Below are 230,686 nucleotides of genomic sequence, written 5' to 3' on the forward strand. Positions count from 1 at the left end.
TTGTGACGCAGCAATCGGATTGGAGGGCGGTGTTTTTGAACTCGACGGGACATTGTATTTGTGCAACTGGGGAGCCCTCGTGACGTCTAGTGGTGCTGTATATGTTGCAGGCGGTGCGCAAGTGCCATTGCCTGCGGAAATTGCCGTGCTTTTGCGAGCTGGCGAAGAACTCGGCCCTGTCATGGACCGCTATGCACAAGAAACGGGAATCCGCCATCATAAAGGAGCGATCGGCATTTTGACTGCCGGCAAGCTGAACCGGGTCGAGATGTTTTCACAAATCATCGTCTTATTGTTCGGGCAATGGCAGGCAAACAGCGATTAAGTTGCATGTGCCCTTAAACATCTTTAAAATGTAGCTAGAAAAGAAAAGCTTATTCAACCAAGCCCGTTTTTCTGCATGAGTCAGGAAACGGGCAGCTGATGGAGAAAAAGAGGGGGAAATGCTGTGCTTCGAATGGGTTTACAAATGATGTTGTTTTCGTCAGTCCTGATCCTCGCTGGCTGTGTCAGTCCAGAGGACGAGCTGGTGGAAGGCGTATCAAGCGCCAGGGCGGCATTTGAAGAGGAGGCGCCGGAACCGAACGAAACCGCCGGCGAAACGGAGCTGTATGTTCCCGGGGGCTATGAAGTGGAACAGCCTTCAGATGATCATAATGTATTGATCACCCGCGGCAGCCAAGCGTTTGCGTTGTTCCTCAACCCAAACGAAGCACCGGACAGCACGTTCTTCTACGATTTGCAAAAAGCGAATCCGGAAGAAACGTGGCTTGCTGATGAGAAATTCAGCCAGCATGGCCGGTTCGGTTTCGTCACGGTCCGGACGATTGCAGAAGACCGCTATGAATTGGTGGTCAGTTCCGGAGGCGCGAAACTTTCAACGATTACAGAACAAGCCGCGCTTCGAAACCATATGGAATGGATGATGAAAACTGCCCGTTCCATCGAAGCGGCACAAGAGGAGTGAACGATATGGAAAAATTGCAGTCAGTCCAGCAGTTTACGCAACTGGCAAACTCAGAGAACGTCATTTTCATGTTTACGGCCGGATGGTGCCCGGATTGCCGGGTGATCGATCCGATCATGCCTGACATTGAAGAAAAATTCAGCGACTATACTTTTATCTCGGTCGACCGGGACGAATTCATCGACCTATGCATCGAAAAAGATATCTATGGAATCCCGAGTTTCCTTGGATTCCGTGAAGGCGACGAGCAAGGGCGCTTTGTCAGCCGCGACCGCAAGACGCAGGAGGAAATTGAATCGTTTATCTCCAACCTGTCGAAATAAAAGGGCAAACGGTTCTCCTGTGTGCAGGATGAACCGTTTGTTTGTGAAAAGGAGGAAATTAGGAATGAAATCCGCCGAGTTATTTACTATACTGAAAGAGCGGGTTGCAAATGACCAGTTGAGCTGGACATTGGACCGCCAAAAAGATATCGCAAATGTTAGGCATAAAAAGCTGGGGAAAGGCATGACCATTTCCTTGCCGCAAGTGATCAACCGTTTCGAAACAAAAGGCGATTCAGCAATTGAAGAAATCGCCTACACGATTTCCCAAACTTTCCAGGCGATGGAACGCGAGTCGGAAGGGGAATTGCCGGGCGAGCAGCATATTTACCCGGTCATCCGCTCGACTTCGTTTCCGGAAGAATCGCGTGAAGGCCATCGTTTCCTGACATCGCCCCACACGGCAGAAACACGTATTTATTACGCTCTCGATGCCGGGAAGACTTACCGGTTAATTGATGAAAAAGTGTTGGAAAACCTAGCGCTGACAGCCGATCAAGTGCAGGAAATCGCTAAATTCCAAGTGAAAAAATTGAAAACGGCTGTCAAAGAAGACCATGTGGCAGGAAATGTCTTCTATTTCCTGAACGAAAATGATGGTTATGATGCCACGCGCATCTTGAATGAAACATTTTTGAAAGATATGAAAAAGAAAGTACAAGGGGATATGACAGTCTCAGTTCCCCATCAAGACGTCTTGATCATCGGGGATATCCGCAACGAGACCGGATACGATGTGCTTGCCCAGATGGCAATGCATTTCTTCACGAACGGCAAAGTGCCGATTACGTCCTTGTCGTTCGTCTATGAAAACGAGGCGCTTGAACCGATATTCATCTTAGCGAAAAACAGACCCGAGAAGGAGAACGATAAAAAATGAATGCATTCTATAACAAACAAGGCGTGGGCGACGTGCTGCTCGTTCAATTGACATTGGAAAAACCGGATAAAATCCACACAGAACAATTTGGGGATGTAACCTTGATCAAAAATGACCAACAGGAAATCGCCGGTTTCAACCTGTTCCAGGCAAGCGATTACGCAGATTTGCCGGAAGGGCAGCCTGTGGAAGTGACGGAAGCACTCGTGACAGCGCTTCAAAATGCATTGGAGAAAAACGGCGTCTCCCATACGCTGGAAGTTGATTTGACACCGAAATTCGTTGTCGGCTATGTAGCGTCGAAAGACAAGCACCCGAATGCGGATAAATTGAATGTGTGCCAAGTGGCGGTCGGCGAAGAAACCTTGCAGATCGTTTGCGGCGCGCCTAATGTGGAGGCTGGCCAAAAAGTGGTCGTCGCCAAAGTCGGGGCGGTTATGCCTTCCGGTATGGTCATCCGCGATGCAGAATTGCGCGGCGTCGCTTCTAGCGGCATGATTTGCTCTGCGAAAGAATTGGACTTGCCGGATGCACCGGCGGAAAAAGGAATTTTGGTATTGCCGGAAGATGCGCAAACAGGATCTCCATTTGAAATGAAGGTGTAACGATGAGCTGGATGAAAAACATGTGGAATAAAATGTTCTCAGAAGACACGGAAACAGAAGAAAAGCCGTTCGTGCGCAGTGAAGAAACACAGCACGTTGAGCCGAAACCGCAGGAAAGCAAGCCGGCGCCATTCCGGTTTCCGCTCATTTCCGACGAAGAAGCAAAAGGCTTGCCTGTAGAAAACCGCAAACCCGAACGGCGTGAAGAAAAGCCGCGTGTTGATGTTCCTTTAAAAGCAACGGAAGAAAAGACTTATGAACTCGATGCTTTGGAACCGAGCGGGAAATTGCCGAAACCAAATGCAGGGCGCAATAAGAAAAAACGCCCCCATGTGCCCAAAACAGCTGAACCGCAGGGCCTTGATCTTCCAGGTAACACGACGCGGCGCTTCCAGCCGACGCGTGTAGCTTCCCCTGTGCATGGATTTACAGACCGTCCGACGCCAATCGATGAATTATTGGAACAGGAAGCGAAAAAGAAAGCAGAGCTTGAACGCAAAAATGATTGGTCGCAGCGCAGCCTGCAAGAATTGTACAAAAAAAGTGACGACCGGTTGCCGCAGTCAAAAAAACCAGGTTCTAATTTGGAAACAACGGTATATAAGCCTGTAGAGCATAATGAGCAAGCTCCAGAAACTGAACCTATCAGTGAAAAAACACATGAAAAAGCAGAAATGGGAGAAGACCAACAACCTGAAAAAAAGCCTGAACCCTATTATGAATGGGCAGACCGCAGCCTTCAGGATTTATTGCCGAAAAACCAAAAAGTGGAACAAGAACCTGAAAAAACGCTTGAACAAGAACCTGAACAAGCGGAAGTGAAGGTTTACCGCACAGCCGAGCAAGAACAGCCATCGAACGAGGTGGCGGATGCTGGCAACGCTGAAGAGAATGGCGGAGTCTCCGAGGAAGATACAGGCAAAGGCGGCCCAACAGCAATTGTTGAACCGCCTGTAATGGAATCGGAAACACATGCAGAAACGGCACAAACGTCACAGCCGGAACCCGAGCGTGAAAAACCTATACATAGCCCGGAGCCGAAACCGGTATTGCCGCAAGCGAAAGCACAGGAAAAAGGCAAAAAAGAACGAACAGTGCCATTCAATGTGTTGATGTTGAAATCGGATAAAGATCGTTTGCCGAAACAACAGCAAGCACCGACAGCGGAAAAAAAAACGGCATTAATAGAGAAAACCGCAGCTGAACCTGTAAATGATGATGAAAAAAGCTATACCGGGTATCAATTGCCTGGCCATGAGTACCTGCTAGAGCCTGAAAATGACTTGAAAGATGAAACGTGGATGCAAGAACAAGGCGAGCGCCTTATCGAAGCTTTGTCTCATTTCCAGATCAAGGCAGAGATTGTCGGAACGGTGCAAGGGCCGGCCGTCACCCGTTTTGAGCTGCGTGTGGCGCAAGGAATCAAAGTGAGCAAAATCCGCAACTTGGCCGATGATTTGAAATTGGCGCTTGCAGCCCGTGATATCCGCATTCAAGCGCCGATTCCCGGAAAAAGCTCGATTGGCATCGAGATTCCGAACCGCCAAAGCCGCGCAGTGCGTTTGTCGGAAGTTATCGGAAGCCCGAATTTCAAGGCTTCGGATTCACCGCTTGAAGCAGCGCTCGGCCTCGACTTGGCCGGGAATCCGGTCACGCTTGATTTGCGTAAGATGCCACACGGCCTGATCGCGGGCGCTACAGGGTCCGGGAAAAGCGTATGCATCAACTCGCTGCTCGTGAGCCTGCTGTACCAATCTTCGCCTCGCGATTTGAAAATGCTGTTGATTGACCCGAAAATGGTGGAACTGGCTCCTTATAATCATATTCCGCATTTGGTCAGCCCCGTCATTACAGATGTTAAGGCAGCGACCGCTTCTTTGAAATGGGCCGTGGAGGAAATGGAACGCCGTTATCAGCTTTTCGCCCATACTGGTGTCCGCGATTTAGATCGTTACAATAAAATGGTCAATGACAAAGGGCAGCCGGCACAGCATCTGCCGTATATCTTGATCGTCATTGATGAATTGGCCGATTTGATGATGATGTCACCTTCTGATGTGGAAGATTCCATTTGCCGCATTGCTCAAAAAGCGCGCGCCTGCGGAATCCATTTGGTGATCGCCACCCAACGCCCGTCTGTAGACGTCATTACAGGCTTGATCAAATCCAATATTCCGACGCGCATCGCTTTTTCTGTCTCGTCGCAAGTGGACAGCCGGACGATTTTGGATACCCAAGGAGCAGAGCGTTTGCTTGGGCGAGGGGACATGCTGTATTTGGGGAATGGCATGGCCGCTCCGAACCGCTTGCAGGGAACTTTTGTAACAGATGATGAAATCGAAAAAGTCATCGCCCATGTGCGTGCACAAGGCGAGCCTGATTATATCTTCAAAGAAGAGGAATTGATCCAGCGCAGCCAGTCACCTGCCGAACAGGATGATTTATTCGAGGAAGCCTGCCGTTTCATCATGTCGCAAGGAAGCGCATCGACTTCGCTTTTGCAGCGGAAATTCCATATCGGCTATAACCGGGCCGCCCGTTTGATGGACTTGATTGAAGAATATGGTTTCATCTCCGAACAGAATGGCAGCAAAGCGAGAACGGTGCTAATTACGGAAAGCGATATCGAAGAAGTGTTCCGTTGAACCTAGAAGCCGCCAGAATTACAGGAATTATTGATTATTTCAGTGCCTCCATACTTTGTGATATAATCGGAGCATTGTGAAAAACCACCCAGCTATTGATTCCGCACAGGCGGTTTGATTAGACTAATTTTCCACTCCCACAGGAGGTTCATTTATGACAGTATTACATTTTACGGGCATTAAAGGCTCTGGCATGAGCGCTCTGGCCCAAATCATGCATGATATGGGCGAGTCGGTGCAAGGCTCTGATATCGCGCAGCATTTCTTCACGGAAGAGCGGCTGCGGGAGAGAGACATCACGATTTTGCCTTTCGATCCCGAAAACATTTCTCAGGATATGACAATTGTTGCCGGAAATGCATTTAACGACGAACATCCAGAGCTGGTCAAAGCCCGTGAAAGCGGCGCAACCATCATCCGGTACCATCAATTCCTCGGCGATTTGATGAAGCAATACGTATCGGTCGCCATCACCGGCGCCCACGGGAAAACTTCGACGACCGGGCTTATGGCGCATGTGCTGAACGGTTATAAGCCGGTCTCGTACTTGATCGGTGATGGGACAGGATCTGGCCAGGAAGATTCACATTTCTTCGTAGCGGAAGCATGCGAATACCGCCGCCATTTCTTGGCGTATCACCCGGATTATGCAATCATGACCAATATCGATTTCGACCATCCCGATTATTTCGGCAGCATTGACGATGTTTTCAAGGCGTTTCAGGAAATGGCGCAGCAAGTGAAGAAATGCATCATCGCTTGTGGGGACGACGAATACTTGCAGCAGATTCAAGCGCCGGTGCCGGTTGTCTATTACGGTTTTGGCGAGGAAAATGATTTTCAGGCACGTAATATCGTCAAAACAACGGAAGGCACGACATTCGATGTGGTCATCCGCAATGAATTCTTCCATACGTTCACCATTCCGATGTACGGCGACCACGCTGTGCTGAACGCACTCGCTGTCATTTCGCTATGCCAGTATGAAAGCATCCCTGCTGATATCATCCAGCGCCAATTCGTGAGCTATGAAGGCGTTAAACGCCGCTTCACGGAGACAGTCATCGATGATCGCGTTTTGATCGATGATTATGCCCACCATCCGACGGAAATCCGCGCCACTTTGCAATCGGCGAGCCAGAAGTATCCTGAGCGCGAACTGATCGCGATTTTCCAACCGCATACATTCAGCCGTACGCAAACCTTCCTCCAGGAATTTGCTGATTGCCTGCAGGAAGCAGATCATGTCTATTTATGCGATATCTTCGGTTCTGCTAGAGAAGAAGCCGGCACTTTGACGATCCGGGACCTTCAGGAAAAAATCGAAGGCAGCCAGCTGCTGCAATTGGAAGATGTCGAAAAACTGGCCGTCCATAATAATGCAGTATATCTTTTCATGGGAGCTGGAGATGTAACGAAATTCCAGCAAGCATATGAAGAAGTTTTAGCAATGCCGAAAAAAGCCTAACCATTACATATGGTTAGGCTTTTTTCTTATGGAGACAAAAAAGGCGTCGCAAATACAAAAATGTTTGGTTAAGCAGGGAGGCATTTAAAAGCTTTTGCCGAATAATATTAGAGGCGTGTTTAAACCCGTATAGGGCAGGGTAGAAAACAGGTATACGAAATTTAACTAAACCGAAGGAGGAAACAGAATGGATTGGTCAATTTTGCTTTACATTGCCGCGATTGTCGCCGCTGTTGGATTTTTAATTCTATGCGTAGCGCTGGCGATGACTTTGAACTCACTCAAGAACACATTAAAAGAGGTTTCCGGCACTGTTTCAGGGCTGGAGAATCAATTGCAGGGGGTTACGTTGGAGACAACAAACCTATTGCATAAGACGAACGAACTCGCTGAAGACATCACGGTCAAATCAGAGAAATTGAACGGTGTCGTCGATGCGGTCAAAGGCGTCGGAAACTCTGTAACAGACCTGAACTCTACAGTACGCCACATCACTTCACGCGTCGGCGTGCAAGTTGAGCAGAACGAAGATAAAATTGCTCAAGTGGTCCAGTGGAGCAATGTTGCAATGGGCATTGCTGATAAATGGAAAGAGCGCAAAGTATACCAAACACGCAGCACAGAGCAATACACGCCGGTTCCTGGCCAGAAGAAATTGCCAGGCAGCAGCGACCAGTATTAATACCATCTAATCACCAACATAATGGAGGAATGGACAATGGGAAAAAATAAAAATACTTATTCGAAACCTAATTATAATGAATCCCAGTACAATGGCGAGTACTATACGCAAGGCGGCAAATACAGCGACCAAGGCGGGCAATATGAACAAAGCCAATATGTACCGCAATCCTACGGTTCATCAAGCCGCTATGACGATCTATACGATTACGAAGAATCGAACGGCGGATCCGGCTTCCTGACAGGCATGATTGTCGGCGGTCTTGTCGGAGCGGCGGCAGCATTGTTCTTCGCGCCTAAAGCAGGCAAAGAATTGCAAGCTGACTTGAAGACGCAAGCGACTACTATCAAAGAAAAAGCGCAGCAGTCGAAGGACTCAAGCGATTCAAATAATGGCCCTGGCTTCACGCAGCAATTGAAAGAACAGTCGACAAAAGTGGTCGATAAAGTGAAGAACATGAAAGGCAACAATTCACCGATGGATGACGGCACTGCTTCATCTGAAGGCGAAGAAAGTGTTGAATTGCTCGAGACAGTACAAAACAAAGTCGATAACGGCGACAAAGCCGGAAACGATGCATTCACATCTACAGCCAATGCTTTGAAAGAAGCGGTTGAAGAAGTGAAGGAAGAAAACAAATCAAGCCATAACGACTCGAAGACGTCAGCGGGCACAAATGCCTCTGCAAGCCTTCAAGGATCGGCTGATGCAAAATCTTCCTCAAGCGCTAAAGGCTCTGCATCTTCACAAGGGTCTTCATCTGCAAAAGGATCTTCAAATCCACAAAGCAATCAGAACAAAAAGAATTAATTTTGGGAGCGGTTGAAATGGAAAACTTCGTACATGTGAGAAACTTGGATGAGCTTAAGCAAGCGGTCGGCAATGAACAGCATTATTGGCTGTTGAAACATAGCAGCACTTGCCCGGTCTCAGCAGGCGCATGGAAAGAATATTCAGAGTATGCATCATTGCATCCCCATCAATTATTCCTTTATCTCGTCGTCCAGGAAGACAAAGAACTTTCGACGTCTATCGAGGAAATCACAGGGGTTCGCCATGAATCGCCTCAACTCTTCCATTTTGCCAGCGAGCAAGTTGACTGGCATGCGAGCCATAATAAAATCAAAAGCAAAGCGATGGAAGCATTCATCGCCTAGCCCAAATGCAATAATAGGAAGAGCGGATGGATTTATTCCATCCGTTTTTCTATGGAAAAAATATTTCCTGAAACGGCTGTGCGCCCCGCCATGTGTACATTCTACCTTCAAAATTCCTCATGAAAACGCTTTAGCGCGTTGAATCGCTAAACATATTTCGTGACTTTGCTGAATAGTTTGCTTATAATGGTCATATCGTGTTAATATGACACCTATTATAGGGTCACTCTTGAAAGGGGAAGTGGAGAATGAGTCAGACAGAATTGGAACAGCTTAGAGAACAAGTGGATGCAGTAAACCTGCAAATTCTTTCTCTTATCAACGAGAGAGCTTCCGTGATCCAAGAGATCGGGAAAATCAAGGAAAAGCAAGGCGCTACTAAGTACGATCCATTACGCGAGCGTCATATGCTTAATCTATTGAAAGACAATAACAATGGTCCACTCGATCAAAAGACGGTCGATCATATTTTCAAGGAAATCTTCAAATCGGCACTCGATATGCAAGAAGAGGACAGCCGCAAAGCACTTCTCGTTTCCCGCAAGAAAAAAGCGGAAGACACAATCGTTTCCGTCAACGGCGAGAACATCGGCGAAGGCACACCATCGTTTATCTTCGGCCCATGTGCTGTTGAGTCGCAAGAGCAAGTTGACCAAGTAGCACAAGCTATCAGCGACAAAGGCTTGAAACTGATCCGAGGCGGGGCTTACAAGCCGCGTACATCGCCATATGATTTCCAAGGACTAGGGTTAGAAGGCTTGAAGATGCTGAAAAAAGCAGCTGATCAATATAAGCTTGGCGTTGTGACAGAAATCGTGACACCGCATCATCTGGAAGAAGCATTGGATTACCTGGATGTCGTTCAGGTCGGCGCACGCAATATGCAAAACTTCGAACTATTGAAAGCTGTTGGGCAGATCAACAAACCGGTGCTCTTGAAGCGCGGCATGTCTGCAACGGTCGATGAGTTCATCAAGGCAGCTGAATACATTATCGCTAACGGGAATGACCAGATCATCCTTTGCGAGCGGGGCATCCGCACATACGAAAAAGCGACGCGCAACACGCTGGATATTTCCGCGGTGCCGATCTTGAAACAAGAAACGCATTTGCCGGTCTTCGTGGATGTTACACATTCTACTGGCCGCCGCGATTTGCTATTGCCTGCAGCTAAAGCGGCAATCGCTATCGGAGCTGACGGCGTGATGGCAGAGGTCCACCCAGATCCTGCAGTCGCACTTTCTGACGCACAGCAGCAAATGAGTTTGCCGCAATTCGATGAATACTACGATTCATTGATGAAATTCATGAAGCAGTACGAATTGAAAGTATGAGCAAAAGCCGGACTCGTTCCGGCTTTTTTGTGTTTTAAAAGGCAGGCAGCGGGGAAAGGTCATGGAATAAGGGCTTAAAGATGGACAGTTTCATGAACTTTCCCGATAAGCGCTGCTGCAATACATAATAAGAGTTGATATTCATAAAGCGGTTATCGTATCATTGAATGAAAGAATGGAACAGGAGGGCGCAAAATGACCGTTACGATTTATGATGTGGCACGTGAGGCAAATGTTTCCATGGCTACCGTATCCCGGGTAGTGAATGGCAACCAAAATGTAAAACCAGCCACAAGAAAAAAAGTATTGAAAGTGATCGAAGAACTCGGCTATCGTCCGAATGCCGTAGCTCGCGGATTGGCGAGCAAGAAAACAACAACGGTCGGCGTCATTTTACCCGATATATCGAATAGCACGTATTCTGAACTGGCACGGGGCATTGAAGATATCGCGACGATGTACCGCTACAATATCATCCTGTCCAATTCTGACCAAAATCCGAACAAAGAGCTTCAATTGCTTGAAACGATGCTCGGCAAGCAAGTGGATGGCATTGTCTTCATGAGCGATGTCATCTCGGATGAATTGCGTAAGGAAATGGAACGCTCCCCGACACCGATCGTCTTAGCGGGTTCAATCGATGATACAGCATCGATCGCTTCCGTTAATATCGATTATTATGCAGCTGCCTATGAAGCGGTCAAGAAATTCATCGACAGCGGGCATAAGAAAATTGCTTATATTTCAGGGCCGTTATCGTCCGAGATCAACCGTGAACATAAGCTGAAAGCCTATCAGGATGCATTGCAGGAAGCAGGGCTCGATTATGATGAGCGCCTTGTCGTCGAATGCAATAACACCTATGAAGAAGGCCTGGAAGCTGTGAGTGAACTGGAATCGATTGAACCGACAGCTTATTTCGTCAGCAACGATGAAATGTCCATAGGCGTCATCCATGCAGTGGAAGCGCTCGGCAAACAGATTCCGGAAGACGTTGAAGTCATCACTTACGAAAACTCGAAGCTTGCACGCATGGCACGTCCAATGTTGACGGCCGTTGCTTTGCCGCTCTACGATATCGGTGCGGTGTCGATGCGCTTGCTGACAAAGTACATGAACAACGAAGAAATCGAAGAAAACCAAGTCGTGCTGCCTTATCGCTTGGAAGAACGTCAGTCCACTAGGCATCAATAGATTTCTTTGATTACGTTTATTCAATAGAAAACCGCCCTTGCAAGGGGATTGAATCCAATCCTCAAGCAAGGGCGGTTTTTTTGTTCAAACTGCGGAATATTCCGACTAAATAAAGCGTGGCTTATTGATTGCGGATCATATACAGCGCCTTATCGAGCATTTGCTGATTTTTTTCGGTGATCTCCGCTTTTCTTGGAATCGGCTTATACAAATTTTCCGGATCTTCCCATGTCTCGATCAAAGGGACAGGGGATTCAGGCTGCCAGCGCTTGAGCCATGCTTCAGGCAACTTTCCGTGCGGCAACGGATGGCTGTTCATTTCCATCCATAGGAGCGACCAAGCACGGGGTACGACCCGCCAGATGTCATAGCCGCCGCCACCGACCGCTATCCACTTGCCGTCGCAAAACTCATGCGCCAATTCATGGGCGATCTTCGGGATTTCGCGGTAGATTTCCATCGTGCTGCTCAAATGCGTCAAGGGATCCAAATAATGTGCGTCAGCGCCGTTCTGGCTTAAAATGACATCCGGCTTGAAATGTTCGACGATTTCACGCATGGCGGTCCGGTAAATATCCAAAAACGATTCATCTTCAGTGAAGGCATCGATCGGGAAGTTGAATGAAGTGCCATAGCCTTGGCCACTTCCGCGTTCATTGATATTGCCGGTGCCGGGGAATAGGTAGCGTCCCGTTTCGTGGATCGACACGGTACATACATCCGGGTCGTCATAGAAGCACCATTGCACGCCGTCGCCGTGATGGGCATCCGTATCGATATAGAGGACGCGTGCACCGTATTTCTCTTTCAAGTAATGGATGGCGACCGAGCTGTCGTTATAGATGCAAAAGCCGGACGCCTTTCCTCGGAATCCGTGGTGTAAACCGCCGCCGAGATTCAAGGCATGTTCGGCTTTGCCTTCCATCACTTGATCGACAGCGGTCAATGTGCCGCCGACCAAACGGGCACTCGCTTCATGCATATTTTCAAAAATCGGCGTATCTTCCGTACCGATGCCGTAACCTTCCCCGGCTTCCGGAGTGATTTCGCCGCGGCTTGCTTTCTTGACGATATCGATATAGCGCTGGTCATGCGCGAGCAATAGTTCTTCATCTGTTGCAGTCCGTGCAGGCACAATCAAATCCTCTGGAAGGGCGTCCATTTCCCTAAGTAAATCAATGGTAAGAATGAGCCGTTTTTGGTTGAACGGATGCGTATCAGAAAATTTATACCCCAATTGATCTTCTGAATAGATGAAGACAGCGTGTTTTTTCATTCCTGCATGAGATTCGGCCATAAGACATCGAAACCTTCTTTGCGCAGATCTTCAATAATGGAAATGGGGTTCATCGTTTTGATACGGAAAGCCAGGATCTTATTGGAATTGTCTTCCCGATCCGGGTAGACGAGTACGCTCAATACATTGACTTTGTGCTCATAGAACACTTTGCTCACTTCATAGAGTGCGCCTGAACGGTTAGGGACTTTGATTTCGATTTGAGAGCCCGGTTGGTGTGCGCCGGTCAATTCGATATACGTATACAATAAGTCGGTTTCTGTCAGAAAGCCGACGAGTTCGTTTTGGCTAACGACCGGCAGGCAGCCGATCTTCTGTTCATAGAACAGCAAGGCGATTTCTTCGACAAAATCGAGCGGGTGGGCGATCATCGGATTTTTGGTCATGATCTCCGATACTTTCTTTTTATACGGTTCGCCTTTCGGGGATACCGTGAACATGGAGGGCATGGCATCTTTCAAGTCGCGGTCAGTGACGATGCCGACCACTTTCCCGTCATCGACGATGGGAGCGTGGCGAATCCTTTTTTCTTCGAACAAATCCAGTACATCTTGGACGGTCTGGTCTGAGCGCAGCGTAAAAACATCCTTCTTCATGATTTCTTCTACTAGCATACAAGCACCCCTTTAGTAATCAGTACATATAGCGGTTCATGAAACGCAGCTGATCGAACTTTTGGATCGACTCGGTATCGACGCGAGAACCGATGCGCGCCATCAGCGTGTTGGCTGGATGCGAGCTGATTTCCGGATCATCCGTGGCGAAATACTCCAGCCCCCCAGCCTGCATCATCTTTTCCATGATCTTGCGGTATTCCCAGACATTCAGCCCGGTTCCTTTTAAATCCCAATGCCAATAATATTCGGTCGTGATGACGATGAAATCGTTAAAGGCATCATCCATCATCGATACTTGCAGCAGTGCTTTGCCGACACCGGCACCGCGATATTTCGGAATGACCTCGATCGCCCCGAGCTCGATCAAGTTCTCCATCTTTCCTTCGGACCAGCGTTCAAGTGGATCGGGGTAGAGGTAGGTGACATACCCGACAATCATGTTTTGGTCACGCGCAATCAATATGCGCCCTTCCGGTAAATCCGCTATTTCCGTGATGGCTTTATGCTGCTGTTCCGGTGGGCGGAAAGCGACCAAGTCCTCATGGAAATCCAGTTCTTTCAATTCCTTAGATGGGACGGGGCCTTCGATGATGAGTGGCCCGTGTTTCGTTTTCAATTCCATCGCATTGTACGTCTTCTTATGTTCCATCATTTCACCGCCTGTGGTTGCAATTAGCTTCATTATACATGAAGGGCGGAAGGAAAAGAAAGTTGCTTGGATAAATACACCGTATTTTCTAAAGAATTAAAATTATTAGCATTTACCTTCCAGGTTGATGTAGAATATAGAGAAACAAAGGGAAAGGGTGATTTATGTGAAAGTGGAAGCGTTACCAGCAAAACCAGGGGAGCATCATTTACATAATTACGAAGAGCAGTCGGCGAGTTTCGATTGGTCGGAAGTTGAAAAAGAGTTCAGCTGGTCTCAAACCGGGAAAATCAATATTGCCCATGAGGCGATTGACCGCCATGCTGAATCGGACCGCAAAAACAAAGTCGCTCTCTATTATAAAGACCAGCATCGTCATGAAACCTATACATTCTATGAGATGAAACGCATGACGAACCGCGCGGCGAATCTTTTGAAATCGCATTCCGATTTGGAGAAAGGAGACCGCATCTTCATCTTTATGCCGCGTTCACCTGAACTGTATTTCCTTATGTTCGGTGCATTGAAGATGGGCTTGATCGTTGGGCCGCTATTTGAAGCATTCATGGAAGGGGCAATCTACGACCGTCTGGATGACAGCGACGCCAAAGCGATCATCACTACGCCGGAATTGCTCCCGCGCATCCCGAAAGACCGTCTTCCTAATTTGAAGACGATCTTCCTAGTGGGAGCGGAAGGGGCAGAAGAAAGCGGGGGCCATGTCGATGTGCTCAAGCATCTTGATTCCTGCTCGGATCAATTCGATGTCGAATGGCTGGAAAAAGAAGATGGATTGGTTCTTCATTATACATCCGGTTCTACAGGCAAACCAAAAGGCGTCCTGCACGCGCAATATGCCATGGTGCAGCAATACCAGACGGGCAAATGGGTACTGGATTTCCAGGAGCAGGATATTTATTGGTGCACAGCTGACCCGGGCTGGGTGACGGGAACGGCTTACGGCGTGTTCTCTCCGTGGCTGAATGGTGTCACGACTGTCATTCTCGGCGGTCGCTTCTCTCCGGATGCCTGGTACCAGGCAATTGAAGATTTCGGTGTCACGGTATGGTATAGTGCCCCGACAGCGTTCCGCATGTTGATGGGCGCAGGTGATGCATTGGTGAAAGAATACGACCTGTCGACATTGCGCCACGTTTTATCCGTCGGTGAGCCGTTGAACCCGGAAGTCGTCAAGTGGGGTGCGCAAGTGTTCGATAAACGGATCCACGATACATGGTGGATGACGGAAACAGGGGCACAAGTCATTTGCAATTACCCATCGATGGCAATCAAGCCAGGCTCGATGGGCAAACCGATACCAGGTGTGCAAGCGGCGATTGTAGATGATCAAGGCAAGGAATTGCCGGCGAATCAAATGGGGAATCTGGCGATTAAAAAAGGCTGGCCATCCATGATGCGCCAAATCTGGAACAACCCGCAAAAATACGATTCTTACTTCTTAAATGATGAATGGTATGTGTCTGGAGACTCGGCTTATATGGACGAGGATGGGTATTTCTGGTTCCAAGGAAGAGTGGACGATGTCATTATGACTTCAGGCGAGCGTGTCGGACCATTTGAAGTGGAAAGCAAATTACTCGAGCATCCTGCAGTCGCTGAAGCAGGTGTCATCGGCAAACCTGACCCGGTGCGCGGGGAAATCATCAAAGCGTTCGTCGCGCTTGTTGAAGGCTATGAGCCATCCGATGAACTGATCGAGGACATCCGCCAGTTCGTCAAGAAAGAACTGGCCGCCCACGCAGCACCGCGTGAAATCGAATTTAAAGACAAGCTTCCGAAAACGCGAAGCGGCAAAATCATGCGCCGCGTCTTGAAAGCTTGGGAATTGGATCTGCCGACTGGCGATTTGTCCACAATGGAAGATTAAAAAAAGCCCCTCTGCTAAATGCAGAGGGGCTTTTGTCATGCTGCGTCTTCTTCGTTCTCTGGAGTTTCCGTGTCAGGTTCTGACTGCTCTTCTGGTTGTTCCGGTTCTTCCGGTTCTTCAGGTGGTGCTTCTTCCTCTTCTTCTGGTTCTTCTTCCGGTTCTTCTGGAGCTGGAGTTTCTTCGGCTGGTTCTTCCTCAGCCGGTTCTTCTTCAGGCTCTTCTTCCGGCTCTTGTCTTTCTGTTTCTTGCGCTGGCGCCGGAGTTTCTTCTCTTTCCGGTTCCGGGGCAGGAGCAGGTTCTGGTTCAGGAGCAGGTTCCGGTTTTGGCGCTGCAATCGTCACGCCATTGGACGCTGAGGATTGACGGCCTGTAATATCCACTGCGACGACTGTATAAGTTCCAGGGCCAGGTGCGCTAAAGGAGTTACTGCTCGATTCTGAAACTGAAGCGACTCTGCTGCCGCCGCGGAATACGCGATAACCGACGACATCGTTTGAAGCGGAATCGCTCCACGTAATTGTGCGTCCATTGATTGAAGTGCCGACAGGGGCAGGGGCCGCGCTGTCTGCATCGAAATTGGCGCTGGAGACGACGTTGCTGAATCGTGAACTGCCAGGGAATAATTTGCCTGCGTCTCCTCCGAATGGAGCGAGCATGCGATCGACGTATTCTTCTGAAACGCCGAGGCCGCCGCCTGACACAAATTCACTTGGTGTATTCGACAAAGCAGCATAGCGTTTGCCGTTGATGGTCGTGTATGAGCCGCTGCTCAAGCTGTCGTCGCCATCTTTTGGTGTCATGATATCAGCGATGAACAAATCGGAACGGACCAAGCCGGCTTTTTTACAAGCTTCGTTCGGAGCGAATCCAGAGATTCCGCAGAACGAGCGGCTGACGATGCCATCCGGTTCCTGGAATTTGTCTCCTGAACCGATAGCGTCAGGTGCGACGTCATAAGTTGCATTCATCAAGTTCGCCCATAATTGGTTGACGCGGACGGATGGCTGCAAGTTTTGGTTTCTGAAATTATCCAGAGAGTATTTTTCTTTATCGTAGCCGAGCCAAACGCCCATCGTGATATTCGGGTTATAGCCGACGAGCCAGACATCGCGTGTCTCTTGTGTCGTCCCGGTCTTGCCGGCAAAGTCCGCGTTGAACTTCAGCATGCCGTTTGCGCGATTGGCCGTTCCGCGATCTGTCTTGAAGACATCGCGAAGCATATCGGTCAATACGTAAGAAGCTTGAGGCGTGAAGACATCTTTCGCTTCGGCTTCATGTTCATAAATGACATTGCCATCCGCATCTTCGATTTTATCGATCATCGTCGTTTCCATATGCTTGCCGCCATTGGCGAGAGCCGCATAGGCATTCGCGACTTCTTCAACTGACCCTTCGATGCCGCCGCCAAGTGCTGCGGAAACGACGCCATCGCCTTCGTCTACGCGCGAGAAGCCATTGTCGATCAAATATTGGATCGGCATGTCATCGCGCATTTGTGCAAACAAGCGCAAGGCGGGAAGGTTCTGCGATTGTGCAAGTGCATCGCGTGCCGGCATGATGCCTTGCTCGCTTGTTGGGATGAAGTTCGTTGGTTCATAGCTATTGCCGTTATCGTTCATTGTAAATTTCACATCGACCACCGGGCTGCCGGCGCCGATCAAGCCATTTTCCAAGGCTGGGCCGTAAACGAGCAGGGGCTTAACCGTGGAACCGATCGAGCGATAGGCTTGCGTTGCGTGGTTCAAGTTTTCGATTTCGTGGTCACGTCCGCCGACAAAACTCAAGATGCGGCCGGTGTCGTTTTCCAAAGTAACACTGCCGACTTGTACAGGCAGTTGGCGGGTTTTTGTTTCGCCGTCTTCATCAATATAATCCTCGGATAGGGTCGTGCCGTATCCTTGATAGGCTTTCTGTGTCTTTTCTTGCGCAATATACAGTTCTTTATTGATACTCGAATGGATTCGGTAGCCATTCGACCGCACAGCGCGGTCAGCTAAAATTGCATATTCTTCATAGAGGTTTTGATCCTGGTCCAGTGTTTCAGGATCAATGCCATTTTGCTCGGCCAGCACATCCATGATGATGCGGGTGGCGCGTTTCTCTAACTCTGCAGTTACGAAAGGATGATCTTCGTATGAGCGGGTTTCACCAGTTCTGAAGTCTGCGACAATATCGTACTCCAAAGCTTCTTGATATTCCGCTTCGGTGATATAGCCTGTTTCAAGCATGCGGTACAAGACCGTTTTCATGCGGTTGAGGCCAGGCTCAAGGCCGGCCTCCTCTTTAACTTCACCCCTGTTTGTATATGGTGTGTAACTGAAAGGCGCTTTCGGGATACCGGCGATGAATGCTGCTTGCGGCAAGTTCAAGTCGCTTGCAGGAACATCGAATATGCCTTTAGCAGCCGTTTCGATCCCTGCGATGTTCGTGCCCGCTGAATTTCTGCCATATGGGATGATATTCAAATAAGCTTCCATAATGTCTTCTTTGTTCATGAATTTCTCAAGACGCATCGCCAAGAGGATTTCTTTCGCTTTGCGTTCATAAGATACTTCGTTTGTCAAAATCTGGTTTTTGATTAATTGCTGGGTCAACGTTGATCCGCCTGATTGGCTGTCCGAATTGGAGACATCCTGGAACAAGCCACGCATGATTGCTTTCGGGACAATTCCTTCATGTTCAAAGAAATACTCATCTTCAGTAGCTAGGACTGCATCGATAGCCACATCGGAGACATCTTCCAAAGTCGTTTCTTCGCGGTCAAGGTCGGTTTGCAGTTTGCCAAGGTAGGTATTGTCGGCAAAGTACAATTGGGAAGTTTCTTCATAGCTATAGATGTCCGACAGCATTTCCTCTTCAGTCCGCAGCTGTTCTTCGTCCACCAGTGAAGCGAAATAGCCGGCTCCTGCCGATGCGGCAAACACGCCGCCCGCCACCAGTATAATAGCTAGAATGATTGCCAAATTCCAAATGACGCCCGTCGTGATTTTAAAACGCCTAAACCACTTATGGGAAGTCCATCTATCGGTTGTTTCCTCTGCCTTCAATAACCATCTTCTAAATTTATCTTGCACATTATCCCCCTCCTAAAAATCTTTTTCATTATAGCATAATCCGATAATTGAAACGAAAGATATTGACAATCTTTAGGATTCGAGTACACTACATAATAGAATCTTCATAATCAAACGGAGAACGGCCCCCAGTAGGGCATGCAATTTTGAAACCAGAGAGCCGGTGGATGGTGCAAACCGGCCAAAATGCATGCGTCGAATTACAGGCCTGGAGTTTGCGGAAGTGCCCCGTCTGGCACATTCAAGTGGGAGGATGTGTCCTCCAAGCTGGGTGGTACCGCGCATATGCGTCCCTGCATGAATTTCATGCAGGGGCTTTTTTGTGTCCCGGCAATCAGGTGAAGCAGATAAAGGGAGGAAATTTACATGACAAATGCATTAATCGACGATTTAAACTGGCGCGGGCTTCTGTACCAGCAAACAGACGAAGAAGGAATGGCAAAAGTGCTAGACCAGGAAAAAATTTCACTGTATTGCGGTGTCGACCCGACTGCCGACAGCATGCACATCGGCCATATCGTGCCGCTTTTGACTTTGCGCCGTTTTCAATTGCACGGCCATCGCCCGATCCTTTTGGTGGGCGGGGCAACCGGCATGATCGGGGATCCATCTGGACGCAACGAAGAGCGCCAATTGCAATCGACGGAACAGATCGACCGCAATGTCGATTCGATCAAAAAGCAAATGGAACAGATCTTTGATTTCCAGACGGAGAACGGGGCGAAAATGGTTAACAACCGCGACTGGATCGGCGGCATGAGCGTCATCGAGTTCCTGCGCGATTTCGGTAAATTAATTTCCGTCAATTACATGCTGGCGAAAGATTCGGTCGCATCGCGTCTCGAAGGCGGAATTTCGTTTACGGAGTTTTCCTATACCTTAATCCAAGCGATCGACTTCAACCATCTTTACAATGAATACAATTGCCGCGTTCAAATCGGCGGGTCGGACCAGTGGGGCAATATCACCTCAGGTCTCGAAGTGATCCGCAAGACGCACGAAGAAGAAGCGAAAGCGTTCGGGATTACAATCCCGCTCGTAACAAAAGCGGACGGCACAAAATTCGGTAAGACGGCGGGCGGCGCAGTTTGGCTTGATGCGAAAAAGACCTCCCCTTACGAGTTCTACCAGTTCTGGATCAATACGGCTGATGCAGATGTCGTGAAATACTTGAAGATTTTTACGTTCCTCGAAAAACAGGAAATCGAAGCACTCGCCGAAAGTGTTGAAACGGAAGCGCATCTCAGAAAAGCGCAAACCGTGCTCGCGGAAGAAATGACCAAGCTCATTCACGGGCAAGAAGCACTCGCAGATGCCCAGCGCATCACAAAAGCATTGTTCAGCGGCGATCTGAAAAGTTTGAGCGCAGACGAAATGAAAGCGGCGTTCAAAGACGTTCCTTCTGTCGAGATGGCGAAACAAGCGAAGCCGATCGTCGATTTGATTGTCGACAGTAAAGTATCTCCTTCGAAACGCCAAGCACGTGAAGATATCACGAACGGTGCGATTTCGATTAACGGCGAGAAAATCCGCGACCTGGAATACGTGGTTGATGAAAAAGACCGTTTGGATGACGAATTCGCGATCGTCCGGCGTGGCAAGAAAAAATACCATATGATCCATTTCGTTTAAACACTGACGCCGCCAGCATCTGCTGGCGGCGTTTTTTGATGTTGTGAAATGTTTAGCGCATCTTCGACGGGGAAACATATATCACTAAGATGCATGAACAGGATTCCAAAACATGAAATGGAGGGCGAGTAATATGTCACGAGTGGTCGGATCATACGGTACGGAAATGGAAGCGGTGGAAGTCATCGAAGATCTTCAGCGGCAAGGCTACCGCGACGAAGACATTTCAGTGCTCAGTAAAGATAAGGGTGATGTAGAGCGCGTAACAGAAGAAACTGGGACGCAGGCCGGTGAAGGAGCCGCTGCCGGTGCCGCTACAGGCGGAGCGCTCGGCGGTCTCGGCGGCGTCTTGGCCGGGCTTGGCGCGCTGGCTATTCCTGGCATCGGGCCAATCGTTGCAGCTGGCCCGATTGCAGCCGGTTTGACAGGCGCAGCAGCGGGAGCAGGCGTTGGTGGGATTGCCGGCGCTTTAATTGGCCTTGGCGTCCCTGAAGACGAAGCAAAAAGCTACGAAGAACAGTTTAAAGAAGGGCACATTCTCGTACTGGTGGAAGACGATGAAGCGAAACAGCCTGACCGCAATGATGTGGACCGGTTTACAGAAAATGATGATCCATTGATCGGTACCGAACGCTCAACAAATATTCGCGGTGATGCCGGGCCGGGGCGCGACCGGCTGTAAAGTTGGATAGACGAAAAAACCCCGCGGCGCTGTTATGCGCCGTGGGGTTTTTGAGGTCTTGCATTATACATGCGATTGCTTTTCTTTAATGAATGAAGGGAGCGGGAAATCCGCGAATGCTTGTGGATGGACCAATTTGCCGAGTTTGATGGCTCCTTCGATCAACCTGGGGGATGGCCGGCAGAATAAAGCCTCTTCCATCACATGGATATGTTCGATCGCTTTCATCGATTTCCAATCCGGGCGTTTCAAGACAAGTTCTGGTTTGACTTTCGAGGTCATGATGCCGACCCAAGCGAGCAAAATATAGTCCGGATTGCGTTGTTTAACGGCATCCCAATCTGTTTGGATGTTCGCCGTTTCCTCATCTTCGAAACAATTGCGGGCGCCGACAAGCCGGCTGATTTCGCTGAGCCAATTGACGCCTCCCGGGGTGAACACGGGTTTTGGCCACCATTCCCAGTAGAGGGACGGAGAGGACGTGGCGCTGTCGCCTCGTTTTTTCAATTCGGCGATCGCTGCGTCATATTCCGCGAGAACCGCTGAGCTGTCGAAGTGAATGGCTTCGGCGACCGTTTCCAGATCATTGCGGATGTCCGCGAGCGATTGCGGGTCCAGGATAAGGTGCGGAATGTTGCGTTTTTCGAGCTCTTCAATATTTTTTTCCATGCCGGGCACGCTGAGCGATGCCAGGACGATGTCTGGCGCAAGGGCTTCGACTTCATCCATGCGTATTGAGAGATCCGGCCCCAGACGCGGAAGCCGTTCGATGCTCTTCGGCCAGTCGGAATAATCATCGACGCCGACCAGCAGATGATCGGCTTTCAAAAAAGCGAGCAACTCGGTATTGCTTGGGCAAATGGATACGATTCGCATAAAGACGCCTCCTTTATATGGCTACAGTGTAGCATAGCCCGCGAGAGGAATCGACGAAACCCGCATCTTTCAATGTAAAGGATAAAAAGCTGGCAGAGGAATAATTGCATAGAAAAAACCCTCCAGGCGAACCTGGAGGGTTTTCATCAATCGATTAACGTGAGTAGAACTCAACGATCAATTGTTCGTTGATTTCAGCAGACAATTCGCTGCGCTCTGGGAGACGGACGAATGTGCCTTCTTTTTTGTCAGCGTCGATTGAAACGTATTCTGGAACGAAGCTGTTAACTTCGATCGCTTCGTTAACAACATCAAGGTTGTTGGACTTTTCGCGGAAAGCGATTGTTTGTCCTGGTTTCACAGCGTAAGACGGGATGTCTACGCGTTTGCCATCAACAAGGATGTGGCCGTGGTTTACCAATTGGCGGGCTTGGCGGCGAGTGCGCGCAAGGCCGAGACGGTAAACAACGTTGTCAAGGCGTGCTTCAAGCAAGATCATGAAGTTCTCGCCGTGTTTGCCTTCCATTTTACCAGCTTTGTTGAACAAAGTTTTGAACTGGCGTTCGTTAACTCCGTACATGAAGCGTAGTTTTTGTTTTTCTTGCAATTGCAAACCGTATTCAGAAACTTTACGGCGTTGGTTAGCACCGTGTTGACCTGGTGCGTAAGGGCGTTTTTCGAGTTCTTTACCTGTGCCGCTCAAAGAAATTCCAAGGCGACGTGACAGTTTCCATGCTGGACCTGTATAACGAGACATAGTGAGTCTCCTCCTCTAATTTGGTTTTTAGAGTAAAATAAAAACCAGATGTATTCATGCTGCAAGCCATTTTGTTTTCATGTACCTTCGCTCAGCAGCCAAGAGTTACGCGATACACCTCTGTCTATACGAAAGCACCGGAAACCCGGATCACGCTTTTCTGGACAAGGAACAAAATGGGCAAACCCGCACATACAACTGCTGCGATTATTTTACACAAAGGCTAGTATACCCGATATCGACTGCGGCAGTCAATGGATAATGGGCAAGAAGCGCAGAAATGGCACTTTCTTTTTTTGCGTTCTCAGAGTAAAATGGAGATAGTTGTAAATGTAAGCGCTTTCTATTTTTGTTGAGGGGTGTATGAATGATGAGACAAAAGAAAAAGTTTGAAACAGCAGTGATTCATGAGGGTTATGACAGTTCTGTGCATCATGACAGTTTGGCTACGCCGCTTTATCAAACGTCCACGTATTCGTTCGCGAATGCCGAACAGGGAGAAGCCCGTTTTGCTGGGGAGCAGGACGGAAATATTTATTCGCGCCTCGGCAATCCGACAGTGCGCGTCTTGGAACAGCGCATGGCGGAGATCGAAGGCGGGGGAGGCGCACTGGCATTTGGGTCGGGGATGGCCGCAGTCAGTGCGATCCTTGTCCATTTGACGAAAGCAGGCGACCATGTGCTGTGTTCGCGCGGAATCTATGGCTGCACATTTGGCTTATTGGAAATCATGGAAGAAAAGTACGGCATTACGCATTCGCTCATTGCGATGACGACTGAAGAACAAATTGAACAGGCGATCCGGCCTGAAACGAAAGTCATTTACGTCGAAACGCCGATCAACCCGACAATGGAACTTGTCAATTTACGTGCGGTTGAAGCCGCCGCCAAAAAGCATGGCTTGCGGGTCGTCGTCGATAATACGTTCAGTTCGCCGTATTTGCAGAATCCGCTCGAGTTCGGTGCGGATTTTGTGCTCCATAGCGCGACCAAGTATTTGAACGGCCACGGCGATGTCATCGGCGGCGTGCTAGTCGGAGCGGATGCAGAAGAGATGCAGTTGATCCGCATGACCGTACAGAAAGATTTCGGGGGCATCATGTCGCCATTCGATGCCTGGCTGTTGATCCGTGGATTGAAGACTTTGCATGTACGGATGGACCGCCATATTGATAATGCGGAAAAGATAGTCGCGTTTCTCCATGGCGAACAGGCAGTCAAACGTATTTTGTATCCATTCGATGCCGGACATCCACAAATGTCGATTGCCAAAGACCAGATGCGCCGCGGCGGCGGATTGATTTCGTTCGAGCTAGAAGGCGGGAAAAAACAAGCGCAGGAATTTTTGAATGCCTTGTCGCTCATCAAGATTGCCGTAAGCCTCGGAGATGCCGAAACCTTGATCCAGCATCCCGCAACGATGACCCACGCGGTCGTGCCTCCGGAAGAGCGGGAACGGATGGGCATCAGCGATTCACTCGTGCGCTTGTCGGTCGGGCTTGAGAATGTTGAGGATTTAATGGCCGATCTGGAGAAGGCTTTCGCTCAAATCAAATCCAATTTGCAGGAAATCTAAAAAAGATCCCGGCAGACAGTCTGCTGGGATCTTTCGTGCGTTTAGATGTGCTTCAATAAGGTTTCTGCAAACTTTTCAAGCCCGATGCGGTCTTCGTCCGTAAAACGGGCAAGTTCCGGGCTGTCGATGTCGAGCACGCCGTAAGCTTCGCCATCTTTGAATAGCGGTACGACGATTTCCGAACGGGAAGCCGCGTCGCAGGCGATATGGCCAGGGAAGGCATGGACATCATCGATGAGCATCGTTTCATTTTTGTCGATGGCCGTACCGCATACCCCTTTTCCGACCGGGATGCGGACACAAGCCGGCATTCCCTGGAATGGGCCAAGGACAAGCTCGCCGTCTTCAATCAAATAAAATCCGACCCAATTGATGCGGTCAAGGAATTGGCCAAGCAATGCAGAAGCATTCGATAAATTGGCGATGCGGTTCGGTTCGCCTGCAAGAAGGGCGTCCAATTGTTTATTGAGCAGGTTGTATTGCTCTTCGCGTGTGCCGCTGTAAGTGGATGTAGCAAACATGGAATCATCTCATTTCTAAAAGTTTCTATTTAATAGTGTTCAGTATAAAAGCGATCCGCGTATTTGTGCAAGCCTTCAGCACTATGGGCATCGGACCCGAAGACGAGCGGTATGCCGAGTGTACGTGCATAGGAGATATAAGGCTCCGGCGGATAGAATTCCAGGCAGCCTGGTTTTGACAGCCCCGCGGAATTGACATCCAGTTCATAGCCATGTTCTTTTATCATTCTGAGGATTTTACGGATGCGCGCATCGTCATCGATTTGTTCCTGATGGACGTGCTGAAATTTATGGCATAAAGTCGGATGGCCGATGCGCTTCGGTTTATGGGGCCCGAGGTCTGCCAATATGGAAGCTTCGACCGTATCATAATACAGGTCGTAAACGGCTTGTACAGAACCCATGTCTTTTGCAAGGTCCATAAATACTTCCGCACTGAAGTCAGAGCAGATCCAGCGGTCTTGATAGCGCAGAAAATGGACCGACAGAATGGCGTCGTCCAGTTTTGGCCCTGCTTGTTCGAGCAGTTGTGCTGTCTGTTTTTCGAAGCCTTCGATAAAATCCACTTCCAGGCCGCTGCGGATCCGCATACCTGGCGCTTGCGCTTTGGCCTTATCGAGCGCTTCGAAATAGGCTGGCAACTCGCCCAATTCCATGCCGCTGTCTTGATCGGGCGTCGTATCTATAAAGCCGGCAGGCAGAGGGGCGTGCTCGGTAAAGCTGATATCCGAGAATCCACTTTTTTCCGCTTTTTCGATATAAGCCCAGAACGGGTCGCTTGTTCCATGGGGGCAGAATGGGGTATGGATATGGCCGTCGCGTTTATTCATAAAGTTCACCATCTTTTCAATTTGATAAAATTATTCCCTGTTTTCTTCTAATTTGGCAAACAAAAGAGTAGAATACATGTTAAAATAAAAGAATCATTAAACATACTTATGTAACCGGTAATGTATTTGGAACAGGGGGCTAAATGACTTATGATGGAGTATATCATCATTGCGGTCATCATTCTATTGGCGCTGCTTATCATCGGCATGGTGTTTCGAAAAAAACACAATGCGGAAATCGAGCGTCTGGAACAACTGAAACTGCAACTAAAAGAGAAACCAATTATGGAAGAACTTACCAAAGTGAAACAATTAAACTTGAACGGCCAGACAGAGGAAATGTTCGAGCGCTGGCGTAATAAATGGGACGAAATCATGGATGTCGATATCCCGAAAATAGACGCAACACTCTATGACGCAGAAGAATCGATCAAGCGCTTTAACTTCCCGAAGGCTTCCAAGCTTGAAAAACAAGCCGAAGTGAAAATAGATGACGCCGACCAGCAAATCGCGGTCATCTTCGCGGAACTGGACGAGTTGATCGGCAGCGAAGAGAAAAACCGCAGCGAGATGGATTTGATTCAGGACAAATACGTTCGCGCCCGCAAAAACTTGCTCGCGCATAAGTCTTCGTACGGCGCAGCTGCCGGTCCGCTTGAGAAGCGCTTGGAGTCATTCGTCCAACGCTTTGAGGAATACGACCAGTTGACGGATGAAGGCAATTACTTAAGAGCGCGTGAGACGGTCATCAATCTATCGGCTGACAGCGCACAAGCCTTTATGCTGGTAGACGATATCCCGATGATGCTGACGGAAATCGATGAGAAGATTCCGCAGGATTTGGCGCAACTGCGCCAAGGCAAACAAGAAATGGAAGAGCAGTCGTATTACCTCAACCATCTTGGGTTGACCGAAAAGATCGAAGAAATCGAACAAGAGCTGGCTGTCTTGAAAAAACAACTGGAAACTTTGGAAGTAACCGATAGCAAGAACCGTGTCGACGAAATAAAAGACCGGATCGATGCCATGTACGACCTGCTTGAAAAAGAAGTAGCGGCAAAACATTATATCGACCAGCATTTGATGGACACAGAGCGCCACCTGCAAGTGGTTGCGCGTGATACCCAGGAACTGGAAGAAGAAAGCCGTTATGTGCAGCACAGCTATAAAATCACGGACCAAGAAGCGGCAATTCCGAAGACTTGCTTAGAGAAAGTCGAACAGCTTGCAAAGCGCTTTGAACTATTGGCGAACCGGTTAGAAGAAGACCAATCCGCCTATTCAAGCCTCCAGGATGAATTGATGCACATCCGTGAAGATTTGACGATCGTCGATTCCACGCAAATGGACTTTACCGATGCATTGAAAAACTTGCGCGTCGAGGAAAACAAGGCCCGCATTCATGTGGAGGAACTGAGGCGCCGCCTTCAAGAGACGGACCGCATGTTGCATAAAGCGAACATCCCGGGTATTCCGGAAGACATGGATGTCCGTCTCGAGGAAGCCGAAGAGCATTTGTTTGTCGCGATGCGCGCGCTTCGCGAAGTGCCCCTTAATATGAAGCTAGTCGATAATTATATGGAACAGGCAGAAACGAGCATTACGGATGTGGAGATCAAAGCAAAAGAAATGGTCGAAAACGTCTTGCTGGTGGAACGCATTATCCAGTACGGAAACCGTTACCGGAAGACGAATCCACAGCTTCACGCCCATCTTTTGGAAGCGGAAGAATCTTTCCGCCAAATGCGCTATACGAAAGCGCTCGAAGAAGCGGCGACGGCTGTCGAGAATTTCGAGCCCGGTTCGATGAAACGCATTGAAGTGCTCGTAAAAGATAAGGACTAAGAAAATAACGAAACCACCAGCAGACAAGCTGGTGGTTTTCTTTTCGGAGGGATTGCTAATGATTTATTTGGATAATAGCGCAACGACCGAACCCGACCCGCAAGTGCTCGAAACCTATGTAAAGGCGAGCAGCCGCTATTTCGCGAATCCGGCTTCGCTGCATCGCCTGGGAAACGAAGCGGAAGATTTACTCGAGTCGGCGCGCAGCCAGATCAAGGGCCTGCTCGGCTTTGGGCGCATAATTTTCACATCTGGTGGCACCGAAGCGAATAACCTGGCGATTCGGGGGGCCGCTCATGCCAATCAAGAAAAAGGCCGGCACATCATCTCGTGCAAAACCGAACACCCATCAGTTCTGGAACCGTTGAAGCAACTCGAAAAAGAAGGATTTGAAATCACGCTGCTTTCAGTCGATAGAAAAGGCGCAATCGATCTCGCTGACCTGCAGCAGGCGCTTCGGGAAGATACAATTCTCGTCAGCCTAATGCAAGTCAATAATGAAATCGGCACGATCCATCCGCTGGCGGATATTCGGCGAATGCTCAGCAACCACCGCGCGCTGTTTCATGTGGATGCTGTGCAAGGTGCCGGTAAACTGCCACTAAGCGAGCAGGAGATGCCGGATTTACTGACCGTCTCTGCACATAAGCTTCATGGATTGAAGAACAGCGGGATTTTGGCCGTCAATAAGGCGGAACTCGAGCCGATTTTGTTCGGCGGCGGGCAAGAAGCCGGGCTTCGCAGCGGGACGGTCTCGGTTCCGAACGCTGCAGCAATGGCAAAAGCATTGCGCCTTGCAACATCAAACCCCGATCATCTAGAATGGAATGCAGAATTGCGCAGCTTTTTCTCCGGATACAAAGATATTTACATCGTCAGCCCATCCGGCGCAGCGCCGCATATCTTGGCTGTGGCGATCAAGGATGCGCGCGGGGAAACTTTAGTCGGTGCCTTGCAGCAAGAAGGTGTCATCGTTTCTACTTCGAGCGCCTGTTCTTCCAAGAACAAGCAGGCAAGCCACGTCATTGAAGCAATCGGCCTGCCGCGCGAATACCGTGACGGCACGATCCGCATCAGCTTTGGCGCCATGACCACCCGTGAAGACATCAGCGAATTGAAGAAACGTTTCCATAAAGCGCATCAAACGATCAAAGGAGTCGAACAATCATGAAAACCAACCAAATTCTTATCCGCTACGGCGAGCTGTCGACAAAAGGCCGCAACCGAAAAGCGTTCATCTCACGGCTCCGCAATAATATACAGACTTTATTCGCAGGCACGCCGACTTTGCGCATCAAAGCAGAACGCGACCGGATGTTCTTATTCTGCGACGCTGAACAAGGCATGGAAGATATTTTGTCTCGCTTGCCTTACGTATTCGGCATCCAGTCATTCAGCCCTGTGACACAGACGAGCCTGGAATTGGATGATATGAAGCATACCGCTTTAGCGATCGTCAGCAAGATGGATCCTAAGGACAAGAGCTTTAAAGTTTCCGTCAAAAGGCCAAACAAGGAATTTCCTTACGAAAAACCGGAGATCATGCGCACGATCGGGGGATATGTACTCGGCAATACGCCCGAGCTGACAGTCGCGATGAGAAACCCTGATATCGACTTGAATGTCGAAATCCGCCAAGACGCCGCTTATATGATGGCTGAAACTATCCAAGGCGCAGCCGGCTTACCGATCGGCGCAGGCGGCCGGGCGCTTTTGATGCTGTCAGGCGGTATTGATAGCCCTGTTGCGGGATATCATATGCTCAAGCGGGGAGTCAGGCTTGAACTGATCCATTTCTTCAGCCCGCCGTTTACAACCGAGCGCGCAAAAGAGAAAGTGCTTGATCTTGCCGAGAAATTGAGCGGCTTCGGGTCTCCTGTCACTTTGCACATCATCCCGTTCACTGAAATCCAGCAGGAAGTCCATAAGCAAGTGCCGGACAATATCACGATGACATCCACGCGCCGCATGATGATGCGCATAGCGGATGCCGTGCGCGCAAAAACGGATGCTAAAGCAATCATCACAGGCGAAAGCCTTGGCCAAGTCGCCAGCCAGACGCTTGAGAGCCTGCAGGCGATCAACGCAGTGACAAACACGCCGATTTTGCGCCCCTTGATCGCACAGGACAAACTTGAAATCATCGAAACGGCGCAAGCGATCGGCACATACGATATTTCCATTCGGCCATATGAGGATTGCTGCACGATCTTCACGCCGGCCAACCCGAAAACGAAACCGAAAACCGATAAAGTAGAGCATTACGAGAGCTTTGTATCATTCGACGAAATGATCGACCGAGCGGTAGCAGAGCGCGAGATCATCGAATTCCCAAGAAAGAAACAACAGCGTTTCGAAGACTTGCTGTAATCCGATTCACTCGAAAAGCCCAGCCAAGAACAGAAAGTTTGTTCTTGGCTGGGCTTTTGTTATGACATAAATTCGTTATTCTATTAGAACGATCACTTGAAATATTGATATTGGTTTTGAAAGGAAATCACTAGTGTCAAATTAATTAAGTTAGAAAATCAAATGAAATTGAAGTCGCTACGTTTTAAATAATTATTTTGAATAATTAAATATCTATTGTATAATAATATAAGAATAATATTAGTTCATTGGCAAAGGGGAGATTGGAATGAAACGCGAACAATTGCTGGCACCTGAAAACTATAATTTGGTGGAAGAATTCGAACGCTTTGCGACTGGGGACGGGCGCAAAGCGATCATTTGGGAAAATGACCAAGGGGAAAAGAAGGAACTTACATATGACGAATTAATCCAACAAGCAAACCGTGCAGCGAACAGCTTCGATAAAGCTGGCCTAAAAAAAGGCGATGTCGTATTGGTCATGGTGCCTCGCCTCGTCGAAGCCTATGTAGTTTACACTGGGGCATTAAAAGCAGGGCTCGTCGTCATTCCAAGTTCTGAAATGCTGCGGGCGAAAGACATCTCTTACCGGCTGAATCATAGCGAAGCCAAAGCGGTCATCGCGTATGAACCGTTTCTGGGCCAATTCAAGGGAGTCGCCGAAATGGATGGGCTGACGAATTTCGTCATCGGCCAAGGATCGGATTCCTGGATTTCATTGACGGACGAAATGGCTTCAGCTTCTGATCGTTACGAAGCGGCACCGACCAAGAATGACGATATGGCGTTTCTTTCCTACACATCGGGGACGACCGGCAATCCTAAAGGCGTTGTCCATAGCCATGGCTGGGCGTACGCACATTTGCGCACCTCTGCAGAGCATTGGCTCGGGGCAAAAACAGGGGATCTGGTCTGGGCGACGGCGAGCCCGGGCTGGCAAAAATGGATCTGGAGCCCGTTCCTCGCGACACTTGGAAGCGGTGCGACGGCATTTGTCTACAACGGCAAATTCGACCCGGCAGTATACTTGGAGTTGCTGGAACAGCGGAAAATCAATGTGCTGTGCTGCACGCCGACAGAATACCGCTTGATGGCGAAGCAAAAAGATTTGGCGAAATACGATTTAAGCGCGCTTCACAGTGCCGTGTCAGCCGGCGAACCCTTGAATGCTGAAGTGATCGATGTGTTCCGGAAGCATTTCGAGTTGGATGTACGCGACGGCTATGGGCAGACCGAGAACACCTTGCTTGTCGGCACGATGAAAGGCACAGAGGGGCGCACAGGTTCGATGGGCAAACCGACACCAGGCAACCGGGTGGAAATCATCGACGATAACGGCGAGCCTTGTGCAGTTGGAGAAGTCGGGGATATCGCTGTGCATGTCGAGACGCCGGCGCTGTTCAAGGAATATTTCAAAGACGCTGAGCGGACGCAAATGCAGTTCCGCGGTGATTATTATGTAACGGGCGATAAAGCGTCGAAAGACGAAGACGGCTTTTTCTGGTTTGAAGGGCGCGGCGATGACATTATCATTTCTTCAGGCTACACGATCGGGCCATTCGAAGTGGAAGATGCGCTCGTCAAGCATCCCGCCGTACAGGAATGCGCCGTCGTCGGTTCACCGGATGAAATCCGCGGGACGATCGTGAAAGCGTTCGTCGTCTTGACTCAAGGACATGAGGGCGGAGAAGAGCTCGTCAAGGAACTCCAGAACCACGTTAAGGAATTGACGGCGCCGTATAAATATCCGCGCGCGGTCGAGTTCCGCAGCGAGTTGCCGAAAACCGCATCCGGCAAGATCCGCCGCGTCGAACTGCGGCAAGCCGAAAACGCAAAAAAATAATAATTTAGCCAAAAGCCTCCGCTCATACCGGGGGCTTTTGCTGTATTTACTTTCCAATAGGGCAGGCATATAATGGGTCTATTATTTCGTGAATAAAAATATTTTAAGAATGGTGCGCGATGCGAAGATGACTGAAGAGAAAAAAGGAACACTGCTGACGATTTTAACTTATACGATTTGGGGATTTCTCCCGATATTCTGGAAACAAGTCGACCATGTGCCCGCTGATGAATTATTGGCCGGCCGTATTTTCTGGGCGTTTTGGCTGACGCTTGGCTTTATCGTGCTGACAGGAGGCGGCAAGCGGTTCGTGGAAGATATCAAGTCTTTATGGAAGTCGAAGAAAACCTTCTTCCTGCTCATGCTCGCTTCGTTTCTCATTTCGGCTAACTGGTTCTTCTATATTTATGCGGTAACCAATGACCGGATCGTCGAAACGAGTCTTGGCTATTACATCAATCCGCTGATTTCCGTGCTGCTCGGCTCGTTCTTTCTAAAGGAAAAGCTGTCGCCGGCGGTAAAAATTGCGTTCGTGCTTGCGGCAATAGGCGTCTCGGTGATCACGATTTCCTATGGGACGCTGCCTTGGCTGGCACTCGGCATGGCGTTCAGTTTTGCGTTCTACGGATTGATCAAGAAGACCATCCAATTGAATGCGTTAAGAGGCCTTGCAATCGAGACACTGTTCGTGCTGCCGTTTGCGACCGCCTACTATGTCTATTTGTTTTCGATCGACCGTGCGGCATTCCTGCATAGCGGCGTGTCGACCGACCTGCTCGTCATCCTTAGCGGCTTTTTGACTGCTTTGCCGCTTCTGTTGTTTGCCATGGGGGCGCCGCTCATTCCTTTATACATGATTGGCTTCCTTCAATACATTGCCCCGAGCTTGATGTTGTTGATCGGCGTCTTCCTTTATGGGGAGAAATTCGGCTTAATATCGGTCATTTCCTTCTCGTTTATCTGGAGTGCTTTGATCTTGTTCACGGGATCGAAAATTGTGGAGGCGAGGCGGACAAAGAAGAACCGCCATTTAGTTGGTGCCGAATTTAGCGGAAAGTGAAACATTTTGAATGCTACTGCGTATAGTTAAATGGAATACTTAAGGAGGGAACTGAAACATGATGAACACAAAACGATGGATTGCCTTGCTGGCCGCTGCTGCTTTGCTGGTGATATCTCTAGTCATTAACTCGGCTTTTTCAGTGCTGCAATCGGATTTCACTTCAGGCTTTGACGATTGGACAGGCATGGAACAGACGGCTTTAAGCGAACAAGTGGTTGAGGCAGGCGATACGTCCAACCGGATTGCCGTATTGAATGTGGACGGGGCGATCCAGGATACGGGCGAAGCGTCCGTTTTCGCCGCTGCTGGCTATAACCATGATTTATTCATGGAGCAATTGCAGGCTGTTAAGGAAGACAGCAGCGTCAAAGGCGTTGTGCTGCAAGTCAACTCCCCTGGTGGAGGGGTCGTTGAGTCCGCTCAGATCCACGATAAGATAAAGGAGATTCAGGAGGAAACCGGCAAGCCGCTGTATGTTTCGATGGGTGCCATGGCTGCATCAGGCGGTTATTATATTGCCGCGCCAGCTGAAAAGATCTTCGTCAGTGAAGAAACCTTGACAGGATCGATCGGCGTTATCATGCAAAGCGTCAATTACGGTGAACTTGCCGAACGCTACGGCGTGGATTTCGTCACCATCAAATCGGGGCCATACAAAGACATCCTGAGCCCAACACGTGAAATGACAGAAGAAGAGCGTGCGCTATTACAAGACATGCTCGACAGTTCATATGAAGAATTTGTCGATGTTATCGAAGAAGGGCGCGATATGACCGAAGCGGAAGTGAAAGAATACGCGGACGGGCGCATCATGAACGGCCGCCAAGCAGTTGAAGCGAACCTAGCGGACGATTTCGGCTTTGCAGAAGATGTCATCCAGGCGATGCGCGATGATTTCGATCTAGCCGATGCCGAAGTTTTCGAGTACGGTGCAGGAGATGACTGGTCCTCGCTTTTCGCGATGAAGGCAGGCTCATTTTTCGGCATGGACATGGAAACGAAGTTCATCTCGGATATGCTGTCCCAAAACAGCGGGCCGCGCATGATGTATCTATACGGTGAAAACTAAGGAGGTGGAGAAGCATGACTGATCACGTCAACAATGATGGGGCGGAGCGAGCGGCTGCAACTCCGCCGGTCCGGCCGGAAAACGATCAGATTCTTTTTTATGAACGCAAGCCGGCTGGTTTCTGGATGCGCTTCTGGGCGTATTTGATCGATGTCCTGGTTATTTCGGCAGTTTCTTCTATTTTGATCCGCCCGTTGTTTGCGCTGTTCGGGTGGGAAACGGCTGAAACGGCATGGTACGCGCCTTATGCGATTTTGACAGCGATTGTCTTTTACGGTTATTTTGTCTTGATGACCAAATTTTTCGCGCAGACGGTCGGCAAGATGATTTTCGGCCTGCGTGTTGTTTCACTGAAAACGGATCGTTTATCCTGGTCGACTTTATTGTTCCGCGAATGGATCGGCCGCTTTATTTCGGTGACGATCTTGCCTTTGTACTGGATTGTCGGCTTTACGCCATTGAAACAAGGCGTGCATGATTTCATCGCGGATACGACCGTTGTCCACGAGGAATCTTACCGCAAACAGCAGATGGCGAGAAAACGGCTGGAAGGGTCTCAGTTGCAAGAGAGTGAAGGCATTTAGTATGATAAAGGTAATCTGAAAGGGAGGCGTTGCAATTTGGTACAAATCACATTCAAGCAAAACCCTGTAACATTGCCAGGCAATGAAGTGAAAGTGGGCGATCAGGCACCGGATTTCACGGCGCTATCGAATAGCCTGGAACCGAAGACTTTACAAGACTTCAAAGGCAAAGTGCTTTTGGTCAGTGTCGTTCCATCACTCGATACAGGAGTATGTTCCGATCAGACAAAACGTTTTAGCGAAGAAGCAGCTTCACTCGGAGAAGACGTCGAAGTACTGACGGTTTCCTGTGACTTGCCATTCGCGCAGAAACGCTGGACAGAAATCAACGGTGTAGACTCCATCACGACATTGTCCGACCACCGCGATCTTTCGTTCGGTGAAGCGTACGGCTTGACGATGCAGGAGCTGCGTTTATTGGCACGTTCCATTTTCGTAGTCGACAAAGACGGAAAAGTGGCATATGTGGAATATGTGGCAGAAGGCACCGATCACCCGGATTACGACAAAGCACTCGAAGCAGTCAAAGAACTGACAAACTAATACCAGGAAACCCACTCTTGCCGAGTGGGTTTCCTTATTGAGGACGGAGATTTATGAATTCATCTATGGAAAGCATTTTTACGGCAATCGACAATGAAACGGTGTCGATCCAAAAACAGGAAGAAAATTCCTATTTAGAAAGTTTGCTGACGACGACCGAACGCTGGCTGGACGGGCAATTGAGTATCGCGCAAGGCGCAACGAAAGAAGATATGCGAAAAGCGATCCAGCTGTCGATTTTAAAAGGCATGAAAGAGCATGTCCAGCCCCATCACCAAATGACGCCGGATGCTCTCGGGCTGTTGATCGGCTATCTGGTGGAGCTGTTCGTTAAGGAGCATCAAGCGACTGTGCTGGACCCGGCTGCGGGCACGGGCAATCTGCTGTTTACGGTGATGAACTATTTGGACGGCCGTATGAGCGGGACAGCTGTCGAACTGGATGACCTGTTGATCCGGCTGGCTTCGAATATCGGCAATTTGATTGAGCAGCCAGTGACCTTTTATTTGCAGGATGCCCTGCAGCCACTATTGATCGATCCGGTCGACTGCGTCGTTTCCGATTTGCCGGTCGGTTATTACCCGGACGAAGCGACTGCCTCGAATTATGAGTTGAAAGCGGAAGAAGGCATGTCCTATGCCCATCACCTGTTCATCGAGCAGTCCTTGAAGCATACGAAAGAAGGCGGCTATTTGTTCTTTGTCATTCCACGCAACATTTTCGAGTCGCCGCTTGCCGGGCAATTGCATAGCTTCCTGAAACAGCAGGCGCATATTCAGGCGGTGATGGAACTGCCGGAGAATATCTTCAAAAATGCACAGCATGCAAAAGCCGTCTTGGTTTTGCAGAAGAAAAAGGACGGCTTGAAAGCTCCGAAAGAAGTGCTTCTTGCGCGTGTCCCGAATATGTCGAAGCCGGAGACGATGGCGAAGTTCTTCACGCAAGTCAATGGATGGTTCAAAGAAAACAAATCATGATACAAGCCGGCCCTATCTGGATAGGGCCGGTTTTTTCGTTTCTGGAAAAAGGCAGGAACTTTCGAGCAAACGGCGAATAGCGTAAAGAGATAAGAGAACCATTAGCTTGAAAGGAGTGGGACTATGTATCAGCACATCTTATTGGCCGTCGACGGGTCGGAAAACTCGATCCGTGCAGCCAAAGAAGCAGTGAAGATTGCTAGTTTGACCGACGGGTCGGAAGTGACGGTCGTCTATGTTTCCGATTATAAGGAAGATGAAAATGAAGTGATCCACGACGCCTCGGCGATGGAATTCGATTTGGCACGGAGGAAGAAAATCTTGCCGGTTACCGAGATGTTGGATAGGGAAAAAATATTCCATCAAATCGAAGTACTGCATGGCATTCCAGGCCCTGCCATCGTCAAGATGACCAAGGAAAAAGCATATGATCTTGTTGTTATCGGCAGCCGCGGTTTGTCGCCGATTCGCGAAGTGATGCTCGGCAGCGTCAGCCACAAGGTCGTCAATCATGCAGAATGCCCTGTGTTGGTAGTCAGATAAATGCCGCCCTATACGCCCCGGTGATTTGGTATACTAAGTACATCTGTCGGTGCTTCGAGCATCGTGAAAAATGGGAGATGAGTAGATAGATGACGGAGTTGCCGAATTGCCCGAAATGCGGTTCACAGTATACGTATGAAGATGCGGGAATGGTGGTCTGCCCGGAATGTGCCTATGAATGGAACCCGGCTGAACAACTGCAAGAAGAGGCGGTGCGCGATGCCGTCGGAAATACTTTGCAGGACGGGGACGCTGTTACAGTCATCAAGGATTTGAAAGTGAAAGGAAGTTCGAATACCTTGAAAATCGGCACGAAAGTCAAAAGCATCCGACTTGTGGACGGAGACCATAATATTGATTGCAAAATCGATGGCTTCGGCGCGATGCAGTTGAAATCGCAGTTTGTGAAAAAAGCCTGATCCTTTAAGTATTAAGTGCATCAACATAAAAACCGGCATTCCCCGATTATTGGGGGAATGCCGGTTTTGTTATTGCAATTTATACGCCACGCTTATTGCCCCATAACAATGTATGGAGCTGCGGCAGCACTTTTGCGTCATTGAGAGGGGCGGAAACCAAATGCCTGTCGATTAGCCATTGATAGCGCCCAAGCAGATGCTGGACCAGTTTCTCATCTTCGGTCGTCTGCGTGTCGTCATTGCCGACTTGCAAAAAGAATGGGAATGACGGATAGCGCAGGTGGAGCTGTTCCGCGAAAAAGAAATCCGCTTCATCGAAAACGACGACTTTCAGGCTGGCTTGAGATGACGATAGCCTGCCGAGCATCGCATCGAGCTGGGAATAGTCCAGAATCATGCCAGAACTCGGCGGCTTTGGGGAGACGGTGACTTCATCGATTTCCAAGAGCCAGTCCTGCCAGATGCTGCCTTGCGTTTCGACAGCTGTGCGCCAACCTTTTTCTTGGCATAATGCGACCAGTTCCGCGATGCCTTTATGAAGTGCCGGGTTGCCTCCGGAGATGGTGACGTGAGAAAAGGCGTCTTTACCAAGCGCCTCGAGCTGTCGGACAATGTCATCTGCGGTCATCGCAGTACTTTTTCCGGTGCCGTCCCAAGTGAATTTGGAATCGCACCACGAACAGGAATAATCGCAGCCGGCGGTCCGGACGAACATCGTCTTCTGGCCCATGACCATGCCTTCGCCTTGGATCGTCGGGCCGAATACTTCCATTACAGGGATCTTCATGAAGACACCTCTTTTGGCCGGTAAATGACATAGCTTGTCGGGGTTTCCCGGACGATGACTTGGATGCATTTCGGCTGGTTGTCTGAGCGGTCGAGCGTGTCTTGGATCAGCTTGTGTATTTGTTGGGCGAGCTGCTCGGTCGTCGGGAAAGTCTCTGTGAATTCCGGGTGGTCATTCAAAACACTGTGGTCATAGCGTTTATGGATCAAGTCTTTTAATTGCTTGAAGTCGATAAGAAAACCGGTGCTGTTCAAGTGGTCGCCGGCAATCGTGATATTTAAATGGTAAGTATGGCCATGCATTTTCGCGCATTTTCCGGCTTCATCGGCCGGGATATAATGCGCCGCGGAAAAATGCATGTCTTTATTTAATTCAAAGCTATAGGGATGCTGAACGGAAGGGTAGAATTGCTGCATCAAGATTTCGCACCTTCTTTTTTGGAAAGGTAGGTCTGCAAGCCTTGGTTGCGCAGCACGCAAGACGGGCAAGTGCCGCAGCCTGCTGCCGGAATGCCGTGGTAGCAGGTCAAGGTTTCGGTCTGGACGAATTCGAATGCGCCAAGCTCGTCGGACAGTTCCCAGACGCCTGCCTTGTCGAGCCACATGAGCGGTGTATGGATGACGAATTGCTTATCCATCGATAAGTTGAGCGTGACATTGAGCGACCGGATAAAGGTATCCCGGCAATCCGGATAACCGCTGAAATCCGTCTCGCTGACACCAGTCACGAGGTGGCGTGCGCCGAATGCATCGGCGTAAATCGCCGCAAAAGACAGGAACAATAAATTGCGCCCGGGAACGAATGTGGAAGGCGGCCCGTCCTTTTGCTCTTCGACTTCAATCGAATCGCGCGTCAAGGCATTGGCGGATAATTGATTGACCAGCCCCATGTCGAGCACTTGCAATGTTACGCCGAGCGTTTCTGCAATGCGTTTTGCATGGTCGATTTCCTGCGAGTGGCGCTGGCCGTAATCGAAAGTGACGGCGAGCACTTCGCTGAATTGTTCCAGCGCCCAAAAGAGGCAAGTGGTGCTGTCTTGCCCGCCGCTGAATACAACGACTGCTTTTTCATTTTTCATTTCAATACAGCTCCTTAGTTTTTTAGAGAGGGAGTTTGCGAACCTCTTTTATGAAACAGTTACCATAATAGCATAATTAGGCAAGTTCCTGTGCTTTTTCAGGTGTAGCAAAATGGTGTCAGGGTATATAAGTGGTAAAAGGGAGGAGTGGGTGCAGATGAAAGCTATCGTTATTGACCAGTACGGAGGGAAAGAGCAACTGAAAGAACGTGAAGTGGAAACGCCCGCTATTTCAGCGCATCAAGTGTTGGTGGAAGTTCATGCAACTTCAGTCAACCCGATTGATTGGAAGCTGAGGGAAGGCTATTTGAAAGAAATGCTGCCATGGGAATTCCCGATCATTCTCGGATGGGATGTTGCAGGAGTCGTCAAAGAAGTAGGCGATGAGGTCAAGCACTATCATCCAGGCGACCGGGTTTTTGCGCGTCCTGACACAACGCGGCAAGGAACGTATGCTGAATTTGTCCCGGTAGAGGAAAACCTGCTGGCTCGCATGCCTGAAAGCATGAGCTTTGAGGAAGGCGCAGCAATTCCATTGACGGGGCTAACTGCATGGCAATGCCTGGTGGAGATTGGGCATATCAAGAAAGGCGATAAAGTGCTGATCCATGCAGGTGCTGGCGGCGTCGGAAGCATGGCGATCCAAATCGCCAACAGCATCGGCTGTTATGTAGCGACAACAGCAAGCGATAAAAATGACGAACTCGTCACGTCTCTCGGCGCGAATCGTGTCATCGACTACCGCGAAGAGGATTTCTCGGAAGTGCTGGAGAATTTTGATTTCGTATTGGATACAATGGGCGGCGAAACGCTCGAAAAAAGTTACGGCGTATTGAAGCGCGGCGGCAGGCTTGTCAGCATAGCCGGACAGCCTGATGAAGAACAAGCGGAAAAACTCGGCATTGACGTCAGCAGTTTCTGGCTGGAGCCAAATGGCCAGCAATTGAAAAAATTGGGCGATTTGTTTGTCAGCGGCGAAGTGAAGCCAGAAGTCGGCCATATCTATCCGTTGACGGAAGAAGGCGTACGGGAAGCGCATGAATTAAGCGAATCCCATCATGCCAGAGGGAAAATCGTCATTCAAGTGAAGAAATGATCATAGAAAAAGCACGCGGCTAGGATAGAGGCCGCGTGCTTTTTCTTGTGTTATTCAGGTTTTCCGGAACGTTCTTCCGAATAATAATCGTCTGGTGCATCGCTTTGTGCTTCGTCTGTACGGACGACAAGCACGTCGCATTTAGAGGAGCGGACGATATGTTCTGATACACTGCCGATGAGGAAACGTTCGACTGCATTCAAACCGGTCGCGCCGCAGATGATCAAGTCGGCTTCGACTCGTTCAGCCAATTCACGGGGAATCATTGTCTTAGGGGAACCGTAATCGACCACGATATTGACTTTCTCAACACCGCCGGCTTCGGCTTCTTTTTTATAATCCCCAAGCAAGTCTTCAGCGAATTTCTGGGCACGGTCAGCGATCGAACGGTCATATGCTTCGATTGCGGCGAATGAACGCGTATCGATCACGTTTACCAGATTCAGCGTCGCGTGGTTTCTTGTGGCGATCCCGATGGACTTTTTGAAAGCCCATTCCGCTTCTTTCGATCCGTCGACCGCTACCATGATTTGATTATACTTTAATGTCATCTGTACATTCCTCCTTTGTCTATACTGTAACTTTCGAGGCATAGGCAAATTGTTCCTTCTTTAAGAATGAAATTTATCGATTTATTTTTTATTCACTATTTCGAAATATCTTTCCTTCTTCTGACAAACGGGACTATGCCGCGTTTTGACGGATTAAAAATTATCTTTTGAAAAGACAAATTAATGGAGCAATATCAAACAGAATCTGTTAGAATGGATGTGGTTTCAAATACTGATAGTTTGGTTCATTTTATTATTTCAGACACAATATAATGGAGGGTTTTGTAATGCGTATCGGGGTACCTACAGAAGTTAAGAACAATGAAAACCGTGTGGCAATGACACCGGCGGGAGTAGTGAACTTGGCACTTTTCGGCCATGAAGTTTTCATCCAATCCGGTGCAGGGCTCGGATCGGGCTTTACGGATGCCGATTATGAAGCAGCCGGCGCAGTAATCGTCGCCGATGCTGACCAGGCGTGGGCGCAGGATATGGTCATGAAAGTAAAAGAGCCGGTAGCTAGCGAGTACAAGCATTTCCGTGAAGGCCAAGTGCTCTTCACTTACTTGCACTTGGCACCTGAAGTGGAATTGACGAATGCTTTACTCGCGTCGAAAGTGACGGGCGTAGCTTATGAAACGGTTCAACTTCCGAATAATTCCTTGCCGCTTCTTACGCCGATGAGCGAAGTGGCCGGCCGCATGTCGACACAGATCGGTGCTCAGTTCCTTGAGAAAATCCACGGTGGCGGGGGCATCCTTCTCGGCGGCATCCCTGGCGTTTCGCGCGGGAAAGTGACGATCGTCGGCGGTGGTGTAGCTGGAACGAACGCTGCGAAAGTGGCGATCGGCATGGGCGCTGATGTAACGATTCTTGACTTGAACCCAGAACGCTTGCGCCAATTGGACGATCTGTTCGGCAAAGATGTGCAAACATTGATTTCAAACCCGCTGAATATCGCCCAATCGGTTGAAAAATCGGATTTGGTCATCGGAGCTGTATTGATTCCGGGAGCGAAAGCACCGAAATTGATCACTGAAGACATGATCAAATCGATGAAGCCAGGTTCAGTCGTGGTCGATATTGCCATTGACCAAGGCGGCATCTTTGAAACGAGCGACCGCATCACCACTCACGATGCGCCGACTTATGTGAAGCATGATGTCGTTCATTACGCTGTGGCGAACATGCCGGGTGCAGTTCCACGCACATCGACGATCGGCTTGACGAATGTAACGGTCCCTTACGCAGTGCAAATCGCCAACAAAGGGCTCAAGCAAGCAGTCCTCGATAACGAAGCATTGAAAAAAGGTGTCAACACGATGGACGGCTATGTAACGTATAAAGCCGTGGCCGATGATCAAGGCCTTGAATACAAATCAGTCGACGAACTGCTTCAATAACAATGGAAAAGAGCTGTCCCGGGAAAATCCATCATACGGATTTTCGGGACAGCTCTTTTTTTATCGGTTGATGATCGTCAATTCTTTCGGATATTTGGTCAGCACTTCGTAGCCATCTTCGGTGACGACTAGATCGTCTTCGATGCGCACGCCGACTTGATCCGTGACATAAATGCCGGGTTCGATCGTAAATACCATGCCCGCCTCGAGCGGCATATCGTTGCCCCCGTGGATCGACGGAAATTCATGGACGGAAATCCCCAGGCCGTGGCCAAGGCGGTGCGTGAAATATTCTCCGTAGCCTGCGTCTTCGATGGTCTTGCGGGCAATTCCGTCAAGCTCAGCCGCTGTAACCCCAGGACGCACCGCATCAAGTGCCGCTTGTTCTGAGCGCTTGACGATATCGTACACTTTTTTCGCTTGTTCGCTCGGTTCGCCAAAAGCCAGTGTACGGGTGATATCCGAGCAATAACCCTTATAAATGACGCCGAGGTCCATTAGCACGAGATCGCCGCGTTCGATTTGGCGTTGCCCTGTTTTGCCATGTGGAGAAGCGGCTTTTGGCCCTGTCAGCACGGTGGTGTCGAACGACATGTGGGTAATGCCGCGTTTTTTCAATGCATTTTCGATTTCGGTCATCAGCTCGATTTCCGTCATGCCTTCTTGCATCACGTCAGCTGCGACTTCGATGGCGTAATCCGCAAGTGAGGCAGCGTGGCGCAAGATGTCGAGTTCGGCTTCATCCTTGATGACGCGCATGGCATTCATCTGGGCATCGATCGACTGAATTTCTGGCGATTGGAAATAATGGTTGACCGCGTCATAACGCTCGACGTTCATATGGGCTTTCTCGATAGCGATGCGCTCCATTTGCTGATCGCGTTTGGCTGCCGTTTCGTATAACACTTGCATCGCGTCTTGTGTATCGGCATGCCCCGCAATTTCACCCGTCCAGCCCGCCGCTTTTGCATCAGGCGCTTCCATTGCCGGACAGATGAGGAACGGTTCTGCCTCAGCAAACACCATGACAGCGAGCAAGCGCTCTTTCGGGTCGCTGTTAAAGCCGGTTAAATAGAAAACATTGTGCGGGTCGGTAATGAGCGCCGCATCGAGTTGCTGCTGTTTCAAAAAACTTTGCAAATTGGTCAATTTGTTCATATGTATTCCTCCCCTTCATGTGTAGCATATCAAAAATCAGGGTATAAAACAGCAGAAAGCAAGGAGCCAAAACTCTATTGGAGGGATATCATGAAAATCTCATATCACGGTCATTCGGTTGTGAAAATTCAAACCGGTGGCAAAACGATACTCATCGATCCATTCATTACCGGAAACGAATTGACGGATCTGACGGCAAGTGAGGAAAAGCCGGACGCAATTCTGCTGACGCATGCGCATAACGACCATGTCGGCGATACAGTGGACATAGCAAAATCAAGCGGAGCGGTCGTCGTGGCGCCGGTCGAACTGGCGAATTACCTGAGCGGGCAAGGCTTGGATGCAGTCGGCATGAACCTTGGGGGCGCTAAAGAGTTCGAGTTCGGTAAAGTGAAATTCACGAAAGCGTTCCATAGCTCGTCCTATACGGCAGAAGACGGTGAAGTCATCTACGGCGGCATGCCAGCTGGGATTCTCTTTGAAGCGGAAGGGAAGACGGTGTATCATGCTGGGGATACCGAAGTGTTCGGCGACATGGAAATCATCGGCAAGCGCCACTCGATTGACTTGGCGTTTGTCCCGATCGGCGATTTCTTTACGATGGGCCCCGAAGATGCAGCTTACGCCGTAGAACTCATTAATCCGAAGACGGCGGTGCCAATCCACTACAACACCTTCCCGCCGATCAAGCAGGACCCGGAACAATTCAAGCAGGCGGTCAAGCAGGCGGAAGTCAAGATCATGGAGCCTGGAGACAGCATCGATTTATAAATTCCTTTAACAGAAAACAGGCAAGGGAGGACAACGATCCTCCCTGCCTGTTTTTATATTGCCTCGAGCCAAGCCCTGCTTTTAAAGGCTGCCGCCGGATTATCGACTTCCATTCGGATTATGATAAACTAAGGGATAGAGGATAGCAGAAAGATTGGTGAAATAATGGCTACGAAACACGAACAGATTTTGGATTATATCGAGACTTTGGCTGTTGGGGAGAAAATCTCCGTTCGCCGGATTGCCAAGGAGCTTCAAGTATCAGAAGGCACCGCTTACCGGGCCATAAAAGAAGCGGAAAACAAGCGGCTGGTCTCGACGATCGAACGGGTCGGCACCATCCGCATCGAGCGCAAGAAAAAAGAGAACATCGAACGTCTGACGTACGCGGAAATCGTTAAAGTCGTCGACGGCCAAGTGCTCGGCGGGCGGGCTGGGCTCCATAAATCACTAAACAAATTCGTCATCGGGGCGATGCAGCTCGAGGACATGATGCGTTATACGGAAGCAGGCAATTTACTGATTGTCGGAAACCGCTACAAAGCCCATGAATATGCCCTTCAAGCAGGGGCAGCGGTGCTCGTGACAGGAGGTTTCGATGCTTCTGAGCAAGTAAAAAAGCTGGCCGATGAATTGGAATTGCCGGTCATTTCCACCAGCTACGATACCTTTACGGTAGCGACGATGATCAACCGGGCGATTTACGACCAATTGATCAAAAAAGAGATCCTGCTCATTGAAGACATTTTGATCCCGCTGGAAAATACGCATTTCTTGCATGTCAAAGATCCAATCCGCCGCTATAACGAACTGAACAATGAAACGACGCATGGCGGATTTCCAGTCGTCGACAGCAACGGCAGGCTGGTCGGGATCGTCACTTCGCGGGATGTCATTGGCGCGTCAGACACGGAAACGATTGATAAAGTGATGACCAAAGACCCGATAACAGTGTCGCTGCAGACAAGCGTCGCAGCAGCAGGGCACCGAATGATTTGGGAAGGAATCGACTTACTGCCGATCACTGACGACCACCATAACTTGATGGGCATCATCAGCCGGCAGGATGTATTGAAAGCGATCCAAACAGCGCAGCGCCAGCCCCAGCAAGGCGAGACGATTGACGACATCATCAAAAGCCAATTAAACCAAGTGCAAGAAGACAAGCTTAGCCTTGAATTCCGTGTCACGCCCCAAATGACCAACGCATACGGCTCGTTGTCGTACGGAGCTTACACAATGGTGCTGACAGAAGCAGCGGCGACGGCACTCAAGACAAAAAACCGCAAAGACAGCGTACTGGAAAACATTACCGTCTATTTCCTGAAACCGGTGCAGTTGGACGCAGCATTGCTTATTCGGCCGACAATCCTGGACATTAGCCGCAAATCAGCGAAAGTTGATGTCGAAGTGTTGTACGAACAGCAAGTGATCGGCAAAGCGATGCTGACCTTCCAATTGCTCGACCGTTAATGAGCATTGCCTTGACAGGGTAGAAGAGGCCTCTGCATTAATCAAAAAAACAACCTCTCCGCAAGGGAGGGGCTGTTTTATGGGTTAAGGCGTGTTTCTTCATCGAGAAATGCTTGGTAATGGCGGTTCGCCTTGAAATTATGGACGATCAGCGCCAAGCCAAGAACGATAAAGATGCCGGCAATGATATAAGTAACGACAGTTTGAAAAATGAACAGCTGGTTGATGCCGAAAAAGGTGATAAAGCTGCCAAGTGCAATCTGCGCACGGCTGGCATACCAGTTTTTGCGCACCGGTAGTCGTGTACGAATCTGTTTCGTTTTATAGTATAAATAGAATACAGCAGAAATGATAATCAAAAATACGAATATGAGCATGGGGAACCTCCTGTTATGCAAATCTATTTCCATTGTAATGGGGATGATCAGAAAATGCGAATGGATTTCCCTGTCCACTGGAGGATTGAAGCAATGTATAGTCAAATCATCGACACAATTAAACAATTCGATACGATCATCATCCACCGCCATGTGCGTCCGGACCCGGATGCATACGGATCCCAAATCGGCCTGAAATACATATTGAGCCACAACTACCCAAACAAGCGCGTGCTTGCGGCAGGGGAGCACGATTACACGATGGATTTTCTCGATTTTCCCGATATGGTCAAAGATGCTGATTTCGAAGGCGCATTGGTCATTGTCACGGATACCGCAAATACCGACCGAATCGACGACCAGCGCTATCATAGCGGGGCGAAATTGGTGAAAATCGACCACCATCCGAACGATGACGATTATGGGGATATTTGCCAAGTGGATACGAAAGCCAGTTCATCTTCTGAAATGATTTTTGAACTGTTTACCTATGGGCAAGCGGATGAAGGTTGGACCATGCCCGATGCCGGTGCCAGACTGCTCTATGCAGGAATCATAGGAGATACGGGGCGCTTCCTATTCCCGAGCACAACACAAAAAACCTTCGACGTGGCGGGCGAACTGATCAAATATGATTTTGACCGCAACGAGCTCCATAACGGCATGTACGAAATGGACCGCAAATTGCTTCATTTACAAGGATATATGTACCAAAATTTCCAAATAGACGAAAACGGCGCAGCTTTTGTGAAAATCACACAGGACATTTTGGCGAAATTCGATGTGACCCCGACAGATACGTCTTTGCTGGTCGGTTCACTAGGCAACGTCAAAGGCATCAAAGCTTGGGTCATTTTAATAGAAGAAGATACTGAAATACGTGTCCGCCTGCGTTCCAAAGGGCCGGTCATCAATACGCTCGCAAAAGAATTCGGGGGCGGCGGGCATCCGATGGCATCTGGCGCAGTCGCTTATTCGTGGGATGAGGCGGACCGCGTCATCCTTCGCCTGGAGGAAATTTGCGCGAAGGCATAAGGAAAGAAGGTGTTAGAATGGTCTACCCGCATATCGTAACGGCGGCTGATCCGCTGCAAAGCACGATTCGCCTCGAAGAACTGTTCACAGTTCTCGCCGAACAAGGCGCTGATGCAGCAGCCTTAGTCAATTCCAAATTATACGGGGTCCTGCCATTTTGGGACGCCTGCAAAAAGGCCGGCGTCCACGGGGTGCTCGGCCTTTCCGTGCCCGTCGACTTTGACGGCACCGCGCTTCCTGTGGTGCTTTATGCGCAGAACAACACCGGCTACCAGATGTTATTGAAACTGACGAGTGCCTTATCGACTCGTGATGTGGAAGCCATCCCTCAAAAATGGCTGGCAGCTTATCAGGAAGGCCTGGTATGCGTGATTCCTGACAATGCGGCGTGGGTGCTGACAGACCGCAGCGAAGCGCTCGGAATGCTGTCAGGGCTATTCGGCGAGCGCTTATTCGCCAGCATCGAGCGGCCTGGCGGAACTGTACAGGAGACTGAAGAAGCGTTTATCGATTTCTGCTCGACATTCAACCTCAAATTCATGGCGAGCCATGAATGCCGTTACGTGAAGCAAGAAGATGCGTTTGCCTATGAAGTGGCGAGGTCAATCGGGGGCGGCTTCAAGTTAAGCGACCCTGAACGCCCGAAGCCTGAACATTCAGCGGCATTCGTGCCGACGCAAGCACAATTATCGGAGTGGTTTTCAGATCATCCTGAATGGCTGGAACAAAGCCGTGCGCTGCTGATGAATTGTCGTGTCACCATCCCATTGAACCGCCAATTGCTGCCGAAATATCCTGTGAAGGAAGGTGGCGACAAAAACGAGCTCATCCGCACGCTTTGCTTGAAGGGGCTGGAAGAACGCGTCGGCAAATTGGCACAAAGCTATTCGGATAGGCTCGATTACGAACTTGGCATCATTTCGGCTATGGGCTATATCGATTATTTCCTCATCGTTTCCGATTTCATGGCTTATGCAAGAACCAGGGGCATCCTGACCGGCCCGGGCCGTGGATCCTCTGCCGGTTCGCTCGTGGCCTTCGCGCTGCGCATTACGGATGTCGACCCACTCGCCCATGGATTGCTATTCGAGCGCTTCCTGAATCCGGAGCGCGTCACCTTGCCGGATATCGATATTGACTTCGCAGATCACCGCCGCCATGAAGTCGTCGAATACGTCGCGAAAAAATACGGTGCCTTACAGACTGCACAAATCATCACATTCGGCACTTTATCCACAAAAGCGGTCGCGAGAGACACGGCGAGGGTATTCGGTTTTGAAGCCGAAGAGCTCGACAAGATCTCCAAACTCATCCCGAGCCGGCCGGGCATCACTTTGCGCGAAGCGCTCCGTGAATCGAAAGCGCTGGAGGATTGGATCATCGGCAATGAAACCCGTGAACGCTGGTTCAAGACGGCACTGAAGCTGGAAGGACTGCCACGGAATTCGTCAATTCACGCAGCAGGTGTCATTTTGAGCCCAGGCCCGTTAGTGGATTATGTCCCAATCGAAAAAGGCAATGATGACATTTTCATTACCCAATGGCCGATGCAGGAACTTGAAGCGATTGGCTTATTGAAAATGGACTTTCTCGGATTGCGAAATTTGACGATTCTGGAAAACATGGCACATATGCTGAAACACGACCGGCATGTGACGATTGATTACCGAAGTTTGAAGCTCGACGATAAAGAAACTTACCGTTTATTGGCGAAGGGCGATACAGCGGGGATTTTCCAGCTGGAGTCGCCAGGCATGCGGCGCGCGTTGATGCTCATCAAACCGAGCGCATTCGGCGATATTGTCGCGGTCAATGCCTTGTACCGCCCAGGCCCAATGGAATTCATCCCACTTTACGCACGCCGTAAGCACGGCGAAGAGGCGGTGTCCTATATCCATCCAGTGCTGGAGCCGATTTTATCGGAAACGTACGGTGTCATCGTCTACCAGGAGCAGATCATGAAAATCGCCGCCGAAATGGCGGGCTTCAGCTTAGGCGAGGCTGATCTATTGCGCCGTGCGGTGAGCAAAAAAAACCGCCAGATCCTTGATGAAGAGCGAGAGCATTTCGTCGGCGGCGCCACCGCAAAAGGCTATACCGCAAAAGAAGCGGGAGACGTCTATGACCTGATCGTGCGTTTTGCCGATTACGGGTTCCCGAAAAGCCACGCAGTCGCCTACAGCATGATTTCCTATCAACTGGCTTATATGAAAGCCCATTATCCCGTGCAGTTCTATGCCGCGCTGTTATCGAACAGCCAAGGGAATAATGAAAAAACGGCACAGTTCATGCGCGAAATGAAAGAACGCGGAATCCAGCTCGCCGCGCCATGCATCGCGAAGAGCCGCTACGGCTTTTCATCGGAAGAACAACAGGTGCGCACGGGGCTAAGCGCTGTGAAAGGCGTCCCCGGCACGGCCGTTAAAGCCATTCTCGCGGCGAGAAAGGACAGCGCTTTCCAAAGCCTGTTCAATATCGCGGAACGGATATCGGCGGTTCATTTCACCCGCAAAGCTTTCGAGCCGCTTATCAAAGCGGGGGCACTGGACGTGCTCGGAAAAGACCGTGCCGTGCTGCTCGCGTCGCTTGATAGTGCGATCAAGCACGCGGAACTGGTCAAGCCGACTGAAGACCCGGGCTTGTTCGATGACATGGGATCCAGCTTCATGAAACCGAAGTACACCAAAGCTGAACCGATGCCGGACGGGCTCAAGCTCGATTTTGAAAAAGAAGCACTCGGCTTTTATTTGAGCACGCACCCTGTCGAACGGGAAAAAGAGCAGCGCAACAAAGCCTACACTGCGCTCAATGACCTGCCGAAGAAAAAAGACCGCGAGCGTGTGGAAGTGCTCGGATTGGTGGAAGACGTGCGGCGCATCCGCACGAAAAAAGGCGATGCGATGGCGTTTGTCACCTTGCAGGATGAAACCGGCGTCGCATCGGTGACACTGTTTCCGAAAGAGTATGCGCAATACAACGAAATGCTCGATAAAGACGCCTTGCTCGAAATTCAAGGAACCGCTGAAACCCGCCAAGGCAAGACGACCATCATCTGCAAAACCATCTTGTAAAGCAACGGAACGAGCCACATTCATATAAAAGAATCGACAAGGAACTGCATTTCTTAATAAGAAATGCAGTTCAGAGTGTTAAAGAAGTCTATTAATAAGTCATGAATTAAAATAGGATGATCTTTTCGACATTCAAAAATCAATGAGCTATTTAAGTATTTGGAGAAGTGTTCGCTCGACTCCAGTGGATTAGCGAGACGACCGAGACCCCGCAAGCAGCGAAGCGGCTGAGGAGGCTTGGGCGCGAGCCCACGGAAAGCGAGCGATAAGCTTCGGAAAATACGGCTTTTTACTTTTCTAGACAAGCTGGACTGCATTTCTTAAAAAGAAATGCAGTTTTTTCTTTACGGCAGCCGAAATTTTTTGTAAGGTATAGAAAGATTAGTGGTCAGACCACTTTCAAAAAAATGGAAACAAAAGGAGTTTTCATGAATCAGCCTAAACGCTATTTAAATATTGTAAGTGAAATGCGGGACATGATTCGGGAACAGAATATTCGACCGGGCGACCGGATCCCTTCCGAACGAGAGTTGGCTGAAAAGTTGGCGGTCGGCCGTTCGACGATTCGCGAGGCCCTCCGCAGCCTGGAGTTGCTGGGGCTTATCGAAACCCGTCGAGGGGAAGGGACATTTTTAGCCGATCCAAGAAAACACCGCCTTGTAGAATTGCTGGCGACCTTTATATTGCAGGACACAAAAACCCTGGAAGATGTGCGGGAAACAATGTGCATACACGAAACCGCGGCAATCCAGGCAATCTGCGCAAGCGATGCCTCGAAATTGCCGGTATGGGAAAGTTTACGTAAACGGCTGGATGGGCATGAATTCATAAGGGAAGACTTTGTCCGCGAATTGATGGTGCTGTCCGGCAACCGCCTTTCGCTAAAAATTTGGTTCTTATTAAAGCAATACGGGGGCAACCCTTATGACGGCGAAGTAATGCCGGAAGAGAGACCCTTGCTGAAAAACATCCTGCATGCAATCGAGCAGCAGGATGCCCAAACGGCCATCCGGGATTTTAAAGCCTGGAGCAGCGTCTTAATCAAAGGAGAGAATGCACAATGGCAATGATACGCGATATATTCAAGCGAAAACGAGATGAAAAAGAAGCGACCATCCCTTCTAAAGCGGCAAAAGACGTGCCGGAAGGCTTGATGACGAAATGCCCGAACTGCAAGCACATCACCTTGACGAAGGAATTGGAGAATTTGGGCAAAGTATGCCCGAAATGCGACCATCATTTCAAGATGACGGCCCGCGAACGAATCGTATACCTATTAGATGATTCAAGCTTCGATTCGGTAGACGATCATTTGAAATCCGAAAACCCGTTGAATTTCCCGGGATACAGCGAAAAAGTCCAAGCCGACAGTGAAAAAACTGGCTTGAACGAAGCTGTTCTCACAGGGACCGGTTCGCTCAAAGGACAGCAAGTGGTCGTTGCCGTAATGGATTCGCATTTCCGCATGGGCTCGATGGGCTCAGTGGTCGGCGAGAAAATCACGCGCGCTGTCGAATTGGCAACTAAATTGAAAGTGCCGTTTTTGATCTTTACAGCTAGCGGTGGAGCGCGCATGCAAGAAGGCGTGTTGTCGCTCATGCAAATGGCGAAAACAAGTGTCGCCTTAAAACGCCATTCGAATGAAGGCTTGTTGTTCGTATCAATTTTGACACATCCGACGACTGGCGGCGTATCTGCCAGCTTTGCGTCTGTTGGTGACATCAACCTGGCGGAACCAAAAGCTTTAATCGGCTTTGCGGGGCGTCGCGTCATCGAACAGACCGTGCGCGAGAAATTGCCGGAAGACTTCCAGACGGCAGAATTTTTGCTTGACCATGGCCAGCTCGATGCGGTCGTGCATCGCTCTAAAATGCGCGAGACGCTGTCGACTATTGTGCAATTGCACGTGAAAGGAGCTGGATCCGATGCCTAAAAAGAAAATGAAAACGATGGCGTTTGAAGAACCTTTGATTGAATTGAGAAAAAAGATTTCCGAGTTGAAGGAATACACCAAAACGGCGGATGTCGATCTCAGTTCCGAAATCACTTCTTTGGAAGAGCGTTTTGCCAAACTCGAGGAAGAAATCTATGAGAACATGAAACCGTGGGACCGCGTTCAAGTGGCGCGCCATCCGGAACGCCCGACGACTTTGGATTATTTGCCGCTCGTCTTCAAGGATTTCATCGAACTGCACGGAGACCGTGTCTACGGGGATGATGAGGCGATCATCGGCGGCATCGGGAGTTTTGAAGGGCAGCCGGTGACGATCATCGGCCATCAGCGCGGCAAGGACACAAAAGAAAACGTCCGCCGCAATTTCGGCATGCCGCATCCTGAAGGTTACCGGAAAGCGTTGCGTTTGATGAAACAGGCGGAAAAATTCGGCCGCCCGGTCATTTGCCTAATCGATACAAAAGGCGCTTATCCGGGAAGAGCTGCAGAAGAACGCGGGCAAAGCGAAGCGATCGCCCGTAACCTCGTGGAGATGGCCGGTCTTGAAGTACCGGTGCTGTCGATCGTCATCGGCGAGGGCGGAAGCGGCGGGGCGCTCGCGCTTGGCGTCGGCAACCAGATCCTGATGCTTGAAAACTCGACATTCTCGGTCATTTCGCCTGAAGGAGCGGCATCGATTCTATGGAAAGATGCGGCACTTGCGAAAACCGCAGCGGAAGCCATGAAAATCACTGCGCCTGACCTTTTGGAGATGGGCATCATCGAGCATATGATTCCCGAAGTACGCGGCGGCGCTCATCACGACACCGCCCGCCAGGCGCAATTGATCAGCGGCGCCATCCGCTATTCATTGAAGGAATTGGAAGGTTTGAGCGCAGAGCAGTTGATTTCGCAGCGCTATGAGAAATTCAGGGCAATCGGTGTTTTCACGGAATAAAAATCAGGCCGCGTAAAGCGGTCTTTTTGTTTTTCGGAATTCAATAAAAAACGCATGCTAAACAGGAGTTATGGACTGACAGCACAGGCCCTGCGTGGTAAGGTGAATAAAGTAAAAAGGAAGTGTAGGAGGCGGTTTTGGTGAAGAAAATTGGAGTGTTGACAAGTGGCGGCGATTCGCCGGGGATGAATGCAGCAGTACGCGCAGTCGTCCGGAAAGGCATTTACCATGGCATCGAAGTGGCTGGCGTCTATTATGGCTACCAAGGCTTGATTGAAGGCAATATTAAAGACTTGCAAGCAGGAGATGTCGGCGATATCATCCAGCGTGGTGGCACGAAGCTTTATTCTGCTCGTTGTGACGAATTCCGGACAGATGAAGGGCAATGGAAAGCAATTGAACAGATGAAGAAAAATGGCCTTGAAGGTTTAGTGGTCATCGGAGGAGACGGTTCATACCGCGGAGCGATGGCGTTAACCAAAAAAGGTTTTCCAAGTATCGGGGTTCCGGGAACGATCGATAACGATATCCCCGGGACGGATTATACAATCGGTTTTGACACGGCATTGAATACCGTCATCGAAGCGATCGATAAGATCCGCGACACGGCGACAAGCCATGAGCGGACATTCATCATTGAAGTAATGGGTAGAGACGCAGGCGATCTTGCTTTATGGGCTGGGCTTGCCGGCGGTGCCGAAACCATCCTCATTCCTGAAGACCCGTTTGACATCGACGATATGCTGGAACGGCTCGAAAGCGGACGCAAGCGCGGCAAGAAACACAGCATCATCATCGTCGCAGAAGGCGTTATGAGCGGCGGGGAGCTGGCTGAGCTGATTTCGGGCAAGACGAATGTAGAAACGCGCGTTTCGGTTCTTGGCCATATTCAGCGCGGTGGTACGCCGACTGCCCGCGACCGTGTGCTCGGCAGCTTGTTCGGCGCACGTGCAGTAGAAGTGCTGCTCGAAGGAAAAGGCGGCCTGGCGATTGGCATGAAAAATCATCAGGTGGTAGACTATGATATGACAACGGCGTTCGAAAAAGAGCACGATGCCGATATGAGTTTGTACAAGCTTTCTAAAGAACTATCAATTTAAACAGTTAATTGGAGTGAGTCTATTGAGAAAAACGAAAATCGTCTGCACAATCGGGCCGGCAAGTGAATCACCGGAAGTATTAGAACAATTGATGAAAGCGGGCATGAACGTTGCCCGCCTGAACTTCTCGCACGGCGACCACGAGGAGCATGCTTTGCGCATCAAGCGCATCCGCGAAGCTTCAGAGAAGACCGGCATCACAGTAGGGATTCTTTTGGATACAAAAGGCCCGGAAATCAGAACCCATAAAATGGAAAACGATTCTATCGAACTTGAAACAAACCAAGAAATTACGATTTCCATGACAGAAGTGCTGGGCACGAAAGAGATGTTTTCGATCACTTATGAAAAATTGATTGAAGATGTACATGAAGGCTCGATGATTTTGCTAGATGATGGCCTGATCGAGTTGCGCGTTACAAGCATCGATAAAGAACGCGGCCAGATTCATACGATCGTTGAAAATGCCGGTACATTGAAAACGAAAAAAGGCGTTAACGTTCCAGGAGTCTCCGTACAATTGCCAGGAATCACTGAAAAAGACGCGGCCGATCTTCTATTCGGCATTGAACAGGATGTCGACTTTGTCGCTGCATCATTTGTCCGCAGACGTTCGGATGTTATGGAAATCCGTAGCTTACTGGAAAAAAATGGCGGTTCCCATATCCAAATCATTCCGAAGATCGAAAACCAGGAAGGCGTCGACAACTTGGATGAAATTCTTACGGTGTCCGATGGTTTAATGGTTGCACGCGGTGACCTCGGAGTGGAAATTCCAGCGGAAGAAGTGCCGATCGTGCAAAAATCGATGATCGATAAATGCAATAGCGCAGGGAAGCCGGTTATCACGGCGACCCAAATGCTGGATTCCATGCAGCGCAACCCGCGCCCGACTCGCGCAGAAGCAAGCGATGTAGCGAACGCCATTTTTGACGGCACAGATGCTATCATGCTATCAGGCGAAACGGCAGCAGGGCTTTATCCGGTAGAATCAGTCGAAACGATGCATCGCATTGCGGAGACAACGGAAGCTGCGCTTAACCATAAGCAAATCGTTTCCAACCGCCGCAAAGAAAAAGAATCGAATATGACCGAAGCGATCGGCCAAGCGGTTGCTTACACAGCGCTTAACTTGCGCGTGCAGGCAATTTTGGCGCCGACCGAGAGCGGCCACACGGCTAAAATGATTTCCAAATATCGTCCAGGTTCGCCGGTCATTGCAGTAACATCTACGGCACGAACTGCGCGCAAACTGACTTTGATCTGGGGCGTGCAGCCGATTGTCGGTACACGCGTTGAGTCGACAGATGAAATGCTCGATGTCGCAGTAGTAGAAGCGCTTAAGCACGGCTTGATCAAGCACGGCGACCTGGTTATCATCACAGCGGGCGTGCCAGTTGGTGAAGCAGGAACAACAAACTTGATGAAGCTGCGCGTTATCGGTGACATCTTGGCTAAAGGGCAAGGCATCGGCAAGAGCGTCGGCTTCGGTGAAGCAGTGGTAGTGCGCAATGCTGAAGAAGCATTGGCAATGGATACCGAAGGCAAAATCATCGTCACTTACGGTACCGACCGAGACATGATGGATGCCATCAATAATTGCGCAGGAATCGTGACAGAAGAAGGCGGTTTGACAAGCCACGCTGCAGTAGTGGGGTTAAGCCTTGGAATTCCTGTGATCGTCGGTGTCAAAGATGCAGTGACGAAAGTGGAATCAGGCCAAGACATCACGATCGATGCAGATGCAGGCGTTATTTATCATGGGCATGCAAGCGTATAAGTAAAGAAAGTATGGAGGTCGATTGACTATGATGAAGTGGATCTTTCTGGCATTGGTGATCGTACCGACCCTTGAGCTTGCGATTTTGATCTGGGCAGGCGGGCAGATTGGATTCTTCTGGACACTCGCCTTGATTGTGGCGACTGGATTGCTCGGTGCTTTCTTGGCAAAACGCCAAGGGCTGAAAGCGATCCGTGATATCCAATCGAGCATGAACCAGATGCAGCCGCCGGGCGACCGCCTGATTGGCGCAGCCTTTATCCTAGTCGGCGGCACATTGCTGCTGACGCCTGGATTTATTTCAGATGCAGTCGGGTTCAGCTTATTATTCACCCCGACGCAAAAGCTTTACAAGCCTCTCGTTTATCGGATGCTTCAGAAGAAGATGAAAAATACCCGGATTATCGTAGGATAATTCCGGGTTCATTCATCATCAGGCAATCGATTTTAAATTTTACCAAGCGTTTTCATTCACAAATTGTACAAAGTTGATTATAATGACTAGGTAAGTCCATTTACGGAAAAAGTGCATGAAAGCAGATGGCTCATTATTCTGTCTTTTTTTTTGGAATGATGAAGTAGAATGTAGAAGGAGAGATTTACATGACATCATCAAAAGGTTTAGAAGGTGTAGTCGCAACTCAATCGGCGATCAGCTCGATCATCGATGACACACTTACATACGTCGGCTACAATATCGACGATCTGGCGGACAACGCCAGCTTCGAAGAAGTGATCTACCTGCTTTGGCACCAACGTTTGCCAAAAGCAGATGAACTCGCGGAGCTAAAACAACAGCTCGCTGACAACATGGCGGTGCCGCAAGCGGTGCTCGACCACTTCAAGACATACGACATCAAGAACGTCCATCCGATGGCGGCACTGCGCACAGCGGTCTCCATGCTCGGTCTCTTCGACGAAGAAGCGGAAGTGATGGAAGATGCAGCGAACTACCGCAAAGCCATCAAAATCCAGGCGAAGATCTCGACGCTCGTCACGGCATTCGGCCGCATCCGTGCAGGCAAAGAACCGATCCAGCCGAAAACGGATTACAGCTTCGCAGCGAACTTCCTGTACATGCTGTCTGGCGAGGAGCCAAAAGACATCGAAGTCGAAGCGTTCAACAAAGCGCTTGTCTTGCACGCTGACCACGAACTGAACGCATCGACGTTCACGGCACGTGTGGCAGTGGCGACATTGTCCGACGTCTATTCCGGTGTGACGGCAGCGATCGGCGCCTTGAAAGGCCCACTTCATGGCGGCGCCAACGAGCAAGTCATGAAGATGCTCACAGAAATCGGGTCGGTCGACAACGTCGAGCCGGTCATCAACGAAAAACTGGCGAACAAAGAGAAAATCATGGGCTTCGGCCACCGCGTCTATCAACAAGGCGACCCACGTGCGAAGCACTTGCGTGAAATGTCGAAAAAGCTCACCGAGCTTCGCGGCGAATCGAAGTGGTACGACATGTCCGTCAAGATCGAAGAAATGGTGACAAGCGCCAAACCGCTTCCACCAAACGTCGATTTCTATTCGGCATCTGTATACCACTCGTTGAATATCGAGCATGATTTGTTCACGCCGATCTTCGCGGTCTCCCGTGCGTCGGGCTGGCTCGCGCACATCTTGGAGCAATACTCGAACAACCGCCTGATCCGCCCGCGTGCGGAATACATCGGGCCTGGCATGCAGACTTACGTGCCGGTTGAAGAACGTTAAATCAGGCAATACAATAAAATTTGATGGGGCTGACACAATGTGCAGCCCTATGACTTTGAAATCAGGAGGAACTTACACATGACGAACGGTGAAAAAATCTCAGTAGAAAATGGCGTCTTGAACGTCCCTAACAATGCAGTCATCCCATTCATTATCGGTGACGGAACTGGACCGGATATTTGGAACGCAGCTTCACGCGTATTGGAAGAATCGGTAAACAAAGCTTATAACGGTGAAAAATCAATCGTCTGGAAAGAAGTTTTGGCTGGCCAAAAAGCTTTCGACGAAACAGGCGAATGGCTTCCACAAGAAACGCTTGACGTTATCCGCGAATACTTGATCGCGATCAAAGGGCCACTTACTACGCCAATCGGCGGCGGTATCCGTTCATTGAACGTGGCACTTCGCCAAGAGCTTGACCTTTACACTTGCTTGCGCCCTGTGCGTTATTTCGAAGGCGTACCTTCACCGGTTAAACGCCCTGAAGATACTGACATGGTCATCTTCCGTGAAAACACTGAAGATATCTACGCTGGTATCGAATACGCTAACGGCAGCGACGAAGTGAAAAAATTGATCTCATTCCTTACTGACGAAATGGGCGTCAAAAACATCCGCTTCCCTGAATCATCAGGTATCGGCATCAAACCGATTTCTGAAGAAGGAACAAAACGTTTGGTACGTGCTGCAATCAACTACGCGTTGACTGAAGGCCGTGATTCCGTAACGCTTGTACACAAAGGGAACATCATGAAGTTCACTGAAGGAGCTTTCAAAAACTGGGGCTATGAAGTGGCTGAGCAAGAATTCGGCGATAAAGTCTTCACGTGGAACGAATACGATGCAATCAAAGACGAAAAAGGAACAGATGCTGCGAACAAAGCACAAGAAGATGCTTTGGCTTCAGGCAAAATCCTTGTTAAAGATTCCATCGCTGATATCTTCCTACAGCAGATCCTTACACGCCCAAGCGAGTTCGACGTTGTTGCAACAATGAACTTGAACGGCGACTACATCTCTGATGCACTTGCTGCACAAGTCGGCGGCATCGGAATCGCGCCAGGCGCGAACATTAACTACGACACAGGACACGCTATCTTCGAAGCAACTCACGGTACTGCTCCGAAATACGCTGGCCTTGATAAAGTAAACCCGTCTTCTGTTATCCTTTCAGGCGTCTTGATGCTTGAGCACCTTGGATGGACTCAAGCTGCGAAATTGATTTCTGACTCTATGGAAAAAACCATTGCGTCTAAAGTCGTCACTTATGACTTCGCTCGTCTAATGGACGGCGCCACAGAAGTGAAAACATCTGCATTCGCTGATGAACTAATTAAAAACATGTAAAATGAAAGAGGAGGCTTCTGCCTCCTCTTTGTTGTATCATTCGACGGAAAGGGGAGTTTTACATGACATTCAAACGTAAAAAGATTTCAGTGATCGGATCTGGTTTCACTGGTGCCACGACAGCGTTCCTGCTGGCGCAGAAAGAGTTGGGGGATGTCGTCATCGTCGATATTCCGGCAATGGAAGATCCGGCCAAAGGCAAAGCGCTGGACATGGCAGAAGCAGCGCCGGTTTTGAATTTTGATGCCCATATTACGGGTACCTCGGATTACGCGGAGACGAAAGATTCCGATCTTGTCATCATCACTGCCGGGGTAGCTAGAAAACCTGGTATGAGCCGGGACGATTTGGTGCAGACCAACCAGAAGGTCATGAAATCCGTCACAAAAGAAATCGTCAATCACTCACCAAATGCCACAATCCTTGTACTGACCAATCCAGTGGATGCGATGACGTACACTGTCTTTAAAGAATCCGGTTTTCCGAAAGAGCGAGTCATCGGCCAGTCCGGCGTGCTTGATTCCGCACGGTTCCGCAGCTTTGTGGCTGAAGAACTCAATCTGTCGGTTAAAGACATTACAGGGTTTGTACTGGGCGGGCACGGAGATGATATGGTGCCGCTCGTCCGTTACTCTTCAGCTGGCGGCGTACCGCTCGAAACGCTCATTCCAAAAGACCGCCTCGATCAAATCGTCGAGCGGACACGTAAAGGCGGCGCAGAAATCGTCAACCTTCTCGGCAATGGCTCCGCGTATTATGCGCCTGCTGCTTCTTTGGTGGAAATGGCTGAAGCGATCCTGCTGGACCAAAAACGCGTGTTGCCATCCATTGCCTATTTGCAGGGTGAGTACGACATGAACGGCATCTACCTCGGCGTGCCGGCAGTTCTCGGTGCTTCGGGAATCGAGAAAATCATAGAAATCGAATTGAATGAAGAAGAAAAACAAGCACTAGATAAGTCAGCTGCCTCCGTGAAGGCAGTCATGGATGTATTGGCTTAATATACGGGCCGGGCAGGATATCCTGCCCGGCTCTTTCTTTATATAGAATAAAGGCGCTTTCAAGTGCTCATTCCCGCTGCGACAAAGCGAGCGAGCTTGCACTTGTACTCTAGAAATTGATACTATAAGGATATGAACGACTCAAGGGGAGGGAACGCCTGTGTTGCTCGGGAAAAAACGCAAATTAGGCAGAAAGATTGAAGACATTACAGTCGGCGAGAAGTTGAAGTTGACGGAAAAGGTTGAAGATAAGGATTTGCTCTTGTATCTAGGCTTGACGAACGATGGGAATCCTTTGTATATCCAACATGACTTTGCTTCAACGACCAGTTTTGAAAAGCCCGTCGTTCCGAATATCATGTTGACGGGAATCGTCACATCAGCCGTATCCAAGTATATGCCAGGACCAGGCTCATATATTTGCGAACAGCATCTAATTTTCAAAAAGCCGGTCTACCATTACGCGACTATTGACTTCCTTTTGGAAGTGACGGATGTGGATGTAAGAGGGAATTTGGCGACCATCCGTGTAGAGGGTACAGATGAAGAAGGCGCCATTTGCATTGAGGGAAAAGTCGTGGCACAGCCGCCGAAAACGTCGAACAAACTGACGACCCAGGCAATGGAGAATTTCTAAAGCGGTTTGGGATGGGGGTTCCAAATTGAGTGTGGAGGATGCAAAATGCCGAAGAAACTTTTAATCATTGAAGACGAACATTCGATTGCAACGCTATTGTCGTATAATTTGGTGCAAGCAGGGTATGAAACGATCATTGCGAATGATGGAAAACAAGGGTACGATCTTGCCTTGAGCGAAAAGCCGGATTTGATCGTGCTCGACTTGATGTTGCCCTCAATGGATGGCGTAGAAGTGTGCAAATCATTGCGCCAGCAGAAAGTGAACACCCCGATCATCATGCTGACAGCAAAAGGCGATGAATTCGATAAAGTGCTGGGCCTGGAGTTGGGGGCGGATGATTATATGACGAAGCCGTTCAGCCCACGTGAAGTGGTTGCCCGCATCAAAGCGGTATTGCGCCGCGCAGAGACAAGCCCTGTCATCCAACAGGACGGATCTGTCCCGTATGTGTTCGGCAAATTGCAAATCTTTCCGGATCGGTTTGAAGTATTTTTGGATGACAAGCAATTGGAATTCACCCCGAAAGAGTTCGAATTGCTTGTCTACCTGGCGGAAAACAAGAATAGGGTGCTGACACGCGATCAATTATTGAGCGCCGTGTGGAAATACGATTTTGCCGGCGATACACGGATTGTCGATGTACATGTCAGTCATTTGCGTGAGAAGATCGAAGCCAATACGCGCAAGCCGACTTTTATCAAGACCATCCGGGGCTTGGGCTATAAATTCGAGGAGCCAAAAAGTTCATGACTTTCCGGCGCCGCTTGCTGATCTCCTTATTGCTATGGATCGGTACGCTGCTCGTCGGGCTCTATTTGATTGTGCTCCAATTTCTTCCTTTGTATGAGGAAGCGGCAAATCAATCCGCCGTGTGGCTGGCGCTTGGGCTAATTTTCCTCATTGGGCTCGGGGCGTCTGCAGTCATCGGAAACCGCATTATCCGACTGCAAGTGGAGCCGGTGGAAAATGCCACGGCGACCGCAGTGGAGCTCGTGAAAGGGAATTACCGTGCACGCGCTTATGAATCCGACGCCCAGGGCAGCTTGGAGCTGAACAAGACGATCAATGTGCTTGCACGCAATTTGCAGGAAGTCGCGACAGTTCGCCTTATGGAGCAAGAGAGGCTAAAAACCCTGATCGAGAATATGGGCAGTGCACTGGTCATGATTGACCGGCAAGGGACAATTTCCTTGGTCAACCGGGCTTTTCTCGAAGAAACCGGTTTGAGCAGTGAAGCGGTTCTTGGCAGTTTGTATCGTGAAATCAATATTGCGCCTGAGTTGAAATCGTTTATCGAAACCGTGTTCATGACTGAGACCCGTGCGCGCGACCAAATCGAGTTTGCTGAAGGACTCAAAATGAAGAACCTGGACGTCTACGGGGCACCGGTCATTGGTGAACACGAACGCTGGCTCGGTGTGGTCATCGTTTTCCACGATATTACCGAGTTGAAAAAATTGGAGCAAGTGCGCAAAGATTTCGTGGCGAATGTTTCCCATGAACTGCGCACGCCCGTCACCTCGATCAAAGGTTTTTCCGAGACCTTATTGGATGGGGCTTATCAGGATACCGATACGTTATTGTCATTTTTGGAAATTATCCAGACGGAAAGCAACCGCTTGGAAATGCTTATCAATGATTTACTCAATTTGTCGAATATGGAGCGTTCCGCTTTCCACATTGAGTTGGAGCCGACAGACATGAAAGCCGTCATTGAACGGGCTGTTGAGACGGTGCACCCGAAACTGGCTGAAAAGAATATTGGCCTTGAGCTGAATCTGGAACCGGTCATCGTAAATGGCGACGGGAACCGGCTTATCCAAGTGATCGTCAATTTATTGATCAATGCGGCCACTTATTCACAAGAAAACACCAGAGTGTCGCTGAAGCTTTATGCTGAAGGGGACCAGGCCATCGTGAAAGTGGAGGATCAAGGCATCGGCATCGAAGCATCCGAAATCGGCCGCTTGTTCGAGCGTTTTTACCGGGTTGACCGGGCCCGAAGCCGAAATTCAGGTGGCACAGGACTTGGGCTTTCAATCGTTAAACACATCATTGAAGCGCATCATGGCAATGTCGAAGTGGAAAGCGAAGTCGGGGTAGGAACGACTTTTACCGTCTATTTGCCGCTTGCGGAAGAAATTTAGGAGGAACATATGGAAACCAAACACCCATTTTTGCCGATTATTGTCGGTACTGATATGAATGCTTACAATATGGCAATTTCATTTCATGAAGCTTACGGCATCAAGCCGATTTTGATCGGCAAGGAGCCATTATCCTTCACTGAGATGAGCTCTATCACTGAAACCATCGAATTTGATAAAAAATTATCTGAACCGGAACATTTCGCGGATATTTTGATCGGCATGGCCGACAAGTACAGGGCTCCCGGAAAAACTTTGCTGCTGGTCGGCACGAACGATTTATACGTGCGCTTGATCATTGAGAATGCTAAAGTACTGCGCGAGCATTATGTATTCAATTATCCGAACGAAGCATTGATGAACCAGCTGCAGATGAAAGCGAACTTCTACGAACTGTGCAAAGAGCACGGCATCGATACACCGACGACTTATTTTTACGACTGCAGCCAGGATGTGCCGTTCGATGATAGCGATATGATGTATCCGGTCGTCGTCAAGCCGAGCAATGGCATCGAATACAGCCGCAATAAATTCGAAGGCCAGGAAAAAGTCTATAAAGTGGACAGCCCGAAAGAGTTGTTCGAAGTCGTCCAGAAAATCAAGGCAAGCGGCTACCGTGATGAATTGATCATTCAGGATTTCATTCCAGGCGATGATACATATATGTGGGATTCCGTCATTTACGCCAATTCGAAAGGCCAGACGCAATTGGTGACGTTCGCGCAAGTGGTCTTACAAGAGCATACCGTGACAGCCATCGGCAATTACACAGCCCTCATCACGCGCTTCGACAAGGAAATGATGCAAAAGCTCCAGCATTTCCTCGAAGCGGTCGGCTATACAGGTTTCGCCAATTTCGATTTGAAATACGATTCGCGCGACAAGAAGTTCAAAGTCTTCGAAGTGAATATCCGCCAAGGGCGTTCCAGCTATTACGTGACGGCGCTAGGCCACAATATGGCAGAGTATTTGGTCGATGATTTAATCTACAAAACTGAAAAGCCGATTACGTATTTGAATGAAGATTTCCTGTTCACGGTGGTCCCGAAAGTGGTATTGCGCAACTTCGTCCAAAACCAGGCAGTCCAAAAAGACATCAAGCGCCTGATCAAGGAAAAGAAATGGGGCAATCCGCTGTTCTATAAAAAAGATACCCATATGAAACGTAAACTGTATCTTTTTGCGCGCCAAGTGAATTATTATAAAAAATACAAAAACAATCAATGGTAAATTTACACAGGCTTAACACCAGCTTCACAATTGGGTGCTATTCTTTAGTAGAACCCCCTTCAACCGCATGACTTGAAAAAGAGCCCCTCCCCGGGCTCTTTTTCTATTTTGTTGAAACTATTTCACAATCATTCCGTATACATAGTTATAAAGAAAAAAGGGGGAAACAACATGACCACGAAACGAATCCTGACGATTGTCGGGCTGTCGGTCGCCAGCATCCTATTATTGGTTGCTGTCTTTACTTCCTGGTATACAGTTGATGAATCGGAGCAGGCAGTCATTATTACATTTGGCGAAGCAGGAGAGCCAGTTACGGAGTCAGGGCTTCATTTCAAGATGCCTTGGCCGGTCCAAAAAGCGGAAGTGATGTCTAAAGAAACGTATAGCCTTCAATTTGGCTATGACCAAAACGAGGATGGCGAAGTTACTTCCTACGACAAAGAAACCAAAATGATTACAGGAGACGAGAACATCGTTTTGACCGATCTTGTCGTCCAGTGGAAAATTACCGACCCGAAAAAATTTCTCTTCAATGCGGAAGACCCGCGAGAGATGCTGCACGATGCCACTTCAGCATCCATCCGTTCGATCATCGGAAGCTCCTTGATCGATGACGCCTTGACTTCAGGGAAAGCGGAAATCGAAGCGGAGACACGCGACTTGCTATCATCACTAATCGAAGAATACGATATCGGCATTTCCGTCTTGGCGGTCAAGCTTCAGGATGTGGAGCTGCCGAACGAAGAAGTCCGTGCAGCGTTCACGAACGTGACGGATGCCCGTGAGACGATGAACACGAAAATCAACGAGGCGAATAAATACGAAAACCAGAAACGAAACGAAGCTCTAGGTGAGAAATCCGCCATCAACTCCCGTGCGGAAGCACAGAAAGTTGAACGTGTCGAGCAAGCGACAGGAGATGTCGCGGTATTCGATAAACTGTATGCGGAATACGAAGGCAATCCGGAAGTGACCAGGCAGCGTTTGATCATGGAAACCTTGGAGTCGGTGCTACCGAATGCCAAATTGTATATCATGAATGACGATGAGGGAACAATGAAGTATTTGCCGCTCGGTGAAATGCAGACCGTGGTACCGCCGGCAGCGGAAGAAGAAACTGATGAAGGAGGCGGCAACTGATGGATCCAAAACAGCCATTTGGCAACTCCAATACAACGGACATCTTCGGCAATAAAAATCGGGACAAAAAACCGAGAGAACCGAGAGAGCCGATCAATTACCGGAAATACTGGAAACCGATCCTCATCTCGACGCTTGTCTTTTTCGCATTGTTGATGGTGCTGACCAATACCTATGTCGTAAAAGAAAACGAATACCGCGTTGTCCGGCAGTTCGGCGAAGTCGTCAAAGTCCAGGAAGACCCGGGCATTAAGATGAAAATCCCGTTCATCCAAAGCATCACGACGATTCCGAAATACCAGATGACTTATGATGTGTCGGAAGCGGAGATCAATACAAAAGACAAAAAACGCATCTTGATCGATAATTACGCAGTATGGCGAGTGACTGACCCACTGAGCATGATTTCGAATGCCGGTACGATCATCAATGCTGAATCGCGCATGGAAGAGTTCATTTATTCTGTCGTGCGTACCGAGCTCGGCCAGTTAAATTATGATGAAATCATCAACGATGAAAATTCATCGCGCGGCAGCTTGAATGATACGGTGACAGAGAGAGTCAATGAATTGCTCAATACCGATCAATACGGCATCGAAGTTGTCGACGTCCGCATGAAACGGACCGACTTGCCGGCAGAAAACGAACAAGCCGTCTTTACGCGGATGATCTCGGAGCGGGATTCAACTGCACAGGATTATTTGTCGCAAGGCGATGCACGCAAGCGTGAAATCGAAGCGCAAGCCGACCGCGAAGCACAGGAAGTCATTGCGACCGCCAAAAAAGAAGCGGCCTTGATCCAAGCTGACGGGGAAGCGGAAGCCGCCCAGATCTACAACGAGTCATTCTCGAAAGACCCTGAATTTTATGAGTTGTACCGTTCACTCGAATCGTATTCGAAAACGGTCGGTGAAGATACGGTCATCATCATGCCGTCAGATTCACCTTATGCAAGACTGTTATCCGGAAATCTTGAATAGTGATTGGAGCCGTCATTTCTCTTCTATTTACCTGCGTGGTAAAATAAAGGGAATGACGGCTTTTTTTATGGAAAGGGGTAATTTTGTGTCAAAGAAAATCTTATTGCTTGATGGCAACAGCCTGGCATACCGCGCATTTTTCGCGCTGCCATTATTGACGAACGACAACGGAGTGCACACGAATGCAGTCTACGGCTTCACGACGATGCTGCAAAAGCTATTGGAGGAAGAAAAGCCGACCCATATGATGGTGGCATTCGACGCCGGGAAAACCACTTTTCGCAACGAAGCCTATAAAGAATACAAAGGCGGCCGGCAAAAGACTCCACCGGAACTGTCCGAACAGTTCCCGTATTTGCGTAAGCTGCTTTCAGCATACAAAATCAAACAATACGAACTCGATAATTACGAAGCGGATGATATCATCGGCACGTTGAGCCTTCAAGCCGAACAGGCGGGCGACCAGGTCGTCGTCGTTTCGGGAGACAAGGATTTGACGCAGCTCGCCTCAAACTCGACGGTCGTCTATATCACCCGCAAAGGCATCACCGATATCGAGAAATACACGGTGGACCATATCCAAGAAAAATACGGCCTGACGCCGCTGCAGATTATCGATATGAAAGGCTTGATGGGTGATTCCTCCGATAACATTCCGGGAGTGCCGGGCGTCGGGGAAAAGACGGCCTTGAAGCTGCTCGCCAAACACGGGTCGGTTGAAGGTGTCTATGAAGCGATCGAGGAACAAAAAGGCAAAATGAAAGAAAAGCTCGTGGAAAATGAAGAGCTTGCCTATTTGTCCAAAAAACTAGCGACAATCGAACGCCAAGCTCCCGTGGAAGTGTCGATCGATGAACTTGATTATGCAGGGCCTGACCAGGACGAATTGGTGCGCATCTGGAACGAGCTCGCATTTAAATCATTGCTGGAGAAGCTGGATTATACGGCTGAGGAAACTGAAAAGGAAGACTTGAATTTTGAAGTGCTCGAAACGGTCGATCAGAGCCTGTTAGAGGACGGCATGGCGGTGCATCTGGAATTATACGACGAGCATTACCATAGCTGTGATTTGCTTGGCGTTTCATTGGCGTCCGAAAAAGCGACATATGTCATCCCGATGGAAGTAGTGGTAGAGTCGGATGCGCTGAAAGCTTGGCTCGAAGATGCATCCGTTAAGAAGTATATGTCCGATTCCAAAGCGGCGACAGCAGCATTCCTAAGAAAAGGCATCAAAATCGACGGTGTCGACTTTGATCTAATGCTCGGGGCCTATATTGTCAATCCATCGCTGAAGTATACGGATTTAGCCGATATCGTCCGTGAATACGGGTATTCGGATGTGTCGACCAACGAACAGATCTACGGCAAGGGAGCAAAGAAAAAAGTTCCGGAAGCTGACGATTTAAATGAGCATATGGCAAGAAAAGCGAGAGCCATTTTCAACGTACGCCCAGTAGTGGTCAAAAAACTTGAGGAGAATGAGCAATTCGATTTATACGATAAATTGGAGCTGCCGCTTGCAAAAGTGCTCGGCCAAATGGAATCGCTCGGCGTCAAAGTGGACCGCGAGCAATTGGCAGATATGGGCGTGGAGTTGAAGCGCAAGCTCGGCATGATCGAACAGGAAATCTATTCGCTTGCCGGACAGGAATTCAATATCAATTCGCCGAAGCAACTTGGAGTTATTTTATTCGAACAGCTCGGTTTGCCAGCTATCAAGAAAACCAAAACCGGCTACTCGACGGCTGCGGATGTATTGGAGAAATTGGAAGGCAAACACGAAATCATCCACCATATCCTGATGTACCGCCAGCTCGGTAAATTGCTGTCGACGTATATTGAAGGATTATTGAAAGAAATTCACGAGGACGGCAAGGTCCATACGCGTTTCCAACAAGCCTTGACGACAACGGGCAGGCTCAGTTCCACAAACCCGAACTTGCAAAACATTCCGGTACGCTTGGAAGAAGGACGCAAAATCCGCAAAGCGTTCGTCCCGTCACAACCTGGCTGGGTCATGGTCGCAGCGGATTATTCACAGATCGAATTGCGCGTACTTGCCCATATGTCGAAAGACGAAAGCTTGATCGAAGCGTTCCAATCAGATCTGGATATCCACACGAAAACAGCCAGTGACGTGTTCAATGTATCGCTCGAAGAAGTCACTTCAGACATGCGCCGCGCGGCCAAAGCGGTCAATTTCGGCATCGTTTACGGCATCAGTGACTACGGCTTGTCGCAAAACTTGAACATTACCCGCAAAGAAGCAGCTGACTTTATCGAGCGGTATTTGGCAAGTTTCCCTGGAGTGCAGGGCTATATGACCTCAATTGTCGAACAGGCGAAAAAAGATGGCTTTGTCACAACCTTGATGAACCGCCGCCGCTATTTGCCGGACATTAACAGCTCGAATTTCAATTTGCGCAGTTTTGCGGAACGTACCGCGATGAATACGCCGATTCAGGGAAGCGCGGCCGATGTCATCAAGCAGGCGATGATCGAAATGGATATTGCGCTTGAACGCGAAGGGCTGCAGTCGAAGATGATTTTGCAAGTGCATGATGAATTGATCTTTGAAGCGCCTGCCGAAGAACTTGAAAAACTCATGGAACTGGTTCCGGAAGTGATGGAGTCGGCCGTGAAACTCAATGTGCCTTTGAAAGTAGATATCGCGTCAGGTGATACTTGGTACGATACAAAATAAGGAGGAATGTGTGATGCCGGAACTTCCGGAAGTAGAAGGGGTGGTCCGGCAAATCCGCCCCGTGTCGATCGGCAAACGCATCGTCTCGGTCGATGTATCCGATACGATCCGAAAATCGAAACAATCGGGCAAAGAAGCGATCTTGAAGCGCATCGAAGCGGATGATTTTCAAGAGCGCCTGACCGGTGCCCAAATTCTCGCTGTCGAACGGCGCAGCAAATATATTTACATGACCATGAAAAACGAGCAGGAATTCCTGCTCGTCAACCATCTGGGCATGTCGGGGGCCTGGTTTTTCGTCGATAGCCTGCTGGCGATCCCGGAAGATAAGTTCAGGCGCCACGTTCATGTGGTGCTGACGCTCGATGATGGCAATTTATTGGCGTTCTCGGATATCCGGCGTTTCGGGGAAATGCGTGTATTGGAGACAGAAGGGGATTTTCCGCCGCTTCTGTTAATGGCGCCGGAACCTTTCGCTGACGAAGCCCAGGAATGGTTCTTGCAGCAAGCAGAAAGCCCGAAATTCCGCAACAAACCGATTAAGGAAGTCATCATGGACGGCACGGTCATCTCCGGATGCGGCAATATATACGCCACAGAAGCGCTGTTCCGCATGAAGATCCACCCAAAACGCGCCGCAAGCCGCATCAGCCGCAAACGCAAAATTGAATTATTCCAGGCCATTGCCGCTATTTTGCTCGAGAGCATCGAAGCAGGCGGCAGCACGATTTCCGATTACCGCAATATCAACGGGGAATCAGGCAGCATGCAGAATCGTTTTGGCATGTACGGCAAGAAGACGTGCACGGTTTGTGGAACGGAAACCAAAACAGTGAAAATCGCGAGCCGGGCGTCTGTTTACTGCCCGTCTTGCCAGAAATGAGGAAACTACATGATCATCGGATTGACTGGCAGCATCGCAAGCGGCAAAAGCACCGTCTCGCAAATGCTCAAGGAATTGGGATATCCGGTCGTTGACGCAGATCTGGTCGCCAGACAAGTTGTCGAGCCCGGAACGGACACATTGAACAGCATCGAGCAAGCTTTCGGCGCGGAAGTGATACGCGCTGATGGGTCGATGGACCGCGAGAAAGTCGGGGCAATCATCTTCAACGACCCGGCGAGCAGAAAAAAATTGAATGATATCATCCACCCGGCAATACGCCGGGAAATGCTTAGGCAGCGCCAAGCATTTTTGGATGAAGGATATGAAACCGTTATCATGGATATTCCGCTGTTATTCGAAAGCAAACTCCAACACATGGTCGACAAGATCCTAGTCGTCAGCGTGTCGGAGCAGAAACAATTAAAACGGCTCATGGAGCGCAACGGATTGGCCGAACAGGAAGCCAAAGCGCGTATTGCATCACAGCTGCCGATCAGCGTCAAAGAACAAGGAGCTGACGAAGTGCTCGATAACAACGGTTCTCTTTATCACACAAAGCGCCAATTAATGCGCATATTAGCCAACTGGCAGATACACCCATAAAAAAGTATGCGCTTTCTTTCGTTTTCAGGTTCTCTAAACTGAATAATGTGTTATACTATATATCGAATTGAAAATATGAGTATGACTTATTTAATTGGGGGACAAATACATGACAGTTTCGATTGCAATTAACGGGTTTGGCCGCATCGGCCGTATGGTTTTCAGACAAGCAGTTTTGATGGATGACGTGACGATTTCGGCGGTCAACGCCGGTTATCCGGCAGAAACACTTGCTCACTTGATTAAGTATGACACAAATCACGGTACCTTCTCCGGTGAAGTGAAAGCGGAAGAAAATGCGTTGGTTGTAAACGGAAAGCGTATTCAATTGGTTAACGAGCGCGACCCATTGGAACTCCCGTGGGAGGAAATGGGCGTCGATATCGTCATCGAAGCGACGGGCAAGTTCAACTCGCGCGATAAAGCGGCTCTTCATTTGGAGGCAGGAGCAAAGAAAGTCATCTTGACTGCTCCCGGCAAAAACGAAGACATCACGATTGTGATGGGCGTCAATGATGATAAATTGGATGTCGAAAAACACCACATCATCTCAAATGCCAGCTGCACGACGAATTGCTTGGCGCCTGTTGCTAAAGTGTTGAATGATGCATTCGGCATCGAAAACGGATTGATGACGACTGTCCATGCGTACACCAATGACCAAAAGAATTTGGACAACCCGCATAAGGATCTTCGCCGCGCACGCGCTTGTGGACAGTCGATTATCCCGACTTCAACAGGGGCTGCAAAAGCATTGTCCTTGGTTCTACCTGAACTGGAAGGAAAAGTGCACGGTTTGGCGCTTCGTGTCCCGACGCCGAATGTGTCACTTGTCGATCTTGTCGTCGATGTCCAACAGGATGTGACGGTAGAAGACGTCAACCGTGCCTTCACGGAAGCATCAGAAGGGGCGCTAGCGGGCATCCTCGATTTGACAATGGAGCCGCTTGTGTCGATCGATTTCAATACGAACCCGAGCTCTGCAATCGTTGACGGTTTGACTACCATTGTCATGGGCGACCGCAAAGTGAAAGTGCTCGCTTGGTACGATAACGAATGGGGCTACTCGGCCCGTGTTGTCGACTTGATGAAAAAGGTAGCCAATTCTATGGCTGTCGCTTCAAAATAATGCAAAAAGATTCCGCTTTTCTTCTTATTGAAAAGCGGAATCTTTTTTTGTCGTTATATTAAAAAAAATGCCCACTGGAGCATTTATTTATTGCATTTCGAAAACATTCATCATATACTATGAATCGTAGCCAAAAACGGCTGCCACTTCTCAATTCTATTTATTATGTAGAGCAAGGAATTAGGAGCGTATATTATTATTCTTATGACTGCTTAAAGGGTTAGGACCTCTCTGGACTAACTTTCCCCCGTGGTAGTCAACTTTGAATATTTTGCGCAAAACCAAAATGTTATCAAAGGGGGAAACGAACCATGGAAACTATGGGACGTCACGTAATCGCAGAACTTTGGCAGTGTGATTTTGACAAATTAAACGATATGGACTATATCGAAAAGACTTTTGTTGATGCAGCACTCAAATCAGGTGCGGAAATCCGCGAAGTCGCTTTTCATAAATTTGCACCACAGGGTGTCAGCGGCGTAGTCATTATTTCGGAATCACACCTGACTATCCACAGCTTCCCGGAACATGGATACGCGAGTGTCGATGTGTACACTTGTGGAGATCTTGATCCAACAATTGCAGCTGATTACATCGCGCAAGCTTTGGATTCAAAGCAGAGCGAAGTAACTGAAGTGCCACGCGGCATGGGACCAGTCGGCGCCGGAGCGACAAAAGTGTCACTGACGGTGTAATTGACCGCTAATAACGCAAAACACAAGCAGAGGAGAAAATCCTCTGCTTTTTCTAATGTTTGGGGAATTTTTTTGTTATACTGTTACTACCAGATAGAGAATTTTCGGGGAGATGTCTACCATGAAATGTCCAGCTTGCCAGCATAACGGCACCCGCGTAGTAGATTCGCGGCCAATAGATGAAATGAAATCAATCCGCAGGCGTCGTGAATGTGAAGCATGCGGCTATCGCTTCACCACCTTCGAGAAAGTGGAAGAGATGCCGCTGATCGTCGTGAAAAAAGATGGCTCCCGTGAAGAATTCAGCCGCGAGAAAGTGTTGCGCGGTTTGATCCGCGCTTGTGAAAAACGCCCAGTCTCGCTCGATATGCTTGAAGGGGTCGTTTTCGATATCGAAAAAGAACTTCGCCGGAGCGGCAATCCTGAAGTGAAATCGGAAGAAGTCGGAGAACTGGTCATGAACCGTTTGGCGGATATCGATGAAGTGGCCTATGTCCGCTTCGCTTCCGTCTATCGCCAGTTCAAAGACATTACGGTCTTCATCGATGAACTCAAGGATCTGCTTGATCGCAATCCCGGTGACAAGGACAGCAAATAAGGCGGTGACCACATGACGATGTACAAAGAACTTCAGCCCGCCGACTTGTACCGGATCCGCATGCCGTATCCATTTTCCAATTACGACCGCCAATTGCTGACGCTCCTCTATCAGCCGATGATCGGGTCTGACGCCATCTCCCTTTACTTGACGCTTTGGGCCGACGGTGAAATGCGGTCTGAGGATTCGACGCATTATACACTGATGAACACGCTCGGAAAACCCGTCAAGGCGATTTTTGAATCCCGCATCCAACTCGAAGCGATTGGCTTATTGAAAACTTTCCGGAAAGACGGGGAAAACCGTTCCTTCATCTATGAACTGAGCCCGCCGCTCGACCCGAAAACCTTTTTTGCCGACCCGCTATTGTCGATGTTCCTGTTCAGTAAAATCGGGGAATCGTCTTATCGGCGCGTCCGCGATCGTTTCGTCATCCAGACGCCGCTCGCAACGGGATACACAGAAGTTTCCAGGACTTTTACGGATATCTTCCAGCCGGTGCATGCGAAGTCGGGGTACCCTGCAGACGAAAAAGAGCTTGAATCCCGGACAGACGGGGAATATGAGATGGAACAGGACTTTGATTTTGCGCTATTACGCCAAGGACTGTCCGAACAGCTTGTGCCGAAGCGCGTGCTGACGCCGGCTATCCGCCATTTTATCGTAAAGCTTTCATTTCTCTACGGTTTCGGCCCGCTTGAGATGCAAAAGGTCGTATTGCTGGCGATTGAAGATGATTACCGGATTGATGAGGAAGGGCTGCGAAAAGCTGCTTCCGATTATTATAAAATGACCGTCACGACAACTGCGCCGAAACTCGAGCCTGTCAAAAAGGCAGAACCGAAAACGCAACAACCTGATGCACAACAAGGACCTGTAAACAAAGAAGACGAGTTGATCGCATATTTGGAATCAGCGTCGCCGCTTCAAGTGCTGCGTGACATTGCAGACGGCAAAGAACCACTGCCGGCCGATGTGCAATTGGCGAACCAGTTGGTGACGCAGCATGGCATGGAGCCGGCTGTCGTCAATGTGTTGCTTCAATATGTCCTATTGCGCACGGATATGAAACTGACAAAAGCGTATGTAGAGAAAATTGCCTCACATTGGCTGAGAAAAAATGTCACGACAGCCAAGCAGGCGATGGAATTTGCACGCATCGAACATACACAGTATATGAAATGGAAAAACGAATCAGGTGCCGCGCCTAAAAAAGCGGCATCTTCCGGCCGCAAGCCGATCCGCGAAGAAAAGTTGCCTGAATGGTTCAATAAGAAAGACGAAGTGGAAACACCTGGACAAGGAGCTTCAAGTGAACAGCTCGAACAGGAAAAACAGAAATTGCTTGCGAAGCTTGCGTTGAAGAAAAGGAAGGGTGATTAGATGGAACCGATTCGTGAAACGATGAAGCGAGTGGTCAATGCGCCCTCATTTTCCGAGCGCTATGATGCGATGAAGAAAGAAGTGCTGGAACATCCCGGCGTCCTCAAATTCCTCAAAGAACACGAAGAGGAAATTGACGGCCCGACAGTGGAAAAAGGCATGGGCAAGCTATACGAATATATCGACCAATCGCATGACTGCAATAAATGCCCGAACCTCGGCGGCTGCATCAATCATCTGAAAGGATTCGAACCGAATCTCGTATTGGAGCGCGGCAATATCGGCATCTCGTATACGAAATGCCGTTTGAAGACCGCTGAAGACAATAAACGCCATGCTTCTTCCTTGATCCACAGCATGTATATGCCAAAAGAAGTGATGGCGGCGAGAATCGAAAACTTCGAGCTCGATGACCGTAGGCTGCCAGCTTTCCGCGCAGTCGATGATTTTCTGGAGAAAGCGACAGGCCCGGATTCGCTTCCGGAAAAAGGCTTGTATTTATACGGCAAGTTCGGGACTGGCAAATCCTATTTGCTAAGCGCGGTCGCGAATGAACTCGCGGAGATCAATGTGAAAACGGTTCTTGTGTTCGTGCCGGAATTCATGCGCGAAATGAAGCAAGCGATCGGCGACCATACACTTCAGGAGAAAATCGAATACGTCAAAAAAGCCGATGTGCTCATGCTCGATGATATCGGAGCTGAAGCGATGTCGAGCTGGACGCGCGATGAAGTGCTCGGTACGATTCTTCATTACCGGATGGCGGAGAAATTGCCGACCTTCATGAGTTCGAACTTTAGCTACTCTGAACTTGCGCACCATTTGACTTATTCACAGCGCGGCGAAAAAGAAGACTTAAAAGCAGCGCGCATCATGGAACGGATTCAGGCATTGACCGTTCCCGTGAAACTTGAAGGCGAAAACCGCCGCAACAAGTAAGAGAAACTATTGCCTTTTGATTTTTTTCATCGTATAGTAATAATCATCAATAATGATTTACATGCAACGACAAGGACATGAGCGATCACGCATGGCACACAGAGAGGGAAGACACGGCTGAAAGCTTCCCGGCACAGCGTTTTTGTTTACCCCCTTCGAGCAGCGCCTGCGAACTCCAGTAGCAGGCGACGGTACCGGCCCGTTAGCCGATGCAGAGCTTCATTCCGTGCGCAAAAAATGTGCGGAAGAGAAGAAGGGTGGAACCACGAACAGAGCTTCGTCCCTTTTGGGATGGGGCTTTTTGTGTGGAAAAAAAGAAAAGCTGAAGCGCCTGTTCAGCTCCGACAGGCTTAAGGCGCACTGGCGAAGCGGCGCTTTCTGCCGCACAGCCAGGGTGACTTAAGACCCCGAGGAGCTAGGCGCTGAAGCTAGACATCAAGAAAAGCGGAAGCTGCCTGAAAGAGGAAGCTAAGCTAAGGACGCGACGTCCTGTCGCAACGGTTAGCTGACCCACATCCTGTGGCCCCCCGACAGGCGTAAGCCGGGTTCCCGAAGCGGTGCTTTTCGCCGCACAGAGAAACTGACTTACGACCCGAGGAGCAGGCAGCTGAAGCTAGACACCAAAAACCCTGAAGCGCTGAACCAGACCCTGTGGTTCGCGATTCACCCGATATCATTTAAAGGAGAGATTCATATGGCAGACATGATTCAATTAACATTTCCAGACGGCGCAGTAAAAGAGTTCGCAAAAGGAACATCTACAGAAGAAATCGCTCAGTCCATCAGCCCGGGCCTTCGCAAAAAAGCGGTGGCAGGCAAGCTTGCCGGCAACTTGGTCGATTTAAAAGCACCTCTTGAGGCGGATGGCGAGATCGCGATCATCACGCCGGAATCCGAAGAAGCATTGGAAGTACTTCGCCATAGCTCAGCGCATTTGATGGCTCAAGCAGTCAAGCGCCTGTATCCGGATGCTAAGCTTGGCGTTGGGCCGGTCATCGAAAACGGCTTCTATTATGATATCGATACAGAGTCGGCGATTACAGCTGAAGATCTGCCGGTCATCGAAAAAGAAATGAAGAAAATCATCAATGAAAACTTGGACATCGTCCGCGTGGAAGTATCGAGAAACGAAGCGCAGCAACGCTTTGAAGCGATCAACGACCCATACAAGTTGGAGCTTCTAGAAGCGATCCCAGAAGATGAGCAAGTGTCGATCTACGAACAAGGCGAATTTTTCGACTTATGCCGCGGCATCCACGTGCCATCAACGGGAAAATTGAAAGAATTTAAATTATTGAGCGTCGCTGGTGCGTACTGGCGCGGCGATAGCGACAATAAAATGCTTCAGCGTATCTATGGAACAGCGTTCTTCAAAAAAGAAGAATTGAAAGCCCATCTTGAAATGCTCGAAGAAGCGAAAGAGCGCGACCACCGCAAAATCGGCAAGGAGCTCAATTTATTCATGAACTCCCAAAAAGTCGGCCAAGGCTTGCCGATGTGGCTGCCAAAAGGCGCAACAATCCGCCGCATCATCGAACGCTATATCGTCGACAAAGAAGAACGCATGGGCTATGACCACGTCTACACTCCGGTTATGGGCAGTGTCGAATTGTATAAAACAAGCGGCCACTGGGATCACTACCAGGAAAACATGTTCCCGGTCATGCAAATGGACAATGAAGATTTAGTGCTGCGCCCGATGAACTGCCCGCATCACATGATGATTTACAAGCAAGGTATTCATTCCTATCGCCAATTGCCGATCCGCATCGCAGAACTTGGATTGATGCACCGCTATGAAATGTCAGGTGCTTTGTCCGGCCTGCAACGTGTACGCGGCATGACATTGAACGATGCCCATCTATTCGTGCGCCCGGATCAAATCAAAGAAGAATTCAAACGCGTCGTCAATCTCGTCATTGAAGTGTACAAAGACTTCGATTTAAAAGATTATTCGTTCCGCGTATCTTACCGCGACCCGGCTGATAAAGAAAAATACTATGACGATGACGCCATGTGGGACCGTGCGCAATCGATGCTGAAAGAAGCGATGGATGAACTGGGCCTCGATTATTTTGAAGCAGAAGGTGAAGCAGCGTTCTACGGGCCAAAACTCGACGTTCAAGTGAAAACAGCGCTCGGCAAAGAAGAAACTTTGTCGACTGTCCAGCTTGATTTCTTGTTGCCGGAGAAATTCGATTTGACGTATATCGGTGAAGACGGCAAACAGCACCGTCCGGTCGTCATTCACCGCGGCGTCGTTTCGACTATGGAACGTTTCGTCGCATTCTTAATCGAGGAATACAAAGGTGCATTTCCGACATGGCTCGCGCCGGTGCAAGTGGAAATCATCCCGGTATCGCTCGATGTGCACAGCGAATACGCAAAAGAGCTTCAGGAGAAAATGCAGCAGCATAAATTGCGCGTCGATATCGATGAGCGCGATGAAAAACTGGGCTACAAAATCCGCGAAGCACAAATGCAGAAAGTTCCATATATGCTCGTTATCGGCGATAAGGAGCTCGAAAGCGGCTCGGTCAACGTCCGCAAATATGGCGAGCAGAACTCGGAGAGCATGCCATTCGAAGACTTCCTTAAACTCGTCCAATCCGAACTTCGCTAAAGTGCTTGACAGTAAAAGCGCTGCGTGATATTCTTATTTAGGTTATTGAATACTTATATGTGCAAGCAGGAGCGCCCGCTTCTCACCTGATCGACCGATTGTTGGCAGGTAGACACGATTGACTTTTACATGCATCTAGCATGTGTCATATTATGGCGGGCGAACTCCTCGGGGTTCGCCCGCTTTTTGTTTGCACCTGTGAACCGGATCGTCCGGTTTACACATTTAAGCTATTCGCGACACTACCCGGAGGTGGATCATTATTAGCAGAGACAACAATGTAAACGAAGGCATTCGTGCACGTGAATTACGGGTTATTGACCAAAATGGTGAACAGCTCGGAATCAAATCACGCAACGAGGCGCTCGAGATTGCAGCTCGTGTCAACTTGGATCTAGTACTAGTGGCTCCTCAAGCTAAGCCGCCGGTCGCACGGATCATGGACCACGGCAAGTTCAAATTTGAACAGCAAAAGAAAGAGCGCGAAATTCGTAAAAACCAAAAGATCATCAACGTCAAAGAGGTTCGTTTGAGCCCTGGCATCGATGACCACGATTTTAACACGAAGCTCCGCAATGCCATCAAGTTCCTTGAAAAAGGCGACAAAGTGAAAGCTTCAATCCGTTTCAAAGGCCGTGCGATCACGCACAAAGAAATCGGACAACGCGTCCTTGAGCGCTTCGCAGAAGAGTGCAAGGAAGTCGCGACGGTTGAACAGCGCCCGAAAATGGAAGGCCGCAGCATGTTCTTGATGCTGAACCCGGTCAACGAGAAGGAATAATAGCATAATTGTTTAGGAGGAACCCGAAATGCCGAAAATGAAAAGCCACAGTGGAGCGTCTAAACGCTTCAAGAAAACTGGAACTGGTAAAGTAAAACGCAACCGTTCCCACACAAGCCACTTGTTCGCTAACAAGTCAACTAAGCAAAAACGTAAGCTCCGTAAGGGCTCATTGGTTTCTGCAGGCGACTTGAAACGCATCAAATCATTGATCTACAACATGAAGTAAGAACGAAAAGCGGAAACGGCCGCTCAGCTCCGGCCGACTTAAGATGTACTTCCGAAGCGGCGCTTTATGCCGCACAGGAAGGGCAGCTTAAGGCCGAGGAGTTGGCCGTTGAAGTCTAGACAACACCCACAACTACAAAAATCGAATTTTTCATATTCAAGCAGGAGGTAATTCAATATGCCACGCGTAAAAGGCGGAACAGTGACGCGCAAGCGTCGTAAAAGAGTATTAAAATTAGCTAAAGGTTATTACGGTTCTAAACACTTACTATTTAAAGTAGCGAACCAACAAGTCATGAAGTCAGGTAACTATGCTTACCGTGACCGTCGCAACAAAAAACGTGATTTCCGCAAATTGTGGATCACTCGCATCAACGCAGCAGCTCGTTTGAATGACATTTCATACAGCCGCTTGATGCACGGATTGAAACTTGCTGGCATCGACATCAACCGCAAAATGCTAGCTGAAATCGCTGTATCTGATGCAGCTGCTTTCACAGCTTTGGTTGACCAAGCGAAAAAAGCATCTAACAACTAATTCACACTAGGCCTAGTGCCTGGTTCGATAGAAAGGAGGCCGGCTAATTGCCGGCCTTTTTTTGTTGAAGCCGTTCGGGAGGGAAGAGAATGATCATTTTGGCAGCTTATTTAGCCGCCATGTCGAGTTTTGCCTTTATCATGATGTGGGCAGACAAAAGGCAGGCGCAAGCACGTGGGCCGCGCATCCCCGAAAAACGCCTGTGGCTAGTCGCAGTAATCGGCGGGGGCATCGGCGCATATCTGGGAATGATGCTGTTCAGGCATAAAACGAAGCATACGAATTTCCGCATCGGATTCTTTGCCCTAGCCTTGATTCAAGCCAGCTTGCTAGTTTGGATAGCGTCTCAATAACAAAAGAGGAAGAAGCTTAGGCTTCTTCCTCTTTTTTCATCAATTGTTCGATTGGGCTTTTCCAGGAAATGTCCGCATCCGGATAGTTCATGCGGATCTCCTTCTCCAGGAAATGAAAATCCTCTTTCGAGAAGCCGATCAATTTGTCAGGCGTTTCGGTCCAGATAAAAATGGAGACGACATCAAATGCCTCTTTCGTGGTCCCTAAATATTTCTCGCCTTCAAACAGAACGCCGCGCATGGCGATGAAAAAGTTCTTGCGGACGTTCCCCACATCGTCGTGAAAATAATAAGTGCCGGATTCCAGCGCGGCATCGAGCTTGCGCTTGGGGTCAAAAATGAATTTGAGGAGACGGTAAAACAAGTAAATAATCAAGGCGATGATGATCAAGCGGATCAAAAATGCCATCGGATTGCCCCCCTTATCAGGATAGTCTTGTGTATAATACGTAACAGAAGCTTGGAAGTTTCACAATTTTGATCAAAAAGGAGAAAGTCTATGAACCTTCAGGAATTATTTCACATGCAGCGGGAACTCGACCGCTATATCCAATCGAATAGAAACGTCGAGGAATCGGTGTTCCGCAAGAAAGTGCTAGCCCTTCAAGTGGAATTGTCGGAACTTGCGAATGAAACGAGATGTTTCAAGTTCTGGAGCACGAAAGGCCCTTCGGATAAAAGCGTTTTGCTGGAGGAGTATGTTGACTGCATTCATTTCATCCTGTCGCTTGGCATTGAAAAGGGCTTTGATTCACTGGAACAATGGCCAGCAGCGACCAATGAACAAGAGCTGACGGAACTGTTCCTCTCTGCCCATCAAGGCGTCGGCCGGTTTGCAGAACAAGCAACGCACGAAGAGTATTTAAGCTTATGGCAGACCTTCGGGGCACTAGCAAAAGCACTCGGTTTCAGCTATGAAGAAGTACTGACAGCTTATGTAGAAAAGAATGAAACCAATTACAAGCGCCAGCAGCAAGGGTATTGAATGAATCTTTTGATAACGTAACCGCTTTCCTATATACTGAAAAAGCAATGACTATTTAGGAGGTCGAAATAATGTCAAAATTAGATGAAACACAACAAATGTTGAAAGATTTGACAGACGCGAATGGCATTCCCGGCAATGAACGCCAATCCCGCGAGGTTATGAAGAAATACATAGAGCCATTTGCCGACACGATCGAGACGGATAATCTCGGCAGCTTGATCGCTAAAAAAGAAGGGCTTGCAGATGGGCCGAAAATCATGGTCGCCGGACATTTAGATGAAGTCGGCTTCATGATTTCACAGATTGACGATAAAGGATTCCTGAAATTCCAAACGGTCGGTGGCTGGTGGAACCAGGTCATGCTTGCTCAGCGCGTGACAATTACAACGCGCAGCGGAAAAGAAATCACAGGGGTTATCGGATCCAAACCGCCGCATATCCTGTCTCCGGAAGCACGCAAAAAACCGGTGGAAATCAAGGATATGTTTATCGACATCGGCGCATCTTCACGTGAAGAAGCAAAAGAATGGGGCGTAACGCCAGGCGATATGGTCACTCCTTATTTCGAGTTCACTGTCATGAACAACGATAAGCTATTGATGGCGAAAGCTTGGGACAACCGCATTGGCTGCGCGATTGCTATCGATGTCTTGAAAGGCTTGAAAGGCGTCGACCACCCGAACGTCGTATATGGCGTCGGAACAGTCCAGGAAGAAGTGGGCTTGCGCGGCGCGAAAACGGCGACTTCATTCATCCAGCCGGATATCGGTTTTGCAGTGGATGTCGGCATCGCAGGAGACACGCCAGGCGTCACCTCAAAAGAATCCAACAGCAAAATGGGCGACGGCCCGCAAATCCTGTTGTTCGACGCTTCGATGGTGTCTCACCGCGGCTTGCGTGAGTTGGTTGTCGATACAGCGGAAGAATCAGGAATCCCGTTCCAGTTCGAAACGATTGCAGGCGGCGGAACAGATGCCGGCTCGATCCATTTAACGGCAAACGGCGTACCGGCCTTGTCAATCGGTGTAGCGACGCGCTACATCCATTCACACGCAGGCATCTTGCACCGCGACGACTACGAAAATGCTGTAAAATTGATCATTGAAGTAATCAAGAAGCTCGACCGCGACACAGTAACGAAAATTACATTCGATTGAATAATGAAATCCCTCCAATTTTTGTGGAGGGGTTTTTTATTGGTTAAAAGCCGAAGTGAAATTGCAAAAAAGCATTTATATTTCGCATATAAAATAAGCCGATTGGCAAACAACCAGAGAAATACCACAAATAAATCATAGGGTTTTGCAAAGAACGGTAACCATCCCGCAAACAAAATGATTGGAAAAGCCCATAAGCGCCAATTTGTGGTGAAAGAGGCATCGCCGAATGCTATACTTCAACTATCATATTAGGAGGTGTTCAATGGGCAAAAAAGAAATAGCATTATTATCTGAAACAGAGTCGCTGGAGAGTCTATTACATCGATTGCCTGACAATCATTCGCGCCGGGAATTTATCCAAGTTGAAATTTTTAAGGCAATGGCCGGAAAAAGGGGCGAAGAGAGGCTGCACCGGAAAATGGTTGAATTCGAGACAGAGGAACAACACCGATTTTTGAAAAATGTATGCTTGTCAAGAGATCGGTGGAAAGTCCAAGTGGATGGATTGTTATTGACGGAGCGCGGGGCAATTGTCATCGAATCGAAAAATATTAGCGGCCAACTTTATTTTGATGATAAAACCGGTGAATTTTCAAGAACCAATATAGAAGGCGTAAAAACGATAATGGAAGATCCGACGATCCAGTTGAACAAGCATATCCGTTTCTTGAGGTTATTTTTCAAAAGGCAGAATATCGATTTGCCCGTTTCGGGGATTGTCGTATTTACATCTAAACATTGTGAATTTCTGGCTAAGCCAAAGCAACACCACGTCTGCAAAACATATCAATTGGTCGATTATTTATTCAACATCCTTCAGGAATTCCCCCTAAAAAGCTACCCTCATGATTTATCGGAAATTCAGAAACTCCTCGAGCAATCTCGTGCCCCTTATAAGAGAAAACCATTGTGTCATTTATACTCAATAGATGAAACCGAGCTGTATACGGGTATACTGTGCACAAGCTGTAAAAATCTTAGTATGATGCGAAAGCATAAGAAAGGATGGATTTGTGCCGACTGCCAAGCGGTGGACCCGCTCGCTTTTCAACATACAATCCGGGAATATTTTTCGCTGATTAATACACACCTTAGCAATAGGAAACTCCGGAAATTCTGCAATCTCGAATCGCCTTATATTACTTCCCGTCTGTTAGGGGCATATGATTTAGAGACTGCTGGTGCTTTGCGCAATCGGACGTACTCTTTAAAGAAAAAAGACTAGCTTTTCACGTAATGTGAAAAGCTTTTATGGGGTTATGCAAATAAATCGATGTATTCCGCAAACAATGAATAGTATTCCGCAAATAACTCAACGAATTTCACTAATAACCTAATGCATTCGGCAAAGAATCCTCCATATTCCGCAAATATATCGAAACTCCCCAATAAAATAATTGCTTCTACATTAGCTTTACTTGATAAAATGTTAAGTTTAGTATACATTATGTAATATAAACCTAACATTTTTAAAGGAAGGATGAAGCGGATGCTGAAAAACCGGGTGAAAGAGCTACGGGCTCGCTATGGGTTTACACAAAGCGAGCTGGGCAAGCAAGTGGATGTAACGCGGCAAACGATTGCATTTATCGAGAAAGGCGAATTTTCACCGTCAATTACATTGTCTTTGAAGCTCGCTAAGGTCTTGCAAGTGGAAGTAGGCGACTTATTTTGGTTGGAGGAGGAGTAAAAATGAAACAGGATTTTCGCATGACATACCCGCTTTGGAATATGGCATTTATTTTGATTTTGGCAGTGATGGCGGTTGGGTTCACTTCAAGCTTCGTCAATGTCACGAAGACTGATTCGAGCTTGAGCATCGAAACGCAAGCGGTGGAAGGGTTCTTGCTGTTTGCGGCATTGATCGCGTATTTAGTATTAATCACCATCTATTTGATTGCTTTGCAAGCGTACAACCGAAAAAATCCAGGCAAGAAAATTTCTCCATTTTCAATGCGCCCTCCTGAATACATGGAACAAGACGAGGGAATGACGTTCATCACAAGAAAAGCGGTGCAGAAAGTGTATACATTCATCACCTGGACATTGCCGTTCTTTGCATTGATCGTGATGCTTTTCCCGATCCCGAGACTTTTCATTGTCTGGGGAATCCTCGCTGTCGCATTCGGCCAGAACCTGATTTATTATATGGAGATGCGCAGGCATCTGAAGGAGGCAGCTGAATGATTTATGAATACGCATTAATATTCCTCGGGGCGGCGATTCCGTGGTTAGAAATCGCGCTCGTCATCCCGCTCGGCATTGTCTGGGGCTTGTCGCCGGTATGGGTCATGATCACGGCATTTGTAGGGAATATGTTGACGGTGATGCTGCTTATTATCGGCTTCGACAAATTCCGAATCTGGTACGATAAGCGCCAGGAAGCAAAAGGCAAGGAGCCGTCGAAGAAAAACGAACGCGCAGTGCGCATCTGGAACAAATACGGGCTGCCGGGGCTATCGCTTTTAGGGCCAATTTTGATCGGCACGCATATCGCGGCATTCATCGGCATGACTTTGGGTGCGACGAAGCGCAATACGACCGTCTGGATGATCATCAGCATCGGGGTCTGGACGCTCGCGTTCGGGATTTTGACAGCACTTGGCTTTGATTTCTTTACTGCGTAAAACGGCCCTATGCTATACTGGAGCTATTCTGAAAAAAGTGGTGAACGTATTATGAAACGAATTGAATCATTGCAGAACTCGCTTGTCAAACATTGGAAGAAACTGAGCACAACCCGTAAAGAGCGCGATAAATTCGGGGAATTTCTCATCGAAGGATTTCATTTGACGGAAGAGGCGTTGAATAAGAAAGACGGGATCAAAGGCTTGATCGTCCGCGAAGGCACGGAAATTCCAGATGCTTGGGATATCGAGGGCCTCACGCTTTATGTAGTGACGGCACAGATCGCAAAAGAAATTGCGGAAACTGAGCATACGCAAGGCATTTTCGCCCATTGCGCACAGCCGGAGTATGGCGACTCTGTGCAAGAGCAATGGCAGACCTTGCTTTTGATCGACGCCGTACAAGACCCAGGCAATGTCGGGACGATGATCCGCACCGCGGCAGCGGCCGGAATTGACGCTGTTGTGCTCGGAAAAGGTTCGGCGGATGCGTACAATCCGAAAACGGTGCGCTCTGCGCAAGGCGCGCATTTCCAGGTGCCGATTGTCAAAGGCGATTTGTTCGATTGGGTTGCACGCTTGAAAGGGCGGGACATTCCGGTTTACGGGACGGCTCTTTACCAATCGGTGCCGATGTACGAGGCGGAATCGAAAGGGCGTTTTGCGCTGATTGTTGGAAATGAAGGAAGCGGCGTGGAGCCGCAGCTACTCGAGCAGACCGACCAGAATCTCATGGTGCCGCTTTACGGCCCGGCAGAATCATTGAACGTAGCCGTAGCAACTGGAATTCTATTGTATAGCCTCGTTCCCAAAACTGGTGTTTGATTAACCGGCGAAAGTTCATTATAATAGAAGAGAAATAAACAAGCGTTGACCGGGAAAAGTACGTAGTCCCCTGCATCCAAGGAAGTCCGCCCTCGACTGAAAGCGCGGATATGCAGGAACTCCGGAAGTTCACCCCGCGAGCTGCTAGACGGGGACCGGCCGAGTGCCGTAAAGTCTAGCCGGTGATGAGCCGTTATTCAATGGAGTGATCGCATGCGTGCGATAACTAGGGTGGTACCGCGAATCAATGCCTCGTCCCTTTTTGGGGGCGGGGCTTTTTTATGTTCAAGGAGGAGAGAAAATGGAAGCAAGATTGCAGGAATTGAAAAATGAAGCATTGGAGAAAATCCAGGCAGCGCAAACAGTCAAGGAATTGACGGACGTGCGCGTAGCGTATTTAGGGAAAAAGGGGCCGATCACCGATGTCTTGAAAGGCATGGGCAAATTGCCGGCGGAAGAGCGTCCGAAGATGGGCGCGCTCGCAAACGAAGTGCGTGCCGAAGTGACTGAGTCGCTCGAAGCGCGCATGGTCCTGCTGGAAGAACAGGCGATCAATGAAAAGCTGCAAAGCGAAACGATTGATATTTCTTTGCCAGGACGTCCGGCGAAGACAGGCAATCCACATCCACTGACGCGGGTTGTCGAGGAAATTGAAGATCTTTTCTTGTCGATGGGATACGAAATCGCAGAAGGCCCGGAAGTCGAGAAGGATTATTATAATTTCGAAGCACTCAACTTGCCAAAAGGGCATCCAGCGCGCGATATGCAGGATTCCTTCTATATAACAGAAGATATTTTGCTGCGCACGCATACCTCACCGGTGCAGGCGCGCACGATGGAAGCAAAAGGCGGAGAGCCGATCAAGATCATTTGCCCGGGCAAAGTGTACCGCCGCGACAATGACGATGCGACGCATTCGCATCAATTCACGCAAATCGAAGGGCTTGTTGTAGGCGAGGACATCCGCATGAGCGATTTGAAAGGGACTTTGTCCGTCTTTGCCAAGAAGATGTTCGGCGAAGACCGTGAAATCCGTCTGCGTCCGAGTTTCTTCCCGTTCACGGAGCCTTCCGTTGAAATGGATATTTCCTGCTTCAAATGCGGCGGGTCTGGCTGCAATGTCTGCAAAAAGACCGGCTGGATCGAAATTCTGGGCGCTGGCATGGTGCATCCGAACGTTCTGGAAATGGCCGGCTATGATTCGAAGCGCCTGACAGGATTTGCATTCGGCATGGGGCCAGAGCGCATTGCGATGCTGAAATACGGCATCGAGGACATCCGCCATTTCTACACGAACGACGTGCGTTTCTTGACGCAATTTCAACGGACGGAACTTTAAGGAGGAACTTTCATGTTAGTATCGACAAAATGGTTGGAAGAATATGTAAATACACAAGATTTGCCCCCAGCGGAACTCGGGGAAAAAATTACGCGCGCAGGAATCGAAGTTGACGCCGTAATTGACCGTTCGGAAGGACTGGCGAATTTGGTCGTCGGTTATGTGACGGATTGCGTGAAGCATCCGGAAGCCGATAAACTGTCAATCTGCCAAGTGGATGTCGGCGGCGGGGAAATCGACCAGATCATCTGCGGCGCACCGAATATCGCTAAAGGGCAGTCGGTCATCGTGGCACGTCCGGGCGCGAAACTTCCAGGCGGCATGAAAATCAAAAAAGCGAAGCTGCGTGGAGAAATATCGAACGGCATGATCTGCTCGCTTCAGGAACTGGGCATTGAAACGAAACTTGTGCCAAAAAGCTATGCAGAAGGCATTTACGTCTTGCCTGAAAAAGCAGAGCCCGGCACAGATGTACTGTCTTATCTGGACTTGGACGATACGGTCCTTGAACTTGGCCTTACTCCGAACCGTGCGGATGCGATGAGCATGCTCGGTGTCGCTTATGAAGTCGGCGCCATTTTGGGAGAAGAGGTTAGCTTGCCGGAAATCAAGTACACAGAAGCTGCGGACAGTGCGGAAAGCATGCTGTCGCTCGAAGTGGATGCACCAGAAGCGAATCCTCTTTATGTCGCGAAAGTCGTGCGCAACGTTAAAGTGAAGGAATCGCCGCTTTGGCTGCAACAGCGCTTGATGGCTGCTGGCGTACGCCCGCATAATAATGTCGTTGACGTGACAAACTATATTTTGATGGAATACGGCCAGCCGCTTCATGCGTTTGACTATGATTCCCTTGGTTCCGGCAACATCACCGTGCGCCAGGCAAAAGAAGGCGAAAAAATCACAACGCTTGATGACACAGAACGCACCTTATCTGCGCATCAATTGGTCATCACCAACGGCACGGACCCTGTCGCACTTGCCGGTGTCATGGGCGGTGCAAATTCGGAAGTGAGCGATGAGACGACAACGGTCGTCATCGAGTCCGCTTATTTTGCTTCCGATTCGATTCGCCGTACGTCGAAAGACCATAACTTGAGAAGCGATGCGAGCTCACGCTATGAAAAAGGCGTCGACCCGAACCGCGTCATCCCGGCTGCGGAACGTGCTGCACAATTATTGGCTGAACTGGCGGAAGGCGAAGTGCTTGCCGGATCGCTCATCTTCGACCAGCTCGATAAACAAGAGCGCGTTGTCAAAGTTTCTCCGGACTTCATCAATAGCCGCCTCGGCATGAAGATCCGCCTTGAGGACATGCTCGATATCCTTAGCCGCTTGAAGTTCAACACGGAAGCGGCGAATAATCAATTGATCATTGAAGTGCCGACACGCCGACAAGATATCCAGATCGAAGAAGATGTCGTGGAGGAAATCGCACGTCTTTACGGCTACGACGAGATTCCGGCAACCTTGCCGCGTACCGATGCGACACCTGGCGGATTGAGCCCATACCAGGCGAAACGCCGCATTGCACGCCATTTCCTGGAAGGGGCGGGCTTGCTTCAGGCTACGACCTATTCCTTGACCTCGGAAGCGGCAGCGACGCAATTTGCACTGGAGCCGACGGAAACGACCCGTCTGTTGATGCCAATGAGCGAAGAGCGCAGCATTTTGCGCCAGAGTTTATTGCCTCATCTGCTCGAATCGCTTTCATACAATACGGCGCGCCGCATTGATTCGGCAGCTTTGTATGAAACGGGTTCGGTGTTCTTGAAAGGCCAGGATGAATTGCTCGATGAACAAGAGCATTTGGCAATTGTCATGACGGGACTGTGGCTCGACCATAGCTGGCAAGGCGAAAAGAAAGCTGTCGACTTTTTCGTGGCAAAAGGCATCGTGGAAGGGCTGGCTGAAAAGCTGGGCCTAGAACTGTCATTTGAACGCGGCGAAATGGACGGTTTGCATCCAGGCAGAACCGCATTTATCCTGCTCGATGGCAAGCGCATCGGTGTCATTGGCGCCTTGCACCCGTCCGAGCAGAAAAAACGCGATTTGAAAGAAACGATCGTGGTGGAATTGAACTTGGCGATGTTGCTGACGCGCGAAACGGAAGCGCTTGTCTATACACAAGTATCCCGCTACCCGACAATTTCACGCGACGTGGCGTTGGTCTTGTCGAATATCGTGGAAGCGCAGACGATTGAAGGGGTTATCCGCAAAGCGGGCGGCAAGCTTTTGAAAGATGTCCGCGTCTTCGATCTGTACGAAGGCGACCGCATGGATGAAGGCAAGAAATCCTTGGCGTTCTCGCTAAGATATTTCGACCCGGAGAAAACACTGACCGATGAAGAAGTGAACGCAGCGCATGAGAAAATCATCAAAGCGCTCACGGAATCAGGAGCGGAACTCCGTTAAAACCAAAAACAGTCTTGGGCTCATGGTGAGTCCAAGACTGTTTTTTTATGTGCGTTTTTTCTTCGCTGCCAAGGCTTGCGCTTTTTTCGTATTGGCAAAATGGGCTTTCGTAATGCTTTTCAGGAAGGTTTCTCCGCGCGACAACAAGATCTTGGCCGCGGCTTCATCGACAATCGCGCCAGCGCCTTTTGGCAAAGAGACGCCTGCAACTGTGCTGAGACGGTCCATTTCCTCTAAGAAAGCGACACGCGCAATGATCGATGCGCAGGCGACCGAAACATGGAGATTTTCCGCTTTCGTGGAAAACAGCACATTCTCGCGGATGATGTCGGATTCTTGTGCGATGTGCCGATAGTAGATGCCGCGCTCTGCGAATTGGTCGATCAGTATCGCTTCGGGTTTTTCCGGTGCCATTTTCCGCAAGACATGCTTCAACGCCTGGTTGTGGAGCAAAGCTTTGATCTTGCCTTGCGACCAGCCTTGCGCCTGCACTTGATTGTATTTCTCGTTATCTAAGGTCAGCACGCTATGAGTGAACGCGGCTTTTAAGTCAGGCGCGATTTTGCGCATATAATCATCCGTCAATTGCTTGGAATCCTTAACCCCGAGTTCTTTTGCGAGTTCAACTTGCTGTGCGGGCACATAGCAGGCGGCGACGGTAATCGGGCCGAAAAAATCGCCTGTGCCGGTTTCATCGGAGCCGAGCACAGAGCGGTTGGCGAAATCGGGCGGCAATTGATCGCCTTTCGCTGACGCCGTTTTCTCTTTGATGCTGTCGACAGCGCCCCATTTGGCGGTTTCGCGTTCAGCGCCAGCGCCTTGGAACATGACTTTGCCGGATGTGTAGACGGTAATCATCGCATCCGGCAGCTTGGCAGCAAAGCGTGCATGGGGATTCTTGGTGGTTATTTCCTTATTACGGTAATGTTCGATCAACCTTTTTAAGGCTTCTTCTGGCAGTTTCAAGACGCTATTGGTCATTGGGAGTCCCCTTTCTTATGATTCACAATCCGCTCGAGTTCGTGTTATGATGGTCTATAGAATTCCAAAGGGGGAACGCGCATTGCAAGAGCAGCATAAAATTCGCACTGTCGTTGATATATATGGCCATACATATAAGATGCTCGGTACTGAGACATCCGGCCATATGAGGCTTGTCGCTTCCATGGTCGACAGCAAGATGCGGGAGATCAACGCCGCCAATCCATCGCTTGACCAGGCGAAACTTGCCGTATTGACCGCGGTAAATGCGACACATGAATATCTTAAACTGAAAGAGCAGCTAGAACAAATGGAAATTGAATTGAATAACTTGAAGGGCTGACGGATATGCTTGATTTAATCTTATTGGTATTGCTTCTGGCGGGGATTTTGGTTGGCTTCAAGCGAGGGCTGGTACTGCAGTTTCTGCACATGGTCGGATTTGTCGTCGCGCTCATTGTTGCCTACACGTATTATAAACCGCTATCGGAAAACTTTGTGTTATGGGTTCCATACCCGACGGTCGACGAAAGCTCGCGCTTTGCGATGGCTTTTGAACAATTGAATCTGGACCAAACTTTTTACCAGCTGTTGGCATTCGCACTCATTTTCTTCGTCGTGAAATTTTTGCTGACGCTGATCGCATCGATGTTCGATTTCATCAAATACATACCGGTGCTCGGGTTTTTGAGCCGTATTTTCGGTGCAGTCCTTGGACTCATCGAAGCGCACATCCTATTGTTTATCGGACTCTACGTATTTGCGTTATTGCCGATCGATGTGATTCAAAACCAAATCGAAAATTCCGGGATCGCCCGTGCCATCCTCGAACACACGCCGTATTTCTCTGAGAAAGTGAAGGAATGGTGGTATATTTATATGTAGTAGGAACTTCTCTCTTACGAGGGAAGTTTTTTTATGAACCGATTAGGGAGGTTTGTTTCGCATGAATAAAAAAATTATTATCCGTACTTTGGAAAATATTGCATTATATATGGAATTAAAAGGGGACAACCCGTTTAAAGTATCGGCTTTCCGCAAAGCTGCCCAAGCTCTAGAACTCGACCAGCGCAGCCTGGATGAGATTGAAGATGTCACGAAGTTGAAAGGCATCGGAAAAGGCACAGGCGATGTCATCACCGAATTGATTACCGACGGCAAATCGTCTGTCCTCGAAGAGCTTCAGGAAGAAGTGCCGAAAGGGCTTGTGCCGATGCTGAAACTGCAAGGGCTTGGCGGCAAGAAAATTGCCAAACTCTACAAAGAACTCGGCGTGGATTCAATGGAATCCTTGAAGCAGGCGTGCATCGATGGGCGTGTCCAAGCGCTTCCGGGATTCGGCGCAAAATCCGAAGAGAAAATCCTGCTTGAGCTGGAAAACTTCGAAACCGACCCGGGACGCCACCCCATCTGGAAAACGGAAGAAACGGTGGCATTCATTGAAAACTTATTGACGACGATCTCCGATGTTGCGGAATTTTCAGTTGCCGGAAGTTTTCGCCGCACAAAAGAGACGAGCAAAGACATCGACTTTATCGTAGCGACCGATGAACCGGCAAAAGTGAAAGAACAACTGCTCGCCGGCTTGCCTGTAAAAGAAACCATTGCATCAGGCGACACGAAAGTCTCTGTTGCGGTGGAAGTGGTCGAGCCGATCGATGTCGATTTCCGCCTCGTTGCACCAGAAGAATTTGCGACAGCGCTGCATCATTTTACCGGTTCGAAAGACCATAATGTCCGCATGCGCCAATTGGCCAAAGCGAAAAAAGAGAAAATCAGCGAATACGGCGTGGAACAGGAAGACGGTTCCGTGTTGACATTCGAATCAGAAGAGGCATTTTTCGCCCATTTCGATTTGCCATTCATCCCACCGACCGTGCGCGAAGATGGCCGTGAAATCGACCGAATTGACGAATTGCCGTCGCTCGTCTCGCTCGACGATATCCGCGGCGACTTGCACATGCACACAACCTGGTCAGACGGGGCGCATTCAATCGATGAAATGATCGATGCTTGCCAAGACCAGGGTTACGAATACATGGTCATCACCGACCATTCACAATACCTGAAAGTCGCAAACGGCTTGACGCCCGAGCGCTTGATTGAACAGAACGGGAAGTTGCGTGAGGCCAATAAACGCCATGATGGCATCGAAGTATTGTCCGGAACGGAAATGGACATCTTGCCGGATGGCAGTTTGGATTTCGACGACGAAGTGCTCGCGCAATTGGATTTCGTCATCGCGAGCATCCATTCGAGTTTCCAACAGCCGCAAGAACAGATCATGGCGCGCATTTTGACGGCCATGAAAAACCCTTACGTCCATATGATCGCGCATCCGACAGGCCGAATCGTCGGAAAACGCGACGGCTATAATCCGGATGTTGAACAAATCCTCGATTGGGCCAAAGAATACGGCAAGATCGTTGAATTGAACGCGAGCCCGTATCGCCTCGACCTCGCAGTGGAATGGCTGGTCATGGCACAGGAAAAAGGCGTACCAGTCGCCATCAATACCGATGCCCATGCAATCGAAGGGCTGGAGGTCATGGCAACGGGCGTCCGCCACGCACAGAAAGCATGGCTGAAAAAAGACAATGTGGTCAATACATGGCCGCTTGAGAAGTTACGAGATTTCTTGAAACGATAAAGGAGGAGTTTATATGATCGCAGAGCGCGCATTACGAACTCTCGAATTTTATAAAATCCGTGAAGAAGTGGCTGCATTTTGCACTTCATCACTTGGAAAAGGGTTAGTGAAAGAATTGCTGCCGTCTACTGACATCGCGGAAGTGAACCGTTTGTTGGAAGAAATGGATGAAGCAGCGCAATTATTGCGTATCAAGAATAATGTGCCGATGGGAGGAATTTCCGATATCCGCCCCCATGCGAAACGTGCACAAATCGGCGGCAGTCTGAGCCCGGTGGAGTTGATGGAAGTCTCCTCAACGATCCGTGCAAGCCGGATCTTGCGCCATTTCCTTGAAGCTATCGACGCGGAAGAAGATATCGCTATTCCCCACTTCATGGAGAAAAAAGAATGCATGCCGATATTGACGCAGCTTGAGCACGATATCAATGCATGCATCGATGACAACGGGACTGTGGTCGACAGCGCGAGCTCGGAGCTTCGCAGCATTCGCCAATCGCTGCGTGCGCAGGAAAGCCGCGTACGCGAAAAACTCGAGAGCCTGATACGCGGGCGCAATGCGTCGAAAATGCTGTCGGATTCGATTGTCACCATCCGCAACGACCGTTTCGTCATCCCGGTCAAGCAAGAATACAGAAGCCATTACGGCGGCATCGTGCATGACCAATCATCGTCAGGCCAGACGCTGTTCATCGAACCGGATGCAGTCGTGCAGGCCAACAATGAAGTGCGCCGGCTGAAGTTGAAAGAACGAGAAGAAATCGACCGCATCCTGCTGATGTTGTCTATGAAAGTACAGGAAGTCGCTCACGAATTGTTCACTTTGGTCGGCGTATTGGCAGAAGTCGATCTGATCCTGGCAAAAGCGAAGTACGGGCAAGCGCATAAATGCTCGAAGCCCGACATGAATACAGAAGGCTATATCAATTTGAAAAAAGCGCGCCATCCGCTCATTCCACAAGATGAAGTGGTGCCGAACGATATCGAGTTCGGCCGTGACATTACGGCGATCGTCATCACCGGACCGAATACAGGCGGAAAGACCGTTACTTTGAAAACGGTCGGCTTGTCGACTTTGATGGCGCAGGCAGGGCTACCTGTACCGGCGCTCGAAGGTTCGGAACTGGCTGTATTCGACCAGATCTTTGCCGATATCGGCGATGAGCAGTCGATTGAGCAAAGCTTGAGTACATTCTCTTCTCATATGGTTAATATCGTCGACATCCTCGAGAAATTCGATGAAAATTCACTCGTCATTTTCGATGAGCTCGGTGCCGGTACTGACCCGCAAGAAGGGGCGGCGCTTGCCATTTCATTATTGGATGAAGTACATGGCAGAGGCGCGCGTGTCATTGCGACGACCCATTACCCGGAACTAAAAGCTTATGGCTATAACCGGGAAGGAGTCGCCAATGCCAGCGTCGAATTCGATGTGGAAACTTTGAGCCCGACTTATCGCCTGTTGATCGGCGTACCGGGGCGCAGCAACGCGTTTGAAATTTCCAAACGTCTCGGCTTGCCGGAGCATATCATTTCACATGCGAAAAGTTTCACTGGAACTGACCGCAAAGAAGTCGACTCGATGATCGCTTCGCTTGAGAAAAGCCGTCGCGAGGCCGAACGGGATGCAGAAGAAACCCGTTCTGTGCTCGAAGAATCCGAGACGCTTAAAGAAGACTTGGCGAAACGCCTCGCGGAATATGACAGCCGCAAAGAGCTGCTCGAAGACAAAGCCAAAGAAAAAGCGCGCAAAATCGTCGACCAGGCCCGTGCGGAAGCGGAAACGGTCATCAAGGAACTGCGCCAAATGCAGCTGACCCAGCAGACCGGCGTGAAAGAACATCAACTCATCGATGCAAAAAAACGGCTCGAAGATGCTATGCCGGAAAACCGCGTCCTCAAAAAAGCGAAAAAGAAAAACGAACCGGTCGCCCTGAAACCGAATGACGAAGTAAAAGTGCTATCCTACGGGCAAAAAGGAACATTGGTCGAAAAAGTTTCCGACACGGAATGGGTCGTACAGGTCGGCATCTTAAAAATGAAGCTGCCTGAATCCGACCTTAGCTACACGAAACCTGAAAAGCAAAAAGAAACCCGCACGATGACCAGCTTGAAAGGCCGTGAAGGCTATACGAAAATGGAGTTGGACCTTCGCGGTGAGCGTTATGAGGATGCCCTTTCGCGCGTCGAGAAATATTTGGATGATGCTTTATTGGCAAATTACCACCAAGTCTCCATCATTCACGGCAAAGGGACTGGCGCGCTTCGCCAAGGCGTTCAGCAATACTTGAAGAAACATCCGCGCGTCAAAAGCTATCGCTTTGGCGAACCGGGTGAAGGCGGATCGGGTGTAACAGTCGCTGAATTGAAGTAAGGGCGGAAGGGGAGTTTGCAAATGTTCGAGGAAGGATTTTGGACCCATCCGCTCGTTGAGACGGCCGGCTATTTCAGTGTGGTAGTCTTATGCTTGATCGTAGCGATGGTTATTTTTGAAGTCGTAACAAAATATAAGAACTGGGAAGAAATCAAAAGCGGCAATTTGGCCGTGGCGATGGCCACAGGCGGAAAGATTTTCGGCGTCACGAATATTTTCCGCTTTTCGATTGAACAGCACACGACGCTGTTTGAGATGATCGGCTGGGGACTGTTCGGGTTCGTATTATTGATTTTTGCTTATCTGCTCTTTGAGTTTTTGACGCCAAAATTCAAAGTGGATGAAGAAATCGCCCGCGATAACCGTTCGGTCGGCTTGATTTCGATGACCATCTCAGTCGGCTTGTCGTATGTTATCGGAGCCAGTATTTCATAGGAGTTGGAACGAATGGAAAACCTGATCAAAATCTTAATCGTTTTTTGCATCTTGTTTGTGCTTGTAGGAATCGTCTTCCTATTCGTGTTTTAAAAACGGCCAGTGTGCCGTTTTTTTTTATGGATTAAAACCTCATAGAAAATAATGTTTGAAAGCGTTATCATAATTCTTTATACTTAAAGTAGGAATATTCTCACGATTCCGATAAAAGAGGGGGAGGTAGAAAGTATGTCCGAAAAACCGTGGTTAGCTCATTATCCGGCGGAAGTACCGCACACGCTAACGTATCCGAGCATGCCAGTCCAGGAATATTTGACGAAAGCCTATGAAGACTTTCCGCAAAAGACCGCAATTCATTTCCTGGGCAAGGACCTTAGCTACGAAGAGTTGTACCAATCTGCCATGAAGATGGCCAATTACCTTCAAAAGCTAGGCATCCAAAAAGGCGACCGGGTATCCATCATGCTGCCGAACTGCCCACAGGCGGTCATCAGTTTTTATGGGATCCTTTACGCTGGGGGCGTCGTCGTCATGACAAATCCGCTTTATACAGAGCGGGAAATTTCCTACCAGATGAAAGATTCCGGTGCCAAGGCGATCATAGCACTTGATATTTTGTTCCCGCGAATCAACAAAGTGATCAAAGAAACGGATCTTGAGAACGTTATCGTCACGGGCATCAAGGATTACCTGACATTCCCGAAAAACCTCGTGTACCCGTTCATCCAGAAAAAGCAATACGGGATGACGGTGAAAGTCGAACACCGGGGGATCAATCACCTCTTCACGGAAATCATGAAAACAGCTTCGCCGCAAATTACCAAGCCGCCATTTGATTTCGACGAAGACTTGGCGCTGCTGCAATACACCGGCGGAACGACCGGATCGCCAAAAGGCGTCATGCTGACGCACCGTAACTTAATTTCGAATGCGACAATGTGTGACGCTTGGCTCTATAAATCGAAGCGTAGCGAAGAGACGATCATGGGCATCATTCCTTTATTCCATGTGTACGGTTTGACGACTGTCTTGATCTTATCTGTCATGCAGGGCAATAAGATGGTGCTCTTGCCGAAATTCGATCCAGAGCAGGCCTTGAAAACCATCAACAAGCAAAAGCCGACCTTGTTCCCTGGCGCACCGACGCTTTATATCGGTTTATTAAACCATCCGGACATCAAGAAATACGATCTGTCTTCCATTGAAGCATGCTTGAGCGGATCTGCTCCGCTGCCGACGGAAGTACAGGAGAAATTCGAACGCATCACGGGAGGCAAACTGGTCGAAGGCTATGGCCTGACCGAAACCTCGCCGGTTACCCACTCGAATCTCGTATGGGGCGAACGGACAAAAGGCTCGATCGGCATGCCGTATCCGGATACAGATTGCGAAATTTTCCTTCCGGGAACGACTGACCCTGTTCCAAACGGCCAGATCGGTGAAATTGCCATTCAAGGCCCTCAAGTGATGAAAGGCTATTGGAACCGCCCGGATGCTACAGCGGCAACGATTGTCGATGGCTGGCTATTGACTGGGGATCTTGGCTATATGGACGAAGAAGGGCAATTCTTTATCGTCGACCGCAAAAAAGACATGATCATCGCCGGAGGCTTCAATATCTATCCAAGAGAAATCGAAGAAGTGCTGTATGAACACAAAGCGATCCAGGAATGTGTCGTCGCCGGAATTCCGGACCCGTATCGAGGCGAAACGGTAAAAGCATACATCGTACTGAAAGAAGGGTATACTGTTACAGAAGAACAATTGGATAAACATTGCCGCGAACACCTCGCAGCGTTCAAAGTGCCACGCATTTATGAGTTCCGTAAAGAACTTCCGAAAACAGCGGTCGGTAAAATCCTGCGCAGATCGCTGGTGGATGAAGAAATCGCCAAGCGCAATGAAGCGGTTCCTTCCTAACTAAGGCAAAAGCTTGACACAATTTAAACAAAACGATAATATGAAAATATGAATGAATCGCCATTCATATTTTCATATTTTTTTGGGTGGTGACAGGATGGTAAAGAAGGATAAACCGAAATATAAGCAAATCATTGACGCTGCGGTCATCGTCATCGCAGAGAATGGTTACCACCAAGCGCAAGTTTCTAAAATTGCCAAGCAAGCAGGTGTAGCGGATGGTACGATTTATTTGTATTTCAAGAATAAAGAAGACATTCTCATTTCCGTCTTCCAGGAGAAGATGGGCGTGTTTGTCAGCGAATTGGAGAAAATCATCGCGAAAGACGCAAGCGCAGCCGATCAGCTCGGCATGATGATCAATAGTCATTTCAGCTTGCTCGCAAACGATCTGCACCTGGCGATTGTGACCCAGCTAGAACTTCGGCAATCCAATCATGACATCCGCATGAAAATCAATAATGTCTTGCGGGGTTATTTAAAATTGATGGACCGGATCTTGATCAGCGGCATCGAATCAGGAGAATTTGATCAAAATATGGATATTCGTTTAGCCCGCCAGATGGTTTTTGGTACAATGGATGAGACCATTACTACCTGGGTGATGAACGATCACAAGTATGATTTGGTCGAACTCGCACCGAAAGTGCAGCGCTTATTGCTGAAAGGCATGCAAGCGTAAAGGGAGGGGATGAGCAGGTGGAATTTATCAGCTGGAAAAAAGAAGATGGGGTAGCGATTGCGACAATCAATCGGCCGCCGGCAAATGCATTGTCTCGCGCGCTGATCTTGGAAGTCGATGCACTTCTGGATGAAGTGGAAAACGACTCGGATGTCCGTGCGATCGTCTTGCACGGGGAAGGGCGTTTCTTCTCAGCAGGCGCCGACATCAAGGAGTTCACGGAAGTGACTTCAGGAGAAGAATTCTCGAAACTGTCGGCAAGCGGGCAAGCCGTATTTGAACGCGTGGAAACATTCCACAAGCCGGTCATTGCCGCTATCCACGGCGCCGCACTTGGCGGAGGTTTGGAGCTGGCAATGAGCTGCCATATGCGTTTTGTTACGGAAAATGCTAAACTGGGATTGCCGGAACTTCAATTGGGCTTGATTCCTGGATTTGCAGGAACACAGCGTTTGCCGCGTTATGTCGGAGTGGCCAAAGCCGCTGAAATGCTTTTGACGAGCGATCCGATTACAGGCGAAGAAGCAGTGCAGCTCGGTCTTGCCAACCGTTCTTTCGGCGAAGAAGACCTTCTTCCGCAAACGCTTTCAATTGCGAAGAAAATTGCGAAAAAAAGCCCGGTGTCCGTTAAGGCGGCCATCGACATGCTTCAGTATTCGAAGCACGGGGCTTTTGAAGAAGGGGTCAAGGCAGAAGCGGATTCGTTCGGTACGGTTTTCGTATCGGAAGACGCGAAGGAAGGCATTAGCGCTTTCCTGGAAAAACGCGAAGCACAATTTAAAGGGAAATAATACTTGGGAGGTTTACGTTCATGAACATTTATGTATTGGTAAAACGTACGTTTGACACAGAAGAAAAGCTGGTTGTCTCTGGTGGCCAGATTCAAGAAGATGGCGCTGAATTCATCATCAACCCATATGACGAGTATGCGATCGAAGAGGCCATCACGGTCCGCGACGCTCACGGCGGCGAAGTGACAGTTGTCACAATCGGCGATGAGGAAGCTGAAAAGCAATTGCGCACAGCACTTGCAATGGGCGCTGATAAAGCGGTCTTGATCAATACAGAAGACGATGTCGAGGAAATGGACCAGTTTACGGCAGCATACATACTGGCAGAGTACTTGAAAGACAAAGAAGCGGACTTGATTCTTGCAGGAAACGTAGCGATCGATGGCGGATCTGGCCAAGTCGGACCGCGCGTAGCTGATTTGCTTGATATCAACTACGTGACGACGATCACTAGCCTTGAAATTGAAGGCGAAACAGTGAAAATCGTCCGTGATATTGAAGGGGATGCAGAAGAGCTTGAAACTTCATTGCCTTTATTGGTCACAGCCCAACAAGGCTTGAACGAACCGCGCTATCCATCTCTTCCAGGAATCATGAAAGCGAAGAAAAAACCGCTTGAAGAGCTTGAGCTCGATGATCTGGATATCGACGAAGAAGATGTAGAAGCGAAAACAGAAACGATCGAAGTATACTTGCCGCCGAAAAAACAAGCCGGCCGTATTTTGGAAGGCGAAATTCCAAGCCAAGTTTCTGAACTGGTCAGCTTGCTTCGCTCTGAAGCGAAAGTTATATAAACGTACGCCAATCATTCATTTTCACATCTACTTAGGGGGTTAACGGACTATGTCGAAAAAAGTATTAGTATTGGGCGAAACGCGTGAAGGCGCTTTGCGCAACGTATCATTTGAAGCAATTGCCGCAGCCAAGAAAATTTCAGGCGGCGGGGAAGTAGTTGCTGTCTTGCTTGGGGAAGCAGTGAGCGAGTTCGGAAACGAATTGGTAGCTTACGGCGCTGATCGCGTCATTACGGTTGAGCACCCACACTTGAAATCTTATACATCTGACGGTTACGGCCAGGCATTTATGGCAGTTGTTGACCAAGAGCAGCCTGAAGCAATCGTCTTCGGCCACACTGCAGTCGGCAAGGACTTGTCGCCAAAAATCGCATCGAAATTGCAAACCGGCTTGATTTCCGATGTAACGGATATCGAAGGGGAAGGGGAGGACGCTATCTTCATCCGCCCGATCTATTCCGGTAAAGCATTTGAAAAAGTGAAACTGAAAGAAGACGGTGTTGTCTTCATTACAGTACGTCCAAATAACATCGCTCCGCTTGAGCGCGAAGAACGTTCTGGCGATGTATCGAGCTTGTCGGTCGATATCACGAACTTGCGCACGATCATCAAAAACGTCGTCCGCAAATCCGCAGAAGGCGTAGACCTTTCGGAAGCGAAAGTCATCATTGCTGGCGGACGCGGCGTCAAGAGTAAAGACGGATTCGAGCCTTTGCAAGAACTGGCTGACCTTCTTGGCGGCGCAGTCGGAGCATCACGCGGCGCATGTGACGCAGATTACTGCGATTATTCCTTGCAGATCGGACAGACAGGGAAAGTCGTTACACCTGATCTCTACATCGCAGCGGGAATTTCCGGAGCGATCCAGCACATGGCAGGGATGTCCAACTCCAAAGTCATCGTTGCGATCAATAAAGACCCAGAAGCGAACATCTTCAAAGTAGCAGACTACGGAATCGTCGGAGACCTATTCGACGTCATCCCGTTGCTTACAGAAGAATTCAAGAAAGTCATGTAATCACAGCAGCCCGCAATGTAGCGGGCTGTTTTTTGTCTGTAACTGGAGATGGAGCGAAAGGGGCCGACTCCTGCGGAAAAAGTGGGTTTGAGAGACTCGGGAATGAGCGTAGCGAATGAGGAGGCTCGATGCCCACTCAATCACGGGCAGTGTATACCGCGACATCCTGTCGCATACACTGCATGACTTGCATCCTGCGAGCCTAAAGCGTGCCCCTGTAGCGGAATCTCTCAGTCTTTAAATACATTGACTACATCAAATCCAGGCAGTTTAACGCCAACAACAGCCGGGTATGGAAGGACTAGGCAAATAAATAGCTAGCGTAAATCACGTCTGCTATAATCGAAATATAGTTTGGTTATCACTTAAGGAGGAATTATACATGGCAATCGTTAAAGGAACAGATCAGAATTTCAAACAGGAAGTTTCAGAAGGTCTCGTATTGGTAGACTTTTGGGCAGCATGGTGCGGGCCTTGTAAAATGATCGCTCCAGTTCTTGAAGAACTTGATGCAGACATGGACGACAAAGTGAAAATCGTGAAATTGGATGTTGATGAAAACCAACAGACAGCTAGCGAATACGGTATCATGTCCATCCCGACACTTCTTTTGATGAAAAACGGCGAAACAGTCGATAAAGTTGTCGGCTTCCGTCCAAAAGAAGCTTTGGCTGAATTGGTTGAAAAACACGCATAATTCCAAAACCGGGTCCCATTCGTGGAACCCGGTTTTTTAAATAGGGTGAGGAAATGAAAAATGAAATGATTCAACATAAATTGGCAGTTTTGCCGGACCAGCCTGGCTGCTATTTGATGAAGGACCGCCAAGGGACAGTCATCTATGTCGGCAAGGCGAAAGTGTTGAAGAACCGTGTGCGTTCCTATTTCACTGGCAGCCACGATACGAAAACACAGCGCCTGGTCAATGAAATCGAGGACTTTGAATACATTGTCACCTCTTCCGACAAAGAAGCATTGATCCTTGAATTGAACTTGATCAAAAAGCATGACCCGAAATACAATATCCGGCTGAAAGACAATAAGACTTATCCGTATTTGAAAATCACGGGCGAACGCCATCCGAAATTGGTCATCACGAGACAGGTCAAAAAAGACAAAGGGAAATATTTTGGCCCTTATCCGAACGCCTATGCAGCAAGCGAGACGAAGAAGCTGCTGGACCGTTTGTATCCGCTCCGCAAATGCCATACGATGCCGGACCGCGTCTGCCTCTATTACCATCTCGGGCAATGCCTCGCGCCTTGCGTCAAACCGGTAGAGAAGGATACGTACCGTGAAATGATCGACGGCATCAGCCGGTTCTTAAACGGCGGCTTCCGCGAAGTGAAGCAGGAGCTGACCGAGAAGATGAGCGAAGCGGCGGAGAACCTGGAGTTCGAACGGGCAAAAGAATACCGCGACCAGATCAGCCACATTGAATCGGTCATGGAAAAACAGAAAATGGCCATGAACGATTTCACCAACCGCGACGTCTTTGCTTACGCTGTCGATAAAGGCTGGATGTGCGTGCAAGTATTTTTCGTGCGCCAAGGAAAGCTGATCGAGCGCGAAGTGTCGATGTTCCCGTTGTACCGCGACCCGGAAGAAGAGTTCTTGACCTTCCTCGGCCAATTCTATGAAAAGCCGGATCATATCAAACCGAATGAAATCCTGTTGCCGGAAGCGGAAGATGAGGAATTCCTGAAAGAATGGCTCGGCGCGAAAGTGCTCGTCCCGCAGCGCGGCAAGAAAAAAGATTTGGTCTTGCTTGCGCGCAAGAATGCGGAAATTGCCATCAAGGAGAAATTCCAGCTGCTCGAGCGCCAGGAAGAACGCACGGTCGGTGCCTGCAACGAATTGGGCGAAGCGATGAACATCCACACGCCGCTGCGCATCGAAGCATTCGATAACTCCCATATCCAAGGGGCGGATGCCGTGTCTGCGATGGTCGTCTTCATCGACGGGAAACCGTCAAAAAAAGATTACCGGAAATACAAAACCCGCTCCGCGCAGAAGCCCGATGATTATGCGGCTATGCGTGAAGTGGTCCGCAGGCGCTACAGCCGCGTGCTGAAGGACGGCTTGCCGCTGCCCGACTTGATCATTATCGATGGGGGCAAAGGCCAAATCGAATCGGCGCGCGAAATCGTTGAAGACGAACTCGGGCTCGATATCCCGATTGCAGGACTTGCAAAGGACGCCAAGCACCAAACGTCCCAGTTGTTGTATGGCAATCCAGTTGAAATGGTGGAACTCAAACGCACAAGTGAAGCGTTTTATTTATTGCAACGCATTCAAGACGAAGTCCACCGCTTTGTCATCACGTTCCACCGCCAATTGCGCGGCAAGAATTCGATTCAATCCGCTTTGGACGGTTTGCAAGGCGTCGGCCCGAAACGCAAGCAGCAATTGCTCAAGCATTTCGGCTCCGTCCGGAAAATCAAGGAAGCGAACGCCGGCGAGATCCAGCAGGCCGGTATTCCTGAGAAGCTGGCCGTGGAAATCGAACGGCATTTCAAAGAACAGCCGTTGCAACAGGAATAACTTCGTGGTATTGTAATAACACAATTGAATCACTTGTAAAAAGTGATGATAGAGGAGCGGACGTCAATAGTAAGCATCCCGAGATTTGCAGAATCTGTGAAGGATGCCAAAAGGGACGCCCGCCGAAGTTTACGCGCACTGCTTGCGTGTATGCTGGTCCTGCATTTAAGAGATGCAGGGCTGTCAGAGTTTGACTCTGGAGGGCTATCTCACATGGACGTTTGAAATCGTACATGAGAAGAGAGGTAGCTTGCCAGGCAATCGGCGAGTTGCCTCTTTTTTGTTGAGGGCCACTTATCTTAAGTGGGAGTGAAGAGAATGACAACAATCGTAATGAAATTCGGCGGGACGTCCGTGGCGTCTCCGGAGAAAATCGTGGGCGTAGCAAGACGCGCCATCCAGGAAAAACAACAAGGCAAGCGCGTCGTCATCGTCGTCTCGGCGATGGGCAAAACGACAGACACGTTGCTTGGACTTGCGGGAGAGATTTCCGCAGAGCCGCCAAAGCGTGAAATGGACATGCTGCTTGCGACCGGTGAACAAGTGACCATTTCGCTGTTGGCGATGGCGTTCAAAAAACTCGGGCATGATGCCTTGAGTTTCACAGGCTGGCAGGCGGGCATCGAAACGGAATCCGTCCCACGCAATGCGCGCATCGAAACGATCCATACACAGCGTTTGGAAGAGGCCCTCGACCTCGGACTGTTCTGCGTGGTCGCAGGGTTCCAGGGCGTCGACAAGAACGGCAATATCACGACGCTTGGCCGCGGCGGGTCCGATACGACCGCTGTCGCACTGGCGGCTGCGCTCGGTGCTGAAAAATGTGAGATCTACACGGATGTTGACGGAGTTTACACTTCCGATCCACGTTATGTCACAGGCGCCCGCAAACTTGAACAGATTTCATACGACGAAATGCTCGAATTGGCCAATCTCGGGGCGGGAGTCCTTCATCCGCGAGCCGTGGAATTCGCCAAGAACAATCAAGTGCCCCTCTCTGTAAGGGCCAGCTACTCGGATGAACCGGGGACTATCATTCAAGAGGTGATCACTGTGGAAAAAAATCTAATCGTGCGCGGCGTGGCATTCGAAAAAGACATCGCCCGCATCACTGTCAGTTATACGAAGCCATTCAACGGGTCGCTTTCCAATATCTTCACGAGTCTTGCGGATCACTTGATCGATGTCGATATCATCGTGCAAAGCATCATTGAGGAGTTTCCGCCGTCTGTTTCTTTTTCAATCAAAGAAGACAGCCTGGCAGAAGCCCAGCGCGTCTTGTCGGAAGCGCAAGAAAAAATTGGCTATAACTCCATCGATATCGAAACCGGCTTGGCAAAAGTATCGATTGTCGGCTCCGGCATGGTGTCGAATCCCGGCGTCGCGGCAAAAATGTTCGATATTCTCCGCGCGCAGGATGTGCCGGTGAAAATGGTCAGCACTTCCGAAATCAAAGTCTCTGTCGTCGTGCCGGCTAGTGAAATGGAACGTTCAGCAAATGCGCTCCACGATGCATACGGACTGACGCCAGCGTCTGTCAGATAAGCCAAAAGCCCAGCCTAGCTGGGCTTTTTTGAATTACCGAAAGTTTGTGCAAAAATTCACAATTTGTTCAAATTTGAAATCTTGCCTGCACGGTCCTATATGAGCTTATAAAACCTCGAAACAGATGCCTGTATCTCGCCTGTTTCGAAATGAAAATATAGCTTTTCATGAATTCTTTCCTATTTAATATCCGCAAAAACCTTCGCAGACCCTAGACTGGATGCGCTTAAAAAGGTTTCCTTGCCTTGACGCTCCTAGAGGGGGGGAGTACAATAAATATGTCATATTCTTGTACATGATGCTTACAGCAACGTGAATATGTTTTCCTGATATAGGAAAGCTTTACGCTGCCAACTAATGTTTTTGAGGGGGGTAAAATTTTTGGATAACAATCGTGAATTTTTAATGCGCAGGCTGCACTCTTTACTCGGGGTCATTCCAATCGGATTGTTCTTGACGCAGCATTTGATCGTCAACCATTTCGCTACGCAAGGCGTGGAAGCGTTTAACCAAGCTGCCCACTTCATGGCAAATCTTCCATTCGTCATCTTCCTGGAGATTTTCGTCATCTACTTGCCGCTCATGTATCATGCTTTCTACGGATTATACATAGCGTTCACAGCGAAAAACAACCCGGGGCATTACAGCTACATGCGCAACATTTTATTCGTTGCCCAGCGTTACACCGGGATTTTCCTTGTGGTCTTTATCGCATGGCACGTGTTTGAGACAAGATTCCAAGTTGCGATTGGTGCAGCAGAGGCAGATTTCAACATGATGGAAAACATCCTGTCAAATCCGTTCATGTTCGCCTTCTACGTAGTAGGTGTCCTGTCCGCGACGTTCCACTTGGCGAACGGATTGTGGTCTTTCTTTGTAACGTGGGGAATCACGGTTTCAGAGAAAGCACAGCGCTACTCAACTTACTTCACACTTCTAGTCTTTATTGTATTATCGATCATTGGTATCAGAGCATTGTTTGCATTCGTTTAAGGATGTCCCAAACATTGGTGAATTAAAAGAGGAGTGAACACTACAATGGCGAAAGGCAAAATTTCTATCGTCGGTGGGGGCCTAGCTGGCCTAATGGCAGCGATCAAAGTTGCCGAAGCAGGAGCACCTGCCGATCTATTTTCCATCGTTCCAGTTAAACGGTCTCACTCTGTGTGCGCACAGGGCGGCATTAACGGAGCGGTGAATACAAAAGGTGAAGGGGATTCCCCGGCAATTCACCTAGATGACACCGTTTACGGCGGTGACTTCCTAGCTAACCAAAGACCGGTCAAAGCGATGGCCGACGCAGCACCTGGCATCATCCGCCTGCTTGACCGCATGGGCGTCATGTTCAACCGTACGCCTGAAGGGCTTCTTGACTTCCGTCGTTTCGGCGGCACGATGCACCACAGAACGGCATTTGCCGGCGCGACAACGGGCCAGCAATTGCTATATGCACTTGATGAGCAAGTCCGCCGCTATGAAGTTGCAGGCTTGATCACGAAATATGAAGGCTGGGAATTCCTGGGCCTCGTCATCGACGATGAAGGCGTTTCACGAGGAATCACTGCACAGAACTTGACGACAATGGAGATCAAATCGTTCCGTTCGGATGCCGTCATCATGGCAACTGGCGGACCGGGGATTATCTTCGGGAAATCCACAAACTCTGTCATCAACACAGGTTCTGCTGCGTCAATCGTATATCAGCAAGGCGCTTATTATGCGAACGGCGAATTCATCCAAATCCACCCAACAGCGATCCCTGGCGACGACAAGCTCCGCTTGATGTCAGAATCTGCACGCGGTGAAGGCGGGCGGATCTGGACGTATAAAGACGGCAAGCCTTGGTACTTCCTGGAAGAGAAATATCCTGCATACGGAAACTTGGTCCCACGTGATATCGCAACACGCGAAATCTTCGACGTGTGCGTTAACCAAAAACTCGGCATCAACGGCGAGAATATGGTGTACTTGGACCTTTCCCATAAAGATTCGAAAGAACTCGACATCAAACTGGGCGGCATCATCGAAATCTATGAGAAATTCACAGGCGACGATCCGCGTAAAGTACCGATGAAGATTTTCCCGGCAGTCCACTATTCCATGGGCGGGCTATGGGTTGACGATCATCAGATGACGAATATTCCTGGCGTTTTGGCAGCAGGCGAATGTGATTATTCCCAGCACGGTGCGAACCGTCTAGGCGCAAACTCGCTCCTGTCAGCTATCTACGGCGGCATGGTCGCAGGACCGAATGCCCTTGAGTATGTCAAAGGCTTGGAAGTTCTTGCAGAAGACTTGCCAAACGATATTTACGCTAAGCACGAAGCTGAAGAGCAGCGTAAATGGGATGAGATCTTGGCGCTTGACGGAACTGAAAATGCTTACGTCTTGCACAAGGAACTTGGCGAATGGATGACGGACAACGTGACGGTCGTACGCTATAATGACCGCCTCGAAGAAACAGACCGCAAAATCCAGGAGCTTCTTGAACGCTTTAACCACATCAGCATGACGGATACGCAACTTTGGAGCAACCAAGGCGCAATGTTTACCCGCCAGCTGAAAAATATGCTACATTTAGCACGTGTCATCACGATCGGTGCGTTGAAACGCAACGAAAGCCGCGGCGCACATTACAAGCCGGAATTCCCGGAACGTAATGACGAGGAATTCCTGAAGACGACTATGGCGAAATTCAATGGTTATGATGCGCCGATCTTCCATTATGAAGAAGTCGACACTGGCTTGATCCCGCCACGCAAACGCGACTATTCCGCGAAAGCATAGCAATAAGAAGGGAGCTAATTTACCATGGGTGAAGCAGCAAAAACGGTTATTTTCGAAATCGAACGCCAGAACTCTACGGACGAAAGCTCGTACTGGGAAAAGTTCGAATTGCCATATCGCGCCAACATGAACGTCATTTCCGCATTGATGGAAATCCGACGCAACCCGGTCAACATGGACGGGAAGAAAACAACTCCAGTCAACTGGGACATGAACTGCCTTGAGGAAGTTTGTGGCGCATGTTCTATGGTCATCAACGGCAAAGCACGCCAGTCGTGTACAGCTCTTGTCGATCAGCTGGAGCAACCGATCCGCCTTCAACCGATGAGAACATTCCCGGTCGTCCGCGACTTGATCGTAGACCGCAGCCGCATGTTCGACTCACTGAAGAAAGTCAAAGCGTGGGTGCCGATCGACGGTACGCATGATCTTGGCGAAGGTCCGCGTATGCCTGAGCGCAAACGCCAATGGGCTTATGAATTGTCTAAATGTATGACGTGCGGCGTATGCCTTGAGGCTTGTCCGAACGTCAACGATAAATCCGACTTTATCGGTGCGGCTCCGCTTTCTCAAGTCCGCTTGATGAACGCGCATCCAACAGGTGCCATGAACCGTGACGAGCGTTTGAACGCTATCATGGGCGAAGGTGGCCTTGCGGATTGCGGTAACTCCCAAAACTGTGTGGAATCTTGCCCGAAAGGCATTCCTTTGACAACTTCTATCGCAGCTTTGAACCGCGACGTGAGCATCCAAATGTTCCGCAACTTCTTCGGAAGCGATCATATGGTCGACTAAGTTACACTCCGCCTTTATGGCGGAGTTTTTTTGTTTCAGCCGAAAATACCCAAGCTTGGCTGAAACAGATGTCCTTTGCGCCAGTTTTTGCTATACTTACAAAATGAGTAATGTATACAGGGGGAACTGGAATGAGAGCGTCTTACATAAAGGATTTCAATGAATGGCAGGAAGGCTTTTCTTTTTACGCGCCGGTGCATGTGCGCTTTTCAGAGACGGATATGTTCGGGCATGTCAACAATACGGTGCCGATCGCTTATTTTGAGTATGCACGGATCGAGTTCATGAAAGAAGTGGGCTTGATGCAAGCATGGCTTTCAAAAGACAGCGACTTGATCCCAGTCGTGGCGGATATGCAGGTCGATTTTGTCCGACAGGTATTCTTTGATGAACAATTGAGAGTTTATGTGAAAGTGGAGTCGATTGGAAACTCTTCCGCAGACATCCATTATTGGGCAGTGAATGCTAAGCAAGAAACTTGTTTCACCGGCAGGGGCGCCGTCGTACAGATTTCCAAGACGAGCGGCAAAGGCCATCCTTGGAGCGACGAGGACAAGACGATGCTGCAAAGCGGAAATCTAACTTCTTCCGGCAAATGAAGCAGTCCCTGTCTTGAGAGAACGACCGTTTCACGATGGAACAAATATCAGTAGCTAGGGAGTGAACCAAGTCCATGACTGAAGACAACTTAAACCGCCGCCACGACTTGGAGCGTGTGGCATTTATGGAAAAGGAATTGCGTTATATATCCGGGATCATCAAGCAAAAAGGCCGTGAAATCCTGAATTCGTATACCATTACTCCGCCGCAATTCGTGGCGCTTCAATGGCTGTTCGAACATGGCGACATGACCATCGGAGATTTATCGAATAAAATGTTCTTGGCGTTCAGCACGACGACCGACCTGGTCGACCGGATGGAGAAGAACGAGTTGGTTGTGCGCATCCGCGAGGAACAGGACCGCCGGGTGGTACGCATTAAATTATTGAAAGAAGGCGAGCGGATCATTGAAGAAGTGATCAAGAAGCGCCAGGATTATTTAGAAACTGTACTTGAAGACTTCAGTGTAGAAGAAGTCGAGCAATTTTCAAGCTTGTTGGAGAAAATGCATATCAACATGAAATAGGAGCGGGGCTATGACATTGAATGCGCCAATCGGAGTCATTGATTCAGGTGTCGGGGGGTTGACCGTCGCCAAGGAAATCATGAAACTTTTGCCTAATGAAAAAATTATTTACATCGGTGACAATGCGCGCTGCCCGTATGGCCCGCGTCCACTTGCAGAAGTTCGGCGCTACACATGGCAGATGGCAGAAGCGCTCATGAAAATGAATATCAAAATGCTGGTCATCGCCTGCAATACGGCAACAGCGGCAGCGCTCAATTCCTTGCAAAAGAAATTGCCGATCCCGGTTATCGGTGTCATTTTCCCGGGAGCCCGCGCTGCTATCAAATCGTCTTCGACGAAGAAAATTGCGGTGCTCGGCACGTCCGGAACTGTCAAGAGTGGGGCTTACGAAAAAGCCATCAAGTCGCTTGTTTCAGCTTCTGACGTGGTCCAATTGGCATGCCCGCGGTTTGTGCCGCTCGTGGAAAGTGATGAGTACGAAGGGGAATTCGCCCGCCGCATGGTGGCAGAAACGTTATCGGCGATCAAATCGAAGGAATTCGATACCGCCATCCTCGGATGCACCCATTACCCGCTGTTGCAGGGCTTTATCGAGCAAGAACTTGGCACCACAGTGACGGTTCTATCGTCAGCGCAGGAAACGGCGAAAGACGTATCGCGCCACTTGAGCTATCAGGACAAATTTGCGGATCGCCGCAAACCGCCCGTCCATCAATTTTATACATCCGGTTCGACGGAGATTTTCCGCACGATCATCAAAAAATGGCTTGCCATCGACGAGCCGTGCATCCGTTCAATCCAGTTCCCAAAAACCTGACGGCTCAGCCGCCGGGTTTTTGTCGTCAAGGCAGAATTATGGTAAGATTTTTTGAGTACATGAGGAGGATTCAATGATGACAAGAATTGATAATAGACAAGCAGACGAACTGCGCCCGGTGGAAGTGGAGACGGATTATTTGATCCACCCAGAAGGATCGGTCCTGATTACGGTCGGCCAGACGAAAGTGATTTGCACAGCGACGATCGAATCTCGTGTTCCGAGTTTCTTGAGAGGCCAAGGCAAAGGCTGGGTAACGGCTGAATATTCCATGTTGCCACGCGCGACTGGAAGCCGCAACCAGCGCGAAGCGACACGCGGCAAGCTCGGTGGGCGCACGATGGAAATCCAGCGCCTGATCGGCCGCTCCTTGCGCGCTGTCGTCGATCTCGAGAAGATCGGTGAACGCACACTATGGATTGATTGCGACGTCATCCAGGCGGACGGAGGGACGCGTACAGCGTCTATCACGGGAGCTTTCATCGCCATGACCATCGCACTCGGCAAATTGGACGTACCGGTATTCCCTGTGACGGATTATTTGGCCGCTACAAGCGTCGGCATCAATAGCAGCAAGCAAGCCATCCTGGACTTGAATTACGAAGAAGATTCAACGGCAGCGGTCGATATGAACCTAGTCATGACAGGATCCGGTGAGTTTGTGGAAATGCAAGGTACCGGCGAAGAAGCGACATTCAGCCGCAAGGAATTGAACGAAATGCTCGATCTAGGTGAAGCAGGAATCCAGCAATTGATCAAAATCCAACAACAAGCAATCGGCGAATTGTCGTCGCGGATCGGCGAAAAGGTGGAATCTACACTATGAAAAAAATCGTCATTGCCACACAGAACAAAGGAAAAGCAAAAGACTTTGAAACCTTGCTGTCCCCTCTAGGCTATAAAGTATTGACCTTAAGAGATGTCGCAAAAGACCTCGACATCGAAGAAACCGGCACAACGTTCGAAGCCAATGCCATCCTGAAAGCGGAAGGCGTCGCTAAAGAACTTGGCATCCCAGTCATCGCAGACGACAGCGGCCTTGAGATCGATGCCTTGGACGGAGAGCCGGGCGTCTATTCCGCACGCTATGCGGGAGGCGAAAAGAGCGACGACGCCAATATCGATAAAGTGCTGGAAAAATTGTCTGGCGTACCGGACGGAGAGCGCAGTGCGCGATTCCGCTGCGTCTTGGCGGTTGCGGCACCGGGTGAAGAAACCCAAACCTTCTCCGGCTCGTGTGAAGGCGAAATACTGCGATTGCGCAGAGGCGACCACGGCTTCGGCTACGACCCGATCTTTTACGTTCCTTCCCAGGAGCGTGCCATGGCGGAACTCGAACCCGAAGAAAAAGCCGCCATCTCGCACCGCGGGCAAGCATTGAACAAGCTCAGCGAAGCAATGCCAGAGTGGCTGAAATAAGAAAGTAGATATTTTTTTGAAATAGCATTGACTTTTCCTCGGATGATTTCTATAATTAAAATTGTCTTTCGTGAGGAAAGTCATGTCTCAGTAGCTCAGCTGGATAGAGCAACGCCCTTCTAAGGCGTCGGTCGGGGGTTCGAATCCCTCCTGGGACGTCTCTAAACCTTGTTTTCCCCCATCGGGAAAGCAAGGTTTTTTATTTTATGAAAAACGCATGTGAAGAAATGATGGACATTTGATTTTTCGCTGTTTATTTGTGAGGTATGTCGTATAATGGAAAAAGATAGAGAATAAACAGACCAAAAGGTGGAAACGAGACGTGTTCAGAAACAAATGGAAACGGATTTTGATCATACTTTCCCTTGTACAAACGATTTTAATTGCAGCGACAGCGACGAGCATTTGGACATTTGCCAGTGAATCCAAGGTGATACAAGCCGATGCGGCAATCGTGCTCGGCACGAAAGTCATCGGCGAGGAGCCTTCACCGGTGCTCGAACAGCGCATACGCCACGCCATCGATCTATACGAAGCGGGCTATGTCGAGAAAATCATCTTCACGGGCGGTATCACGGACGGGGCGGACTTCGCCGAGTCGGTCGTGAGCCGCGACTTCGCGATCCGCAACCATGTCCCTGAAGAAGATATTCTGATCGAAACCCAATCGCTCATCACGGAAGAGAATTTCCGTTTCGCCGGTGAACTGGCGGATGAAAACGGCTTGTCGAGCTTTCTCGTCGTCAGCGATCCCTTACATATGAAACGTGCACTGCTTATGGCGGAACACGCCGGAATCGATGCCCATTCCTCTCCGACGCCTTCGACCGAATTCAAGGGCTTTGCGAACATCGCGCCGTTCTTCGCACGTGAAGTTGTTTGCTATATGGCTTATGTCGCGATGCACGCTGTCATTTAATGAAACTGTCCCGCTGATGCGTGGACAGTTTTTTAATTTAACAGATGAACAAGGCAGCCCTGAGTGATACACTGATAAAAAGCTGTGAGGAGTGTGTTGTAGATGGAAACCGATCAACTGAAGCTCAGCACGAAATGGCAAGGGGATTTTGTATTTGAGGCTGCTGGACAAGGCGGCCACACGCTGCGGATGGATGCTCATCAGGGAGTCGGGAACGACCAAGGACTGCTTCCGATGCAGGCGCTGCTCGGCTCGCTTGCCGGATGCGTCGGCATGGACGTCGTGATGATTCTGCGTGCCAGGATGAAAGATGTTCGCTCTATCGAAATCGTCACGGAAGGAGACAAGCGCCGGAACCCGCCGAAGGAATTTTTGGCGATTACGGTTACCTTTATCGTGGAAGGGGACATCGACGCGGATAAAGTCTGGCATGCCATCGAAGTGAGCGGGGAGAAATACTGCCCGGTCGCCCATTCCTTAAAAGCGGACGTCGCGTATAAACTGGTTCTGAACGGCAAAGAGGCTGGCGCAAAATAGCGCCGGCTTTCGTTTTCACAGTGTATTTCCCTATGGTATGATGAATGGACAAAGAGGTGGTAGGATGCGGAAGAAGTTTGGGGATTTGAAGCGCAAGGGCAATGTTATCGTCTTTCCGACGACGGTCACTCGGCTGCTATCGGAGGGGATGACCAGTTTAAAGAATGAACAATACGCCGATGCCCGCGATAAACTGTACCAAGTGCTCGTCTACGAGCCAGACCATGCGGCGGCGCTCGGCGGATATGCCTACAGCTTATATGAGCTGGGGGAATTCGAGGAAGCGCTCGAAGTCGTGCAGGAATTGCTGCGCATCGGACCGATCCATTATTTGGAGACGATGGAACTATACATAAGCATTCTAATGCAAGTAAAGGAATTCGAAGAAGCCGAGAAGATGATCGAAGTGCTCATCGAGGAAAACGTCCTGCCGAAAGAGCGTTTGGAGCAATTCCATCAATTGCGCGATCTTAATGAACGCATCGCCGAAAGCGCAGCCTCTGCCAAACGGGAAACAGGCCAATTTAGCCTGGAGCAATTTTTGCCGCTTAGCGCTTCCGAACAGGAGCAGCGGGTGACTGAATTGCCGAAAGAAGCGTATGGTGCCATGAGGAACCAGCTGATCGAATTGATCAAGCATCCGGAAGTGGATTGGGTGGCGAAATCCTATCTGCTGCTCATGCTCCGTGAACAACAGATAAGCGGGACGGTGAATGTCGGAAAGTTTCATTATAAGAACGAGCTTGCGATCGATAAGCTACCGGACCCATTGAAAGATGCCCGTCTAATCGGGATTCGCAAGCGTTTGGAAGAGTCTTTGGAGAAAGAGCCGGCAAAGCTGCAGATGGCGATGGAGCTGGTCGATCGGCACATTTATCTGCTATATCCGTTTTTCTGGGAAGAGTTTGAGGAAGCGGAAATTGCCGAAGCCTACCACGCGTATCTCGATAGTTTGTTCAGCGGAGAAGCGGGAGCAAAAGCCGATCCGAAATTGCTGGAATTGCTCATGCAGGCAGAGGCATACATAGAATTGCGCAATGGTTAGAAATAGTTGAACCTGCTCGTATGTGTGATATAATGTGGAGGTTGTCAAAAATCGTACAAATTTCGTACATGACTTTGTAAAAAATTGTTTGGAGGGCTTATACATGTCAGCAAAATGGGAAAAGCAAGAAGGTAACGTCGGAGTACTTACAGTAGAAGTGCCGGCTGAAGAAGTAAACGGCGCGCTTGATAAAGCGTTCAAAAAAGTCGTTAAAGAAATTAACGTACCAGGATTCCGCAAAGGGAAAATGCCACGCCAAATGTTCGAAAAACGTTTCGGTGTAGAATCTCTTTACCAGGATGCACTTGATTTCATCCTGCCTGACGCTTACGCGAACGCAGTCGAAGAAGCAGGCATCAACCCGGTTGACCGCCCTGAAATCGACATTGAAAAATTGGAAAAGAACGAGCCGTTGGTATTCACTGCTAAAGTAACAGTGAAACCTGAAGTGGAACTCGGCGAATACAAAGGCCTTGAAGTTTCCAAAGAAGACACGAACGTGACGGATGAGGAAATCGAAGAGCAATTGAAAGAAAGCCAAGAACGCATGGCTGAATTGACTGTCAAAGAAGACGGACAAGTTGAAAACGGCGACACAGCTGTCATCGACTTCGAAGGATTCGTAGACGGAGAAGCGTTTGAAGGCGGAGCAGGCAACGACTACTCCCTAGAAATCGGTTCTAACTCATTCATCCCAGGCTTCGAAGAGCAATTGATCGGCGCTAAAACGGGCGAACAAAAAGACGTTGAAGTCACTTTCCCTGAAGAATACCACGCTGAAGAGCTTGCTGGAAAATCGGCAACGTTCAAAGTGACGGTAAACGAAGTGAAAGCGAAAGAACTTCCTGAACTGAACGATGAGTTCGCTAAAGAACTTGACGAAGAAGTAGAAGGCCTTGACGCACTTCGCACGAAAATGAAAGAAAACTTGAAAGCGGAGAAAGACAACGCTTCTGAAACACAAATGCGCGATCAGCTTGTACAAAAAGCGGCAGAAAACGCTACAGTTGAAATCCCGCAAGCGATGATCGATTCTGAAATCGACCGCATGATGCAAGACTTCGAACAACGCCTAAGCCAGCAAGGCATGAACAAGGAATTGTACTTCCAGTTCTCAGGCCAAGACGAAGACGCTCTTCGCGAGCAAATGAAGGCTGATGCTGAAACACGCGTACGCGTATCATTGACGCTTGAAGCAATCGCGAAAGCAGAAAACATGGAAGTCACTTCTGAAGACATCGATAAAGAGCTTGAGAAAATGGCTGGCCAATTCAACATGGACGCTGAACAAATCAAAACAGCTCTAGGCGGCACTGAAATGCTAGAAAACGACATCCGTATGCAGAACACGGTTGAGTTCCTAGTGGAGAACGCTAAAGTTACTGACGCTAAAGCTGCAGAATAACACATAAGATTCTTAATAGGACAAGGTGCGGCAACCGCACCTTGTTTTCTATACATAATGGCAAACAAATTCAAGTTCCTACATATAAAGGCTGTTTCTTTGGCATAGTTCTAATTAGTTGATACAATCAAAATAATCTTGTAACATAATGGCTTGAATAGGGGTGACTAAATTGTTCAAATTCAATGATGAAAAAGAGCATTTGAAATGTTCGTTTTGCGGTAAGCCGCAGGAGCAAGTTCGTAAACTGGTCGCAGGACCAGGTGTATATATTTGCGACGAGTGCATCGAGCTTTGCACGGAAATCGTAGAAGAGGAACTCGGAACAGAAGAAGAAACTGAGTTCAAGGAAGTACCAAAACCGAAAGAAATCATGGATATCCTTGGCGGTTATGTAATTGGCCAAGACAAGGCGAAAAAATCCTTGGCAGTAGCGGTTTACAACCATTACAAACGCGTCAATTCCCAAAGCAAGATCGACGATGTCGAACTTTCGAAATCGAATATCGTCTTGATCGGGCCAACAGGGAGCGGGAAAACTTTGCTTGCGCAAACACTCGCGCGCATCCTGAATGTGCCGTTTGCAATTGCGGATGCAACATCGCTTACTGAAGCTGGGTATGTCGGGGAAGATGTCGAGAACATCTTGCTCAAATTGATTCAAGCGGCAGACTACGATGTGGACCGTGCAGAAAAAGGCATCATTTATATTGATGAAATCGATAAAGTGGCACGCAAATCCGAGAACCCGTCGATTACACGCGACGTCTCCGGTGAAGGCGTACAACAAGCTTTATTGAAAATCCTGGAAGGCACGACAGCGAGCGTTCCCCCACAAGGCGGGCGCAAGCATCCTCATCAGGAATTCATCCAAATCGATACGACGAACGTCTTGTTCATCGTAGGCGGCGCGTTTGACGGCGTTGACCAAATCATCAAACGCCGTCTCGGCAATAAAATCATCGGCTTCGGTGCAGATCCGAACAAAGAAGAAATGGACGAAAAATCCCTTCTTAGCCAATTAATTCCAGAGGACTTGTTGAAATTCGGCTTGATCCCTGAATTTATCGGCCGTCTGCCAGTGCTCGCAAGCCTTGAGCAATTGGACGAAAATGCACTTGTGCAGATTCTGACAGAGCCGAAAAACGCACTTATCAAGCAATACCAGAAGATGATGGAGCTTGATGGCGTCACATTGACATTCGAACACGACGCGCTGATCGAAATTTCACGCCTCGCAATCGAGCGGAAAACAGGCGCACGCGGATTGCGCTCAATCATCGAAAACATCATGCTTGATGTGATGTATGATTTGCCATCCCGCGAAGATATCGTCGAATGCATCATTACAAAAGAAACAGTGACCGAGAATTCACAGCCGAAATTGATGCTGGAAGACGGCACTGAGTTTGATAACGGCAATAACGAAAAAACATCCGCTTAAAGTTCGGCTGATGCACAAGAATAGGATGATACGGGCTGACTCTGAATCGTGCACATCCGCGCGTATGGGGGTCAGCCCTTTTTCCACGAAAAAACAACAGTCTTCGAGATAATTGGCGCAGACTGACAGAGAGAAAGAGAAATGACGGAGGTGCACTTAGTTATGGCGAAGAAAAAAGTGACAAAACAAGTCCCGCTCTTGCCGCTTCGCGGACTGCTCGTCTTCCCGTCGATGGTCTTGCATATTGATGTCGGCCGGGAGCGTTCAGTAGCAGCGCTTGAGCAAGCGATGATGGATGACCAGATCGTCTTTTTGGCGACCCAGAAAGATATGGCAGTAGAACAGCCAGATAAAGACGATTTGCATAAAATCGGTACTTTGGCTTACGTAAAACAAATGCTGAAATTGCCGAATGGCACGATCCGCGTGTTGGTGGAAGGCCTTGAACGCGGCCAGTGGAACCAATACGAGGACGGCGAGAAATTCACGCAAGTGGAAGTGACGTCATTCCCGGATGAACCGGAACGCGATGCAGAGCAAGATGCGTTGATGCGCATTTTGCTGGAGCAATTTGAAATCTTCGGCAAAGGCTCAAAAAAAGTGACGACCGAAACTTTCAATACAGTGGCAGATATCGAAGAACCTGGCCGTTTGGCGGACATGATTGCTTCTCATCTATCGCTGAAATTGCAGGGGAAACAGGAAGTGCTTGAAACTTTCGATATCACGAAACGCCTTGAACTATTGATCAGCCGCCTGCATAACGAGCAGGAAGTGGCAGATATCGAAAAACGCATCAACGACCGTGTGAAAAAAGCGATGGAGCAAACGCAAAAAGAGTTTTATCTTCGCGAACAGATGAAAGCGATCCAAACCGAACTTGGTGACAAGGACGGCAAAGGCGCAGAAGTGGCCGACTTGAAAAAACGCATCGAAGAAGCCGGCATGCCGGAATCGACCGAAAAGACGGCATTGAAAGAATTAGACCGCTACGAGAAATTGCCTTCAGCTGCGGCGGAAAGCGGCATCATCCGCAATTACATCGAATGGCTTGTAACGATTCCTTGGTCTGAAACGACTGAAGACCGCCTCGATATCAATTACGCGGAAGAAGTATTGAACCGCGACCACGATGGCCTTGAAACGGTAAAAGAACGCGTGCTTGAATATTTGGCTGTCCAGCAGATGACCAAGTCTCTGCGCGGGCCGATTCTTTGCCTCGTCGGGCCTCCGGGCGTCGGGAAGACATCTCTTGCCCGTTCGATCGCTGATTCGCTTGACCGCAATTTCGTCCGCATCTCGCTCGGCGGCGTGCGCGACGAATCCGAGATCCGCGGCCACCGCCGCACGTATGTCGGCGCAATGCCTGGGCGCATCATTCAAGGAATGAAAAAAGCAGGCACTGTCAATCCGGTATTCCTGCTTGATGAAATCGATAAAATGTCCAACGACTTCCGCGGCGACCCGTCGTCAGCGATGCTTGAAGTATTGGACCCTGAACAAAACAATTCCTTCAGCGACCATTACATCGAAGAAAGCTATGATCTATCGAATGTGCTGTTCATCGCGACTGCCAATGACCTCGGATCGATTCCAGGGCCGCTGCGCGACCGCATGGAAGTCATTTCGATTGCAGGCTATACAGAACTTGAGAAGAAATTGATCGCCAAAAACCATTTGGCGCCAAAACAATTGAAAGAGCACGGTTTGACGCCGGAGCAGTTGGACTTCCAAGAAGACGCATTCGTTTCCATGATTCGCTATTATACGCGGGAAGCCGGCGTGCGCGGTCTGGAACGCCAAATCGCTTCCGTCTGCCGGAAAGTAACGAAGCAAATCGTTTCGAAAGAAAAAGAACAGGTGACAGTCGGCGCGGAAGAAGTCGAGAACTATCTTGGCAAGAAGAAATTCCGCTACGGAGTGGCTGAAAGTGAAAACCAAGTGGGCGTTGCGACTGGTCTCGCTTATACTGCAGTTGGGGGAGACACTTTGCAGATCGAAGTGTCGCTATCTGCAGGTAAAGGCAAGCTGCAATTGACCGGTAAATTAGGCGATGTCATGAAAGAGTCTGCACAGACGGCGCTATCGTTTGTTCGTGCACAGGCGGAATCGCTTGGCATCGACCCGAATTTCCAGGAAGCCCACGACATCCATATCCACGTGCCGGAAGGAGCCGTTCCAAAAGACGGCCCATCTGCTGGTGTGACGATTGCGACAGCGCTTGTTTCTGCACTCACGAAGCGGCCCGTGCGCCGCGACGTCGGCATGACCGGAGAAATCACGCTTCGCGGACGCGTCTTGCCGATTGGTGGGCTGAAAGAAAAAACTTTGAGCGCCCACCGTGCAGGATTGAAGACGATTATCGTCCCTGCGGAAAATGAACGCGACCTCGACGATATTCCGGAAACGATCCGTGAAGAATTGGAATTCCACCTCGTCAGCCAAGCGGAACAAGCGCTCGAAATTGCGCTGGAAGGAGCAAAAGAATGAAGGTCCATAATGTAGAACTGGTAATCAGTGCGGTTCGCCCAGCGCAATACCCGGAAACCGAGCTTCCCGAGTTTGCACTCGCCGGACGCTCGAATGTCGGGAAATCGTCTTTTATCAACAAACTGATCGGCCGCAAAAGCATGGCGCGTATTTCGTCCAAGCCCGGCAAAACGCAAACTTTGAACTTTTACAAGATTGAAGAAGACTTGTTTTTTGTCGACGTTCCGGGATACGGGTATGCAAAAGTATCCAAAAGCGAACGTGAAGCGTGGGGCAAGATGATCGAGACGTATATTACAAGCCGCGAGCAATTGCGTGCAGTGGTCCAAATCGTCGACCTGCGCCATCCGCCGAGCAAAGATGATCAGATGATGTATGATTTCATGAAACATTACAACATCCCGTGCATCATCATCGCGACAAAAGCCGATAAGATCCCAAAAGGCAAATGGGACAAGCACAAGAAAATCGTCCGTGAAGGACTTGATATGGAGAAAGGCGATCCATTAATCGTCTTTTCTTCCGAAACCGGGCTCGGTCAAGAAGCCGCCTGGCAGGAAATCGAAAAACGCATGTAAGCAAGCAGGCCGTTCACCTGGCTGGCTTGAAATAAAACAGGACCCGGAAAATCATTGATTTTCCGGGTCCCGTTTTTTAGTTGCAGCGAATAGCTGACACACCTTGTAGACAAGATAATTGGACAAGTGAGCGAGCTAGATTGTTTTTTGTAAGGTTCGTCGCAAGCTAGCCGCCTCCCGCTTGGGGCATGCCTCCCGCAATAAGCCAAGAAGAACATTTGTCTTATTGCTCCGGCTCGCCCGTGTGCGCGGTTCGGCTCTTAGATTTCATTGGATTTTATTTGTGAGGAAGTGTCACTGTCAGTTGGTTTCATCCACTGGTGGGGGCACCTAGCCAGACTTGATAGTGAAATGAATCGTTCATTATTGCGCGCATCTCTGAGTAGTCGCCTCCCGCTTGGGGCTGGCCTCCTGCAATAAGCCAAGAAGAACACTTGTCTTATCGCTCCGGCTCGCCCGTGTGCGCGGTTCGGCTTTTAGATTTCATTGGATATTGCGTGCGAAGACGTGTCACTGTTCATTGTTTTCATCCGCTGGTATCGTCGCTTGGCTGGACTTGATAATTGTAGAGAAGTTCTGTAATCAGTTCAATTTGAATTTACGAAGAAGATTAAAGTTTTTCAAGCTTGCTTCAGTGTATGACGAATTATATTTCCTATCTAAAACTAGAGATGAAGCGCAAAGGGGCGACTCTGGAGGGATCAGGACGAGCTGAAGACCCTGGACTGAGCGCTAGCGAGGGAAGCGGCTGAAGCCGGCCCCCTCAGAAAGCGTCCCCTTGAAGCGAAATCTCGACCGCATACATTTTCTATTCAAATTCGGTAATATACATATCTTTTTCCCGATTCAACACCATGAAAATCACCATTCATTGTGCATAAGTTCACAGTTAATTCCGACTACAAGCGTTATACTTGTGACACCATAATCGCTTTGCTAGAATTGTAATTAGGTTAAGTTTAGAATGATTATAAAGTGGAGTTTCCACAGCGGAAACCCTTGTACGATAAAGCAAAGTTCAAGCAGGTTCATGCCTTGTTCACAAAATCGCAGGCATAATCTGATGGAAAAGTGGTATACTTAGGGAAATGAAATATTGAACGCGAAAGGTGTTTTAAGCCCATGCATACACTCGTAGTCGGGGTCAACTACCGTTCAGCGCCTGTATCGATCCGTGAGAAGCTGTCGTTCATCGAAAGCGAGCTTCCGCAAGCGATGCAAGCCCTGCAACAACAAAAAAGCATATTGGAGAACGTCATCGTATCGACATGCAACCGGACGGAGATCTATGCCGTCGTGGACCAACTGCATACCGGCCGTTTTTACGTGAAGCAATTTTTGGCTTCCTATTTCGACATTCCGATGGAGCAGTTCTCCCAGTATTTATTCCTTCATGAACAGGACGAAGCGATTGATCATTTGTTCCGTGTCACTGCCGGAATCGATTCGATGGTCCTTGGCGAGACGCAGATTCTCGGCCAAGTGAAATCGAGTTTCCTCGCAGGCCAGGAAATCGGCACAACGGGAACTGTGTTCAATCAATTGTTCAAGCAAGCGGTGACGCTGGCGAAACGTGCGCATAGCGAAACGGCGATCGGCGAGAATGCCGTATCGGTTTCCTACGCAGCGGTCGAGCTTGGCAAGAAAATCTTTGGTTCATTGAAGAACAAGCATGTCGTCATTCTCGGAGCAGGGAAGATGGGCGAGCTCGCCATCAAGAACCTGCAAGGAAGCGGGGCGGACCGCATCACGGTCATCAACCGCACATTCGAGAAAGCGGAAGTGCTCGCCGGTAAATTCGGCGGCACGGCGAAACCTTTGAATCAATTGCAATGTGCCTTACTGGAAGCGGACATCCTGATTTCTTCTACTGGCTCGACTGATTTTGTCATCGACCTCGAATTGATGCAGTTTGTCGAGAAGCTGAGAAAAGGCAAGCCGTTGTTCATGGTCGATATCGCGGTACCGCGCGATATGGATCCGCGCATCGGCGATCTTCAGAACGTCTTCCTATATGATATTGATGATATGCAAGGCATCGTCGAAGCGAATCTCGCTGAACGTGAACGTGCGGCGAAACAAATCGCCGGCATGATTGAACAAGAAGCAGAGCAGTTCAACGACTGGCTTGGCACACTCGGCGTCGTTCCAGTCATTTCCGCACTGCGTGAAAAAGCGCTCGGCATCCAGGCGGAAACGATGGAAAGCATCGAGAACAAAATGCCGGATTTGACGGATCGTGAGAAGAAGATCCTCAACAAGCACACAAAATCGATCATCAACCAATTATTGAAAGAGCCGATTTTGCAGGCCAAGGAAATGGGTACGGCCAAGAAATCACGCGAACAGCTAGAGTTGTTCATGCAGATTTTCGGCATTGAAGATGAAGTTGAAGAGCAGCGTGAAAAACAAGCGCTTGCGACGCGCCAAAAAGCGGAGCGTGCACGTCTTGAAAAACAGCAAGAAGCACTGCAAGGACAAGAAAATCCAGGCTATACTGTATAAAAGCATTTCCACTTGGCGTGGATTTTCATCTCCATCGCCGTAAATGACCCAACTGGGCCGCGAAAGCGGGATAGAGCTATCTTATAATGAGGCGTTTTCGAATCTATATGTTAAAATGTAGAGGCGAAACGCCTTTAATTATGGAAACGAAGGGGAATAGGATGGCTGATATAACAATGGCAAGGCTGCATGAAGCTATGGTTATACTATATGCTATCAGCCTTGTCTTTTATTTTGTCGATTATTTATATACTACGAAAAAAGCCATCCGGATCGCCATGTCACTTCTTGGGGCCGTGTGGTTATTGCAGACCGTGTTCCTGGTGCTCTATATCATAGAGACGCAGCGCTTCCCGGTACTGACTTTGTTTGAAGGCATTTATTTCTATGCGTGGCTATTGGTTACGCTATCGCTCGTCTTGCGGATTTTCTACCGCTTCGACTTTGCGGTATTTTTGATCAATATCATCGGATTCATCTTTATGGTTATCCATACTTTTGCGCCGGTCCAGATTGAACGGTCGCCGGTCGGGGAAGCCTTGGTGTCGGAGTTGTTGTTCATCCACATCACGTTCGCTATCCTGTCCTATGCGGCGTTTTCTCTGTCGTTCGTCTTCTCCGCGCTTCACTTGCTGTTATACAGGCTGTTGAAGCAGAAAAAATGGACAAAGCAATGGAGCAGCTTGCCGTCACTCGGGCAGACCGAACAGGGCATGACCATTTCCATCCTGGTCGGGATCCCGATGCTGTTTGTCTCGCTCGTTCTCGGCTTCCAATGGGCAGTGGTATCGTTGGAGGAATTTTCCATTTTAGATGTAAAAATTGTGGGTTCGTTCATCCTGTTGATTGTCTATAGCTTCATTCTATGGCGTCACCGGCGGGGGAACTTGAATGGCATGAATTATGCCTGGGCCCATTTGTATGCATTTTTGTTATTGCTGCTTAATTTCTTTTTCGGCAGCCGGTTATCGGAATTTCATTTTTGGTATTAATAGAAAGGTAGGATTCAGTTGAGAAAAATCATTGTAGGGTCAAGAAGAAGCAAGCTTGCGTTGACGCAAACCAACCAATTCATCGAGAAAATGAAAGCGGCAGGTGCGCCGTTTGAATTCGAGATCAAAGAGATCGTCACTAAAGGCGACCGCATCCTGGATGTCCAATTGTCGAAAGTGGGAGGCAAAGGGCTGTTCGTGAAAGAAATCGAGCAGGCGCTTTATGCCAAGGAAATCGATTTTGCCGTCCACAGCATGAAAGACATGCCGGCTGTTCTTCCCGAAGGTTTTGTCATTGGCTGTATCCCGGACCGTGAAGACCCGCGCGATGCATTCATCGCGAATGATCATGTGAAATTAATGGATCTGCCAGTCGGCGCTGTAGTAGGCACAAGCAGCTTACGCCGGAGCTCGCAGCTTCTTTTACTACGCCCGGACCTCGATGTCCAGTGGATTCGCGGAAATATCGATACACGCCTCGCGAAGCTCCATGCAGGGGATTTCGATGCCATCATCTTGGCAGCAGCCGGATTGAAACGCATGGGCTGGGGCGATGACATCGTCACTGAATTCATGGATACAGAAGACTGCCTGCCGGCGATCGGCCAAGGCGCACTGGCTATCGAATGCCGTGAAGACGATGAAGAGCTTCTTGCGGAACTCGCAAAAGTGAACGATAAAAAAACAGAACTTGCCGTCACGGCGGAACGTAAATTTCTGAAAGACATGAACGGCAGCTGCCAAGTGCCGATTGCGGGATACGCAACGGTTTCAGGTGATGAAATTTCGTTCACAGGATTAATCTCAGCTCCAGAAGGCGACCAAGTGTATAAAGAATCAGCGGCCGGCAAAGACCCGATTGAAGCGGGCCGTATCGTAGCTGAAAAAATCAGTGCACAAGGCGGATATGATTTGATCCAGCGTGTCATCGCCGAAAGCAATGTGTAAGAAAAAACCGGTCATCATTTTTACCGGCAGCCGGCTGCCGAAAGAAGCGGCAGAGCTGGCGCTGCAGAACGGGGCGCAAGTGGAATATTTTCCGTTGATCGAAACGGTGCTTCGAAAAACGGATGCGCCTGATTTCGGGCGCTACGGCTGGCTTATTTTCACGAGCCGCAATAGCGCAGAAGCTTTTTGCAAACTGCATCCCGAAACGAACGCGAAAATAGCGGCTGTCGGCGACAAGACCGCTGAAATGCTAGAAGAACACGGCTATACGGTCGACTTCATCCCATCAACGTTCAGTGCCGATGTCTTTGTTCGGGAATTTCCGGACATCGCCGGCAAGGAACGCTGTTTGTTTGTCCGGGGGGCACTCGCCAAAGACACGATTTTGTCGATGCCGCTTGCGATCGATGAATGGACCGTCTACGATACCGTCAAAAAGAGCAGCAATGCACAAGCGCTCGCCGGGATGTCAGATGTCACGATTATTTTCGCCAGCCCTTCAGCAGTTTCCGCTTACACGGATGCGGGCGGAAATTTCAAGGACATCAAGACTGCCGCGATTGGGCACATCACCGAACGAGCGATTAAAGAAGCAGGGGGAGAAGTTCATTTCCGCCCTGAAACTTATACGTATCTTGAAATCATCCAGACAATAGCGAAAGGAAGTTGCAACTTATGAAAGATTTGAAATTCGATCGCCACCGCCGTTTGCGCGGTTCTGCGAATCTTCGTGCAATGGTCCGTGAAACTTCTGTTCAAAAAGAGGATTTCATTTATCCGATTTTTGTTGTGGAAGGAGAAGACTATAAAAAAGAAATCTCCTCAATGCCAGGCGTTTATCATTTTTCAATCGACCGCCTTGGCGAAGAATTGGATGAAGTGGTCGAGCTCGGCATTCCGTCCGTCATTCTTTTCGGTGTTCCGAAAGACAAAGACCCGGTCGGTTCGCAAGCTTATCATGACCACGCGATTACACAAGAAGCGATTCGTTTTGCCAAACAGCGCCATCCGGAACTCGTTGTTATCGCCGATACGTGCCTATGTCAATATACTGACCATGGCCATTGCGGCGTTATCGAAGACGGCGTCATCTTGAATGACGAGTCGCTCGACTTGTTGGCACGCACTGCGGTATCCCAAGCGAAAGCAGGGGCAGACATCATCGCGCCATCGAACATGATGGACGGGTTTGTTGCGGCAATCCGCTACGGTCTTGATGAAGCCGGATTCAGCCATATTCCGATCATGTCATACGGCGTGAAATATGCTTCCGCTTACTACGGCCCGTTCCGCGAAGCGGCGCATTCTACGCCTCAATTTGGCGACCGCAAAACCTACCAAATGGACCCTGCAAACCGCATGGAAGCACTTCGTGAAGCGTCATCTGACGTCAATGAAGGCGCAGATTTCATGATCGTCAAACCGGCATTGTCTTATCTTGATATCATCCGCGAAGTACGTGATAACTTTGACATCCCCATCGTCGCTTACAATGTGTCCGGCGAATACGCAATGGTTAAAGCAGCCGCACTAAACGGGTGGGTCGATGAAGAGAAAATCGTCCTTGAAACTTTGCTCAGCATGAAACGTGCGGGCGCAGATATTCTGATGTCGTACCACGCAAAAGACGCGGTACGCTGGCTGGAGGGGAAATAAGATGGGATACGAACACTCTAAACAAGCATTCGAAGAAGCGAAAACATTGATGCCAGGCGGCGTCAACAGCCCGGTGCGAGCATTTAAATCGGTCAATATGGACCCGATTTTCATGCAATCCGGCAGCGGCGCGACCATTACGGACGTCGACGGCAATACGTATATCGATTACGTCTTGTCTTGGGGCCCGCTGATTCTGGGCCATGCCCATCCTGAAGTGGTGAAAGCCATCCAGGAACAGGCAACACTTGGCACTTCATTTGGCACACCAACGACCCTTGAAAACGATATGGCAAAACTCGTCCAAGAGCGCGTGCCGTCAATTGAAATGGTCCGTATGGTATCGTCCGGTACAGAAGCGACGATGAGCGCATTGCGCGTGTCACGTGGCTATACTGGCCGCAACAAAATCTTGAAATTCGAAGGCTGTTACCATGGCCACGGCGATAGTCTATTGATCAAAGCAGGATCTGGCGTTGCGACACTCGGCTTGCCGGATTCACCAGGCGTTCCTGAATCTGTGGCAAAAAACACGATCACGGTTCCTTATAACGATTTGGAAAGCGTGCGTCTAGCATTCCAGGAATTCGGCGATGACTTGGCGGCTGTGATCGTCGAGCCGGTTGCCGGCAATATGGGTGTCGTCCCGCCAGCCGAAGGATTCCTTCAAGAGCTGCGCAACTTGACGCATGAAAACGGCACCGTTTTGATCTTTGATGAAGTCATGACTGGCTTCCGCGTCGGCTATAATTGTGCACAAGGCCATTACAGTGTCACGCCGGACATGACATGCCTCGGCAAAGTCATCGGCGGCGGCTTGCCTGTCGGCGCATTCGGCGGCAAGCGCGAAATCATGGAGCAAGTCGCACCGAGCGGCTCGATCTACCAGGCGGGCACACTGTCCGGAAACCCGCTCGCGATGCGTGCAGGCTTTGAGACTTTGTCGCGCTTGAACGAAGCGAGCTACGAAACATTCGTTGAACGTGGTGACCAGCTCGAAAAAGGTTTCCGCGAAGCGGCTGAAAAATACAATATCCCGCATACGGTCAACCGTGCAGGCTCGATGATCGGCTTCTTCTTCACGAATGAGGAAGTGACGAACTTTGAAACGGCTTCGAGTTCCGACCTCGAATTGTTTGCGGAGTATTATCGTTTGATGGCGGAAGAAGGCATTTACTTGCCACCATCCCAGTTTGAAGGCATGTTCCTTTCGACTGCCCATACACCTGAACATATCGAACGCACAGTGCAAGCATTCCATAATGTGTTTGCGAAACTAGCGAGATAAATGAAACAAACCGTCCTTGAAGGCCATTATGAATGGCTTTTGGGGGCGTTTTTTTGTAGTTGAGTTAAATTTTAATCATGGCTTGTGCATTAATAATAGAGAGTGTGGGGTTTGGAGATTACGCTTCAGGGGCACGCTTTCCGGAGGGCTCGCATTGAGCCGCTTCGTCACTACGTTCCTGCAGGGTCTCAATTGTCTCGCTATTCCTCCAGGAGTCGGCCCCTTCCGCTCCATCTCTCTATGTAAAATAAACCATATCGTTGTTTTATTCAGAGTTTAATTTTATTACGTACATACCATGATAAAAAAGCTGATTCGGAGTTGCTTCAATCGATATTCTCAAATCTAATACGCTTCCATATTTTTGAAAAGTTCATTTTCTATCTAATAGTCTGGTAATATAAAACTAATGGTAATTTTAATTAGTGAAAGTTGGTAACGCATTGAAAAGTTTTCTTATAACTTTGGCCATCGCGCTTGGCGCTGGCTTTTTGTTCAGCTTGACCGGCTTGTTCCTGCCTTGGCTATTAGGCCCGATGGCGGCTTTTCTTATTTTGCGTCAAGTGACCGATATGAAGTTCCACTGGCCGAAAGTGTTCCGGACGCTCGGGCTTTTGTTGCTCGGCGTCCAGATCGGCGCAGCTTTTACGCAGGAGTCTGTATTGTTGATGGCGGCGGATCTGCCATATATGTTCATCATGACCATCGCGGTCGTCGCATTTTCCTTAGGGCTCGGCTTGTTATTCCAGCGCATGACGCGCGTGACGATGTCGACGGCCTTGCTTGGCTCGATGCCGGGCGGCTTGTCGCAGATGGTGCTCATTTCTGAAGAAGTGAAATCCGCTAATGTAACGATCGTGTCGGTCATGCAGACCTTCCGCATCCTGCTCATTGTCTTCACCGTGCCGCTCGCAGCAGGATTGCTGTCGGGCCGTGCGCCTGGTGATATCGTGGAGGCAGGCTTCCGTTTCTCACCATATGCATTCGGTATCGCGCTCGTCTTCGGCTATGTATTGTACTGGATCATGAAGCGCATTTCTTTTCCAGCGCGTGAATTGATGGCGCCGGTTCTTGCGATGGCGGTCGTCCAGACTTTGACAGGTAGTGATTTGGTCGATCTGCCGAGTCTTGTCGTCGTCATCGCGCAAGTGTTGATCGGGACGCATCTCGGCTTGTCGATGGAAAAGCTCGGCGATTCCTTGGACGGGCGGATTGCAGGGGCGGTGCTCCTCAATACCATACTGCTCATCGCGTTTTCAGCAGGTCTTGCCTACGGATTGGAACTGCTATTGCCGGAGTATCTATTCCTCGACTTTTTCTTGAGTGCAGCCCCGGGCGGCATGGCGGAGATGACGATTACCGCGCTCGAGGCAGGAGCCGATGTGCCGCTGGTGACGAGCTTCCATCTATTCCGGCTGTTCTTTATCCTGCTCGTTGCGGCGCCGCTCGTGTCTCACTACGTGAAAAAGCTTGACGCTAAATCAGGCTATTGAGTACAATAAGCTTAACAGGATATTGATGCGTTGATGAGGATAGTAAAGTGTCCGGGACATTTCAGAGAGGGAGCCGAGTGGTGAGAGGCTTTCATGTTCCGCATTTGAATGTCACCTCGGAGCAGTTGCCGTGAAATGAGTAGCGGGAACCGGATGCGAATCCGTTATCGAACTTGAGAGCCAGGCGAATTCTGCCTGTGTATAAAGGTGGTACCGCGAAAAACTCCTTCGTCCTTTACGAGACGACAGGAGTTTTTTTGTATTCATTTTCAAGTTCGACAGTAAACAGAGCCGAATGTTGGCCAAGAGGAGGAATTTGGATGAGCAAGCAATTATCAACGAAATACGAACCGCAAGCAATCGAACAAGGGCGTTACGACTGGTGGGTGGACAATAAATTCTTCGAAGCGAAACCGGAAAGCGGCAAAACGCCGTATACGATCGTTATCCCGCCGCCAAACGTCACGGGCAAACTTCACTTAGGGCATGCGTGGGATACGACTTTGCAAGACATCATGACGCGCATGAAGCGCATGCAGGGCTATGACGCCTTGTGGCTTCCTGGTATGGACCATGCCGGCATCGCGACACAGGCGAAAGTCGAAGGCAAGCTGAAAGAAGAAGGCCGTTCACGCCACGATATGGGCCGCGAAGCGTTCCTTGAAGAATCGTGGAAATGGAAAGAAGAATACGCTGGACATATCCGCCAGCAATGGTCGATGCTTGGCCTAGGCCTCGATTATTCACGCGAGCGTTTCACATTGGACGAAGGCTTGTCAAAAGCGGTGCGTGAAGTATTCGTGAAACTGTACGAGAAAAAATTGATTTACCGCGGCAAATACATCATCAACTGGGACCCGGCAACAAAAACGGCGATCTCGGATATCGAAGTTATCTACAAAGACGTACAAGGTGCGTTCTATCATATGCGCTATCCGCTGGCTGATGGTTCCGGTCATATCGAAATCGCGACGACTCGCCCTGAGACGATGCTCGGCGATACGGCAGTCGCGGTCCACCCGAGAGATGAACGCTATCAGCATTTGATCGGCAAAAAGGTCATCTTGCCAATCATCGGCCGTGAAATTGAAATTGTTGCCGACGATTACGTGGATCGCGAATTTGGAAGCGGCGCCGTGAAAATCACGCCTGCCCATGACCCGAACGACTTCGAAATCGGCAATCGCCATAATTTAGAACGCGTTCTCATCATGCACGAAGACGGATCGATGAACGAAAACGCCGGAAAATATGAAGGCATGGACCGCTTTGAATGCCGCAAAGCGATCATAAAAGATTTACAGGACATGGACGTGCTATTTAAAATTGAAGACCACCTTCACTCGGTCGGGCATTCCGAGCGCAGCGGTGCGGTCGTCGAACCGTATCTGTCGACGCAATGGTTCGTCGACATGCAGCCACTCGCCAAAAAAGCGGTCGATAGCCAAAAGAGCGACGACGGCGTCAATTTCGTGCCGGACCGTTTCGAAAAAACTTATTTGCACTGGATGGAAAACATCCGCGATTGGTGCATCTCGCGTCAATTGTGGTGGGGCCATCAGATCCCGGCTTGGTACCATAACGAAACCGGTGAAATCTATGTCGGCCACGAGGCACCGGCTGATGCGGAAAACTGGACGCAAGATGAAGATGTTCTTGATACGTGGTTCTCATCCGCACTATGGCCATTTTCGACACTCGGCTGGCCGGAAGAAAATGATGAATTGAGCCGTTACTACCCGACCGATGCACTCGTGACGGGCTATGACATCATCAATTTCTGGGTATCGCGCATGATTTTCCAGGCGCTTGAATTCACTGGCGAGAAACCGTTCAAAGACGTGCTCATCCACGGCCTTGTACGGGATGCAGAAGGCCGCAAAATGTCGAAATCTCTGGGCAACGGCGTCGACCCGATGGACGTTATCGCAGAATACGGCGCAGATTCCCTGCGCTACTTCCTGGCAACGGCATCATCTCCAGGACAGGACTTGCGCTACTCGAATGACAAAGTCGAATCGGTTTGGAACTTTGCCAATAAAATATGGAACGCCTCGCGCTTTGCGATGATGAACATGGAAGGCATGGAGCACAAAGATATCGATTTGTCTGGCGAGAAATCCGTGGCGGACACATGGATCTTGACGCGCCTCAACGAAACGATCGAGCAAGTGACAGGCCTTGCGGAACGCTACGAGTTCGGGGAAGTCGGGCGCCTGCTTTATAACTTCATCTGGGATGATTTCTGTGACTGGTACATCGAAATGGCGAAATTGCCATTGTACGGGGAAGATGAACAAGCGAAAGCGATGACGCGTTCCGTTCTCGCTTATGTGCTCGATAACACGATGCGCTTGCTTCACCCGTTCATGCCGTTTATCACGGAAGAAATCTGGCAGAACTTGCCGACAGAAGGCGAATCGATCACGATTGCGGCTTGGCCGACAGTGAACGCTGAACTTAGCGACAACAAGAAAGCTGACAGCATGAAGCTATTGATGGACGTTATCCGTTCGGTCCGCACAATCCGTGCCGAAGTCCAGACGCCGATGAGCAAGAAAGTGCCGATGACGATCAGCGCGAAAGACGAAACAACTTTATCGGTGCTCGAAGAAAACGCAGCGTATATCGAACGTTTCTGCAACCCGGAGACGTTGACGATCGGCCACAACATCGAAGCACCAGAGAAATCGATGTCAGCGGTCGTGTCCGGAGCGGAATTGTTCATGCCGCTCGAAGGCTTGATCGACATCGAAGAAGAGTTGAAACGCCTGCAAAAAGAACTCGATAAATGGGCGAAAGAAGTCAAGCTCGTCCAAGGCAAGTTGTCGAACGAACGCTTTGTGTCGAAAGCACCGGAAGCGGTAGTGGCAGAGGAACGCAAGAAAGAAGCGGATTACCTCGAGAAGCACGCGACCGTTGAAAAACGCATGGAAGAATTGAAGAATCTGTAATAGCAAAAAGCGACTCCCTTTAAATGGGAATCGCTTTTTTCAGCTTGTCAAGAAAGCTAGGAAGCCGTGTTTTCCGAAGCTTATCACTCGCTTTCCCTGGGCTCGCGCCCAAGCCTCCTCAGCCGCCACTGTGGCCTGCGGGGTCTCGGTCGTCTCGCTGATCCACTGGAAAGATAAGGTCGACCTACGGGAGACCTTATCTTTGCGAAAGTAATGCGTAGCATTATTGAGCAGAAGGGTTTACGAGCGAACGCTTCTCCAAATACTTAGATAGGTCATTGATTTTGAATGTCGGAAAAATGATCCTAGTTCAATTCATAACTGGGTAATAACCTCATTTAGTTCCGGTCGCTGTCACGGAATGGATAATTTTGATCCAATTTCGTGAAATGTTTTGCCAAAAGTTCGGCGATATTGTCGTCGTGAGTTTGATAAAAGGAGCGGGCGCCGACTGGGTCTTCGAGTTCGTTGAACAGATGGCGGCCGTCTTCCAACAGCAAAAAATCGATACCGATATAATCACTTTCCAATGCCTTGGCAATTTTTTTAATATCTTGCCGCTGTACGGCTGTCAGCTCAAAGCGTTCAGCGGTAGCGCCGAGCGAATAATTCGCTTTGAATGAATCAGTGGCGCTGCGTTTGACCGCACCGACGATTTCCTTGTCGATAACGTACGCCCGGACATCCGCCGTGTGGGGGACCACTGGTTGGTAGAGGAGAGTGGTTTCGGTATCCGGCAAATCTTGTTCCGATTCAACGAGCCACACTTCCATGCCGCCATGACCGTTTGCGGTTTTGGCGATATACGGGAGAGCGAGCTGCGTTTTTTGTGTCGGGATCACCGGCACTCCGAGCAGCTGAAACAATTGATAGCTCTGCCATTTATCGTTGGCGATACGGTTCACTTCAGCGCGGTTGATGAGACGTACGCCCCGGTCTTCCAATAAACGGGCAGCATGTGGCTGGCGCACACGAAAAAACACTGATTGGCCATAGACGCGCTGGACTAATTGTTCCAAACCTTGCTCGCTCCAATCATCCCAGGTCAGTAATTCAATCGAAGAAAAGCGCTTCAATTCATTGATGAATCCTTGATTGTGCTGCGCAGCCATTGATTCATACAAAACAATCATGACAAATCCTCCATGATATAGCGGATCATCGCATCCGCCACGTTGACGCCCGTCACATTGAGGATATTGCGGATATGCGCAGCGGCGTTGACTTCACAGACGAGCGTCTGGCCGTCTGGTCCATACAATAAATCGACGCCGGCAAATACAGCACCGACAGCTTCAGCCGCCTCCAAAGCGAGCTGCTGTTGCTGTTCGCTCAGTTCAACTGGGAAGGCACGCCCGCCGTTTGTGATATTCGCGCGGAAATCGGTGTCGGACTGTCGTTTCATCGCGGCAACGATCTTTCCGCCGACGATATTGACGCGGATGTCGCGTCCGCGGCTTTCTGAGATGAACTCCTGGAACACGTAATCGATACCCGACAGGCTTTCGACTTTCTCATAAAACTGTTCTTCCGTTTCAATCAAATACACTTTCATGCCGAACGACCCGTGTCCTTCCTTGATGATCATCGGCAAGCCGAGTTGATCCAAGACGCCTTCGTAATAACCGGAACCTTGGATTGTGAAGTTCGGATACACTTTCGGTGCGACGATCGTCTTTGGCATCGGAATCTTTCGTTCTGCCAGACGTATGTATTGCGTGGCTTTGTTATCGCATAAGTCGATGATCGCCGGATCGTTGTAAACGGGAACGCTCCGGCTTTTCAGGAAATAGCCGAGCAAAATGTCTTTGTCGAGCAGCACCGCAAAATCGGGAAACTCTTGCTGTGCAGAGAGCGACATTTGGATTTCGTAATTTTTCTTGATTGATACTTGGATGCCCTGGCGCTCAGCGGCTTCAGCCATCAATTGCGCCTGGTCTTGAAATTTATCGGAAACGAGGCTTCCGTTATAGATAACCCAACAACTCAGCATTTCCATTCCACCTTCATGATATACTCATACGTAAAAAGTGTATCACGTTTACTAATGGAAAGAGGTTTTTAAAATGATTACAGGACTCGATCCTTATAAGGAAAAATGGGGCATCCGGTCGGACGCATCGATCAAGCCTGGCCTAGAAACGATGGAAGCAGCGCTTTTCGAATTGGGCAACCCGCATAAAGGACTGCCGTTTATCCATATTGCCGGCACGAATGGCAAAGGTTCCACTGCCGCTTTCGTCTCGTCCATCCTTATGGCACACGGAAAACGTGTCGGTAATTTCTTCTCGCCAGCGATTGAGGATGTCCATGACCAAATCCAACTCGACCGCATGCCAATCGGAACGGCGGAATTCGATAAAGCGATGGAAAGGCTTTCGAAAGTGGAAACGGCGCTTACGGATTTTGAATTGCTGACGGTTTGTGCCTTGCTCATTTTCGAGGAGGCAGCACCGGATTATATTATCATCGAAGCGGGAATGGGGGGCAGGTTCGATAGCACCAATGTTATCGATCCACTTGTGTCCATCATTACAAGCATTTCCAAGGAACACACTATGTTTCTTGGAGACAGCATCGAAGAAATCGCCTGGCATAAAGCGGGGATCATCAAGGATGAAAAGCCTGTTGTCATCGGGCCATTACCGGAAGAAGCCCGCAAAGTAATTGAGGGAATAGCGCAAGAACACCATGCGCCCATCATAACAGTGCAAGAATACGACGGCCCCCTGAAGCTGAAAGGCCAGCATCAGCGAATCAATGCTTCTTTGGCATGGACAGCTGCACAACAAGTGCTGGGGCAATTGTTCGATGCAGAAAAAACAGCCGCAGGACTTGCACAAGCCACAATCGCGTTCCGTTTTGAGGAAATTTTTCAGCATGTCATCTTTGACGGGGCGCACAATGAAGCGAGCATCAAAGCCTTAGTGGAAACGATACAGGAAAATTATCCAGATAAAAAAATTCATATTGTTATGGGCTTGATTCAAGGGAAGGACTATTTATCCATTTTAAGGCTGTTGGAAAAAATAAGCAGTCACTTTACTTTTATTGATTTCTCTGATGAGCGCGCCATGCCAGCCCATATTTTATTTTCAGAAAATATAAGTAAAATAAAGACAATTCAAAATGATTATGATATATTACCTGTACAGAATGATTCAGAAGTGACAATAGTCACGGGTTCTCTTTACCTATTGAGTCTGCTAAAACAACGAAATTATCAGATGTTCCGGCATTATAATAGCCCGTGATCAGCAAGACAGGGACAATACGAGAACATAGCAAGGGAGACGAGCGATGGACCCATTATCAAAAAGAAGGAACATCCTTTGGGCGGCATGGCTGTTTATTGTTCCGCCAGGACTATTTCTTATTTATCAATACTACCCACCACCTTCCCTGGAATTGGCCGATGTTTTAGCATATTTGGCCTTTTTCGTGCTGGCTTGCTTGTTCCCGATGAACATCAGCGGCGTGCCAACTTACCTTGTCCAATGGCTGACAGTGGCCGTCTTTTTGAAATACGGATTGTTTGTCGAAGTTATCCTGTCTCAATTAACGATGATCATCGTCATTTTAAGGTTGCGGACTTCTGAAAGCCTGTCGGTGCGCATCCCGTTCAATTCGATGATGTTCTTCGCGATTTCAGCGATTGCCGGCTTGACGTTCCTCTTTGCGGGAGGGGAGATCGCTTCTTTGAATCTGGTGGATGTCATTGTGTTTGGCTTGTTGTTCCAGACCGTCTCTTTTATTGCCAATCAATTCATTCTCTATGGCTATGCGCGGATTCTTCGCGAACATAAAGACTTTTTCTCACTTGATACGATCTGGGATTTTGCCATCACTTTCTTGGTGTTTCCATTCTCGATCGCGCTGTACATGTCAGAAGCCTATTTTGGATTGACAGCCTTATTGTTGCTCGGCATCCCTTTTTTTACGATGACTGCCATTATCCATATGTACACCAATTCCGAAAAAGTGAACAACGACTTGAAAAAAGCGGGTGTGATTGGACACCAATTGGCTGCCCGTTTGTCGTCAGATGAAGTATTTGACCAATTTGTCATTCAAGTTGCCAAACTTTTCAAAGTGGATTTTGCTTATGTCATTGATTTCCGCGACGGGCAATTGCTGATGTTAAGGAAATTCGAGGAAAATCAATTCCAGCCGCTCGACACACAACCGATCAATTACGACCAAGGAATCGGAGGCAAGGCAATTATTGAAAACGATTCGTATATGTTTAGCAGTAAATCCCAATGGAAAAGCATACCGACGGAATACATCCATCCCGATTCGGAGAGCCTCATGGCGATGCCCATTTCGCGAAACAATAAAATCGAAGGCGTTTTGGTTCTCGCCGCCCGCAGAAAACATGCTTTCCACAACCACCAACTTCAAATTCTGGACATCCTTAGCACTTATTTTGCCGTATCCTTGGAAAAAGCAGTGCTCGTCCAAAAAGCGATCGCCAAGAGCGAACGCTGCGGACTAACCAAACTATACAATTACCGCTATCTTGATGAAGCAATCGGCAAATGCATGGATCAAGTGAATAACGGCGAACTCGATAATTTGTCCGTCATCATGATGGACATCGATTACTTTAAAGCCATCAATGATAAATACGGCCACCAAAGCGGCAATGAAATTTTAGTTGAGCTCGCCAATTTATTGACGGATATGGTCGGCAGCGAAGGGACGGTAGCCCGTTACGGCGGCGAAGAGTTTGTCATTTTGCTTCCCGGCTATAGCAAGGAAGTTTCGATGCTGTTCGCGGAGAACATCCGCAAAGAAATTGAGAAGCACCAATTCACCATCCACAGCGATTTGGATGACAACAGGGGCACTGTCGGCATCCAAATCACAATGAGCATTGGCGTTTCCTCGGCACCGGACGACAGTGACGACGCCATGGCGATGATCCGCAATGCCGACCGGGCATTATATATCGGAGCGAAGCAAGCAGGGCGTAATAAGGTTGCTGCTTATACAAAATAAGGCTACAGAACGGCTTTTGCCGATTCTGTAGTCTTTTTCTCTCAGGAAAGATGGGAATAAAAGCTAAAGTTTTATTAAAAAGTATAGATTATCCTGTAAAAATACCGTGTCAAAACCAAGTAAACATGCAATAATATAGGCGTAGCAGGATTTAGATAGAAAGACTTCACAATAAGGCAATTAATTACAATAAACAATGCAATTTTAGGGGGGATGCAGGAAATGAACAAGCTGAAATCGCAACAAGGCTTAACGCTCGTCGAAGTGCTGGCGGCGCTCGTCATCCTCGGCATCGTCTTCGTCGGCATCATGACCGTATTTCCCCAAATGACCTTGTTCAACAACAAGACCGAAGCGAAGCTCGACACGATGAACTTGGCCAGGCAGGAGATGGCGAATATCACCAATGCTGACTGGTTTGGAAATATAGAGGGAACAAGTTTTGAAAATCAAATGACGACTCTTGGTTATGCGAAGGAGTTAGAAACACTAGAATATGTACGATTCAAAAAACAAGATGAATATATTTATGAAATTGATTTGTGGAAGTCATGCACTGAATTCGTAGACGAAGATGGCGAGGGAAATGAATGCAAGTTTGATACGAATACACAAGTTCGACTACATCAAACGCACTTAAAGTTATATAAACAAGAGCTATTAAGTAGTGAGACTTTCAGTTACATAAGATTTCGGAGTAATGAGGTAGCAAACTAATGCGCAAACTCGATAATAAAGGAATTACATTAATTGAAGTTTTGGCTGTATTAATCTTAATATCAATTATTGCAGTAGCAGCATGGACAGCGCTCTCTATCGGTATGAAATATACTACGGTAGAGACAAGCAAGACGGAAATTCAACAAGATGCCAATATTATTATCTCGAAACTTTCTTCTGCACATCGCCAAAGTGATAAATATGCAATCAAAATTGAATCAGAACAATTAATGATCAGTACTCTGAATGGAACAGAATGGAAGGATTTCGAAAAAGTACTTGATAAGCCGTATAGTTTTGTAGGAACTACTATTGGTGGGAATAATTTATCAGCAACGGCTATTGAGATAGAACCCAAAAAAGAACATGCTAATCTTGATTTGAAACTAAATAAAAATGGCCAAAGCATAGATATTCAAACAACCTTGACCCGCATCCGCACAGACCGGCCTTAGGAGGCAATACTATGAATCGATTGAAAGATGAGCGGGGGTATGCTCTTATAATTGTTCTTTTAATGATAGTTTTATTTCTCAGTGCAGCAGTAACTTTTATGGCAGGATCATTAAACCATGCGAACCAAGAAGTGACTGTGGATACCGGGAATCAAGCTGTTGCTGCTGCTGAGATGGGGACAATCTACTATAGTGAAGATTTCGAAAGAGAATTGAGATTAGTTGAGCAGAACATAAAAGGAGAGGCAGAAAGGCTTATTGACTGCATAGGCACCTCAAAGGCGGGTTGCGAAAAGGTTGATAATGAGAAAAATAAAGAGAAGTTTATTAACGATCAACTGAGAGAAATGTATTTCGAATCATTAATTCAAAAAGTTAAGACTTACAAGTATAATTCGATTGATGAAAACTTGGTTAAATACACTGTTGATTTAGCTACTATTAAACAGTTTGAGGGTACAACTATCCTAGATAGTGCTGTATTGAATAATACACCACATCCTCAAATGCAAAGTAGTCTGGACAGTATCGATGTCGTTCTTAATATAAAAGGAAAAATAAAAGATGTTGAAAAACAACTGGAAGTTACATTCAATGTAGACATACCTAAGAGTTTCGTCAGCGCTTCCTCTAATTCAATGCCCGAAAATAACGATGATGAACTTAGTGCTATGTACAATCAAGTATTTGGTCTCCCACCTGATTTACCTACTTGTAAGAAGCTTATAGCCGGTTTGAAAAATGAAGCAAGTGAACGTTCTTATAAATGTATTGCCTCTAACGAAAGCGATATTGAAAACATTCTAGAAGAAATAAAAAACAATTCTTACAACCCAGAAAATTTTTATGTATATACAAATAATTATATTTGTTCAAAATGTAACAAAATAGACCATTACGGGATTAATTTAGTTTTATTGGATACCGATTTTGAAGTTTCTCAAAACTCTAATAATATAAAAAATGTAAATATGATAATTGATGGGAAATTCTCAACCAAAAATGCTAATAATTTTGGGAAAAAAGGAGATAAGCAACGAATTGTAATGAAAGAATTAAATATTAACCAAAATGCAAAAAACATGGAAGATACCACACTAGTTATTTTAGGATTCGAGGAAATCAAAGATAATCCTAAAACTGGAACAGCAGAGTTAATTTTTTCTAAACCTATAGATTTAGAAGATAATTCTACTATATGCCTCAATGTTGATCAGATAAGGAAAGGTGATCTAATTGACTTTGCCACAAAAGTTAGCATAAAAAATAATGGGAAACTAATTTACTATACTGCTTTCCCTAAGAAGTATGATGCTCCATTTGATGGAGTGAAAAATAATCAAATAATTCCGAAGTATGATTATAATGAGTTTCTTAACGATTGTGGCCTTTCGATTAACCCGTTTTTAAATGTTCAACCTATCAACTCAGATTACGAATTAGAAGTCGAATACTAATAAAGAATTGTGCAAGGTCTAGGGGGAGAAACAATGATTAAATTATTGATCTGGCTCATGATTACAGCTGTGGTTATGGCAGGAGTGGTCTTTTTCAAGAAAATAGAGAATAAGAAAAAGACCTATATTGTAGCAGTCGGAAGTCTTTTAGCTGCAGCTGTGGCGCTTTGGATGCAAGGAAGTTTCGCTTGGCATATGAGCCTGCTCGCAATTCTCGGGCTGTCACTTGTGACAGCGCTTCTCTTCATGAAAATGGAAGAACGCGAGCAGCAGGAAAAAGAGCGGTTGAAACTAGAGCGCAAAGGTCGGAAGAAGCAAGTTGCGGAATCGCCAAAGCCGGAAAGACAAGCTGAAAAGGCGACGAAACTAGAAGCAGAACCAGTTAAAGAGAAATCCGAGAAGGTATTTGGCATGGAGTCCATCGGCCCGGTCGGAAAGGGGAATTAAGATGGACAATAAGCAATTCGGAAAAGTGTTTGGCGGCGTATTCGGAGCCGCCCTTGTCGTATTTGGCACAGCCAATGCCGGGGCGTATGCGGTCGATGAATGGGTGTTCCCGTCGGCGGAATACGGGGATTATACGTATATCGGCACGACCGACGTATCGAATATGGCAGTCGCGGATGCCAAGACTTTGTTTTTGAGCCAGGCTTCCGCGGTCCGGGAATCCTCGGAATTGCATGTCACGTATTTGGACGCAACAGCAAAATACCCATTGAAAGACGTTGAAATTTCATTGGATGAAACTTTGGAAAGAGCACAGAGCGGTGCGCAAAATGATTTTGTATTCGATCTGTCGGAAACGACGACGCGTTCGTTCTTGAAAAAGCAGTTCACCGATGTGCCGTTTACAGAAGCGGATATCGCGAATATTCACCAGCAGCTTGAAACGGCGCTTGAAGGCGGACAGTCAGTGACGCGTGTCGACATCAACAGCGATTCTCTTGAGATGAGCCCGGAAGAAGTGGCTCAATCGAGTTTCTCCCATGATATAAATAGCCCTGGTGCAGAAGAATTGATCGAGGTTATCGACGGCACAGTCATCGCTCCAGATGAGCAATTCGACTTTCTGTCAAAACTTGAAGAACTGGCTTTGCTCGATGCGACCGATGCAGAACTGACAGAAATCGCTTCGGCAATTTACGGAGCAGTATTGCGGACGAATTTTCTCATTGAGCAGCGCAGCATCGGCGAACAAGTCCCGGAAAATGTGCCGGCCGGGGAAGAAGCAGCGATTAACCTGTCATTGGGTGTCGATTTCGCTTTCTCCAACCCGAATGCCAGTTCATTCACATTGAATGTCTATCTGCAAAATGGGGAACTGACGGCATCAATCCACGGACAGCCATTTGTCCACACCTATTACATCTCGAGCGCAGCCGATAAAGAAGTCGAACCGCGTCTCATCAAGCAATACAGCGCATTCGTCTCGAGCGGCAAAAAAGTGAAAGAACAAGGCCGTGACGGCAAGCGCATCGAAGTGGTGAGAAGTGTTTTGGAAGGCGATAAAGAAGTGCGCGTCGAACCGGTGTCGAGCGATTTTTATCCGCCGGTCCACCGCGTCGAAGTGTATCCGCTCAACGTACCTGAAGCACCAGCGACCGATGCCAACGGTGAACCGATTCCGCAGCCAGGAGATGAAGGCTTTATTGACATAAACAACAACGGCATCCATGACCCTGTAGAACAAAGTGCAGAAGACGGCACGGTTGTTGTTGGAAATGAAGAAGGCGCTAATGCTGGAGCGGGACAAGCGACTGACGGCTCCACTCAAGATGGCGGCACAAATACAGACGGTGAAAATGACGAGACAAATAGTGAAAACAATCCATCGCAAGACGATGAACCAGTTTACGATAAAGCGGGGATCCGAGTCGACAAATGACGTTAGAGCAAGGGGGATTTGAATGGTAATTAAACGGAGAAGGCTCGGTGATATCCTCGTCGAGCAAGGCTTATTGACACAGGAAGATTTGCAAGGGACGCTCGATTCGAAACAGAATGACCAGAAACTCGGCGATGCCTTATTGTCCCGTGGGCTCATCACTGAACAGCAATTGATCGAAACGCTTGAAGTGCAGCTCGGCATTCCGCATGTCTCGCTGTTCCGCTATCCATTCGACCCGATGCTGTTCAACGTCGTGCCGAAGGAATTCGCGAAGCGCAAATTGCTCGTGCCGCTCAAGACAGAAGGCGATCGCTTGTTTATCGCGATGACCGACCCGACCGATTTCATTACAATTGATGATTTGCGTTTAGCAACGGGCTTCCAGATCGAACCGACGATTGCGTCGAAAGAAGATATCATGAAAACGATCGCCAAATATTACGAAGAAGAATCCTACGATGAACTCTTAGAGGAAATGCCAGATGCGAAAGAAGACAAAGAGGATGCCTTGACCGACCTCGATGCGCCGATCGTGCGCCTTGTCAATCAGCTGCTGTCGAATGCGGTGGCGATGAAAGCGTCCGATGTTCACTTGGATCCGCATGAAGGCAAACTATTGGTGCGGTACCGCATTGACGGCACGCTTCGGACGGAGCGGATTTTGCCAAAATCGATGCAGCAGATGGTAACAGCGCGCATCAAAATTCTCGCCAACCTCGACATTACCGAAAACCGCATTCCGCAAGACGGGCGCATCAAGACGACCGTCGATTTCCGCGCGATCGACCTTCGCGTATCCTCGCTTCCGACGGTTTTCGGGGAAAAAATCGTCATGCGGATTTTGGATTTGAGCCAGAATTTGACCGATATTTCCAAGCTCGGCTTTAACGAAACGAATATGGCACGCTTCATGAAAGAAATCGATAAACCGAACGGCATCGTATTAATCTCCGGCCCGACCGGCTCCGGCAAATCATCTACATTATATGCGGCGCTCAATAAGCTGAATTCAGAAGAAGTGAACATCATCACCGTTGAAGACCCTGTCGAATATCAATTGGAAGGCATCAATCAAATCCAAGTGAACGCCAATGTAGGTTTGAGTTTTGCGGCAGGATTGCGCTCGATTCTGCGCCAAGATCCCGATATCGTCATGGTCGGGGAAATCCGCGACAAGGAAACAGCAGATATTTCCATCCGAGCCTCGCTCACGGGGCATTTGGTACTGAGCACGATCCATACGAATGACTCGATCGCATCGATTACGCGCCTACTCGATATGGGCATTGAACCGTTTCTCGTGACGGCTTCGCTCAATGCGGTCATCGCACAGCGGCTCATCCGCCGTGTGTGCCGAGATTGCAAGGAAATACAGCCGGCAAGCGTGCGCGAACAAGAGATTTTCGCGAGAAGGGGCTTGTCGATCGACACGATTTCACGGGGTGCCGGCTGTCCGCAATGCAATATGAGCGGCTATAAAGGACGCATGGCGATCCACGAAGTGCTAGTTGTCGACGATGCCATCAAAGACGTCATTAACCGCGGCGGCACAGCTGCCGAGATCCGCAAAATCGCCGTGGCCAATAAAACGATTTTCCTCATTGATGATGGCCTATTAAAAGTAAAGGAGGGTATGACGACGACGGAAGAAGTGCTCCGCGTTGCCATGAGTGACTAATATGACTGAAACCGCTATTGATTTTATCGATAAAGTTTTGACCGCAGCGCGTGAACTCGACGTATCCGATATCCATATGACCACCGGCATCCCGCCGGTTTTCCGCATGCACGGCTCGCTCAAGCGCTACGGGGAGGAGCGGCTGTTGCCCGAAGACACTGAAGCGATCGCGAAAGCGTTGATGCCCGAAAGTTTGTGGGACACTTTCCTGCAAAAAGGCGAGATGGATTATTCCTACTCGATCCCTGGCGTCGCGCGTTTCCGTGTCAACTCGTTCCACCAGCGCGGCTCCATTTCACACGCGTTCCGGACGATCCCGACGGTCATTCCGTCGATCGACGATTTGAAAATGCCGGATACGTTGAAGAAATTGTCCGATACGCATCAAGGCTTGATCCTCGTCACCGGCCCGACTGGTTCTGGGAAATCGACGACTTTAGCGGCGATGATCCGCCATATGAATGAAAACATGACCAAGCATATCATCACGCTTGAAGACCCGATCGAGTATATGCATAAGCACGGCTCATCGGTCATCGACCAGCGCGAAGTCGGCTTTGATACGAAATCATTCGCCAACGGACTTAGAGCCGCACTGCGTCAAGACCCGGATGTCATCCTGGTCGGTGAGATGCGCGACCTTGAGACGATCACGACCGCGATCACGGCCGCAGAAACCGGCCACTTGGTCATGGGCACGCTCCATACGTCAAGCGCCGCCTCGACCGTCGAACGGATTATCGATGTATTCCCGCCGGAGCAGCACGCACAAATCCGCACGCAGCTCGGGGGCATCTTGAAAGCGGTTATCTCGCAGCGCTTGCTTCCGACAGCGGACGGCAAAGGGCGCGTCGCCGCAACCGAGATCATGATCCACAACACGGCGATCGCCAACTTGATCCGTACTGAGAAAGTCCACCAGATCCCGAACGTCATCTTGACGAACCGGGCTGCAGGAATGCATCTCATGCAGACATCAGTCCAGGAGCTGCTTAATAAAGGACGCATCACGAAGCAGATCGCGGCGCCTTATTTGATCGGAGGCGAAGAATAAGTGGCGCGTTTTAAATACGAAGGGCGCGACCGGAAAAAGATTCGTGCCGGCTACGTGACGTCTGCGAACCGCAAGGAAGCGGTACAAAAATTGCGCGAAGAAGGGATACGTGTCATCGATATCCGCGAAGTGCCAGTCGGTGCTTTGCAGAAAGACATTTCGTTCGGCAGCCCAGTCAAACGCGACCAGTTCATCATGTTCTTGCGTCAGTTCTCGACTTTGATGCGTGCCGGCGTCACCATCGTCGATTCGGTGAAGATTTTGTCCCAGCAAGTCGAATCCAAGCAATTGCGCAAAACACTTGCCGAAATCGAAGAAGAATTGCGTAAAGGAAATTCCTTATCCGATTCGCTGTCGAAATACCCGAAGATCTTTGAACCATTGACGGTCAACTTAGTGCGCGCAGGGGAACTGTCCGGAAATATTGATGACTCGCTCGACCGTCTCGCGACGCATTATGATAAAGCGTATCAGACAAGGCAAAAAGTCATCTCGGCGATGAGCTATCCGGTTGTTGTCGGAATTCTCGCGATTGGCGTCGTCATCTTCCTGTTGTCGACGATCGTGCCGATGTTCGTCGATATGTTCCAAGGCTTTGGCGGGGAATTGCCACTGGTGACTCAACTCGTTATGGGGGCGAGTAGATTTACTGTGCAGTATTGGTATTTGCTAGTGTTGTTTGCGTTGATTTTTGCCGGCACGATTTGGCTCATGAAACGCAGCGAACAAGGGCGTATGGTGCTCGATACAGTCGTGCTGAAAATCCCGATTTTCGGCAAGCTCTTGCAAAAATCCGCACTTGCCCGGCTCACTAGGACGCTCAGTTCATTGTTCACCAGTTCGGTGCCGATCTTGCAGGCGATGACGATGACCGAAAAAGTCGTCGGCAATGCGGTGATGTCGAAAGTGCTGCTCGCGTCGCGCGATTCACTCGAGCGAGGTGGCTCATTAACGGCGCCGATGAAGCAGCATTGGGCTTTTCCGCCGCTCATCCCGCATATGATTTCAATCGGCGAACAAACCGGATCGCTCGATCATATGCTTGCCAAAGTAGCGGAATTTTACGAGAAAGAAGTGGAAGCGGAAACCGACCGCTTGAAAGCCTTAATTGAACCTTTGATGATTGTCGTGCTCGCAGCTCTTGTCGGGACTATCGTCTTGGCGATTATGATGCCAATGTTCGAGATGTTCAATAACGTGGATAATTTGTAGGTATTTTAGCAAAATTAACAAGAAAAAATTTCTAAAAAAATATTAAAAAGATATTGTTTAATCTGCGACCATTGATATAATTAAGCTGTACTGAAAGTGGTACTTACTTAACAAAATGATAGGGGGAAAAGAGAATGAAGAAATTTCTTCAGAAGAAATTGAAAGACCAAAAAGGGATGACGCTGATCGAGCTATTGGCAGTCATCGTTATCATCGCGATCATCGCGGCAATTGCGATTCCAGCGATTAGTAACTTGATTCAGAACTCACGTGAAGACGCGCTTGTAGCTGATGCCCAAAATGTATTGTCTGCTGCAAGTTTGTATTTTGCTGAAAATGAAGATAAGGATGAAGCAGTACTTAGAGAAGCTTCAGGAGTAGAGAGTGAGGAAGGTAGTGTAAGTGCTTCTGATGATCTAGCGGGATACTTAGAAAGCTATGGAAACATAACTTCATTCACTGTCACTAAAGATAATGGTGATGGAGTTGCGGAAATTGATTTCACTGGTACAGCTGGTAGCAAAGAATTTAAAGCTGAAAACAAAACTAAAGTTAATTTGGATACAGAAGAAAATCTTTTAGTTGAAGTAGATTAAAACTTAAATTATCTTAAGATAAAACAATCAGGAGCTGATCAAATGGCTTTACCGTTTTTCCAGAAAAAAGCGCGCGTAGCGACGATTACAATAGAAGAAGATGCAATCCGCTATGTTGAGCTGAAGTCTGCGGAACCGGTGTCGTTGATCCAGGCGGAAGAATTGTTTCTTCCGAAAGGGATCATGGACAGCGGCAAAATCGCAGACCCAGAAGCGCTCGCTGTGGAACTCGGTAAGGCGGTCGATCAGTGGGGTCTCTCCAAAAAGTCAGTCCGATTCCTCGCCCCTGACGAATTTGTTATCATCCGCAAAGTCCCTTACCCTGAAGACGTCGAAGCCGACGAATTAAAAGGGCATTTCTTTATCGAAATCGGATCCACTTTGTATTTGCCGTTCGAAGACCCGGTGTTCGATGTGGTCCCATACCATTTGGATTCCGATGAACCGGAAGCGATCATTATCGCTTCGAAAGAATCGGTCATCAAAGATTACGAAAATGTCTTCGACGGTGTGAAACTGAAACCGCTCGTTGCTGATATTACGCCGCTCGCGCTTTACCGCTTGGCGTATCTTGAACACGATTTCCCGGAAGACGAACACATCATGCTCATCGATATGCAAGGCAAGAAGATGACGGTGTCGATTTTCCATGAGCATTTCCCGATGTTCATGCGGCCAGTCGACCTCGATGTGCTCGTTGCAAATCCAGAAGATCCGGCGCAGCTACTTGCGGCCGTCGAAGAAGAAGCCGAAAAGCTCGGCAATTTCTATCGCTATAATATGAATGAAGGCGAACAAGGTATCACGAAAGTCATCTGCAACGGAGAGTTCGGCGATTGGCACGCATTTTGCGGGCGTTTGTCCGATCGGTTCCTGATAGACGTCGAGCCGCTCGTCAAAGACGGCATCGAAGCGGACGGCAAAATCGTGCCGCCGCGCTTTAACCGGGCGATCGGCCTGGCGTTGAAAGAGGTGTAGGCATGTTAGTCGATATTAATTTACTCCCACAAAAAGAACGCGACCGGCCAGCTGTTTTAATCGCGGCGGTCGCGATTTTATTATTGGCGATCATCATCTGGGCAGTCTTTGCCATGATGGCAAGAGCCGAAGCGAATGAACAACAGGCATTGCAAGTCCAGGCGCAAGGCGTCATGGCTGAACAGGCGCAAATCCGCAATGAACTCGAAGCCCGCCAAGGCATGAACGAAGAACAGCAATTGCAGGCGACTGTCGAATGGGCGGAAAGCTACCAATTCGATACGATTCCGCTATTAGAAGAACTCGTATCGCTGCTTCCGGCACGCGGCTTTTTCCAGACCTTCTCGTATACGGGGCTGGACCAGGCGCAGCTTGTCGTCCAGTTCGACTCTTCGCGCGAAGCGGCTTATTATTTGGCGCAGTTGAAATCATCTGAACTGCTCACTTCCGCCACACTCGATAACGTCGCAACCGAAATTTTTGACGAAGCAGAAGAAGAGGAAATCATTGTCGACCCGAGCAAGCCGCGCTATTTGGCGACTTACACGCTCTTGTTCCAGGACGAACGCATCCCGGTAGAAGGTGAAGAAGCAGAAGGTGAAGTGGTGGACGAGGCGGCACCGACTGACGAACCGGCCGAACAACCAGCGGATTCAACAGAGACGGAAGAAACCGATGTTGAAGTCGATGTGGATGTCGAGACAGACGATGCAGAATCGGGAGATGAAGCCGCATGAGCAGCATGACAAAAAACCAAAAAGAAAAAGCGCTCATCGCACTCGCCGTCTTGTTCCTGTTGGCCCTCGGATTTTATTCGTACTTCTTGCTATATGCGCCGGCGAAAGATGCGCGCGAACAAGCCCAGCAATCGCTGCGCTCGGAACGCGATGTATTGATGGCCTTGCAGACACAAGTGAAGGAATTGCCGGAAGGCGAAGTCGTCAGCACCCTTGAACTGCAGAAGAAAGTATCGATTGATCCGCTGTCCGAGTTGATGGTGCTGCAGATCGAAGAAGCTGAGCTCATCTCGGGAACACTCGTCGAAGCAATCCAGCTCGCAGAAGCGGATGTCGCACTTCCGGTTCCGGTTGAAGGATTGGAGAACTTGAAAGAAGTGGAAACCACTGTCGCGTTTACGGCAGAAAACTATAACGAAATTACGGACTTCATTTCTGAAATCGAGGAAATGGAACGCATACTCGTCATCGAGTCGATCAATTTCGGTGCCAATCCGGAAGTGCGGGAAGTCGTCGAAGAAACCGAACCGCTGCAAGTGACGCTGTCGTTTGCGGCGTATTATCGTCCAGACCTCATCGCATTGGAAGATACCGTCCCGAAAATCGATGCACCGGCGCCTGCGGATAAAAAAGACCCGCTGCCGGCGAACGATGGCACGGAATACGCTGATGACAATGAAGAAGAAACAGATTCCGACGTGGATGTCGATGTTGACGTCACGGTCGAAGAAAGTGCATCAGGGGAAGAGTGAAGGAAATCATTGCGATTTCCTTTTCTTCAATTCTGATCAAAAGCGCTTTTTGATTAAATACATAAAGAATTATCTAGATGAAAGAGTGGAAGGTGGCGACTCCGGCGGGAATAGCGTGGACTGAAGACCCTGGACCGAGCAAAGCGAGGGAAGCGGCTGAAGCCATGCCCGCGGAAAGCGTCCGCCTGGAGCGAATTCACAATGCTGCTTCGCCGTTTATAAATTCTTACTTACACAACAAATAAATTCTACTAGTAAAAGAGGGACATTATGATTGCTGTATATTCCGTTTTTGCTTCTGTCTTCGGTTTGGTGTTCGGCTCGTTCTATAATGTCGTGGGCTTGCGCGTGCCGAAAAACGAATCGATCGCTTATCCGCCGTCTCATTGCACGACCTGCGACCGCCGGTTGACGGCACTCGACCTGGTGCCGGTGTTTTCCTACTTATTCCTGCGCGGCAAATGCCGGAAATGCGGTTCAAGCATCCACTGGGTGTATCCATTAATGGAAGCGATCACTGCCGTATTGTTCACCGCCGTCTTCTTGAAATTCGGCTTTACGCCCGAACTCATCGTCGGCTTATTGTTCGTGTCGATGCTCGTCATCATCACCGTGTCCGACATCGCCTATATGCTCATACCTGATAAAGTGCTATTGCCATTTGCGGCGGTGCTGTTGGTGTTGCGTTTTGTGATACCGCTCGATCTATGGTGGGATTCATTGCTCGGTGCCGCTGTCGGATTTTCAGTGTTGTTGCTGATTGCGACATTGTCAAAAGGAGGCATGGGCGGAGGCGACATAAAACTGTTCTTCGTCATCGGCCTCGTGCTCGGAACCGCTGGGACTTTGCTGACTTTATTCTTCGCATCGTTTGTCGGCGCCGTTGCCGGCATCATTTTGCTTAGGGTAAGAAAACAAGGCCGTAAAACACCGATTCCGTTCGGCCCATCGATTGCTTTATCCGCCGTGCTCGTTTATTTATGGGGTGAGCAATTCATCGGTTGGTATGTAAATTTATTTATGTAGATTATAAATTTATTATGTAAACTAAAATTACCAACAGTTCTTGAAAGCCGTAAGAGGAAGGCGAAGCTATTTCTAGAGGTGTTTTGCTTACTATCGTTCTAAACTTATAAAATACAAAAAAAGCGACAGAACCGATTTGGTTCTGTCGCTTTTTACTATTATCCGTTATAGCGGATTGGTGAAGCCGGCCCAAGATCAAGACCGAACAACATCCAAACGATTAACATCAATGTCCAGAAAATCATGAAGAAAATCGAGTACGGGAACATGACCGAGATCAATGTACCGATGCCCATTTTCTTGTCGTATTTCTGTGCGAATGCGATAACGATCGCGAAATACGTCATAAGCGGCGTGATGATGTTCGTCGATGAATCGGCGATACGGTAAGCCATTTGCGTCAATTCCGGCGAATAGCCGAGCTGCATCATGATCGGTACGAAGACCGGTGCAAGCATCGCCCATTTCGCGGAAGCGGAGCCGATGAACAGATTGATGATCCCGACGACGATGACGAAGCCGATGATCAACGGGATGCCCGTCAAGCTCATGGATTCCAGTGCTTGTGCACCGTAGACACCGAGCACCATGCCCATATTCGATTCAGCGAAGTAAGCGACGAATTGTCCGGCAGTGAACGCCAGGACGATGAAGACGCCCATCGATGCCATCGTGTCAGACATTTGCGCAGCGACGTCTTTGTCGCTCTTGATGTTCTTCGTTGCGATGCCGTAAGCAAGGCCTGGCAAGAAGAATAGGATGGTGATGATCGGAACGAGTGAGCTCATGAACGGAGATTGGACGATTCCGCCATCTTCTCCGCGCAATACGCCGTTTTCCGGAACGATGAGAAGAGCCGTCAAGATGACGCCGACTAGCGTCGTGATTCCAGCCCATAGCAAGCCTTTTTTCTCAAGCGTTGTCAGGCCGGTCATTTCTTCGCGGAACTCGCCTTTGTATTCCCCAAGACGTGGTTCGACGACTTTTTCCGTAACGACAGCACCGACAATGGTGAGCAAGAATACAGAAACGATGATGAAGTAATAGTTCATCGCGATGTTCATGCCTTCAGCATAGCCCGGATCGATAATCGAAGCGGCTGCGATGGTCAATTCCCCAAGCATCGCATCCGTTGCCGACAAGAGCAAGTTGGCGGAGAATCCGGCAGAGACACCGGCAAACGCTGCGGCAAGACCAGCAAGCGGATGGCGCCCGAGTGCGATAAAGATCACCGCGCCCAGTGGAGGCAAGACGACATATCCAGCATCTGATGCGACACTCGACATGATACCAGCAAAGACAAGTCCGCCAGTGATGAGGAATTTCGGAATCGACAGGACGAATCCGCGCAAGACAGCGGAGATGAGGCCTGTGCGTTCCGCGACTCCGATCCCGAGCATTGTGACGAGCACGACGCCGAGCGGTGCGAAGCCGATGAAGTTATCGACCATGCTCGCGAAGATGTATTGAATGCCTTCTGCGTTCAATAAGTTCTTCACTTCCACGATTTCGCCTTCTTGCCCTGGGTGTTCGACTGAGATGCCGAGATTCGCCAGCAAAGCGGAAACCGCGAGGACGATGATTGCGAGAACCGCAAACAAGGTCACCGGATGCGGCAGTTTATTACCGATCGTTTCGATACGGTCGAGGGATTTTTGGAACAATCCTCGTTTTTGTTTTTTCAAAATAGACAAACTCCCTTCCAACATAAATATGAAAACAACTATCAAATTATTGTGTAATAGTAATTTTCAAAAAATTAAAGACTCTACCCATTATAAAACCTTAAGAAACATAAGAAAAGCAATTTAAGGAAGTGCCAATTGCGCTAATTTTGGATAATGTTTGACAAGTCTTGAGAATGCACTTAGGACGGGGCTAGAGAAGTGTGCAATAACATTAATAAAACAATAAAAAAATTGAAATACCCCAAGTTCACATGAAAGCGCTATCTTAAAAAACGATATTTATCAGCTGTTTTCGGATGAAATTCAGTATTTCACCATTTTGCCCCGGCTTTTTGATAATGGTATGATGGCTTGAAAAAAGGAGGTATTTTTTATGAAGTTCACAGCTAAACATCCACTCATCCTGGCCTCGCAATCGCCGCGCCGCCAAGAATTGCTCGGCCTGCTCGGAATTCCGTTCGATATCGTGCCGAGCGATATCCCGGAACCCGACCCACAAGGTTTCAAGTCACCAGTCGATTATGTCAACGCATGCGCTGTCCAAAAAGCGGAAGATATTGCAGGGAGCCACCCCGAAGCGATCGTCATCGGCTCGGATACAGTCGTCGTATTGGATGGGGAGATTTTATTGAAGCCGAAAGACAAACAGCAAGCGTCTGCGTATTTACGCAAGCTGTCTGGGGAGACCCATGAAGTCATCACTGCCGTCTGCGTGCGCTGTGGCGATGAGGAAGTATCGTTTCATGAACGCGTACAAGTACGTTTCTACGAATTGCCAGAGTCTTGGATCGACGCCTATACGGATACAGAAGACCCTTACGACAAAGCAGGGGCATACGGCATCCAAACGGTGTCGGGCTTGTTTGTGGAAAAAATCGAAGGCGATTACAACGCAGTCGTCGGCTTGCCTATTGCGAAGCTGCTGCAGCACTTGACGCACGCGGGCTACGTAAAAGTCGAAGGAGCGCATGACTATGCCAAATGACCAAGCGATGATGATCCGCGATGTTCATATTGCCGACCGGCCGCGCGAACGGCTCATGAAACAAGGAGCGGTGAGCTTATCCAATCAAGAGCTCATCGCGATCCTGTTGCGGACCGGCACACGCGAGGAATCGGTTTTGCATCTCGCGAACCGTGTGCTCAAGCAATTCGAACATCTCCACGAACTGAAACATGCCGCCATTGAAGAAATGACGGCAATCAACGGCATCGGCGAAGCGAAAGCCGTCCAGCTGCTCGCTGCCATTGAACTGGGACGCAGGCTCGCTTCCAAACAGACCGATGAACGCTTTACGATTCGTTCCCCGAAAGATGCCGCTACTTATTTGATGGATGACATGACCTCGCTCAAGCAAGAGCATTTTGTCTGTCTATTCCTCAACATCAAAAACCAAGTGATGCACCGCCAAACCATTTTTGTCGGCAGCCTCAATGCCTCCATCGTCCATCCCCGCGAAATTTTCCGCGAAGCCGTCAGACGCTCGACCGCATCCATCGTCTGTGCGCACAACCATCCTTCTGGCAACCCCGCACCGTCTCCTGAAGACATCGATGTCACCAAGCGGCTCATGGAAGCCGGCTCGATCATCGGCATCGAACTGCTCGACCACATCATCATCGGCGATCATCAATTCACTTCATTAAAAGAAAAGGGGTTCATGTAGCACTGTATATTTTTTTCCGGATGTTCTATAATGGGTGGTATTGCGCAAAGCTGTTGCCGGTACCCCCGGTTTACATAAGAAAGGACCGATTCATGTGTTTGGATTTGCTTCAAAGGATATCGGCATCGACCTCGGAACGGCGAACACGCTCGTCTATTTAAAAGGGCGCGGCATCGTGCTCCGGGAACCATCGATTGTCATCAAGAACAACCGCACGAATGAAATCGTCGCTGTCGGCAAACGCGCGCGCGATATGATGGGCAGAACGCCTGCCAATATCGTCGCATTGCGGCCGATGCGCGATGGCGTCATCTCCGACTACGACACGACGCTCGCGATGATCAAGCATTGCATCAGCGAGGCGACCGGCAAAGCGCCTGGCAAATGGCGCGGCGGCAAAGTGATGATTTGCGTGCCATACGGCGTCACTTCAATTGAACAGCGCGCCGTTATGGATGCTGCGCGTGCAGTCGGGGCAGCGGAAGCTTATACGATCGAAGAGCCCTTCGCTGCAGCAATTGGCGCAGGGCTTCCGGTATGGGAACCTGTCGGCAGCATGGTCGTCGATATAGGAGGCGGAACGGCGGAAGTCGCCATCATCTCGCTCGGCGGCATCGTATCGAGTGAATCGATCCGCGTCGGCGGGGACGAGATGGACGAGGCGATCAAGCAATACGTCCGCAAGCGCTATAATGTCGTCATTGGCGAACGCACGGCCGAAAACCTGAAAATGGGCATCGGCACCGCCGCTGTGTTAAGCGAAGAAGAAGCCGAATTGGACATGGAAATCCGCGGCCGCGACCTCGTGACCGGCTTCCCGAAAACCTTGACGATTACCGCAAAAGAAATGGAACACGCGTTGAAAGAACCCGTGACGCGCATCGTCGAAGGCCTAGGCACCACGCTTGAGAAGACGCCGCCTGAACTGGCGTCCGATATCATGGACCGCGGCATCGTTCTTACGGGCGGCGGGGCGTTGTTGAAGAACCTCGACAAAGTGATTGCGGATGCGGTCGGCATGCCGGTGTTCACGGCGGATCATCCGCTCGATTGTGTCGCGCTCGGAACCGGGCGCGCACTTGAAGACTTCGACCGTTACCGCACGGCGATCGAAAGACGCTAAGTTTTACTGCTCTACACGAGCCAATCAATAAGGAGGATGGCCTCATATGCCACAATTTTTATCGAATAAGCGGCTTATCCTGCTGTTGATCGGCGTCATCCTGCTCGTCGCCTTGATTTCATTGACGCTTCGGGACCGCGGCCAAGTGTCGCTGCCCGAGCAAATCGTCAAAGAAGCAGTAGGCGCCGGGCAATCGGTATTTTCACGGCCCGCACATTTTGTGACCGGTGTTTTTGACAATATCGACTCGCTGATCAACACATTTGAAGAAAACCGCCTGCTAAAAGCACGCCTCGAGGAATTTGCGGGCGTGCAGGCAGAAGTGACCGATCTTCGTTCCGAAAACGAGGAACTGAAAGAACTCGTCGGAAAAGAAGAAGATTTACGTGAATACAACCCGATCCAGGCAGTCGTCATCGCACGCAACCCGGATCAATGGGAAGAGAAAATTATCTTAAACCGCGGCACCAACCATGGCGTCAAGGAAAATATGGCCGTCATGACCGCCGGGGGCTTGATCGGCAAGGTGACGATCGTCACGCCGACCACGTCGACGGTGGAACTAGTGACGACACAAAACCCGAACTACCGCGTATCGGCGATGGTGCTCGGCGAGGATGATGTATTCGGCTTGATCGAAGGCTACGATGCTGAGCGCCGTGAGCTGCTGCTCAAGCGCATCGATTTCTCGGTCGACTTGAAAGAAGGCGACCAAGTCGTCTCGAGCGGGCTCGGTGGCATTTTCCCGAAAGGCATCGTCATTGGGGAAATCACGGAAGTGACGATCGATGAATTCGGCTTGACGAAATTGGCGTATGTCAAACCGGCTGCTGACTTCTCGATGCTCAATCACGTCGTCATCGCAGACCGCCTCGCTCCAGAAGTCGACGGCGAAGACAACGGAATGACAGAAGAAGAGGAAGAGGAATCATGATCCGCTTCCTCGTGCCTATCGTCTGCCTTGTGTTGTTTTTCGTCGAACCGATCTTCGGGCTGTTTTCGCCCTTGTCGATCGGCGGATCGCTGTATTACGTCGTCCCGCGTTTCCTCATTTTATTCCTGATCTTTTTGACCGTTTTCTATGAACTGCGCCATGCGTTGTTTTACGGTTTGTTCTTCGGCCTCTTGTATGATGTCTTTTACATTGATATTATTGGATTATATTCTTTTCTGTATCCGGCCGTCTGCCTGATCGCCGCGTACTTTTTCAAAAAGATTCCACAAAATCTGCTGTCGGCGACGCTGCTGGCACTTGGTCTTTTGCTCGCGATGGAAGTGGCACTTTACCTGTTCTTCCAATTGATCGGCTTGACCGACGCGCCAGCCGGGACGTTCCTGACATCCAGATTGTGGCCGACCTTAATCGCCAACGCCCTGTACTTAGGATTGCTTGGCTGGGTGTTCAGGTCGATGATGGTCACGCAAGATGCACAGCGTGGCACTAAGTTCGGGTTATATTAATGAAAGCGCAGGTGACAGGTTTTTTGAAAAATATCGTGAATATTAAAGGAACGAACAAAGGGCTTCTCATCCAGCTCAATGATATGGCCTCCTATACGGAAATCCTTGATGAGCTGAAGAAGAAAGTATCCGACCCTGCGCTCGAAGGGGACGCGGAAGTACAGGTCCAATTGGCGAATCGCCATTACAGCAAAGCCCAATTAGAAGAAATCAAGAAAGTCATCCATGACAATTCGAAGATGAAAGTGATCGGCACGAAATGCGATGTCGTCACCGTCGAAGAATGCAACCGGATGATCGCTGAGCGCCAGTCGGAAACTTACGTCGGCATCGTCCGTTCAGGGCAAGTCATCAAAGCAAAAGGCGACCTCGTCGTCATCGGCGACGTCAACCAGAACGGCCGCATCGAAGCGGGCGGCAACGTCTATGTGCTCGGGCGTCTCAAAGGCTTTGCCCACGCAGGCGCGAGCGGCAATAAGGAAGCAGTCATTGCCGCATCGTGGCTTGAAGCAACGCACCTGAAAATTGCCGATGAACTCGAGACGATGACCGATGAACTCGACAGCTTGTCGGAGCAGCCTGAAATGGAATGCGCCTATTTACATACCAGCGGCAAAATCATCATTGATCGTTTGCAGGAACTGAGATTCCTGCGGCCGCAAATTTCTACGTTTAAAGGAGGAAGCTAGTGTGGGAGAAGCTATCGTAATTACATCAGGCAAAGGAGGCGTCGGCAAAACGACGTCTACTGCGAACCTCGGCACTGCATTGGCTCTTCAAGGCAAAAAAGTGTGCTTGATCGATACCGATATCGGGCTTCGCAACCTCGATGTTATTTTAGGCCTCGAGAACCGCATCATCTACGATTTGATCGATGTGCTCGAAGGCCGTTGCAAAATCCATCAGGCGCTTGTGAAAGACAAGCGTTTTGAAGACAAATTATTCCTGCTTCCGGCAGCACAGACGGCCGATAAAAACGACGTCAACCCGGAACAGATGAAAGAATTGATCGAAGGGATGAAAGCGGACTACGACTTCATCATCATCGATTGCCCGGCCGGTATCGAACAAGGATATAAAAATGCCGTTGCCGGCGCTGACCGCGCGATTGTCATCACGACTCCGGAAATCTCCGCAGTGCGCGATGCTGACCGCATCATCGGTTTGCTGGAATTGGAAGAAAACCTGGAAGCGCCGAAACTCATCATCAACCGCATTCGCCCGCATTTGATGGAAGCGGGAGATGCACTCGATGTCAATGAGATCACGACGCATTTGTCGATCGACCTGCTCGGTATCGTGCCGGATGACGAACGCGTCATTTCGAGCTCGAACAAAGGTGAACCAGTCGTCATGGACCCATCGAACCCTGCAGCACTCGGCTACCGCAACATCGCGCGCCGCCTGCTAGGTGAATCGGTTCCGCTCATGACCATGGACAAGCCAAAGCCAGGCATGTTCGGCAAACTGAAATCCATTTTCTCAAGCAAATAATATTCAATAGTAGAAACGCCACTGCATTTGCGGTGGCGTTTTTGTTTTGTAGAATTTAATAAAGAAGAAGTGTAGCGAATGGCTTGCGCTCCGGGCGGATGCTTTCCGAGGGGTGGGAATCGAGCCTCCTCGTCGCAAAGAACACGCTCCTGCGGGGTCTCTCAAACCCACTGATCCCTCAGGAGTCACCGCCCTGCACTCCAGCCATTGTTGTGAGCGGGATCTTTACAACCTCACTGTTAGTTTGAAGTGAGAGATGTAGTTAACAATTCATAACATATTGTTGAAACAGGGATTTTATAAACGCAGAATCTTGCTAGTGCTAAACCAAAAAATGTATAGTCTTTTTTCTATGACGGAAAGCATGGCAAGAAGTCTAGCAATGGCGAAAACCCTAAGCCCTGCACCGATATTCCAAAATGACACGTATTCTCTCGGTCATAACACCGCTCAAATTGGATCTCGCAAAGCACACATCATGACAGGGAAGCGATTTCCCCACTAGCCGGCAACTACCTATCGAAGTAGATCTATCTAAACAAACATGAATCAATGAAATCTCTAAGCAGACCAGCGTCAAGGGTGAGCCGATGCCGTAAGACAAGCGTCCTTCTTGGCTTATGGCAAGAGGCCAACCCAAAGCCGGGAGGCGACGCTCCAACGTGACGCAAATTTGAACACAAGCAATATTGCCACATACTTCATTCTGCAAATCGCATAACCAGACAGGGAAGCGATTCCCCCACTAGCCGGTAACTACCTATCGAAGCAGATTTATCTAAACAAACATGAACCAATGAAATCTTCCAGCCGACCAGCGCCAAGGGTGAGCCGAAGCAATGAGACAGATGTTCTTTCTGGCTCATTGTGAGAGGCCAACCCAAAGCCGGGAGGCGACACTCCAGAATGATGCAAACTCAAATACAAGCAACATCACCACACTCTTCATTCCCAAAATCACAAACTAGTAAAGAAGCGATATTTAATTCCTTGACCACAATCCTAGGAATCTAAAGAGCACATCACCAACTCTTTTCAGTTCTCTGTTGACGCGGGTCTCTCCCGCATGATATTATTCTAATGTTATGTTTGTAGCGCACCCGTGCTACAACCGCTCGAACCAGGTCTTAAAGCATCGCGAGATCACCTGGAGAGGCGAGTCTTAGTCTAAGAGGAGGTGCAAGGATATGTACGCAATTATTGAAACTGGTGGAAAACAAATCAAAGTGGAAGCTGGCCAAGAAATCTACGTTGAGAAAGTGAACGCAGAAGCTGGTGACACAGTAACATTTGACAAAGTTCTATTTGTAGGTGGAGACGATACTAAAGTGGGTGTTCCTTTCGTAGAAGGAGCAACTGTTACAGCGAAAGTTGAAAAACAGGGCCGCGGCAAGAAAATCACTGTCTTCAAATACAAAGCGAAAAAGAACTACCACAAAAAACAAGGTCATCGTCAGCCATTCACGAAATTGACTGTTGATGCAATCAACTTGTAAAAATGATCCAGGTGACTATTCATCAAACCGACAGCTATATCCATGGCTTTGAAATGTCGGGGCATGCAGATTTTGCCGAACACGGCAAGGATCTGGTATGTGCCGGGGCTTCAGCTGTTTCCTTCGGGGCAGTGAACGCCATTATGGAACTGACGGGAATTGAACCGGACATCGAACAGGCGGATAGCGGTTTTTTGAAAATCGCCTTTCCGGAGAACATGGACAAAAAGACGGATGAGCAGGTTCAACTGCTTGTACGCGCTATGGTCATTTCTCTGGAAACGATTGAACATGAATATGCAGACTTTATAAAAATAACCTTCACAGCTTAGGAGGTGGGACATATGTTGAAATTAAATCTTCAGTTTTTTGCATCCAAAAAAGGTGTTGGTTCAACGAAGAACGGTCGTGATTCGGAATCAAAACGCCTTGGCGCAAAACGCGCTGACGGACAAATCGTAACTGGCGGATCTATTCTTTACCGTCAACGCGGTACGAAAATCTATCCAGGCGAGAACGTTGGACGCGGCGGAGATGACACACTTTTCGCGAAAATCGACGGAACAGTACGCTTCGAGCGCTACGGCCGCGATAAGAAAAAAGTGAGCGTCTACCCGGTTGCTCAGGAAGCTTAATAAAAAACGAAAAGGGCTGCTTTCGCAGTCCTTTTTCTTTTGAAACAAGACTAGCCAAAACCCGCGCCGGGAAATCCGGCCGGAAACTTGGTATAATGGCTAAAAGTGTGTGAAAAGGAAGTGCATTATGGACGACAGGCTAACGGTGGCACAATCGCTTCGGCATGCGCGCCATGATTTTTTGAATGAGCTGCAGATGATCAAATTGAATCTGGATTTGGGGCGCACAGACAGAGCCCAGGCGCTCATTCGTACGTATGCCGAAGCGGCTATGCACCAAAGCCGGCTGTCGGCTCTCTCTATGCCTGAAACGGAAGAGTGGCTATTGACAGCCGGCTGGCGTTTTCCGGAATTGCGCCTCGCGGTTTTTTGTGAAGCCGAGCGGGCGCCGCGCGACTTGGATGCGGCGCTCTGCAGCTGGCTCGAAACATTTGCGGACAACGCAAAAAAAGCGTTTTCCGACGCCTGGCCATATCCGGTAGAGCTGCACATAATGGAAGCGGACGGCCGGTTTTCGCTGGAACTGTCAGGTCCCGGCGACTGGTCGTCACTGATTTTGGATTCACCGCAATTAGCAATTGGTAAAGCGTGCGGATCGGATCGCTCGAAAATTGAGATCCACGCACAGATGGAGGGATAATATGTTTGTCGATCACGTAAAAGTATATGTAAAAGGTGGCGACGGCGGGGATGGCATGGTAGCATTCCGCCGCGAAAAATACGTACCAAACGGCGGGCCAGCCGGAGGCGACGGAGGGAAAGGCGCTGATATCGTCTTCCAAGTCGATGAAGGCTTGCGCACGCTAATGGATTTCCGTTTCAAACGGATCTTTAAAGCCGAGCGCGGGACGCACGGCATGAGCAAAAACCAACACGGCGCAAAAGCGCATGACACGATTATCAAAGTTCCACCGGGCACTGTCGTCAAAGACGCAGAAACTGGCGAAACGATTGCCGATTTGGTCGAAGAGGGCCAATCCGCCGTCATCGCACGCGGTGGGCGCGGCGGACGCGGAAACTCACGTTTTGCGACGCCTCAAAACCCGGCTCCTGAACTTTCGGAAAAAGGCGAACCAGGCTTAGAGCGCAATGTCATCCTGGAATTGAAAGTATTGGCGGATGTCGGCCTGGTCGGCTTCCCGAGTGTCGGGAAATCGACGCTTTTGTCAGTCGTTACTGCGGCTAAACCGAAAATCGGCGCGTATCATTTCACGACGATCGTCCCGAATCTCGGAATGGTTCAAACAGAAGACCAGCGCAGCTTCGTCATGGCCGATTTGCCAGGATTGATCGAAGGAGCTCACGAAGGAATCGGCCTTGGCCATCAATTCCTGCGCCATATCGAACGGACGCGCGTCATTGTCCACATCATTGATATGTCGGGTATGGAAGGCCGCGATCCTTATGAGGATTACGTGACCATCAACGAAGAACTGAAGCAATACAATATGCGCTTGACTGAACGCCCGCAATTGATTGTGGCGAACAAGATGGACATGCCGGATGCGGAAGAAAACTTGGAAGAGTTCCGCAAGAAATTGCCGGAAGACGCGAAAGTGTTCCCGATTTCCGCATTATCGAGAAAAGGTTTGAACAACCTGATGTTTGCGGTAGCCGACTTGCTTGAAGTGACGCCTGAATTCCCGATGGAAGACGAGGCAGATCCGGATGCAGCGGATACGGTTCTTTACAAGCACGAATTGCAAGGCGACGGATTCGATATCTCACGCGACCCGGACGGTGCTTTTGTCCTTTCCGGATACGCAATCGAGCGGATGTTCAAGATGACCGACTTCTCTCGTGAAGATTCGATTCGCCGATTCGCCCGCCAAATGCGCGGCATGGGCATTGATGATGCTCTTCGCGAGCGCGGGGCAGAAAACGGCGACACGGTCCGTTTGCTTGAATTTGAGTTCGAATTCACCGACTGATGCGGAGGGTACTTGAATGAAGGATATTTCGGAACAACGCTATTACCTGGTGCGAGAAGATGTACTGACGGAAGCGATGGTCAAGACGCTGGAAGTGAAAAAATTGCTTCAGCGGGACCGCATGTCCATTTTAGATGCGGTCGCACAGACCGGATTATCGCGCTCGGCATTCTATAAATACCGTGATGCGGTTTTTCCGTTTCATTCCATCGTCAAAGAACGGATCTTGACGGTTTTCCTTCAATTGGAAGACCGTTCGGGCACGCTTGCGACTTTACTTCAGTCTGTCGCGGAAATGGGCTGCAATATTTTGACCATCCACCAGACCATTCCGATCCAAGGGCGTGCGAACGTCACTTTGTCACTTGATGTGACGGCGATGGACGTCGACTTGGACATGTTCTTGCAGCAATTGAAAAAACTCGACTTTGTTGAGTCGGCCGATGTGGTATCGAGCGGTTCGTCATAAATGTAGGGGGAATGAGTCGATGACTAAAGAGAAAAAGAGAATTTCATTTTTAGGCCCGGAAGCATCGTTTACGCATTTGGCCGCTTCCAAAGTATTTCCGGAAGAACAGCTGATGCCGTATACGACCATTCCTGAATGCATCGAAGCGGTCGCAGAGGGCACGGTCGATTATGCGGTCGTGCCGCTCGAGAACGCGCTTGAGGGATCGGTGCCGCTGACGGTGGATTATTTGTTCCACGAAGCGGAGCTGTATGTGACGGCGGAAGTGCTGTCGCCGATTCAGCAGCATTTACTCGTCCATCCGGAAAACCGCGGCGCGGAATCGTTCGAAGCAATCTATTCTCATCCGCACGCATTGGCGCAATGCCATAAGTTTTTGTACTATACGTATAAAACGACGCCGCTCCAGCAATACAGCTCGACGGCTGCCGCCGCCAAAATGGTGTCGGAATTGCCAGAGCGCAATATTGCGGCCATCGCCAACGACTATGCGGCGGAAAAATACGGTTTGGACATCGTGCAACGCGACATACACGATTTCCATTTCAACCACACGCGCTTTTTCGTGTTGTCGAGAAGCAATCATAAATTGACCGACCCTGGACACGAAGCGCAGATCAAGACGACCTTGATGATCACGCCTCCAAAAGACGACCGGTCTGGTATTTTGCACCAAGTGCTGTCGGTTTTCGCTTGGCGCCAATTGAACTTGTCGAAGATCGAATCGCGTCCTTTGAAAACTGGGCTCGGCAATTATTTCTTTATCGCCGACGTATTGGAAGATGAGAATGCGGCGATGATGCGCGGTGCCTTCGAAGAGCTCAAGGCTCTCGGCTGCGGCGTCAAGACGCTCGGTTCCTACTATACGTATAATTCATAAGAAGCACGCGCGAAAAATCCCCGGACGCCTCATTGGCATCCGGGGATTTTGCTTATTCTACTTCTTCGAGCAGATAGCCGTGCTGCTTCATCGCTTCGACTGCTTGCGCAAGCGTTTCAGGAAGGTCTGCCGTAATGGTGTGGATATGTGTGCCTTCTGTCAGTTCCAGCAAATAGCTTGCGCCGGTATCGCGTATGCGCTGCATGAACAAATCGACATCAAGCGGCGTCGAGACGTGGATCCCAGCCGTCAGTTCGCCGTAGACAGGATGTTCGATCGAGACGTCTTTGACCGTGACGCCACAGTCGACCAATAGACGCAATTCCGCTTCCGTCTCTTCCGGCTTATGATTGCAGGCGATGCGCCGGCTCACTTGTTTATTGCCGCTTGGGTCCAAATACAGATAGCCTTGGCTCGTCGCGATGATTGGCTCGCCTTTTGCTTTCAATAAGGTCATGTCGCCGACCACCACTTGACGCGACACTTGCGCGAGTTTTGCAAGTGCGCTGCCGGTCATCGGCCGACCCGCCTGCTTCAGCTCATCCAATAAAACATTGCGGCGTTCTTCACCGTATAACTTTTTCATGAAAACCCTCCGTTGATTACCAAATTACATATTGTACTCTGAAATTGCCTTTCTGTAAAAATCATTTAAGGCCACTCATTGGTGTGTTCAGCAATATATATAATGTAGCAAAACTGCGAAGACTCCCGCGGGAAAACGAGAAAGCCGAGACCCCGCAGGTCGCAAAGCGACTGAGGAGGCTTGGCGCTCGCCCGCAGGAAACGAATGGACGAAAGTAAGTGAGTCCATTCGTTTGCGATGCTCGAACGCAGAGAGAGTTGAGCAAAGCTTTTCTTTTAGCAGATTTGCGGAATGCGTCGAGTGAGTGAAATTGACTTCACTCTTATGATTTTTATTTTAACATAAAGAGAAACTTCAATCAGCGGGGAGCTCTTTCGACGCTTCATAAGGAACAGTCCGACAGGATAGCTTTCTTCGTAGGAGCGGCCGGAATATGGTATAATCAATAGGTTGAAAATGAAAGGACGAGTGCAATGTACGATTACATAAAAGGCCAAGTCACGCGTGTGACGCCTGAATATTTAGTAGTGGAACAGCAGGGAGTCGGCTGGCAGATCTTTGCCCCGAACCCGTATTCATTCGGATCGGATGAACTGCAGATTTTTGTGCATCATCACGTGCGGGAAGACGCGCAATTCCTGTTCGGTTTCCCGACGCTCGAGCAGCGGGAATTGTTCCGCAAGCTCATCAGCGTATCCGGCATCGGCCCTAAAGGCGCGCTTGCGATTTTGGCATCCGGCCAGCCGCAATTCGTCATCGAGGCGATCGAGCAAGAAGATGAGAAGTATTTGGTGAAATTTCCTGGCGTCGGCAAGAAAACCGCGCGTCAGATGATCTTGGACCTAAAAGGCAAGCTGACGGATTTCTTTGGGGAATCCTACGCGGAAGCGGGGCAGCCGGACTTGTTTGGCGGCGACGAATCAGAACTTGAGGAAGCGATGCTTGCACTGGGCGCTCTCGGTTATTCCGAACGCGAGATCACGAAAGTGAAGCCTCAATTGAAAGGCCTGGAACTCGACACTGAAGGCTATATGAAAAAAGCGCTTCAATTATTATTGAAACAAACTTAACGAGGAGGCGAACGCCATGGAAGAACGCATCATCGACGGCGAAATTTCAGAATTTGATGAGCGCTTTGAGCAATCGTTGCGTCCACAGCGTTTGTCGCAATATATCGGCCAGCAGAAAGTAAAGCACAACCTGGAGATTTTCATCGAAGCGGCGAAAATGCGCAACGAATCGCTAGACCATGTATTGCTTTACGGGCCTCCGGGTCTCGGGAAAACGACGCTAGCGACCGTCATCGCGAATGAAATGGAAGTCGGCGTGAAGATGACTTCAGGCCCTGCGATTGAACGGCCCGGTGATTTGGCGGCGATCGTTTCATCACTCGAGCCCGGGGACGTGTTGTTCATCGATGAGATTCACCGTTTGAACCGCTCGATTGAAGAAGTGCTGTATCCGGCGATGGAGGATTTCTGTCTCGATATTGTTGTCGGCAAAGGCCCGACTGCGCGTTCCGTGCGGCTCGATTTGCCGCCGTTCACGTTGATCGGGGCGACGACGCGTGCAGGGGCATTGTCAGCTCCGCTGCGCGACCGTTTCGGCGTGTTATCAAGGCTCGAGTATTACGACACGGAAGCTTTGACGGATATCGTCGAACGCAGCGCCGCCTTGTTCGAAGCGGATATCGATCCGCATGCCGCCATTGAAATCGCACGCCGTTCCCGGGGCACCCCGCGTATCGCAAACCGCCTCTTGAAGAGAGTGCGCGATTATGCGATGGTGCGCGGCAACGGATCAATCACGACCGATATGGCGGAGCAGGCTTTGGAGATGCTGCAAGTCGACCCGCTCGGCCTGGACCATATCGACCATAAGCTTTTGACCGGCATGATCAGCCGTTTCCGCGGCGGGCCTGTCGGCGTGGACACGATCGCCGCAAGCATCGGCGAGGAATCGACGACGATTGAAGATGTCTACGAGCCGTACCTCTTGCAGATTGGCTTTATTCAACGGACGCCGAGAGGGCGCACTGTGACGCCTCTTGCATACGAACACTTTAAAATGGAGATGCCTGAATGACAAAACTAACAAATGAACAGCAATTGAATGTAAATGATTTTGATTTTGAACTGCCGGAGGAATTGATCGCACAAACGCCGCTTCTTGACCGGACATCGAGCCGCCTGCTCGTGATGGACAAAGAAACAGGGGCGGTTGAACACAAACATTTCCGCGACATCCTCGGCCATCTGCACGAGGGCGACACACTCGTGTTGAACGACACCCGCGTGCTTCCGGCGCGCCTCATGGGCACGAAAGAAGAGACCGGTGCGAACATCGAAGTGCTGCTGTTGAAGCAGACGGAAGAAGATGTGTGGGAAACGCTCGTCAAGCCGGCCAAGAAAGTGAAAATCGGCACGGTCGTGTCATTCGGCGACGGCTTGTTGCGCGCTGAATGTACGGGCGTACTGGACCATGGAGGCCGCCATTTCAAATTTATCTACGACGGTATTTTTTATGAGATCCTTGACCAATTAGGTGAGATGCCGCTGCCGCCATATATCCGCGAAAAGCTGGAAGACCAGGACCGTTACCAGACGGTGTTCGCGAAAGAGCGTGGCAGTGCCGCAGCGCCGACTGCTGGGCTACATTTTACTGATGAATTATTGGGAGAAATCCGCAACAAAGGCGTCAACATCGCATTCATCACTTTGCACGTCGGGCTCGGCACGTTCCGCCCGGTGTCAGTGGAATCGATCGAAGACCACGAAATGCACGCAGAATTCTACCGCATCACGAAAGAAACCGCGGATTTGATCAATGAAACGAAACAAAAAGGCGGCCGCGTCATTTCCGTCGGCACGACATCGACGCGCACGCTCGAGTCGGTCGCGAAGAAATTCGGCGGCAACTTGCAGGAAGATAACGGCTGGACGGATATTTTCATCTACCCAGGCTATCGTTTTGAAGCCGTGGACGGACTCATCACCAACTTCCATTTGCCGAAATCGACGCTCGTCATGCTCGTCAGTGCCATGTCGAACCGCGATGCCATTTTGAATGCGTATAATGAAGCTGTCCAAGAGCGCTACCGCTTTTTCAGCTTCGGCGACGCAATGTTTATTGAACCGCAGAAAAAGGAGACCGAATCATGACCCATGCAGTAACATACGAACACATCAAAACTTGTAAACAAACAGGCGCACGCCTCGGCATCGTCCATACGCCGCACGGCTCTTTCGAAACGCCTGCCTTCATGCCAGTTGGCACACAAGCGACCGTCAAGACGATGAGCCCGGAAGAATTGAAAGCGATGAACGCCGGCATTATCTTAAGCAACACGTATCACCTGTGGCTGCGCCCAGGGAACGACGTCATCAAGGAAGCGGGCGGCCTTCATAAATTCATGAACTGGGACCGTCCGATCCTCACAGATTCCGGTGGCTTCCAGGTATTCTCGTTGAGTGAGTTCCGCAATATTAAAGAAGAAGGCGTTCATTTCCGTAACCATATGAACGGAGATAAACTGTTTTTGAGCCCAGAAAAAGCGATGCAAATCCAGAATGACCTCGGTTCGGACATCATGATGGCGTTTGACGAATGCCCGCCATACCCGGCGACGCATGACTATATGAAATCCAGTGTCGAGCGTACGTCGCGCTGGGCGGAACGCTGCCTCGAGGCACATGCGCGCCCGCAGGACCAAGGCTTGTTCGGCATCATCCAGGGCGGTGAGTACGAAGATTTGCGCCGCCAAAGCGCAGAAGACCTTGTCGCGCTCGACTTCCCGGGATATGCGATCGGCGGATTGTCGGTCGGTGAACCGAAAGACGTCATGAACCGTGCGCTCGAATTCACGACGCCGTTCATGCCATTCGACAAGCCCCGTTATTTGATGGGCGTCGGCTCGCCTGATTCCTTGATCGACGGCTCGATCCGCGGCATCGATATGTTCGACTGCGTATTGCCGACTCGCATCGCCCGTAACGGTACCTTGATGACAAGTGAAGGGCGTTTGAACTTGAAAAACGCGAAGTTCAAGCGTGATTTCACTCCGATTGATGAGAAATGCACATGCTATACATGCACCAATTACACGCGTGCGTATGTGCACCACTTATTGCGTGCAGATGAAACCTTCGGAATTCGCCTTACGAGTTATCATAACCTGCATTTTCTGTTAAACTTAATGGAACAGGTGCGTCAAGCGATCCGCGAAGACCGCCTGGGAGATTTCCGCGAAGAATTTTTTGAAGCGTACGGATTCAATAAGCCGAATGCAAAAAATTTCTGAGTTCAAAACGATAGAGAACACGAAAGGGGGAAATTGAACAATGGAAACATTAATTGCGTTATCGCCTTTACTATTGATGTTCTTGCTGATGTGGCTCTTCATCATCCGCCCGGCGCAAAAACGCCAAAAAACGACAGCTAACATGCAGTCGGAATTAAAGCGTGGGGACCGCATCGTGACGATCGGCGGCTTGCACGGCCAAGTCGACGCAGTAGACGACACGACGATCTACATCACGGTAGCTGACGGCACGCGTATGCAATTCGAGCGCCAAGCAATCGCCCGCATCGTTGAATAAGTAACCGCAAAAACCGTCTTCCTTTCGGGAGGCGTTTTTTTCGTCCATTGGGAAATCCACTATACTCTAACTGAACAAAGCTATTTATAGCCTTTATAAGAACAATATTATGTAAAATAAATGAAGCTGTAGATTAAGTAGCCTATTTTGGTTAGTTTCTTATCTAATGTATATACTCAAATTAAAGAGCGGAAGGCGGCGACTCCTGCGGGAATAGCATGAGTCTTGAGACCCCACAGGAAGCGAAGCGACCGAGGAGGCTCAAGCCATGCCCGCGGAAAGCGTCCGCCTGCAGCGATTTCATTAACTTATTTTAACCAAAATAAATTAAACAATTTTCCAAAAATTTTTATGCATTTGTTCTAAAATTTCCATCTGGGAGTTACAATGGAAACAGAACTGCAGAAAGGAGAACCGACATGATGAGCTATCCGGAAAAATACGAGCAGGTGCTGCCAGCATTGGAAAGCAAATGCAGCGAATTCACGTATTTGCAATATGAAACATTCACCCCGGAAGCCTTGTGGGATTATTGCCTGAAAAAAGCGTGGAAAAAGAAAAAAGTCGAAGACATGCGCTTGCATGAGATGGTGTCGGATATTATGGATCTGACAGCCTCCGATTTTGTCGCTTACCATCAGGTGGAAGGCTTTAAAAACGCAAATTTTTTCTCGGAAGACAGCATGGAGGACCTGCAGCAGCTTCTTCGTCCAGCGCGCCAGAAACCGCGCGGGATTTGACACCTTTTGGCACGTCACCGATAATGTAAGTGCTGTGTTCTATATTGAGGAGGAACTATACATATGAAAGCAAGATCTCGCATCATCGCCTTTTTCCTGCTGGTATTCATGCTCATCGGGCTGATTGGCACAACCAGCCTGCCGATCGCCAAAGACATCAATCTTGGGCTGGATCTGCAGGGCGGCTTCGAAGTTCTTTACCAAGTCGAACCGCTCGAAGAAGGCCAGGAAATTACAGAAGAAGTCGTTTCCGATACGACGGATGCACTGAGAAGCCGCATTGATGTGCTCGGTGTCAGTGAACCGAATATTCAAATCGAAAGCGGCAACCGGATTCGCGTCCAATTGGCAGGGGTTGAAGATCAATCATCTGCCCGTGAGCTGCTTTCGACCGAAGCGAATTTATCGTTCCGCGATGCGGAGGATAATGTCATGCTATCCGGTAACGACCTCGCGCAAGGCGGTGCCACGGCCACTTTCAATCAGGAAGGCCAGCCGATCGTCACGCTTGAGTTGAACGAACCGGGCAAATTCGCTGAAGTGACTGGCGAAATTGCCCAAAAGCCGGCACCGGATAATGTGTTAGTCATCTGGCTCGATTTTGAGGAAGGCGTCGATTCCTATCAGGAAGAGCGCTTGAAAGCGGATCCGAAGTTTGTTTCCGACCCGCGCGTTTCACAGCGCATCAATTCACCGAGTGTTGAAATCTCCGGTTCCTTTACCGTAGAGGAAACGCAGAATTTGGCAGGTATCTTGAATGCCGGCGCATTGCCGGTGAAATTGGAAGAAATTTATTCGACTTCAGTCGGCGCGCAATTTGGTGAACAGGCGCTTGAACAGACGACATTCGCAGCCGGCATCGGCATCGCAGCTGTCCTCATATTCATGCTGCTGTTCTATCGTTTCCCAGGCGCGATTGCCGTCATCACGCTTTCCGCTTACGTCTATTTGATCCTCGTGATCTTCGAATGGATTGGCGGCGTGCTGACCTTGCCGGGGATTGCAGCAATCATGCTCGGTGTCGGGATGGCAGTTGATGCCAATATCATCACCTATGAGCGGATACGCGAAGAGCTGCGGACTGGCCAGTCTGTGCGGGATGCGTTCCGTGCCGGAGCCAGATCGTCGTTCTCTGCAATCATCGATGCCAATATCACGACGCTTCTTGCAGCGGCCGTCTTGTTCTATTTCGGCACCAGCTCTGTCAAAGGATTCGCGACGATGTTGATCATTTCCATTCTCGCGAGCTTCCTGACAGCCGTATGGGGTTCTCGCCTGATGCTCGGTCTTTGGGTGTGGAGCGGATTCTTGGATAACAAGCCAGGCTGGTTCGGCTTATCGAAGAACAAGATTCATGCAAAAGAAGAAGACTTGCATATCACGGATTTGACAACGCCTTACGACCGCTTTGATTTTGCCGGCAACCGCCGTAAATTCTTTGCTGCGTCACTTGCGCTCATCTTGTCAGGGATGGTCGTGCTATCGATTTTCCAATTGAATTTGGGAATTGATTTCTCCAGCGGTACACGCGTGGAAGTTACGTCCGAATCCTCATTGTCACAAGAGGAAGTGGGAAGTTTCCTTGAAGACGCAGGTTTCCCATCGGATGACATTGTCATGGCAGGTGAAGGTTCTTCCATCGGGGTCGTTCGTTATGCAGAGGAATTCAGCCAACAGGAAATCGATGAGTTGAAATCTGCGGCTATAGATGAATACGGAATCGAGCCGAACGTGTCGACGGTTTCCCCGACAGTCGGGATTGAACTTGCACAAAATGCTTTGTATGCACTTGCCATCGCGGCAGTGGGCATCATTATCTATGTGGCATTCCGATTTGAATGGCGCATGGGGGTTGCTTCTGTCGTAGCATTGCTGCACGATGCATTCTTCATTGTTGCGGCATTTAGCATTCTGCGTCTTGAGGTGGACATCACCTTTATCGCGGCCGTGTTGACAATCATCGGGTATTCAATCAATGACACGATTGTCACCTTTGACCGCATTCGTGAAAACATGCGCCGTGTCAAAAAAGTGGAGACGGTCGATCAATTGGAGAGAATCGTCAATACTTCGCTTCGACAGACCTTAACGCGTTCCATCAATACAGTCATGACCGTATTCCTGGTCGTGCTGGCGCTTCTGATTTTCGGCGCTGCATCGATTACGAATTTCTCGATCGCCTTATTGATCGGCTTGATTGCAGGGACGTATTCTTCAATCTTCATCGCTGCCCAGCTATGGCTCGTCTTGAAAAAACGCGAGTTGAATAAAAAAGGGCCGATCGATATCGAGAAGAAAGAACAAGAGTCCAAATGGGGCTCCGACGAACCGGTCGTTTAAGTTTAATAGGACAAAGGGACAGGGTATAGAGTATTAATACCTTGTCCCTTTTTTTTGTGCAATAAACCGGCAAGGTGTACGAAGTTTGAATAAGAAAGGATGGTTCACATGAAAATGCAATGGCTCTTATTGCTCGGTCTCGTTTTTGCTATCATCATCGCGATTTTTGCCGTATTCAATGTCGATAATGTGCCGGTCAATTATGTGTTCGGCGAATCACAATGGCCGTTGATCCTGGTCATCCTCGTGTCTGCATTGCTTGGCTTCCTATTGTCGAGCATTCTCGCCATGACACGCACGTACCAATTAAAACGCAAGGTGAAGACGCTCCAAAAAGAAGTGGCGGTCAAGGAATCGCTTATCGCCACGCAGCAGAACGAAATTGCTGAATACCAGAAAGCGGGCGTCACGCCTGATGCCATGGTCGTCACCGGGGAAGAACGGACGCACGATGCAGACGAGTCGCTCCGGTCGCAGCCTAAACGCGACGAGTTCAGTGTCAACGACACAGAAGACCGCCGAGCTGACACGCGCCGCGACGAATTGTAAAAAATGAACCTTTCGGCTAAGCGCCGAAAGGTTTTTGTCTGTCCGCTGATGTTGTATAATGTACGGGTGAGGAAGTGAAGACCAATGATAGAATCGAAAAAAAGATGGCAATTGACCACACCGGATGAACAAGCGGTCCAGGAATTACAAGAGGCGCTTTCCTTGTCTTCCGTGCTGGCGAAAATCCTCGTCACACGCGGAATCGACACGGTGGAAAAAGCGCAGGAATTTCTGGATGTCGAATTATCCGGCATACATAATCCGTTTCTGATGAAGGATATGGACGTCGCTGTGGCGCGTGTCCAACAGGCGATTGAAGCAGAAGAAAAAATCCTCGTCTACGGCGATTACGATGCCGATGGCGTTACGAGCACAACGGTTATGATGACGGTGCTGGAAGACTTGGGCGCGGATGTGTCGTTCAAGATCCCGAACCGCTTTGACCATGGCTACGGCCCGAATGCAGAGCTGTTCAAAGAAGCCCATGCTGAAGGCATCAACTTGATCGTCACCGTTGATAACGGCGTGTCAGGAATCGAGCCGGTGCGCTTGGCGAATGAACTTGGGATGGACGTCATCATCAGTGACCATCACGATATCGGCGATGAACTCCCAGCAGCACTCGCAGTCATCCATCCGCGGCATCCAGAAGGCAAGTACCCTTTCGGTGAACTGGCCGGTGTCGGTGTTGCATTCAAAATGGCGCAAGCGCTCTATGGCGATATTCCGGACCATTTGACGGAACTTGTCGCCATCGGCACGATTGCCGATTTGGTGCCGTTGCACGGCGAAAACCGCGTGCTCGTCAAAGAAGGCTTGCGTGCTTTGCAAGATTCGCCTATGCCAGCCATTGCGGCGCTCGCGGATGTAGCGGGCGTCAAGCAGCGCGACATTACGGAAGAGACAATCGGCTTCATGTTCGGCCCGCGCATCAATGCGATTGGCCGTCTGCAATCAGCAGACCCGGCCGTGCGAATGTTCATGACTGACGATCCATCGGAAGCGAGATCCCTGGCTGATGGATTGGATGTCTTGAATAAAGAGCGCCAGGCGATCGTCAAGGCGATTTCCGAGCAGGCAATCGAGCAAGTGGAAGCTCGCTACGGGGAACAGCTGCCACACGTCATCGTCGTGGCGCAGGAAGGGTGGAACCCTGGCGTTGTCGGCATCGTCGCCTCGAAACTGACCGAGAAGTTCTACCGCCCGTCGATTGTGTTGTCGCTCGATTTGGCGAACGGCAAAGCGAAAGGCTCGGCGCGCAGCATCGAAGGCTTCCATTTATATAATGAACTCGCCAAAAACCGCGACATCCTGCCGCATTTCGGCGGCCACCCGATGGCAGCGGGCATGACGCTTGCTGCGGAAGATGTCGACGAAATGCGCGAACGTTTGAACGAACAAGCGAAAGCGTCATTGACCGCAGAAGATTTGGTGCCGGTCGTGTCGATCGATATCCCTGTCACACTTGATGAAGTGAATACGGATACCATCGAAGGCATGCGCCGTCTCGCGCCATTTGGAATGGGCTTTGCCAAGCCGAAATTTTATTTGGAAGGCGTCAAGGTCGCCGGCATCCGCAAAATCGGCGCCAGCCAAGCGCATTTGAAGATGGAGCTGGCACAAAACGGTTCCACTTTGGACGCAGTCGGCTTCGGCATCGGCGAGCTCGGCGATGAACTGACGCCTGATGTGAAAATCGATGTCATCGGCGACCTGCAGATCAACGAATGGAACGGCCGCAAAAAACCGCAGCTGCTAGTCGAGGATATCCGCACGGACGAATGGCAATTATTCGATATCCGCGGCATCCGCCAAGTCAGCCGCTGGTCGAAGCTCATCCCGAAGCAAAACCAGGTATTCGTGGCTTTCCAGAAAGAAACGGAAGCGGTATTCAGTTCATTGCTAGAAGGGCCGATCGTTGGCGCACAAGCTCTCGCTGAATCGGATTCTGCGAAAGACCATCTCGTGCTATTGGATCTGCCCGATTCAGAAGAGCAGTTGTCGACTGTTCTTAAACAGCTGCGGCCAAAGCGTGTCTATGCCCATTTCTATGCGCAGGAATCCCAATATTTCGAGCGCATCCCAGACCGCGACCAATTCAAATGGCTGTTCGGGTTCGTCAAGAAACGCGGGATGTTCGACTTCAAAAAGAACGGCGAAGAACTAGCCAAACATAAAGGCTGGAGCCGAGAAACATTATTTTTCATGCTTCAGGTGTTTTTTGAACTCGGTTTTGTTACACTTAACAATGGAATTACCGAGATTGCACAGGCTCCGGGAAAACGCGATCTGTCAGAAGCGCCGTCTTATAAGAAGCGCGAGCGGCAAATTGCCTTGGAACAAAAGCTCTTATATGCATCCTATCGGGATCTAAAAGACTGGTTTGACGCCCAAGTGTCAGCCAAGGAGGAAGAATTATGGATTTAAAGCAATATATAACGATCGTAGAAGATTGGCCGAAACCAGGAATCAAGTTCAAGGATATTACATCTTTGATGGACAGCGGCGAAGCCTATAAATACGCAACGGACCAAATCGTCGCTTATGCGAAGACGGTCGATGCAGAACTTATCGTCGGACCGGAAGCACGCGGCTTTATCATTGGGTGCCCTGTCGCTTACGCGCTAGGAATTGGCTTTGCGCCAGTCCGCAAAGAAGGCAAATTGCCGCGTGAAGTGATTCGCGCACAATACGGCCTCGAATACGGGACAGACGTATTGACGATGCACAAAGATGCCATCAAACCGGGGCAGCGCGTCTTGATCACAGACGATCTTTTGGCTACCGGCGGAACGATCAACGCGACGATCAACCTGGTCGAACAGCTTGGCGGCGTTGTTGTCGGCTGCGCATTTTTAATCGAATTGACTTATTTGGATGGCCGCAAGAACCTCGACGGCTATGACGTTACAACTTTGATGCAATATTAAGAAAATCACCTTGCCTTTTTGGGCAAGGTGATTTTTTTTCTGATGGTAGGGTATGGTAGAGAAAGAAACTAGCGAGAGAGGTGATTTCCATGATCGAATTGGACAGACGGTATGACCCTGTGCAAAACAATGAATTGATCGGGCAGCTGTTGAACGATGCAACTCCTCTAGAACAGACTACCAGGGAGACCGAAGCGCTGTTCAATGACATCAAGAAAGATCTCCCGCGTGTACGCATCAAACGGCCTGTCCATTTTTTCGAGAAGCTCTGGTCTGTTTTTGCCGATGAGTATGAAGTGGCGGACGATAACGGTTATGGCACCATCGTGTTTGGCCAGGACCTGTTTCCGGAATGGAAAGGCAAGTTGGACCGCGAATACAAAAAGCTCGATTCGACGATCAACCGGCGTGTCAACATACGCGATTACGGGGCGATCGGCGACGGCATCACCGATTGCACCGAAGCATTCAAGAAAGCGATCGGCAATGGGCGTGTGGAAGTGACGGTCCCGCCTGGCGTCTATATCGTCAAAGGCATCCGCGTCCCATCATGGAGCCGGATCGTCGGGGCGGGCAAGACCGCCTCGGTCATCAAGCTGCATCCGAAAGCACCGAAGCGTTCGCGTTTATTGACGAACTCCAATTATGTGACCGGCAACCGCAATATCTCGATCGAAAGCTTGAGCCTCGACTGGAATGTGGAACGGCTTGGCCAGACCGAACGCACCAATGCGTGGGGCAATTATTCAAGCTGTGTCACTTTTGCGGGCGTCACGTACGGCTGGGTACGGGATGTCGAAGCGATCAATCCCGGATTGCACTGCGTCGACATCACTTCGCCGCTCTATAATTACGCAGGCGACGGCATGCGCGGGAGGGGCGGCAGCAAATACATCTGGGTCGATAAAGTGAACGGTTTCGGTTTCGGTGACGATGGGTTGACGACCCATCATAGCGATTATGTCTTCGTCTCGAACTGCCATTTTTCCGACCCAAGCGGAAAAGCGCATAAAAAAGGCTACTCCAACTCCAATGGCATTGAAATCGATGACGGCTCGAGGCACGTCTGGTTGTTCAATAATTCCACATCGCGCTGCTTCGGCGGCATCGAAATCAAAGCGCACGCCAATTCGTCGGCAGCGTCCGGCGTCTTCATTTCCGGCCATTTGTCGGTCAATGACAACCGCTCATTCAACTTCCGGCATATCGGCCATCACTTGCGGGAAGATCCCGAATCCTTATCGGCCTATAATATCAAAGCGCAGCGCCTCGTTTCATTGGCACCTGTCGAAACGCGGCTTTATAAAGATTCATCGCCGCGCTCGCTGGTCATTTCCGGCTACCGCAATGTTGCGATCAACCGCTTCCTGTTCGAAGGCGATCCGCTCTATGATTATAAAGGGCGGCCGGCCTCCGCCATACAGTACCGGGCTGAGCACATTTCGCTGTCGAATGGCGTGGTACGCGGCTTCCGGACCGCGGGATCTGACATTTCCATCATGGGCGGAAAGCAAAGCGCGCGCAACGTCCGTGTCAAGAATATTATGAGCGTCGATTCATCGAACAAGACCGTCGCAGTGGGCGATGACAGCAAATGGATCATGGTCGACGGCATCCGTAAACAGAAAGCAGACCGCCTGTAGCCCCTGGGGTATTTCCCGGAGATAGATGAAAACACGCAAAAGCTTTACTTTTTAGCGGGAAGTTATCTATAATAAAGAAATACTCTTCTGGAAATAAATAAAGCAAGGTGGGCAATTATGGCGAAAGATCAAGTGAGAACAGTTGAAGATGTATTCGAAATGGTTGCGTCCTATATGAATGCAGAGCACGTAGAAACGATTAAGAAGGCTTACCAGCTTGCCTATGAAGCCCATGATGGCCAATTCCGGAAATCCGGCGAACCGTATATTGTGCATCCGGTGCAAGTGGCCGGGATCCTCGCAGAATTGCAGATGGATCCGGCCACAGTCGCAGCGGGTTTTTTGCATGATGTCGTAGAAGACACCGACGTCAGCCGCGAAGACATCGTCCGAGAATTCGATGAGGAAGTCGCATTATTGGTCGATGGCGTGACGAAACTCAGCAAGATCAAGTATATGTCGAAAGAAGAACAACAGGCGGAAAACCACCGCAAGATGTTTGTAGCGATGGCGCAGGATATCCGCGTCATCCTCATCAAACTGGCTGACCGTTTGCATAATTTGAGAACCTTAAAATACCAATCGGTCGAAAAGCAGCGCATTAAAGCGAACGAGACACTGGAGATCTTTGCGCCGATTGCACACCGCTTAGGGATCAATACGATCAAATGGGAGCTTGAAGACACGGCTCTTCGTTATTTGAACCCTCAGCAATATTACCGCATCGTCAATCTAATGAAGAAAAAACGCACGGAGCGGGAAGATTATTTGAATAATGTCATGGGCGAAATCCGCGTCCAGTTGGATGAGGTTGGCATTGAAGCCGATCTATTCGGGCGTCCAAAGCATATTTACAGTATTTACAAGAAAATGGCGATGCAAAACAAGCAATTCAATGAAATCTATGATTTGCTCGCTGTGCGCATCACGGTCGACAGCATCAAAGACTGTTACGCGGTGCTTGGCATCATCCATTCCACATGGAAGCCGATGCCGGGGCGCTTCAAGGATTATATCGCTATGCCGAAACAGAATTTATACCAATCGCTCCATACGACGGTCATCGGGCCGCAGGGCGATCCTTTGGAAGTGCAGATCCGTACTGAAGAAATGCACCGCATCGCCGAATACGGGGTCGCGGCGCACTGGGCTTACAAAGAAGGCAAGACTTCCGACAAGCCGCTCAGTTCCGTGGATTCCCGCCTGTCGTGGTTCCGCGAAATCCTTGATTTCCAGAACGAATCCGACAATGCGGAAGAATTCATGGAATCACTGAAATTCGACTTGTTTTCGGATATGGTCTACGTGTTCTCCCCGAAAGGCGACGTCATCGAAATGCCAGACGGCTCTTGCCCGATCGATTTTGCCTACCGCGTCCATAGCGAAATCGGCAATAAGACGATCGGTGCAAAAGTGAACGGTAAAATGGTATCGCTCGATCACGAACTGCATACCGGCGACATTGTCGAAATCTTGACATCCAAGCAATCGGTCGGCCCAAGCCGCGATTGGCTGAATATCGCCAAATCGACGCAGGCAAAAAACAAAATCAAGCAATTCTTCAAGAAGCAAGTACGCGACGACAACGTCCATAAAGGGCGCGACCTCGTCGAAAAAGAAATCAAAGCACAGGAATTCACCCAAAAAGAAGTGCTGACAGCGGAGAACATTAAACGCGTCATCGAGAAATACAATTTCGCCAGCGAAGACGATATGTATGCGGCTGTCGGGTTCAACGGCATCACTGCCCAGCAAGTCGTCAACCGTTTGGCGGAGCGCCAGCGCAAAAAGCGTGAGCAGGAAGAAGCCATCGAAAAAATCACCGTGGAAATGAAATCCAATCAGCCGAAAAAACAGACGGAATCCGGCGTCATCGTGCGCGGCATCGATAATATGATGATCCGTTTGTCGAAATGCTGCAACCCGGTGCCGGGCGACGCCATTCTCGGTTTTATCACCAAAGGCCGTGGCGTCTCGGTTCACCGCGCAGATTGCCCGAATATACAGGCAGATGAATCCGACCGGCTGATCCCGGTCGAATGGGAAAATGCGGATTCGCCTGAAAATAAATCGTATCAAATCGATATCGAAGTGCAGGCATATGACCGCACCGGCTTGATCAATGAAGTGATGCACATGGTCAGCGAGACGAAGACGACGATTACCGCCGTCAGCGGGCGTGCCGATAAAGACAAGATCGCGACGATCAATTTGTCGATCATGATTCCGCATATCTCCCACCTGAACCGTGTCGTGGAACGCATCAAGCAAATTCCGGACGTTTATTCGGTTACACGCGTGACGAACTAAGGAGGAGCTATGAAAGTCGTATTGCAGCGTTCAAAAAAAGCGTCCGTCACCGTTGACGGGCAAATTACAGGGGCAATCGATTCCGGCTATGTTTTATTGGTCGGCATCACCCATAGCGATAGCGAAGCGGATGCAGTTTATGCCGCCAAGAAAATTGCTGGGCTTCGCTTGTTCGAAGACGAAGACGGCAAGATGAATCGCTCGATCGAGGAAGCGGGGGGCAGCGTGCTGTCGATTTCCCAGTTCACCTTGTACGGGGACGTGAAAAAAGGGCGGCGCCCAAGCTTTGTTGAAGCGGCGCGCCCGGAACAAGCGGAACCGTTATGGCTGAAATTCAACGAGGAATTGGTAAGCCACGGCCTCCAGGTTGAAACCGGCGTATTCGGCGCAATGATGGATGTCCAGCTCGTCAACGACGGGCCGGTCACCATCATTGTCGATTCGGATAGGGCTAAGAAATAATGAGAGAAAGAGGCAAGCAGAGCTGCTTGCCTCTTTTTTGATGGATAAAGTGCATGCAAATGGTTCCTTGAAGTTTTAACGTCAAATTCCAATCCACTGTTATCAAAGAATGCCCCGCTTCTCATTTGAGAAGCGGGGCATTCGATTTTATTCGCTTAATTCAGAATCGAAATAGCTGATGATGCCGTTGTATAGGCCAAGTGCCGCTTGTTCGCGGAATTGGTCGCTCGAGACGATGCGTTCTTCGTTGAAATTGCTGAGGAAGCCAAGTTCGACGAGCACCGCAGCCTGGCGGTTGTCCCGCAAGACGAGGTAATTACCTTTTCTCGCGCCGCGGTCATCGAGCGTCAATTTCCCAGCCAAACCGCCGTTGATGTGCTCGGCCAATTTTTGCTGGTACGGATGCTGGTAGTACGAAGTGAAGCCGGAAACGCTGCTGTCTTCTGTAGCATCGTAATGAATGCTGATGAAAGCGTCCGCTGCCACTTGGTGGCTTTCGGAAACGCGGTGGCGAAGGTCGACATAAACATCGGACTGTCTTGTCATGACGACTTCCGCCCCTGCAGAGCGCAGGTGGTGGGACAAAATTTCAGCTGTTTTCAAGGTCAGGTCTTTTTCGTTCGTTTTCCGGACGCCGACCGTGCCGCCGTCATTGCCCCCGTGGCCCGGATCCAAGACGATCGTCAAGCCGTTCAATGTGCCGGCTTTTCTGGCCGGTTGCTCTTTTTCGGCCTCGGCTGTTTCAGTGGCTGTTCCTGTGCGCACGACCCAATCGGCAATATACGCTTGGCGACCGTCTTCAAGCGCCACTAAATACCATTGGCCTTCTTTGCCTGCGACCGATAGCTGCATGCCGGCATCCGCCCGCGTGACCACTTCTGAAGAGGTGTTCGCTTGTGCGCGCAGATTCGTGCCGTCGGTAAGGACGGTCACTTGTTCATCGGTAGAGCTTGCTTGTTGTGCGGGCTGGTCGGACAATTCGCCGTAGAAGGCGTAGACCCAGCCGGTTTCACCTTCTGCAAGTTCAAGCTGGACCCAATTGCCGTCCATTCCTTTTACGTTGAACACTTGGCCTTCTTTAACGGAGGCCTGGATTTCCGAGTTTAAACTCGGTTCAGAACGGACATTCAGTGCGTCGACCGCGATGCGGAATGAAGACAGTTTTTCAAGAGCTTGAGCCGCTTCTGCCGGTTCTTCGGAAGGGGAGTCTTCCGGAGACGCGGCTTGTTGCTCAGTCAAGCTTATGTATTGTGTCGAGACGAAGCCGCGGACATTGCGGAATTGGACTTCTGTCCAGTCACCGTGGCTCGCAATCACTTGTGCTTGTTCGCCGGCATTCATTTTCGACAGCACTGCGGAAGATAGATCTGCCTGCGCGCGAATGTTCAAGCTGTCGACAGAAGATACAGCGGTTTGGGCTGATGCCTCTTGTGCTTGTTCTGTACTGACGAGCCAAGAAGCGACCCAGCCTTCTGTATTGCCGTGGCGGATCTCGATCCAATCGCCGCTGCGTGAAACTTGTTGTGCTTTGTCACCTTGTTTCATCGAGCCGATCACTTCATAGCTCAAACCCGGCCCGGTCCGGATGTTGACCGTTGAGCCGGTCGCGGACACCTCGCCGTTATCTGCATGGGCAGGATTCGAAACGGCTAATGGGATCGGGCCAGATAAGGCCAAAATGAAAACCAGCAAGGTGAGTAATAATCGTCGTTGCATAGCGGGCCTCCTAAATTAAGTTCATCTTCATCATAATATCAAAAAAATCAGGCAATGTATGCAAAAGCTTGACAAGATTTCTTCAGCTGATTAAGATTGATTTATTCTACTTATATAATTTTTGCTGAAGACGGAGAAAGTAATTGCTGGCATCGACTGAAAAGAGAGGGAAAGCCCTGGGCTGAAAGCTTTCCTGCAGAGATCTGCAACGAACAACACTCTTGAGGTTCTTTACTGAACGGCGCCTTGCGCTTATTAGGCTAAGACGGTTCCGGCCGTTATCCGGACAGAGAGGGCGCAGATTGTTGCGTCAACTAGGGTGGAACCGCGGAAGCTAATTTTTAGCTCTCGTCCCTTGCGCAAGCAAGGGGCGGGGGCTTTTTTGTATGGAAAAGGAGAGATGAAAATGGGCAATATCCAAGCACCGCGCGGCACATATGATGTGCTGCCGCAAGAATCTGCCAAATGGCAGGAAGTCGAACGGACGATCAATGAATTATGCAACCTGTATCAGTACAAGGAAATCCGCACGCCGGTTTTCGAACACACGGAATTGTTCCAGCGCGGCGTCGGCGACACGACCGATATCGTCCAAAAGGAAATGTATACATTCCAGGACCGTGGAGACCGTTCTTTGACATTGCGCCCGGAAGGAACCGCATCCGTCGTGCGTTCATATGTCGAACACAAACTCTTCGGCCAACCTGACCAGCCGGTGAAGCTATACTATACCGGCCCGATGTTCCGCTATGAGCGGCCGCAAGCCGGTCGCATGCGCCAGTTTGTGCAGTTCGGCGTGGAAGCAATCGGCTCGAAAGACCCTGCCATCGACGCGGAAGTCATCGCGCTCGCCATGGACGTCTATAAATCGAGCGGGCTGAAAAGTTTGCGGCTCGTCTTGAATTCACTTGGCGATACCGAAAGCCGCTTGGCGCATAAACAAGCGCTGATCGAACATTTCGCGCCGTCGATTGAAGAATTCTGCGGCGATTGCCAAAATCGCCTGGAGAAGAATCCGCTGCGCATTCTCGATTGCAAAGTGGACCGCGAGCATCCCTTGATGGCGACGGCTCCTTCTCTTGCAGATTATTTGAACGAAGAATCGGCTGCTTATTTTACGCAGGTTAAGGACTATTTGGACGAACTCGGCATCAGCTATGTCGTCGACCCGAACCTGGTAAGAGGGCTTGATTATTACAACCACACCGCTTTTGAAATCATGAGCGAGGCAGAAGGCTTCGGGGCAATTACGACGCTTGCAGGCGGCGGCCGCTATAACGGGCTAGTCGAAGACCTCGGCGGCCCGGAATCCCCGGGGATCGGCTTTGCGATGAGCATCGAACGCTTATTGCTCGCACTGGAAATGGAAAAAGTGGAAATCGGACAAGACCAATCGCTTGATGCATACGTCATCGCAATGGATGCGGCATCGAAAAAGAAAGCCGTATCTATTGTCCGCGACTTGCGCGCAAATGGCATCTCGGCGGATATGGATTTCACTGACCGCAAGATGAAAGCACAGATGAAGTCTGCCGACCGCAAAAAGGCACGTTTTGTCATCGTCATCGGTGAATCGGAGCTCGAGAGCGGCAAAGCGGCCGTCAAAGAAATGGCGACGCGTGACCAGCAGGAAGTGCCATTCGGCGAATTGGCTGAAAGCATCCAGAAAAAGAAATCATTGGAGGAATAAATATGTCGAGAACACATTATTGTGGAGAAGTGAACGAAACGGCAATCGGCCAGCGCGTATCATTGAAAGGGTGGGTCCGCAAACGCCGCGACCTCGGCGGATTGATCTTCGTCGATGTGCGCGACCGTTCAGGAATCGTCCAAGTGGTCTTCAACCCGGAAATTTCGGAAACAGCGTCAAAAATCGGCGAATCATTGCGCAATGAATTTGTCGTCCATATCGACGGGTTGGTTGTCGAACGGGCGGAAGGCCAAGTGAACGCAGCGATGAAAACCGGTAAAATCGAAGTGCAGGTGGATAATGTGGAAATTATCAATGCCGCGAAAAACCCGCCATTTGCGATCGAAGACCAAACGGATGTCAGCGAAGACCTGCGTTTGAAATACCGTTATTTGGACTTGCGCCGTCCCGCGATGTTCGAAACCTTGAAAATGCGTTCGGACGTTACGAAAACGATCCGCAATTTCCTCGACAGTGAAGGATTCTTGGATGTGGAAACACCGATTTTGACAAAATCCACTCCGGAAGGCGCACGCGACTATTTGGTGCCAAGCCGCGTCCACGACGGCGAATTCTATGCCTTGCCACAATCACCGCAATTGTTCAAGCAAATGCTGATGGTTTCAGGGGTAGACAAATATTACCAAATCGCACGCTGTTTCCGCGATGAAGATTTGCGCGCTGACCGCCAGCCGGAATTCACGCAAATCGATATGGAAATGAGCTTCCAGACAATGGAAGACATCATTGAATTGAACGAACGCTTGATGATCCAAGTAATGAAGGATGTCAAAGGCATCGACATCGATGCAGGATTCGAGCGCATGGGCTACCAGGATGCCATGGAACGTTTCGGTTCAGATAAGCCTGATGTCCGCTTTGGCATGGAATTGACCGATGTTTCGGAACTGGTGAAAGACTCCGCATTTAAAGTCTTTACAGGAGCCGTTGAATCTGGCGGTCAAGTCAAATTGATCAATGCCAAAGGGCAAGCCGCCAATTATTCGCGCAAAGACATCGATGCACTCGGCGAATTCGCTGCGCGATACGGCGCGAAAGGCTTGGCGTGGCTGAAAGTGGAAGAAGGCGGCGTCAAAGGGCCGATTGCCAAATTCTTCGAAGGCGAGATGGCTGACAACTTGATCACAGCAGCTGAAGCGGAAGCAGGAGACTTGCTATTGTTTGTCGCCGACTCGAAAACGGTCGTGGCGGACGCTCTTGGTGCCTTGCGTATGAAGCTCGGTAAAGACTTGGACTTGATCGACCAATCGGTCTTCAAATTCCTATGGATCACCGACTGGCCGCTGCTTGAATACGACGATAAAGACGGCCGTTATTACGCAGCACATCATCCGTTCACGATGCCGTTTGAAGAAGACCTCGACAAACTGTCGACGGAACCGCAAAACGTCCGCGCACAAGCGTATGACTTAGTGTTGAATGGCTACGAACTCGGCGGGGGATCGGCGCGTATTTACAAACGCGACATCCAGGAGAAAATGTTTGAAGTACTCGGCTTCTCAAAAGAAGAAGCGACGGAGCAATTCGGCTTCTTGCTTGAAGCATTCGAGTACGGGACGCCTCCGCACGGCGGCATTGCGTTCGGACTTGACCGTTTGGTGATGCTATTGGCAGGGCGCACCAACTTGCGCGACACAATCGCATTTCCAAAGACCGCTTCCGCAAGCGATATGCTGACGGAAGCGCCGAGTCCAGTATCATCGGCCCAATTGGAAGAATTAAGCCTAGCGGTAACTATTCAGAATAGTGAAAAAGATTCAGAGTAAAAGACTTGTACATCTTTTTCGGGTATGCTACTATACTTGTAGAGAGAATCCTGATGTGTTCGTTTTTAGCAATTCGATTTTGACCCAACATTTTGTCGTCGGGAGACCTACATATCACCATGGCTAACATGCCTTAACGGGAAGTTATAAGTGGTGATGCGGTCACCCACCTGCTATAAGCGGGTTCAAACGATGCGCAACACAAAGGACGGCACGATCGGGATTCTTCTTACATAAGCAATCCAAATCCCTCCGGCATTTGCCGGAGGGATTTTCTATGTGTATAATCCCTAGTATCCCTATTTAATATTGAATCTGAAAGGCAGTGTGAATATGTTACATCAATTTTCAAGAAATGAACTCGCCATCGGTAAAGAAGGAATGGACCTGGTTAAAGGTTCGACGGTCGCCATCCTCGGAGTCGGCGGAGTCGGTTCATTTGCAGCCGAAGCTTGCGCAAGAAGCGGCGTCGGAAAAATCATCCTCGTCGATAAAGACGACGTCGACATCACCAACATCAACCGCCAATTGGTAGCGAATCTTTCCACGGTTGGCCAGTCTAAGGTCGAAGTCATGAAAAAGCGCATTCTGGATGTCAACGCGGAGTGTGAAGTCGTGACACTTCATATGTTCTATACAGAAGATACCTATGAAGAATTTTTCAGCCACAAACCCGATTATGTTATCGATGCTTCGGATACACTGATCTATAAAGTGCATCTGATCAAAGAATGCTATAGCCGTCGCATCCCGATCATCTCGAGCATGGGCGCCGCCAATAAGACGGATCCGACGCGTTTTAAAATCGCGGACATCTCGAAGACCCATACCGACCCTTTGGCGAAAATGATCCGCAAGAAACTGAAGCAAGCGGGCATCCGCAAAGGCGTACCGGTCATCTTCTCAGATGAAAGCCCAATCGTCGTCCGTGAAGATGTCGTCGAAACCGTCGGCAAAAAAGACGCGGCAATCCGCAAAGCGCAGATGCCGCCATCTTCCAACGCGTTCACGCCATCGACGGTCGGCTTGATCGCCGCGAGCTGGGTTGTCAACCAAATCACCAAATCGATTCACATCCAGCGCGTCAATCAATAGATTATAGAAAAACGGACGGAGAATGCTATCATTCTCCGTCCGTTTTTATGCATTATTTTTTGCGGAAGCCTTTCAGCTTTTCGTAAATGCCCGCGAATTTCTTTTCTTCTCCGGCCACGACCGGCTTGTAGAATTCCGCTTTTTTCAATTCTTTCGGCAAGTAATCCTGGTCAACCCAGCCGCCGAATGAGCCGATCGGCGTATCGTGGGGATATTTATAGCCGCCGTGCCCTAGTTCGGCACTGCCCGCGTAATGGGTATCGCGCAGATGCGGCGGGATGTCCCCGACCTGGCCTTTATTGATCGCAGCGGTGGCTGCATCGATGGCGCGGTAAGCGGAGTTGGATTTTTCCGATAGGCACATCTCGGCGACCGCCTGGGCGAGCGGGATGCGTGCTTCCGGCAACCCGAGCCGGTCCGCTGCCTGGCAAGCCGCGAGTACATGGCCGCCGACAGACGGATTGGCGAGACCGATGTCTTCATAAGCCATGACAAGAAGGCGCCTCGTCACCGCAGTAAGATCCCCGTTTTCCAGCAGATGGGCAAGATAATACATCGCCGCATTGACATCGCTTCCGCGTACGGATTTTTGCAAAGCCGATAACAGGTTGAAGAAATGAGACCCTTTTTTGTCACCGAATACGCCGACGCGTTTGATCATCTGTTCGATGATGCCGTCATCAACGAGATATTCGCCGTCTTCTTCATCTGACGCGATGACGATCGATTCGAGCATCGTCAAGGCTTTTCTCGCGTCACCGTTCGTCCCTTCGGCAATGCGGGTGACTTGTTCTTTGGAAATTCGGATTTTTTCGCGGCCGAGCCCGCGCTTTTCATCTGCCAATGCGCTGTTCAATAGTTCGACAATATCGTCTTGCGTCAGCCGTTTGAGCTGCTTGATTTCGCCGCAGCGTGAGCGGATCGCTGGATTGACGTCGTGGAACGGGTTTTCGGTCGTCGCGCCGATGAGCACGATCGAACCGGATTCGACATGCGGCAACAGCGCGTCCTGCTGCAATTTATTGAAGCGGTGGATCTCATCCAAAAACAGCAATACCTTGCCGGTCATGCGTGCCTCTTGAACGACCGATTCGACATCTTTCTTGCCGGAGGTTGTTGCATTGAGCGCGATGAACGGCAGATCGGAAGTGCCGGCGATGGCGTGCGCGATCGAGGTCTTGCCGATTCCTGGGTCGCCATATAAGAGCATGGACGGCACATGGCCGCTTTTGATCATTTTATACAATGCAGTTGAAGGGCCGATGACGTCTTTTTGGCCGACAACTTCGTCGATGGTCCGCGGACGCATGCGGAAAGCGAGTGGTTCATTTTGCAAGAGGAAAACTCCTTCCGTCTATTCATTCCATCAGTATAGCGAATCGTGCGCTGAAAGTCATTGAAAGCCTATGTACAGTAAGATATGCTATACTTATTTGAAGAATTGACGATTAGGTTCCAGAGGAGTAGTTTTAGATGAAAATATCAACGAAAGGCCGTTACGGCTTAACAATTATGATTGCATTAGGAAAACAATATGGGGCAGGCCCAGTTCCGCTGCGCAAGATTGCCGCGGACAATGAATTGTCGGAAGCTTACCTTGAACAGCTCGTGGCACCGCTGCGTAATTCGGGGCTCGTGAAAAGCGTGCGCGGCGCATACGGCGGCTATATGCTGACGCGGCATCCGAAAGAGATTTCAGCAGGAGACGTCATCCGTGTGCTCGAGGGGCCGATCCAGCCGGTCGAAGGCATCGAAGACGAAAAACAGCCCCAGCGAGAATTATGGGGACGCATACGCGATGCCGTGAAGAACGTCTTGGATACGACAACGATCGAGGATTTGGCACAGACAGAAGAAGGCGACACCGAACATTATATGTTCTATATATAAGGAGTTAATGAATCATGAAACAAATCTATTTGGACCATGCGGCTACTTCGCCGATGCATCCGCAAGCAGCTGAAGTGTTCGCCAAAGCCTTAAGTGAGCATTACGGCAACCCATCAAGCATTCACCAGACCGGCCGTGATGCACGGCGCGTTTTGGACGAAGCACGGCGCACGCTCGCTGCGAGCATCCACGCAGACGACAACGAAATCATCTTCACATCCGGCGGCACAGAGGCGGATAATTTGGCGATCTTCGGTACAGCCAGCGCCAAGGAAGGCCGCCATATCATCACCACTCAAGCCGAGCATCACGCCGTTCTTCACGCTTGTGAAGAATTGGCGAAACAAGGCTATGACGTGACGTATTTGCCGGTGGATGAAACCGGCCGCGTCAAGCCAGAAGACGTGAAACAAGCGCTCCGGAATGATACGATTCTCGTGACGGTCATGCTCGCCAATAATGAAATCGGCACGATCCAGCCCATTGCCGAAATCGGGGAGCTGTTGAAAGGGACGAATGTCACTTTCCATACCGATGCGGTACAAGCGTATGGCTTATTGCCAATCGATGTGGATGAGTTGAACGTTGACTTGCTATCGGTCTCTGCCCACAAAGTGAACGGCCCGAAAGGCATCGGATTTTTATACCAGCGCAAGAACACGCCGCTTAAGCCCTTGATGTACGGGGGCGAGCAGGAACGCAAACGCCGTGCCGGAACGGAAAACGTGCCGGCCATCCAGGCGTTTGCCAGCGCAGTGAAAATCGCACAGGAAACGATGGAAGATAAACGCCAAGCGTTCACGGAATTCAAAGAAATTTTCCGTGCCGAATTCAAGGAAAATAGCATCGACTTTAAAGAGAACGGCACCGATCAATTGCCGCATATTTTCAATGTCTCCTTGGACGGCATCGACATTGAATCGTTCTTGGTCAATTTGGACCTGTCCGGCATTTCCGCATCAAGCGGGTCGGCGTGCACGGCTGGTTCGATCGACCCATCGCACGTTCTCGTTGCGATGTACGGGCAAAATGCCGCAGAACTGCGCAATTCGATCCGTTTCAGTTTCGGCATCGGCTTGACCGCCACGGATATTGCACAAGCAGCCGGAAAAACGGCTCAAATCACGAAGCGCCTGGCGCAAAAATAGAAAAGGTGAATAAAAATGGAAACAAAAGCTCCACAAGATACACGCGTAGTCGTCGGCATGTCCGGAGGGGTCGACTCTTCGGTTGCCGCTTATTTATTGAAGCAACAAGGTTATGATGTCATCGGCATCTTCATGAAAAACTGGGACGATACCGACGAAAACGGCGTCTGCACCGCCACGGAAGATTACGAAGACGTCATCCGCGTCTGCAACCAGATTGGCATTCCGTATTATGCGGTCAATTTCGAAAAGCAGTATTGGGATAAAGTATTCACGTATTTCCTCGAGGAATACAAAGCGGGACGTACGCCGAATCCGGACGTCATGTGCAATAAGGAAATCAAGTTCAAGGCATTTCTTGAACACGCTTTGAGCCTCGGTGCGGATTATCTCGCAACCGGCCATTACGCACGCGTCGAAACGGACGAAAGCGGCGTCACACATATGCTGCGCGGCGTCGATAATAATAAAGACCAAACGTATTTCTTGAACCAGCTGAACCAGGAACAATTGTCGAAAGTCATGTTCCCGCTTGGTGCGATCGAGAAGAAAGAAGTGCGTGAAATCGCCCTTGAAGCAGGACTTGCGACAGCGACGAAAAAAGATTCGACGGGTATTTGCTTTATCGGCGAACGCAATTTCAAGGAATTCCTCAGCCAATATCTTCCAGCTCAACCGGGTTCTATGGAAACCTTGGAAGGTGTCAAAAAAGGCTCTCATGATGGCTTGATGTATTACACGATCGGACAACGCCAAGGCCTCGGCATCGGCGGAGCGGGCGACCCGTGGTTCGTCATCGGGAAAGACTTGGAGAAAAACGTCTTATATGTCGGGCAGAACATCCACCACGATGCACTGTTTTCCGATAGCTTGACTGCGGTCAACTTGAGTTTCACAACCGGTGATGCACCGTCCGCGAGCTTCCAGTGCACAGCAAAATTCCGCTACCGCCAGCAGGACGTCGGCGTCACAATCGATATGAAAGACGGCGAAGCGGTCGTTACATTCGATGAGCCGGTCCGTGCAATTACACCGGGCCAAGCAGTCGTTTTTTACGACGGTGACGAATGCCTCGGCGGCGGCACGATCGACCGTGTCTTCAAAAACGGTTCACAGCTGGACTATGTAGGATAATGGGGGAATCGGCGATGAATTATAACGAAATCGGCATCAAAGCCTTGCAAGAAGGCAGGGCGGAAGATGCTATCCAGGCATTCACGAACGCCATCGAACAACAGCCGGAAGACGCGCTCGGCTATATCAACTTCGGGCATGTATTGGCGTCGATGAACGAAACCGAGCGCGCTGAACGCTTTTTCCAGAAAGCCTTGACGCTCGATGAAACGTCGGCGACTGCTTATTACGGATTGGCGAATCTCTATTACAACGCGGAACGCTACGAAGAAGCGTTGAAGCTATATGAAAAAGCGATCCAAAATGGCATCGAAGGATCGGATGCCCATTATATGGTCGGCAAATGCTTCGAACGCATCGACCAGCCGAAGCTCGCTTTGCCTTATTTGCAGCGTGCTGTCGAATTGGATCCAAATGACCTGCAAGCGCGTCTCAGCTACGGCATTGCATTGGCATCGCTTGAGTTTTTTGACATGGCGGAAGAACAATTTGTTTATGCGCTGGAAATCGATGTCGACAACTCAGACGTCCATTACAACTTGGGCGTTTTGTATGCCGTATCGAGCGACCGTACGGAAGATGCCATGTACCATTTGCAGCGTGCGTACACATTGGATGACAAGAACGAAATGGCGCGTTATGCCTACGATATGATCAACGAACGCTTGAATTGAACAAATGAAAGAGAGGAGACGGCCGCATGTCCGGACAGATCGATTTATTCCAAAAAGAAAGTGAATTTGTGCTGGGGCGTCCGGTCGTCTCGATTTTTCACAATCCCCAAAACCTCTTCTCCATCATCAAAGTGAAAATCCAGCAAACCAACACTCCTTATACCGAAAAGGAAATCATCGTCTCCGGTTATTTCCCGAAGCTGTCGCTTGAAGAGCAGTACAAGTTCACCGGCAGCGTCAAGAACCATCCAAAATACGGCGTGCAGTTCCAGGCCGAAACGTTCAAAAAAGAAGTCCCTGAAACCGAACAAGGCGTCGTCCATTACCTGTCGAGCGATTTGTTTAACGGCATCGGGCGCAAAACCGCCGAGACGATCGTCAAGAAACTCGGCAGCGATGCCATCAAGAAAATCCTCGAAGACCCCGATTCGCTTGATGGGGTCCCACGCCTGTCGGACGAGAAAAAAGACACGATCCGCTCGACATTGCAAATGAATTTGGGCCTTGAACGCGTGATGATCCAATTGAACGATTGGGGATTCGGCCCGCAAATCGGCATGAGGATATACCAGGCTTATCGCGAGGAAACGATTGATATCCTGACGAAAAATCCGTTCCAGCTCATCGAGGAAATCGAAGGCATCGGTTTCCACCGGGCGGACGAGCTCGGCTCGAAACTCGGCATCACCGGCAACCATCCTGACCGCATCAAAGCGGCGATTCTCCATGTGTTGAACCAGGCATCGTTGTCAGAAGGGCATGTCTTTGTCGATGCGAAGAATTTGATTCCGCTCGTCAAGCAAATGCTCGAAGCGAGCCAACGCGAAGACATCCCGGTCGAAGCGATTTCCCAGGCGGCGATTGAATTGAACGAAGAAGGAAAAGTGGCGGGGGAAGAAACCCGCCTTTATTTGCCGTCGCTGTATTATTCGGAAGTCGGCATCGCGACGAAGTTGGAAACCTTGATCGCCGAGCAAGAGACGCGCGACGGGTTCCCGTCTTCCGAGATCCGAAAAGCGCTTGGCGAAGCGGAAGAGCGGCTCGGCGTGAATTATGCAGAGACGCAAATCGACGCCATAGAAAAAAGCTTGAATTCGAGCGTCATGATCCTCACCGGCGGCCCGGGAACCGGTAAGACGACTGTCGTCCGGGGATTGGTCGAAGTTTACGCAGAGTTGCACGGCCTGTCGCTCGACCCGAAAGACTACGCCAAGAAAAAGGAGCCGTTCCCGATCATTTTGGCAGCTCCTACAGGGCGTGCGGCAAAACGCTTGAGTGAATCGACCGATTTGCCGGCGATGACGATTCACCGTTTGCTCGGCTTTAACGGGCAGGAACGGGAAGAGGAAACCGAAAAAGATATCGAAGGCAAATTGATCATCATCGATGAAATGTCGATGGTCGACACGTGGCTTGCCCATCAATTATTAAAAGCGGTCCCTGTTGACGCCCAGCTGATCTTTGTCGGCGACCAGGACCAATTGCCGCCGGTCGGCCCCGGGCAAGTGCTGCGGGACATGCTGGCTTCCGGTCGCATTCCGACGGTCGAGCTGACGGAAATCTACCGCCAAAGCTCTGGCTCGTCGATCATCGAACTTGCCCACCAAATGAAAGCCGGGAAACTGCCGGATAATATCGAAGCGAAGACATCCGACCGATCGTTCATCCGCGCAGGCGCAGACCAGATTCCACTGGTTGTCGAAAAAGTGGTCAAGAGCGCATTGTCGAAAGGCCATACGATCAAAGACATCCAAGTGCTTGCGCCGATGTATAAAGGGCCGGCCGGAATTGATGCGCTCAATCAGATGATCCAACAGATGGTCAACCCGAACGATGACGGTTCCCGCAAAGAGCTGGTGTTCGGTGATATCACTTACCGCATCAATGACAAAGTGCTGCAGCTGGTCAACCAGCCCGAGAGCAATGTCTTCAACGGCGATATGGGCGAAGTGGTCGCCATCATGAAAGCGAAAGAGACGGTGGAAAAGCAGGACTTGCTCGTCGTGTCGTTCGATGGCATCGAAGTGACTTACCAGCGCAGTGATTTGAACCAGCTGACGCTCGCCTATTGTTGTTCGATTCATAAAGCGCAAGGATCGGAATTCCCGACGGTCATCATGCCGGTCGTCCGCGGCTATATGAAAATGCTGCGGCGCAACCTGCTCTATACAGGCATCACGAGAAGCCGGGATTTCCTCATCCTGTGCGGCGATCCGGGCGTCTTCCGCTACGGGGTCGAGCGTACGGATGATTCGAGCCGCCTGACAACCTTGGCAGACCGGCTGGGCATAGCGGCTGTTCCGGATGAAGGGGCGGCCTCGGATGCACTAGAAGCATCAACCGAAAAGTCGGAAGCAGAAGCGGAAGCTGCCGGGCCGAAAAGCCTGACGCAGCAAAACGCCCACCGCATCCATCCGATGATCGGCATGGAAGGCATCACGCCGCGCGACTTCCTAGAAGCGTGAGCGTGCTTGACAAGGCCCGCGTGGTTTTCTATAATTCAATTTATAACAGATAGACAACACCTAGACGGAGACAGTAAAGAGATTCCGGCTGCTTAGAAAAAGGCTCCCCTTGGCTGAAAGGGCCTTCTGCCGCATCTTTTGAACGCTACTCCCGAGTGCAGCTAATCACTGCCGTCCCGCCGCGTTAAGGCGCTTGAGAGACACAGGATATTTTTCCTGTGTAACCAGGGTGGTACCGCGAATCGAGCCTTCGTCCCTTTTTATTAGGGGATGAAGGCTTTTTATTATGCAGAAGGAGGAATTTTGATGAAGAATTTGAAAGCTGAAGAAATCAGAAAGCTCTATCTCGACTTTTTTAAAGAAAAAGACCACGATGTGGAACCGAGCGCGCCGCTTGTGCCGTTTGAAGACCCGTCGCTATTGTGGATCAATAGCGGTGTCGCAACCTTGAAGAAATATTTTGACGGTCGCGTCATCCCGGAAAATCCACGCATCGTCAACGCGCAGAAATCGATCCGCACTAACGATATCGAAAATGTTGGCAAGACTGCGCGTCACCATACATTCTTCGAAATGCTCGGCAACTTCTCTATCGGTGAATATTTTAAAACAGAAGCAATTCATTGGGCATGGGAATTCCTGACAGACGACAGATGGATCGGATTCGATGCCGACAAGTTGTCGGTGACGATCCACCCGGAAGACGAGGAAGCTTATGCCATCTGGCTCAACGAAGTCGGCGTGCCGGCTGAACGCATCATCCGCCTGGAAGGGAACTTCTGGGATATCGGCGAAGGCCCGAGCGGACCGAACTCCGAAATCTTCTACGACCGCGGCGAGAGCTACGGCAATGACCCTGAAGACCCTGAATTGTACCCGGGCGGCGAGAATGAGCGCTACTTAGAAATCTGGAACTTGGTGTTCTCACAGTTCAACCACAATCCGGACCATACGTACACGCCGCTGCCGAAACAGAATATCGATACCGGAATGGGCTTGGAACGCATGGCTTCAGTTGTGCAAGACGTGCCGACCAACTATGATACGGATTTGTTCGTGCCGATCATCGAGAAGACGGCGGAAATTTCCGGCAAATCCTACGGCGAAAGCCAGGAGCAGGACATGGCATTCAAAGTCATCGCTGACCATGTGCGCACCGTCGCATTTGCCATCGGAGACGGCGCGTTGCCATCAAACGAAGGCCGCGGCTATGTGCTGCGCCGCTTGTTGCGCCGTGCGGTCCGTTATTCGAAGAAACTCGGCATCGAAAAACCGTTCATGTATCAGCTCGTGCCGGTTGTCGGCGAAATCATGCAGAGCTTCTACCCAGAGGTCAAAGACAAGGAAGATTTCATTGTCCGCGTCATGAAACTCGAAGAAGAACGTTTCCTCGAAACCTTGCATGACGGGTTGGAGATCTTGTCTACGGTTGCCGAAAAGCAAAAACAGGCCGGCCATAGCGAAATCCCAGGTGAAGATGTGTTCCGTCTGTATGATACGTACGGCTTCCCGGTGGAGTTGACGGAAGAATATGCAGAAGATGTAGAAATGACTGTCGACCATGCAGGATTTGAGCGTGCGATGAACGAACAGCGTGAACGTGCAAGAAACGCACGCCAAAACGTCAATTCCATGCAGACGCAATCCGAAGTGCTCGGCAATATTAAAGAAGAAAGCGAATTTATCGGCTATACGCATACAGTTGCGGACGCTGAAATTGTCGCTATCGTCAAAGACGGGGAATTGGTTGACAGCGTACAAGAAGGCGAAGAAGTGCAGCTGGTGTTGGACCGAACGCCATTTTATGCAGAGAGCGGCGGTCAGATCGCCGATAAAGGAACTTTGACGAATGATTTGGTGTCAGCTTCCGTACTCGATGTGAAAAAAGCGCCGAACGGCCAGAACTTGCATAATGTGCGGGTTGATTCCGGCGAATTGACGAAAACGGCTGTCAAAGCGAAAGTCGATGCATCCGAGCGCCGACATACAATCAAGAACCATACGGCGACCCACCTCTTGCACCAGGCATTGAAAGATGTCCTCGGTACGCACGTCAACCAAGCTGGATCGTACGTCGGCCCAGACCGGCTGCGCTTCGACTTCTCCCATTTCGGCCAAGTGACGAAAGAAGAACTGGCGACGATCGAGCAGGCAGTCAATGAAAAAATCTGGGAAGGCATCGAAGTCGAATCTGGCTACCACAACTTGCAGGAAGCGAAAGATATGGGCGCGATGGCCCTATTCGGCGAAAAATACGGCGATGTCGTACGAGTTGTCGCCATCAGCGATTACTCGCTCGAATTGTGTGGCGGGATCCACGTGGCGAACACATCCGAAATCGGCGTCTTTAAAATCGTCTCGGAAGGCGGCATCGGTGCTGGCGTACGCCGCATCGAAGCTTTGACCGGAAAAGGCGCTTATGTGAACATGAAGCAAAGCGAGAAAACTTTGGACGAGGCAGCTTCTTTATTGAAAGCAAACCCACGCGATCTCGTGCAAAAAGTCGAAACCACACAAGCCGATATCAAAGCGTTGCAGCGCGAAAACGAATCGCTGTTACAGAAAATCGCCAATGCCCAGTCTGGTGAATTGCTGGAGTCGGCAAGAAAAGTTGGAGATGTGACAGTATTGTCCGCAAAAGTTCAAGCAAAAGACAATAATCAGCTGCGCCAGATGGTCGATGACCTGAAAGCGAAATTCGAACAGGCGGTTATCGTCCTAGGCGCGAGCGACGGCGACAAGGTCATGCTTGCAGCAGGCGTATCGAAAAACATTGCCGGCAAGGATTACCACGCTGGCAATATCGTCAAAGCTGTCGCGGAACAATGCGGCGGCAAAGGCGGCGGGCGTCCGGACATGGCGATGGCCGGGGCGAAAAATCCAGAGCAATTGGATGCAGCGCTCGAATCGGTCTACACTTTAGTCAAATAGGTTTAACAAATCCGCGCTTTCAGTTATAATGTTATTCAGCAAGAGGAACGAATTGCCAATACACATTCCGAAAGTGAGGTGCTTGTCGTGAGCTCATTTGATCGCACGATGAAATTCGATTCATCCGATGAATCGATGGAGCAGGACGTAAAGCAGGTCATGCTGCAAGTCCATGCTGCTCTAGAAGAAAAAGGCTACAACCCGATCAATCAGATCGTCGGGTATCTACTTTCAGGTGATCCAGCTTATATCCCTCGCCACCAGGATGCCCGGAACATGATCCGGAAACTGGAGCGGGATGAAATTTTGGAAGAACTGGTGAAGTTCTATATCAAAAAGAATAACGAGGAATAATTATGCGAACAATGGGATTGGATGTCGGCTCTAAAACGATCGGAGTGGCGATCAGCGATGCACTTGGCTGGACAGCCCAGGGCATCGAAACCGTCAAAATCGACGAGGCGAACGGCCAGTTTGGGCTTGAGCGCCTTGGTGAATTGATTAAGGAATACAAAGTAACGGAAGCGGTCGTGGGCTATCCAAAGAACATGAACAACTCAATCGGGCCACGGGCCGAAGCTTCCGAAAAGTTTGCAGCATTGCTAAAAGAAGGATATGATATACCGGTAGTGCTTTGGGATGAAAGGCTGACGACAATGGCAGCAGAGAAAATGCTGATTTCTGCCGATGTCAGCCGGAAAAACCGCAAAAAAGTAATCGACAAGATGGCCGCAGTAATGATTTTGCAAGGCTATCTTGATTCAAAAAAATGATGAGGTGACACAAATGGAACATGGTCAAGAGCATATTACAGTGGTGGACGAGCACGGGAACGAGCAATTATTCGAAGTGTTGTTCACATTTGAATCGGAAGATTTCGGAAAATCATACGTCTTGTACTTCCCGGTAGGGGCAGATGAGGACGAAGAAGGCGAGATCGAAATCCACGCATCTTCTTTCACTGAAAACCTGGATTCTGATGAGAAAGTTTCCGGCGGCGAACTTCGCCCGGTAGAAACGGAAGAAGAATGGGACATGATCGAAGAAATGCTCAATACTTTCCTTGAGGAAGAAGAAGAAAACGAAGAGCAATAACCATAAGGGGGGACGGAATTGAACCTTGATTCCGTTCCTTTCGTTTGAATCGCCTTCTGTTTTGGAGAGATGAATAGCTGAGGGGGAACACCCGTGGAAAAGCAGTCAAAAAAAGATGTCATGTTCGACAGGATGAAGGAAAAGAAAAAAGAAGTGAGAGTCGTGCGGCGCATTGTGCTGATCGTGGCGCTCGTCCTTCTTGTGGTCGTCGCAGTGGCCGGTTGGCAAGCTTATAGCTATGTCACGGACGCGCTCGAGCCAGTCGATCCGGATTCAGAGGAAGTCATCGATGTCGAAGTGCCGATCGGTTCGAACCTGGACAGCATTGCCGCATTGCTTGAAGAGAATGGCGTCATAAAAGATGCCAGAATTTACAAGTATTACGTCAAGTTCAAAAATGAATCGGAATTCCAAGCAGGCAATTATGGCTTGACCCAATCGATGACATTGGACGAAATTACGCAAAGTTTGAAAACTGGGAAAGTTTACCACGAACCTTTGTATACGATCAATGTGCCTGAAGGCTTGACCTTGGAAGAGATTGCCGAGCGTGTGATTGCTGAAAAAACGGATTACACAGCAGAGCAATTTATGGAACAAGTGCAGGATGAAGCCTATATCGATGAATTGATGGTCAAATATCCTGATTTATTGACAGAGGAAATCAAAGGCGAGAATGTCAGATATGCGCTTGAAGGCTATCTGTTCCCTGCGACTTACCCAATCTATGAGGAAAGTCCTTCGCTTACTGTATTGATTGAGCAAATGCTCGATGCCACAAAAGCGAATATCGAACCATATCAAAGCGTCTTGCAGGAACAGGAAAAATCGCCTCATTGGCTATTGACCTTTGCTTCACTCCTGGAAGAGGAGGCGACAGCGAAGTCAGATCGCCAAACCATCGCGAGCGTGTTCTACAATCGCATAGACCAAGATATGCCGCTTCAGACAGACCCGACCGTCATTTATGCGATGGGCGAGCATAAGGATCGCTTGTTCAACTCAGATTACGAGTTCGAGGATCCTTACAGCACCTATACGAATAAAGGCTTGCCGCCTGGGCCAATCGCCGCTGCCGGCGCATCATCCATTGAAGCGGTGCTCGACCCGAACCAAACGGAATATCTGTACTTCCTGGCTGACTCAGAAGGCAATAACTACTTCTCGACCAGCTACGAACAGCATTTAGAATACCGCGATGAACATATCGGAAATTGATAAATATAATTTGACCTAGAGAATGAGTAAGTGAGAATAAATCGTTCCAGGCGGACGCTTTCCGCGGGCATGGCTTGAGCCTCCTCGGTCGCTGCGCTTCCTGCGGGGTCTCAAGACTCATGTCGCTCCGTCGCGGTGCTCCGTCACTGCTCCCGCAGGAGTCGCCGCCTTCCACTCTTTAGTGTATTTTATTCGAGAGATATGGAGCAAAACAGCGCAGACTCCTTGGGGAGCAGAAACGGAGGGGGCTTTCCAACTCCGTTTCGACGAAGTGCTGAAATCCATTCGGGCGTCTAGCCCGAATTAGTTCAGCGCGAGCCCCCAGGAAAGCCAGCTGTTTTGCGGAATATCGTTTTAATAAGATTTTAATTACAAAATCATTAGTTCAATTTGTATAAGAAGGAAGGGAGCGTCCGTTTCCCTTCTTCTTTTCTGTTCAATTGAAGGATTAGAGCATGAAAGGAGCGGACATCCACAATGCCCGGTACAACAATAGAAGCTTTATTCGAAACAATGCGCTCTTACGCCGCAGAACATCATGTGCCGATCATGGAAGAGCAGGGCATCGGGGAGCTGTTGGAATTATTGCAGCAGCAAAAGCCGCAGCGTTTGCTTGAACTGGGAACGGCTATCGGTTATTCAGCACTGCGGATGGCGGATGCCTTGCCTGGCGTCAGCATCGACACGATTGAACGGGACGAAGGACGCCACAGCAAGGCGCTTGGATTCATCCAGGAATCGGGGCTCGAAGGGCGTGTGCAGGCTATCTGTGCTGATGCGCTCGAACTGGATATTGCCGAATTGACCCCGTTTTACGATGCCATATTTATCGACGCAGCCAAAGGGCAGTATGAGCGTTTCTTCAATAAATACGAAAGTTTGCTGTCTCCAGGCGGCATCATTTATTGCGATAATATGTCGATGCATGGCATGACAGAACAACCAATTAAAGAAGTGCCGAGACGCAAACGCACCATGATCCGCAACATCCGCTCATTCCGTGAAACCATGGACGGGCACCCCGGCTTCGACTGCAAGCTTTTGCCAGTCGGCGACGGGCTTCTCGTCTGCAAGAAAAAATGAAAATCGAAACACAAGGAGTTAACGTATATGTCTAAAAACAGACCGGTCGTCATCGGCATCGCTGGCGGTTCAGGATCAGGCAAGACCAGTGTCACCAATTCCATCTATGAAGTCTTCAAAGAACATTCCGTGGTGGTCATCGAGCAGGATTACTATTACAAAGACCAAAGCCATCTCGCGTTTGAAGAGCGACTTGAGACCAACTATGATCATCCGCTCGCTTTCGATACAGATCTATTGATCAAACATGTCAACGAGTTGCTTGAACGGCGTGCGATCGAAAAGCCGATTTATAATTACGCTTTGCATACCCGTGCAGAAGAAAGTATTGTGATCGACCCGAAAGATGTTATCATACTTGAAGGCATCCTGGTCTTGGAAGATGAGCGACTGCGTGAGTTGATGGACATTAAGCTATTTGTCGATACCGATGCGGACCTTCGCATCATCCGCCGCTTGATGCGCGACATCAATGAGCGCGGCCGTACGATCGACTCGGTCATCGAGCAATATTTGACGGTCGTCCGCCCGATGCACAATCAATTCATCGAGCCGACGAAGCGCTATGCAGACGTCATTATCCCGGAAGGCGGCCAAAACGAAGTCGCAATTGATCTAATGGTTACAAAAATTAAAACAATTCTTGAATAGATTGGAAATTTATAATAGAATGATACGAGACTGACGGGTGTTAGCGCATCCATAGTCAGCAGTTGAAGGAGTGGGAAGAGTATGGCAAACGATAAACAATTTCCGATGACAGCTGCCGGAAAGCAGAAGTTGGAAGATGAACTGGATTATTTGAAAACGGTCAAACGCAAAGAAGTGGTGGAACGCATTAAAGTCGCAAGAAGCTTCGGGGACTTGTCCGAGAACTCCGAATATGATTCCGCCAAGGAAGACCAAGCCTTTGTTGAAGGGCGTATTTCTACATTGGAATCCATGATCCGCAATGCGGTAATTATAAATGAAGAGGAAGCCGGCAACGATGTCGTGCGCCTCGGGAAAACAGTTACGTTTATGGAAATTCCAGACGGCGAAGAAGAAGCCTATACAATCGTCGGTTCTGCAGAAGCTGACCCGTTGGAAGGGCGTATTTCGAACGACTCGCCAATCGCCAAAAGCATGCTTGGCCGCACTGTTGGCGACCGTGTGAAAGTATTGACGCCAGGCGGGGAAATGGAAGTCAAGATCGTTTCGATCGGTTGATGCACCCAGCCATTCCTTTGGGAGTGGCTGTTTTTTTGATGGATGAAACAAAACTTTAGTTGAAACGTCAAATTTGTCATGGGCTAAATATGATAAAATAACAGTAAAGGGGGGCATTGCATGTCTAACGAAGAAAAATCTTATCCCTCTCGTTTGAATAAGAATAAGAACAATAAAAATCGTTCGAATTCCATCCTGAATATCATGATCGCTTTAGTATTTACTTTGGTGGTTATCATCGGGGCGACATTGCTATTCGGAGGCGGCGACGATTCAGCAGATCCTGAATCCGCAGAAACCACGCCGGAAACAGAGAGCCAAACGAGCGGCGATGACGATCCGCAAGTGACAGCAGAAGAAAATGACCTCGAGGCTGAAGAGAAAGCTGAAGAGGAAGCCAAGGCTGAAGAAGAAGCTGCAGCCAAAAAAGAAGCTGAAGAAAAAGAAAAAGAAGAAGAGGAAGAAGAAACCAAAGGCGGTACCATTACACGTGAAGAGTCCAACGACCCGATCGTCAGTGAAACCATCGTCAACACCAGCTGGGAGCCTGTCGGCACAAGCCAGAGCGGCGACCATGTTTCTTCATACCAGAAAAACTCGGTTGATTGGAACGAAAAAATTGAAGCGGTCACTTATGCTACCGGTTTGTCCCAGAATGATATGTATGTCATGATGGTCCAAAATGGCGGCGGTCCGCAAAAATCCATCGCGACAGTCCAGTCGAAAGACCAATCCGAGAAGTATCGCGTTTACCTTGAATGGGTAGACGGTGAAGGTTGGAAGCCTGAGAAAATGGATGTACTTAAAACGCTGGACGGCGCCTATTAACAGGGCGCCGTTTTTCCGGCGTAATCATGGATGCAAGGAGCGGATACAATGAGAATCGGTGTAATTGGCGCAATGGAAGAAGAAGTAGAGTTGTTGCGCAATCAATTAGCGAACACATCTGTCCGTGAAATCGCCAATAGCGAATTCACGACCGGTACATATAAAGGGCAAGAACTCATTTTGCTAAAAAGCGGCATCGGTAAAGTCAATGCGGCGATGACAACCACGATCCTGATGCAGGAGTTCAAGCCGGATCTCGTCTTGAATATTGGGTCTGCCGGCGGCTTTGATGAAGAACTCGAAGTCGGCGCAGTGGTCATTTCGGATGAAGTGCGCCATCACGATGTCGACGCGACAGTGTTCGGCTATGAGCTCGGGCAAGTGCCGCAAATGCCGGCTGCCTATATCGCCAATAAGGAATTGATCGAACTGGCGGTCCAAGCTGTCGATGAGATCGGTGAACACCAACATGCCGTCGGGCTTATTGCAACAGGCGACTCGTTCATGAGCGATCCCGAACGTGTGGCATTAGTGAAACAGCAGTTTCCAGAGATGAAAGCAGCGGAAATGGAAGCGGCTGCCGTCGCGCAAGTCTGTTTCCAATACGATACGGCGTTTGTCGTCATCCGCGCCTTGTCGGATATCGCCGGCAAGGAATCCTCGGTCTCGTTCGATGAATTCCTCCCGGTTGCGGCCAAGCACTCGACGGAAATTGTCTTGCGCGTCATCGAAAAGATGCTCCAGCGCATATAAAAGAAACTTCATCCCAAAACAAGCAAAAAAGCTGAGGGCATCAAGCCCTCAGCTTTTATACTTTCCGTAATGAAAACGTGCTGATCATCAATAGTGAAGAGATCAATAGAATGAACATATAGACAGCGGGGGACCAATGGCCGAACCCGAAATATGACAAAGTTAGCACAGTTCCGGCAGCGGTGATCGGCAAGCCGGTGAAATAACCATTTGATTCGGTGATGTTAAAGCGTGCCAAGCGGAAGGCGCCGCATGAAATATAGATAACGGTGAACACCATGCCGGCCAGCCCGAAATCCTGTAAAGCGAGCTGATGGATCAGCAATGCCGGTGCCACGCCGAACGAAATGATATCCCCCATGGAATCCAATTGTTTGCCGAGTTCGGATTCCTGATCGTACTTTCTCGCGACCATGCCGTCAAAACGATCCAAAAATGCAGCGATAAAAATAAACAGCACACTATAACTGTAGTATTCGTTCAAAGTCGCCATTAATGAGGCGCCGCCGAACACCATATTGCCGATTGTCAATGTGTTGGCTGCCTGGCTTTTCAGCCGTTTAATGGTGTGGTCCATTTTGTCGATCAATATCAATGCAAGCGCTCCTTTTTTCGATAGGCTTTCATCAATTATACTGCGAATCGACAAAAAATGGTAGACTATTTTAACGACGGAGGTGCAAGCATGAAAAAACGCCTATACCAATCGATGATCGAATTGGGCAATGGAAAAACAAGTTCTGCTGCGCTGAAGCGCTTTGCCCAATCAGCTATCAGCCAAAAGCTTATTCCTGGATTCATCAATGCTTATAAAATTGAACTCGGCGATATCGAGCGGCCGAGCGGCGAATACACGAGCTTGCATGACTTTTTTACGCGCAGTTTAAAAGCAGATGCACGCCCTGTTGCCGATGCCGCACTGGTTTCTCCAGTCGACGGGCGCCTCGAAATCCATGGCGCTATTCAAGGCGACAGCCGGTTCAAGGTCAAAGGCATCAATTATTCACTAACTGAACTGCTCGGCAGCGAGCAATCGGCGAAGCGCTATGCAAATGGCCAATATGCGATCCTTTATTTGTCGCCGGCAGATTACCACCGCATTCACAGCCCGGTAGACGGCGAAGTCGTGAAGCAATATATGCTCGGCGAAAAATCCTACCCGGTCAATCGGCTTGGGCTGACTTACGGCAAATCACCGATCAGCGGCAACCGCCGGCTCATTACTGAACTCGACACGCCGCATGGCCGCGTATTGGTCGTGAAAGTCGGTGCAATGTATGTCAACTCCATCGAATTGACGGAGTTCGGAAGCGAATGGAAAAAAGGCCGGGAAGTCGCTTATTTCAGCTTTGGTTCGACGGTCGCTTTATTCTTTGAAGGCGGGCATCTTCAATTTGATGCGAAAATCCATGACAGCGACCGGGTCAAGGTGGGAGAACCCCTTGCATATATGGTATAATCAATGAACTTAAGTCCCTAGAAAACAGGAGTTGTTATGTGTGTATCGATATTTTATTCCAAGGCAATACGTTAAAGAAGTTTTTGACATTACACCTGAGTCATTGAAAGAAAAAGGGGTGCTCGGAATCATTACCGACCTGGACAACACATTGGTCGAATGGGACCGTCCTGAAGCGACGCCGCGCCTTATCGAATGGCTGAAATCGATGAAAGATGCCGGAATTCAAGTAGTCATCGTGTCCAATAATAATGAAATGCGCGTGAAGTCGTTTGCAGACCCGCTTGGCATTCCATTTATTTATCAGGCGAGAAAGCCGATGGGCAAAGCGTTCCGCAAAGCGCTGAAAATCATGAGCGTCAAGCGCGAACAAGTCGTCGTCATCGGCGACCAGATGTTGACCGACATTTTTGGCGGCAACCGCAATAAGCTTCATACGATCCTGGTGTTGCCGGTCGCGCAATCGGACGGCTTCTTTACGCGTTTTAACCGGATGGTCGAGCGCCGGATCATGAAGAGATTGAAGGAAAAAGGACAATTGATGTGGGAGGAAGAAAATTGACAGAAATGCCATATTGCATCGGTTGCGGTGTACAGATCCAAACAGAACGGAAAGACGATATCGGCTACGCGCCTCCGTCTTCACTCGATAAAGAAGAAATCATCTGCCAGCGTTGCTTCCGGTTGAAAAACTATAACGAATTGCAGCCGGTTTCCTTAACGGATGACGATTTCCTGCGTATTTTGAACGGCCTTGGGGAACGGAAAGGGCTGATCGTGAAAATCGTCGACATTTTCGACTTTAACGGTAGCTGGCTTCCGGGCTTGCACCGCTTTGTCGGAAACAACCCGATTTTGCTGATCGCCAACAAAGCGGACTTGCTCCCGAAATCGGTCAAAGAGAAAAAATTGATCAATTGGATGAAGCAGGAGTCGCGTAAATTGGGCTTGAACCCGATCGACATTTTAGCCGTTTCCGCCCATAAAGGAACCGGCGTCGCAGAAGCGATGGATGCGATTGAACAATACCGTGACGGTGGCGATGTATATGTCGTTGGCTGTACGAATGTCGGGAAATCGACATTCATCAACCGTGTTATCAAACAGGCGACAGGCGAAGGGGATGTCATCACGACATCTCATTTCCCTGGCACGACGCTTGATATGATCGGCATCCCGCTTGATGATGAGCGATCGTTATTCGATACGCCGGGCATCATCAACCATCATCAGCTAGCGCATCATTTGCACACGGAAGACCTGAAGGCGATCATGCCGAAAAAAGAGATCAAGCCGCGTGTTTTCCAACTGAATCCTGAACAGACATTATTCATCGGCGGGTTGGCGCGTTTTGATTTCATCAGCGGCAAACGTTCATCGTTCACGGTGCATGCCGCTAATTCACTGAATATCCACCGGACCAAATTGGATAACGCAGATGATTTATATGAACAGCACCTGGGCGGCATGCTTGCCCCGCCATCTGCTGAATATAAAGAAGATTTCCCTGAATTGGTGCGCCATGAATTCCGCATCAAAGAAGGCAAGACAGACATCGTCTTTTCCGGGCTCGGCTGGATCACAGTCCAGCATGATGACGTGACGATCGCAGCCCACGCACCAAAAGGGGTAGAAGTCATCGTCCGCCCGTCGCTTATATAGGAGGTTTTACAATGAAGAAATGGTATGCGGTCATCGGAGATCCGATCTCCCATTCATTATCGCCTTATATGCACGATCATTGGTTCGAAAAACACGGCATCGATGCTTCCTATATCCCGGTGCATGTCGAACCGAAACAGCTGGAAGAAGCGTTCCATTCGATGAAATTGCTTGGCATCAGCGGGTTTAATATTACCTTGCCCCATAAGCAGGCGGCAATCCCGCTATTGGATGAGCTGGACGAAACGGCCCGTGACATGAATGCGGTCAATACAGTCGCAAATAAAAACGGGCGTTTGATAGGATCCAATACAGATGGCGACGGGTTTGTCCGTTCGCTATTGAGTTACCCTGTCGATAAAGATCGTGCATTGCTGGTGATCGGCGCGGGCGGTGCAGCCAGAGGCATCAGTTTTGCGCTCTCGCGTGCCGGATTCAGCAATATCACCATCACCAACCGAACGTTTCGCAGGGCGCAGGAACTCGCGGATGAAACCGGCAGCAAGGCGATGGTGCTGGCTGATGCCGAAGCGAACCTTAGCGAATTCGCTACGATCGTCCAGACGACTTCTGTCGGATTGACCGAAGAAGCGTTGCCGTTGTCAATGACCCATCTCGGAAGCGGCTCAGTCGTTGCGGACATCATTTACAACCCACTTGAAACGCCATTTCTGAAAGAAGCAAAAGCGAAAGGCTGCCTGGTGCTGAACGGCGTCGGCATGTTCGTCAACCAAGGCGCCATCGCATTCGAAAAATGGACAGGCATCCGTCCGGATACAGAAGAAATGATTCAATTGATTACGGAAAAATTAGGAGGAAATCATGTTAACAGGTAAACAAAAACGTTTTTTAAGAAGTGAAGCGCATCATTTGGACCCGATTTTCCAAGTCGGAAAAGGCGGCGTCAATGAAGCGATGCTCGTACAGATCGGAGAAGCCCTTGAAAAACGCGAACTCGTAAAAATCAGCATTCTGCAAAATAATGAAGACGGCAAGCACGAAGTGGCCAAGCATCTGGCAGACGGAACAAAAGCGGAATTGGTGCAATTGATCGGCCATACAGTCGTTTTGTACAAAGCGTCCGTCAACAATAAGCGGATTGAGCTTCCGTGAATAAACGCAAAATCGGCATTCTCGGCGGCACGTTCAACCCGCCGCATTTCGGCCATTTGATCATGGCGAATGAAGCCTATTACGCACTGGGCTTGGACGAAGTGCGTTTCATGCCGAATGCCATCGCCCCTCATAAGGAATCGAACGGCATCGATACAGAGACGCGCGTCGAGATGACACGACTGGCCATCGAGGGACAGGCCCATTTCCGCCTTGAAGACATTGAAGTGTCGGGTGGCGGGGTCTCGTATACGTACGAGACGATGGTCAAGCTCCTCGAACGGGAGCCGGAATGCGAATTTTATTTCATTATCGGCGGCGATATGGTCGAAAGCCTGCATACTTGGCACCGCATCGGCGAGCTGGCTGAATTGGTCCAGTTTGTCGGCATCGGGCGGCCGGGTTATATCGCTAAAACGGAATATCCGGTGATGATGATCGATTCCCCTGAAATGCATTTGTCCTCGACGATGTTGCGGGAGCGCGTTGTGGCCGGCAAGCCATTGACTTTTTTCGTTCCCGAACAAGTGGAAACTTATATCCGGAAGGAGCGATTATATGGACCCGAGCCTGATGCTCCAAAAAGTCAAAGAACGCCTTCCTGAAAAACGCTTCAACCATGTGTTGGGCGTAATGAATACGGCGGTCGCACTTGCCAAGCATTACGGCGTGCCGGAAGAACAAGCGCGCATTGCTGCTATTCTCCATGACGTAGTGAAATTCGCTGACCGTGAATGGATGCGCGGCATTATCGAAAAAGAAAGCATGGATCCGTTATTGCTCGACTATCATCACGAATTATGGCATGCTCCGGTAGGCGCGTATGTGGCCAAGTATGAATTCGGAGTCAAAGATGAAGAAATCCTTGACGCGATCCGCTTTCATACGACAGGGCGTGCATGCATGTCGGATCTTGAAAAAATCATCTACATTGCAGACATGATCGAACCGAGCCGCAAGTTTCCGGGAGTCGATCGGTTGAGAGCCATGAAACACGATGGCCTTGACCGCTTGATGGAAGCATCAATCCGGCAATCGATCGAATTTCTCGCATCAAAAAATCAGCCGGTTTATCCGGATTCCTTGAAATGCCTCGAGCATTTTGAGCAACAGAAAGGGAACGTGAAGAATGACTAAAGATACATTATTGCAAGTGGCGTACCAAGCCGCAGAGGATAAAAAAGCAGAAGATATCGTTGTATTGAATATGGAAGGGATTTCGCTTTTGGCGGATTACTTCCTGATCTGCAGCGCGAACTCGGATCGCCAAGTACAATCGATCGCCCGTGAATTGATGGAGAAAGCTGGAGAAGCCGGCTATGAAGTCAAAAGTGTTGAAGGCTTCGATGCAGCGCGTTGGGTCTTGGTCGACCTTGGCGATGTCGTGGCCCATGTCTTCCATCGCGATGAGCGCTCTTACTACAACCTAGAGCGTCTATGGCGCGACGCCCCGCAGCTCGAAGTATGAACTACGGGCGGTTTGCAGCGGTTTACGACGACTTAATGGAAGATATTCCGTACGAACAATACGTGGAGTGGATCGCAGAAACGATGCGCTCCGGGTCGGTACTCGATCTTGCGTGCGGTACCGGCGTGCTGTCTGAACTGATGGCTGAGCTCGGCTATGACGTGACGGCCAGCGATTTATCTGCCGATATGCTCACCGTTGCACAGAAACGCTTTAAAGAATCCGGGCTGGATATTCCAGTGCTTCAATTGTCGATGGACAACCTGGAAGGTTTGGAAGGCTTCGATGCCGTGACAATCGCGATCGATTCGTTGAATTATTTAGCGAAAGAAGAGCAGGTCAAAAAGACATTCGAACAGGTCTATGCGGCATTGAAGCCCGGCGGATATTTCTTTTTCGATGTCCATTCAGTATTCAAGGTCGACGAGATTTTCATGCATAGCCCGTTTGTTTATGACGGGGAAGACCTTGCCTATATGTGGCACACTGAAAAAGGTTTGGCGCCCCACAGCGTCATCCACGATTTGACGTTTTTCGTGCGTGAAGGCTGGATGTTTGAACGTTTTGAAGAAACTCATGAACAACGGACTTTCCCGGTTGACGTTTACAAAGAATGGCTCACAGAAGCCGGATTTGCGGTGGAATCAGTGACTGCGGATTTCACTGCGGATGCACCTAATGACGAAAGCGAACGGATCTTCTTCCGCGCGAAAAAATAATCAGTAACACCAAACCCGCATATTTTTATATGCGGGTTTTTTTCGTGGAAAGATGGACTTTCGATCAACCGTTATTATATAATTCAGACAGCTTCAGCTGTTTGCTTTCTGCGGAAACGAGGGATGCCCACTGAATATTTCTCCGCAATTTGCCAAATACGGCCGCGTCGTTGTGCCGCTTGCCGCCATTTTGGCGCTTCTCTATTTCTTTCTCCTCCACGAACCCCCTGAGGCCACAAGCCTCGACGAACTTACTTCCGAGACTACCGAACAACCGCCGCCACCGGAAACCGATCCAGCGGTCCCGACAAGCGTCATGATTGATGTGAAAGGCGCAGTCCAAAACGAGGGCTTATATGAATTGCCCTCCGGTTCGCGCATTAATGATGCTATCGAAGCTGCCGGCGGCTTTTTGCCGGAAGCAGACAACCGCTCGATCAATCTGGCAGTCATCGTGCTGGATGAATCAGCGGTCTATGTGCCGAAACAAGGCGAAGAAAGCGTTGAGCTGGCAGGTGCAGCACTTGGCGGCAGCGCAGAGCCCGGCCTTATTAATTTGAATACGGCAACCGAAGATGAGTTGACCGAACTTCCTGGAATCGGGCCGGCTAAGGCAGCAGCCATCGTGGCACATCGGACTGAAAATGGGCCCTTCAAAAGTACCGAGCAATTGATGGATGTGACAGGCATCGGCGAAAAGAGCTTTGAACAATTGAAGGAATTGGTCCGTGTCAGATAAGGACGGACGGCCCTTGACGAAACAACTGCCTCTGCTACACTTAATTTAACGAAACAGCAGGGGGCAATCAGATGAAGCGAATAACGTGGGATCAATTTTTTATGGCTCAAAGCCATCTTTTAGCGCTAAGAAGCACTTGCACAAGGCTGGCCGTCGGAGCGACGATTGTCCGGGACCGGCGCATCATGGCTGGGGGCTATAACGGCTCGATTTCCGGTGGGGACCATTGCATCGATAAAGGCTGTTATGTCGTCGATAACCATTGCGTGCGGACCATCCATGCAGAAATGAATGCACTATTGCAATGCGCGAAATACGGTGTCAGTGTCAGCGGCGCCGATATGTATGTCAGCCATTTTCCTTGCCTCCAATGCACGAAATCCATTATCCAGGCAGGCATTTCACGCCTCTATTATGCGGCTGACTACAAAAATCACGAATACGCCATCGAACTGCTGGAACAGGCAAATGTCGAAGTGATCCAAGTGATGTTCGATGAACGGACAATCGATTTCCTCAGCGTCGAGAAAACGGCATTGTATATGGAATTGATTGAACAGCTTGGCGCAAAAGGGGCGAGCGAAGAAGAGTTGTCCCATTATAAAGAACGGGTGAAGGAATTATTTGGAGAACTTCTCGTTTAACGGAAGCGTTATTTCTCTATGCAGCAATTGCGGTGGCAATTGCTGCACAAGCAGCACATGGCTCAGCTGATAAGCTTTTGCTCATGGTGCTGCTTTTTTGCTGGATGATATACCGTAAAGAGCGTAGAGTTTGGCTGGCAATCGTTTTAGCGGTGTCATTGATTTCCTACATTAATATGGATGCCCGTTTGGTGGAAGGGCCCTTGTTAACCGGAAGCTTTCAAGGTGCGCTTGTTTTCGATGAACTATCCATCGATGGAGACCGCATGTCTGGATTTGCGACTGCTGGTTCCGGCCAAATCATTTATGCGAGCTACCGAATCCGATCGGTTGAAGAACAGCAGCGATTGCAGGCATTGGGCCCATCAGCGACGCTGCAAGTGGTGGGAACATTTACGGAGCCGAAGCCGCCTGCCCATCCACACGCGTTTGATATGGCGGGCTATCTGCAGCGCCATAATGCAACTGGCATGCTTGAAATCGAAACGCTCGATTCGGCGACACCAGGCACAGGGTTCCGTGCCCGTTTGGCCAGGCAACGCAGCGAGTTGATTGAACATATCGAGTCGTCCTTTCCTGAATCGTTGACAGCGGAAGCCCAGGCGCTGTTGCTCGGGGATCGCAGCGGCATGGATGCAGAGCAAGCCAGGATCCAGCGGACGCTTGGCATCACGCATCTTTTTGCAATCTCTGGTTTGCATGTGGGTATCGTCAGCGGCATGATTTATTTTGTATTGCTGCGCTTACGGATCAGGAAAGAAAGCGCAACGGTGCTATTACTGGTGTTGCTGCCTTTGTATGCCGTGTTGGCGGGGGCTGCCCCATCGGTCCTAAGAGCCTGCGCAATGGTCGTTTTCGTTTTGGCCGCTCGGCTTTTTGGGCTGCATGTGTCGGCCATTCAAGCCTTATCGGCGAGCTTTATCTTATTTTTATGGATCGACCCCGGCCTGCTGCAGGATATCGGCTTTCAATTGTCTTACGGGGCAAGTTTCGGGATCATCGCCTCGCTGAAACTGATGGAAGGGGCTTCTTTTATCAAAAGCGGCTTGATTGTCACGGCCGTTTCCCAGCTATGTTTGTATCCTCTTTTGCTATTCCACTTTTTTGAAATCTCCCTATCCTCCTTTTTAGTAAATACCATCTATGTCCCGCTGTTCACGCTGCTGATTTTGCCGGCGAATTTCATTTTATTGGCTGCTAGCTTTTTGCCGCTGGGCGTCGATGCCGTCCTTTTTGCGGGCTATGAGCCGCTGCGCAGCTGGATTGAAGGGCTGACTGTGTCTTTAGCGGGCTTGCCCCGTCAAGTGTGGACGCCGGGCAGGCCGTCTACTGGCTGGTTGTTTTTCATGGCTGCCAGCGTATTGTTGTTTTTCGTCCAGGCGGAAAAACGCTTCCGCCTGCGTTTACTGCTCATTCTGCTTGTTCCGGCATTGCTATTGACGGTGAAGCCTTATCTCGATCCGAGGCTCCATGTCAGTTTTATCGATGTTGGGCAAGGCGACAGCGCATTAATTGAGCTGCCTTATCGCAAAGCGCTGTATTTAGTCGATGCCGGGGGCGTCTTGCGATTTGATGGTGAGCCGTTCCAGGAAAAGAGCCGCCCGTTTGAAGTGGGGCGGCAAACAGTGGTGCCGTATTTGAAAGCGCGGGGCATCTCAAGTATCGATCTTTTTATCTTGAGCCATCCGGATGCAGATCATGCTGAAGGGGCGGATGAAGTCTTTGAAGAACTGGCTGTGGAGCGTCTGCATATTACGCCGGGATCAGAGGCAAATGCTTTGATGACAGCGCTCGCGCCGTCAGCTCGTGAAGCGCGTGTGGAATTGCCTAAGAATGGTGCAGGCTGGCAAGTGGGCGAAACGCAATTTTCGTATTTATCGCCGGTAGATGAATTATATGAAGGCAATGACGATTCACTCGTATTGTTGATGGAGCACGAGGGGCAGCGATTTCTCTTTACGGGAGATCTGGAAAGTGAAGGTGAAACCGGGGTGGTGGAGCGCTACGGTGAACAACTTGCGGACATGACGGTATTGAAAGTCGGACATCATGGAAGCAAGACTTCGAGCTCACAAGCTTTCCTGGAAGCCTTGCGTCCGCAAGTTTCGGTCGTTTCAGCAGGGATCGACAATCGCTACGGGCATCCAAGCCCAGAAGTGACGGAGCGTTTTGACGAATTGGGTTTGAGGCTTTTGTCGACGGCCGAAAACGGGACCATCCGCATGACGATGGAAGATGGGCGCATGACAGTTGACGCCAGCCGAAAATAAAAAAAGCCCCGGCCTATGCCGGAGCTTTTTTTATAATCAGCGGGCTACGAATTGTACGACGCCAGCGATGATGAAAATAAGTGCAAAGAAACCAAAGGAAACGACGAAGCCCATCCCTGCATCGATGGCATCGTTGCGTTTGGACTGAACGTTCTGTTCAAATTCATTCATTGAAAATCCCTCCTAGTTGATTTTATTATAAGGGAACGATAACGAAAAATCCATATCGAACTAAACAATGTCCGCCGATTTTGGCCGACGTCACACAACTGTCAAAAGCGGACTTGTCCTGTGAGGCAGACCGATGCAAAGAAATCCGGTATAGTTAAGTGCAGAGGGAGTGAAACGTATGATTACATCAATTTGGAAGTCGATACGCGCGGATAAAATCGATCCGGTTTACTTGATCGTCGGGACAGAGAGTTATTTCATCACCAAGACGATCGAACTGCTGAAAGCGCAAATGGCGGAAGCAGGGGAAACGGATGTCTCCAATTTTGACTTGGATGAAGTACCGGTCGGCCATGTGCTGGAAGAAGCGGACACGATCCCGTTTTTCAGCGACCGCAAGCTGATCATCGCGCGCAATGCTTCGTTCCTGAAAGCGGCGGAACGGGGGAAAGAAAAGATCAACCATGACCTCAAATCCTTGGAAGCATGGCTCGAAAATCCCCCAGCGACAAGCGTGACGGTTTTTGTGGCACCTTATGAAAAATTGGACGAACGCAAAAAAATCGTCAAGCTGATGAAAAAGAATGTCGTACTTATCGAAGCGAAGTCGCTGCAGCCGCATGAACTGGAAAGCTGGATTGCCCACGAGGCAAAATCCCATGGCAAAACATTGGAGCGGCAAAGTGCGCAAAAGCTCATTGAAATGGCGGGGACCAATTTAACTTTGCTCGCTTCAGAAATCGAGAAGATGTCCTTATACCTCGGCTCGGAGCAAGAAGAGATCTCCCAGGAGCTCATCGAAGACATGACGGCGCGTACACTTGAGCAGGATGCCTTCAAGATGCTGCAGGCTTATCTCGACGGGGACATCCAGACGGCGCTCAGCGTCTATTATGACTTGCTGCGCCAAAAGGAAGAGCCTGTCGCACTTGCTGCACTGCTGGCGTCGCAAATCCGCTTCATGGTGCATGTCTATTATCTGCAGAAAAAAGGCTATCATGCGCAGCAAATCTCCAAACAGCTTAAAGCGCATCCTTACCGCGTTAAACTGTTGGTGGAAAAGCGTCGTCAGATTTCGGAAGCCCGATTGCTTCAAGTGCTCGGCGATTTGGCGGACATCGACTTGCAATTGAAGACCGTTTCAGGGAACCGGGAGCGGGTGCTGGAATTCTTCCTCATGAAACGCGCTGGGCATGCGAAGAAATCCTCTTGAATATGAATCACCTAGTGAACAAAAGCGTTGCCTGCTCTAGCTGGCAACGCTTTTGTTGTTTTTCGCACAGAAAAAAGCCGACCCAATATAGGGCCGGCTTTTTGATGCGTTTTACGCTTTTTTCATGAGGCTTGATTTTCTACGGGCAGCAGTGTTTTTGTGGATCAAACCTTTAGAAGCTGCTTTCTCAACTTGTTTGATTGCTGCTTTAAGGGAATCCCCTTTGTTTTCTTCATTATTGGCTACAGCTTTCTCAGCCTTTTTCACAGAAGAACGCATTGCAGTTTTAACAGATGAGTTCTGAGCATTTTTCGTATCGTTCGTGCGAACACGTTTGATTGCAGATTTAATGTTTGGCATATCTTTCACCTCCTAGACAATTTGAGCGTCAGGCACAAGCCCTTGCTCTTCAGTGTCTCTATACAACAAAAGTTATTTTATCAAATCGGCTGGCCGAATGCAATAGTTACGTGGAAAGAAGTTTCCCTTGACACTGAAAGCTTTATGCGGTCATTCATTGCCCATTACCCGCTTGACTGCTATAATTCAAAGTAGTTTATATGGGAGTGAAGAAAATGGACCAAGAACAGAGATTAGCGAGACAACAGAAGATCCGCAACTTTTCCATCATCGCACACATCGATCATGGAAAATCGACGCTGGCCGACCGCATTTTGGAAAGAACCAATGCACTGACAGCGCGCGAAATGAAATCCCAATTGCTCGACTCCATGGATTTGGAGCGTGAGCGGGGAATCACCATCAAATTGAACGCCGTCCAGCTCAATTATACAGCAAAAGACGGAGAAACATACATTATGCACTTGATCGACACGCCGGGCCATGTCGATTTCACGTACGAAGTATCAAGAAGCCTCGCAGCATGTGAAGGCGCTGTTTTGGTCGTCGATGCGGCACAAGGCATTGAAGCGCAGACACTGGCCAATGTTTATTTAGCGCTCGACAACGATCTCGAGATTCTTCCGGTCATCAACAAAATCGATTTGCCTGCAGCCGACCCGGAGCGCGTGCGCCAGGAAGTTGAGGATGTTATCGGCCTCGATGCGTCTGAAGCAGTATTGGCTTCCGCAAAAGCCGGAATCGGCATCGAGGAAATCCTTGAACAGATCGTCGAAAAAGTTCCACCGCCACAAGGGGACCCGTCAGCACCGCTCAAAGCGATGATCTTCGATTCCTTATACGATCCGTATCGCGGCGTTGTCGCTTATATCCGGATCATGGAAGGTACCGTCAAGCCAGGCGACAAAATCAAGATGATGGCGAGCGGCAAAGAGTTCGATGTCGTTGAAGCTGGCGTCTTCACGCCGAAAGTGACATTGCGCGACGAATTGACCGTCGGCGATGTTGGCTTCCTGACCGCTTCGATCAAAAATGTCGCGGATTCACGCGTCGGGGATACGATCACGCTTGCGGAAAACCCGGCACAAGAAGCACTGCCAGGCTACCGCCGTTTGAACCCAATGGTTTATTGCGGAATGTACCCGATCGATACATCGAAATACAATGACTTGCGGGATGCACTGGAAAAATTGGAGCTGAACGATGCCGCATTGCAATTCGAGCCTGAATCCTCTCAAGCGCTTGGTTTCGGCTATCGCTGCGGATTCCTTGGCCTCTTGCATATGGAGATCATCCAGGAACGCATCGAACGTGAATTCAATATCGACTTGATCACGACAGCGCCAAGTGTTATCTACCACGTCCACATGACGGACGGGGAAGTGCTTAACATCGATAACCCGGCGATGATGCCGGACCCGCAAAAGATTGAATATGTCGAAGAGCCATATGTCAAAGCGACAGTCATGGTCCCGAACGATTTCGTCGGCGCCGTCATGGAAATCTGCCAGCAGAAGCGCGGCAATTTCATGACGATGGATTACCTCGACAACTCACGCGTCAGCATCATTTACGAATTGCCGCTTGCGGAAATCGTCTATGATTTCTTCGATCAGTTGAAATCGGGCACAAAAGGCTATGCCTCGTTCGATTATGAATTGATTGGCTACAAAGATTCCAAATTGGTGAAAATGGATATTCTCCTGAACGCTGAGAAAGTCGATGCGTTGAGCTTTATCGTCCATAGGGATTTTGCGTACGAGCGCGGGAAAATCATTGTCGATAAATTGAAGACATTGATTCCCCGCCAGCAGTTTGAAGTTCCGATCCAAGCCGCAATCGGCCAGAAGATCGTGGCACGCCAAACCATCAGTGCCATCCGGAAAAACGTCCTCGCGAAATGCTACGGCGGCGATATTTCCCGTAAGCGCAAATTGTTGGACAAGCAGAAGGAAGGGAAAAAGCGGATGAAGCAAGTAGGCTCCGTGGAAGTCCCGCAAGAAGCATTTATGGCTGTTCTCAAAATGGATGACCAATCCAAATAAACGAAAAAAAGGAGGCGGTTTTTCTGCCTCCTTTTCCTATTAGAAAGAAGGATTTTTTTATGGTAAAAGGCATGTATATCCATATCCCATTCTGCCACCAGATTTGTTTTTACTGTGATTTCAATAAAGTGTTCTTCAAAGACCAGCCAGTGGACGCCTATATCGAATCGATCGGCAAGGAATTGGCGCTGTGGAAGCAAGAAGGCACACTGGACCATCCGCTTGAGACGGTTTTTCTCGGCGGCGGGACACCAACTGCCCTGACGCCTGAGCAGCTGGAGCGTTTGCTTGAATTGATCCACCAGTATGTTCCGATGGCTGAAGGCGTCGAATGGAGCTCTGAGGCGAACCCGGATGAATTGACGCGCGAAAAGATGGAAGTGCTCTATAAAGGCGGCGTCAACCGGCTGAGCATGGGCGTTCAGACCTTCGACCAGGATTTATTGAAGCGGCTGGGGCGCACGCACGCCAATGACGATGTGTTGCGTGCCGTTGAAACTGCACGCGAAGTCGGGTTTGCGAATATCAGCTTTGACTTGATGTATGGGCTGCCCGGACAGACGATGGCGCAATGGGACGAAACGCTTGAGCGCGCATTCGCATTCAACATGCCGCATTTCTCGGCATATTCATTGATCATCGAACCGAAAACGGTGTTCTATAATTTGATGGTGAAAGGCAAGCTCAACACGGTGACCGAAGACTTGGAAGGCGATATGTACGAACGCCTCATGGATGAAATGGAAAAGCATGGCTTGCATCAATATGAAATTTCCAATTTCGCAAAGCCGGGCCATAAATCCCGCCACAATCTCCTGTACTGGGATAATGAAGAATACATCGGTGTCGGCGCCGGTGCCCATGGTTATGTGAAAGGGGTCCGCTATTCCAATCACGGGCCTTTGAAAAAATACATGGAACCGCTGGAGTCGGGTGAGCGGCCAGTGCTTGACGCGACGCAAGTGAGTGTCAAGGCGCAGATGGAAGAAGAGATGTTCCTCGGCTTGCGCAAGACGGCAGGTGTCGACATCGCTCATTTTGAAGAAAAGTTCGGCGCCCCGCTGGAAAAAGTGTACGGCGAGATTCTCCGCAGCGAAACGGCAAAAGGCAATCTGGCAATCGAACAAGGCCGTGTTAAATTGACGCATAAAGGCCGATTCGTCGGCAATGAAGTTTTCGAGCAATTTTTGCTTTCCTAGAAGCGCATCCGTTGACAAGCAAAAAAAGATTTGGTAATTTTAGTGTAGTCTTAGCACTCGAACTCATAGAGTGCTAACAGAGGTGATGATCATGTTAACAGAACGGCAGCTGCTCATTTTGAAAGTGACAGTCGATGATTATATCCAATCAGCGCAGCCGGTAGGATCGAACCAACTAGCTAAAAAGCCGGGCATCACTTCCAGTTCGGCAACCATTCGCAATGAATTGGCTGAGCTCGAAGGCCAGGGCTACCTCGAAAAGACTCACACATCCTCGGGCCGGATTCCGTCTCAAAAAGGCTACCGCTATTATGTGGACCATTTGCTGACGCCGAATCCAGTACCGCAACAGGACATTGTCCAGCTTCGTTCGGTTTTTGAGGAAAAAGTAACCGAAACCGAGGAAATCATCAAACGTTCGGCTGGCATCCTGTCCGAATTGACGAATTATACGTCGATTCTGCTGGGGCCGGATATCCGCAAACACGTCGTCAAGAAATTATCGATCGTGCCCTTGTCCCCGGGAATGGCGGTGGCGATCATCGTCACCGACTCGGGCCATGTGGAAAACCGGGTATTCTCCATCCCGCCGGATCTGGATCCATCCGACATCGAAAAGATGGTCAATATCTTGAACGAGCGGCTCATCGGCGTCTCGCTGCACGATTTGCACAAACGCCTCGAGCAGGAAACGCTCGCTCTCCTGCGCCAGCATATCGAGCGCTACGGGGAATTGTTCCGAACGTTCAAGCAAGCATTGCTGCTTCCTCGAGCGGATAATGTGTATTATGGCGGCAAGCTGAATATTTTGAAGCAGCCGGATTTCCATGATATCCAGAAAATCCGTGAGTTGATGGATGTGATGGAAGAAGGGAAGCACATTCCTGAAATCCTGCCGATCGGCGCTCAAGGGCTACAGATTCGCATTGGCTCGGAAAACGCGCTGGCGGCCATGGAAGATTGCTCGGTCATTACGGTATCTTATGATATCGGAGATGAGCAAATGGGCTCCATCGCAATTGTCGGGCCGAAAAGAATGGATTACCGCCGGATCGTCTCGCTGCTTGATTATGTAAGCGGCGATCTATCAAAAGAGCTGACACGGCTGTTTCAAGGAAAGTGAACCAAAGGAGGCACATATTTTGTCGAATGAAAAAGAAACACTCAAACACCAAGACCTAGAACAGGAAACTGCACAACAAGAGTCGGCGGAAACTGTGGAGGAAACAGCAGAAACCGCTGAAGGAACAGAGCCTGGAACTGTCGAATCATCCGATCAGCCACAAGCAGAAGAGCCAGTAGATGAGAAGGCTGAACTTCAAGCACAGCTTGAAGAAGAGCAGAACAAATACTTGCGCCTTTTGGCAGATTATGACAATTTCAAGCGCCGCACCAAAAAAGACCAAGAATTGGCAAAGCAATTCCGTTCCCAATCATTGTTGACGGATCTTTTGCCGGTCATGGATAATTTTGACCGCGCGCTTGCTGTTGAAGCGAAAAGCGAAGAATCCGCCTCTCTTTTGAAGGGCCTTGAAATGGTCAAGAAATCCTTGGCTGATGCTGTAGCGGCGGAAGGCTTGGAAGAGATCAAAGCGGTCGGCGAACCGTTCGACCCTCATTTCCATCAGGCAGTCATGCAGGAAAGCGATGCAGACAGCGAACCCGGAACGGTGTTACAGGAGCTTCAAAAGGGGTATACCCTGAATGGCAGAGTGCTCCGCCCGGCAATGGTAAAAGTGAACGAATAAGTGAAATTCAAGAATCTAATGTTAATGGAGGAATTTTAAATGAGCAAAATTATCGGAATTGACTTAGGTACAACAAACTCAGCAGTCGCAGTACTAGAAGGCGGCGAACCAAAAATCATCCCAAACCCGGAAGGCAACCGCACAACACCATCGGTCGTATCGTTCAAAAACGGCGAACGCCAAGTCGGTGAAGTAGCAAAACGCCAATCCATCACGAACCCGAACACGATTCAATCCGTCAAACGTTTGATGGGTACAGAGGAAAAAGTGACAGCTGAAGGCAAAGAATACACAGCGCAGGAAGTTTCTGCGATGATCCTTCAATACATCAAAGGCTATGCTGAAGACTATCTCGGAGAAAAAGTCACGAAAGCCGTCATCACGGTACCGGCATACTTCAACGATGCAGAACGCCAAGCGACAAAAGACGCTGGCCGCATCGCAGGCCTTGAAGTGGAACGCATCATCAACGAGCCGACAGCAGCAGCGCTTGCTTATGGCCTCGATAAAATGGAAAAAGACGAAACAGTCTTGGTCTATGACCTTGGCGGCGGTACATTCGACGTATCGATTCTTGAACTTGGCGATGGCGTTTTCGAAGTAAAATCGACTGCCGGCGACAATCGTTTGGGCGGCGATGATTTCGATAAACTGATCATCGATTACCTAGTGCAGGAATTCAAAAAAGAAAACGGCATTGACTTGTCGAAAGACAAAATGGCGACACAACGCCTAAAAGATGCTGCTGAAAAAGCGAAAAAAGATTTGTCAGGCGTAACAACAACTCAAATCTCCTTGCCATTCATCACAGCTGGCGAAGCAGGGCCGCTTCATATGGAAATGAGCCTTTCCCGCGCGAAATTCGACGAGTTGACTTCTTCTCTAGTCGAACGCACAATGGGGCCGACTCGCCAAGCATTGAAAGACGCAGGCGTTTCCGCTTCAGAACTTGATCGCGTGATTCTAGTTGGTGGATCTACTCGTATCCCAGCTGTCCAAGAAGCTGTTAAGAAAGAAACAGGAAAAGACCCTCATAAAGGCGTTAACCCGGATGAAGTTGTTGCAATGGGCGCAGCTGTACAAGGCGGCGTACTGACTGGAGACGTTCAAGACGTTGTATTGCTTGACGTAACTCCATTGTCCCTTGGTATCGAAACAATGGGCGGCGTGTTCACGAAATTGATCGAGCGCAACACGACGATCCCGACATCTAAATCGCAGACGTTCTCTACTGCAGCTGACAACCAGCCGGCAGTTGACATCCATGTCATGCAAGGTGAACGCCCAATGGCAGCGGACAACAAAACACTCGGCCGCTTCCAATTGGCTGATATCCCGCCTGCACCACGCGGCGTGCCACAAATCGAAGTCAGCTTCGATATCGACAAAAACGGCATCGTCAGCGTAAAAGCGAAAGACCTCGGCACGCAAAAAGAACAGACGATCACAATCCAATCAAGCACAACGCTTACGGACGATGAGATCGAACGCATGGTAAAAGAAGCGGAAGAAAATGCAGAAGCAGATGCGAAGCGCAAAGAAGAAGTAGAACTTCGCAACGAAGCGGACCAAGCAGTCTTCACAACAGATAAAACGATCGAAGACCTTGGCGAAGCAGTTTCTGAAGACGAAAAGAAACAAGCTGAAGAAGCGCGCGATGAATTGAAAACAGCGCTAGAAGGCACGGACATCGAAGATATCCGTACGAAGAAAGACAAACTGCAGGAGCTTCTTCAAGGCTTTGCCATGAAAGCTTACGAGCAGGCAGCCCAGAACCAGCAAGGGGCTGAAGGCGAAGCTCAGCAAGGAAATGACGACGGCGTTGTCGATGCTGACTTTGAAGAAGTAAACGACGATAAAGACAAGTAAGATATGCAAGGCCGAAAAAGTCAAAGCAAAGCAACTGCTTTGGCTTTTTCAATGTCTTTGCAAGCGCAATTTAAACCGTGTACAATTACAGTTGACTGCAAGAGGGAGAGTGACCTATGAATAAGCGAGACTATTATGAAGTCCTTGGCGTTTCTAAGGATGCTTCAAAAGAGGAAATCAAGAAAGCGTACCGGAAGCTTTCCAAACAATATCACCCGGACATCAATAAGGAAGCGGATGCTTCCGAGAAGTTCCAGGAAGTCAAAGAAGCCTATGAAGTGTTGAGCGATGAGCAAAAACGCGCCCAATACGACCAGTTCGGCCATCAGGATCCAAACCAAGGCTTCGGCGGCGGTGGATTTGGCGGTGCGGAAGGATTCGGCTTTGATGATATTTTCAGCACCTTCTTCGGCGGCGGCACGCGTCGACGCGACCCGAATGCACCAAGAAAAGGCGATGATCTTCAATATTCAATGACCATCGATTTTCTGGATGCGGTATTCGGCGAGGAGACGGAAATTGAAATCCCGAAAGATGAGACATGCGAAACATGCGACGGTTCAGGGGCGAAGCCCGGAACGAGCAAGAAGACTTGCCCATATTGCGAAGGAACGGGCCAGTTGAATGTCGCGCAAGATACGCCGTTCGGCCGCATGGTCAACCGCCGTGCTTGCCACCACTGTGAAGGCACCGGCCAGATCATCGAAGAAAAATGCACAACTTGCCGCGGTGCAGGTAAAGTGAGAAAAATGAAGAAAATCAAAGTGACAGTTCCAGCCGGCGTCGATGACGGTCAGCAATTGCGCGTATCAGGACAAGGCGGCCCAGGCTTCAATGGCGGGCCAGCCGGAGATCTTTATGTGCTGTTCCGTGTCAAACCCCATGCGCAATTTGAACGCGACGGGGATGATATCCACCTGGAATTGCCAATTACTTATCCGCAAGCCGCACTCGGTGACGAGATCGAAGTCCCGACTGTTTCCGGAAAAGTGAAACTGAAGATTCCAGCCGGAACGCAAAACGGCGCCCGTTTCCGCCTGCGCGGGAAAGGCGTACAAAACGTTCACGGCTACGGTGTCGGCGATCAGCACATCACCATCAAAGTGAAAGTACCGACCAAGTTGAGCGAAAAACAAAAGCAATTGCTGCGTGAGTTTGCCGAAATTTCTGGGGATATCCCAGAAGAGCAAAGCAGTTCATTGTTCGATAAGATTAAAAGAACCATTAAAGGTGATTCATAATAGGCATTCATAGCCTTGGACAAATGGAAAACTCCCGTGCAATAGGGAGTTTTCTGTCTGTTACATAATTGTTCAATAAAGGAGCTGGTCGTAAGTGAAATGGTCTGAGCTGTCGATTCATACGACGAACGAAGCAATTGAATCAATTTCCAACATTCTGCATGAAGCCGGGGCAAGCGGCGTCGTCATCGAGGATTCCGAAGATCTGACGAAAGATCGTGAAGATGTATTCGGTGAAATCTATTCACTCGATCCAGAAGATTTCCCAACAGAAGGCGTCATTTTAAAAGCGTATCTGCCGGTCAATAGCTTTCTCGGCGAAGCCGTCGAAGGCATTAAGCTGGCCATCAACAATCTTGCAGAATTCAATATCAATGTCGGGCGCAATGTCGTCACGATCAGTGAAGTAAATGAAGAAGACTGGGCGACGTCCTGGAAGAAGTATTACCATCCGGTGAAAATTTCCAAAAGATTCACCATCGTGCCGACATGGGAAACCTATCATCCAGTTTCAAGCGATGAACTGATCATTGAACTCGACCCGGGCATGGCATTCGGAACCGGTACGCATCCAACAACTGTCATGAGCTTGCAAGCACTTGAAAAACATGTTGGTAAAGACAATACGGTTATCGATGTGGGAACCGGATCGGGCGTACTCGCAATTGGTGCAGCCTTGCTTGAAGCAGCTTCAGTCAGAGCGCTGGACCTCGATGAAATTGCGGTCAAAGCGGCGGGATTAAATGTTAAATTGAACAAAGTACAAAACCGCGTCAATGTATTCCATGGCAATTTGCTCGAAGCGATCGACGACCCAGCGGACGTAGTCGTGGCGAATATACTCGCCGAAATCATCATGTCGTTTACGGACGATGCTTACCAGGCCGTCAAGCCGGGCGGCATCTACATCACGTCCGGAATCATCGCCCAAAAGAAAAATGACGTGAAACAGGCGCTTGAAGCTTCAGGCTTTGTCATCGAAGATATCATGATGATGGAAGACTGGGTAACGATCATTTCGAAAAAACCGCTATGATGGGGTGCGACCATGCAACGATATTTTATAGAAGATAAAAAGTCCGCAGATGGTTATTTGACGATTACAGGAGACGACGCCAAGCACATCACCAAAGTGATGCGTCAATCAGTTGGCGAAGAATTGATCGCTGTTGTTGCCGGTAAAGTTTACTTGGCGAAAATCACCGATATTGACTTAGATGTTCAAGTCAAGCTCATCCGTGAGCTCGAGGACCGAAGCGAATTGCCGAAAAAAGTAACGATCGCCTGTGGCCTCCCGAAAGGTGATAAGCTCGAACTGATCACCCAAAAAGCGACAGAGCTCGGCATGAATGCTTTATTGCCCTACTCGGCTGAGCGCTCGATCGTCAAATGGGACGGCGCAAAAAGCATAAAGAAAATCGAACGGTTAAAGAAAATCGCCAAGGAAGCGGCTGAGCAGTCGCATCGCAGCCACATTCCTGACATCCAGGCGGTACACAGCTTTAAAGAGTTGGCAAATGTCGTGAAAAATTACGATGTGGCCATTGTCGCTTATGAAGAAGAGGCGAAAAAGAGTGGCGGAAGGCGGTTTGCCGAAATTCTGGAATCATTGTATGATAAAGACTCAATCTTGCTTGTTTTCGGGCCAGAAGGCGGCATTTCGGAAACAGAAGCGGCCGCACTCAAGGAAGCTGGCGCATTGTTCACCGCGCTTGGCCCGCGTATTTTGCGCACGGAGACGGCTCCGCTTTATGCATTGTCTGCAATATCCTATGAATTTGAATGAAAGAGGTGGCCACCGATGTCAACTGTCGCATTTCATACTCTTGGTTGCAAAGTGAACCATTATGAAACGGAAGCGATTTGGCAGTTATTCAAAGAACAGGGCTATGAGCGTACTGAGTTTGAACGTCTTTCCGATGTTTACGTCATCAATACCTGCACCGTCACCAATACAGGCGATAAAAAGAGCCGGCAAGTGATACGCCGTGCCGTCCGCTCCAATCCCGATGCGGTCATTTGCGTCACAGGCTGTTATGCACAGACTTCGCCTGCTGAAATCATGGCAATTCCCGGCGTCGATATCGTTGTCGGCACGCAAGACCGGACAAAGCTCCTGGAATACATTGAACAATACCGCGCAGAGCGCAAACCGATCAATGCCGTGGGCAATATCATGAAGAACCGCATCTATGAAGAATTGGATGTCCCTGCCTTCACGGACCGTACACGCGCGTCGTTGAAAATCCAGGAAGGCTGCAATAATTTCTGCACGTTTTGCATCATTCCGTGGGCGCGTGGATTGATGCGCTCGCGAGATCCGCAGGAAGTCATCCGCCAAGCACAGCAATTGGTTGATGCCGGTTATCAGGAAATCGTTTTGACCGGTATCCATACCGGGGGCTATGGGGAAGATTTGAAAGATTATAATTTGGCGCAGCTATTGCGCGATTTGGAACAACAAGTAAAAGGCCTGAAACGCCTGCGCATCTCATCAATTGAGGCGAGTCAGCTGACAGATGAAGTGATTGCGGTCTTGAAACAATCCAATATCGTCGTGCGCCATCTCCATATCCCGATCCAATCCGGTTCCGATACGGTCCTGAAACGGATGCGCAGGAAGTATACGATGGCGTTCTTCGCAAATCGCCTGGAACGTTTGCGCGATGCCTTGCCGGATCTGGCGATTACTTCTGACGTCATCGTCGGGTTCCCGGGAGAAACGGAAGAAGAATTCATGGACACCTTCAATTTCATTCGCGACCACAGGTTCTCGGAGCTTCATGTATTCCCGTACTCGATGCGCACCGGCACGCCAGCCGCGCGTATGGATGGCCAGATCGATGAAGCGGTCAAAAATGAACGCGTCCACCGCCTGATTGAATTGAACGATCAGCTGGCAAAGGAGTACGCCAGCCGTTATGAAGGCGAGCTCCTGGAGATTATCCCGGAAGAAGAGTCGACAGACCATCCGTCAGGCGGCATGCTTGTCGGTTACACGGATAATTACTTAAAAGTCGCCATTTCTGGCGATGAATCGCTGATCGGAAAAATCGTCAAGGTGAAAATCACCAAGGCGGGATATCCGATGAACGAAGGGCAATTTGTCCGCGTGATGGACAATTTGACTGTCTGAAAGAAAACCTACTAGTAGAATGGAGAACTGAATCATGACGAATATTGCATCTTTAATCGACCATACATTATTGAAAGCGGAAGCTACAGCCCCGCAAATCGAACAGCTTTGCAAAGAAGCGGCAGAATACAAATTCGCTTCTGTTTGCGTCAACCCGGCATGGGTCGCGCTTGCTGCAAAACAACTCGACCAGAGCGAAGTGAAAGTTTGCACAGTCATCGGCTTCCCGCTCGGCGCCTCGACTTCTGAAACGAAAGCGTTCGAAACAACAGATGCCATCGAAAAAGGCGCATGCGAAATCGATATGGTCTTGAACATCGGCGCATTGAAGAGCGGCCAGGAAGATGTCGTGAAAGCGGATGTCGAAGCGGTCGTGAACGCAGCAAAAGGAAAAGCAATCGTAAAAGTCATCCTTGAAATCTGCTTGTTGACGGATGAAGAAATCAAATTGGCTAGTCGCTTGTCGAAAGAAGCGGGAGCCGATTTCGTCAAAACATCGACTGGTTTCTCTACCGGCGGTGCAACTGTCGAAGCAGTGCGTCTAATGCGCGAAACAGTCGGCCCGGATCTTGGCGTCAAAGCTTCTGGCGGCGTCCGCAGCCTTGAAGATGTGGAGAAAATGGTCGAAGCCGGAGCGACTCGCATCGGCGCAAGTTCAGGAGTCCAGATCATGCAAGGTCTCACTTCAGACAACGATTATTAAGTATTGACGAAGGCTAATTCATGCGTTATAATTTTCTAGTATATAACACTTGTTGTTATTTGCTTCAACGTGTGTTCGGAGGGAGGGAAAAAGAGATGTCAAAAACTACAGTTCGTAAAAACGAATCAATTGAAGATGCTCTTCGCCGCTTCAAACGCACTGTTTCGAAGTCCGGAACAATGCAAGAGGTAAGAAAGCGCGAGTATTATGATAAGCCGAGCGTGAAACGTAAATTGAAATCAGAAGCTGCGCGTAAACGTAAATTTTAATTGACTTTGATCTTAAATGACTTTTAAAAATAGCAACGAACAGCTAAGACCGGAAGCACAAATGTGCTTCCGGTTTTTTTATGTCTTAAAACGGTCACTTAATGATGAAGATGTAAGCGCATTCCATCGTAACTTGGAGAAAATTGCTTTATAATGAAAAAGAAGCCGGCTTTTGAAACCGCAGCTCGACTCATCCGTATACATAATTATCCTAAAGTTTTCATGAAGGAGAGGGGGAACTTGCCGTGCGGAGAAAACAAGCTTGGATCGGCTTTTTATTCCTGGTGATGGCATTTGCTTTAGCGATTCCGGCCATTTCGGCGGATAACGGAAAAGTTTATGTCATTCCGATTGAAGCGGAAGTGGAGCGGGGATTGCAGTCGTTTCTGGAGCGGGGCATTGATGAAGCCGAAGAAGCCGGTGCGGAAGCCATTGTCTTTGAGATCGATACACCGGGCGGTTTTGTCAATGCAGCAGATGGCATTGCCCGCCTGTTGGATGAAGCCGAGCCTGAAACACTCGCTTTCATCAACCAGGACGCCCTCTCGGCCGGTGCTTTTCTGGCCTTGCATAATGATGAAATTTATATGCATCCGAATGGGCGGATGGGTGCGGCGCAAGTCATCGACCAGTCGGGAAATGCGGCTGCCGATAAGGCGAACTCTGCCTGGCTTGCTTCGATGAGAAGCGCTGCGGAATCGTCAGATCGTGATCCACAGTTTGCCTTGGCGATGGCGGATGCCAGTATCGACCTTCCGGAATACCGGGCTGCTGAAGGTGATTTATTGACACTCGGCGCCCAGGAAGCGCTCGACGTCGGTTATTCAGAAGGGACCGTGTCGTCACTTGATGAACTGCTAGAAATGAAAGGCCTCTCAGGCGCTGAGGTCATCCAAGTAGAAGAAAACTGGTCAGAGACGCTTGCACGTTTTCTGACGAGCCCGATTGTGGTACCGATTTTACTGTCGGTGGCAGGTCTCGGATTACTGCTTGAGCTGTTCACGCCTGGAGTCGGGATCCCTGGATTCTTCGGCTTGTTTTCGCTAATGCTGTTCTTCTATGGCCATTTAGTGGCGGGGCTTGCCGGGTATGAATCGATTTTACTGTTGATCTTCGGTCTCGGTTTGATCCTGCTGGAATTTTTCGTTCCGGGCGGTATACTGGGGATTCTCGGGATACTGGCGGTCATTGGAAGTGTTCTATTAGCGGGTGAAGACGTCCAGTCAACAGCGGTCGCAATTTTGATTGCATTACTTGTAGCTTCAGCAGGGATGGTGATTTTAGTGAAATTTTTCGGGAAAAAGTTGAACATGTTCAAACGCATTATCTTGACCGATGCCACCGATACGGAACATGGCTATGTCTCAGCCGTCAACCGGCCGGAACTGATCGGCCAGATCGCTCGAACGACCAATGCCCTGAGGCCTTCTGGCACTATCCGGCTTGGTGACGAATACATCGATGCAGTATCCGAAGGCCGGTTTATCGACAGCAACAAAGATGTTAAAATTATCAAGGTAGAAGGGTCTCGCATCGTTGTGCGTGAACTCGAAAAACAAGAGGAGGAAGAATAAATGGGACTTGAAGCAATCGGCTTAGGCGCCGCGATAATTGGTATTATCGTTGTACTTGCCATCTTTTTCACATTCGTACCAGTCACATTATGGATCTCGGCTTTAGCTGCCGGCGTCCGCATCAGCATCTTCACATTGATCGGGATGAGATTGCGCCGGGTTATTCCATCGCGCATCGTCAACCCGCTGATCAAGGCTTCAAAAGCTGGTCTTTCCGTACAGATCAACCAATTGGAAAGCCATTACCTGGCTGGCGGTAACGTCGACCGTGTCGTTAACGCATTGATCGCAGCGCACCGTGCCAATATCGATTTGCCGTTCGAACGCGCAGCAGCAATCGATCTTGCCGGCCGTGACGTACTTGAAGCGGTTCAAATGTCGGTTAACCCGAAAGTTATTGAAACGCCATTCATTGCCGGTGTTGCAATGGACGGGATCGAAGTGAAAGCAAAAGCGCGGATTACCGTGCGCGCCAATATCGACCGCCTCGTCGGTGGTGCGGGTGAAGAAACAATCGTCGCCCGTGTTGGTGAAGGTATCGTTTCTACACTCGGTTCAAGCACGAACCATAAGAAAGTCCTGGAAAACCCGGACCTCATCTCCCAAACTGTACTAGGCAAAGGATTGGATTCCGGTACAGCTTTTGAAATCTTGTCCATTGATATCGCAGACGTGGATATCGGCAAAAACATCGGTGCCGAGCTTCAAACAGAGCAAGCAGATGCCGATAAGAAAATCGCACAGGCTAAAGCTGAAGAACGCCGTGCAATGGCTGTCGCTAGCGAGCAGGAAATGAAAGCGAAAGTCGTCCAGATGCGCGCGAAAGTTGTCGAAGCCGAAGCCGAAGTGCCGATGGCGATGTCAGAAGCCCTCCGTTCTGGAAACATTGGCGTGATGGATTATATCAATTACAAGAACGTCCAAGCTGATACAAGCATGCGTGAATCCATTTCGAAAAGCGGAACGGAAAAACAAGAGGACGAAAACTAAAAAATTCCGCCATAACTCAAGGGAGGTTTTGGAATGGAACCCCTCATCATGATGCTGATCATTGCGGCTGTCAGTGCATTGTTCAGTAAAAATAAAAAACCTGATGGCACAGAGCAGACCGCGCAGCAGCCGAAGCGTCAACAAGGGCCCGGCACACCTGCGCGGTCAGCGCAGCAGCGATCACAATCACCGCAACAACCGCAAAGAGGCGGACAGCGGAGCTTTAAGCGCATTGAAGATTACGCCAAGGAAATATACGGTGAATTTCAATCCCAGATGGAAAACGATCCAAAACGGGCAGAACAGGCGCGCCAAGTGAAGGAACAAGCAGAGCGAGCCAAGTCCCGGGCCATGGAAGAAGTGGAAAAACGGACTCCGGCCCAGGTAAAGCAAGCGGCTGAGCCGAAAAATCGCCCAGGAAGATTGAGCGCTCATCAAAAAGAGCCGTTGAAGCGGGCGATCACAAAAGAAAAAGAACGGGATCTATTGCCGTTGAATGAAGAAGATGTAAAAAAAGGCATCATCATGGCGGAGATTTTGCAGCCGCCCAAATCCAAGCGTCAAAAGCAAGGCCGGCATGTTTAATGCCGGTTTTTTTCTTTCTCTAAAATAATACATATTAATGTTATGTAAACTAAAAGTGCTTGAATTGATTTACATTTCCATATATAAAATGATAAAGTTGATGAGAAGTAAAAACACGATCCAAGGAGCGTCTAAATGACAGAAAACAACCTACTCGAATTGCATGTGAAAGACCCGAACGAAGCAGTCCTGCTTCTCGGCACATCCGACAGCCATCTGTCGCTGATCGAAGAGAGTTTTGATATACACATCATCACCCGGGGCGAAGTGATCCGTCTCGAAGGGTCCGAAGAAGGCAGACAGACCGGAAAATTGTTGTTGGAGCAATTATTGAAAGTTATTCGCAAAAACATCAACATCGACCAGCGCGATATTGTGTCGGCTATCGAAATGGCGAAAAACGGGACGATTGAATATTTTGCCGAACTTTACGATGAAGAAGTGGCGCGCAGTGCGACTGGGCGCTCCATCCGGGCTAAGACAATCGGGCAGCGCCATTATATTCACGCCATCAAAAAAAGCGACATGGTATTTGGAATCGGCCCGGCCGGAACCGGGAAAACCTATCTCGCTGTAGTATTGGCGGTACAAGCTTTGAAAAATGGCCATGTCAAAAAGATTGTCCTAACCCGTCCAGCGGTTGAAGCAGGAGAGAGTCTCGGCTTTTTACCCGGCGATTTGAAGGAAAAAGTCGATCCGTACCTGCGGCCTTTATATGACGCTTTGCATGATGTGATGGGACAGGAACAGACCAACCGCTTGATTGAACGTGGCACGATCGAAGTGGCACCGCTGGCATACATGCGCGGGCGCACACTTGAAGAAGCATTCATCATTCTGGATGAAGCCCAGAATACGACGAAAGCCCAAATGAAAATGTTTCTGACGCGCCTCGGCTTCAACTCAAAAATGATCGTCACCGGCGACAAAACACAGATTGACTTGCCTCGCGGGGCGGAGTCCGGATTGATCGCTGCAGAAAAGAATTTGCACGGCGTCAAAGGCATCGAATTTCAGTACCTCGAAAAAGGCGATGTCGTCCGGCATCCACTCGTCTCAAGGATCATCGAAGCTTACGAGAACCAGCCTAGCTAAGGCTGGTTCTTTTTTTGCCAAAATAGTTTGGGAAATTCCCCTGTTTGTCTTTAGATTGAAGAAGCTCGTTAGCGCAGCAAGGTCCAAAGAATTGTTATTAATTTGTAAGGGGCGATGAAAAAAGCACGAGGTATTGGTATGATGAAAGAAGAATAGTGAGGTGGTCAAATGGCGGGATGGATCAGGCGCATTTATTTGCGGTTCGGGGCTCCTGTAGTCTTGATCGGCATCAGTTTCATGACAGCGCTGCTCATGTTTGGATTCTTATACGATACGATGTCAACCGATACATATGAAGTGGAATTATTCCAATTGTCCGAGGAAACGATACGGGCAGCAAAGACCGTCGAAGACCCGGTAAGGACTGAGCTTGAACGCGAGCGGGCCGCAGCAGAAGTGCAGCCGAGTTACCGGTATATCGAAGAAATCGCCGATAATCAAGCGGCGGTTGTCGATTCGCTGTTCGGCTATGTGCTTGAAGCAAAGCGCGCCACTGAAACAGGTGGAGAGGATGAACCCGACCCTCTCAGTTCAGATGAAGCGTTAAGCAGCCTTCGCGAATCGATCCGCTTGCTTGAACAAAATGAAAACGGGCTTCGCTTGACGGATGACATGCTGTTATCACTGCTTGCTTTGGAAGAGGATGTGCTTATGCGCGTCGAACGTGAAGTGCGCAACCAAGTGTTGGCAGTTCTGCAGGATCCGCTCCGCGAAGCTGGGCTGACGCAAGCACGCAATTCGGCCGAACAGGAAATCCGCGGGGAAGACCAGGTGCCTGCTTCTGCAATTCCGGCGGCAGCAGCCATTGCCAGAGCCAATATTGTCCCGAATGAACTTATCAATGAAGAATTGACGGAACAGCAGAAAGATCAAGCGCGGGCTAGCGTTGAACCGACACGCATCTTGCAGGGCCAAGTGCTCATCCAGGAAGGCCAATTGATTGATCGTGAAGTTTACCGGCAGCTTGAACTTGCGGGAATGACCGAGCAACAGTCGAATTATCGTCCAGCTCTTGCCTTGAGTCTGTTTGTACTGATTGCAGCCGGCTTGTTACTGCTGGTGTTGCAGAGTGCAAAAGTCGAAGGCGTTAAAAAAGCCATCCGGCTGACGATTGTTTTTGTCGTCTTCGCATTGTCTCTTGCTATTATGAAGCTGCTCGAGATCATCAGCGGCAATTTCGGGGTAGTCATTGACTTTATCTACCCGACAGCATTGGCTGGCATTTTGGTGCGTCTATTAATCGATGAACGCACAGCAGTCTATGTGACGATTTTGCTCAGCGCCAGTGCAGGAATGATGTTGCAAAGCGGCTATGCCGGCGTTTTTCAGATGGATTCTGCTTTGTATGTGTTGTTTGGCGGTTTGACGGGGATATACTTAATACGCAATGGGCATAGAAGCATTCGCATCCTGCCGATCAGCTTGGCAGTCGGCGGCGTCCATTTGCTGTATGTGGCATTTTACCTGCTCATGAACCAAAGCCAGTATACTGTGGAAGAAATTGCTTTTTACGTAGCAGCGGCGCTCGCAGCCGGTCTATTGTCAGGGACGCTTGCGACCGGTTTATTGCCGCTGTTTGAAGTGGCATTCGGCATTCTGTCAACGATGAAGCTGCTCGAGCTGTCGAACCCCAATCATCCGTTGCTCAAGAAGATTTTGACCGAGACGCCTGGCACTTACCATCATAGCGTCATGGTGGCAAATC

Annotated in this window: 220 protein-coding genes, 1 tRNA gene, 1 other RNA gene, 2 riboswitches and 4 other annotated features (2 of these 228 cut by a window edge); of the genes, 197 read left to right on the top strand and 25 right to left on the bottom strand. The window is 49.5% G+C overall.

What is annotated here, in order from left to right:
• The 12 genes from M1Q06_RS06570 to ccpA form a co-directional block, all read left to right on the top strand.
• Positions 1–325 carry the 3' portion of a DUF84 family protein gene (locus M1Q06_RS06570; protein WP_068347023.1) on the top strand. The gene continues 185 nt to the left of window position 1, outside the view, so only the last 325 of its 510 coding nucleotides appear in the window; its start codon lies beyond the left edge, outside the window; the stop codon is at positions 323–325.
• 132 nt (positions 326–457) lie between these two features.
• Positions 458–967 carry a hypothetical protein gene (locus M1Q06_RS06575; RefSeq protein ID WP_434402839.1) on the top strand — a complete coding sequence of 170 codons (510 nt, stop codon included), beginning with the start codon at positions 458–460 and terminating at the stop codon, positions 965–967.
• Between the two features lie 5 nt (positions 968–972).
• Positions 973–1,290: a thioredoxin family protein gene (locus M1Q06_RS06580; RefSeq protein WP_121301166.1), complete on the top strand. Its 318-nt coding sequence runs from the start codon at positions 973–975 to the stop codon at positions 1,288–1,290.
• A 64-nt stretch (positions 1,291–1,354) separates the two neighbouring features.
• Positions 1,355–2,170, top strand: a complete 816-nt coding sequence (locus M1Q06_RS06585; RefSeq protein ID WP_121301165.1) for a DUF1444 family protein — start codon at positions 1,355–1,357, stop codon at positions 2,168–2,170.
• Positions 2,167–2,775 carry a YtpR family tRNA-binding protein gene (gene ytpR / locus M1Q06_RS06590; protein ID WP_121301164.1) on the top strand — a complete coding sequence of 203 codons (609 nt, stop codon included), beginning with the start codon at positions 2,167–2,169 and terminating at the stop codon, positions 2,773–2,775. The genes M1Q06_RS06585 and ytpR overlap by 4 nt, the downstream gene beginning before the upstream one ends.
• A gap of 2 nt (positions 2,776–2,777) precedes the next feature.
• Positions 2,778–5,420: a DNA translocase FtsK gene (locus M1Q06_RS06595; RefSeq protein WP_434402345.1), complete on the top strand. Its 2,643-nt coding sequence runs from the start codon at positions 2,778–2,780 to the stop codon at positions 5,418–5,420.
• A 154-nt stretch (positions 5,421–5,574) separates the two neighbouring features.
• Positions 5,575–6,888: a UDP-N-acetylmuramate--L-alanine ligase gene (murC, locus tag M1Q06_RS06600; protein ID WP_434402347.1), complete on the top strand. Its 1,314-nt coding sequence runs from the start codon at positions 5,575–5,577 to the stop codon at positions 6,886–6,888.
• Positions 6,889–7,075: 187 nt separating this feature from the next.
• Positions 7,076–7,570 carry a DUF948 domain-containing protein gene (locus tag M1Q06_RS06605; RefSeq protein ID WP_058381125.1) on the top strand — a complete coding sequence of 165 codons (495 nt, stop codon included), beginning with the start codon at positions 7,076–7,078 and terminating at the stop codon, positions 7,568–7,570.
• 36 nt (positions 7,571–7,606) lie between these two features.
• Positions 7,607–8,380, top strand: a complete 774-nt coding sequence (locus M1Q06_RS06610; protein ID WP_434402348.1) for a YtxH domain-containing protein — start codon at positions 7,607–7,609, stop codon at positions 8,378–8,380.
• A gap of 17 nt (positions 8,381–8,397) precedes the next feature.
• Positions 8,398–8,727: a bacillithiol system redox-active protein YtxJ gene (ytxJ, locus tag M1Q06_RS06615; RefSeq protein ID WP_058381123.1), complete on the top strand. Its 330-nt coding sequence runs from the start codon at positions 8,398–8,400 to the stop codon at positions 8,725–8,727.
• A gap of 248 nt (positions 8,728–8,975) precedes the next feature.
• Positions 8,976–10,061, top strand: a complete 1,086-nt coding sequence (locus M1Q06_RS06620) for a bifunctional 3-deoxy-7-phosphoheptulonate synthase/chorismate mutase (protein ID WP_121301160.1) — start codon at positions 8,976–8,978, stop codon at positions 10,059–10,061.
• A gap of 195 nt (positions 10,062–10,256) precedes the next feature.
• The gene (gene ccpA, locus M1Q06_RS06625) at positions 10,257–11,255 is read left to right on the top strand and encodes a catabolite control protein A (protein ID WP_121301159.1); all 999 of its coding nucleotides are present in this window, start codon (positions 10,257–10,259) and stop codon (positions 11,253–11,255) included.
• 121 nt (positions 11,256–11,376) lie between these two features.
• Here ccpA and M1Q06_RS06630 read toward each other — a convergent pair whose 3' ends face one another.
• From M1Q06_RS06630 to M1Q06_RS06640, 3 genes are read right to left on the bottom strand one after another with little or no spacing between them, the layout of a single operon-like run.
• A complete protein-coding gene (locus tag M1Q06_RS06630; RefSeq protein WP_434402351.1) occupies positions 11,377–12,552 on the bottom strand; it encodes an acetoin utilization protein AcuC in 1,176 nt (391 codons plus the stop codon).
• Positions 12,528–13,166: an acetoin utilization AcuB family protein gene (locus M1Q06_RS06635; protein ID WP_058381120.1), complete on the bottom strand. Its 639-nt coding sequence runs from the start codon at positions 13,164–13,166 to the stop codon at positions 12,528–12,530. The genes M1Q06_RS06630 and M1Q06_RS06635 overlap by 25 nt, the downstream gene beginning before the upstream one ends.
• A 19-nt stretch (positions 13,167–13,185) precedes the next feature.
• Positions 13,186–13,818 carry a GNAT family N-acetyltransferase gene (locus tag M1Q06_RS06640; protein WP_434402353.1) on the bottom strand — a complete coding sequence of 211 codons (633 nt, stop codon included), beginning with the start codon at positions 13,816–13,818 and terminating at the stop codon, positions 13,186–13,188.
• 166 nt (positions 13,819–13,984) lie between these two features.
• Between M1Q06_RS06640 and acsA the strand changes: the two genes are divergently transcribed.
• Positions 13,985–15,706, top strand: coding sequence for an acetate--CoA ligase (gene acsA, locus M1Q06_RS06645; RefSeq protein WP_434402355.1), 1,722 nt, complete (start codon positions 13,985–13,987; stop codon positions 15,704–15,706).
• Positions 15,707–15,741: 35 nt separating this feature from the next.
• Here acsA and M1Q06_RS06650 read toward each other — a convergent pair whose 3' ends face one another.
• Positions 15,742–18,780, bottom strand: coding sequence for a transglycosylase domain-containing protein (locus tag M1Q06_RS06650; RefSeq protein ID WP_434402357.1), 3,039 nt, complete (start codon positions 18,778–18,780; stop codon positions 15,742–15,744).
• A gap of 366 nt (positions 18,781–19,146) precedes the next feature.
• On the opposite strand from M1Q06_RS06650, the gene tyrS reads away from it, so the two are divergent.
• Together tyrS and M1Q06_RS06660 are read left to right on the top strand one after the other, a co-directional pair.
• Positions 19,147–20,412 (top strand): tyrosine--tRNA ligase, encoded by a 1,266-nt coding sequence (tyrS, locus tag M1Q06_RS06655; RefSeq protein WP_434402359.1) that lies wholly within the window; start codon positions 19,147–19,149, stop codon positions 20,410–20,412.
• 133 nt (positions 20,413–20,545) lie between these two features.
• Positions 20,546–21,094 carry a general stress protein gene (locus M1Q06_RS06660; protein WP_121301153.1) on the top strand — a complete coding sequence of 183 codons (549 nt, stop codon included), beginning with the start codon at positions 20,546–20,548 and terminating at the stop codon, positions 21,092–21,094.
• A 63-nt stretch (positions 21,095–21,157) separates the two neighbouring features.
• Here the strand turns inward: M1Q06_RS06660 and M1Q06_RS06665 are convergent, their stop codons facing one another.
• Together M1Q06_RS06665 and rpsD are read right to left on the bottom strand one after the other, a co-directional pair.
• Positions 21,158–21,970, bottom strand: coding sequence for a cobalamin-binding protein (locus tag M1Q06_RS06665; protein ID WP_434402361.1), 813 nt, complete (start codon positions 21,968–21,970; stop codon positions 21,158–21,160).
• Between the two features lie 154 nt (positions 21,971–22,124).
• Entirely contained in the window at positions 22,125–22,727 is a 603-nt protein-coding gene (gene rpsD, locus M1Q06_RS06670) for a 30S ribosomal protein S4 (RefSeq protein ID WP_101190075.1), read from the bottom strand.
• 367 nt (positions 22,728–23,094) lie between these two features.
• Between rpsD and megL the strand changes: the two genes are divergently transcribed.
• Complete coding sequence (megL, locus tag M1Q06_RS06675) at positions 23,095–24,303, top strand: methionine gamma-lyase (protein WP_434402363.1); 1,209 nt, start codon at positions 23,095–23,097, stop codon at positions 24,301–24,303.
• 41 nt (positions 24,304–24,344) lie between these two features.
• On the opposite strand, the gene M1Q06_RS06680 is transcribed toward megL, so the two are convergent.
• Positions 24,345–24,824 carry a GAF domain-containing protein gene (locus M1Q06_RS06680; RefSeq protein WP_434402365.1) on the bottom strand — a complete coding sequence of 160 codons (480 nt, stop codon included), beginning with the start codon at positions 24,822–24,824 and terminating at the stop codon, positions 24,345–24,347.
• 29 nt (positions 24,825–24,853) lie between these two features.
• Positions 24,854–25,654: a histidinol-phosphatase HisJ gene (gene hisJ, locus M1Q06_RS06685; protein ID WP_434402367.1), complete on the bottom strand. Its 801-nt coding sequence runs from the start codon at positions 25,652–25,654 to the stop codon at positions 24,854–24,856.
• 150 nt (positions 25,655–25,804) lie between these two features.
• On the opposite strand from hisJ, the gene ezrA reads away from it, so the two are divergent.
• From ezrA to M1Q06_RS06740, 11 genes are all read left to right on the top strand, one after another.
• Positions 25,805–27,499, top strand: coding sequence for a septation ring formation regulator EzrA (gene ezrA, locus M1Q06_RS06690; RefSeq protein WP_121301146.1), 1,695 nt, complete (start codon positions 25,805–25,807; stop codon positions 27,497–27,499).
• Between the two features lie 58 nt (positions 27,500–27,557).
• Positions 27,558–28,670 carry a cysteine desulfurase family protein gene (locus tag M1Q06_RS06695; protein WP_434402369.1) on the top strand — a complete coding sequence of 371 codons (1,113 nt, stop codon included), beginning with the start codon at positions 27,558–27,560 and terminating at the stop codon, positions 28,668–28,670.
• Positions 28,667–29,869, top strand: coding sequence for a tRNA uracil 4-sulfurtransferase ThiI (gene thiI / locus M1Q06_RS06700; protein ID WP_434402371.1), 1,203 nt, complete (start codon positions 28,667–28,669; stop codon positions 29,867–29,869). Before M1Q06_RS06695 ends, thiI begins: the two co-directional genes overlap by 4 nt.
• Positions 29,870–30,137: 268 nt before the next feature.
• The gene (gene mbcS / locus M1Q06_RS06705) at positions 30,138–31,712 is read left to right on the top strand and encodes an acyl-CoA synthetase MbcS (protein ID WP_434402373.1); all 1,575 of its coding nucleotides are present in this window, start codon (positions 30,138–30,140) and stop codon (positions 31,710–31,712) included.
• Between the two features lie 127 nt (positions 31,713–31,839).
• The gene (rarD, locus tag M1Q06_RS06710) at positions 31,840–32,772 is read left to right on the top strand and encodes an EamA family transporter RarD (protein WP_434402840.1); all 933 of its coding nucleotides are present in this window, start codon (positions 31,840–31,842) and stop codon (positions 32,770–32,772) included.
• Positions 32,773–32,833: 61 nt separating this feature from the next.
• Entirely contained in the window at positions 32,834–33,844 is a 1,011-nt protein-coding gene (gene sppA, locus M1Q06_RS06715; RefSeq protein WP_434402842.1) for a signal peptide peptidase SppA, read from the top strand.
• Between the two features lie 14 nt (positions 33,845–33,858).
• Positions 33,859–34,428 (top strand): RDD family protein, encoded by a 570-nt coding sequence (locus M1Q06_RS06720; RefSeq protein ID WP_434402375.1) that lies wholly within the window; start codon positions 33,859–33,861, stop codon positions 34,426–34,428.
• Positions 34,429–34,464: 36 nt separating this feature from the next.
• Positions 34,465–34,971 carry a thiol peroxidase gene (tpx, locus tag M1Q06_RS06725; protein ID WP_058381104.1) on the top strand — a complete coding sequence of 169 codons (507 nt, stop codon included), beginning with the start codon at positions 34,465–34,467 and terminating at the stop codon, positions 34,969–34,971.
• 53 nt (positions 34,972–35,024) lie between these two features.
• A complete protein-coding gene (locus M1Q06_RS06730; RefSeq protein ID WP_434402377.1) occupies positions 35,025–35,948 on the top strand; it encodes a class I SAM-dependent methyltransferase in 924 nt (307 codons plus the stop codon).
• 123 nt (positions 35,949–36,071) lie between these two features.
• Positions 36,072–36,491 carry a universal stress protein gene (locus tag M1Q06_RS06735; protein WP_434402379.1) on the top strand — a complete coding sequence of 140 codons (420 nt, stop codon included), beginning with the start codon at positions 36,072–36,074 and terminating at the stop codon, positions 36,489–36,491.
• 89 nt (positions 36,492–36,580) lie between these two features.
• Complete coding sequence (locus tag M1Q06_RS06740) at positions 36,581–36,910, top strand: zinc ribbon domain-containing protein YjdM (RefSeq protein ID WP_434402381.1); 330 nt, start codon at positions 36,581–36,583, stop codon at positions 36,908–36,910.
• Positions 36,911–36,989: 79 nt separating this feature from the next.
• Here the strand turns inward: M1Q06_RS06740 and queE are convergent, their stop codons facing one another.
• The 3 genes from queE to queC are packed head-to-tail and all read right to left on the bottom strand — an operon-like array spanning position 36,990 to position 38,775.
• Complete coding sequence (gene queE, locus M1Q06_RS06745; RefSeq protein ID WP_434402383.1) at positions 36,990–37,697, bottom strand: 7-carboxy-7-deazaguanine synthase QueE; 708 nt, start codon at positions 37,695–37,697, stop codon at positions 36,990–36,992.
• Positions 37,694–38,116 carry a 6-carboxytetrahydropterin synthase QueD gene (gene queD, locus M1Q06_RS06750; protein ID WP_434402385.1) on the bottom strand — a complete coding sequence of 141 codons (423 nt, stop codon included), beginning with the start codon at positions 38,114–38,116 and terminating at the stop codon, positions 37,694–37,696. Before queD ends, queE begins: the two co-directional genes overlap by 4 nt.
• Positions 38,113–38,775, bottom strand: a complete 663-nt coding sequence (queC, locus tag M1Q06_RS06755; protein WP_434402387.1) for a 7-cyano-7-deazaguanine synthase QueC — start codon at positions 38,773–38,775, stop codon at positions 38,113–38,115. The genes queD and queC overlap by 4 nt, the downstream gene beginning before the upstream one ends.
• Before the next feature lie 8 nt (positions 38,776–38,783).
• Positions 38,784–38,827: riboswitch (PreQ1 riboswitch) on the bottom strand.
• A 105-nt stretch (positions 38,828–38,932) separates the two neighbouring features.
• Between queC and M1Q06_RS06760 the strand changes: the two genes are divergently transcribed.
• Positions 38,933–39,871 (top strand): NADP-dependent oxidoreductase, encoded by a 939-nt coding sequence (locus tag M1Q06_RS06760; protein WP_058381097.1) that lies wholly within the window; start codon positions 38,933–38,935, stop codon positions 39,869–39,871.
• Between the two features lie 50 nt (positions 39,872–39,921).
• On the opposite strand, the gene M1Q06_RS06765 is transcribed toward M1Q06_RS06760, so the two are convergent.
• A complete protein-coding gene (locus M1Q06_RS06765) occupies positions 39,922–40,422 on the bottom strand; it encodes a universal stress protein (protein ID WP_274841671.1) in 501 nt (166 codons plus the stop codon).
• A gap of 287 nt (positions 40,423–40,709) precedes the next feature.
• Here M1Q06_RS06765 and ald point away from each other — a divergent pair, with 287 nt between their 5' ends.
• The gene (gene ald / locus M1Q06_RS06770) at positions 40,710–41,825 is read left to right on the top strand and encodes an alanine dehydrogenase (RefSeq protein ID WP_101805282.1); all 1,116 of its coding nucleotides are present in this window, start codon (positions 40,710–40,712) and stop codon (positions 41,823–41,825) included.
• Positions 41,826–41,885: 60 nt separating this feature from the next.
• On the opposite strand, the gene M1Q06_RS06775 is transcribed toward ald, so the two are convergent.
• Entirely contained in the window at positions 41,886–42,983 is a 1,098-nt protein-coding gene (locus tag M1Q06_RS06775) for a M24 family metallopeptidase (protein ID WP_434402393.1), read from the bottom strand.
• 90 nt (positions 42,984–43,073) lie between these two features.
• Between M1Q06_RS06775 and M1Q06_RS06780 the strand changes: the two genes are divergently transcribed.
• Both M1Q06_RS06780 and M1Q06_RS06785 read left to right on the top strand, forming a co-directional pair.
• On the top strand, positions 43,074–43,754 hold the full coding sequence (locus M1Q06_RS06780) for a metal-dependent hydrolase (RefSeq protein ID WP_121301130.1): 681 nt from the start codon (positions 43,074–43,076) through the stop codon (positions 43,752–43,754).
• Positions 43,755–43,919: 165 nt separating this feature from the next.
• A complete protein-coding gene (locus tag M1Q06_RS06785; protein WP_434402395.1) occupies positions 43,920–45,227 on the top strand; it encodes a DRTGG domain-containing protein in 1,308 nt (435 codons plus the stop codon).
• Positions 45,228–45,304: 77 nt separating this feature from the next.
• Here the strand turns inward: M1Q06_RS06785 and M1Q06_RS06790 are convergent, their stop codons facing one another.
• On the bottom strand, positions 45,305–45,604 hold the full coding sequence (locus M1Q06_RS06790; protein ID WP_121301128.1) for a YtpI family protein: 300 nt from the start codon (positions 45,602–45,604) through the stop codon (positions 45,305–45,307).
• Between the two features lie 93 nt (positions 45,605–45,697).
• Here M1Q06_RS06790 and M1Q06_RS06795 point away from each other — a divergent pair, with 93 nt between their 5' ends.
• The 30 genes from M1Q06_RS06795 to M1Q06_RS06940 all read left to right on the top strand — a co-directional run bounded on the left by M1Q06_RS06795 (position 45,698) and on the right by M1Q06_RS06940 (position 79,148).
• Positions 45,698–46,639 (top strand): DHH family phosphoesterase, encoded by a 942-nt coding sequence (locus M1Q06_RS06795; RefSeq protein WP_434402397.1) that lies wholly within the window; start codon positions 45,698–45,700, stop codon positions 46,637–46,639.
• A gap of 17 nt (positions 46,640–46,656) precedes the next feature.
• A complete protein-coding gene (dnaE, locus tag M1Q06_RS06800) occupies positions 46,657–49,710 on the top strand; it encodes a DNA polymerase III subunit alpha (protein ID WP_434402399.1) in 3,054 nt (1,017 codons plus the stop codon).
• 428 nt (positions 49,711–50,138) lie between these two features.
• Positions 50,139–50,780 carry a FadR/GntR family transcriptional regulator gene (locus tag M1Q06_RS06805; protein WP_434402401.1) on the top strand — a complete coding sequence of 214 codons (642 nt, stop codon included), beginning with the start codon at positions 50,139–50,141 and terminating at the stop codon, positions 50,778–50,780.
• Entirely contained in the window at positions 50,771–51,643 is an 873-nt protein-coding gene (gene accD / locus M1Q06_RS06810; RefSeq protein WP_121301124.1) for an acetyl-CoA carboxylase, carboxyltransferase subunit beta, read from the top strand. Before M1Q06_RS06805 ends, accD begins: the two co-directional genes overlap by 10 nt.
• Positions 51,636–52,601 carry an acetyl-CoA carboxylase carboxyl transferase subunit alpha gene (gene accA, locus M1Q06_RS06815; RefSeq protein ID WP_121301123.1) on the top strand — a complete coding sequence of 322 codons (966 nt, stop codon included), beginning with the start codon at positions 51,636–51,638 and terminating at the stop codon, positions 52,599–52,601. The genes accD and accA overlap by 8 nt, the downstream gene beginning before the upstream one ends.
• 140 nt (positions 52,602–52,741) lie before the next feature.
• Positions 52,742–53,701, top strand: coding sequence for a 6-phosphofructokinase (pfkA, locus tag M1Q06_RS06820; RefSeq protein WP_121301122.1), 960 nt, complete (start codon positions 52,742–52,744; stop codon positions 53,699–53,701).
• A 22-nt stretch (positions 53,702–53,723) separates the two neighbouring features.
• A complete protein-coding gene (gene pyk, locus M1Q06_RS06825; RefSeq protein ID WP_434402404.1) occupies positions 53,724–55,481 on the top strand; it encodes a pyruvate kinase in 1,758 nt (585 codons plus the stop codon).
• A gap of 28 nt (positions 55,482–55,509) precedes the next feature.
• Positions 55,510–55,896, top strand: coding sequence for an FxsA family protein (locus M1Q06_RS06830; protein ID WP_058381084.1), 387 nt, complete (start codon positions 55,510–55,512; stop codon positions 55,894–55,896).
• A 188-nt stretch (positions 55,897–56,084) separates the two neighbouring features.
• The gene (citZ, locus tag M1Q06_RS06835) at positions 56,085–57,200 is read left to right on the top strand and encodes a citrate synthase (protein WP_434402407.1); all 1,116 of its coding nucleotides are present in this window, start codon (positions 56,085–56,087) and stop codon (positions 57,198–57,200) included.
• A 78-nt stretch (positions 57,201–57,278) separates the two neighbouring features.
• Entirely contained in the window at positions 57,279–58,547 is a 1,269-nt protein-coding gene (gene icd, locus M1Q06_RS06840; RefSeq protein ID WP_434402409.1) for an NADP-dependent isocitrate dehydrogenase, read from the top strand.
• Between the two features lie 62 nt (positions 58,548–58,609).
• Positions 58,610–59,548: a malate dehydrogenase gene (mdh, locus tag M1Q06_RS06845; RefSeq protein ID WP_434402411.1), complete on the top strand. Its 939-nt coding sequence runs from the start codon at positions 58,610–58,612 to the stop codon at positions 59,546–59,548.
• 160 nt (positions 59,549–59,708) lie between these two features.
• Complete coding sequence (locus tag M1Q06_RS06850) at positions 59,709–60,185, top strand: MaoC/PaaZ C-terminal domain-containing protein (protein ID WP_121300260.1); 477 nt, start codon at positions 59,709–59,711, stop codon at positions 60,183–60,185.
• A 45-nt stretch (positions 60,186–60,230) separates the two neighbouring features.
• Complete coding sequence (locus M1Q06_RS06855) at positions 60,231–60,938, top strand: response regulator transcription factor (RefSeq protein ID WP_121300258.1); 708 nt, start codon at positions 60,231–60,233, stop codon at positions 60,936–60,938.
• On the top strand, positions 60,935–62,335 hold the full coding sequence (gene pnpS, locus M1Q06_RS06860) for a two-component system histidine kinase PnpS (protein ID WP_121300256.1): 1,401 nt from the start codon (positions 60,935–60,937) through the stop codon (positions 62,333–62,335). The genes M1Q06_RS06855 and pnpS overlap by 4 nt, the downstream gene beginning before the upstream one ends.
• A 9-nt stretch (positions 62,336–62,344) precedes the next feature.
• Entirely contained in the window at positions 62,345–63,565 is a 1,221-nt protein-coding gene (locus M1Q06_RS06865; RefSeq protein ID WP_121300254.1) for an ATP-grasp domain-containing protein, read from the top strand.
• 171 nt (positions 63,566–63,736) lie between these two features.
• Positions 63,737–64,708: an FtsH protease activity modulator HflK gene (gene hflK, locus M1Q06_RS06870; protein ID WP_434402414.1), complete on the top strand. Its 972-nt coding sequence runs from the start codon at positions 63,737–63,739 to the stop codon at positions 64,706–64,708.
• Complete coding sequence (gene hflC / locus M1Q06_RS06875) at positions 64,708–65,688, top strand: protease modulator HflC (RefSeq protein ID WP_434402416.1); 981 nt, start codon at positions 64,708–64,710, stop codon at positions 65,686–65,688. The genes hflK and hflC overlap by 1 nt, the downstream gene beginning before the upstream one ends.
• Before the next feature lie 67 nt (positions 65,689–65,755).
• Positions 65,756–68,392 (top strand): DNA polymerase I, encoded by a 2,637-nt coding sequence (polA, locus tag M1Q06_RS06880; RefSeq protein ID WP_434402418.1) that lies wholly within the window; start codon positions 65,756–65,758, stop codon positions 68,390–68,392.
• A 13-nt stretch (positions 68,393–68,405) separates the two neighbouring features.
• The gene (mutM, locus tag M1Q06_RS06885) at positions 68,406–69,275 is read left to right on the top strand and encodes a bifunctional DNA-formamidopyrimidine glycosylase/DNA-(apurinic or apyrimidinic site) lyase (protein ID WP_434402420.1); all 870 of its coding nucleotides are present in this window, start codon (positions 68,406–68,408) and stop codon (positions 69,273–69,275) included.
• A 9-nt stretch (positions 69,276–69,284) separates the two neighbouring features.
• Positions 69,285–69,881: a dephospho-CoA kinase gene (coaE, locus tag M1Q06_RS06890; protein ID WP_434402422.1), complete on the top strand. Its 597-nt coding sequence runs from the start codon at positions 69,285–69,287 to the stop codon at positions 69,879–69,881.
• A gap of 109 nt (positions 69,882–69,990) precedes the next feature.
• Positions 69,991–71,010 (top strand): glyceraldehyde-3-phosphate dehydrogenase, encoded by a 1,020-nt coding sequence (locus M1Q06_RS06895; protein ID WP_434402424.1) that lies wholly within the window; start codon positions 69,991–69,993, stop codon positions 71,008–71,010.
• A gap of 311 nt (positions 71,011–71,321) precedes the next feature.
• Positions 71,322–71,705 (top strand): adenosylmethionine decarboxylase, encoded by a 384-nt coding sequence (gene speD, locus M1Q06_RS06900; RefSeq protein ID WP_068868886.1) that lies wholly within the window; start codon positions 71,322–71,324, stop codon positions 71,703–71,705.
• 121 nt (positions 71,706–71,826) lie between these two features.
• Positions 71,827–72,303, top strand: a complete 477-nt coding sequence (gene nrdR / locus M1Q06_RS06905; RefSeq protein ID WP_101190108.1) for a transcriptional regulator NrdR — start codon at positions 71,827–71,829, stop codon at positions 72,301–72,303.
• Between the two features lie 12 nt (positions 72,304–72,315).
• Positions 72,316–73,686 (top strand): replication initiation and membrane attachment family protein, encoded by a 1,371-nt coding sequence (locus M1Q06_RS06910; protein WP_434402426.1) that lies wholly within the window; start codon positions 72,316–72,318, stop codon positions 73,684–73,686.
• Complete coding sequence (gene dnaI / locus M1Q06_RS06915) at positions 73,687–74,625, top strand: primosomal protein DnaI (protein WP_101805172.1); 939 nt, start codon at positions 73,687–73,689, stop codon at positions 74,623–74,625. It begins immediately after the preceding gene.
• Between the two features lie 694 nt (positions 74,626–75,319).
• Entirely contained in the window at positions 75,320–77,248 is a 1,929-nt protein-coding gene (gene thrS, locus M1Q06_RS06920; RefSeq protein WP_434402428.1) for a threonine--tRNA ligase, read from the top strand.
• A 262-nt stretch (positions 77,249–77,510) separates the two neighbouring features.
• Positions 77,511–78,029, top strand: a complete 519-nt coding sequence (gene infC / locus M1Q06_RS06925; RefSeq protein WP_083509123.1) for a translation initiation factor IF-3 — start codon at positions 77,511–77,513, stop codon at positions 78,027–78,029.
• A 28-nt stretch (positions 78,030–78,057) separates the two neighbouring features.
• Positions 78,058–78,258 (top strand): 50S ribosomal protein L35, encoded by a 201-nt coding sequence (gene rpmI, locus M1Q06_RS06930; protein WP_058381064.1) that lies wholly within the window; start codon positions 78,058–78,060, stop codon positions 78,256–78,258.
• Positions 78,259–78,435: 177 nt separating this feature from the next.
• A complete protein-coding gene (gene rplT / locus M1Q06_RS06935) occupies positions 78,436–78,795 on the top strand; it encodes a 50S ribosomal protein L20 (protein ID WP_058381063.1) in 360 nt (119 codons plus the stop codon).
• Between the two features lie 89 nt (positions 78,796–78,884).
• A complete protein-coding gene (locus M1Q06_RS06940) occupies positions 78,885–79,148 on the top strand; it encodes a DUF1294 domain-containing protein (RefSeq protein WP_434402431.1) in 264 nt (87 codons plus the stop codon).
• Positions 79,149–79,164: 16 nt separating this feature from the next.
• On the opposite strand, the gene M1Q06_RS06945 is transcribed toward M1Q06_RS06940, so the two are convergent.
• Positions 79,165–79,557, bottom strand: a complete 393-nt coding sequence (locus M1Q06_RS06945; RefSeq protein ID WP_058381061.1) for a hypothetical protein — start codon at positions 79,555–79,557, stop codon at positions 79,165–79,167.
• 90 nt (positions 79,558–79,647) lie between these two features.
• On the opposite strand from M1Q06_RS06945, the gene M1Q06_RS06950 reads away from it, so the two are divergent.
• The 9 genes from M1Q06_RS06950 (at position 79,648) to pheT (ending at position 88,499) form a co-directional block, all read left to right on the top strand.
• A complete protein-coding gene (locus tag M1Q06_RS06950; protein ID WP_434402433.1) occupies positions 79,648–80,133 on the top strand; it encodes a dUTP diphosphatase in 486 nt (161 codons plus the stop codon).
• 71 nt (positions 80,134–80,204) lie between these two features.
• A complete protein-coding gene (locus M1Q06_RS06955) occupies positions 80,205–81,293 on the top strand; it encodes a M42 family metallopeptidase (RefSeq protein ID WP_058381059.1) in 1,089 nt (362 codons plus the stop codon).
• Positions 81,294–81,558: 265 nt separating this feature from the next.
• On the top strand, positions 81,559–82,521 hold the full coding sequence (locus tag M1Q06_RS06960) for a nuclease-related domain-containing protein (protein WP_434402435.1): 963 nt from the start codon (positions 81,559–81,561) through the stop codon (positions 82,519–82,521).
• 264 nt (positions 82,522–82,785) lie between these two features.
• Positions 82,786–82,986, top strand: a complete 201-nt coding sequence (locus tag M1Q06_RS06965) for a helix-turn-helix transcriptional regulator (RefSeq protein ID WP_058383657.1) — start codon at positions 82,786–82,788, stop codon at positions 82,984–82,986.
• Between the two features lie 2 nt (positions 82,987–82,988).
• Positions 82,989–83,483 (top strand): hypothetical protein, encoded by a 495-nt coding sequence (locus M1Q06_RS06970; RefSeq protein WP_434402438.1) that lies wholly within the window; start codon positions 82,989–82,991, stop codon positions 83,481–83,483.
• Complete coding sequence (locus M1Q06_RS06975) at positions 83,480–83,923, top strand: small multi-drug export protein (RefSeq protein WP_121300228.1); 444 nt, start codon at positions 83,480–83,482, stop codon at positions 83,921–83,923. Before M1Q06_RS06970 ends, M1Q06_RS06975 begins: the two co-directional genes overlap by 4 nt.
• Positions 83,924–83,974: 51 nt before the next feature.
• Positions 83,975–84,748, top strand: coding sequence for a TrmH family RNA methyltransferase (locus M1Q06_RS06980; RefSeq protein WP_434402440.1), 774 nt, complete (start codon positions 83,975–83,977; stop codon positions 84,746–84,748).
• Positions 84,749–84,784: 36 nt separating this feature from the next.
• Positions 84,785–85,011 (top strand) — a binding site (T-box leader).
• A gap of 38 nt (positions 85,012–85,049) precedes the next feature.
• Positions 85,050–86,087: a phenylalanine--tRNA ligase subunit alpha gene (gene pheS / locus M1Q06_RS06985; protein WP_434402442.1), complete on the top strand. Its 1,038-nt coding sequence runs from the start codon at positions 85,050–85,052 to the stop codon at positions 86,085–86,087.
• Between the two features lie 12 nt (positions 86,088–86,099).
• Positions 86,100–88,499: a phenylalanine--tRNA ligase subunit beta gene (gene pheT / locus M1Q06_RS06990; RefSeq protein WP_434402444.1), complete on the top strand. Its 2,400-nt coding sequence runs from the start codon at positions 86,100–86,102 to the stop codon at positions 88,497–88,499.
• A gap of 45 nt (positions 88,500–88,544) precedes the next feature.
• On the opposite strand, the gene rnhC is transcribed toward pheT, so the two are convergent.
• On the bottom strand, positions 88,545–89,480 hold the full coding sequence (gene rnhC / locus M1Q06_RS06995) for a ribonuclease HIII (protein ID WP_434402446.1): 936 nt from the start codon (positions 89,478–89,480) through the stop codon (positions 88,545–88,547).
• An 82-nt stretch (positions 89,481–89,562) separates the two neighbouring features.
• On the opposite strand from rnhC, the gene zapA reads away from it, so the two are divergent.
• The 37 genes from zapA (at position 89,563) to M1Q06_RS07180 (ending at position 131,434) form a co-directional block, all read left to right on the top strand.
• Positions 89,563–89,823 carry a cell division protein ZapA gene (gene zapA / locus M1Q06_RS07000; RefSeq protein ID WP_058381052.1) on the top strand — a complete coding sequence of 87 codons (261 nt, stop codon included), beginning with the start codon at positions 89,563–89,565 and terminating at the stop codon, positions 89,821–89,823.
• Positions 89,824–89,828: 5 nt separating this feature from the next.
• Positions 89,829–90,365, top strand: a complete 537-nt coding sequence (locus M1Q06_RS07005) for a CvpA family protein (RefSeq protein ID WP_121300217.1) — start codon at positions 89,829–89,831, stop codon at positions 90,363–90,365.
• Between the two features lie 61 nt (positions 90,366–90,426).
• Positions 90,427–92,130: a DNA polymerase/3'-5' exonuclease PolX gene (gene polX / locus M1Q06_RS07010; RefSeq protein WP_434402449.1), complete on the top strand. Its 1,704-nt coding sequence runs from the start codon at positions 90,427–90,429 to the stop codon at positions 92,128–92,130.
• A 13-nt stretch (positions 92,131–92,143) separates the two neighbouring features.
• Entirely contained in the window at positions 92,144–94,504 is a 2,361-nt protein-coding gene (locus M1Q06_RS07015) for an endonuclease MutS2 (protein ID WP_434402451.1), read from the top strand.
• Between the two features lie 21 nt (positions 94,505–94,525).
• Positions 94,526–94,939 carry a DUF350 domain-containing protein gene (locus tag M1Q06_RS07020; RefSeq protein ID WP_121300210.1) on the top strand — a complete coding sequence of 138 codons (414 nt, stop codon included), beginning with the start codon at positions 94,526–94,528 and terminating at the stop codon, positions 94,937–94,939.
• Between the two features lie 228 nt (positions 94,940–95,167).
• A complete protein-coding gene (locus M1Q06_RS07025; RefSeq protein WP_434402453.1) occupies positions 95,168–96,859 on the top strand; it encodes an AMP-binding protein in 1,692 nt (563 codons plus the stop codon).
• 97 nt (positions 96,860–96,956) lie between these two features.
• Positions 96,957–97,541 (top strand): TetR/AcrR family transcriptional regulator, encoded by a 585-nt coding sequence (locus M1Q06_RS07030; RefSeq protein WP_101190124.1) that lies wholly within the window; start codon positions 96,957–96,959, stop codon positions 97,539–97,541.
• Positions 97,542–97,558: 17 nt separating this feature from the next.
• The gene (locus M1Q06_RS07035; protein ID WP_434402456.1) at positions 97,559–98,332 is read left to right on the top strand and encodes an enoyl-CoA hydratase; all 774 of its coding nucleotides are present in this window, start codon (positions 97,559–97,561) and stop codon (positions 98,330–98,332) included.
• Positions 98,333–98,352: 20 nt separating this feature from the next.
• Positions 98,353–99,126, top strand: coding sequence for an electron transfer flavoprotein subunit beta/FixA family protein (locus M1Q06_RS07040; protein ID WP_058381044.1), 774 nt, complete (start codon positions 98,353–98,355; stop codon positions 99,124–99,126).
• A gap of 49 nt (positions 99,127–99,175) precedes the next feature.
• On the top strand, positions 99,176–100,144 hold the full coding sequence (locus tag M1Q06_RS07045; protein WP_434402458.1) for an electron transfer flavoprotein subunit alpha/FixB family protein: 969 nt from the start codon (positions 99,176–99,178) through the stop codon (positions 100,142–100,144).
• Between the two features lie 382 nt (positions 100,145–100,526).
• Positions 100,527–100,841, top strand: a complete 315-nt coding sequence (gene trxA / locus M1Q06_RS07050; protein ID WP_058381042.1) for a thioredoxin — start codon at positions 100,527–100,529, stop codon at positions 100,839–100,841.
• A gap of 53 nt (positions 100,842–100,894) precedes the next feature.
• Complete coding sequence (gene uvrC / locus M1Q06_RS07055) at positions 100,895–102,688, top strand: excinuclease ABC subunit UvrC (protein ID WP_121300202.1); 1,794 nt, start codon at positions 100,895–100,897, stop codon at positions 102,686–102,688.
• Between the two features lie 41 nt (positions 102,689–102,729).
• A riboswitch (Lysine riboswitch) is annotated at positions 102,730–102,903 on the top strand.
• Between the two features lie 103 nt (positions 102,904–103,006).
• Positions 103,007–104,233, top strand: a complete 1,227-nt coding sequence (locus M1Q06_RS07060; RefSeq protein WP_434402460.1) for an aspartate kinase — start codon at positions 103,007–103,009, stop codon at positions 104,231–104,233.
• A gap of 381 nt (positions 104,234–104,614) precedes the next feature.
• On the top strand, positions 104,615–105,226 hold the full coding sequence (locus tag M1Q06_RS07065) for a succinate dehydrogenase cytochrome b558 subunit (RefSeq protein WP_121300198.1): 612 nt from the start codon (positions 104,615–104,617) through the stop codon (positions 105,224–105,226).
• A gap of 45 nt (positions 105,227–105,271) precedes the next feature.
• Entirely contained in the window at positions 105,272–107,020 is a 1,749-nt protein-coding gene (sdhA, locus tag M1Q06_RS07070) for a succinate dehydrogenase flavoprotein subunit (protein WP_121300196.1), read from the top strand.
• 24 nt (positions 107,021–107,044) lie between these two features.
• Positions 107,045–107,815: a succinate dehydrogenase iron-sulfur subunit gene (gene sdhB / locus M1Q06_RS07075; RefSeq protein ID WP_121300194.1), complete on the top strand. Its 771-nt coding sequence runs from the start codon at positions 107,045–107,047 to the stop codon at positions 107,813–107,815.
• Positions 107,816–107,946: 131 nt separating this feature from the next.
• Complete coding sequence (locus M1Q06_RS07080; protein WP_434402462.1) at positions 107,947–108,414, top strand: acyl-CoA thioesterase; 468 nt, start codon at positions 107,947–107,949, stop codon at positions 108,412–108,414.
• Positions 108,415–108,488: 74 nt separating this feature from the next.
• On the top strand, positions 108,489–108,941 hold the full coding sequence (locus M1Q06_RS07085; RefSeq protein WP_121300190.1) for a MarR family winged helix-turn-helix transcriptional regulator: 453 nt from the start codon (positions 108,489–108,491) through the stop codon (positions 108,939–108,941).
• A 16-nt stretch (positions 108,942–108,957) separates the two neighbouring features.
• On the top strand, positions 108,958–109,761 hold the full coding sequence (gene racE, locus M1Q06_RS07090) for a glutamate racemase (RefSeq protein ID WP_121300296.1): 804 nt from the start codon (positions 108,958–108,960) through the stop codon (positions 109,759–109,761).
• A 76-nt stretch (positions 109,762–109,837) separates the two neighbouring features.
• The gene (gene rph / locus M1Q06_RS07095) at positions 109,838–110,587 is read left to right on the top strand and encodes a ribonuclease PH (RefSeq protein WP_434402464.1); all 750 of its coding nucleotides are present in this window, start codon (positions 109,838–109,840) and stop codon (positions 110,585–110,587) included.
• Positions 110,584–111,180, top strand: coding sequence for an XTP/dITP diphosphatase (locus tag M1Q06_RS07100; RefSeq protein ID WP_434402466.1), 597 nt, complete (start codon positions 110,584–110,586; stop codon positions 111,178–111,180). Before rph ends, M1Q06_RS07100 begins: the two co-directional genes overlap by 4 nt.
• Positions 111,181–111,264: 84 nt before the next feature.
• Positions 111,265–111,338: transfer RNA gene (locus tag M1Q06_RS07105), tRNA-Arg, on the top strand.
• A gap of 164 nt (positions 111,339–111,502) precedes the next feature.
• A complete protein-coding gene (locus tag M1Q06_RS07110; protein ID WP_434402468.1) occupies positions 111,503–112,099 on the top strand; it encodes a YdcF family protein in 597 nt (198 codons plus the stop codon).
• 102 nt (positions 112,100–112,201) lie between these two features.
• On the top strand, positions 112,202–112,636 hold the full coding sequence (locus M1Q06_RS07115) for an OsmC family protein (RefSeq protein WP_121300182.1): 435 nt from the start codon (positions 112,202–112,204) through the stop codon (positions 112,634–112,636).
• 64 nt (positions 112,637–112,700) lie between these two features.
• A complete protein-coding gene (locus M1Q06_RS07120; RefSeq protein WP_121300180.1) occupies positions 112,701–113,681 on the top strand; it encodes a tetratricopeptide repeat protein in 981 nt (326 codons plus the stop codon).
• Between the two features lie 103 nt (positions 113,682–113,784).
• Positions 113,785–115,086: a trigger factor gene (tig, locus tag M1Q06_RS07125; RefSeq protein ID WP_274623811.1), complete on the top strand. Its 1,302-nt coding sequence runs from the start codon at positions 113,785–113,787 to the stop codon at positions 115,084–115,086.
• A gap of 172 nt (positions 115,087–115,258) precedes the next feature.
• Positions 115,259–116,530: an ATP-dependent protease ATP-binding subunit ClpX gene (gene clpX, locus M1Q06_RS07130; protein WP_058381028.1), complete on the top strand. Its 1,272-nt coding sequence runs from the start codon at positions 115,259–115,261 to the stop codon at positions 116,528–116,530.
• A 162-nt stretch (positions 116,531–116,692) separates the two neighbouring features.
• Complete coding sequence (gene lon / locus M1Q06_RS07135; protein ID WP_434402471.1) at positions 116,693–119,020, top strand: endopeptidase La; 2,328 nt, start codon at positions 116,693–116,695, stop codon at positions 119,018–119,020.
• Positions 119,017–119,598: a ribosome biogenesis GTP-binding protein YihA/YsxC gene (gene yihA / locus M1Q06_RS07140; RefSeq protein ID WP_058381026.1), complete on the top strand. Its 582-nt coding sequence runs from the start codon at positions 119,017–119,019 to the stop codon at positions 119,596–119,598. Before lon ends, yihA begins: the two co-directional genes overlap by 4 nt.
• A gap of 1,122 nt (positions 119,599–120,720) precedes the next feature.
• Positions 120,721–122,103 carry a glutamyl-tRNA reductase gene (gene hemA, locus M1Q06_RS07145; protein ID WP_274623813.1) on the top strand — a complete coding sequence of 461 codons (1,383 nt, stop codon included), beginning with the start codon at positions 120,721–120,723 and terminating at the stop codon, positions 122,101–122,103.
• A 161-nt stretch (positions 122,104–122,264) separates the two neighbouring features.
• Positions 122,265–123,095 carry a cytochrome c biogenesis protein CcsA gene (ccsA, locus tag M1Q06_RS07150; RefSeq protein WP_101190150.1) on the top strand — a complete coding sequence of 277 codons (831 nt, stop codon included), beginning with the start codon at positions 122,265–122,267 and terminating at the stop codon, positions 123,093–123,095.
• Positions 123,096–123,113: 18 nt separating this feature from the next.
• Complete coding sequence (hemC, locus tag M1Q06_RS07155; RefSeq protein WP_121300171.1) at positions 123,114–124,043, top strand: hydroxymethylbilane synthase; 930 nt, start codon at positions 123,114–123,116, stop codon at positions 124,041–124,043.
• Complete coding sequence (locus tag M1Q06_RS07160; protein ID WP_434402475.1) at positions 124,018–124,722, top strand: uroporphyrinogen-III synthase; 705 nt, start codon at positions 124,018–124,020, stop codon at positions 124,720–124,722. Before hemC ends, M1Q06_RS07160 begins: the two co-directional genes overlap by 26 nt.
• Positions 124,719–125,699 carry a porphobilinogen synthase gene (gene hemB / locus M1Q06_RS07165; RefSeq protein ID WP_434402477.1) on the top strand — a complete coding sequence of 327 codons (981 nt, stop codon included), beginning with the start codon at positions 124,719–124,721 and terminating at the stop codon, positions 125,697–125,699. The genes M1Q06_RS07160 and hemB overlap by 4 nt, the downstream gene beginning before the upstream one ends.
• Position 125,700: 1 nt before the next feature.
• The gene (gene hemL, locus M1Q06_RS07170) at positions 125,701–126,987 is read left to right on the top strand and encodes a glutamate-1-semialdehyde 2,1-aminomutase (RefSeq protein ID WP_434402479.1); all 1,287 of its coding nucleotides are present in this window, start codon (positions 125,701–125,703) and stop codon (positions 126,985–126,987) included.
• Positions 126,988–127,430: 443 nt separating this feature from the next.
• On the top strand, positions 127,431–128,480 hold the full coding sequence (locus M1Q06_RS07175) for an AbrB family transcriptional regulator (RefSeq protein WP_434402481.1): 1,050 nt from the start codon (positions 127,431–127,433) through the stop codon (positions 128,478–128,480).
• A 21-nt stretch (positions 128,481–128,501) separates the two neighbouring features.
• Positions 128,502–128,719: a binding site (T-box leader), on the top strand.
• A gap of 81 nt (positions 128,720–128,800) precedes the next feature.
• Positions 128,801–131,434: a valine--tRNA ligase gene (locus M1Q06_RS07180; RefSeq protein ID WP_434402483.1), complete on the top strand. Its 2,634-nt coding sequence runs from the start codon at positions 128,801–128,803 to the stop codon at positions 131,432–131,434.
• 338 nt (positions 131,435–131,772) lie between these two features.
• Here the strand turns inward: M1Q06_RS07180 and M1Q06_RS07185 are convergent, their stop codons facing one another.
• Together M1Q06_RS07185 and M1Q06_RS07190 are read right to left on the bottom strand one after the other, a co-directional pair.
• Positions 131,773–132,567 (bottom strand): ATP-grasp domain-containing protein, encoded by a 795-nt coding sequence (locus M1Q06_RS07185; protein WP_434402485.1) that lies wholly within the window; start codon positions 132,565–132,567, stop codon positions 131,773–131,775.
• The gene (locus tag M1Q06_RS07190; protein WP_434402487.1) at positions 132,564–133,427 is read right to left on the bottom strand and encodes an ATP-grasp domain-containing protein; all 864 of its coding nucleotides are present in this window, start codon (positions 133,425–133,427) and stop codon (positions 132,564–132,566) included. Before M1Q06_RS07190 ends, M1Q06_RS07185 begins: the two co-directional genes overlap by 4 nt.
• Positions 133,428–133,500: 73 nt before the next feature.
• Here M1Q06_RS07190 and M1Q06_RS07195 point away from each other — a divergent pair, with 73 nt between their 5' ends.
• From M1Q06_RS07195 to M1Q06_RS07265, 15 genes are all read left to right on the top strand, one after another.
• Entirely contained in the window at positions 133,501–134,688 is a 1,188-nt protein-coding gene (locus M1Q06_RS07195) for a bifunctional folylpolyglutamate synthase/dihydrofolate synthase (protein ID WP_434402489.1), read from the top strand.
• A gap of 46 nt (positions 134,689–134,734) precedes the next feature.
• On the top strand, positions 134,735–136,438 hold the full coding sequence (locus M1Q06_RS07200; RefSeq protein WP_434402491.1) for a sensor domain-containing diguanylate cyclase: 1,704 nt from the start codon (positions 134,735–134,737) through the stop codon (positions 136,436–136,438).
• 222 nt (positions 136,439–136,660) lie between these two features.
• Entirely contained in the window at positions 136,661–137,155 is a 495-nt protein-coding gene (locus tag M1Q06_RS07205) for a type IV pilus modification PilV family protein (protein WP_434402493.1), read from the top strand.
• Complete coding sequence (locus M1Q06_RS07210; RefSeq protein WP_434402495.1) at positions 137,155–137,613, top strand: type II secretion system protein; 459 nt, start codon at positions 137,155–137,157, stop codon at positions 137,611–137,613. Before M1Q06_RS07205 ends, M1Q06_RS07210 begins: the two co-directional genes overlap by 1 nt.
• Positions 137,614–137,624: 11 nt before the next feature.
• Positions 137,625–139,070 (top strand): hypothetical protein, encoded by a 1,446-nt coding sequence (locus M1Q06_RS07215; RefSeq protein ID WP_434402497.1) that lies wholly within the window; start codon positions 137,625–137,627, stop codon positions 139,068–139,070.
• A gap of 33 nt (positions 139,071–139,103) precedes the next feature.
• Positions 139,104–139,517 carry a hypothetical protein gene (locus tag M1Q06_RS07220; RefSeq protein ID WP_434402499.1) on the top strand — a complete coding sequence of 138 codons (414 nt, stop codon included), beginning with the start codon at positions 139,104–139,106 and terminating at the stop codon, positions 139,515–139,517.
• A gap of 1 nt (position 139,518) precedes the next feature.
• Positions 139,519–140,955, top strand: coding sequence for a VanW family protein (locus M1Q06_RS07225; RefSeq protein WP_434402501.1), 1,437 nt, complete (start codon positions 139,519–139,521; stop codon positions 140,953–140,955).
• A gap of 22 nt (positions 140,956–140,977) precedes the next feature.
• On the top strand, positions 140,978–142,636 hold the full coding sequence (locus M1Q06_RS07230) for a GspE/PulE family protein (protein WP_434402503.1): 1,659 nt from the start codon (positions 140,978–140,980) through the stop codon (positions 142,634–142,636).
• A 1-nt stretch (position 142,637) separates the two neighbouring features.
• Positions 142,638–143,690, top strand: coding sequence for a type IV pilus twitching motility protein PilT (locus tag M1Q06_RS07235; RefSeq protein WP_135449342.1), 1,053 nt, complete (start codon positions 142,638–142,640; stop codon positions 143,688–143,690).
• Complete coding sequence (locus M1Q06_RS07240; protein WP_434402505.1) at positions 143,691–144,902, top strand: type II secretion system F family protein; 1,212 nt, start codon at positions 143,691–143,693, stop codon at positions 144,900–144,902.
• A gap of 134 nt (positions 144,903–145,036) precedes the next feature.
• Complete coding sequence (locus M1Q06_RS07245; protein ID WP_434402507.1) at positions 145,037–145,498, top strand: prepilin-type N-terminal cleavage/methylation domain-containing protein; 462 nt, start codon at positions 145,037–145,039, stop codon at positions 145,496–145,498.
• Positions 145,499–145,540: 42 nt separating this feature from the next.
• Positions 145,541–146,476 (top strand): type IV pilus biogenesis protein PilM, encoded by a 936-nt coding sequence (gene pilM, locus M1Q06_RS07250; protein ID WP_434402509.1) that lies wholly within the window; start codon positions 145,541–145,543, stop codon positions 146,474–146,476.
• A 2-nt stretch (positions 146,477–146,478) separates the two neighbouring features.
• On the top strand, positions 146,479–147,213 hold the full coding sequence (locus M1Q06_RS07255) for a PilN domain-containing protein (RefSeq protein WP_121300135.1): 735 nt from the start codon (positions 146,479–146,481) through the stop codon (positions 147,211–147,213).
• Positions 147,210–147,965, top strand: a complete 756-nt coding sequence (locus M1Q06_RS07260; RefSeq protein WP_434402511.1) for a pilus assembly protein PilO — start codon at positions 147,210–147,212, stop codon at positions 147,963–147,965. Before M1Q06_RS07255 ends, M1Q06_RS07260 begins: the two co-directional genes overlap by 4 nt.
• A 270-nt stretch (positions 147,966–148,235) precedes the next feature.
• Positions 148,236–148,991 (top strand): prepilin peptidase, encoded by a 756-nt coding sequence (locus M1Q06_RS07265; RefSeq protein ID WP_434402513.1) that lies wholly within the window; start codon positions 148,236–148,238, stop codon positions 148,989–148,991.
• A 158-nt stretch (positions 148,992–149,149) separates the two neighbouring features.
• Here the strand turns inward: M1Q06_RS07265 and M1Q06_RS07270 are convergent, their stop codons facing one another.
• Positions 149,150–150,676: an AbgT family transporter gene (locus M1Q06_RS07270; RefSeq protein ID WP_101805388.1), complete on the bottom strand. Its 1,527-nt coding sequence runs from the start codon at positions 150,674–150,676 to the stop codon at positions 149,150–149,152.
• Positions 150,677–151,052: 376 nt separating this feature from the next.
• Here M1Q06_RS07270 and M1Q06_RS07275 point away from each other — a divergent pair, with 376 nt between their 5' ends.
• The 14 genes from M1Q06_RS07275 (at position 151,053) to pheA (ending at position 161,835) form a co-directional block, all read left to right on the top strand.
• Positions 151,053–151,664 carry a Maf family protein gene (locus M1Q06_RS07275; protein WP_434402516.1) on the top strand — a complete coding sequence of 204 codons (612 nt, stop codon included), beginning with the start codon at positions 151,053–151,055 and terminating at the stop codon, positions 151,662–151,664.
• Positions 151,654–152,346 carry a RadC family protein gene (radC, locus tag M1Q06_RS07280; RefSeq protein WP_121300125.1) on the top strand — a complete coding sequence of 231 codons (693 nt, stop codon included), beginning with the start codon at positions 151,654–151,656 and terminating at the stop codon, positions 152,344–152,346. Before M1Q06_RS07275 ends, radC begins: the two co-directional genes overlap by 11 nt.
• A gap of 94 nt (positions 152,347–152,440) precedes the next feature.
• Positions 152,441–153,469, top strand: coding sequence for a rod shape-determining protein (locus tag M1Q06_RS07285; protein ID WP_434402518.1), 1,029 nt, complete (start codon positions 152,441–152,443; stop codon positions 153,467–153,469).
• Between the two features lie 46 nt (positions 153,470–153,515).
• Positions 153,516–154,403, top strand: a complete 888-nt coding sequence (gene mreC / locus M1Q06_RS07290; protein WP_121300123.1) for a rod shape-determining protein MreC — start codon at positions 153,516–153,518, stop codon at positions 154,401–154,403.
• Positions 154,400–154,930, top strand: a complete 531-nt coding sequence (gene mreD, locus M1Q06_RS07295) for a rod shape-determining protein MreD (RefSeq protein ID WP_434402520.1) — start codon at positions 154,400–154,402, stop codon at positions 154,928–154,930. Before mreC ends, mreD begins: the two co-directional genes overlap by 4 nt.
• Entirely contained in the window at positions 154,930–155,619 is a 690-nt protein-coding gene (gene minC, locus M1Q06_RS07300) for a septum site-determining protein MinC (protein ID WP_058380997.1), read from the top strand. Before mreD ends, minC begins: the two co-directional genes overlap by 1 nt.
• Position 155,620: 1 nt before the next feature.
• The gene (gene minD / locus M1Q06_RS07305) at positions 155,621–156,424 is read left to right on the top strand and encodes a septum site-determining protein MinD (protein WP_058380996.1); all 804 of its coding nucleotides are present in this window, start codon (positions 155,621–155,623) and stop codon (positions 156,422–156,424) included.
• A 1,099-nt stretch (positions 156,425–157,523) separates the two neighbouring features.
• Positions 157,524–157,597 (top strand) — a sequence feature (ribosomal protein L21 leader region).
• A gap of 14 nt (positions 157,598–157,611) precedes the next feature.
• Positions 157,612–157,920, top strand: coding sequence for a 50S ribosomal protein L21 (rplU, locus tag M1Q06_RS07310; protein WP_068488425.1), 309 nt, complete (start codon positions 157,612–157,614; stop codon positions 157,918–157,920).
• A gap of 2 nt (positions 157,921–157,922) precedes the next feature.
• Positions 157,923–158,252 carry a ribosomal-processing cysteine protease Prp gene (locus M1Q06_RS07315; RefSeq protein ID WP_434402523.1) on the top strand — a complete coding sequence of 110 codons (330 nt, stop codon included), beginning with the start codon at positions 157,923–157,925 and terminating at the stop codon, positions 158,250–158,252.
• 12 nt (positions 158,253–158,264) lie between these two features.
• On the top strand, positions 158,265–158,555 hold the full coding sequence (rpmA, locus tag M1Q06_RS07320; protein ID WP_068461850.1) for a 50S ribosomal protein L27: 291 nt from the start codon (positions 158,265–158,267) through the stop codon (positions 158,553–158,555).
• 127 nt (positions 158,556–158,682) lie between these two features.
• A complete protein-coding gene (locus M1Q06_RS07325; protein WP_434402526.1) occupies positions 158,683–159,195 on the top strand; it encodes a Spo0B domain-containing protein in 513 nt (170 codons plus the stop codon).
• Between the two features lies 1 nt (position 159,196).
• Positions 159,197–160,486, top strand: a complete 1,290-nt coding sequence (obgE, locus tag M1Q06_RS07330) for a GTPase ObgE (RefSeq protein WP_121300119.1) — start codon at positions 159,197–159,199, stop codon at positions 160,484–160,486.
• Between the two features lie 16 nt (positions 160,487–160,502).
• Complete coding sequence (locus M1Q06_RS07335) at positions 160,503–160,955, top strand: ACT domain-containing protein (protein ID WP_058380990.1); 453 nt, start codon at positions 160,503–160,505, stop codon at positions 160,953–160,955.
• A 19-nt stretch (positions 160,956–160,974) separates the two neighbouring features.
• Complete coding sequence (gene pheA / locus M1Q06_RS07340; protein WP_434402528.1) at positions 160,975–161,835, top strand: prephenate dehydratase; 861 nt, start codon at positions 160,975–160,977, stop codon at positions 161,833–161,835.
• A 52-nt stretch (positions 161,836–161,887) separates the two neighbouring features.
• On the opposite strand, the gene M1Q06_RS07345 is transcribed toward pheA, so the two are convergent.
• Positions 161,888–162,421, bottom strand: a complete 534-nt coding sequence (locus M1Q06_RS07345) for a transcription repressor NadR (protein ID WP_434402530.1) — start codon at positions 162,419–162,421, stop codon at positions 161,888–161,890.
• Between the two features lie 473 nt (positions 162,422–162,894).
• On the opposite strand from M1Q06_RS07345, the gene ruvA reads away from it, so the two are divergent.
• The 13 genes from ruvA (at position 162,895) to dtd (ending at position 177,993) form a co-directional block, all read left to right on the top strand.
• Positions 162,895–163,491 carry a Holliday junction branch migration protein RuvA gene (gene ruvA / locus M1Q06_RS07350; RefSeq protein ID WP_058380987.1) on the top strand — a complete coding sequence of 199 codons (597 nt, stop codon included), beginning with the start codon at positions 162,895–162,897 and terminating at the stop codon, positions 163,489–163,491.
• 16 nt (positions 163,492–163,507) lie between these two features.
• Positions 163,508–164,506 (top strand): Holliday junction branch migration DNA helicase RuvB, encoded by a 999-nt coding sequence (gene ruvB, locus M1Q06_RS07355; RefSeq protein WP_434402532.1) that lies wholly within the window; start codon positions 163,508–163,510, stop codon positions 164,504–164,506.
• 23 nt (positions 164,507–164,529) lie between these two features.
• Positions 164,530–165,582 carry a tRNA preQ1(34) S-adenosylmethionine ribosyltransferase-isomerase QueA gene (queA, locus tag M1Q06_RS07360; protein WP_434402845.1) on the top strand — a complete coding sequence of 351 codons (1,053 nt, stop codon included), beginning with the start codon at positions 164,530–164,532 and terminating at the stop codon, positions 165,580–165,582.
• Positions 165,579–166,721, top strand: a complete 1,143-nt coding sequence (gene tgt / locus M1Q06_RS07365; RefSeq protein WP_121300110.1) for a tRNA guanosine(34) transglycosylase Tgt — start codon at positions 165,579–165,581, stop codon at positions 166,719–166,721. Before queA ends, tgt begins: the two co-directional genes overlap by 4 nt.
• A gap of 40 nt (positions 166,722–166,761) precedes the next feature.
• Positions 166,762–167,019 carry a preprotein translocase subunit YajC gene (gene yajC, locus M1Q06_RS07370; RefSeq protein WP_434402534.1) on the top strand — a complete coding sequence of 86 codons (258 nt, stop codon included), beginning with the start codon at positions 166,762–166,764 and terminating at the stop codon, positions 167,017–167,019.
• A gap of 419 nt (positions 167,020–167,438) precedes the next feature.
• Positions 167,439–167,759: a post-transcriptional regulator gene (locus M1Q06_RS07375; protein WP_434402536.1), complete on the top strand. Its 321-nt coding sequence runs from the start codon at positions 167,439–167,441 to the stop codon at positions 167,757–167,759.
• A 63-nt stretch (positions 167,760–167,822) separates the two neighbouring features.
• Entirely contained in the window at positions 167,823–170,099 is a 2,277-nt protein-coding gene (secDF, locus tag M1Q06_RS07380) for a protein translocase subunit SecDF (RefSeq protein WP_121300104.1), read from the top strand.
• Positions 170,100–170,207: 108 nt separating this feature from the next.
• The gene (locus M1Q06_RS07385) at positions 170,208–170,648 is read left to right on the top strand and encodes a LapA family protein (protein WP_434402541.1); all 441 of its coding nucleotides are present in this window, start codon (positions 170,208–170,210) and stop codon (positions 170,646–170,648) included.
• Positions 170,649–170,732: 84 nt separating this feature from the next.
• The gene (gene recJ / locus M1Q06_RS07390; protein ID WP_434402543.1) at positions 170,733–173,075 is read left to right on the top strand and encodes a single-stranded-DNA-specific exonuclease RecJ; all 2,343 of its coding nucleotides are present in this window, start codon (positions 170,733–170,735) and stop codon (positions 173,073–173,075) included.
• The gene (locus M1Q06_RS07395; protein WP_058380980.1) at positions 173,066–173,578 is read left to right on the top strand and encodes an adenine phosphoribosyltransferase; all 513 of its coding nucleotides are present in this window, start codon (positions 173,066–173,068) and stop codon (positions 173,576–173,578) included. The genes recJ and M1Q06_RS07395 overlap by 10 nt, the downstream gene beginning before the upstream one ends.
• Before the next feature lie 89 nt (positions 173,579–173,667).
• Positions 173,668–175,221: a glycosyl hydrolase family 28-related protein gene (locus tag M1Q06_RS07400; RefSeq protein WP_434402545.1), complete on the top strand. Its 1,554-nt coding sequence runs from the start codon at positions 173,668–173,670 to the stop codon at positions 175,219–175,221.
• A gap of 117 nt (positions 175,222–175,338) precedes the next feature.
• Positions 175,339–177,531, top strand: coding sequence for a RelA/SpoT family protein (locus M1Q06_RS07405; protein WP_434402547.1), 2,193 nt, complete (start codon positions 175,339–175,341; stop codon positions 177,529–177,531).
• A 9-nt stretch (positions 177,532–177,540) separates the two neighbouring features.
• On the top strand, positions 177,541–177,993 hold the full coding sequence (gene dtd / locus M1Q06_RS07410; protein WP_434402549.1) for a D-aminoacyl-tRNA deacylase: 453 nt from the start codon (positions 177,541–177,543) through the stop codon (positions 177,991–177,993).
• 147 nt (positions 177,994–178,140) lie between these two features.
• Here the strand turns inward: dtd and M1Q06_RS07415 are convergent, their stop codons facing one another.
• Positions 178,141–179,709: an SH3 domain-containing protein gene (locus tag M1Q06_RS07415; RefSeq protein WP_434402551.1), complete on the bottom strand. Its 1,569-nt coding sequence runs from the start codon at positions 179,707–179,709 to the stop codon at positions 178,141–178,143.
• 118 nt (positions 179,710–179,827) lie between these two features.
• Positions 179,828–180,068, top strand: a binding site (T-box leader).
• A 47-nt stretch (positions 180,069–180,115) separates the two neighbouring features.
• Here M1Q06_RS07415 and hisS point away from each other — a divergent pair.
• The 4 genes from hisS (at position 180,116) to M1Q06_RS07435 (ending at position 184,281) form a co-directional block, all read left to right on the top strand.
• Positions 180,116–181,399: a histidine--tRNA ligase gene (hisS, locus tag M1Q06_RS07420; RefSeq protein ID WP_121300088.1), complete on the top strand. Its 1,284-nt coding sequence runs from the start codon at positions 180,116–180,118 to the stop codon at positions 181,397–181,399.
• 2 nt (positions 181,400–181,401) lie between these two features.
• A complete protein-coding gene (gene aspS / locus M1Q06_RS07425) occupies positions 181,402–183,186 on the top strand; it encodes an aspartate--tRNA ligase (RefSeq protein WP_434402554.1) in 1,785 nt (594 codons plus the stop codon).
• 44 nt (positions 183,187–183,230) lie between these two features.
• Positions 183,231–183,414: non-coding RNA, 6S RNA (gene ssrS, locus M1Q06_RS07430), on the top strand.
• A gap of 105 nt (positions 183,415–183,519) precedes the next feature.
• Positions 183,520–184,281, top strand: a complete 762-nt coding sequence (locus tag M1Q06_RS07435; protein ID WP_434402556.1) for a tRNA threonylcarbamoyladenosine dehydratase — start codon at positions 183,520–183,522, stop codon at positions 184,279–184,281.
• Positions 184,282–184,333: 52 nt separating this feature from the next.
• Here the strand turns inward: M1Q06_RS07435 and M1Q06_RS07440 are convergent, their stop codons facing one another.
• Positions 184,334–185,617 (bottom strand): replication-associated recombination protein A, encoded by a 1,284-nt coding sequence (locus tag M1Q06_RS07440; protein WP_434402557.1) that lies wholly within the window; start codon positions 185,615–185,617, stop codon positions 184,334–184,336.
• A 137-nt stretch (positions 185,618–185,754) separates the two neighbouring features.
• On the opposite strand from M1Q06_RS07440, the gene cymR reads away from it, so the two are divergent.
• The 15 genes from cymR (at position 185,755) to mtnN (ending at position 200,709) form a co-directional block, all read left to right on the top strand.
• Positions 185,755–186,171: a cysteine metabolism transcriptional regulator CymR gene (cymR, locus tag M1Q06_RS07445; protein ID WP_058380971.1), complete on the top strand. Its 417-nt coding sequence runs from the start codon at positions 185,755–185,757 to the stop codon at positions 186,169–186,171.
• Positions 186,172–186,185: 14 nt separating this feature from the next.
• Positions 186,186–187,319, top strand: a complete 1,134-nt coding sequence (locus tag M1Q06_RS07450) for a cysteine desulfurase family protein (protein ID WP_434402560.1) — start codon at positions 186,186–186,188, stop codon at positions 187,317–187,319.
• Positions 187,320–187,334: 15 nt separating this feature from the next.
• Positions 187,335–188,453, top strand: coding sequence for a tRNA 2-thiouridine(34) synthase MnmA (gene mnmA / locus M1Q06_RS07455; RefSeq protein WP_434402562.1), 1,119 nt, complete (start codon positions 187,335–187,337; stop codon positions 188,451–188,453).
• Positions 188,454–188,467: 14 nt separating this feature from the next.
• Positions 188,468–189,127 carry a tetratricopeptide repeat protein gene (locus tag M1Q06_RS07460; RefSeq protein ID WP_274625120.1) on the top strand — a complete coding sequence of 220 codons (660 nt, stop codon included), beginning with the start codon at positions 188,468–188,470 and terminating at the stop codon, positions 189,125–189,127.
• A 26-nt stretch (positions 189,128–189,153) separates the two neighbouring features.
• Positions 189,154–191,592 carry an SF1B family DNA helicase RecD2 gene (gene recD2 / locus M1Q06_RS07465; protein WP_434402564.1) on the top strand — a complete coding sequence of 813 codons (2,439 nt, stop codon included), beginning with the start codon at positions 189,154–189,156 and terminating at the stop codon, positions 191,590–191,592.
• Between the two features lie 306 nt (positions 191,593–191,898).
• Complete coding sequence (alaS, locus tag M1Q06_RS07470; RefSeq protein WP_434402566.1) at positions 191,899–194,523, top strand: alanine--tRNA ligase; 2,625 nt, start codon at positions 191,899–191,901, stop codon at positions 194,521–194,523.
• Between the two features lie 87 nt (positions 194,524–194,610).
• The gene (locus tag M1Q06_RS07475; protein ID WP_058383651.1) at positions 194,611–194,877 is read left to right on the top strand and encodes an IreB family regulatory phosphoprotein; all 267 of its coding nucleotides are present in this window, start codon (positions 194,611–194,613) and stop codon (positions 194,875–194,877) included.
• Positions 194,878–194,879: 2 nt separating this feature from the next.
• Positions 194,880–195,296, top strand: coding sequence for a Holliday junction resolvase RuvX (gene ruvX, locus M1Q06_RS07480; RefSeq protein ID WP_068461903.1), 417 nt, complete (start codon positions 194,880–194,882; stop codon positions 195,294–195,296).
• Positions 195,297–195,309: 13 nt separating this feature from the next.
• Positions 195,310–195,618 carry a DUF1292 domain-containing protein gene (locus tag M1Q06_RS07485; protein ID WP_058380964.1) on the top strand — a complete coding sequence of 103 codons (309 nt, stop codon included), beginning with the start codon at positions 195,310–195,312 and terminating at the stop codon, positions 195,616–195,618.
• 93 nt (positions 195,619–195,711) lie between these two features.
• Entirely contained in the window at positions 195,712–196,836 is a 1,125-nt protein-coding gene (gene mltG / locus M1Q06_RS07490; protein ID WP_434402569.1) for an endolytic transglycosylase MltG, read from the top strand.
• Positions 196,837–197,313: 477 nt separating this feature from the next.
• Positions 197,314–197,919 carry an O-methyltransferase gene (locus M1Q06_RS07495; protein WP_434402571.1) on the top strand — a complete coding sequence of 202 codons (606 nt, stop codon included), beginning with the start codon at positions 197,314–197,316 and terminating at the stop codon, positions 197,917–197,919.
• 27 nt (positions 197,920–197,946) lie between these two features.
• A complete protein-coding gene (gene udk / locus M1Q06_RS07500; protein ID WP_121300070.1) occupies positions 197,947–198,570 on the top strand; it encodes a uridine kinase in 624 nt (207 codons plus the stop codon).
• A gap of 81 nt (positions 198,571–198,651) precedes the next feature.
• A complete protein-coding gene (gene greA, locus M1Q06_RS07505; protein WP_121300068.1) occupies positions 198,652–199,128 on the top strand; it encodes a transcription elongation factor GreA in 477 nt (158 codons plus the stop codon).
• 120 nt (positions 199,129–199,248) lie between these two features.
• On the top strand, positions 199,249–199,956 hold the full coding sequence (locus M1Q06_RS07510; RefSeq protein ID WP_434402574.1) for a YrrS family protein: 708 nt from the start codon (positions 199,249–199,251) through the stop codon (positions 199,954–199,956).
• A 48-nt stretch (positions 199,957–200,004) separates the two neighbouring features.
• Positions 200,005–200,709, top strand: coding sequence for a 5'-methylthioadenosine/S-adenosylhomocysteine nucleosidase (gene mtnN, locus M1Q06_RS07515; protein WP_101190192.1), 705 nt, complete (start codon positions 200,005–200,007; stop codon positions 200,707–200,709).
• A 55-nt stretch (positions 200,710–200,764) separates the two neighbouring features.
• On the opposite strand, the gene pssA is transcribed toward mtnN, so the two are convergent.
• The gene (gene pssA / locus M1Q06_RS07520; RefSeq protein ID WP_421958184.1) at positions 200,765–201,286 is read right to left on the bottom strand and encodes a CDP-diacylglycerol--serine O-phosphatidyltransferase; all 522 of its coding nucleotides are present in this window, start codon (positions 201,284–201,286) and stop codon (positions 200,765–200,767) included.
• A gap of 108 nt (positions 201,287–201,394) precedes the next feature.
• Between pssA and M1Q06_RS07525 the strand changes: the two genes are divergently transcribed.
• From M1Q06_RS07525 to M1Q06_RS07580, 12 genes are all read left to right on the top strand, one after another.
• The gene (locus M1Q06_RS07525) at positions 201,395–202,168 is read left to right on the top strand and encodes a phosphatidylserine decarboxylase (protein WP_434402576.1); all 774 of its coding nucleotides are present in this window, start codon (positions 201,395–201,397) and stop codon (positions 202,166–202,168) included.
• Between the two features lie 31 nt (positions 202,169–202,199).
• Positions 202,200–202,730, top strand: a complete 531-nt coding sequence (locus tag M1Q06_RS07530; RefSeq protein ID WP_418054976.1) for a YqeG family HAD IIIA-type phosphatase — start codon at positions 202,200–202,202, stop codon at positions 202,728–202,730.
• Entirely contained in the window at positions 202,727–203,830 is a 1,104-nt protein-coding gene (gene yqeH / locus M1Q06_RS07535) for a ribosome biogenesis GTPase YqeH (RefSeq protein ID WP_058380955.1), read from the top strand. The genes M1Q06_RS07530 and yqeH overlap by 4 nt, the downstream gene beginning before the upstream one ends.
• Positions 203,831–203,841: 11 nt before the next feature.
• The gene (gene aroE / locus M1Q06_RS07540) at positions 203,842–204,666 is read left to right on the top strand and encodes a shikimate dehydrogenase (RefSeq protein WP_434402579.1); all 825 of its coding nucleotides are present in this window, start codon (positions 203,842–203,844) and stop codon (positions 204,664–204,666) included.
• Positions 204,653–204,943 (top strand): ribosome assembly RNA-binding protein YhbY, encoded by a 291-nt coding sequence (gene yhbY / locus M1Q06_RS07545; protein WP_058380953.1) that lies wholly within the window; start codon positions 204,653–204,655, stop codon positions 204,941–204,943. The genes aroE and yhbY overlap by 14 nt, the downstream gene beginning before the upstream one ends.
• Positions 204,940–205,548 carry a nicotinate-nucleotide adenylyltransferase gene (locus tag M1Q06_RS07550; RefSeq protein ID WP_434402581.1) on the top strand — a complete coding sequence of 203 codons (609 nt, stop codon included), beginning with the start codon at positions 204,940–204,942 and terminating at the stop codon, positions 205,546–205,548. Before yhbY ends, M1Q06_RS07550 begins: the two co-directional genes overlap by 4 nt.
• Positions 205,502–206,080 carry a bis(5'-nucleosyl)-tetraphosphatase (symmetrical) YqeK gene (yqeK, locus tag M1Q06_RS07555; protein WP_434402583.1) on the top strand — a complete coding sequence of 193 codons (579 nt, stop codon included), beginning with the start codon at positions 205,502–205,504 and terminating at the stop codon, positions 206,078–206,080. The genes M1Q06_RS07550 and yqeK overlap by 47 nt, the downstream gene beginning before the upstream one ends.
• Positions 206,073–206,411: a ribosome silencing factor gene (gene rsfS / locus M1Q06_RS07560; RefSeq protein ID WP_121300052.1), complete on the top strand. Its 339-nt coding sequence runs from the start codon at positions 206,073–206,075 to the stop codon at positions 206,409–206,411. Before yqeK ends, rsfS begins: the two co-directional genes overlap by 8 nt.
• Positions 206,408–207,130 carry a class I SAM-dependent DNA methyltransferase gene (locus M1Q06_RS07565; RefSeq protein ID WP_434402586.1) on the top strand — a complete coding sequence of 241 codons (723 nt, stop codon included), beginning with the start codon at positions 206,408–206,410 and terminating at the stop codon, positions 207,128–207,130. Before rsfS ends, M1Q06_RS07565 begins: the two co-directional genes overlap by 4 nt.
• Before the next feature lie 172 nt (positions 207,131–207,302).
• Entirely contained in the window at positions 207,303–207,869 is a 567-nt protein-coding gene (locus M1Q06_RS07570) for a helix-hairpin-helix domain-containing protein (RefSeq protein WP_241663089.1), read from the top strand.
• 71 nt (positions 207,870–207,940) lie between these two features.
• Positions 207,941–208,513 (top strand): ComE operon protein 2, encoded by a 573-nt coding sequence (locus M1Q06_RS07575; RefSeq protein WP_058380948.1) that lies wholly within the window; start codon positions 207,941–207,943, stop codon positions 208,511–208,513.
• Between the two features lie 32 nt (positions 208,514–208,545).
• Entirely contained in the window at positions 208,546–210,783 is a 2,238-nt protein-coding gene (locus M1Q06_RS07580) for a DNA internalization-related competence protein ComEC/Rec2 (RefSeq protein WP_434402589.1), read from the top strand.
• A gap of 36 nt (positions 210,784–210,819) precedes the next feature.
• Here the strand turns inward: M1Q06_RS07580 and M1Q06_RS07585 are convergent, their stop codons facing one another.
• Complete coding sequence (locus tag M1Q06_RS07585; protein ID WP_082799234.1) at positions 210,820–210,954, bottom strand: YqzM family protein; 135 nt, start codon at positions 210,952–210,954, stop codon at positions 210,820–210,822.
• Between the two features lie 178 nt (positions 210,955–211,132).
• On the opposite strand from M1Q06_RS07585, the gene holA reads away from it, so the two are divergent.
• A complete protein-coding gene (gene holA, locus M1Q06_RS07590) occupies positions 211,133–212,167 on the top strand; it encodes a DNA polymerase III subunit delta (protein WP_434402591.1) in 1,035 nt (344 codons plus the stop codon).
• 111 nt (positions 212,168–212,278) lie between these two features.
• Here holA and rpsT read toward each other — a convergent pair whose 3' ends face one another.
• Positions 212,279–212,527: a 30S ribosomal protein S20 gene (gene rpsT, locus M1Q06_RS07595; protein WP_101190205.1), complete on the bottom strand. Its 249-nt coding sequence runs from the start codon at positions 212,525–212,527 to the stop codon at positions 212,279–212,281.
• Positions 212,528–212,742: 215 nt separating this feature from the next.
• On the opposite strand from rpsT, the gene lepA reads away from it, so the two are divergent.
• The 16 genes from lepA to M1Q06_RS07675 all read left to right on the top strand — a co-directional run.
• On the top strand, positions 212,743–214,572 hold the full coding sequence (gene lepA, locus M1Q06_RS07600) for a translation elongation factor 4 (protein WP_121300042.1): 1,830 nt from the start codon (positions 212,743–212,745) through the stop codon (positions 214,570–214,572).
• 59 nt (positions 214,573–214,631) lie between these two features.
• The gene (hemW, locus tag M1Q06_RS07605) at positions 214,632–215,771 is read left to right on the top strand and encodes a radical SAM family heme chaperone HemW (protein ID WP_434402593.1); all 1,140 of its coding nucleotides are present in this window, start codon (positions 214,632–214,634) and stop codon (positions 215,769–215,771) included.
• A 91-nt stretch (positions 215,772–215,862) separates the two neighbouring features.
• Entirely contained in the window at positions 215,863–216,894 is a 1,032-nt protein-coding gene (gene hrcA, locus M1Q06_RS07610) for a heat-inducible transcriptional repressor HrcA (protein WP_434402595.1), read from the top strand.
• 19 nt (positions 216,895–216,913) lie between these two features.
• Complete coding sequence (gene grpE / locus M1Q06_RS07615) at positions 216,914–217,519, top strand: nucleotide exchange factor GrpE (RefSeq protein ID WP_434402597.1); 606 nt, start codon at positions 216,914–216,916, stop codon at positions 217,517–217,519.
• A gap of 39 nt (positions 217,520–217,558) precedes the next feature.
• Positions 217,559–219,388 (top strand): molecular chaperone DnaK, encoded by a 1,830-nt coding sequence (gene dnaK / locus M1Q06_RS07620; RefSeq protein ID WP_434402599.1) that lies wholly within the window; start codon positions 217,559–217,561, stop codon positions 219,386–219,388.
• 116 nt (positions 219,389–219,504) lie between these two features.
• Positions 219,505–220,629: a molecular chaperone DnaJ gene (dnaJ, locus tag M1Q06_RS07625; protein WP_121300032.1), complete on the top strand. Its 1,125-nt coding sequence runs from the start codon at positions 219,505–219,507 to the stop codon at positions 220,627–220,629.
• A 94-nt stretch (positions 220,630–220,723) separates the two neighbouring features.
• Entirely contained in the window at positions 220,724–221,665 is a 942-nt protein-coding gene (prmA, locus tag M1Q06_RS07630; protein ID WP_434402601.1) for a 50S ribosomal protein L11 methyltransferase, read from the top strand.
• Between the two features lie 12 nt (positions 221,666–221,677).
• On the top strand, positions 221,678–222,415 hold the full coding sequence (locus M1Q06_RS07635; RefSeq protein WP_434402603.1) for a 16S rRNA (uracil(1498)-N(3))-methyltransferase: 738 nt from the start codon (positions 221,678–221,680) through the stop codon (positions 222,413–222,415).
• A 15-nt stretch (positions 222,416–222,430) separates the two neighbouring features.
• A complete protein-coding gene (gene mtaB, locus M1Q06_RS07640; protein WP_121300026.1) occupies positions 222,431–223,765 on the top strand; it encodes a tRNA (N(6)-L-threonylcarbamoyladenosine(37)-C(2))-methylthiotransferase MtaB in 1,335 nt (444 codons plus the stop codon).
• 34 nt (positions 223,766–223,799) lie between these two features.
• Positions 223,800–224,468, top strand: a complete 669-nt coding sequence (gene deoC, locus M1Q06_RS07645) for a deoxyribose-phosphate aldolase (RefSeq protein WP_434402606.1) — start codon at positions 223,800–223,802, stop codon at positions 224,466–224,468.
• 95 nt (positions 224,469–224,563) lie between these two features.
• Positions 224,564–224,737, top strand: coding sequence for a 30S ribosomal protein S21 (rpsU, locus tag M1Q06_RS07650; protein WP_006828698.1), 174 nt, complete (start codon positions 224,564–224,566; stop codon positions 224,735–224,737).
• 287 nt (positions 224,738–225,024) lie between these two features.
• Entirely contained in the window at positions 225,025–226,311 is a 1,287-nt protein-coding gene (locus M1Q06_RS07655) for an NfeD family protein (RefSeq protein WP_434402847.1), read from the top strand.
• Entirely contained in the window at positions 226,312–227,301 is a 990-nt protein-coding gene (floA, locus tag M1Q06_RS07660; RefSeq protein WP_058380934.1) for a flotillin-like protein FloA, read from the top strand.
• A gap of 33 nt (positions 227,302–227,334) precedes the next feature.
• Entirely contained in the window at positions 227,335–227,886 is a 552-nt protein-coding gene (locus tag M1Q06_RS07665; protein ID WP_121300024.1) for a hypothetical protein, read from the top strand.
• Positions 227,887–228,021: 135 nt separating this feature from the next.
• Complete coding sequence (locus M1Q06_RS07670) at positions 228,022–228,981, top strand: PhoH family protein (protein WP_121300022.1); 960 nt, start codon at positions 228,022–228,024, stop codon at positions 228,979–228,981.
• Positions 228,982–229,149: 168 nt separating this feature from the next.
• Positions 229,150–230,686, top strand: the 5' portion of a protein-coding gene (locus M1Q06_RS07675) for an HD family phosphohydrolase (RefSeq protein ID WP_434402609.1). Its footprint extends 593 nt past the window's final position; the window shows 1,537 of its 2,130 coding nt (coding positions 1–1,537); the start codon lies at positions 229,150–229,152; the stop codon falls past the right edge of the window.

This window comes from Planococcus sp. 11815, assembly GCF_051096385.1.
Lineage (GTDB): Bacteria > Bacillota > Bacilli > Bacillales_A > Planococcaceae > Planococcus > Planococcus citreus.

What these genes read in the sequence shown, in the direction of transcription:
- hemB (WP_434402477.1), top strand. Translation starts at nt 124,719, where the DNA reads ATGAAAGATTTGAAATTCGATCGCCACCGCCGTTTGCGCGGTTCTGCG.
- thrS (WP_434402428.1), top strand. Translation starts at nt 75,320, where the DNA reads ATGGCAGACATGATTCAATTAACATTTCCAGACGGCGCAGTAAAAGAG.
- M1Q06_RS07460 (WP_274625120.1), top strand. Translation starts at nt 188,468, where the DNA reads ATGAATTATAACGAAATCGGCATCAAAGCCTTGCAAGAAGGCAGGGCG.
- M1Q06_RS06955 (WP_058381059.1), top strand. Translation starts at nt 80,205, where the DNA reads ATGTCAAAATTAGATGAAACACAACAAATGTTGAAAGATTTGACAGAC.
- minC (WP_058380997.1), top strand. Translation starts at nt 154,930, where the DNA reads ATGAAAGCGCAGGTGACAGGTTTTTTGAAAAATATCGTGAATATTAAA.
- rplT (WP_058381063.1), top strand. Translation starts at nt 78,436, where the DNA reads ATGCCACGCGTAAAAGGCGGAACAGTGACGCGCAAGCGTCGTAAAAGA.
- M1Q06_RS07005 (WP_121300217.1), top strand. Translation starts at nt 89,829, where the DNA reads ATGCTTGATTTAATCTTATTGGTATTGCTTCTGGCGGGGATTTTGGTT.
- M1Q06_RS06580 (WP_121301166.1), top strand. Translation starts at nt 973, where the DNA reads ATGGAAAAATTGCAGTCAGTCCAGCAGTTTACGCAACTGGCAAACTCA.
- floA (WP_058380934.1), top strand. Translation starts at nt 226,312, where the DNA reads ATGGGACTTGAAGCAATCGGCTTAGGCGCCGCGATAATTGGTATTATC.
- M1Q06_RS07020 (WP_121300210.1), top strand. Translation starts at nt 94,526, where the DNA reads ATGTTCGAGGAAGGATTTTGGACCCATCCGCTCGTTGAGACGGCCGGC.
- ruvA (WP_058380987.1), top strand. Translation starts at nt 162,895, where the DNA reads ATGTACGATTACATAAAAGGCCAAGTCACGCGTGTGACGCCTGAATAT.
- M1Q06_RS06640 (WP_434402353.1), bottom strand. Translation starts at nt 13,818, where the DNA reads ATGGAACATAAGAAGACGTACAATGCGATGGAATTGAAAACGAAACAC.
- M1Q06_RS07510 (WP_434402574.1), top strand. Translation starts at nt 199,249, where the DNA reads ATGTCTAACGAAGAAAAATCTTATCCCTCTCGTTTGAATAAGAATAAG.
- radC (WP_121300125.1), top strand. Translation starts at nt 151,654, where the DNA reads ATGCCAAATGACCAAGCGATGATGATCCGCGATGTTCATATTGCCGAC.
- M1Q06_RS07185 (WP_434402485.1), bottom strand. Translation starts at nt 132,567, where the DNA reads ATGATTGTTTTGTATGAATCAATGGCTGCGCAGCACAATCAAGGATTC.
- tyrS (WP_434402359.1), top strand. Translation starts at nt 19,147, where the DNA reads ATGACAAATGCATTAATCGACGATTTAAACTGGCGCGGGCTTCTGTAC.
- pilM (WP_434402509.1), top strand. Translation starts at nt 145,541, where the DNA reads ATGGCTTTACCGTTTTTCCAGAAAAAAGCGCGCGTAGCGACGATTACA.
- hflC (WP_434402416.1), top strand. Translation starts at nt 64,708, where the DNA reads ATGGATCCAAAACAGCCATTTGGCAACTCCAATACAACGGACATCTTC.
- M1Q06_RS07245 (WP_434402507.1), top strand. Translation starts at nt 145,037, where the DNA reads ATGAAGAAATTTCTTCAGAAGAAATTGAAAGACCAAAAAGGGATGACG.
- alaS (WP_434402566.1), top strand. Translation starts at nt 191,899, where the DNA reads ATGAAGAATTTGAAAGCTGAAGAAATCAGAAAGCTCTATCTCGACTTT.
- M1Q06_RS07060 (WP_434402460.1), top strand. Translation starts at nt 103,007, where the DNA reads ATGACAACAATCGTAATGAAATTCGGCGGGACGTCCGTGGCGTCTCCG.
- M1Q06_RS07030 (WP_101190124.1), top strand. Translation starts at nt 96,957, where the DNA reads ATGGTAAAGAAGGATAAACCGAAATATAAGCAAATCATTGACGCTGCG.
- M1Q06_RS06680 (WP_434402365.1), bottom strand. Translation starts at nt 24,824, where the DNA reads ATGTTTGCTACATCCACTTACAGCGGCACACGCGAAGAGCAATACAAC.
- M1Q06_RS06965 (WP_058383657.1), top strand. Translation starts at nt 82,786, where the DNA reads ATGCTGAAAAACCGGGTGAAAGAGCTACGGGCTCGCTATGGGTTTACA.
- M1Q06_RS07100 (WP_434402466.1), top strand. Translation starts at nt 110,584, where the DNA reads ATGAAAAAAATCGTCATTGCCACACAGAACAAAGGAAAAGCAAAAGAC.
- aroE (WP_434402579.1), top strand. Translation starts at nt 203,842, where the DNA reads ATGAAGAAATGGTATGCGGTCATCGGAGATCCGATCTCCCATTCATTA.
- thiI (WP_434402371.1), top strand. Translation starts at nt 28,667, where the DNA reads ATGAAAACCAACCAAATTCTTATCCGCTACGGCGAGCTGTCGACAAAA.
- tig (WP_274623811.1), top strand. Translation starts at nt 113,785, where the DNA reads ATGTCAGCAAAATGGGAAAAGCAAGAAGGTAACGTCGGAGTACTTACA.
- udk (WP_121300070.1), top strand. Translation starts at nt 197,947, where the DNA reads ATGTCTAAAAACAGACCGGTCGTCATCGGCATCGCTGGCGGTTCAGGA.
- M1Q06_RS06980 (WP_434402440.1), top strand. Translation starts at nt 83,975, where the DNA reads ATGAAACGAATTGAATCATTGCAGAACTCGCTTGTCAAACATTGGAAG.
- mtaB (WP_121300026.1), top strand. Translation starts at nt 222,431, where the DNA reads ATGTCAACTGTCGCATTTCATACTCTTGGTTGCAAAGTGAACCATTAT.
- polX (WP_434402449.1), top strand. Translation starts at nt 90,427, where the DNA reads ATGAATAAAAAAATTATTATCCGTACTTTGGAAAATATTGCATTATAT.
- citZ (WP_434402407.1), top strand. Translation starts at nt 56,085, where the DNA reads ATGACATCATCAAAAGGTTTAGAAGGTGTAGTCGCAACTCAATCGGCG.
- M1Q06_RS06620 (WP_121301160.1), top strand. Translation starts at nt 8,976, where the DNA reads ATGAGTCAGACAGAATTGGAACAGCTTAGAGAACAAGTGGATGCAGTA.
- lepA (WP_121300042.1), top strand. Translation starts at nt 212,743, where the DNA reads ATGGACCAAGAACAGAGATTAGCGAGACAACAGAAGATCCGCAACTTT.
- M1Q06_RS06735 (WP_434402379.1), top strand. Translation starts at nt 36,072, where the DNA reads ATGTATCAGCACATCTTATTGGCCGTCGACGGGTCGGAAAACTCGATC.
- M1Q06_RS07120 (WP_121300180.1), top strand. Translation starts at nt 112,701, where the DNA reads ATGCGGAAGAAGTTTGGGGATTTGAAGCGCAAGGGCAATGTTATCGTC.
- ruvB (WP_434402532.1), top strand. Translation starts at nt 163,508, where the DNA reads ATGGAAGAACGCATCATCGACGGCGAAATTTCAGAATTTGATGAGCGC.
- hisJ (WP_434402367.1), bottom strand. Translation starts at nt 25,654, where the DNA reads ATGAATAAACGCGACGGCCATATCCATACCCCATTCTGCCCCCATGGA.
- M1Q06_RS07195 (WP_434402489.1), top strand. Translation starts at nt 133,501, where the DNA reads ATGATTACAGGACTCGATCCTTATAAGGAAAAATGGGGCATCCGGTCG.
- mreC (WP_121300123.1), top strand. Translation starts at nt 153,516, where the DNA reads ATGCCACAATTTTTATCGAATAAGCGGCTTATCCTGCTGTTGATCGGC.
- M1Q06_RS07015 (WP_434402451.1), top strand. Translation starts at nt 92,144, where the DNA reads ATGATCGCAGAGCGCGCATTACGAACTCTCGAATTTTATAAAATCCGT.
- M1Q06_RS07255 (WP_121300135.1), top strand. Translation starts at nt 146,479, where the DNA reads ATGTTAGTCGATATTAATTTACTCCCACAAAAAGAACGCGACCGGCCA.
- secDF (WP_121300104.1), top strand. Translation starts at nt 167,823, where the DNA reads ATGAAAGCAAGATCTCGCATCATCGCCTTTTTCCTGCTGGTATTCATG.
- pheT (WP_434402444.1), top strand. Translation starts at nt 86,100, where the DNA reads ATGTTAGTATCGACAAAATGGTTGGAAGAATATGTAAATACACAAGAT.
- lon (WP_434402471.1), top strand. Translation starts at nt 116,693, where the DNA reads ATGGCGAAGAAAAAAGTGACAAAACAAGTCCCGCTCTTGCCGCTTCGC.
- pheA (WP_434402528.1), top strand. Translation starts at nt 160,975, where the DNA reads ATGACTAAAGAGAAAAAGAGAATTTCATTTTTAGGCCCGGAAGCATCG.
- M1Q06_RS07205 (WP_434402493.1), top strand. Translation starts at nt 136,661, where the DNA reads ATGAACAAGCTGAAATCGCAACAAGGCTTAACGCTCGTCGAAGTGCTG.
- yihA (WP_058381026.1), top strand. Translation starts at nt 119,017, where the DNA reads ATGAAGGTCCATAATGTAGAACTGGTAATCAGTGCGGTTCGCCCAGCG.
- M1Q06_RS07525 (WP_434402576.1), top strand. Translation starts at nt 201,395, where the DNA reads ATGAAAAAACGCCTATACCAATCGATGATCGAATTGGGCAATGGAAAA.
- hflK (WP_434402414.1), top strand. Translation starts at nt 63,737, where the DNA reads ATGACCACGAAACGAATCCTGACGATTGTCGGGCTGTCGGTCGCCAGC.
- M1Q06_RS06940 (WP_434402431.1), top strand. Translation starts at nt 78,885, where the DNA reads ATGATCATTTTGGCAGCTTATTTAGCCGCCATGTCGAGTTTTGCCTTT.
- M1Q06_RS06865 (WP_121300254.1), top strand. Translation starts at nt 62,345, where the DNA reads ATGGAAACCAAACACCCATTTTTGCCGATTATTGTCGGTACTGATATG.
- M1Q06_RS06630 (WP_434402351.1), bottom strand. Translation starts at nt 12,552, where the DNA reads ATGGCCGAATCTCATGCAGGAATGAAAAAACACGCTGTCTTCATCTAT.
- M1Q06_RS06790 (WP_121301128.1), bottom strand. Translation starts at nt 45,604, where the DNA reads ATGCTCATATTCGTATTTTTGATTATCATTTCTGCTGTATTCTATTTA.
- rpmI (WP_058381064.1), top strand. Translation starts at nt 78,058, where the DNA reads ATGCCGAAAATGAAAAGCCACAGTGGAGCGTCTAAACGCTTCAAGAAA.
- dnaE (WP_434402399.1), top strand. Translation starts at nt 46,657, where the DNA reads ATGGTCTACCCGCATATCGTAACGGCGGCTGATCCGCTGCAAAGCACG.
- rph (WP_434402464.1), top strand. Translation starts at nt 109,838, where the DNA reads ATGACAAGAATTGATAATAGACAAGCAGACGAACTGCGCCCGGTGGAA.
- ytpR (WP_121301164.1), top strand. Translation starts at nt 2,167, where the DNA reads ATGAATGCATTCTATAACAAACAAGGCGTGGGCGACGTGCTGCTCGTT.
- M1Q06_RS07375 (WP_434402536.1), top strand. Translation starts at nt 167,439, where the DNA reads ATGATGAGCTATCCGGAAAAATACGAGCAGGTGCTGCCAGCATTGGAA.
- yqeK (WP_434402583.1), top strand. Translation starts at nt 205,502, where the DNA reads ATGGACCCGAGCCTGATGCTCCAAAAAGTCAAAGAACGCCTTCCTGAA.
- sppA (WP_434402842.1), top strand. Translation starts at nt 32,834, where the DNA reads ATGAACACAAAACGATGGATTGCCTTGCTGGCCGCTGCTGCTTTGCTG.
- M1Q06_RS07215 (WP_434402497.1), top strand. Translation starts at nt 137,625, where the DNA reads ATGAATCGATTGAAAGATGAGCGGGGGTATGCTCTTATAATTGTTCTT.
- M1Q06_RS07565 (WP_434402586.1), top strand. Translation starts at nt 206,408, where the DNA reads ATGAACTACGGGCGGTTTGCAGCGGTTTACGACGACTTAATGGAAGAT.
- M1Q06_RS06910 (WP_434402426.1), top strand. Translation starts at nt 72,316, where the DNA reads ATGACGATGTACAAAGAACTTCAGCCCGCCGACTTGTACCGGATCCGC.
- ezrA (WP_121301146.1), top strand. Translation starts at nt 25,805, where the DNA reads ATGATGGAGTATATCATCATTGCGGTCATCATTCTATTGGCGCTGCTT.
- mreD (WP_434402520.1), top strand. Translation starts at nt 154,400, where the DNA reads ATGATCCGCTTCCTCGTGCCTATCGTCTGCCTTGTGTTGTTTTTCGTC.
- M1Q06_RS07200 (WP_434402491.1), top strand. Translation starts at nt 134,735, where the DNA reads ATGGACCCATTATCAAAAAGAAGGAACATCCTTTGGGCGGCATGGCTG.
- M1Q06_RS06660 (WP_121301153.1), top strand. Translation starts at nt 20,546, where the DNA reads ATGTCACGAGTGGTCGGATCATACGGTACGGAAATGGAAGCGGTGGAA.
- M1Q06_RS07210 (WP_434402495.1), top strand. Translation starts at nt 137,155, where the DNA reads ATGCGCAAACTCGATAATAAAGGAATTACATTAATTGAAGTTTTGGCT.
- M1Q06_RS06775 (WP_434402393.1), bottom strand. Translation starts at nt 42,983, where the DNA reads ATGAACAAATTGACCAATTTGCAAAGTTTTTTGAAACAGCAGCAACTC.
- pssA (WP_421958184.1), bottom strand. Translation starts at nt 201,286, where the DNA reads ATGGACCACACCATTAAACGGCTGAAAAGCCAGGCAGCCAACACATTG.
- rpsD (WP_101190075.1), bottom strand. Translation starts at nt 22,727, where the DNA reads ATGTCTCGTTATACAGGTCCAGCATGGAAACTGTCACGTCGCCTTGGA.
- polA (WP_434402418.1), top strand. Translation starts at nt 65,756, where the DNA reads ATGGAAAGGGGTAATTTTGTGTCAAAGAAAATCTTATTGCTTGATGGC.
- ytxJ (WP_058381123.1), top strand. Translation starts at nt 8,398, where the DNA reads ATGGAAAACTTCGTACATGTGAGAAACTTGGATGAGCTTAAGCAAGCG.
- aspS (WP_434402554.1), top strand. Translation starts at nt 181,402, where the DNA reads ATGTCGAGAACACATTATTGTGGAGAAGTGAACGAAACGGCAATCGGC.
- M1Q06_RS07665 (WP_121300024.1), top strand. Translation starts at nt 227,335, where the DNA reads ATGGAACCCCTCATCATGATGCTGATCATTGCGGCTGTCAGTGCATTG.
- M1Q06_RS06605 (WP_058381125.1), top strand. Translation starts at nt 7,076, where the DNA reads ATGGATTGGTCAATTTTGCTTTACATTGCCGCGATTGTCGCCGCTGTT.
- M1Q06_RS07040 (WP_058381044.1), top strand. Translation starts at nt 98,353, where the DNA reads ATGAACATTTATGTATTGGTAAAACGTACGTTTGACACAGAAGAAAAG.
- yajC (WP_434402534.1), top strand. Translation starts at nt 166,762, where the DNA reads ATGGAAACATTAATTGCGTTATCGCCTTTACTATTGATGTTCTTGCTG.
- queE (WP_434402383.1), bottom strand. Translation starts at nt 37,697, where the DNA reads ATGAAGATCCCTGTAATGGAAGTATTCGGCCCGACGATCCAAGGCGAA.
- M1Q06_RS06635 (WP_058381120.1), bottom strand. Translation starts at nt 13,166, where the DNA reads ATGCTAGTAGAAGAAATCATGAAGAAGGATGTTTTTACGCTGCGCTCA.
- M1Q06_RS07435 (WP_434402556.1), top strand. Translation starts at nt 183,520, where the DNA reads ATGTTACATCAATTTTCAAGAAATGAACTCGCCATCGGTAAAGAAGGA.
- obgE (WP_121300119.1), top strand. Translation starts at nt 159,197, where the DNA reads ATGTTTGTCGATCACGTAAAAGTATATGTAAAAGGTGGCGACGGCGGG.
- M1Q06_RS06695 (WP_434402369.1), top strand. Translation starts at nt 27,558, where the DNA reads ATGATTTATTTGGATAATAGCGCAACGACCGAACCCGACCCGCAAGTG.
- hemW (WP_434402593.1), top strand. Translation starts at nt 214,632, where the DNA reads ATGGTAAAAGGCATGTATATCCATATCCCATTCTGCCACCAGATTTGT.
- M1Q06_RS07405 (WP_434402547.1), top strand. Translation starts at nt 175,339, where the DNA reads ATGGCGAAAGATCAAGTGAGAACAGTTGAAGATGTATTCGAAATGGTT.
- M1Q06_RS06665 (WP_434402361.1), bottom strand. Translation starts at nt 21,970, where the DNA reads ATGCGAATCGTATCCATTTGCCCAAGCAATACCGAGTTGCTCGCTTTT.
- M1Q06_RS07395 (WP_058380980.1), top strand. Translation starts at nt 173,066, where the DNA reads ATGGATTTAAAGCAATATATAACGATCGTAGAAGATTGGCCGAAACCA.
- M1Q06_RS07450 (WP_434402560.1), top strand. Translation starts at nt 186,186, where the DNA reads ATGAAACAAATCTATTTGGACCATGCGGCTACTTCGCCGATGCATCCG.
- M1Q06_RS06780 (WP_121301130.1), top strand. Translation starts at nt 43,074, where the DNA reads ATGAAAATCTCATATCACGGTCATTCGGTTGTGAAAATTCAAACCGGT.
- M1Q06_RS06960 (WP_434402435.1), top strand. Translation starts at nt 81,559, where the DNA reads ATGGGCAAAAAAGAAATAGCATTATTATCTGAAACAGAGTCGCTGGAG.
- M1Q06_RS07260 (WP_434402511.1), top strand. Translation starts at nt 147,210, where the DNA reads ATGAGCAGCATGACAAAAAACCAAAAAGAAAAAGCGCTCATCGCACTC.
- M1Q06_RS07335 (WP_058380990.1), top strand. Translation starts at nt 160,503, where the DNA reads ATGAAGGATATTTCGGAACAACGCTATTACCTGGTGCGAGAAGATGTA.
- accA (WP_121301123.1), top strand. Translation starts at nt 51,636, where the DNA reads ATGCCTAAAAAGAAAATGAAAACGATGGCGTTTGAAGAACCTTTGATT.
- tgt (WP_121300110.1), top strand. Translation starts at nt 165,579, where the DNA reads ATGACCCATGCAGTAACATACGAACACATCAAAACTTGTAAACAAACA.
- mdh (WP_434402411.1), top strand. Translation starts at nt 58,610, where the DNA reads ATGACATTCAAACGTAAAAAGATTTCAGTGATCGGATCTGGTTTCACT.
- pnpS (WP_121300256.1), top strand. Translation starts at nt 60,935, where the DNA reads ATGACTTTCCGGCGCCGCTTGCTGATCTCCTTATTGCTATGGATCGGT.
- M1Q06_RS07315 (WP_434402523.1), top strand. Translation starts at nt 157,923, where the DNA reads ATGATCCAGGTGACTATTCATCAAACCGACAGCTATATCCATGGCTTT.
- M1Q06_RS07220 (WP_434402499.1), top strand. Translation starts at nt 139,104, where the DNA reads ATGATTAAATTATTGATCTGGCTCATGATTACAGCTGTGGTTATGGCA.
- sdhA (WP_121300196.1), top strand. Translation starts at nt 105,272, where the DNA reads ATGGCGAAAGGCAAAATTTCTATCGTCGGTGGGGGCCTAGCTGGCCTA.
- M1Q06_RS07230 (WP_434402503.1), top strand. Translation starts at nt 140,978, where the DNA reads ATGGTAATTAAACGGAGAAGGCTCGGTGATATCCTCGTCGAGCAAGGC.
- coaE (WP_434402422.1), top strand. Translation starts at nt 69,285, where the DNA reads ATGATCATCGGATTGACTGGCAGCATCGCAAGCGGCAAAAGCACCGTC.
- greA (WP_121300068.1), top strand. Translation starts at nt 198,652, where the DNA reads ATGGCAAACGATAAACAATTTCCGATGACAGCTGCCGGAAAGCAGAAG.
- rpmA (WP_068461850.1), top strand. Translation starts at nt 158,265, where the DNA reads ATGTTGAAATTAAATCTTCAGTTTTTTGCATCCAAAAAAGGTGTTGGT.
- M1Q06_RS06895 (WP_434402424.1), top strand. Translation starts at nt 69,991, where the DNA reads ATGACAGTTTCGATTGCAATTAACGGGTTTGGCCGCATCGGCCGTATG.
- M1Q06_RS06830 (WP_058381084.1), top strand. Translation starts at nt 55,510, where the DNA reads ATGATGAAGTGGATCTTTCTGGCATTGGTGATCGTACCGACCCTTGAG.
- M1Q06_RS06805 (WP_434402401.1), top strand. Translation starts at nt 50,139, where the DNA reads ATGAATCAGCCTAAACGCTATTTAAATATTGTAAGTGAAATGCGGGAC.
- rsfS (WP_121300052.1), top strand. Translation starts at nt 206,073, where the DNA reads ATGACTAAAGATACATTATTGCAAGTGGCGTACCAAGCCGCAGAGGAT.
- recJ (WP_434402543.1), top strand. Translation starts at nt 170,733, where the DNA reads ATGATAGAATCGAAAAAAAGATGGCAATTGACCACACCGGATGAACAA.
- M1Q06_RS06855 (WP_121300258.1), top strand. Translation starts at nt 60,231, where the DNA reads ATGCCGAAGAAACTTTTAATCATTGAAGACGAACATTCGATTGCAACG.
- queC (WP_434402387.1), bottom strand. Translation starts at nt 38,775, where the DNA reads ATGAAAAATGAAAAAGCAGTCGTTGTATTCAGCGGCGGGCAAGACAGC.
- cymR (WP_058380971.1), top strand. Translation starts at nt 185,755, where the DNA reads ATGAAAATATCAACGAAAGGCCGTTACGGCTTAACAATTATGATTGCA.
- dnaJ (WP_121300032.1), top strand. Translation starts at nt 219,505, where the DNA reads ATGAATAAGCGAGACTATTATGAAGTCCTTGGCGTTTCTAAGGATGCT.
- M1Q06_RS07575 (WP_058380948.1), top strand. Translation starts at nt 207,941, where the DNA reads ATGAAGCGAATAACGTGGGATCAATTTTTTATGGCTCAAAGCCATCTT.
- mutM (WP_434402420.1), top strand. Translation starts at nt 68,406, where the DNA reads ATGCCGGAACTTCCGGAAGTAGAAGGGGTGGTCCGGCAAATCCGCCCC.
- sdhB (WP_121300194.1), top strand. Translation starts at nt 107,045, where the DNA reads ATGGGTGAAGCAGCAAAAACGGTTATTTTCGAAATCGAACGCCAGAAC.
- mbcS (WP_434402373.1), top strand. Translation starts at nt 30,138, where the DNA reads ATGAAACGCGAACAATTGCTGGCACCTGAAAACTATAATTTGGTGGAA.
- pheS (WP_434402442.1), top strand. Translation starts at nt 85,050, where the DNA reads ATGGAAGCAAGATTGCAGGAATTGAAAAATGAAGCATTGGAGAAAATC.
- M1Q06_RS07495 (WP_434402571.1), top strand. Translation starts at nt 197,314, where the DNA reads ATGCCCGGTACAACAATAGAAGCTTTATTCGAAACAATGCGCTCTTAC.
- M1Q06_RS07025 (WP_434402453.1), top strand. Translation starts at nt 95,168, where the DNA reads ATGTCCGAAAAACCGTGGTTAGCTCATTATCCGGCGGAAGTACCGCAC.
- mnmA (WP_434402562.1), top strand. Translation starts at nt 187,335, where the DNA reads ATGGAAACAAAAGCTCCACAAGATACACGCGTAGTCGTCGGCATGTCC.
- yhbY (WP_058380953.1), top strand. Translation starts at nt 204,653, where the DNA reads ATGTTAACAGGTAAACAAAAACGTTTTTTAAGAAGTGAAGCGCATCAT.
- M1Q06_RS07265 (WP_434402513.1), top strand. Translation starts at nt 148,236, where the DNA reads ATGATTGCTGTATATTCCGTTTTTGCTTCTGTCTTCGGTTTGGTGTTC.
- icd (WP_434402409.1), top strand. Translation starts at nt 57,279, where the DNA reads ATGACGAACGGTGAAAAAATCTCAGTAGAAAATGGCGTCTTGAACGTC.
- M1Q06_RS06610 (WP_434402348.1), top strand. Translation starts at nt 7,607, where the DNA reads ATGGGAAAAAATAAAAATACTTATTCGAAACCTAATTATAATGAATCC.
- M1Q06_RS06595 (WP_434402345.1), top strand. Translation starts at nt 2,778, where the DNA reads ATGAGCTGGATGAAAAACATGTGGAATAAAATGTTCTCAGAAGACACG.
- rnhC (WP_434402446.1), bottom strand. Translation starts at nt 89,480, where the DNA reads ATGACCAATAGCGTCTTGAAACTGCCAGAAGAAGCCTTAAAAAGGTTG.
- M1Q06_RS06950 (WP_434402433.1), top strand. Translation starts at nt 79,648, where the DNA reads ATGAACCTTCAGGAATTATTTCACATGCAGCGGGAACTCGACCGCTAT.
- M1Q06_RS07235 (WP_135449342.1), top strand. Translation starts at nt 142,638, where the DNA reads ATGACTGAAACCGCTATTGATTTTATCGATAAAGTTTTGACCGCAGCG.
- uvrC (WP_121300202.1), top strand. Translation starts at nt 100,895, where the DNA reads ATGAAAAATGAAATGATTCAACATAAATTGGCAGTTTTGCCGGACCAG.
- M1Q06_RS06760 (WP_058381097.1), top strand. Translation starts at nt 38,933, where the DNA reads ATGAAAGCTATCGTTATTGACCAGTACGGAGGGAAAGAGCAACTGAAA.
- M1Q06_RS06720 (WP_434402375.1), top strand. Translation starts at nt 33,859, where the DNA reads ATGACTGATCACGTCAACAATGATGGGGCGGAGCGAGCGGCTGCAACT.
- M1Q06_RS06975 (WP_121300228.1), top strand. Translation starts at nt 83,480, where the DNA reads ATGATTTATGAATACGCATTAATATTCCTCGGGGCGGCGATTCCGTGG.
- M1Q06_RS07190 (WP_434402487.1), bottom strand. Translation starts at nt 133,427, where the DNA reads ATGCTGAGTTGTTGGGTTATCTATAACGGAAGCCTCGTTTCCGATAAA.
- M1Q06_RS06730 (WP_434402377.1), top strand. Translation starts at nt 35,025, where the DNA reads ATGAATTCATCTATGGAAAGCATTTTTACGGCAATCGACAATGAAACG.
- M1Q06_RS06970 (WP_434402438.1), top strand. Translation starts at nt 82,989, where the DNA reads ATGAAACAGGATTTTCGCATGACATACCCGCTTTGGAATATGGCATTT.
- rarD (WP_434402840.1), top strand. Translation starts at nt 31,840, where the DNA reads ATGACTGAAGAGAAAAAAGGAACACTGCTGACGATTTTAACTTATACG.
- speD (WP_068868886.1), top strand. Translation starts at nt 71,322, where the DNA reads ATGGAAACTATGGGACGTCACGTAATCGCAGAACTTTGGCAGTGTGAT.
- M1Q06_RS07115 (WP_121300182.1), top strand. Translation starts at nt 112,202, where the DNA reads ATGGAAACCGATCAACTGAAGCTCAGCACGAAATGGCAAGGGGATTTT.
- hrcA (WP_434402595.1), top strand. Translation starts at nt 215,863, where the DNA reads ATGTTAACAGAACGGCAGCTGCTCATTTTGAAAGTGACAGTCGATGAT.
- M1Q06_RS07225 (WP_434402501.1), top strand. Translation starts at nt 139,519, where the DNA reads ATGGACAATAAGCAATTCGGAAAAGTGTTTGGCGGCGTATTCGGAGCC.
- mtnN (WP_101190192.1), top strand. Translation starts at nt 200,005, where the DNA reads ATGAGAATCGGTGTAATTGGCGCAATGGAAGAAGAAGTAGAGTTGTTG.
- M1Q06_RS06785 (WP_434402395.1), top strand. Translation starts at nt 43,920, where the DNA reads ATGGCTACGAAACACGAACAGATTTTGGATTATATCGAGACTTTGGCT.
- holA (WP_434402591.1), top strand. Translation starts at nt 211,133, where the DNA reads ATGATTACATCAATTTGGAAGTCGATACGCGCGGATAAAATCGATCCG.
- hisS (WP_121300088.1), top strand. Translation starts at nt 180,116, where the DNA reads ATGGGCAATATCCAAGCACCGCGCGGCACATATGATGTGCTGCCGCAA.
- trxA (WP_058381042.1), top strand. Translation starts at nt 100,527, where the DNA reads ATGGCAATCGTTAAAGGAACAGATCAGAATTTCAAACAGGAAGTTTCA.
- M1Q06_RS07635 (WP_434402603.1), top strand. Translation starts at nt 221,678, where the DNA reads ATGCAACGATATTTTATAGAAGATAAAAAGTCCGCAGATGGTTATTTG.
- recD2 (WP_434402564.1), top strand. Translation starts at nt 189,154, where the DNA reads ATGTCCGGACAGATCGATTTATTCCAAAAAGAAAGTGAATTTGTGCTG.
- M1Q06_RS07655 (WP_434402847.1), top strand. Translation starts at nt 225,025, where the DNA reads ATGGCATTTGCTTTAGCGATTCCGGCCATTTCGGCGGATAACGGAAAA.
- rpsT (WP_101190205.1), bottom strand. Translation starts at nt 212,527, where the DNA reads ATGCCAAACATTAAATCTGCAATCAAACGTGTTCGCACGAACGATACG.
- M1Q06_RS07085 (WP_121300190.1), top strand. Translation starts at nt 108,489, where the DNA reads ATGACTGAAGACAACTTAAACCGCCGCCACGACTTGGAGCGTGTGGCA.
- deoC (WP_434402606.1), top strand. Translation starts at nt 223,800, where the DNA reads ATGACGAATATTGCATCTTTAATCGACCATACATTATTGAAAGCGGAA.
- M1Q06_RS06945 (WP_058381061.1), bottom strand. Translation starts at nt 79,557, where the DNA reads ATGGCATTTTTGATCCGCTTGATCATCATCGCCTTGATTATTTACTTG.
- M1Q06_RS06585 (WP_121301165.1), top strand. Translation starts at nt 1,355, where the DNA reads ATGAAATCCGCCGAGTTATTTACTATACTGAAAGAGCGGGTTGCAAAT.
- nrdR (WP_101190108.1), top strand. Translation starts at nt 71,827, where the DNA reads ATGAAATGTCCAGCTTGCCAGCATAACGGCACCCGCGTAGTAGATTCG.
- rplU (WP_068488425.1), top strand. Translation starts at nt 157,612, where the DNA reads ATGTACGCAATTATTGAAACTGGTGGAAAACAAATCAAAGTGGAAGCT.
- M1Q06_RS07325 (WP_434402526.1), top strand. Translation starts at nt 158,683, where the DNA reads ATGGACGACAGGCTAACGGTGGCACAATCGCTTCGGCATGCGCGCCAT.
- accD (WP_121301124.1), top strand. Translation starts at nt 50,771, where the DNA reads ATGGCAATGATACGCGATATATTCAAGCGAAAACGAGATGAAAAAGAA.
- M1Q06_RS07385 (WP_434402541.1), top strand. Translation starts at nt 170,208, where the DNA reads ATGAAAATGCAATGGCTCTTATTGCTCGGTCTCGTTTTTGCTATCATC.
- ccsA (WP_101190150.1), top strand. Translation starts at nt 122,265, where the DNA reads ATGGCTGATATAACAATGGCAAGGCTGCATGAAGCTATGGTTATACTA.
- M1Q06_RS07400 (WP_434402545.1), top strand. Translation starts at nt 173,668, where the DNA reads ATGATCGAATTGGACAGACGGTATGACCCTGTGCAAAACAATGAATTG.
- murC (WP_434402347.1), top strand. Translation starts at nt 5,575, where the DNA reads ATGACAGTATTACATTTTACGGGCATTAAAGGCTCTGGCATGAGCGCT.
- dtd (WP_434402549.1), top strand. Translation starts at nt 177,541, where the DNA reads ATGAAAGTCGTATTGCAGCGTTCAAAAAAAGCGTCCGTCACCGTTGAC.
- M1Q06_RS07345 (WP_434402530.1), bottom strand. Translation starts at nt 162,421, where the DNA reads ATGAAAAAGTTATACGGTGAAGAACGCCGCAATGTTTTATTGGATGAG.
- ald (WP_101805282.1), top strand. Translation starts at nt 40,710, where the DNA reads ATGCGTATCGGGGTACCTACAGAAGTTAAGAACAATGAAAACCGTGTG.
- M1Q06_RS07180 (WP_434402483.1), top strand. Translation starts at nt 128,801, where the DNA reads ATGAGCAAGCAATTATCAACGAAATACGAACCGCAAGCAATCGAACAA.
- hemA (WP_274623813.1), top strand. Translation starts at nt 120,721, where the DNA reads ATGCATACACTCGTAGTCGGGGTCAACTACCGTTCAGCGCCTGTATCG.
- ruvX (WP_068461903.1), top strand. Translation starts at nt 194,880, where the DNA reads ATGCGAACAATGGGATTGGATGTCGGCTCTAAAACGATCGGAGTGGCG.
- hemL (WP_434402479.1), top strand. Translation starts at nt 125,701, where the DNA reads ATGGGATACGAACACTCTAAACAAGCATTCGAAGAAGCGAAAACATTG.
- M1Q06_RS07485 (WP_058380964.1), top strand. Translation starts at nt 195,310, where the DNA reads ATGGAACATGGTCAAGAGCATATTACAGTGGTGGACGAGCACGGGAAC.
- ccpA (WP_121301159.1), top strand. Translation starts at nt 10,257, where the DNA reads ATGACCGTTACGATTTATGATGTGGCACGTGAGGCAAATGTTTCCATG.
- M1Q06_RS06795 (WP_434402397.1), top strand. Translation starts at nt 45,698, where the DNA reads ATGTATAGTCAAATCATCGACACAATTAAACAATTCGATACGATCATC.
- megL (WP_434402363.1), top strand. Translation starts at nt 23,095, where the DNA reads ATGATGAGACAAAAGAAAAAGTTTGAAACAGCAGTGATTCATGAGGGT.
- dnaI (WP_101805172.1), top strand. Translation starts at nt 73,687, where the DNA reads ATGGAACCGATTCGTGAAACGATGAAGCGAGTGGTCAATGCGCCCTCA.
- M1Q06_RS07585 (WP_082799234.1), bottom strand. Translation starts at nt 210,954, where the DNA reads ATGAATGAATTTGAACAGAACGTTCAGTCCAAACGCAACGATGCCATC.
- M1Q06_RS06740 (WP_434402381.1), top strand. Translation starts at nt 36,581, where the DNA reads ATGACGGAGTTGCCGAATTGCCCGAAATGCGGTTCACAGTATACGTAT.
- M1Q06_RS06575 (WP_434402839.1), top strand. Translation starts at nt 458, where the DNA reads ATGGGTTTACAAATGATGTTGTTTTCGTCAGTCCTGATCCTCGCTGGC.
- M1Q06_RS07415 (WP_434402551.1), bottom strand. Translation starts at nt 179,709, where the DNA reads ATGCAACGACGATTATTACTCACCTTGCTGGTTTTCATTTTGGCCTTA.
- M1Q06_RS06765 (WP_274841671.1), bottom strand. Translation starts at nt 40,422, where the DNA reads ATGACATTAAAGTATAATCAAATCATGGTAGCGGTCGACGGATCGAAA.
- dnaK (WP_434402599.1), top strand. Translation starts at nt 217,559, where the DNA reads ATGAGCAAAATTATCGGAATTGACTTAGGTACAACAAACTCAGCAGTC.
- M1Q06_RS07670 (WP_121300022.1), top strand. Translation starts at nt 228,022, where the DNA reads ATGACAGAAAACAACCTACTCGAATTGCATGTGAAAGACCCGAACGAA.
- M1Q06_RS07275 (WP_434402516.1), top strand. Translation starts at nt 151,053, where the DNA reads ATGAAGTTCACAGCTAAACATCCACTCATCCTGGCCTCGCAATCGCCG.
- M1Q06_RS07080 (WP_434402462.1), top strand. Translation starts at nt 107,947, where the DNA reads ATGAGAGCGTCTTACATAAAGGATTTCAATGAATGGCAGGAAGGCTTT.
- M1Q06_RS07045 (WP_434402458.1), top strand. Translation starts at nt 99,176, where the DNA reads ATGTCGAAAAAAGTATTAGTATTGGGCGAAACGCGTGAAGGCGCTTTG.
- rpsU (WP_006828698.1), top strand. Translation starts at nt 224,564, where the DNA reads ATGTCAAAAACTACAGTTCGTAAAAACGAATCAATTGAAGATGCTCTT.